This window comes from Priestia sp. 40, assembly GCF_049368575.1.
Taxonomy (GTDB): Bacteria; Bacillota; Bacilli; order Bacillales; family Bacillaceae_H; genus Priestia; species Priestia zanthoxyli.
Map to the genome: position 1 here is coordinate 462,843 of NZ_JBMPZA010000015.1, position 227,431 is coordinate 690,273.

The window sequence follows — 227,431 nt, forward strand, 5'->3', positions numbered from 1 at the left end:
AATTTTCATCACGTTCCCATTTAGCTTTCCTGTTTCACCGTTTCGATAACGAAACTCTGTGCCAAAGCTCCCCATACCATTTGACATTTGAAGGTTATTAATGCACCCGAAGCCGGAGTTATCAAACAGTAAAATGTTTATCTTTTTTCTTTCTTGAAGGCTTGTAATAAGCTCTGAATGAAGCATTTGATAGCTTCCATCTCCAACCATCGCATACACTTCTTTAGCTGGTTCTGCCAGCTTAACTCCAAGGGCGCCTGATACTTCATATCCCATACATGAATATCCATATTCCATATGGTAGGTATCAGGTTTATTAGACTTCCACATTCTCTGTAAGTCGCCTGGAAGACTTCCTGCTGCACCAACAATGACGGAGTTGTCATTAAGGAGCTTATTCACCTCTCCAATTACTTCTGTTTGCGTTAATTGAGTACCAAGTGATTCTACATATTCAGCCAAGCTTTCATCTAAATGACCTTGTATTTCTGGAACAAAATCTGCACCAGTAAAACGTATGCTATGTAGACGCTCTAATTCTGTATCCCATGCGTCTTTAGCACTTGTAATTTCTGTTGTATAAACAGACTGATAGCCAATTGATTTTAGCTCTTCCCTAAGAGCAAGCAACCCTTCTTTTGCATCAGCTACAAGTTTCACGGCATCAAGTTTATTTGCATGAAATTCAGACGTGTTAATGGTAAGAAATTGCACGTTGGGATGTTGAAAAAGCTGTTTAGATGCTGTTGTAAAATCAGTAAATCGAGTGCCTACTCCAATTACTAAATCTGCTTCTTTAGCGATTGTATTAGCAGCTGAGTTCCCTGTTACACCTATTCCGCCCAGATTATAGCGATAGTCACTTTCAACCGCACTTTTCCCTGCTTGAGTTTCTCCAAATGGAATATGGAACTCACTAGCAAATTGTTTTAACTCTTTTGCAGCTTCTGAATACCGAACGCCTCCTCCACAAATGATGATTGGCTTTTTCTTTGTTTTCATTAATTGAATTGCATCTGCTAGACTGTCCCTAGTCGGAAGGCGGCGCTCAATGCGGTGAACGCGCTTTTGGAAGAAATAAGCTGGAAAATCCCATGCTTCTCCCTGCACATCTTGAGGCAAACAAATAGTTACAGCTCCTGTATCTGCAGGATTCGTTAACACACGCATCGCATTAATCATAGCTGTCATCAATTGTTCAGGGCGGCTTACGCGATCCCAGTACTTACTCACTGGTCGAAAGGCATCATTTGTAGAAATAGATAAATCATATGACTGTTCAATTTGCTGCAAAACGGGATCCGGCTGTCTAGTTGCAAATACATCACCAGGAAGCAGCAAAACTGGAATATTATTAGCTGAAGCAGTGGCTGCCGTTGTAACCATATTTGCTGAACCTGGCCCCACTGAAGATGTGCAAGCCATAATCTGCTTCCGATGTTTTTGTTTCGCAAAAGCCATCGCTGCATTGGCCATTCCTTGTTCATTACGCCCTTGATATACATCTAGATTTCCTGGGTTTTCTTCCAAAGCTTGCCCAAGACCTACCACATTTCCGTGCCCGAAAATTGTAAAAATCCCTTTAATAAACTGATGCTGCTTTCCATCAAATTCAACATACTGCTGATTTAAAAACTTCACTAATGCTTGTGCCGTCGTCATCCTAACTGTTTCCATGCTTCTTTCTCCCTTCTAGTAGTAGATTGCGATTTAAAAAAAGGAAGCATAAGGAATATCTTTAATTCCTGATACTTCCTTTTAAAATGAGATGCGATTTTTAATGACTCACTTACCAGCGCGTTGTTACCATTTTCTTTCTTGTATAAAACTCCACGCCGTCCGTACCATTTGCATGAAGATCACCATAAAAAGAATCTTTCCAGCCAGAGAATGGGAAGAATGCCATAGGTGCCGGTACCCCTACATTTACTCCTAACATACCGGATTCAATATTTTCGCGGAATTCACGTACGCTTGCGCCGCTATCTGTATAAATGCAAGCACCGTTCGCAAATCGAGAGTTATTGGCTACTTCAATGGCTTCTCCTAATGTTTTCACGCGTATAATAGACAGCACAGGTGCAAAAATTTCATCTTGCCAAATTTTCATTTCTTGCGTCACACGATCAAAAATCGTTGGTCCGACAAAGTAGCCATTGCCATTTACTGCTGCATCTGTGCGACCGTCACGAATAAGCTCTGCTCCTTCTTGCACGCCTGATTCAATATAGCTGAGCGTACGCTCTTTATGATTTTCACGAATAACTGGTCCTAAAAAGACGTTTTCTTCTAAGCCGTCGCCAATTACAATATCATTTGCTTCCTCTACTAATCTTTCAATTAGCTGATCCGCAATTTCTTCCTGTACAGTCACAACAGATGCTGCCATACAACGTTCACCTGCTGAACCAAAAGCGGCTCCGATAATTTGTTTTGTTGCTACGTTTAAATCTGCATCATTTAATACAATTGAATGGTTTTTAGCACCGGCTAAAGCTTGAACACGCTTTAAGTTTTCCGTGCCTTTTTTGTACACATACTCAGCTACGGGCTGGGAACCTACAAACGAAATAGCTTTCACTAATTTATGTTCAAGAAGACCGTTGACCACATCATGCGCGCCGTTTACAATGTTTAATACGCCTTTTGGCAAACCAGCTTCTTCAAACAGTTCAGCTAACCTTGCAGCTAAAAGAGGTGTACGCTCAGACGGCTTTAACACAAATGTATTGCCGCAAGCAACCGCAAGCGGGAACATCCAGCAAGGAACCATCATTGGAAAATTGAACGGCGTAATTCCTCCAATTACACCAATTGGATAGCGATACATGCCAGATTCAATGTCTGTTGCGATGTCAGGAAGCTGTTTCCCCATCATTAACGTCGGAGCACCTGCCGCGAATTCTACACATTCAATTCCACGCTGCACTTCACCTCGCGCTTCGTTAAAGCTTTTTCCGTTTTCAACCGTCACTAACTTTGCTAATTCATCCCAGTTATCTACTAATAGCTGCTGATACTTGAACAAAATTCGTGCACGTTTAGGCACGGCTGTTTTTGCCCACCCTTTGAAAGCTTCATTTGCTGCTTGCACCGCTTGATCTACATCTTCTTTTGTAGAAAGAGGCACCTGTGCGATTAATTCACCTGTCGCTGGGTTATACACAGGTTCCGTTTTTGATGCAGCTGATTCAATCCATTGTCCACCAATATAGTTTTTTACTGTTTTTACTGCTGTTTGTGTCATACAATCTCTCTCCCTTTATCTGATTTTAATAAGCTTCTATTCCTTTAATCTCTCAAGATTTTCCCTTTGTTTATTAAGCTTCCTGCAAAACTTCCGTTGCTGTCTCTATAAAGTTGAAGAGCTCAACGCTTGTCGGCATAGCATCTGAACAGCTGTGTTTTGAAATTACAATCGAAGCTGAGGCACCCCCAAATCGCATTGCCTGTGGAATTTCCAGTCCTTGCATCAATCCATAAATAAAGGCTGAAGCATAGGAATCACCAGCACCAAACGTTTTCAGAACTTTTGTTTTAAATATTCCTCCGCGGTGAGACTCACCATCTCTTGTATAGGCAATAGACCCTTCTCCACCATGTTTAATCACGACGATTTGAGCATGGTGAGAAAACCAGCGCTCTGCTGTTACTTGGTCATTAGATTCTTTATAATTTAAAAGTTTTTCCATCATGTCAAACTCTTCTCGCGTACCGATGATCACATCTGATTTTTCAGCAGCTAAATTAAAATAGACAGCTGTTTCAGCTTCTGATTCCCATGTATATGGACGATAGTCAATATCAAAAAACACTACAACTTCATGCTTACGTGCATATTCTAATGCTAGAAACACAGCTTCACGGGAAGGACTTTTTGCAAGAGCGGTTCCAGATATTAAAAGAGCCTTTGACTTCTTAATATATTCTTCTGATACTTCTGTAGGATCTAGTTTTAAATCTGCTACGTTATCACGATACATTAAGATGCTGCAATCTGTAGGACTCTTGATTTCCGTAAAAGCAAGCCCCGTTACGGCTCCTGTTTTATCAACAACAATGCTTTCTGTGTTAATCTTATTTTTTTGCAGATAATCCGTAATGAAGCGGCCCATTTGATCATCAGATACTTTTCCGATAAAACCGGTTTTCAAGCCTAGCCTCGCTGCTCCAATCGCAATATTAGCTGGAGAGCCTCCTACATATTTAGTAAATGTTTTAGTCTCTTCCATTGGACGCTGTGTTTCATTTGCATTTAAGTCAATACATAAGCGGCCGATAGCGATAAAATCTAACTCACGATTTTCTTTAAAAACAAGCGGATTCATCTTTATTCCTCCTTAGTTAAGCGCTTTCCTAAAAGGGTAGAAAGATCAATTTCTTTCATCCCCACGTTTACCGTCATTAATTCACTGCGTATTTTTTATGTTCAATCTTCACTGGCTGCCCGGATAGTAAAGATTTTTTTGCTGCTTTAGCAATTCGTTCTGCCTGTAATCCATCGTTCCCTGTACAAATAACGCTTTGATTTTCCATAATTGCTCTTGCAAACTGTGTTACTTCATCTATGTACGCTTGTGTATAGCGTTCAAGGAAGAAATATAGCGGCTTCTCTTTCACTACACTTTCGCCTGTTGATATTTCTACTGTAGTTGGACGGCAATTATCAGCAGCAGCGGCACCTTTTTCACCAAATACTTCAAGGCGCTGGTCGTAACCGTAGACAGCTTGACGACTGTTATCAATTACACCTAAAGCTCCATTTGCAAATTTTAATGACACAATTGCCGTATCTATATCTCCCGCTTCTTCAATAGCAGGATTGATGAGCGTCGTGCCGTAAGCCGATACTTCTACTACTTCGCTGCCCATTACATAACGAGCCATATCAAAATCATGAATCATCATATCCATAAACAATCCTCCTGAAGCGCGAACATATTCGGGACTCGGAGGCTGAGGGTCTCTGGAAGTGATTTTTAAAATATGCGGCTGTCCTACCTCTCCCTGCTGTACAAGATCATGCACTTTTTTAAAGTTGGGATCAAAGCGTCGGTTAAAGCCAACTTGAAGCTGTACCCCGTGTTCTTTTACTACTTCTAACGCTTGGATTGTTTCTTCTACTGAAAAACTAACGGGCTTTTCACAGAAAATATGTTTTTTCGCTCGAGCGGCTTCTTCAATAATCGATGCGTGCGTATTCGTTGGCGAACAAATGAAAACGGCATCAATTTCTGGATCAGCTAATAAATCTTGATAATTTGTTGTTAACGTCGAAATTTCTTTACTTGCAGCCCATTCATGTAAATGGTCTATTACCACATCTGAAACCGCTTTAATTTTTATTTGCGGCATTAATTTTAAATTATCAACGTGTAATTTCCCTATGCGTCCAGCACCAATTATTCCAATTGTAAGAATTCCCATCTTATTTTCCCCTTTAATTAAAAGTTAAGAAAACATTCGCTCAAACCTCTATGTAGGTTAAGCGCTTTCCTGATTCCAATTATACATAACGTTTTCTGAAATGCAAACATTTTTTATAGATTATTTAGAATATTTTTTTTTTGAAAATCTAAACGTATATTACAAAAAATTTTTTTTATTTTTTTATCTATTTATCGATGAAACATAAAGAAATTCTCTATATTTGAGTATTTTTATCATGAATTCAGTGATTATTGCCTTACATACTAATATTTTTATGATTAAAATAATTTAATTGAAAATTATATATATTTAAAATTTTAATTGACGTTCAAAAAATGTAAGCGTATACTTTTTATCAAATAGATTAAGCGCTTAACCAAATTAGTTTGATGTTTTACACAAAATAATCGATCTGGTGGTGTGGAAAATGAATGAATTTATTTCCAGAAAAACGACTTTAGACAGGATTGGGATCCCTTCTCATTTAACGTGGGGATACATAGGTATTATTGTTTTTATGATTGGCGATGGTTTAGAACAAGGATGGTTATCTCCTTATCTCGTAGAACGAGGTTTAACCATTGAACATGCTGCTTTACTGTTTACTGTTTACGGCATTACGGTCTCTGTTTCTTCCTGGTTCTCGGGCGTACTGGTTCAGCTGTGGGGTCCTAGAAAAGCAATGGCATTCGGCTTGATATCCTTTATTATTGGTTCAATTGGATTTATAGGTTTAGGACTTCATATTATGAATTACACAATTATACTAATTTGTTATGCTCTTAGAGGATTTGGTTACCCTTTATTTGCTTACTCATTCTTGGTCTGGGTGTCTTATCGCACGCCCCAGGAAATGCTTTCAAAAGCAGTAGGCTGGTTTTGGTTTGTCTTCCAGCTTGGATTAAGCGTAATCGGAGCCTTTTACTCAAGTTATATGGTTCCGAAAATTGGCGAAATCGCTACCTTGTGGAGTGGTTTACTTTTTGTTTTGATCGGTGGAATCTTTTCGATTATTATGAATAAAGACAAGTTTACCGTCCAAAAAGTAAACGATAATAAAACAAAAGAATTAATGAAAGGGATTACAATTGCATTTGAGAACCCTAAAGTAGGGATCGGTGGCATCGTAAAGATTATTAACTCTGCTGCTCAATTTGGATTTGTTGTTTTCTTGCCAACATATATGATGAAACATGATTTTACGATGAGTGAATGGTTGCAAATCTGGGGTACATTGTTTTTTGTGAATATGGCTTTTAATATTATTTTTGGTATTGTTGGAGATAAGTTTGGCTGGGTAAATACAATCAAATGGTTTGGCGGGGTTGGATGCGGAATTGTAACCCTTGCTCTCTACTATGTACCGCAATTCGTCGGACATAATTATTGGGTGATGATGATTGTCGCATGCTGTTACGGTGCAACACTAGCGGGTTATGTCCCTCTTACAGCGTTAGTGCCTTCTTTAGCTCCAGAGAATAAAGGAGCTGCAATGTCTGTGTTGAACTTAGGATCTGGACTTTCTGCTTTTGTAGGTCCTTTAATCGTGACCGTTTTTATTGGTCTTTTGGGCACGGGCGGCGTAATTTGGATCTTTGCTTGCTTATACTTCTTTGGTGCTTTTCTAACTGGTTTCCTTACGATTCCAACAGAGACAACTATTAAAGGCGAAACAATAAACGAAGTCAAAAGTTCGGTCTCTCTATAAATATGCTTAAGCAGAAAAAGCTGCAGGTGCCTCAACACCTGCAGCTTTTTTACCTTCTCTATTTTATAGCTTTTTTACCGATGCACGTTCTACTAGTTCTGGAATAATTGTTATTCGCTGTTTCGCATGCTCTTCTTTTTTCATAGACTTTAACAGCTGTTCAAACGTACTAGTAGCCATCTGAGAAATGGGTTGTTCAATCGTTGTCAAACCCGGCTCAGCAATATCAGCATAAATCGTATTATCGAATCCAATTACCGACAGATCTCCCGGGATCGAAAGCCCCTGCTTCCTTGCCTCGTTTATGAGCGATACCCCAATTAGATCTGTACATGCAAAGACTGCTGTTGGCCTATTAGGCAAGGAAAGCAGCTGTTTACTTGCTCTCCTGCTATCTTCTACCGTTGAATAACAGCTGATAATGGACTGATTTTCTAGTGATAAATTTGCCTCTGTGAGCGCTTGTTTAAATCCCGCTAATCGCCCCTCACTGCTTTTTCTATCTTTTTCAGTGATAATCGTTACCGATTGATGACCTTTTTCTATTAAATACGTACCTGCGATATATCCTCCGCGAACGTTATCAATTGTCACTACATGAGTTGAGATAGAAGGATGATCAACTGAAAACAATACAAGCGGTACATCATGCTTCACAATTTTCTTTACGAGCTTCGTATCATTTAGTTCGGTTGCGATAATAATTCCATCTACTTGTTTTTTAAATAAAAGATCTATGTATTCATGCTCACGTTCTGTTTGATGATCTGTACTGCATAAAAAAAGCGTGTATCCCGCTGCTCTAGCACTATTCTCAAAAGCTCTTGCTACCTCTGCAAAAAAAGGATTCGAGATATCAGGAACTAGAACACCGATCGTGTACGTCTTTTTTCCTGTTAACGCCGCTGCAACACTGCTAGGCTGATAATCTAATTCCATCATTACTTCATTCACTTTTTTTATCGTTTTTTCACTAATACGGCCTGTTTGATTGATTACTTTGGATACAGTGGCTATCGATACCCCTGCTTTTTTCGCAACATCGTAAATGGTTGGTTTCACTTTCACTGTTCCTTTCTTCGTGATCTCTTTCCTTATTTTATCACGAAAGTATTCAATCGTTTATTTTAGATATATGCTTTAGCTTTAAAAGAGAAATAAAAAAAGCTGCTCTACTTGAAACAGCTTTTTTATAAATGATTAATTGTTGTTCAACGATTGTTTACTCATCCATTCCATTATACTTGTTGTAGCTCCATTTATTTTAGCGTTGGGTTCATTATTATACAGATATATCCAAGATGAATGTCCGTTATACTGATAGGGCGAACCATCATTATTTTTGTATAAACCCGTGGTGTCATGCACATCTTCAAATAGTGATAAATAAACATTATTTGCGTGGCTTTTCACCAAACGTTCATAAGTTGGAAGAGTGTTAATCGTTGGTGGAAGAACCGTATCATTTTTAGCGGCTACGAACCAAATAGGTGTTTCTTTCATCTTTTCAAGATCTTGCTCCGTAATTAATCTATCATTTAGTCCTTCACATACTGGAAATGCTGCTGCAAAGTATTTTGGATAATCACGAATCATAAGCATAGTCATATATCCGCCGTTAGATGCCCCTCCAATATAGATTCTATTAGGATCAATATCAGGGTTTTTAGAAACATATTCTTGAATTAATGCCATCAATGATTCTTTATAAATAGAAGTTCCATCCGCTTCACCGGTATAACCATCCATCCATTTTGTTGGTGCTTGCGGTACTAAAACGTAGGCGCCTTCAAAATAGGCCTGAGTTTCTTTTGTGACAAAGCTAACAGCTTTATTGGCAGATAAGGGAATTGTTGCATCTGTTCCTCCCTCTCCTCCACCATGTAGCCAAATGATTAATGGATTCTTTTTCTTATCTTTTGCCGGCGCATAACTTGCGTATGCTAATTCTATATTGTGATATATACCTTTTTTAATTGTAAAATCATCTACGAGTTCTCTTTTCTCTCCCGTAAACTGTTTCACTACAAGCCCTGACAACTTTCCTTTCTTTGTTATCATATCTTTTTGCTGAGTAATAGTGTATTGACTGTCTATCCATGCATTTAATCCTGTACCATATTCATCATAATTTAATGGCGCCCCTAATGAAACGGCCGGTCCAACTTCCATTTCTAAAACTGCATATTTTCCAGTATGTACGGCTGGTTGTCCATCTTTATCGGATACATATGCTTTTTTTACTGTACGATCTCCTTGTTCCAATAAAGACGGTTCTAATCGACTATCACTTCGAGCCACATGCACGTTAAACGTTTCTTTTGTAAGTGAATTGGTTGGAACAGGTTCACCTAAGTCAATAATAATTTTTGTGATAGCCGCTCCCCAGTCATGAATCTCTGTTACTGTACGATAAGATGTAGCTTTTTCGTGCGCCTGCTTCGCAAGCGCTGTTTTCTCATAAGAGAGTATAATGCCAATTGCTAGACTCCATGTAACAGCCAATAGTACATACTTTTTTAATCTTTGATACATGATGGACTCCTCCTTTTAAATTAGAATAGAATTATTACATTCTCATTCTATTCCGAATAATATGTAACCGCTTACTTACTTGTGTTCTATTTTACGTGACCTCTCTCTCTTTCTACACATAATTATTTTCCGTTGCCTAGCGGAAAATTTTGTAACTATATTCCAATAAGCATATTCTATAAATCCTTGAAAAAATTTTTTTATTTTATGTATAAAAACTATCTATTAATCAAATCATAATCTTAACCTTATAAAAGGAGTTGATTATGATGGCAAACAGCAGAAATAAGAGCAGCAACGAATTAGCAGTACACGGTGCTCAACAAGCAATCGATCAAATGAAGTATGAGATCGCTAGCGAATTTGGCGTAACTCTTGGTCCTGACACAACTGCACGCGCAAACGGCTCAGTAGGCGGCGAAATCACAAAACGCCTTGTGCAAATGGCTGAACAGCAACTTGGCGGCGGACGTTTCTAAATCACTATCATAAGCAATACGGCTGGAGGAAGAGCGAATGACCGTTCTTCCTTTTTCCAATTTTTATATAGTCTCTTATCGCGTTTCTTCTCCTCTATATGTATCTAAAACAAAATCACTATCCCCATAACGTTCACATCCCGTTGTATACGGTTCTCTTTCTCTCACAATAGATTGGATAAAACTTAAAAGAGATTGAGACATAACTAAATCAATCTAATCTAAAGACGAATAAATTGGATACATGAGCTAGTATAGGTCGCTTATGACAACGCTGTCGATTTCCGTGCAAGGCTTCGCTTTCCGCGGGCGGCCGCTGAGCCCGCAGGAGTCTTCGCCTTGCTCCCCAATCAACAGCTAGAAGCAACTAAACATATGAAACCTACGTTCACTATTACAAAAAAAACCGAACGATTAATCGTTCGGATCTTCCTTCAATTAAAATACTCTTGTTCTAGGCTCTTTTATCTTTCTTTATAAATGTGCAAGTTCTTTAGATATCTTTTCGGTCTTTGCTTTGAGCTGTTCTTGCTGACCTTCTAAGTCAGCGATTACAGCTAAAACTTCTGTATTGTTCGGTTCTTCTTCATACTGTTTTAACGTAGCGACAAGAGACTGTGATACTTTGATGAGCTCTTGATTAACTTCTTGCTGCTGTTTTAAATAGTCAAGTTCATACTCTGTTTTTTCCAGATTTCTCATCGGTCCCCTTCCTTTCGTTAACTAGCTTTTATTTAAGCACGCAGCCTTTTATTTTCTCAGTGAGCTACTTCGGCGTTACTTTACTTTATTTTCGTGATTGCCGTATAGCATTTTTTCATTCATTGGGTCAGCTGATTTTTCAGCGGGTGTCACTGTTTGTCCTAGAGCTGAATTGTGTTTATCATGCTCAACGGCGTCTACCATCAGCAAAACTTTTCCGTTTTTAAGATCAGATACATACGAGGAAGCTTCTGCAGCAGGTACACCATATTCGGTTAATTGATTTTCGATTCGATTAACATCTTGATCCATTTTTTCTTCAGACGGCGTAAAAGCATTTTTTATTTTGTCCATGAATGATTGATGGTGCTTTGAGTGTTGATCTGTATCAACTGTTTGCACATCAATTCCTGCAGAATGCTCAATCGCTTCTGTATTTTCATGATGGGGACCACTGTTTGTCAAAACAGAAAGTGCGCTGTCTGGATATCCCTGTCTTTTTAAATTTCGAATCGCTGTAATAACGGCCTCTTCTGTGTTATACGTACCTACTACATTTTTTGTCATTTTTTATTCCTCCTAGGTATTATCATTTTTTAGCTTATTATAGTATTAATACCCTTGGATTTTTTAGTAAAACTTTTTAACTTTATCTCTAGCTCTTCTTACAAGGAGAAACCCATAAAATAAAAGACTTGAATCTAACAATTCAAGTCTTTTTCATGATATCAATAGTTTTCGCTATAAAATGGGTGACAGCAAGCGAGATACTGCTTCTTTGAATTTTATAAACAGAGAGCGCTCCTTATATCGTTCAAGTGTTAACTTTGAACTAAACTGTACGTCTTCAAGAAACAGGTTCTGCAACTTTTCCGCAATAGGTTGATCATATACAACTGCATTCACTTCAAAATTAAGGCTGAAACTTCGCGGATCAATATTCGTCGTTCCTACAGAAGATACTTCATTATCTACTACAATTGTTTTAGCATGCAAAAAGCCTTTTTCGTAGAGATAAATATTTGCACCGTATGCCAGCAGTTCACCTACATGAGACCATGTCGCCCAATATACAAAAGGGTGATCGGGTTTGTTTGGAATCATAATATGAATCTGTACTCCAGATAATAGAGCAATTTTACAAGCATCCATAAAGCTTGCGTCAGGAATAAAGTAAGGCGTTTGAAGGTACACGCTTTCTTTGGCCGACATAATCAAGGAGATATACATGTTTTTCAGGTGCTGGGTAGTCGAGTTTGGCCCGCTTGCTACAATTTGTACAGGAACCGTTCCAGAATGAGTTTCTGTACGATGCAAAAATTGTTCCAGTTCAATTGGCTGCTTTGTTGCTTGATGCCAATCTAAAATGAATCTCCCTTGAATATCGTTCACTGACTCTCCTTTAATGCGAAAATGAGTGTCTCTCCAATAACCCATTTTTGGATCTAACCCTAAATATTCATCTCCTACGTTAAATCCTCCTATGTATGCTACTTCACCATCAATAATACAAAGCTTTCGATGATTTCGATTGTTAATTCGAAAATTAATTAAGCGAAGAATTGAAGGGAAAAATGCCTGTGCTTCGCCGCCATATGAAATAAGCTCCTTAAAAAATGATGGCGTCATTTTTCTAGATCCTACTTCATCATAAAGAACGCGAACCTTTATGCCTTCTTTTGCTTTTTTTGTTAGCTCATCTCTTAATTTCTTCCCAAGATTATCTCGTTGAATAATATAATATTGAATATTAATTTCTTTTTTAGCATTTCGAATGTCCTCAAACAATGCATCAAATTTCTGATTACCATCACTAAAGATATCAATTTCATTGTCGGTGCGCACAAGTGACTTAGAAGAATTTAAATTAGTGAACAGCAGTTTATTATGTTGAATCAATAAATCATTTCGATATTCATGGGTAGCTTTAAGTTCTTTCAATTGTTCATCTACTGAAGATCTTAAATATTCCCGCTCATCAGATGATAACTTATAAAAGTTCTTCTGTTTTAGCTGTCTTCCAAAGAATAGATATACAATAAAGCCGACAATCGGTATAAAAAATAAAATAAGAAGCCACGCCCATGTAGATCCTATATCTCTTCGTTCGATGAAAATAAGAATACCGGCTAATAAAATATTAATAGCTGTTACAACAGATACACTTAGTGTAAAGATATGGGCAAATTCCATCCTGTTACTCCTTTCTTTCTATTATATCGCTTTATTAACTCATTCCCTTTTTTAACGTTCTCATTCACTTTACTATACATAACACAGATGGCTTCCTTTTTCATCTTTAGAATCCAAACTTTATTGCTTTTTTATTTTTCGCTATACCAAAAATGTAAAATATTTCTTTTTATTGTGTATTAAAAACAAGGGGGGGAAATAATTTGTTTTTTTCGTTTATTTTTCTTAGCCTCATCAATGTATTTATCAGTATTAGCCTGGGGTATACGGCTTATCAATTATTTAGAAAAGCATTTATCGGGGGTATTCTTACATGTATTCTTGCTTGCAGCGCCCCTATTATATTTGTATGGCCTTCCCTGTTTTTATCAACGGGCATATCACTTTTTCTCTACTTTCTCATTATTCACTCAAAAAAGCACATATTATCTAATATGTAAATAAAAAACACGAAAATCTAAGATTTCCGTGTTTTTATCTACAAGCTGTATACGTAATAATCCTGCACGTGATATGAATTGAAACCGCATGTTTCGTAGAGTTGCAAAGCGCGTTTGTTTTTCGCTTCAACCTCAAGAAATATATCATATCCTAGCTGAAGCTGCTTTAAAACAACTTGTTTTAAAGCAGCTTTTCCTATTCCCAATTTTTGATAAGAAGGCAAAATACCAAATCCATAAATCCATGCTTCGCTTTTATCATAAGATACCCTTAACTTTCCAACCGCTTGACTATTGTACTCTACGATAAAATGATTTTGCTGTTCTTCCGTTTTCGTTTGTTCATAATAAGCAGCTGCTTCTGTTAAAGACATACCAAAGCATTCCACATCAACTTGCATTTCCATTTTCATATCGGTATCTGATTGGGAAGAGCGAAGCGTAACAAAGGGATTATCATCTTCCAATTCTCTCTCTGTCCACTTCATTTGATATTCTGAAAAAGTAAATGAACATGGAATTTTCTTTAAGAACTCCCTGCCTGAAACCGAATCGCCAGGAGCATTTAATAAAATCTCTGTATACCCTCGCTTCTTACATATATGTAAAGCTTGAGAAAACAGCTTTGAAAAAATCCTTTTTCGGCGATAGCTAGGAGCGACCATTCCGCATATTTCTACTGTATTCCCAAACCCATAAAGACCAATAAACCCAACAAGCTGATTATCTTCATAATGAAAAAAATCGTTAACTTCATTTTTTTTTCGACTTCGTAACATATCAAAATTCAGCTTCAGCTCTATGTGCTCTTCTTGTTCGCAAATAGACTGTAGCTTTTGTATATCTTCTAACACATGTTGTTCTAACATAAAACGCCTCCTGCATTCTTCTTTTTATTATAAGTTCGGCTTTATTTAACTTTTTCCTTTCATCTTTAGCGCAATAGTCGAATAATTATAGGGTAAAAGCAAGATCAAAAAGCATATAGAGTAATCAAACTAAATAGGCGGGGTGCTTATGAAAAAGACCATTTTAATAAGTTTTATTGCACTAGTTGCTTTAACGATTATTTATTGCCTGCAGAAAGAATTTATTTTTGCTTTAGCTTTGTGGAGCATTTATGGAACAGTATTATCTGTTTTTGTATATTTTTCTTTTTACAAATCAACGGAAAATCGCGAAGAATAGTAACGATAAAGCTATTAAAAGGTCTGTGAAATAAACCTTTTACAAACCTTTTATAAATTTACATCTGGGATATATGTTGGTAACAATTTAGAAACAAGTCATCCTTATTCTTAGTGTTATAGAAAAGTTATTACCTATTTCACTAAGGAGTTGGATATTTGTATGAAGACAATTACAAAATCTATGTCGGTTTTAGCATTAGCAGCGGGCTTTACTTTTTCATCTCTATCTGCAACACTGCCATTCACTCACGAGCAAACAGCAAGTGCAGCAGAAAAAATAAACGCACCGTTCAGCGTATATGAAGTGACCGCGAACGTACTCAATATACGTTCAAAACCTAGCACTCAGGGAAAGATTCTTGATACATTAAGAAAAAAAGATCAAATTGAAGTAGTCAAGTTTGTAAATGCAGACTGGGCTGCCATTAAAATAATTGGTGGCACTGGATATATCAGTACTTCCTATTTAATGAAAGTCCCTACTACTGTTCATACAGCTGCTAACCTTAATTTACGTACAGGGCCCAGCACAAGCAACAAAGTTGTCACAACTATTCCTAAAGGAAAAAGCGTCAGCTTCTTAGCTTGGGGCTACACAAAAGATAACAAGCTTTCATTTGATTGGGCTTTTGTAGAATACAATGGCTTCAAAGGATATGTGAGCACTTCGTACTTACAGCTACCTACTTATAGATAAAAACAGATAACTCCCCTGAATTAATTCAAGGGAGTTTGTTTATGGACACCTTATTAATAGTGGCCTGCCCATGAAGCACCGATGATAATTAGTAAAATAAATAGCACCACGATTAACGCAAAGTTATTTCCGTGTCCTGCTCCGTATCCGTACCCATAACCATAACCTCCGTAAAAACTCATTTTCTTTCACCTCCCTTTTTTGTAGAATATGTGAAGGGAAATGAAAACGAACATGAGTATTCTTTATCACAAAATTCATTATAATTTATAAGCGTTAACTCTTTTACTAGTAAGGCATAGGATATAGCATCCCGTGGTTCATCTCTACATCTTTCCCACTTTTAAAGTAAGGGTATATTCCAGCAATACAAAAAAAGAAGAGTTTATATAACTCTTCTTTTTTATTGAACTGGATTATCAACTTGCATGTAGTCATTATAATATTCTTCTAACGTAATTCCTTTCTTATACACCTTAGAGGCGAGTTCTTTTCCGACAAATCGTATATGCCACGGCTCATATTTATAACCTGTAATCTGCTGCTTTCCTTCCGGATAGCGAACAATGTATCCATATTTATATGAATTTTTTTCAATCCATTTGGCTTCAGGAGTATCTTTAAAACAATCTTGAGCCGCACACTTACCTGTGCTGCTTGATACATCTATACTTAGACCAGTCTGATGTTCACTGCTGCCTGGGTGAGCGCTGTAATGATTAGCTGCCGTTTCTCCATCTTGTTTTATATACGCTTGATAAAGAGATTCTTGACGGCTTTGAGAACGATAGGCAGAAACACCTGCTAGGTAAATTCCTTCTCGTTCAGCAGCTGAAAACATCCTTTCTAACGCTTTTGCTGGTTCTGCACGCATTTGGCGTTTTTCAATTTTTTCTTTAAATATAAACCGAACGTCTGGGTATACAAGGTCAGTGGGTTCATAGTGATCAGGAAGAAGATTTTGCTTGTTTACTAACACGGCAATGGATTCGGGGTTCCCAACAACTTCTATGCCATTTTGCTTCTGTTTGGAAGAAGATAAAGGATTATGTAAATCAGACGTATTTAAACGATCATCGTGCTGAAAGAATCCTTGATAGCCTAGATACGAGAATCCTGCGATAACACCCAGTACTATTAGTAACGCTATTTTTTTATAAAATTTCATATTTCTATACTCCTGACATAATTTAAGCTTTTTAAGACACTCAAACATTGTATATAAATTAAGAAATAATTACTAATATAACAAACTAATTCCTACTATAAATTTCAGTATGCCCCGACCTATTTTTTTCAAACGTTTATTTTAAGCATAAAAAAGAGATGTCTTCTAAAAGACATCTCTTTTTACTTCTATTATATAAGACTAGTATTAGTCGATAACTGTAATTTTAACTGATCTTCTGCCCCAGTCTTGTGCAGCACTATCTGAAGAAACGAATACATCAATTCGATTTCCTTTGATTGCGCCACCTGTATCTGCTGCTACAGCTTGACCGTAACCTTCAACGTATACTTTTGAACCTAATGGAATAACGCTAGGATCAACCGCAATTACTCGTTGATTTGGATTTGATTTTAAATTTACTCCAGTAGCTGTTGTACCACTGCATCCAGCACAGTTAGCTGTATAAGCTGTTGCTTCAACAGTCATAGACTTGCCGCTAGCTTGCTGTTGAGACTGCTGTTGTTGTTGCTGTTGTTGTTGCTGTTGTTGTTGCTGTTGTTGTTGTTGTTGTTGCTGCTGAGCTGCTTGTTCTTTTTGTGCCTGCTCTTGTGCTGCCTGTGCTTGTGCCGCTGCTTGAGCTTGCTCTTGTTCTTTTTGTGCTTGCTCTTGTGCTGCCTGTGCTTGTGCTGCTGCTTGAGCTTGCTCCTGTTCCTTTTGTGCTTGCTCTTGTGCTGCCTGTGCTTGTGCTGCTTGAGCTTGCTCTTGTTCCTTTTGTGCTTGCTCTTGTGCTGCTACTTGAGCTTGCTCTTGTTCTTTTTGTGCTTGTTCTTGTGCTGCTACTTGAGCTTGCTCTTGTTCTTTTTGTGCTTGTTCTTGTGCTGCTACTTGAGCTTGCTCTTGTTCTTTTTGTGCTTGTTCTTGTGCTGCTACTTGAGCTTGCTCTTGTTCTTTTTGTGCTTGTTCTTGTGCTGCTACTTGAGCTTGCTCTTGTTCTTTTTGTGCTTGTTCTTGTGCTGCTTGTTCTTGCTGAGCTTGTGCCGTTTGAGACTGCTGCGCTTGTGGAGCTGTCTTTGCTACTGGCGCACTAGCTGTTTGAGATTGAGCTGCTTTTGCCGTTTTAATTTTAAATTGTTCTCCAGGGAAAACTAAGTCTGATGTTAAGCCGTTCCATTCTTTAATTTCTTCTACTGTTACGCCATAATGTTGACCGATTGACCACAAAGTGTCACCACGTTTTACAGTATGTAAGATTTCTTTTATGCTAGATAAGTTTAGTGTCTGATTTGGATAAATTAGTGTTGATGTTAAGTTATTAGCATCTTTTAGCTCGTCTACGCTCACATTATGATTTTGAGCGATTTTCCATAAAGTGTCACCTTTTTGTACTTCATACGTTCCGCTTGTAGAGGCAGATGCCGCACCTACAAATCCTGCTGAAAGAATTGCCGTTGTCCCTAGAGTAAATACAAATTTCTTCATTTTCCGAATACCTCCTTATTTACTCAATGACTGAATGATACCACCTGTTCATTTCACTTCCATTACAGGAATATTTTACTTTTATTACGGATTTAATTAATTTTAAACATTTTCTTGTAATATTTCTGACAATTCATTTTTGAATAATGATTAAATTTCATCAAAATCATGTAAAAATTTGACGAAAAACCTATAAAAAGTTGGAGGTGTATTCGGTGATAAAAGTAACTTATAAGTAAAAAAAACCTTCTAAAAGCCATTGACTTTTAGAAGGTTTTTTTTACTTATATGAAACAGTTAAAGTTGGAGCATATGCAGAATGATCGCCCCCGTAAATTTCAACTACATCACTTAAAAAGTCAGCTGGACCTGAGTTTGACAAGCGAAACTGGGTCTTTCCAGTCTTATTTATATATCCCCAAAGTGAGGAAGGAAGTTGAGTAGTTGTATATCCATTATCGAGTGAAGGGACTGACATTTGGAATCCTCCTGAAATAGATGGAGAAGCCTGGTAATCTATTTGTTCTAAAGTACTGCTAGTTCCAAATACACCGCTTTTAATATCACTTTTTAAAAATGTAACATTGCCAGTTAAAGATTTACGATAAATTTTTAAAGATACGTCCGTAATAATTGCATCATCAGGTAAAGAACTTGTATCAAAAGATAAAATGGTTCGGTATGTGTCGATATTGTACATTCCTTTATCCCCAATTTTATGAATAGAACTACTCATACCGTCAGCTGATAAGTTTCCGATAAATCCATCTTCAGCAGCAAGCGAAGAAAATACTGAAGATTTCTCTGAAGTTCCAGAAATTTGATAAACTTCCGTCTTTACTTCCTCTTGGTTACCCGCTGCGTCTACACTAAAAAATTTTATTGTTCTGCTAGAGTTGATGGTAATAGGCTCAGAGTACTTTAGAGAATTAACAGTTGGTATGCTTCCATCTAATGTATAGTAAGTGGTGGCAGGTTCATTGGTTGATAATGTAACAGAAACAGAACTTCCATACGTTCCTCCCGCTGGTGAAGCAGCTGTAAAGGGTGGGGATATATCTTCCGGATCAGGAGCATCACCATTTTTCGGATGGCTTTTAAAAAAGTTCCAGCTTAATTTAGCTGCATTTGGTCCTTTAGGATCTGTATAAGAACCGGATGTACTTCCCCCTGACCAAGCATGTCCCATTCCTTCTATCATGTACTTTTCCATTACTGTTTTTCCAACTGTATCTTTGTAAATATATTGCGTATAGCTTCTTCCACCAGATACTGTACCAGTTACAGTTTGATCCGCCGTATCATCAATATTGTTATTATCCAGCCCATCAGACGCTCTATCATTTGTTTGAGCCCATTGCGATAATATTTGATGCGCATTTATAGGCGCAACAGTGTAGTCAGCTGTTCCATGAAACAAGATAACTGGAACCACTCGTTTATGCTCTCCCATGGCTAAATAGGCTAAATCCCCTTGTTGGATAGGATTAGGACCTCCACTGCTCATTGCTGTATAAGCACCTGTCACACTAGTCGCTGCTTTATATTCTAAGCCGGCCCCAACACTGATAGCCGCAAATATGTCTGGATAAGTAGCTCCCATAATAACACTCATAGCTGCACCAGCAGATAGCCCTCCAACAAAGACTTGGTCGGCATCTATTGAATAACTGCTTTTTATTTGATTGACCATTCCAACAATTAACGCTGGTTCACCGCTTCCCCTTGATTGATGAGCGGTATCAAACCAGTTCCAACACTTATTTGAATTAGCAGAAGAGGGTTGTTCTGGATAAAGAACAAGAAACTTCTCTGTCTCTGCTAGTGCATTCATTTGGGTTCCTGCTGCAAATTGATCAGGATCTTGAGTACAGCCATGTAACATAACTACTAGAGGTAAGGCACCACCTCCCTGATAACTGCTAGGTACGTACAGTTTGTATGTCCTTCCGTTATATGTTTTAGAAGTAAAACTTCCTGCAGCTGAAGAAGACACAGCACCTAAAGATAAAAAAAGCATAAAAATAATCCCTGCTACAAACAATCGTTTCATCTTCCTGGTTCCTCCTTATATCGATATGATTATACTTGGTAGCAAACGTACATATCGCGATAATATAGAAGTGAATAAGGGCCACTAGTAAGATGATAGCAAGGTTTTATGTAATAAAATTTATATTAACTGCACGATTTGCCTAGGGTTATGAGGACGAATAAAATTTTTCATCTTCTAAATTCAGAAAACGCTTACATAAAATTGTAAACGATTGTGCCGATAAATACTATAAAAAAGACATACCTTTTAAAAATAGGCCGGTATGTCTTCTATGGATTGCTTACTTAAGTATTCATATTGTGACTCGCTGCAATTTACCATAGCAATGGATTGAGGATAACGCTGTAAATGAGAAGGGAGCTCCTTAAACCCAAACTGATGATAATATTCAGGAAGAATATCGCTATAAAGCATAAAAATAGCGCTGCGCTTCTCTATCTTCATCTTTTCAAAAAAGTCTTCAAGCATATCGCGGCCATACCCCATTCGTTGATAAAGCTGGTGTACAACAACGGATCCAATACCATGCAAAGCAAACTTTAATCGAGGAGTTTGTAAAAGAAGCAAAATAAATGAACCAATAATTTGATTCTCTTCATTTACGTATACATACCGAATTCCATATGTTTCTTCTTTTTGATTATCTCTAACATACTCTTTGTACGTCCTGCCTTTAGGCCATGCGGCATATCCCATTTGATAGACTTCTGCCAATTCTTCAGACTTTATTTTTCTTAATAACATGAACATCCCCTCTTTATTTATAATCCCATACGTCAGCAGACATTTTTTATAAAGTTAAAAATAGTTCCTGTATGTATATATTATACTTCATCCTACGGAAGCTTTCTTGCTCTGAGTGCTATTAACAGCTAATATGTGAGCTGCTTTCTCAAAAAACTAGAAGAATTCCTGATAGTTGTTCTTCACCCATATCAGTCATATATGTAAAGATACTCTTTATCATTCCATAAAAACATAGAGATGTAAATGTATTTCCAGCTTCATTTAACATTCATTATGTATCACCTATCCAAAAAGAGATTGGGCCATAACGAAATGAATCCAATCTAAAGACGAACAACCTGGATAAATAACCTGGAATGCTTGTTCTACCGCTGTTGCTTTCTGTGCAAGGCTTCGCTTTCCTCGGACGGACGATGAGCCTCCTCGTCGCTTACGCTCCTGCGGGGTCTCATCTGTTCCGCTTTTCCCGCAGGAGTCTTCGCCTTGCTCTCCAATCAACAGCTAGAAGCACCTCCTACTGAAACCTACGTTCACCATGACCATTAAAAAACACGAACTATTCATCTATTTTTGATAGATAGTTCGTGTTCAACGTTAACTAAACTACTTTTGTCCCAGCCTCTTTATAGTAAAAGTAATCATCACTTCTTAAGCTTTTTCGTTCTCTATATACTCCACTAGATGAAAGAAAAAACGATATGTAAGAACAAGAGCTTCACCTATCGACATTTTTTCATCAAACTCTTTTATAGCATCTAACTCAATATTCACATCCCATAATCCATCTTTATCATTAAATAAAAGCTGAACACTTGTTGGGCTTTCGTTAAGTTCCTTAGCAAAAAATTGTTTTAGTAAAGATCCGAACTTTTTTTGCATATGTAACCCCGTTAATACTTTGTATGTGCCAAACACATCATCCACTTCAAAAGAACATCCATCAAGCTTAATAAATTCGAACCATTTTGATTCTACATATAGAAATTCACTTCTGTGTTCTTTCAAGTAAGAAAGAGGGGTATCTAAAAAAGAAAGAGGAGATTCTTCTGCGATCAGCTCGTCTGTTTCTTTATCTACTCTTTCGATATAAGAATCTTTAAAACGTGAAGATGCCTCTTTTTCTTCTATTGTCAGGTTTTGCGGTACCAACTCTTTTTGCAACGCATATTCCTTTTCTTCTTGGTATAGAGATAAAGATTGACCTTGAACGTTCATTTCTTTTTCAATATAAGTTTGAATATTACTTTGTAACATGAAAAAACCTCCTGATTAATCTGCATCACTATCTTATATCATAACCTAAACAAGTGTTTATAAATATAGCCAAACAAAAAATCCTTAGGCTATGCCTAAGGATAGTAATGATATATTCAAGTATGTATAAAAGATAATTTGGTTGCGGGGACAGGATTTGAACCTGCGACCTTCGGGTTATGAGCCCGACGAGCTACCGAACTGCTCCACCCCGCGATAATAAAAATGCCTGGCAACGTCCTACTCTCACAGGGACAAAGTCCCAACTACCATTGGCGCTAAAGAGCTTAACTTCCGTGTTCGGTATGGGAACGGGTGTGACCTCTTCGCTATCGCCACCAGACAAGAGATTGCTCTCTCAAAACTAGGTAACAGTTTGCTGAGTAAAGCTTACGCTTTTAAAGTTTGGTTAAGTCCTCGATTCGATTAGTATCAGTCAGCTACACATGTCGCCACGCTTCCACCTCTGACCTATCAACCTGATCATCTTTCAGGGATCTTACTAGCTTGCGCTATGGGAAATCTCATCTTGAGGGGGGCTTCATGCTTAGATGCTTTCAGCACTTATCCCGTCCACACATAGCTACCCAGCGATGCCTTTGGCAAGACAACTGGTACACCAGCGGTGTGTCCATCCCGGTCCTCTCGTACTAAGGACAGCTCCTCTCAAATTTCCTACGCCCACGACGGATAGGGACCGAACTGTCTCACGACGTTCTGAACCCAGCTCGCGTACCGCTTTAATGGGCGAACAGCCCAACCCTTGGGACCGACTACAGCCCCAGGATGCGATGAGCCGACATCGAGGTGCCAAACCTCCCCGTCGATGTGGACTCTTGGGGGAGATAAGCCTGTTATCCCCGGGGTAGCTTTTATCCGTTGAGCGATGGCCCTTCCATGCGGAACCACCGGATCACTAAGCCCGACTTTCGTCCCTGCTCGACTTGTAGGTCTCGCAGTCAAGCTCCCTTGTGCCTTTACACTCTACGAATGATTTCCAACCATTCTGAGGGAACCTTTGGGCGCCTCCGTTACATTTTAGGAGGCGACCGCCCCAGTCAAACTGCCCACCTGACACTGTCTCCCGGCCCGATCAGGGCCGCGGGTTAGAATTTCAATACAGCCAGGGTAGTATCCCACCGACGCCTCCACCGAAGCTAGCGCTCCGGTTTCTCAGGCTCCTACCTATCCTGTACAAGCTGTACCAAAATTCAATATCAGGCTACAGTAAAGCTCCACGGGGTCTTTCCGTCCTGTCGCGGGTAACCTGCATCTTCACAGGTACTATAATTTCACCGAGTCTCTCGTTGAGACAGTGCCCAGATCGTTACGCCTTTCGTGCGGGTCGGAACTTACCCGACAAGGAATTTCGCTACCTTAGGACCGTTATAGTTACGGCCGCCGTTTACTGGGGCTTCGATTCAGAGCTTCTCCCAAAGGATAACCCCTCCTCTTAACCTTCCAGCACCGGGCAGGCGTCAGCCCCTATACTTCGCCTTGCGGCTTCGCAGAGACCTGTGTTTTTGCTAAACAGTCGCCTGGGCCTATTCACTGCGGCTCTCTCGGGCTATACACCCTACCAGAGCACCCCTTCTCCCGAAGTTACGGGGTCATTTTGCCGAGTTCCTTAACGAGAGTTCTCTCGATCACCTTAGGATTCTCTCCTCGCCTACCTGTGTCGGTTTGCGGTACGGGCACCTCCCGCCTCGCTAGAGGCTTTTCTTGGCAGTGTGGAATCAGGAACTTCGGTACTATAATTCCCTCGTCATCACAGCTCAGCCTTTATGATGAGCGGATTTGCCTACTCATCAGCCTAACTGCTTGAACGCGCATATCCAGCAGCGCGCTTACCCTATCCTACTGCGTCCCCCCATTACTCAAACGGCGGGGAGGTGGTACAGGAATATCAACCTGTTGGCCATCGCCTACGCTTTTCAGCCTCGGCTTAGGTCCCGACTAACCCTGAGCGGACGAGCCTTCCTCAGGAAACCTTAGGCATTCGGTGGACAAGATTCTCACTTGTCTTTCGCTACTCATACCGGCATTCTCACTTCTAAGCGCTCCACCAGTCCTTACGGTCTGACTTCACTGCACTTAGAACGCTCTCCTACCACTGACATCAAAGATGTCAATCCACAGCTTCGGTGATACGTTTAGCCCCGGTACATTTTCGGCGCAGAGTCACTCGACCAGTGAGCTATTACGCACTCTTTAAATGGTGGCTGCTTCTAAGCCAACATCCTGGTTGTCTAAGCAACTCCACATCCTTTTCCACTTAACGTATACTTGGGGACCTTAGCTGGTGGTCTGGGCTGTTTCCCTTTTGACTACGGATCTTATCACTCGCAGTCTGACTCCCATGGATAAGTCTTTGGCATTCGGAGTTTGACTGAATTCGGTAACCCGTTGGGGGCCCCTAGTCCAATCAGTGCTCTACCTCCAAGACTCTCACAACATGAGGCTAGCCCTAAAGCTATTTCGGAGAGAACCAGCTATCTCCAGGTTCGATTGGAATTTCTCCGCTACCCACACCTCATCCCCGCACTTTTCAACGTGCGTGGGTTCGGGCCTCCATTCAGTGTTACCTGAACTTCACCCTGGACATGGGTAGATCACCTGGTTTCGGGTCTACAACCACATACTAAACGCCCTATTCAGACTCGCTTTCGCTACGGCTCCGCCTTATCAGCTTAACCTTGCATGGGATCGTAACTCGCCGGTTCATTCTACAAAAGGCACGCCATCACCCGTTAACGGGCTCTGACTACTTGTAGGCACACGGTTTCAGGATCTCTTTCACTCCCCTTCCGGGGTGCTTTTCACCTTTCCCTCACGGTACTGGTTCACTATCGGTCACTAGGTAGTATTTAGCCTTGGGAGATGGTCCTCCCAGCTTCCGACGGAATTTCACGTGTTCCGCCGTACTCAGGATACACTCAAGAGGGAACGAAGTTTCAACTACAGGGTTGTTACCTTCTTCGACGGACCTTTCCAGGTCGCTTCATTTACTTCGTTCCTTTGTAACTCCGTATAGAGTGTCCTACAACCCCAAGAGGCAAGCCTCTTGGTTTGGGCTAATTCCGTTTCGCTCGCCGCTACTCAGGAAATCGCATTTGCTTTCTCTTCCTCCGGGTACTTAGATGTTTCAGTTCCCCGGGTCTGCCTTCAATATCCTATGTATTCAGATAAAGATACTGTTCCATTACGAACAGTGGGTTTCCCCATTCGGAAATCTCCGGATCAAAGCTCACTTACAGCTCCCCGAAGCATATCGGTGTTAGTCCCGTCCTTCATCGGCTCCTAGTGCCAAGGCATTCACCGTGCGCCCTTTCTAACTTAACCATTAGCGAATAAATGGTACAACATACTGTTGTGTTATTTATTGGTTTGATTAAAGAAAAGTTTCACTTTTCCTCAGCAATTACTGTTATCTAGTTTTCAAAGAACAATCGCAACCAAAATTCTTCTTATCTAATAAGAAGAAAGTAGTATGCTTTCTATAATTGAGAGATTGAACTCTCAAAACTGAACAAAGTGTCAAAACGTACGTCATGTAAAAATCCTTAGAAAGGAGGTGATCCAGCCGCACCTTCCGATACGGCTACCTTGTTACGACTTCACCCCAATCATCTGTCCCACCTTAGGCGGCTAGCTCCTTACGGTTACTCCACCGACTTCGGGTGTTACAAACTCTCGTGGTGTGACGGGCGGTGTGTACAAGGCCCGGGAACGTATTCACCGCGGCATGCTGATCCGCGATTACTAGCGATTCCAGCTTCATGTAGGCGAGTTGCAGCCTACAATCCGAACTGAGAATGGTTTTATGGGATTGGCTTGACCTCGCGGTCTTGCAGCCCTTTGTACCATCCATTGTAGCACGTGTGTAGCCCAGGTCATAAGGGGCATGATGATTTGACGTCATCCCCACCTTCCTCCGGTTTGTCACCGGCAGTCACCTTAGAGTGCCCAACTAAATGCTGGCAACTAAGATCAAGGGTTGCGCTCGTTGCGGGACTTAACCCAACATCTCACGACACGAGCTGACGACAACCATGCACCACCTGTCACTCTGTCCCCCGAAGGGGAACGCTCTATCTCTAGAGTTGTCAGAGGATGTCAAGACCTGGTAAGGTTCTTCGCGTTGCTTCGAATTAAACCACATGCTCCACCGCTTGTGCGGGCCCCCGTCAATTCCTTTGAGTTTCAGTCTTGCGACCGTACTCCCCAGGCGGAGTGCTTAATGCGTTAGCTGCAGCACTAAAGGGCGGAAACCCTCTAACACTTAGCACTCATCGTTTACGGCGTGGACTACCAGGGTATCTAATCCTGTTTGCTCCCCACGCTTTCGCGCCTCAGCGTCAGTTACAGACCAAAAAGCCGCCTTCGCCACTGGTGTTCCTCCACATCTCTACGCATTTCACCGCTACACGTGGAATTCCGCTTTTCTCTTCTGCACTCAAGTTCCCCAGTTTCCAATGACCCTCCACGGTTGAGCCGTGGGCTTTCACATCAGACTTAAGAAACCGCCTGCGCGCGCTTTACGCCCAATAATTCCGGATAACGCTTGCCACCTACGTATTACCGCGGCTGCTGGCACGTAGTTAGCCGTGGCTTTCTGGTTAGGTACCGTCAAGGTACGAGCAGTTACTCTCGTACTTGTTCTTCCCTAACAACAGAGTTTTACGACCCGAAAGCCTTCATCACTCACGCGGCGTTGCTCCGTCAGACTTTCGTCCATTGCGGAAGATTCCCTACTGCTGCCTCCCGTAGGAGTCTGGGCCGTGTCTCAGTCCCAGTGTGGCCGATCACCCTCTCAGGTCGGCTATGCATCGTTGCCTTGGTGAGCCGTTACCTCACCAACTAGCTAATGCACCGCGGGCCCATCTGTAAGTGATAGCCGAAACCATCTTTCAATCATCTCCCATGAAGAAGAAGATCCTATCCGGTATTAGCTTCGGTTTCCCGAAGTTATCCCAGTCTTACAGGCAGGTTGCCCACGTGTTACTCACCCGTCCGCCGCTAACGTCATAGAAGCAAGCTTCTAATCAGTTCGCTCGACTTGCATGTATTAGGCACGCCGCCAGCGTTCATCCTGAGCCAGGATCAAACTCTCCGAAGAAATGTTTGACTTGCTCATTTAAAAAAATAAAAATTAACGTTGACGTTTGTCGCTTTGTTCAGTTTTCAAAGTTCAACCGCCGCTCTTAAGCGACTTTATTATCTTATCAAGTTATCAACGTAATGTCAACAACTTTTTAAAATTCTTTTTCCAGCTTCGTTGTTACTGTTATGTCTCAACGACGCTTTATAATAATATAATGCTCTGCACATAAAGTCAATATGTTTCGAGAAAAAAATGTTTTTTTCTCTTATTTGACTTCTTCCCTTACTGAGAAGTAGTTAAACTTAAATAAACTAAATTTTCTATCTTTTTCCCGAAAACCACTTATTATCTATATAAAAAAAGAAGCCCTTCACAAAAAGAGCTTCTTTCTCATCTCACTGATTAAGGTAAATAACGGCGTGCACCTGCATACTCTTCAATATATCCCTTCGTGTTTAAAGGAATAATCTCTACTGTCCGCTCGGAGTTCGGCGAATGAATCATCATGCCATCTCCCGCATACATTGCTACATGGTGGACGCTTCCTTTTCCTTGGTTATAAGCAAAGAACAATAAGTCTCCGGGTTGAAGGTTGTTCATATCTACTGGTTTCCCTGCTCGAGACTGTGGCCCTGAGTCACGTGGAATCGTAATACCATGGGATTGGTACATCGTAAACGTAAATCCAGAGCAGTCAAATCCAAAACCACTCATGCCAGCCCATAAATATGGAAGATTTAAAAATGCCTTTCCACTTTCAACAAGTTCCGTACCAGTTGGTACAGGAATATCTTTTTGAGACGTGTAGATTTTTCCTGCTTTTGTAGAAATCCATGCTGTCTTTCCATTTGGTTTTAATACTTTATATGCACTCTTTGATTTTACCAAAAGAGGTAAGCGCGTATTATAGCTAACTTCAATACCTTTCTTTTTCAAAGAAGGCGAATGATATAAATAAGTAGTCGGAGTCGTCACCATTACAAAAGGCTTCTTTGCATACTGTTCGTACCTTTTGCTATAGGTTAATTGTTTAGTAGGCATCCATCCGGGATATCCTAATTCATTTCGAGAAGTAGGCTGTGCGTCTACAGCTACTTTGACCCAGTCTCCTTGTTTGTCTAAAACCGTTACTTTGTTTCCATATAACGCTTGTGTCTCAAGCATCCCATCGCTAGATAACTGCTGCTTCTGTTTCAAATTCATCGATGTGGTCCACTTTTTCATATCTACAGGATTAGTGGCTGACGGAGCGTCCACTTCACGCAAGATGTTTGGTGCTGTCCACAGAGTAGCTGCTGCGACATCTATATAAGCAGTTTCTTTTTCTTCAGAAGCATGAACAGAAGGAGCTGCACTGACCCCAAATGTAGTTAAAATAACTGTTGTTACCGTCAAAAGCCAACCTTTTATATTCATCGTCTCTCTCCTTCTACTATATTACTATCCTTTTATTTTGAGATAGGAACGGTGATTTCTCCTATTCCAGGAAGATCTGATAAGAAAACCTCTTGACCGCTGTACTTTAACACATCTAGTTCAGTTGAAAGCCAAAGAGGAGCATCTAAGTCAAAATACGTGATATTCGGATGAGCAGCTGCCAGATGAGCAGCTGCTCCCACGGAAAGTGATGGTTCCATCATGCTTCCAATCATACATGCAACACCGTTCGCCTCAGCAATACTCGCGATTTTTCTTGCTTCATTAATTCCTCCGCACTTCATTAGCTTAATATTCAAAAGATCCACGTACCGACCGCTTACAAGCCTTAATGCATCTTTGGCAGAAAATAGACTCTCATCTGCCATAATGGGTACGTTTACTCGTTCAGTCACAAACTTTAATCCTTCCCAATCATGAGCAGGGACAGGTTGTTCTACCAATTCAATACCAAAGTTGAGAGTTTCCATTTCATTAATTAATTGCACTGCTTGTTTTGGAGACCACCCTTGATTTGCATCCAAACGAAGTTTTACATGAGCCGGAATGACAGATCGAATATGTTTAATGCGCTTAAGGTCTAGCTCAGGAATTGAACCTACCTTTACTTTTAAAATGTCAAATCCGTCCGCTGCACTTTTTTGTGCGTCCTCAGCCATTTTCTCAGGTGTATCAACACTTATCGTCATACAGGTAGAGATAGGCTGCTTATCACCCAAGAAAGCATATAAAGGAATGTTGAGAAACTTTGTATAAGCATCATGCAAAGCGATGTCAGCAGCCGCTTTGGCACTTGAATTGTGAATACAGCAGCTTTGAATTTTTTTTAAGAGTTTTTGAAACTGACGTATATCCTCTCCTATTAACGCTAGTTTAATAGGCCCTTGAAGTGCAGCTTGAATGCCTTCTAAAGAATCGCCTGTAATAACATATGTTGGCGAAGCAGCTCCTTTTCCTTTTATTCCGTTTTCTAACTGAATTTCTACACTTATGCTGTCTATCTCCGTTGCTGTTCGAAGCGCTGTTTTAAACGGAACGAGCAGTGGAACGGTTTGATGCTTTACAGTTATGTCTTTAATTATCATTTCAATCGCTTCCTTTCGGTTCAGCACAAATATTCTTTCATACGTATTTTTGGTTTATTCTTAGATCGCCCCTAAAATTTTGGCGATCATCATGCCAAAATAAGTACCTAAGAAGGAACCCATCAGAGCCATAATGACTCCTACCGGAATCAGTGCACGGTTATAAGCAGCTGCAAGCATTGGAGCAGACGCCATTCCACCAATATTAGCTAAACTTGCCACTCCGAGCGTAAATAAATCATATTTAAATAGTTTAGCTAGCAACAGCATAATCACTAAGTGCACAAACATAATGAGAAAACCAGATACTAAGTAAATAGGAGCCTGAGCTAAATTTGAAAAATCTGATTGAGAAGCAATTAGCGCTACAACGATGTATAACATAACATTGGATACATCGAGCGTACCTGGAATTTTTGCCGCTGGGGTTACAGCAAGCACTAGACCAACGATAGAAGCAATCATAATTGTCCAGCTCGTTGCATTGATAACCGCTCCCACTTCAGGCAAACGTCCTCCAATAAATGTAGAAAATGCCGAAACGAACAAACCTAGACCAAGTAAATAAAGAAGATGCTGAAACTGAGGGCCTTCTTTGTCGCTTTCAGAAGTTGCTGCGACTTCATCTATACTATTCTCAATAAAACTGACGTCTGCTTTTGTCCATTTATTAAATTTAGATGCAAATGGTACGAGCCAAAACATAAACATAACCCATACGGCATAGTTAATCGTATCCATCATGAGAGCGTAGCCAAATATATTTTCTGGAACATCCAAAATCCCTTGGAGAGCAACCATGTTAGCTGATCCTCCGGTCCAACTTCCTGATAAAGCACCAAAAGCTTTCCACGTATCCTCTACATAGAAATTCTTAAAAATGGCATAGACAAGGATAAAACCTACCATTATGCTAAAAACCGCAACGATGAATCCCCCCAGCATTCTTGGACCAAGTTTAATTACACTTCGAACATCACACTTTAACAGCATAAGCATCAGCATGGCTGGAAGCAGTGCATTTTTAACACCCGTATACATGGCGACATTTGACTCGCTATCCCCAAATAACCCTGCCGTTTGCATAAGAGCAGCTCCTATATAGATAAGCACAATACCCGGGATAAATTTAAAAAATCGATTGGCTTTAAATCTTTTTTCAATTCCTACCATGAGCGCAGCAAAGGCAGTTAACACACTCACATACATAAATCCATCTTGAATCATTTATTCTTCCCCCTTCATCTCCCCGAAAATGTTTTTATACAAAACAAAATCCAGCCCAACGTTTGAAAACGTCAGGCTGGATTTCGTCTAGGTCTATGTAGACAAAGCAGCTGTTATTTGCTGATATTTTTTCTGTGCATCATGAAACGCTACCACCAGCGCTTTTTGGGAAGACCCGAAGTAGCGGCTGTTAATTTCGTCTGTAAGGGTGGGATCACTTATGTGACGTCCAATAAAAATCGATTGAACAAATCGAACGGTCAACTCAATCGTCGCTGAGCATTCCACATCAATAATTTTCCCATTTGTTTTATCAACTACCAACCCTAAAAAATACTGATTGAACTTTTTAGTAATCGGATTGCTTTGAGGAGCTTTAGCATCTCCAATAATATAGATAGTATCTTGATCATACATGATTTTTTATTCCTCCTAAAAGAGATAACAGACGATGCTAGGGACCGGCAAATGAACGTTTGCGGAGCTACGCAACATGTATTCGCTTTCACAAGGAACATTATAATCTATTCTCAATATATCATCTATAAAACAATTTCACAATATAACTTTTATACTATTCAGAATAAAATAATATTTTTTGCAAAAAAAAAGTGATTGAGACATAACTGACTTAATCCAAACTAAAGACGAACAAATGGGATACATGAGCTGAATCGCTTGTGACACCGCAGTTGATTTCCATGTAAAACTTCACTTTCCGTAGGCGAGCGCTGAGCCTTCTCGTCGCTTTCGCTCCTGCAGTGCTTCACCATAACATAAAAACGAACCACTAATCAGACATTTTGATTAGTGGTTCGTTTTTTAATTCGGCTCAAATATTTTTGTCCCGGCTTCTTTCTACGTCATCCTTTGAATACCGTAGAGGAAAAACGATTAGGGTAATCTGTCATCACTACTTTTACTGAAGCCTGCTGGAGCTTCAAAAAATCATTCATTTCATTAATCGTATATACCCGCAAGTCTAATCCTTCTTGCTTTGCTTTTTTCCCGTACGAAGAAAGAGCAAAAGACATATCGCAGTGAAGATGCGCTCCTATCGATTTTGCTTTTCCAATCGCATCTTCGCTCACCCCTTCAAATAAAAAACCTGTTGGTATATACGAATGGAGAGATCTCACTTTAGCCAAGCTATCATAGTTAAAAGATGACAAAATAACTTGATCTTCTAAATCAAACTCATCGATTAGACGAAGAACTTTTTCCTCAAGTTTTGGATAGTAAATTTGGTCATTTTTTAATTCAATGTTCACGGTCATTTCTGTCTTTTTGTCCATCATCCACTCAAACACTTCTATTAATGTGGGAATTGATTGTTTAGAAAAACGAGAATCATACCAGCTTCCAGCATCGAATAATCGCAGCTGTTTATATGAAAAGTCTTGAACGTATCCCATTCCATTCGTCGTTCTGTCAATTCGTTCATCGTGAATAACTACTATTTCCCCGTCTTTTGTTAATTGTACATCCAATTCAATACCTGCAACCCGCATTTTTCTTGCTTCTTCAAATGCAATCATTGTATTTTCAGGATACCGTCCGCTAAAGCCGCGATGCGCATAAAGATCAATTGAAGTGTTCATTGTCTTCTATCTCCCCTAACTAGTTATTCACTAAATAAAAAGCTCGTCCTCAAAATAACTTGAAAGACGAGCTTCGTAATCATAGGTTATTTTTGATTCGCTACTTCTAATGCTCTATTTGTTTCTTTTGCAGCTTGATCAAGTGCTTCTTTCGGCTTTACTCCTTGATACAGACTTTCCATTCCTGTTACTACCTTTTGACGTGATTCAGGAAATACCGAAATCAAAGCGCCTTGTGTTGCCGGAGTTGATTTAGTTTTATGAAGCTGATCAACCGTCACTTTTAACTGCGGGTATTTTTCCCACTCTTTCTTTACAATGTCTTGGTCATATGCTTTAGGATTAACCGCAAAATAGCCGCTTTCTACGTGCCATTTTGCCTGAACTTCTGGTGTTGCTAAATATTTCATGAAGTCCCACGCCGCTTTTGATGTTTCATCACTAATTCCTTTAGACATCCATAAAGATGCTCCCCCGATAGCTACTCCTTGGCGATCCTCTTCTTTTGGAACAGGAAGATCTGATACGCCTACATCAAATGGCGCATTGTCTACTAGTGTTTTAATACCTGCTGATGAGTCTAGGAACATTGCAATTTTTTTAGATTGAAATGCTGCGCGCATATCGTCCCAGTTTTGTCCTACGTTGTAGAATGTACCTTCTTTGTACATATCATTGATTAAATTAAATGCGTTTTGTCCTTCTTTTCCATTAAATACTGCCTTCTCAGCATCACCTTTACGGCCGTTTTCGTGATCTACATACAAACCGCCTTGAGAAGCAACTAGCTCTTCAAAGAACCATCCGTAATTTAGAATTGAAAAGCCGTATTGTGATGTTTTATTTCCTTGTTTCTCTGTTAATTTTTTTGCAGCTGCCTTTAATTCATCATACGTTTTTGGAGGATTTTCAGGATCTAATCCTGCCTTTTTAAAGGCATCTTTGTTGTAAACTAACACAGGTGTTGAAGAGTTAAACGGCATTGAATATTGCTTTCCATCTACTTGGTAATAGCTTGAAATGTTTTTCTCCCACTGCGAAGTATCGTAGTGGTCTTCATCAATAAACTTTTGAACAGGCTGGATCTTACCACTGTCTATCATGAATTTCGTTCCTACTTCGAACGTCTGCATAATAGCCGGTGCATCCTTTGTTCCTGCTACTGTATTAAATTTTGTTTGTGCTTCCTCATACGTTCCTTGAAAAACAGGCTTTACTTCCACTTTGTCCTGAGATTTATTGTACTCATCGACAATTTTATTGAGTGATTTTTCAAGGTCACCGCTCATAGCGTGCCAAAAAACGACTTCTGTTTTACCTGATGCTGTTTTTTTAGTTTCTTGCGCTTCCGAAGAACCAGTTGAATTTGAGCAAGCACCTAGAACGACTAGCAAGCATGCCGTTACGATAGCCAATATCTTTTTCATCACATTCACTCTCCTATTTAATTGCACCTTGTGTTAATCCTTTTTGAAGACGTTTTTGACCTAGGAATAATAGTAATAATGTCGGTAAGATCACAACAACGACAGCGGCCATAACCACTCCCCAATCAGTTGAAATCTCTTGCGTTTGCATTTGCTTTAAACCAATCTGAACGGTACGAACATCCTCTGTATTTGTCACTAATAGTGGCCATAAATACATATTCCATGTTGTTAAAAAGCTATATACGCCAAGCGTAACTAAGCTTGTTTTAGACACAGGAAGCACCACGTTCCAAAAGAAACGAAAGCGGCTGATCCCTGCAACTTGAGAAGCTTCATATAACTCATTTGGAATGGTTTTAAACTGTTGACGCAATAAAAAGGTTCCAAATGCTAAAGCAAAAAAAGGAATCGTTAATCCTAAATAATTGTTAATCCATCCTAGCTTTTGTGCTGTTAAAAAGTTAGGAACCATCGTTGCTTCCCATGGAATCATCATCGTAGAAATAAAGAGAAAGAAAATAGTATCTCTTCCTTTAAATTTAATAAATACAAATGCAAAAGCGGCCAAACTTGAAACTAACAGCTGCCCAGCCATGACGAAGATAGATACGGCAAAACTGTTGATTAAATAATGAAGCAGCGGAACTTTTTCAAAAGCGTCCCGATAATTTTCAAATGAAAAAGATGACGGCCAAATCTTCCCTTCCAACACTTCCGCTCCACTCATAAAACTAATGGAAAAAGCGTATAGAATAGGAAACATCAATACTAACGTAGCTGCAATGAGTAACAAATAAGTTGTCCATTTTCTCGTGATGCTCATTGATAATGTACCTTCCTTTCTCCAAGTTTGAATTGAAGAGCGGTAACCAGTAGAATACAGAAAAATAAAATTGTAGCTTGAGCACTTGCAGAGCCAACATTATAGTTTACAAATGCATCTTTGTAGATTGAATAAACAATGACATTTGTGGAATCTGTAGGTCCGCCTTTTGTTAAAATGTCAATTTGTCCAAACGTTTGAAACGCGTTAATAAACGAAACGGTGATAATAAAAAACAGCGTTGGCGAAAGCATAGGAAGCGTAATTTTACGGAGCTGATACCAATAGCTAACTCCAGCAATACGCGCGTTTTCATACAGCTTTTCATCAATATTTTGTAACCCGCCAAGTAAAATTAAAAAGGTAAACCCAATGTTCATCCAAATCGTAGAGATGGACACAGCAATCAGCGCATACTTAGGATCTAATAACCACTGCACATCATGAATGCCTACAAGATTTAATACTTTATTAATAACACCGATTGTCGGGTTATACATAAACATCCAAATTACAGAAGAAGCCGCTACGCTCATTCCCATCGTAGATGAAAACATTGTTCTGAAAAAACCAATTCCTTTTAGCTTTTCATTTGCGATTAGCGCTAGGAATAATGCAATAATTAAGCCAATAGGCACCGTGTATAGTACAAATAAAAAAGTGGCTTTCATACTTTGCAAGAAGTTTGGATCTGTAAATAGATAAAAGAAATTTTGCAATCCTACAAATTTCAAGGGATTTCCCTGTGTGTCTGTAATAAAAAGACTTAAATATAAGGTCTTAATCATTGGGTAGAATAGAAATACCCCAAATAACAACAATGATGGAAGCAAGTAAGATAATCCTACCAATAGGTTAGGCATTGACTTCTTTTCTTTTGGATTTGATGAAACAGAAACAGGCGAGTTTGCTGTTTTGGTAACAGCACTCATACAAATGCCCCCTTTACAGTTAAATCTTCCGTTGATGGTTCATAGTGCAAGCATGAACCTGTACCACTATCAAATAAAAACAGATGTTTTGGATCGATAAAAATAGGGACGCGCTCTCCCACTTTTATATTCCATTGACCGTTCCACTTAGCCATCCACTGCTTGTCTCCCATTTGAAATGTAAGCAGTGTTTCCGTTCCTAGAATTTCGACATTATCTACCTCTACGATAAAGCTGGTGTTGTCGTTTGTCGCAAGCTGAACGTGCTCAGGTCTTACTCCAACCACAACTTCCTTTTTACCGCTAAGGTTGCTGTATGATGCACTCATAGAAATAGCTCTTCTATCTTCAAAAACGAGTAAGTTATTTTCTATAGAAACGTTTGATAAGTTCATAGGAGGAGAACCTATAAACGATGCTACAAACGTGTTTGCCGGTGCATTGTAAATATCAAGGGGACGCCCAACCTGCTGAATATTACCTCCATTTAAAATCATCATTCGATCCGCCATCGTCATCGCTTCCGTTTGATCATGCGTGACATAAATCATCGTAATACCTAACTTACGCTGAATCTGGCGAATTTCTGATCTCATCTTTGCTCGCAGCTTCGCATCCAAGTTTGATAACGGCTCATCCATCAGGCAAATAGGCGAATGAGTAACAATAGCACGTGCGAGTGCTACACGCTGACGCTGTCCTCCCGAAAGCTGTCTAGGCTTTCGCTTTAAATATTCACTTAAACCAAGCATTTCTGCTGCTTCCCTGCAGCGCTTATGCTGTTCTTGCTTTGAAATTTTCTTTGTATGCAGACCAAAAAGAATATTTTGTTCTACTGTCAAATGCGGATATAAAGCATAGTTTTGAAACACCATGGACAAATCGCGCTGACTTGGAAGCAGTTTATTTGCTTTTACATCTCCAATTAGCAACTCTCCCTGTGTGACTTCTTCTAATCCGGCAATCATTCTCAGCATTGTACTTTTCCCGCACCCTGAAGGACCTACTAATACGAAGAATTCTCCAGGTTCAATTGTGACGTTAATATCTTGAATAACATTTGTTTTTTGATCGTATGACTTTCCAACGTTAACTAGCTCTACTTTTTTCATTAAAAACGCTCCTTTCTCGCTCATTCATATTTTTTCCACAGCCATGATTTCCCTGTAGAAACTGCCGTAGCCCCTGCTTTTAAAGCAGCTTGGATATGGCTTTCATGTTGAATGAGTCCACCTGTAATAATAGGGATATTTGTTTTTTTAACGATTTTCTCTATCATCTCCGGAATCAACCCTGGCATTAGTTCTAATGCATCCGGTTTAATATCTTGAACGGTTTTTAACCCTTGTGCTACTGCGTCTGTATCCACTAAAAACAGCCGTTGAATAGCAACCAGCCCTTCCTGTTTTGCGTAATTAATGAGTGAACTTTTAGTGGTTACGATACCTGTGGGCTTTACAAACTTAGCGAGAAATTTCAGCCCTTCCCGGTCATAGCTAATTCCCGGAATTTTTTCAATGTGTAAGAAAACCATTCGATTATGCTGTTTGAGTAAATCTACATAGCGTTTAATTACACTAATGTTGCCAGTCAATAAAAAGGCGGCCTGGATCTCTGTTTCTAAAAATTGTTCTAAATTTTTCGGACTTTTAATGGATGCAATTAAACGATCTTGTCCAAGCTGTTGTAAGAAATCTGCTTCCTTATTCAAAACGATTCCTTCCTTTCATTTATAAAAAAACCACAAAAAACGCATAGGATGTTTATATAGACCTATTGTTTTTTGTGGTTTCTCAATTTCATAACCTTAGTAACTATTCACTTATCGTTCACATGTTTTATAATAATGGTTATTTGTGAAGGCAATATAAAGAAGCTGTTGAGTTTTGTAAAGTAAACGTATAGTTCCTGTAAATCGCCTAAAGATAAAAAAAAGCCGTTGATTTCTCAACGGCTTCACAGTGCACATTCTTCGATTTCAAATCCTAAATCTTCAATTAATCCCCAGTCAGCTGTAGGTTCTTGACCTTGAGTCGTTAAATAATCACCTACAAAAATTGAGTTTGCAGCAAACAGACCAAGCGGCTGAAGTGATCTGAGATTGACTTCTCTGCCTCCTGAAATCCGAATTTCTTTCGTTGGATTTACAAAACGCATCATCGCCAACAGCTTTAAGCATTGCATTGGCTTTAACGCCTTTTTGTCTTCTAGAGGCGTTCCTGGAACGGCAACAAGAAAGTTGCATGGAATAGAATCTGCATCTAACTTTTTAATTTGAAAAGCTAATTCAACGGCTTGCTCATTTGTCTCGCCCATTCCAAAAATCGCACCGGAACAAGGTGACAAACCTGCTTTTTTAGATGTAGTAACCGTATCGACTCGATCTTCATAGCCATGTGTAGAACAAATATTGTCGTAATTATCAGCGTGAGTATTTAAATTATGATTATAGCGATGAACACCCGCCTCGACTAGTTCGTGTGCTTGATCATCTGTTAAAAACCCTAGACAGGCACAGATTTTCAAGTCTGTCTTTTGACGAATTTCTTTTACCGCTCCCACTACGTGCGCTACTTCTTTATCAGTAGGGCGACGGCCTGACGCCACGATACAATATGTACCTGCTTTTCTTTTTTGAGCTTCAAAAGCACCTTCTACAATTTTCTCTTTTGTTAACCACGCATACTTATCAATCGGCGCTTCTGATACAATCGACTGCGAACAATATCCACAGTCTTCTGGGCATAAACCCGATTTAGTATTAATAATCATATTAAGCTTTACTTTTTTTCCATAATGATGATGACGAATTAAGTACGCGGCATTCATGACCTCTAACACTTCTTCATCCGGTACATGCAGAAGTTGAAGCGCTTCATTATATGTAATTTCTTTCCCTTGAATAATAGACTGAGCAAGTGCTTTCCAATCTCTTAAACTTGTGGTTTCCATCGATTCCCCTCCACTTTAGTAAACTAAAAAAATATAAAGTTAACAATTATAACTAAAAGTTACCATTACTTCTCCTTTTATGTCAACAATATATAATTAATAGTTAACTAAAAAAAGCCGCTTCTATGATATAGAAGTGGCTTTTTGCTTATTGCGCTTGCAGTGTGTAAATAACCGATACAAAGTCTCCAGATTTTTCATCATATGCTTCAACACCCGGATACTCATGAGTTAGAGCAATTCCTGCGTACATGAGCTCATCTCCATAAGCTGTTTGGTCTGTTTCCATCACTGTATATTCATAATTAGGATGAAGCCCTTTTAGCTCAATGCGTTCATAAGAAGGATTTGGTCTAGCTAACACTTGATAATAGCCGATGATTGCCTGTTTTTGATCGGATGAAACAACCATCCAGCTCGTCACATTTCCATCTTGTTCAAACGGACTTTTTAAGCGATAGAATGTGCCATTTTGAATAAGAGATCGGTGTTTTTTATAATACTGAATTTGTTTTTTTACCGTTTCTTTGTCATCTTCTGTCATCAGCGTAACATCTAACTCATAACCAAATGCGCCAAAATACGCAACGTCTCCTCTTGTTTCTAGACTTGTTACTCTGCGTACTTGATGATTTGGTACGGCTGATACGTGTGCTCCCATTGAACTGATTGGATAGGCAAAAGACGTGCCGTACTGAATTTTTAGACGTTCAATCGCGTCCGTGTTATCGCTCGTCCAAGCTTGAGGAGCATAATAAAGCATTCCCGGATCAAATCTAGCGCCCCCGCTTGCACATGATTCAAATAAAATATCCGGAAACTTCCTTGTTAGTCGCTCATACAAATCATACACACCTAAAATATAGCAATGTACTACTTCAAACTGACGGTTCGCGGGCAGCCCAACAGATCCAATCTCCGTTATATTTCGATTCATATCCCATTTTATATAAGAGATAGGTGCTTCACTTAAAATAGCTTCCATTCGTTCATAGATATAATTCACTACTTCTTCTCTGGAAAAATCAAGCACATATTGATTTCGTCCATGAGACTGATGACGATTTGGCACATGAATCAACCAATCTGGATGCTTTTCATACAAGTTGCTTTGCTTTGAAATCATTTCAGGTTCAAACCATAACCCAAAGTCCATACCTAAATCCGTTACTTTTTGAGCCAATGACTTCATACCGCCCGGAAGCTTATTTTCATCTACAAACCAATCTCCAAGAGAGGTTGTATCATCATTACGTTTACCGAACCAGCCGTCATCCAATACAAAAAGTTCAACGCCTAGCTTTTGCGCTTCTTTGGCAATATGTACAATTTTCTCTTCGTTAAAATCAAAATACGTCGCTTCCCAGTTATTAATTAAAACTGGTCGCTCCAAATCCCGCCATTTTCCTCTAGCCAGACGCTTGCGATATAGCTCATGATACTCTTGGCTAAGGCCGTTTAGCCCGCTATTTGAATAAGCCAGTACTAGTTCTGGTGATTGAAAAGTTTGTCCACTTTCTAGTCGCCACTGAAAATCAAAAGGATGAATGCCCATCGTTATTCTTGATACATTATAATGATCTACTTCCACTTGTCCAAGAAAGTTTCCGCTGTATACAAGACTAAAACCATATGCTTCTCCACTGTGTTCAGTTGCAGCTGGATTCTTTAAAATTAAAAACGGGTTTTGCTGACTGCTGCTTGTACCTCTCGCACTAGAAATACTTTGAATACCAGGCTGAAGCATTCGTGTTTTAACGTGTCTTTCTCGAATCCACGCACCGGAAAGCTGAACCATCTCATAATTTGATGTAGGCAAATCAATGCTGCCGCTCATGATACGCAAAATATCGACTGCTTCTTCTCCTCTATGCTCAAATCGTGCGTGACGCGTAATAATATTTCGGTCTTCGTAAACGGTATACGTTAAAATAAGTGATGCATTGAGCAATTTATCAATCAGTTCAACTTCTACAGTTGTGGCTTCACTTTCTTCTTCTACATATGTAGCAGGTAAGCCGTTTAATGGCTTCTTGCCTTTGTAAATTTTATGGTTATCGTATTCAAAATTCGTGATTCGGCTTCCGTTTTGCTGAAGAAGTTGATAGGCTGGCTCTCTGAAGTCTGTTGTTCCATAAGAAGGATACTCTTGTTTGATTGTTTCAAGAGAAAATGCTAGTTCTCCTTCATATACTGAAGCGCTAGCTCCTCTTGTTTCTACGCGTAAAAAATGCTGAAAAGATGAACGGTGCTTAAGCTTTTTTCCATAGTACAAGTGACCGAGCTGCCCGTTTCTCAACACTGAAAAGATATAACTTACATCGCGTCCCTGCAGATGAAACTCCTTTGTACGTTCATTAAATAAGATTCCCATTTTATCCCTCTCCTTACCATCAAATATCTAACGAGACATTTCCTTTTTCATCTATTGCCGTTGCATGCTCAAAAGCAGATGCTAGATTAATCTCTTTTCTCTCATACCATTTCGCTAAATCTTTGAATAACTCTTCTGTTTCAATCATTCTTGTGTCTACTCGCAGTTCAGTTTCATAGCTATGAAGAGACCAATTGCTTTCACTAAATAAGGTCATTTCTACATCTAGACACATGTCCTTCCAATTGGGAGCACACAGAATAGGATGACGTATGTCTGAACATGCAATGGTGTAGCGGTTAGAACCATTCTTATTCATAAAACAATGAACAAAAGAGGCATTCACATCGCCCTTACTAGTTTGCAAAGATTTATACAGTTGGATATCTAACAATGGAACGCTCCATTTTAATTTCATTTTTGGAAGAATTCTTTTTTTAACCGACTTGACCGTTAATTTAATAAAGTAAACACCATCTTTTTTTGTTTCATCCAATACGACATGCACACCTGGTTCCTTGTTGATCTCCAAGTTTATATAGGGTGTAGCAATCACTTCCTTCATCTCCTTCACCATCATTCTTAACTTTGTACACCAACAAAAATGTAACCGCATTCAAAAATTTGTTTTCGTATTTACAAGTAGACCACCCTAAACGAAGCTTTTTTACTTTCTTTCATTTTATGTAAAATACTTTCTAGACTCAATGGTAAAAATCAAAGTGAAAAAAAGCATTTTTTTGCTTTGTCTAGTAATTAACTAAATGCTCTTTATCTCTTAGCGCGCAATTTTCTCTTCTTTTTCAAAAAAAGATGACAAACCTAACAATATAGTATAATAATAAATAATGAAGAATGATTATACACAGAAAGGATGACAAATATGAATCATGAACCTTCTCTTCTTAAACAACTAAAATTATGGCATATCGTCGTGATAGGGTTAGGCTACATGGCACCTATGGCCGTTTTTGATACATTTGGCATTGTAACTGAATCAACAGATGGACATGTTTCAGGCGCTTATGCATTCACGTTGATTGCTATTTTATTCACAGCCATTAGTTATGGAAAAATGGTAAAAGCTTTTCCCGGAGCTGGTTCTTCTTATACATACGCACAGCAAGTAATGAATCCAAGCATTGGTTTTTTGGTAGGATGGACGGCTCTTCTTGATTATCTATTTCTACCGATGATTAATGCACTTTTGACAAATATTTACCTAAGCTCTCTGTTTCCAGGTGTTCCAAAAGCCGTATGGATTATCAGCTTTGTTGTCATCATGACCATAATGAATATTTTCAGCGTTCATTTAACCGTTTCTTTTGGTACGCTATTAGTTGCTTTTCAAATTTTAGTCGCTATTATCTTTATTATTTTAAGTGCTACAACTCAAGGCCAAGAGCTGTCATTTAAACCGTTTATAAGTGAATCGGCCTCTATATCTCTGTTATTAAACGGAGCAGCTATTTTATGCTTTTCTTTTTTAGGATTTGATGCTGTAACCACTATGGCCGAAGAAACACTTGAGCCTGAGAAAACCATTCCTAAAGGGATTCTTATTATTGCATGTACGGGAGGCGCCTTATTTATCACGGTTTCTTACTTTGCTCAGCTTCTTTTCCCTTCAGCCTCTTTGTTTCATGATTTAGAAGGTGCATCAGCGGAAATTGCTTATAAAATTGGCGGCCAGCTTTTTCAATCTATTTTTGTAGCAGCGGCCTTGACTTCAACTATTGCTTCTGGACTTGTCTCACATATGAGTGCATCAAGACTTCTCTATGCAATTGGGAAAGATGGTTATCTGCCTCGAGGAATTTTTGGCTATATTCACCCTAAAACAAAGACGCCTATTTGGAACGTGGTGATTATTGGTGGCCTCTCTTTAATTTCACTAGGTCTGTCTCTTGAAAAAGCTACCTCTTTAATTAATTTTGGTGCTTTAATTGCGTTCAGTTCAGTGAACATAGCGGTTTTTATCCATTATTTTATTCATCAAAACAAACGATCCTTCAGTGGGTATATTTCATATGTACTTATGCCTTTACTCGGCAGTTTATTTTTATTTTTTATGTGGCTTAACTTAGAAAAAACATCTTTATTTATCGGTATTGTATGGAGTATAATCGGAATTATTTATTTACTGATTGCTAGACGAAAAAATACTATTACCATTCCTACTTTTCATTTTGATTAAGGAAATAGACTTAACACATGAAAGCTGCATTTACTATACCAATGAAAAAATCCGAACGCATTCGATTCTTAATCAAGAATCAAACGCGTTCGGATTTTTCTTCAACTAAAATACTTTCGTACCAGCCTTTTTCTATTTTTTAGATTGTGAGACTTTTTCCAAAATACGCCTTTTACGGTAAAGCATCATTCCAACTTCTCCTATATCGCTAATCGCTTGTTTGTTAATATACGCCCCAAATACCATTCCTGCTATAGGAATCATTTGAAATAGCTTTTTCCATCCCAAGTTGTCTCTATAGGTTAGAAACACTTCTCTCCAACCTTGGAGCTGCTGCAAGCTCTGCGTTCGATTGCCGCTTGCTAATTCTTCTAAAATCGCACGCTTTCCTACAATATCAGAGGATGAAAACTGCATGCATTTGACCATAAAAATGCGTTCCTCTTGCTCAGTTGGATCGTAACCATAAGAAACAGCCACTTCTTGCAGTGTCTTAAGTGTAAGTCCCAATACAAAAGGAATATCAATCGCCAGTGTAAAAATTCCACCTACTCCGGTTGTAGCTCCTTGCAGCTGTGCATTCTTTTTTCGGACTTCAATAAAATACTCGGCCAATTCATCCATTTCCTGCAGAGATAAATGCTGAATATCCTCTATTGAAAGCTGCTTATTTTCTTGTAATTGGGCTGATGCTTTCTCTAGCGTTGCAGACGTATTAGCTAAATACTGGCCTCCATTATCAACATACTTAGCAATTTCATCTAATAATTTTTCTATTTTTTGATGAATGAACTTTGGCGTTACTTTATCTAAAGCTGAAAAAGGCAAGCGAGCCAGCCGCTCCCAGAAAAAAAGTCCTTTTTGGTCTTTCTCCCACTTTTCAATTTTTCGTAGTTCTATTCTCAACTGTTCATACTCTGACATATCCTCACTCTTTTCCTCGATTTATCAGCTCTGTCCTACTTGTTTATTCCGCACATACTTAATGATAAAAAACAACGCAATTAAAACAACAATTCCGATTCCAATCGGCTGCATATATTGAGACACAATCGGCCCCACCTCTTTCCACTTAGGTCCTAACTTATATCCTAAATATACGTAAATAGCCGTTACTGGAAGCATCGCAACAAATGTGTAAATAGAAAACAGCCATACATTCATTTTTGCCATCCCGCACGGAAAAGAGATAGCGGTGCGCACTCCTGGAATAAACCGTCCAAAAAAAGCGACCCCGCTGCCGTACTTATTAAAAAAGCGATCGGCAGCGTCGATTTCTTTTTCTTTCACCAAAAAGTATTTTCCATATTTTAAAACTAGCGGTCGTCCACCGTAACGTCCCAGTGCATAAAGAGTCAACGGTCCACAAACACCGCCTACTGTACCTGCAAGGATAGCCAGATACAAGTTCATATCACCTTGGTACACCCAATACCCTACTAAAGGTAAAACAAGCTCTGCCGGGACAAACTCAAACGTTAATGCTAAAATTACGCCAAAATAAGAAAGCTGTTTTAGCGCTTCAATTAAAGAAAGTAAAACCGACTCTAACAAAAATTCTCCTCCTCATGTTATTAAATCTAAGACCACAAAACTATAATTTAGCCGATTGATAGATAAAAACCAATGCGACATAGTTTTTTCCTTTCCCTCTTTACGTATGACGTACTACAAAAGTTTCAATAAAAAAAGCGCTAGTTTTATCCAGCGCTTTTATAGTTTAAAGTTAATTTGAATAATACCTACTTTACGAAGAGCATCGTATAAAATAACTAAAGCCGGTCCTAAAAATAACCCGACAAAACCTAAAAGTTTAAATCCAATGTACAAACTAACTAGTGCAGCCAAAGGTGAAATACCCATATTTGTAGAAAATACTTTTGGTTCTACTACACGTCTTACTACCGTAATGACTCCAAATAGAATAAATAAACCGATTGCTAATGAGTCATGCCCTTGAGTAAGAGCAAAAATCCCCCATGGAACGAGAACCGAGCCTGTCCCAAGGATTGGCAAGATATCGACAATTACAATTAATAAACTAAGAAGCGCGGTATACGGAACATCTAATAGCCAAAGCCCTATATAAGCCATTACAAACGTCATGACACTTAAGATAATTTGTGCCTTGATAAAACCAACCCCCGCTTGGATAAGCTGAGTGATGACAACTTGTAGCTTATATTTCGTTTCTTCTGTTAAAAATGACTTAATTTTATTTTTAATAGCAGGCAGCTCAAGGCTGATAAATACAAGCGCTACTAAATAAATAAGAAACTCTAATAGAAACCCAGGAACAGTAGCGGCAAAGCTGATGATAATTTCCACCGTACTTTTTAACAGAGAATCTAATGAATTTACGGTTTTTTCAAGCGTGCGCTCGATAGAAGAAATCACTTCTGTAGGAAGAGCGTTTGAATAGTACTTCCACTTAATAATGGTTGGGTAAATCGCGGTTTCATAGATTTCTTTTACAAATGAAGGCGCTATTTTTGAAAGAGCAACCACTTGCGTAACGATTGTCCGAACAATAAAAAATCCAATAAGTATCAGCGAAACAACATATAAAATGAAGGTGGTAAGCACTGCATAGACTCTCTTCATTTTAAAAGATTGATGCAATTTCTGAACAATACCCTCAAGTGCTAATGCTGTTAATAAAGCAAACACAATCGGTAAACTGTAAGGGATTAACAAACATACGATTACTATCGAGGCGATGACCCATATTCGCTTTTTCCACATACTCTACTATCCCCCTACTAGCTAAGCTATCTCTATATTTACTGATAAAGAAAGGAACCAGTGACTGCTTTATGTAAGAATAAAATTTGGATATTTTTATACCTGATGTTACATATTATAGGGTCAATTCCCATAATAATAAAGGAATTATTATGAAAAAAGCTACTTATTCTAATTTTTTGAATAGAATAAGTAGCTTTTTAATTTATAAATTAGCCGGCCCTCATGACCTCTGTACCTTTTTTAGGATCAAATTTGCCTTCGGATTTAGACATTACAATTGCTGCTAGTGTGTTTCCTACTAAGTTAACAACCGTACGTGCCATATCCATGATTCTGTCTACTCCAGCAATGAAGGCTAATCCTTCTGCGGGAACACCGATTGTTCCAAGAGTAGCCAGTAATACAACAAATGATGTTCCTGGCACTGCAGCCATTCCTTTCGATGTAACCATCAATACAAGAATGAGCGTCAGCTGTTGAACGATCGTTAAATCAATACCATACACCTGCGCTAAGAATAACGCTGCAATCGCTTGATAAAGAACGGAACCATCTAGGTTAAATGTATAACCAATTGGTACAACGAACGATACGATAGCTTTTGGACAGCCCATCTTTTCAAGTTTTTCCATGATACGCGGAAGAACTGTCTCAGAACTAGATGTACTGTATGCTAACAACAGTTCATCTTTCATATAGCGGAATAAGTGGAAGATGTTAATTCCTGCCCATTTCGCAATTCCTCCTAATACAACAAGTAGGAAGAAAATTAACGCTAAATAAACTAAGATAACAAGCTTTCCTAACGAAAGGAGTGAATCTAAGCCAAATTTTGAAACCGTTACACCAATTAAAGCAAATACACCAATTGGAGCCACTTTCATTACAAGGTTTACCACGTGAAACATTGCGTGAGAAACGCCGTCGAAGAATTGTACAACTGGCTTTCCTCTTTCCCCAATTGCTGCTACTCCAAGTGCAAACAACACTGTAAAGAAGATAATTGCTAGCATATCTCCTTCAACAATTGATTGGAAGAAGTTTGTCGGAACAATGTGCAAGAACGTTTCAGCCACTGACTTTCCTTCTTGCTGTTCGGATGTTTCAACGTATTGTGAAATATCACTCTTCTGTGCTGATTGAATGTCTACACCTTGCCCAGGATGAAAAATATTAGCAATCAATACACCGATTACAATTGCAAAAGTCGTAATAATTTCAAAATAGAGAATTGTTTTAACGCCGAGCTTCCCGACCTGTTTACCGCTACCTGCTCCTGCAACCCCAACGACTAAGCTTGAGATAACAATTGGAATAACAATCATCTTAATTAATCTTAAAAATAAGTCTCCTAGCGGCTGTAGGTATGTTACTACACGCGGATCGTTAAACCAAATTACCCCTACAAGAACACCGAGGATTAATCCGGTAAAAATCTGCGTAGCCAAACCAAAACGAATTTTTTTCATAGATGTACCTCCCCAAAGATGTATGACATTTGTATATACTTTTCTGAAAAAACAAAAAAAGACTATTCTTAAGAAAGAACAGCCTTTTACTTACGCTATTTTGGGCTCTTTCTCTCAATAAAGCAAACGGGGTTAACTGTCGGATTCGGAATTGAGAGTTTCCTACCTTTTGTAAGGATTCACCCCAAGGCAGCTTTACTGCCGATAATGATTCCCCCGCTCTATACGATTAAGCTTATTATTCAGTTTTTATAAAATTAAAACGATCTATACGTTGTCATACGTTTTTTACAGTCAATAAAACTAAACAGAAGTCTTACTTTTACTTAACTTTATACTGCACAAATATTAATTTACTATTTTTCGACACGTTTTGTCAATACCTATGTTTATAAAACGCTTTCAAAAGGCGATAATATATATTTATGCAAAAAAGCTATTGCAACATTGCAATAGCTTTTTCTTGCTCTTTGAGTCTCTATTAGAAGTTTAAGGGACTAAAGAACACGCGTATTTATTTTATAAAAATACAAAATATAGAATAGCTGCTAAAACAATTCGATAAATTGCAAATGGCACTAATTTGATGCGATTAATTAATTTTAGGAAAAAGCGAATGGATACCAGCGCAAAAATAAAGGCGCTGATAAAACCGGCAATAAAAAACGGTAGTGCATCTGATGTGAAGTACTGCCAGTTTTTAATCAATGAAAGTCCGCTTGCTCCTGCCATGATTGGCACTGCCATAATAAATGTAAAATCTGCGGCTGCCTTATGGCTCATTCCAAGAAGAACCCCTCCTGAAATCGTTGAGCCTGAACGAGAAAAACCTGGCCAAAGAGCAATACATTGAAACAGTCCTATACCTAGTGCTTGTCCATAAGACATTTGGTCCACCGTCTCTACACGCGGACGTTTAGGTCCAAACAAATCTGCTAGAATCATTAATACAGCTCCAACCACTAAGCCAATTAGCACCGTATTTAAAGAAAACAAATGTTCATCAATGTAATCATCAAACAAAAGTCCTAACACTCCTGCGGGTAACAGACCAACAATTACCTGCATTAAATTCAAGCGATTTGTCGGTCCAATTGGAGCAGCTGGTTTTTTTCCCAATCCTAATAAATTAATAAAACGATCTTTAAAAATAACAACTACTGCTAAGATCGACCCTAGCTGAATAACAATTTTAAATGTATTAGCTACTGGAGATGAAAATAATTCTTTTGAATTTAACCACAGGTCATCCACAATAATCATATGCCCAGTTGACGAAACAGGAGCAAACTCTGTTAAACCTTCTACAATCCCTAAAATGATTGCTACAATAATTTCCCACATAAAGCTATATACCTTGCCTTTCTTTCAAATTAATAAGCTTATCGCTTCGTTTTACATGCTCAACTATTTTCCTATTTTGACACTTGCTTTTTTATCATAATTGTTAAAACTATGAAATACAATGTGTATTTGCAAAAAGATAAGAATCTTTAATAATTTGTAATAAAAACCTTACATGCTAGAACCCAAAAACAAGATATCAGCTTTTATTTGTTTTAAAAAGCAGTCGCTGTGTTCGGTATACATTCCGGGCCCTTAGCTAAAAATGAATCATCTAGACTATTTTTCTTTGGTGTGAAAAAATGACTAAATCATTATGTTTTTTCCATACCCTTTACTGTCATCTATCATTTTAATCAACTAGTGCTTGCTTATACGACATATCCCCTAAGTAATTTGAAACTTTTTTCTCTCTTTTCTCGTATATAATAGTATCTTTTTTAGGAGGCTTTTTACTATGAATGGAAATGTACGTACAATGAAATGGGTTACTGCTGGGTATGAAGCGTTACTCGGAATTCCTTTAATTGGCGCTGGGATTGTTATGGGCTTTAGTTATACCCCTCTTTTTATTGGATTTATTCTTCATGCTATCACACTCATTTTAGCGAATAGACGCGGGTTATCTGCTTATGGAAACATACTAGGGCTTGTTACCTCACTGGTTGCTTGGATTCCATTTTTAGGATTTATCATGCATATTATTACAGCTATTGTAATTGCAATCGACGCTGCTAGACAACGCTAATTGTCTAGCTTTTTTATATTAAGGGTTGATTTTTTACCGAATGATGGTAAACTTAAGCCGTAAATTGAATAATTCGAATGTTATTTCTACTAGGGGTGTCTGATAGCTCAGACTGAGAGAAGAGTGCAATAAAACTCTTTAACCCTTTGAACCTGATTTGGGTTATACCAGCGGAGGGAAGTAGTCTTGAAAAGAATAGTATATGTTTATTCTTTTTTCGCCTATTCCATCGGGTTCTGTCTATCACAGAACCCGATTTTTTTATGGTTCGGTATAGCTACACTTTATGCGAAACCGGAGGAATATGTAATGTCAAAACAAAATGTATCAGTTTCTATGAAAAAGCCTTTTCCAAACAGTCACAAAGTATATGTCCAAGGATCCAGAGAAGACCTTAAAGTACCTATGCGTGAAATTCATCAGTCTCCTACTACAGGATCTTTTGGTGAAGAAGAAAATAGTCCCGTACGTGTATACGACACGAGCGGTGTTTATACAGATCCCCGTTATGAAATTAATTTACAAAAAGGATTACCGGCTCTGCGCGAAAAGTGGATTGCAGAACGAAACGATGTAGAAACATATCAAGGCCGTACTGTTCAGCCACAGGATAACGGTTATTATGATGGTGATCCAAGAGATCAGTACGAGCGCTTTAACACTAGTCGTTTACCGCTGCGCGCAAAAAAAAATCAAAATGTAACGCAAATGCACTATGCGAAAAAAGGAGTCATCACACCCGAAATGGAGTTTATCGCTATTCGTGAACAGATGGATCCTGAAGTTGTGCGTGAAGAAGTAGCAAGAGGACGTGCGATTATCCCTAATAATATCAATCACCCTGAGAGCGAACCGATGATTATCGGCCGCAAATTCCATGTAAAAATTAATGCTAATATCGGAAATTCAGCTATTCGTTCAGCTATTGAAGATGAAGTAGAAAAAATGACATGGGCAACGCGTTGGGGAGCCGATACAATTATGGATTTATCAACAGGAAAAGATATCCATACAACACGCGAATGGATTATCCGCAACTCGCCTGTTCCTGTAGGGACCGTTCCTATTTACCAAGCGCTTGAAAAAGTAAAAGGCGTAGCAGAAGATCTAACGTGGGAAGCATACCGCGATACATTAATTGAACAAGCAGAACAAGGTGTTGATTACTTTACTATTCACGCAGGTGTTCTTTTACGCTATATTCCTCTAACAGCGAAACGTACGACAGGTATTGTTTCACGCGGAGGATCCATCTTGGCGCAGTGGTGTTTAGCTCATCATGAAGAGAACTTTTTATATACTCGCTTTGAAGAAATCTGTGAAATCTGTAAAGCATACGATATTTCTATTTCCCTTGGCGATGGGCTACGTCCTGGTTCCATTGCAGATGCTAATGATGAGGCACAGTTCGGTGAATTAGAAACGCTTGGCGAACTAACTAAAATTGCTTGGAAACACGATGTACAAGTTATGATTGAAGGTCCTGGACACGTCCCTATGCACCTTATCAAAGAAAATGTAGATAAACAAATGGAAATATGCCAAGAAGCTCCCTTCTATACTCTTGGACCGCTTACAACCGACATCGCTCCAGGCTATGACCATATTACATCAGGTATTGGTGCTGCAATGATTGGATGGTTTGGGACAGCTATGCTTTGCTACGTAACGCCAAAAGAACACTTAGGTCTTCCAAATAAAGAAGACGTTCGAGAAGGGGTTATTACCTACAAAATTGCTGCTCATGCCGCTGACCTAGCAAAAGGCCATCCAGGAGCACAAAAACGCGATAACGCGCTGTCTAAAGCAAGATTTGAATTTAGATGGAATGATCAATTTAACCTGTCACTAGATCCAGAGCGCGCAAAAGAATATCACGATGAAACACTTCCCGCTGAAGGTGCTAAAACAGCCCATTTCTGTTCAATGTGTGGACCTAAATTCTGTTCAATGCGTATTTCCCAAGATATTCGTAACATGGCTCAAGAAAATGAAAAAGATGTAAACGAAGTAAGAGAAGAAGGAATGAAAGAAAAAGCTAAAGAGTTTGTTAACAGTGGTTCAAATATCTATCAATAATGAAGTAGAACAGCTTAAAGAACAAATTAAGCTGCTTGAAAGAAAGTTATTATTTGTTCAGCAAAATTGTCAGCACATTATCGTTGAATCCTCACATTCTTCCGTAAAGCGCTGCATTAAGTGTTTCTATCAACAAGATGCAAAAAGGACTTCGTAAAGAAGTCCTTTCATCTTTTTTTGAAACGTGCTTTCAGCATGTTCTTAACCCAATATAGTATTTTAATAATAACCCAGCCTATAAATGTACCTAGCGTGTTCAAAAAGATATCATCAATATCAAATACTCGTTCCGTTAGCTTGTACTGTAAAATTTCAATCAGAAAACTGATTAAGAAACCCGTCGTAAACACTTGAATAAAACCATCAAACCACTTCATAAACATAGGAATAAACATTCCAAGCGGCGCAAACATCACAATATTTCCCAGTATATTTGTCAGAGTGAGCATTATATTCCCACTGTCCCACATCAGACGGATCGTGCTAAATAAATCCAAGTTCATTGCTTTTCCGTAAACATGTTCGTTTTCCCTTATGAGAGTTGCATAAATGACCACTGCCGTATACGCAATAAACAGAGTGAACATGACTTTTTTAACGATTGATCTGATGCTTACCTTCACTTCAACATCACCTTCTTTGACTCCCAAAACCATTTATTATTATCTATATGTACCCGTCCATTGCTTTCATTCGTAGTGAATGCATGTACATGCTTTTTTATCCTATCACATCAATAAATAAATACAATTCCCTTTATACAATTTTATTAAACTTGATTCTTTATAAATAAAAATCCTCATCATTTTATTCTACTCATTTCATTAATTTCTACATCTATAAATAATAAGAAGCAGCGAGATAACACTTCGCTGCTTCTTATTTAATCTGGATAATAAGGATTCAAATGGATTAATACTTCCTGAATATTATCGTGCTTTTTCATAAGTGTTGCTTTGATTTCTCGTCCTAAATCATGACCTTCCTTAATTGTTTTAAAGTGGTCAATTGAAATACGTACATCCACTAATATGTAATGGCCATGTTCTCTTGCTCGAACGCGATCAATCCGCTTCACATCTTCAAATTCATAAATGCTTTCTTCAAGTTCTTTCAGTAGCTCTTCATCAATATTGCCTTCCATTAAGATTTGAAAAGACTCTCCCATCATTTGTCTGGCAATGTTAAAAATTAAATAAGCAACAAAGATACTTGCTATTTTGTCTCCATATAACAGCAGTTGAACGTCCATTTTATCACCAATAATGGATAATAAAACACCAATTGCCGCTGCAATAGAAGCAACAATATCTGCTTTATGATCGAATGCAATTGCCTCAATTGCCTTACTGTGGTGCTGCTTCGCTACGTTTAAAGAATAACGGTACAACAATACCTTTGCTATGTACGAGATAACAGCAATCCACATAGCTAAAATATTTGGAGATTCGACCGGATGGAATAAACCAACGACTCCTTCAAATACCACATAAAATGATACAAGCAATAAAATAATTCCTACGATTCCTGAGACAATTACTTCTGCTTTTCCATGCCCATATGGATGGTCATCATCTGCTGGCTTATTCGCTACTCTTATAACCAATAATACAATAATAGAGGCAAATACGTCCGCTGCAGAGTGAATACCATCAGCAAACACGGCATCACTATTTCCAATCCATCCTACTATTACTTTTCCTAGCGTAAGGGCAATATTGCTCCATACGCTAATCCACGCTACTTTTTTCGCAATGGACTCCCTTATACTATTGTTCATTTGCACACCTCGACTTACTTCTTGAAAAATCAGCTTTTTTATCTTATCACTGTTCCTTCAAGTGGGTCTAGAGCAACCTATTTTCGTTTAGCTATATATGTTTCAGCACCGCAAAATTACTGATAATCGACAACATATTCTTTTTTATTTCTCCGCCAACTTCTTACGATCAGTTGCCATTGGAGGTTCTTCCATCCAACCTTGCTCAATCATAATCCGAATTCCATCTTTTCCGTACTTTCCTATACGTCCAATTAGCTGAGAAAATTCTACTGCTACATCCGAACGGAACGACATAGACAAACCAGCACCACAGTTATCAATAGCGATCGTCACCGCTGTGGAAGTATGATACATCATCAGTTTATCTGAAAACGGTGAAATCGTTGAGTTGGTTACATATGCATCAAGCAGCCTCGGACTTGGTAAATCAGCTTCAGACAGTAACTCGGTGAAGTGCTTGATTTGCTTACTCGCAAGTTTGACTCCATCAAAAAAATAAGAGCGTAATTTTTGTGTGGTAGCTACTTGACTAAATGCCAGCATCAGCGTTTTACCTAATACATTTGTATTAACAATTTCTTGAATAGCCGTAACCTCCAAAGAAGTTAAAGGATGCATTTGAGAGAAAAGTGGTGATATAAACGTTTTCTGGTCCACAAAATTCACTTTTACAGGATAAGGAATAACCGGAGGTCTCATCAGCATGCTTTTGCTTAAAATAACGTGGTTAGAACTCTCTAAAAGACTGTCGCTTTCTTTTACACATCGGGATAGATGGTCATAAATATCTTGCCTTCTCACTGCGCTTAGCGCTCTGGCATATTTCTTCATACCTCCAATAGCCATTTCATTGACATAGATAGCCATAAAAATATCATCAAATAAAGCAGGAACTCCTTTGTTCACATCTTGTTCCCCAAAACCTACTGGGATTGGAATTTTTTCCGAACTGAATAGTTCCGTCAATTCGTCTACATGAGTTTGTGAAATATGATGTGCTTTTTTTAAGAGGTCCTTAATCTCGGGATCTTTTACAACAGATAGAAAATACCCAAGAACACATACATATAGCGTATCGCCTAAATATTGCGCCCATAAGTAACCTAACTCGGCTGCGTTCAACCGCTGATTTTGTTGATGTTTTTGCATTTCGCTCTTTATATTTTCGTTCATTCACTTATTCTCCTTTTGGATAAAGTCGTACTTTTACTATCTCCAAAGAAGCGTTGAATAAACCGCATAAAAAAGACCTAGATAATAAGTCTAGGCCTTTTAGGTTATGCATATTTCTGGTCTTCTGTCTCTTTTCTAAAAAGCTTTTCATCGCGTGAAAAACGTCTGATTTTTGTTTTAAAATAAAATGTCTAAAACTTTCGTCTTGAATGTTTTTGTACGCGGACATTAAAGTGGAATGTCGATTGTACTGATTTACTTCTCCATACCCAAACATATTTGACACTTTCATCAATTCATTTACTAACTTTACACACCTTGCGTTATCTGAAGTTAAGTTATCGCCATCTGAAAAATGAAACGGGTAAATATTATAGCGGCTCGGGTCATACTTTTGATTAATTAATTCAAGCGCTTTTCGGTAAGCAGATGAGCAAATGGTTCCTCCGCTTTCTCCTTTTGAGAAGAAGTCTTCTTCTGACACTACTTTTGCCTCTGTATGATGTGCAATAAATTCAATTTCTACTGTTTCATATTTCGTACGTAAAAAGCGTGTCATCCAAAAGAAAAAGCTACGTGCCATATACTTTTCCCATATGCCCATCGAACCGCTCGTATCCATCATAGCTAAGACGACCGCTTTCGATTCCGGCTTTATAACTTCATTCCACGTTTTGAATTTTAAATCCTCTGGATAAATAGGATGAAAAGCAGGCTTTCCTGTCATTGCATTTCGCTTATAAGCGCTCATCATCGTTCGTTTTTTATCAATATTCCCCATCAAACCTGTACGTCGTATATCATTAAATTCAATGTGTTCCACAACAATTTGATCAGATTCTTTTCGCTGAAGATTAGGCAATTCTAATTGAGCAAATAAAGCCTCTTGAAGCTCCATGAGGGACACTTCCGCTTCAAAGTAGTCTTCTCCAGCCTGGTCTCCTGCTCCTTGACCTTTTCCTGCTCCTTTTTGACCATCTCCTGCAGATCCGTCACGTGCTACTACATCCCCAACTTTACTGTCTCCATCACCTTGACCCACATGTTTGTTTTTATCATAATTGTACCGAATTCGATATTCATCCAATGATTTGATCGGAATTTTAACGACTTCTCTTCCATTGGACATCACGATATTTTCTTCTGTGATTAAATCCGGTAAATTATTTTTAATGGCTTCTTTAATTTTTTCTTGATGTCTTTTTTGATCATCGTGGCCTTTACGATGGAGGGACCAGTCTTCTTTTGAGACAGCAAAACTTTTATCTACTTCTTTTCCCACGCTATTCCCCTCCTTATTTAAAAAACACCTGCACGTTTTTACTTGGCATGCATAAGCTATACCGAAAGTTTCTGACAAATACCTTTAGTTCAAAGGTTGGTTACTCTTATCCTATGCGCAAGAATGCTATACTTGCTAACTAATTCTTTCACTATTAACTATTCATTTTATAGTGTCTAGTGTCATGTATATGTTTATGACTTATCATATGATGGTTAAGTACAATGCGTACTACACATTAGCCTAATTATGCAGAGTTTATTTGAAGAGATAAGAAAAACATGGCACAAATCGGAAGTGCCATGTTTTCTTGTTAGTACTGAGTTATCGATTTAACAAACTTCCTACATAGCGCAGCAATTCATTAGCAGATACTGAATTGTACCCATGTTCATCAATCAATCGAGCCACCACTTCATTCACTTTCTTCAACTGCTGCTCATCTGGTGTTTTAGTAGACGTTGTAATTTTCACTACGTCTTTTAAATCTGCAAACAATTTTTTCTGAATCGCTTCACGTAAGCGCTCATGCGAATTATAATCAAATCGTTTTCCTTTACGTGCATAAGCGGAAATACGAATTAAGATTTCTTCGCGGAATGCTTTTTTCGCGTTTTCTGAAATACCAATTTGTTCTTCAATTGAGCGCATTAATTTATCATCTGGATTTAACTCTTCTCCTGTTAGCGGATCGCGAAGCTTATTTTTATTGCAGTATGCTTCGACATTATCTAAATAATTATCCATTAATGTTTTAGCAGACTCTTCGTACGAATAAACGAACGCTTTTTGCACTTCTTTTTTAGCAATTTCATCATATTCCTTACGCGCCAGAGAAATATAATTCAGGTAACGCTCTCGGTCCTCAGCAGAAATAGACGCATGCTGTGCTAACCCTTCTTTCAATGAACGCAGTACATCTAATGCATTGATTGATTTAATATCTTTTCGAATGATGGTAGATGAAATGCGATTAATGACATAACGAGGATCAATACCGCTCATTCCTTCATCCGTATACTCTTTTTGTAACTCTTCTACGTCTGCATCGTTATAGCCTTCTACAGATTGACCGTCGTATAGACGCATTTTCTTTAATAAATCGATATCGCCTTTTTTAGGCTCTTTTAATCTTGTTAACGTAGTAAAGATAGATGCAATACGCAACGTATGAGGGGCAATATGAACATCTGATACGTCACTTTCACGAATCATTTTGTCATAAATTTTTTCCTCATCACTCACTTTCAAGTTATATGGAACAGGCATTACAATAATTCGTGAATGCAAAGCTTCATTTTTCTTATTGGAAATAAACGAGCGATACTCTGTTTCATTTGTATGCGCTACGATTAATTCATCTGCACTAATTAAAGCAAACCTTCCTGCTTTAAAGTTTCCTTCTTGGGTTAAAGAGAGCAAATGCCATAAAAATTTCTCATCACATTTTAACATCTCCTGGAACTCCATCATTCCCCGGTTTGCTTTATTAAGCTCTCCATCAAAGCGGTAAGCACGCGGATCTGACTCAGATCCATACTCTGCAATTGTTGAAAAGTCAATGCTTCCTGTTAGGTCGGCAATGTCTTGAGATTTCGGATCAGAAGGACTGAACGTTCCAATTCCAGTTCGTTTGTCCTCTGAGAAGAAAATGCGTTCGATAATGACGTCTTCAATTCTGCCGCCATACTCTTCCTCTAATCGCATTGTATTTAAAGGAGATAAGTTTCCTTCGATTCGGATACCATACTCTTCAAAGAAGTCTTTACGCAAATGATGTGGAATTAAATGCAGCGGATCTTCATGCATTGGGCATCCTTTAATAGCGTAAACAGCTCCTCGATCAGTAAGCGAATAAGCTTCAAGCCCTCTTTTTAACATGGTCACTAGCGTCGATTTACCACCACTTACTGGACCCATTAAAAGTAAAATACGTTTACGAACATCTAAACGCTTTGCAGCTGGATGAAAATATTCTTCCACCAAGCGTTCTAGCGAATCTTCAAGTCCAAACATTTGTCCACTGAAAAATTTATAATGTCTTTTACCATTTACCTCTTCAATTCCTGCATCCTTTATCATGTTGTATACTCTAGAGTGTGCAGGCTGAGCAATTAAAGGCTCATCTTTAATCAGCTTTAGGTACTCTTCAAATGTCCCTTCCCACTTAAGACGATTCTCTTCTTCGCGGTATCTTTCAACTTTCTTTAATATATCCATTAAAGGACCTCCCCTACTAGTTATGGTGCTAGTGAACAAGATTAATACAATCTATGCAGCAAAATGTTTGAACATGCTTTTTAAATTGTAAAATTCAGAAATTTGTCCTTGCTAGGCATTCACAGTGAAGTATTTATTAGCTATAATAAAAGAGTAAGAAGGAACGGTTAAACTTTATTAGAGAACTTACGTCTCTAGAAGAGTTATTTTGTCATTATTATCATCATGAGATATGGGAAGTCGGTTTTAACTGCAGTAGCTGTATAATCCTTTTAATTAGATTGAGGAGGAAAATCAATGCGCTTACTTTTAGTATTAGGAGTAACAATTGCTTTTTTAGCATCCATCTTCAGAGCGGGATACAATGATAAACCGGGCGTTAAAAAATAACCACTACATATCATCGTCGACATAAATAAAAAAGCGAGGTTCAATAAAATTTGAACCTCGCTTTTTATTTAAGATAAACCAGCGTAATTTTGTTGACGCAGCGCTTCATAGATTAAAATAGCTGCTGTATTAGATAAATTTAAAGAACGAACATTTTCTGTCATCGGTAAACGAAGACATCTTTCCATGTTCTCTTCAATAATGTGCTTTGGCAGACCCTTTGTTTCTCTTCCAAATACGAAGAAATGATCCTGCTCTAAGTCACTATAATCAAATGTTGTATGTGGCTGCTGACCAAATTTTGTGATGAAGTAAAAGCCTGCTTCAGGATACTTTTCGAATACTTCTTCTAATGAATCATGATACACCACATTTACAAATTCCCAGTAATCCAATCCAGCTCGCTTTAACATTTTATCATCTGTTGAAAAGCCTAACGGCCGAACTAAATGCAGCGTCGTATTTGTTGCTGCACATGTTCGCGCAATATTTCCTGTATTTGCTGGAATTTCTGGTTGAAATAACACTACGTGTACTCCCACAAATTTTCACCTCTGCTAACAAATCTATTCATCATTATACCACTAACTTGCTAAAACGAAAGACTTACCGGTCAACGATATGGAAAAAATCATACTTAATCTTTGGCGTGTAAGCCGTTGAATCTTCATAAGCCCAATATCTCATTCGACTATTATACGTGTTCGCATTCACAAGAGGCATACCATGACCGTCTTTTGCTACAACAATCGTCGTATGATTCCATCTTCCATCTCCTTCAAAATCGTAGCAGATAACGTCTCCGGGGACAAGTTCGCTTGCTGAAGATTTCCGCACGGCCCGAAGTCCTGACTTGGAGTTACTTAAATAGCTATGCATGGAATGAGCAACGGCCCAGCTATAGCTCCAGGCGTTCCCTCTCATCCACCATCCGTTTGCTTTTTTAGGATATCCCCGCATCGGCGCCTTTCCTGCATGCAAACACTGTGAGATATAGTTGGTGCAGTTTACCTCAAACTGCTTATAACTTTCATTAGGTTTATCCCAATGTTTTTCTGCATACTGAACAGCCGCAAGACGATCATAATAAGAGGCTCTTTCTTCGTCTTCCTCTACTTCTTCTACATCCATTTCAACCTCATCTTCAGAAAAATCCTTTACCAGCAGCTCATCTTGAATAAGTGTATCTTTATAAAAAAGCGCTAAACGATCTTCAATTTCTTCTTCTATATAGAAAAAATCGTTTTGTTTTAAAAATGCCTGAATGTGCACCTTATATAATACTCTTGTTTCTTCCTGATCCGTATGAGCAGATTGAATAGAACCTTTCATATTACATTTTAAAACATCAACTTCTCTTTTTTTTATAAGAGACCGCTTTAGCTCACACTGCTGTTCAATGAAAGGCTTAAAGTCTTCATGAAGCTCACCTTTTACGTAGCTGTCCGCACGCGCTTTAATTAAAGTATATAATACATTCCTTTTTGTTAGCATAATGTCACCACTTTTCTAAGCGTTTATTATACGCTATGACTCATTAGCTAACTTTATCAATAAAAATACGGTTTAGATCTCTTGAAGCATCTCTATACCTTTTGACATTTCTTCAATTACTTCTTGGTCCTTTTCTTCTTCTCTTAAGTTCATAAGTGTATCTAATGCTTCTTTATCACCAATTTTGCCTAACGCCCATGCCGCCGTTCCTCGAATAACAGGGCGAACGTCATTTTTAATTAACTCAATTAAATCTGGAACGGCGGTTTGATCTTTAAAATGGGCCAGTGCAATAATGGCATTACGCTGAATTGGCTTTTTCCCTCTCCAAGATCCTGAAACATGTCCAAATTTCTCTTTGAACTCACGATTACTCATCGTTAAAAGCGGTTTTAATTTAGGCTTCGCAAGTTCTGGGTCAGGCTCCATCTCAGGGTGAAAATGAAAGTCTTTTCCTTTATTTTCAGGACACACAGTTTGACATGTATCACAGCCATATAAACGATTGCCTAATTTACTTCGAAATTCTTCAGCTAAAAATCCTTTTGTTTGGGTTAAAAAGGCAATGCATCGCTGCGAATTCAGCTGACCGCCTGTTACAAGCGCGCCGGTAGGGCACACGTCCACACACTTATTACAAGTACCACAACCGTCCTCTATCGGTTTATCAGGAGGAAACGGGATATCTGTAATCATTTCTCCTAAATACACGTAGGAACCAAATTCAGGTGTAATAATGGCACAGTTCTTACCGCTCCAGCCAATACCAGCTCTTTCTGCTACAGCTCTGTCCGACAGCTCGCCTGTGTCTACCATCGATTGAAAGATAGCTGCAGGTACTTTTTCTTTTATGAAGGTTTCAAGCTTTTGAAGCCTATCACGTAGAACCGTATGATAATCTTGCCCCCAAGAAGCACGGCAAAAGATTCCTCGGCGATCTTCCTTTGTGCTCTTTGGTGCATCTTTTAATTTAGAAGGATACGCAAGTGCAATTGAAATAATAGATCTAGCTTTTGGAACAACTAACGTGGGATCTACTCTCTTTTCAATATCAGGTTCTTCAAAGCCCGAAGCATAACCTAACTCTTTCTGTGCTAACAATCGATTCTTTAACTCATCAAACATAGAAGCACTCGCAAATCCAATCTTATCGATTCCAATCTCTTTGCTGTATGAAATAATTTCTTCCTTTAACTGATACGCATTCATAGTGAGTAATGGCCTCCTTTCTAAGAAATTCTATATATTCATGCATTGAACTGTTTTCTCACTCAATGAAATGATAGGATGGTATCTATAAACGAACAAATACTAATTATAATAGAAAGGATCAAAAAAATGAACTTTACATTATCACCCGCTATTAAACAGCTTTGCCCTTCTTTCAAAATGGGAATCATTCAGTATAAAAATATTGAAGTTGGCGATTCTCCTCAAATGCTAAAAGGACGTCTGCGCCTCTTTCAAGAATCCATTTATTTCGACCTTGAGTCAAAAAAAGCAGCAGAATTTGAAGGTGTTAGCGAGTGGAGAAAGCTTTTCAAAACATTTGGAACTGATCCAAGTAAATACCGTCCTTCAATAGAGGCTTTAATTCGGCGAATAGGAAAACAAACGTATTTGCCTTCTATCAATTCCGCTGTGGACATTAATAACTTTTTTTCATTGCAATATGAAGTACCAATTGGAATTTATGATTCCTCTAATTTAGAGGGCCCCATCGAATTTACTATCGGTAAAAAAGAAGAGTCTTATGAAGCTCTAAATGAACGTAACATTTCTTTAGAAAATAAAATCATTTCAAAAGATGCCTTAGGAGCTTTCGGAAGCCCTTATGTCGATTCTAACCGAGCGTACGTAACTGAAAAGACAACACAAGCTGTACAGTTCATTTATTTAAAGCCTTCACTTTCAGAAGAACAGGCTTATAAACTAACTAAATCCCTAAGTGACATGTTCATTCAAATTCACGGCGGCGAAGCAACCTATCAAGTCATTAACTAATGTACGCAAATATAGCGTCTATCTTTTCAAGATAGACGCTATATTTGCGCTAAAAATAAAAAACGCAACATCTCAGCTTTGAAAGCGAGACACTGCGTTGTGATAACAATATGTATGGAGCGGGTGATGAGAATCGAACTCACGACATCAGCTTGGAAGGCTGAGGTTTTACCACTAAACTACACCCGCAAATATTATCAAAATTTGTCGACCGATAAGTAAAAATAAAAACAGGAATCATCCTGTCAAGTAAAGCTAAAGTACCGATGGTCGGGGTCGAACCGACACTCCCGAAGGAACACGATTTTGAGTCGTGCGCGTCTGCCAATTCCGCCACATCGGCAAAATAAAAAAGGCAAGTTAAAATAATAAATGGTGCCGAGGGCCGGACTTGAACCGGCACGGTAGTCACCTACCGCAGGATTTTAAGTCCTGTGTGTCTGCCAATTCCACCACCCCGGCAGCTTGTAAATAAATGGAGGCGGCAACCGGATTTGAACCGGTGATAAAGGTTTTGCAGACCTCTGCCTTACCACTTGGCTATGCCGCCATTTACTCAAGACTAAGTAACTTTATTAAAATTAAATTGGAGCGGAAGACGAGGTTCGAACTCGCGACCCCCACCTTGGCAAGGTGGTGTTCTACCACTGAACTACTTCCGCAAATATGGCTGGGCTAGCTGGATTCGAACCAACGCATGACGGAATCAAAATCCGTTGCCTTACCGCTTGGCGATAGCCCAATATTGGAATATGCATATCGTTTATAAATGGGGCGACTGATGGGAATCGAACCCACGAATGCCGGAACCACAATCCGGTGCGTTAACCACTTCGCCACAATCGCCACGTATATATGCAATGTTATTTTTATAATTGGCAGGGGCAGTAGGAATCGAACCCACACTGACGGTTTTGGAGACCGTAGTTCTACCTTTAAACTATGCCCCTGTAAATGGTGGAGGGGGGCAGATTCGAACTGCCGAACCCGAAGGAGCGGATTTACAGTCCGCCGCGTTTAGCCACTTCGCTACCCCTCCACAATAACTGTGGTGCCGGCAAGAGGACTTGAACCCCCAACCTACTGATTACAAGTCAGTTGCTCTACCAGTTGAGCTACACCGGCATTTTAAAAACAAATGTTTTTAAAATGGTGGCTCGGGACGGAATCGAACCGCCGACACAAGGATTTTCAGTCCTTTGCTCTACCAACTGAGCTACCGAGCCTTATTAAATTTAAAATGGCGGTCCCGACGGGAATCGAACCCGCGATCTCCTGCGTGACAGGCAGGCATGTTAACCGCTACACCACGGGACCACTTGGTTGCGGGGACAGGATTTGAACCTGCGACCTTCGGGTTATGAGCCCGACGAGCTACCGAACTGCTCCACCCCGCGATGATAATAGATAATATATGGTGGAGGATGACGGGATCGAACCGCCGACCCCCTGCTTGTAAGGCAGGTGCTCTCCCAGCTGAGCTAATCCTCCACTATTATGTAGATGAAAATAAATGGTGACCCGTACGGGATTCGAACCCGTGTTACCGCCGTGAAAGGGCGGTGTCTTAACCGCTTGACCAACGGGCCACTGTGCTAATTAAATGAAAATGGCGGAGAGCAAGGGATTTGAACCCTTGAGACAGCGTTAACCGCCTACACGATTTCCAATCGTGCTCCTTCGGCCACTCGGACAGCTCTCCAAATGGCTCCACAGGTAGGACTCGAACCTACGACCGATCGGTTAACAGCCGATAGCTCTACCACTGAGCTACTGTGGAATAATAACAGCCTGGCAACGTCCTACTCTCACAAGGACAAAGTCCCAACTACCATTGGCGCTAAAGAGCTTAACTTCCGTGTTCGGTATGGGAACGGGTGTGACCTCTTCGCTATCGCCACCAGACATATTATATTATACATGATTTAATAAAGAAAGCAAGACTTTTTTTGAAAAGTTTTGTTCTCTCAAAACTAGGTAACAGTTTGCTGAGTAAAGCTTACGCTTTTAAAAGTTTGGTTAAGTCCTCGATCGATTAGTATCAGTCAGCTACACATGTCGCCACGCTTCCACCTCTGACCTATCAACCTGATCATCTTTCAGGGATCTTACTAGCTTGCGCTATGGGAAATCTCATCTTGAGGGGGGCTTCATGCTTAGATGCTTTCAGCACTTATCCCGTCCACACATAGCTACCCAGCGATGCCTTTGGCAAGACAACTGGTACACCAGCGGTGTGTCCATCCCGGTCCTCTCGTACTAAGGACAGCTCCTCTCAAATTTCCTACGCCCACGACGGATAGGGACCGAACTGTCTCACGACGTTCTGAACCCAGCTCGCGTACCGCTTTAATGGGCGAACAGCCCAACCCTTGGGACCGACTACAGCCCCAGGATGCGATGAGCCGACATCGAGGTGCCAAACCTCCCCGTCGATGTGGACTCTTGGGGGAGATAAGCCTGTTATCCCCGGGGTAGCTTTTATCCGTTGAGCGATGGCCCTTCCATGCGGAACCACCGGATCACTAAGCCCGACTTTCGTCCCTGCTCGACTTGTAGGTCTCGCAGTCAAGCTCCCTTGTGCCTTTACACTCTACGAATGATTTCCAACCATTCTGAGGGAACCTTTGGGCGCCTCCGTTACATTTTAGGAGGCGACCGCCCCAGTCAAACTGCCCACCTGACACTGTCTCCCGGCCCGATCAGGGCCGCGGGTTAGAATTTCAATACAGCCAGGGTAGTATCCCACCGACGCCTCCACCGAAGCTAGCGCTCCGGTTTCTCAGGCTCCTACCTATCCTGTACAAGCTGTACCAAAATTCAATATCAGGCTACAGTAAAGCTCCACGGGGTCTTTCCGTCCTGTCGCGGGTAACCTGCATCTTCACAGGTACTATAATTTCACCGAGTCTCTCGTTGAGACAGTGCCCAGATCGTTACGCCTTTCGTGCGGGTCGGAACTTACCCGACAAGGAATTTCGCTACCTTAGGACCGTTATAGTTACGGCCGCCGTTTACTGGGGCTTCAATTCAGAGCTTCTCCCAAAGGATAACCCCTCCTCTTAACCTTCCAGCACCGGGCAGGCGTCAGCCCCTATACTTCGCCTTGCGGCTTCGCAGAGACCTGTGTTTTTGCTAAACAGTCGCCTGGGCCTATTCACTGCGGCTCTCTCGGGCTATAAACCCTACCAGAGCACCCCTTCTCCCGAAGTTACGGGGTCATTTTGCCGAGTTCCTTAACGAGAGTTCTCTCGATCACCTTAGGATTCTCTCCTCGCCTACCTGTGTCGGTTTGCGGTACGGGCACCTCCCGCCTCGCTAGAGGCTTTTCTTGGCAGTGTGGAATCAGGAACTTCGGTACTATAATTCCCTCGTCATCACAGCTCAGCCTTAATGATGAGCGGATTTGCCTACTCATCAGCCTAACTGCTTGAACGCGCATATCCAGCAGCGCGCTTACCCTATCCTACTGCGTCCCCCCATTACTCAAACGGCGGGGAGGTGGTACAGGAATATCAACCTGTTGGCCATCGCCTACGCTTTTCAGCCTCGGCTTAGGTCCCGACTAACCCTGAGCGGACGAGCCTTCCTCAGGAAACCTTAGGCATTCGGTGGACAAGATTCTCACTTGTCTTTCGCTACTCATACCGGCATTCTCACTTCTAAGCGCTCCACCAGTCCTTACGGTCTGACTTCGCTGCACTTAGAACGCTCTCCTACCACTGACATCAAAGATGTCAATCCACAGCTTCGGTGATACGTTTAGCCCCGGTACATTTTCGGCGCAGAGTCACTCGACCAGTGAGCTATTACGCACTCTTTAAATGGTGGCTGCTTCTAAGCCAACATCCTGGTTGTCTAAGCAACTCCACATCCTTTTCCACTTAACGTATACTTGGGGACCTTAGCTGGTGGTCTGGGCTGTTTCCCTTTTGACTACGGATCTTATCACTCGCAGTCTGACTCCCATGGATAAGTCTTTGGCATTCGGAGTTTGACTGAATTCGGTAACCCGTTGGGGGCCCCTAGTCCAATCAGTGCTCTACCTCCAAGACTCTCACAACATGAGGCTAGCCCTAAAGCTATTTCGGAGAGAACCAGCTATCTCCAGGTTCGATTGGAATTTCTCCGCTACCCACACCTCATCCCCGCACTTTTCAACGTGCGTGGGTTCGGGCCTCCATTCAGTGTTACCTGAACTTCACCCTGGACATGGGTAGATCACCTGGTTTCGGGTCTACAACCACATACTAAACGCCCTATTCAGACTCGCTTTCGCTACGGCTCCGCCTTATCAGCTTAACCTTGCATGGGATCGTAACTCGCCGGTTCATTCTACAAAAGGCACGCCATCACCCGTTAACGGGCTCTGACTACTTGTAGGCACACGGTTTCAGGATCTCTTTCACTCCCCTTCCGGGGTGCTTTTCACCTTTCCCTCACGGTACTGGTTCACTATCGGTCACTAGGTAGTATTTAGCCTTGGGAGATGGTCCTCCCAGCTTCCGACGGAATTTCACGTGTTCCGCCGTACTCAGGATCCACTCAAGAGGGAACGAAGTTTCAACTACAGGGTTGTTACCTTCTTCGACGGACCTTTCCAGGTCGCTTCATTTACTTCGTTCCTTTGTAACTCCGTATAGAGTGTCCTACAACCCCAAGAGGCAAGCCTCTTGGTTTGGGCTAATTCCGTTTCGCTCGCCGCTACTCAGGAAATCGCATTTGCTTTCTCTTCCTCCGGGTACTTAGATGTTTCAGTTCCCCGGGTCTGCCTTCAATATCCTATGTATTCAGATAAAGATACTGTTCCATTACGAACAGTGGGTTTCCCCATTCGGAAATCTCCGGATCAAAGCTCACTTACAGCTCCCCGAAGCATATCGGTGTTAGTCCCGTCCTTCATCGGCTCCTAGTGCCAAGGCATTCACCGTGCGCCCTTTCTAACTTAACCATTAGCGAATAAATGGTACAACATATTGTTGTGTTATTTATTGGTTTGATTAAAGAAAAGTTTCACTTTTCCTCAGCAATTACTGTTATCTAGTTTTCAAAGAACAATCGCAACCAAAATTCTTCTTATCTAAGTAAGAAGAAAGTAGTGTGCTTTCTATAATTGAGAGATTGAACTCTCAAAACTGAACAAAGTGTCAAAACGTACGTCATGTAAAAATCCTTAGAAAGGAGGTGATCCAGCCGCACCTTCCGATACGGCTACCTTGTTACGACTTCACCCCAATCATCTGTCCCACCTTAGGCGGCTAGCTCCTTACGGTTACTCCACCGACTTCGGGTGTTACAAACTCTCGTGGTGTGACGGGCGGTGTGTACAAGGCCCGGGAACGTATTCACCGCGGCATGCTGATCCGCGATTACTAGCGATTCCAGCTTCATGTAGGCGAGTTGCAGCCTACAATCCGAACTGAGAATGGTTTTATGGGATTGGCTTGACCTCGCGGTCTTGCAGCCCTTTGTACCATCCATTGTAGCACGTGTGTAGCCCAGGTCATAAGGGGCATGATGATTTGACGTCATCCCCACCTTCCTCCGGTTTGTCACCGGCAGTCACCTTAGAGTGCCCAACTAAATGCTGGCAACTAAGATCAAGGGTTGCGCTCGTTGCGGGACTTAACCCAACATCTCACGACACGAGCTGACGACAACCATGCACCACCTGTCACTCTGTCCCCCGAAGGGGAACGCTCTATCTCTAGAGTTGTCAGAGGATGTCAAGACCTGGTAAGGTTCTTCGCGTTGCTTCGAATTAAACCACATGCTCCACCGCTTGTGCGGGCCCCCGTCAATTCCTTTGAGTTTCAGTCTTGCGACCGTACTCCCCAGGCGGAGTGCTTAATGCGTTAGCTGCAGCACTAAAGGGCGGAAACCCTCTAACACTTAGCACTCATCGTTTACGGCGTGGACTACCAGGGTATCTAATCCTGTTTGCTCCCCACGCTTTCGCGCCTCAGCGTCAGTTACAGACCAAAAAGCCGCCTTCGCCACTGGTGTTCCTCCACATCTCTACGCATTTCACCGCTACACGTGGAATTCCGCTTTTCTCTTCTGCACTCAAGTTCCCCAGTTTCCAATGACCCTCCACGGTTGAGCCGTGGGCTTTCACATCAGACTTAAGAAACCGCCTGCGCGCGCTTTACGCCCAATAATTCCGGATAACGCTTGCCACCTACGTATTACCGCGGCTGCTGGCACGTAGTTAGCCGTGGCTTTCTGGTTAGGTACCGTCAAGGTACGAGCAGTTACTCTCGTACTTGTTCTTCCCTAACAACAGAGTTTTACGACCCGAAAGCCTTCATCACTCACGCGGCGTTGCTCCGTCAGACTTTCGTCCATTGCGGAAGATTCCCTACTGCTGCCTCCCGTAGGAGTCTGGGCCGTGTCTCAGTCCCAGTGTGGCCGATCACCCTCTCAGGTCGGCTATGCATCGTTGCCTTGGTGAGCCGTTACCTCACCAACTAGCTAATGCACCGCGGGCCCATCTGTAAGTGATAGCCGAAACCATCTTTCAATCATCTCCCATGAAGGAGAAGATCCTATCCGGTATTAGCTTCGGTTTCCCGAAGTTATCCCAGTCTTACAGGCAGGTTGCCCACGTGTTACTCACCCGTCCGCCGCTAACGTCATAGAAGCAAGCTTCTAATCAGTTCGCTCGACTTGCATGTATTAGGCACGCCGCCAGCGTTCATCCTGAGCCAGGATCAAACTCTCCGAAGAAATGTTTGACTTGCTCATTTAAAAAATAAAAATTAACGTTGACGTTTGTCGCTTTGTTCAGTTTTCAAAGTTCAACCGCCGCTCTTAAGCGACTTTTTAATCTTACCAGTTTATCTCTTTCTTGTCAACAACTTTTTCAAGAATTTTTTTCAAGTTTTTGATAAATTTAGTATCGCTCATCGGCGACGTATATAAATTTACCACGGATATTTTAAAGCGTCAATAGATTTTTTAAAATAAATGGTGTTTTTTTAGAAAAAGCTTTTATCAAGGATAAACCAATGCTGTCAATTTATACGTCGGGGTATCTATACATCATAGTCGAGCCGTATCAGATACCCCTTATCTCTCTATCATTTCGCCACATAGTGTCTATGGTACAAACTCTTTCCTTTGGTTTCTACTTTTTTCACCATAATGATGTCTTTTTCAATTAAAAACTCAAGCAGTATTCCTAAATCAATAGCATAAGGTCGTATTTCCGGATGATGAACAAGTTCATTAAACGTCCATTCCTGCTTTTCACTTTTCATAATATGAACAAGATGCTTCGCACCCAGTTCAGTTTTTTTATTTACTAGAAATTCACTCGCTAAGAAAAGCAGCTCTAAACGCTTACTAACCTCTTCTTGGCTAATAATTAACTCTTCGTAAAGACGATGGATTTCAGGTTCTATTTTTTTCACTTGGTTCCACACTGTCACTTCTGGGTGAAATCCATTTTCCAGTACAGACAGTCGTGCTAAATGATGAAGAGCATGAATCACATGATTGAATGCATCTAAATAATGATTAGACGTATAGAAGTCTTTTCCTTCTTTAAATCGACGAATCAGCTTAGCAAACTCGATCCCTATTCTCGTTGTCCGATCTTCTTTAGGGAAATCAATCAAGCGTTTCTTTAAGTTTTCCATATATTCATTTCGATCAAATAACACTTTACCATTTAAGATCCAATCAATAATACGGCGGTTCGTCCCATTCATAATCCATTCACTCATTTGCTGTTCAGAAGCCATATAAAGTGCTGCACGCTCATTTTCATATTCGTATTGTTTAATAAAAAGAGACGTTTCTGTCGTTTTGGTCACAATAAATAAGATAGCATCCAAATTATCCGTCACTGGAGATTCCGATTTCTTTTTTTCAATCAGCAGAATACCTAGTGTGTCTTTATTGCTGGCTCTTTCTTGGTATATTGGCCGTAAAACATCTTCCATTTTGAGCTCTCCTAACTGTAATAGACAAATATTTTTCGAAAAATTGAAGGGTATGGACTAAGATTTCTTTTTTTATTATATACGATGTATAACGGATATCCCACTCAGAATTATGGAAATCATTCAGAAAGCTCAAAAACCAACGATAATTTTCTGAAGATTCATTTTTTATTATCATTCACTGTCTCACTCTATGATATATTGGTAACAGGGGGGATACTGATGGGGATAAAGTATTCAAATAAAATTAACAAGATTCGCACGTTTGCACTCAGCCTGATCTTTGTTGGTTTCATTGTTATGTATGGGGGAATCTTCTTTCGGTCTTCAGTCTGGCTAATGACTATTTTTATGCTTCTGGGGCTGCTGTGCATCGTAGCTAGTACCGGCGTTTATTTCTGGATTGGCATGCTTTCTACAAAAGCGGTTCAAGTAACCTGCCCTACATGTCAAAAGCAAACCAAAATGCTAGGGCGCGTAGATATGTGCATGTATTGCAACGAGCCGCTTACGCTTGACCGGTCTCTTGAAGGAAAACAATTCGATGAAAAGTATAATAGAAAAAAACAAAAAGAAAGCTGATAGTATCACTACTATCAGCTTGTTAATGCGCTTTTTTAGCCGTACAATCAGGACACGTTCCGTAAATTTCCATTCGGTGGTGACTAATATCAAAGTCAGTAATATGAGCGGCCAGCTTTTCTACTTCGTCTAAACCAGGATAATGAAAATCCACAATTTTTCCGCAGCTTTCGCAAATCACATGGTAATGCTCTGTTGTAACATAATCAAACCTGCTTGATGCATCACCGTACGTTAGTTCCTTTACAATACCTACTTCGCGAAATACTCTTAAATTATTGTAAACGGTTGCTACACTCATATTTGGAAACTTACCTTCCAGCGCTTTATAAATATCATCTGCTGTTGGATGTGTCATGGAATTGATTAAATACTCTAAAATAGCATGACGTTGTGGTGTAATACGAACGCCAGTACCTTTTAACGTTTCAAGGGCTTCTTGTAAATGATTTGACACGTCATGCACCCCTCTTCTGTAAGTATTATTACTTTATAATTCTTATAATTAGTCTACATGTTTTACCCACGTTTTGTCAACTTGATGCCTATTCCTATTTTATGTAATAAGTAGAAATTATTCATATATTTTATGCAAAAAAAGAAGTGTGGAAGTCAATCCACACTTTTAAATATATTAACATCTGAGGAGGTATGCCCTACACTGATATTGTATGTTCAAAGACTAAAACTGCTCTAGTTATCTGCCTGTTTTTATGCCATTTTTTCTTTAATAAATGATAAAGCTTCTTCCACATGCCCTTTTACCCGAACCTTGCGATACTCTTTTACGAGCATTCCTTCTTTACTAATGATAAAAGTGGAGCGTTCAATGCCCATATATTCTTTTCCAAAGTTTTTTTTCAGCGTCCATACTCCATACTCTTCAGCTACGCTGTGATCTTCGTCAGCCAACAGTAAGAACGGCAGGCCGTGCTTATCAATAAACTTATGGTGTTTGTCGATTGGATCCGGGCTCACTCCTAGAATCACCGCATCTAGCTCTTCAAAATTTTCATGCTGATCTCTGAAATCACAGGCTTCTGTTGTACAGCCTGGCGTCATATCTTTCGGATAAAAATACAGCACGACGTTTTTCCCTTTCATCGAAGCGAGTGATACTTGCTCTCCATTTGTAGACATCAATACAAAATCAGGTGCTTTTTCTCCAACTACAGCTGTCATATTTATCTTCTCCTTTACGCTTTTCATTTTCTTTGAATAGCGTACCCAATATCGGATAAGATGACAAGTTTAAGTGCGGGTGACAGTTCGCATCACAAAGATTGCAGGCATAATATAGCCGATAAACGCTTCAAAAGTTGCAAACAATTTCCCAATTCCAACCGGATACATATCTCCATATCCTACTGAAAATAACGTCGCTGCGCTAAAATACATGCTGTTAAACAGCGTGTAAAAATAGTGACCTTCATGTTCAAATCCTCCGCTTAACACCGGAATACTTCCCATTTCACACACCGTATAAATAAGGCTAAATCCCAATAAAACTGTGATATATGAATAAAACAAGACAAAGAAATGACCAATTGAGAAAAAATGAAATTCTCCAAGTTCTTTTTCAAAGAGAAACTTCATACTACCAATTACAAAGACAATGATAACGAGGATTAGAAAAATTACCATCATTCTACTCCTTTAATTTATACTCTATTACCACTATACGCGCGTTCTTGTCCGTTCATTACTACTCTGAAGCCACGAAAAAGAGCAGGCATTTAATTGCCTGCTCCTCTGTATTTTTTGACACCTGTATTCCATAAGAAAATAGAGATTCCAAAAAAAACGATTCCCATCACTGGGGTTAAAAATGCATATCCGTACCATTCAGCCCTTCCTAAGAAATAAGCAGCTGGATATACGCCTACAAATGCAAAGGGAAGAATCCACGTTAAAACATATCGGATGACATTATTATAAATATCTACAGGATACCTTCCGTAGTTTCCAATATTATAAATAGTAGGCATAATAGAGGTTCTGGCATCCGACCAGAAGCCTATGCTTGCTAAGGCGATGAAAATTCCTGCGTAGACAAGCGCTCCTCCTAAAATAAATAATAGAAAAATAAAAACATCATACCACTGGAAATGAAGATGTAAAGAAGACGCAGCGTAAGCCATTACTGCAATCCCTGTGATACCACCAAACAATGATTCTAGTTCCATCCGCTCTAAAATAACTTGAAACAAACTGTGAATCGGCCGCGTTAAAATTCGGTCCATTTCGCCTTTAACAATGTAGCGCTCGTTGAAATCCCAAATGTTAAAGAAAGACGAAAAAATAGCAAAAGGGACCAAAAAGAAACCATAAATAAAGATAATTTCCTCTCGTGACCATCCGTGCAGCGACTGAGTATGTCCAAATACAACTAAAATAAAAATCAAATTAACTGTTTGAAACAATAAGTCTGAAATGATTTCAACTACCATGTCGGTGCGATACTGAAGCCGTGTTTTCATATATTGACTAATGTACTGAAAGAAAATCGAAAAATAAAACATTTTCATAGACTACCCTCCTTGAATAACCATTTTTTTCTTCGCTATGTTCCACAAACATGCAATAGGAATAAATAGAAGTCCTGACCAAACTGCTTGTGTGATAAGAGCATTTATTACTTCCTGCCCTTTAAATCCATTTGTGAAAATCATGCTAGGAATATAACTAATGGCCTGAAAAGGGAAATAGCTCATAATATGTTGCGCCCATAAAGGATAGAAACTGATGGGCAGAAGAAGTCCTGAAAACAAATCAATAACAACGCGCTTCGCTCGAATGAGTCCATCATTGTTAAAGAGAAAGAAAGTCGTGATACCCGTTAATAAATTAATTTGTGTATTAATAATGAAACTAAAAATCAAAGACAGTCCAAAATAAAGCCATGTTGCTGCATTTGCTGAGAACTGTACAGGAAATAAAAACGCGACAATAATCATACCGGGCACTGAGAAAAACAGCAGCCGAAAAATCCCTTCTCCCAGTCCTTGCATTGTTTTCATACCAAGGTAGCTATAAGGCTTAATTAACTCTACTGCCACTTTGCCATCTTTAATTTCCATTGCCATTTCACGGTCAATGTTATTAAAATAAAAGGCTCTTGCCATCCATGAAACGGCTACATACGTTGTCATTTGAATAATGGATAAGCCTTGAATATTCTCTTTTCCACCATAAATAGCGGACCATAAAAAGTAGTAAGCACCAATATTAATCGCATAAATCAATATTCCGCTGTAATAATTCGTCCGATACGCCAGCATCATTAAAAAGCGAATGCGTATCATCTCTATATATTTATCCATTCACAACACCTTCTTCATAAATGTTGCGGATGATTTCTTCCGTTGAAATTTCTTCAATGTTAATATCATTGATTTCATGCTTTGCCACCACTTTAGCAATCAGCTGTGACATTAAGTCCCCTTTATTTTGAAGCTGTGCTGTCCACAAATATTTTTGATCACCTTCAATCCAGTTAACAGGCATCCCTTGCGTCAATAGCTTCAACTGCTCTTTATTTGGCGCGGTTCCAAATTCAAACGTAACTTGTTTAAGGTCTCCCCAATTCGAACGCAGCTTTTGCAGCGAACCGTCATAAATAATACTGCCTTCATCCAGCATTACAACGCGTTCACATAAAGCTTCAATATCTGCTAAATCATGTGTCGTAAGCAAAATTGTCGTATTATATTTTTCATTAATTTCTTTTAAAAATTGGCGGATTTTTAATTTAACTAGTACATCTAAACCGATCGTCGGTTCATCTAGAAATAGAAGCGGCGGATTATGAATAAGAGCAGCAGCCAGCTCACAGCGCATTCTTTGACCTAGAGAAAGCTTTCGCACCGGCTTATCTAGTAGCGGTCCAATATCTAACGTTTGAATAACGTGCTCCATATGAGCGTTATAATCTTCATCTGATACTTTGTATACTTTTTTTAACAGGCGAAAAGATTCTTGTACAGCAATATCCCACCACAGCTGAGAGCGTTGACCAAAAACAACTCCAATCGTTTGGGCAAACTTTTCCCTTTCTTTATGAGGGTTCATGCCATTTACGGTAATGTCGCCTGAAGTAGGAGTTAAAATTCCTGTCAACATTTTGATTGTTGTCGATTTTCCCGCTCCGTTTTCTCCTATATACCCTACCATTTCCCCTTGTTTCACGGTAAACGAAATATCATTTACAGCTTTCATAACTCTATAATTTCGGGTAAATAAATCCCGGAATGCCCCTTTAAGGCCAGAGCGGCTAGAATAGGCTTTAAATTCTTTCCGAAGTTGATTCACCTCAATAGCATTTTTCATTGTATTCCCTCCGTTACGTCGACGTATTAGTGGTTTCTTTTATTGTTTCCGGCGCCCTTGCTAGCAACTCCTCCAAGAGACGAGGAACTATTTTCTAGCAGTTAGCTCACAAATTTCTATCATACACGTTCTCGAATGTTTTTCAAGAAACAAATAAGTTTGATAGAATAAAGAAGTTGAACTTTTCATTAGGAGGCATAACATGCAATTTACAAAATCAGAACAATTACACGCTGAAGCGCTCGAACATATTGTAGGCGGCGTTAACAGCCCTTCACGTTCATATAAAGCCGTAGGAGGCGGAGCACCTGTTGCAATGGAAAAGGCAAGCGGAGCTTATTTCTGGGACGTCGATGGAAATAAATATATTGACTATTTAGCAGCTTACGGTCCTATTATTACAGGACACGCTCATCCTCATATCACGAAAGCTATTACAAAAGCAGCTGAAACGGGTGTTCTTTACGGTACTCCAACTGCTCATGAAGTCACATTTGCTAAAATGCTCAAAGAAGCGATGCCCGCATTAGATAAAGTGCGCTTCGTCAACTCTGGAACAGAAGCAGTTATGACAACAATCCGTGTAGCACGAGCTTATACTGGACGCGATAAAATCATTAAATTTGCAGGTTGCTACCACGGCCATTCTGACCTTGTATTAGTAGCAGCTGGATCTGGTCCTTCTACACTCGGAACTCCTGACTCTGCTGGTGTACCAAAAAGTATCGCTAATGAAGTCATCACGGTTCCTTTTAACGATATCGAGCCTTACAAGGAAGCATTAGAAAAATGGGGCGATCAGATTGCGGCTGTTTTAGTAGAACCGATCGTTGGAAACTTCGGAATTGTTGAGCCCGAACCCGGCTTTTTAGAACAAGTAAATGAATTAACTCACGAAGCTGGAGCGCTTGTTATTTACGATGAAGTTATTACAGCGTTTCGCTTTATGTACGGTGGAGCTCAAGACTTGCTTGGTGTAAAACCTGACCTCACTGCATTTGGAAAAATCATCGGGGGCGGTCTTCCAATCGGAGCCTATGGCGGTAAGAAAGAAATCATGGAAAAAGTGGCACCACTCGGGCCCGCTTATCAAGCAGGTACAATGGCAGGAAACCCAGCTTCTATTCTTTCTGGGATTGCTTGCCTGGAAGTACTAAAGCAAGAAGGCGTTTATGAACAGCTGGATAAGCTAGGGGCGATGCTCGAAGAAGGTATTTTAAAACATGCTCGTACATATAACATGCCAATTACGATCAATCGATTAAAAGGCGCTCTTACTCTCTACTTTACAACAGAAACGGTTAAAAACTATGAACAAGCAGAAAATACAGACGGCGAGTTATTCGCACGCTTCTTTAAACTAATGCTCCACCAAGGTGTCAATTTAGCTCCTTCGAAATATGAAGCATGGTTCCTTACTACAGCTCATACAGAACAAGATATTACCGACACATTAGAAGCAGTGGAAAAAGCATTTAAACAGTTAAGTGAAGAACGCTAATTTTTACTCTAAAGCACTCGTTTGAAAATGAGTGCTTTTTTGTCTTATCTTTGGGTTTTCTTATAGAACATCCTCACCCTTCATAACCATTTCTTACACGTCATCTCCTTTTTGTCAGCCTGTCGAAAAATCCCGAGAAATACCCTTATTTTTCTGCTTGTTTTCTCTTGATATCCATTCTTAAACCTTGTATAGTATGTTATTGTTTATATTATTTCCAACAGGTTATGTAATAAAGAAGGATTGATTTTTGCAATTTATCATTTGTTTTGGGGAACATTCTTCATAACGAAAAAACTTTTTTACAGAAAGGAACTACGAACGCACATGAAACTTGGTGCCCGCATCTTAAAAACGGGAATTGCCATTACACTTTCATTGTTATTAGGTGAATTTCTAAGTTTACCATCTCCAATATTTGCGGCAATTGCGGCTGTTTTTGCAATTCAACCGTCTATTTACAGATCTTATTTAACGATATTGGAGCAAATACAGGCGAATGTGATTGGAGCTGCTTCTGCAGTTTGTTTTGGACTTATTTTTGGTACCCATCCCATCATTATTGGTTTTACCGCTGTTGTTGTCATCGCAGTCAACTTAAAATTACGTATTAATAATACAATTGGACTTGCGCTTGTGACAGTAATTGCAATCATGGAAAATCCAGGAGATAATTTCGTTGAATATGCGCTTATACGCTTTGGTACAGTGTTACTTGGTGTATTCTCAGCATTTATTGTCAATCTTATTTTTATTCCGCCAAAGTATGAAACAAAACTGTATTATAAAATTGTAAGCACAACGGAAGAAATTATTAAATGGATTCGCATGAATCTTTATCACGCATCTGAGCACACATTGTTAAAAGAAGACATTGAAAAAATGAAAGACAATATGGCGAAGATGAATCAACTTTTCGACTTTTATAAAGAAGAAAGAACTTATTCAAAGAAAAAACGTTTTGTTAAATCACGCAAGCTTGTTTTATTTCGTCAAATGATTACCGTAACAACACGGGCTCTTACAACTTTGAAACTACTTCACCGAGTAGAAAACGACCTTCAAGTCATGCCTCAGCAATTTCAAGATTTAATCAAATCTGAAGCTGAGTGTCTTCTAATGTACCATGAGCAAGTATTGTTAAAATTCATTGGGAAATTACGCGTACAGCCAACCACTACTGTACCAAACGAAGCCTGCGTTGGAAAACGAGCTTTAATCGATAAATTTATGCAGTACAAAATATACGATAATGATGAAGAGAATAAAGTTATTTATCATATATTTCCTTTAATTTCTGTTATCATTGAGTATAGTGAAGAGTTAGAACATCTTGATAAGCTGATTGATACGTTCCAAAACTATCACAAAGATGACAACTCTTTTGATATTAATCATCAGCGACAAGAGGATTAAAAAACACCCCCTATGGTGAACCATAGGGGGTGTTTTTTAAATGGTATCAAGCTGCTGAACGTTAAAGAGCTCATAGTAGTGACCTTTTTTCTTAATTAACTCTTCATGAGAACCTCGTTCGACTACTCTTCCATTTTCTAAAAGCACAATTTCATCAACATGAGTAATTGTAGATAAACGATGGGCTACAATAAAGGTGGTACGGTCTTTTGCCAGTTCAGCTAACGCTTCTTGAATATAGTGCTCGCTTTCCAAATCTAAAGCTGAAGTGGCTTCATCAAAAATAAGAATAGCCGGATTTTTTAAAAATACGCGCGAAATGGAAATACGCTGTTTTTGGCCTCCAGACAGCTTCATTCCTCGCTCTCCCACTTTTGTATCATATCCTTCGGGCAAGTTCATGATAAAATCGTGAGCATTTGCAGCTTTTGCCGCAGCGATGACTTCTTCATCTGTCGCCCCTGGCTTTCCAAGCAGTATGTTGTTTTTAACCGTGTCACTAAACAGCACCGTATCCTGCAGGACGATTCCAATCTTATCTCGCAGGCTGCGTACTTTATAAGTTTTGATATCGATGTCATCAATAAGGATTTTCCCTTCTGTCACATCGTAAAAGCGGGGAATTAAGCTGATAAGCGTGGATTTCCCTCCTCCGCTCATTCCAACAAACGCAACGGATTTTCCTTTTTCTACATCTAAATTAATATCATGAATAACAGGTTTTTCTTCTTTCTCATAAGCAAATGAAACATTCTCAAACTGAACCTTTCCATGAAGCTCAGCGCATTCTTTTGCATCTTCTTTATCCGTAATATCATATTCTTCATCAATGAACTCAAATACCCGATCCATAGATGCAACAGACTGTGTGAGGGTAGTAGATGAATTGACCAATCGACGAAGCGGATTATACAAGCGATCAATGTAGGCAACAAATGCTACCATCGTTCCTACGCTAAGACTTTCTGTGATGACTTGATATCCAGCAAATGTAATCACGATTAAAGGCGCCAAATCAGTAATGGTATTCACTACTGCAAATGTTTTTGCATTCCAATTCGTATGATTGATTGCTTTTTGTAGAAAATTTGAATTTTGCTTATCAAATTGTTTCTGCTCATGAGGCTCAATAGCAAAGCTGCGAATAACAGAGATTCCTTGAACTCTTTCATGTAAGTGACCCTGCACTTCCGCTAAGGCCTGCGAACGGACTCTGGTTAAATGGCGCAGACGACTGTAAAAATATTTTACAGAGAACGCATAAACCGGCAGCAAAATAATCGATACCAGTGTTAAAGGTACATTCATCGTAAACATAATCACAATGGCTATTACAATCGTCATCATATCAAGCCATACATTCATTAAGCCTGTGATAACAAAGTTTTTTGTTTGCTCTACATCATTGATGACTCGTGAAATCACTTCACCCGCTCGAGTATTTGCATAGTAACGTAAGCTAAGCTTTTGAATATGGCTAAACAGCTGATCTCGAATATCATATAATACTTTGCTCGATACCCACTGAGCATAATACTGCCTGTAATATTCAATGGGAGGTCTTAACACTAAAAATATAACAAACGAAATTCCCATAATCGTCACCATTTTATGAACTTTTTCAGAGGAAGACATGCCATGTCCATTTACGATATCGTCCAAAACATATTTCAAAAGCAGCGGAATTAATAAAGGAATAGCAAATTTAATAATACCAATTAATACAGTGCCGACAATTTGCCATTTGTATGGCTGTACAAACTTCATGTAGCGTCTTATACTTCCCATAAAATCTCCCCTTTCTATCTATGAGGGCAAGCTTTCTTAGTATATGTACACGCGTCGATTTTTTAGTGCTTTTATCTCTTCTAAAACATGGTGAGCATAACGCCAAAAAGAACATTATATCAAACAGTCAGCTTTAGACGGCCTAACATAATGTTCTCTAGATCATTCATCAAGAATGCCGATATGTTAAAAAACGCTCATACCAAATGTCAATGAAATCTGGAGCAAACGGGCCTTTTCGCTGTCGAATCCAACCTTTTAACTCCTCTACGTGATTATGTAAAATACGGTCAATCACTTCTGGATAATTCATTTCTTTTCGATGCTTCTCATATTCATCTTCATCAAGAAGGGTGTATGTCATATCTGGATAGACTTTGATATCTAAATCATAATCAATATATTTGAGCGCTTCATTGTCATCATAAATGAACGGCGAACTGATATTGCAGTAATAATAAATTCCATCTTCACGAATCATCCCAATGACGTTAAACCATTGCTGAGCATGAAAATAACAAATTGCAGGCTCTCTTGTGACCCATGTTCGTCCATCTGATTCTGTAACGACCGTACGATCATTTCCTCCAATCACTAAGTTATTGGTTGCTTTTAATACGGTTGTCCGATCCCACACGCGATGAATATGTCCATTATGCTTGTAGCTGTGTATTTGAATTGTTTCTCCTTCCACCGGAATTCCCATCTCCAATACCTACTTTCATTTTAGCACTTAAAAAAATTCATATAACGTCTCCATTTGTCTTATGTTTATTATAACGGTTTCTCTCTCATTTTAACACAAATGTGCTAACCTTCTTGAGTTCAAAAAAGTCACTTCCCCTACTTTTCCTTTGCTTGGCAGCCTTAAAAAAGAGAGGAAGTGACACATCAATGTTCATTAAGCAAGTGTAGAGCAAGCCCCTTCACTTTTATATGTACGAATAATGTCTTCGGTTTGTGCTTCAAACGTCAATTGAATCTCTTTTAATTTTAGCTTCATTTCACTAATTTCATCTTGCACAGAATGAAGTTTTGCTTCTTCATGAAGTTTTATTAGTTCACCTTCAATTTCCTGACAGCGCTCAATCTCAGACTGCAAAAACAGAAGTTGATCCATGGTCTCCAATTGTTGAGTCACTAGCTGATCAAATTTTTTCATACGATAGCTCCTCCCTATTTGCTTTAACCATACACGCGGCACTTCTGTTAACATTCTGTTTAGGTGAGACAGATTCCTTTGACGAGTTGTGTAAAGTTTCAAGAAGTTTTGTCATACTTTGTTGCTTTTTATATAAGAAAAAGCGAACTTAACATCGCCGTTTGAAAGACGTTAAGTTCGCTTTTGATATTAACCTTGGTATTTACCAGAGTTTTGGTTTTTCTTTGCTTCAGCTTGTGCGTTTTGTTGTCTCACTTCTTGAGCACTTGTTTCGCTACCAAATTCAGTACCGAAGTTGTTTTTAGATGCCTGAGCATTTTGGTTTTTCACGTGTTGTGTGCTTGTACCAGATGCTGTTTTGTTTGTTTGTTTTGCCATTGTAATCACCTCCACGAAAATTAATATGCCCGGGAGGTAAATAGGGTATGCAAACTTTTTTTCAGTATTTTAAGGCGCAAGCACAAAATACATTTACCTTACATTAAAAGTGAACGCCCTCCGTCAATAATAAGCGTTTGACCGCAAATCATATTTGCTTGATCGGAGACTAAGAACATCACTGCATCTACCATATCTTTTGGCTCCACCATACGACCAGCTGGAGTATGTTTGCGCGCATCATCTAACAGTTCATCACGATTTGGGAAGTGCTTTAATGCTTCTGTATCCACAGCACCTCCAGATACAGCATTTACCACAATATTCTTTGGAGCCAGCTCCACTGCTAAATAGCGGGTCAATGCTTCTACAGCAGCTTTTGACACACCTACTGTTGTATAATTTTCTAAATAGCGAATAGAACCAAGTGAACTGATGGTAACAATCTTTCCTCCGCCTACTTTTTCCATACGTTTAGCCGCTTCTTGTGCACAGAATAAATATCCTTTGCTATTGATGTCCATTGTCCAATTCCAGTGAGTTTCTTCTAATTCCATAATAGGACGTAAAACTCCTGAAGCCGCATTACTTACAAACACGTCTAAGCAACCGAATGCTTCATCAATTTGCTCAAACATTTCTTTAATTTTTTCTACTTTTCCTACGTTTGCTTTAACAACTAATGCTTCTCTGCCTAATGCTTTAATTTCTTCCGCTACTTCCTGCGCTGCACTTTTGCTTCGTGCATAGTTTAATACAATATCGTATCCTTCTTTAGCAAGACGTAAAGCAATCTCTTTACCAATACCTCTGCTGCTTCCCGTAACTAGTGCTACCTTTTGTGACATGATGTCATCTCCCTTATGTATCATATTATCTTTACATTGTACTGATTTTATCGCATAAGAAACAAGTAATATAGGGAAAATAGATAAAACTTGATGAAATGAACGAGGTGAATAGAATGTATGTAGGTCGAGACATGACGGCTCTTTCAATGATTTCTAAAAGCGAGTGGAAAGACAGCGAGCTTGCGTTTTTCCATCACTCTTTACAGCAAATGACGCCGTATTTAAATGCTGAAGGACAAAGTATTCATCAGCAAATTATTAAAGAAATTGAAGCACGCGGCGGGTTACAGCGCCACGAAGCAGATTATACACACGGCACGCACGTATCATATGATTAAATAAAAAGAAGCGCGGAGTTTATCCACGCTTCTTTTATTTAACAAGTAAATATTCTTTTAAGATTTTTTGATGGGAAACAGGAAATGCATATTGTTCTAAATCTTTTTCAGAAACCACTTTCAAATCTTTTAATGTACTGATATCACTTACAAGCTCTGCTTCATATACTGTGATGTTCCAGACGATATGAGAAAACACGTGCTGAATTGTGGTAAACGGCGCATTAATTTTAATATCAGCTCCGTACTCATTTTGAATAAATGCCTGAAGCTGCTGATGATCTGGCGCTATACTAAGATCTACTTCTATATTTGGAAATTCCCATAGGTTAGCTAAAAGTCCTTTGCTTGGACGCTTATGAATTAGATAATTTCCTTCACCGTCTTTAATCACCGCTGCAGCAAGCTGAAGAGCACGCGGCGCTTTTTTCTTTGATTTAACAGGAAGCTCATTCTGCACTCCTTCTTCAAAAGCGCGGCAGTGTTCGCGAACTGGACATAACAAACAGGAAGGAGAAGTTGGTGTACAGACAATGGCACCAAGTTCCATCATGCCTTGATTGAAATAGGAAGGATTATCTTTTGAAATAATTTCATGCACGATTTCTTCAAACAGCTTTCTTGTTTTCGGTTTTGCAATATCATCCCAAACGGATAAAATGCGCGATAGCACACGCATGACATTTCCATCTACAGCAGGCTGTGGCACTCCGTATGCAATACTTAAAATGGCCCCTGTTGTATAAGGACCCACTCCTTTTAGTTTGGAGATTTCTGCTGGCGTATTTGGAACTTTTCCCCCGTATTGTTCGTGGACTTCTCGAACAGCGGTTTGCAAATTACGGGCACGGGAATAATAGCCTAATCCTTCCCACGCTTTTAACACATCATCTTCATTCGCATAAGCTAAGTCTTTGATAGTGGGAAATTTGCTAATAAAATTATTAAAATAAGGAATGACCGTATCTACTCTCGTTTGTTGAAGCATAATTTCAGATACCCACACCTTATAAGGGTCCTGATCTTGACGCCAAGGTAAAATGCGCTGTTCCTGCTCAAACCAAGAGATTAAGTCATTTTGAAATGCTTGAATATCAAAATTTTGTACAATATCTTTACTTTGTTTCACGTCATAGCCTCCGAGGTATTAACTATACATATACAATGTGTTGCTTTTTGAATCTTAGTAACTTTATGATAACCTTATAACAACTACAAATATGAATAGTAAAATGAATTGTTCAAATAATGAATAAAAACAGCCGATTTGCTGCGTTAATAATAAAATGAGATTTTTTGCTTTAAATCAAGCTTTCATGCTGAATTAGAATAATCTAAGATCGTCATCTTACAAAGGAGGAGTTCGCTCTGGATACTGGTACACACATTGCAATGGGAATCGCTCTGGGCGGCCTTGCAACATTAGACCCCACTGTATCTGCGAATACAGCCACAATGGATGCTGTGATGATTGGCGTAATGGCCGGGTCATTAGCACCTGATTTAGACACTGTTTTAAAGCTGCGAAACAATGCACAGTATATCCGCAATCACCGTGGAATTACACATTCTATCCCGGCTGTTATTTTATGGCCTTTGCTTATCGTGCTCATTCTTTCGCTTCTGCTACCAGGAGCTAACTTGCTGCACCTATGGATGTGGACCTTTGCAGGCGTCATTATTCACGTTTTTGTTGATATCTTTAACGCTTATGGCACGCAGGCTTTACGGCCTTTCACAAATAAATGGATTGCGCTTGGCGTAATCAACACGTTTGATTACGTGATTTTCTCAGCTCACGTACTTGCGATTTTAATCTGGTTTATTGGAGCAGAGCCAGGACCAACATTCATTACGCTGTATGTGTTATTGGCGTTTTACTATGGACTGCGCTTTTATATGCGCCATCAAATCGCCAAGAAGCTTCGAAAACAGTTTCCTGATGTTATCAAGCTCAATATCTCTCCTACGCTGCGTTTCACTCACTGGCACTTAGCCGTGACGACCGAAAAGTACTTTCATGTAGGAAGAGCAATCGGAGAAGAAATTTTTATTTATGATACGTTTGATAAAGTTCCAATTCCTGAGTCGGCCGTAATTGAAGTAGCGAAAAAAGATGAAAATTTATCTGCTTTTCTTTCCTTTTCACCTATTTATAGATGGGAACTGGACGAATATAACGACCACATTGAAGTGCGCTTTATTGATTTGCGCTACCGCAGCAAAGACTACTATCCATTTGTAGCCGTAGTACAGCTTGATTACGACTTAAATATTATTTGTTCGTACACTGGTTGGATTTTCAGTGAGAAAAAATTGCGTAAAAAGCTTGATTACCTCCCGCACTAATCATAACAAGAACAAATATGAAACCCAAAAACGAACCGTCTTGAGAAAACGGTTCGTTTTTATTTAATGTTTTAAATAGTCATCGTTATTTAATAAATGCTGATATTTAGGGTTTTTAACCGCGATTTCATGAAGTTTGTCACCGTAGCTGTTGATATACATCGTAACAACCTTTTCCGTCGCTTCTTTCCCTTTATAATCATATCCGGCTTTTGCGTAAGATGACTCAAAATCTTCCCAGAAAAGTTCGACCCACGTACGGGCTTGAGCATATGAAAGCGAACTGTTTTTATTTAATAGCTGATTCGTTAATCTTTCGAATATATCGTTCATAAGAACACCTCGATTACCAAAATTCTTTATGAGTATGTTTGCACTTTTAACTTACACTATAAATGCGGAGTTATTCACTCCCTCATGTACTATATCATAACCGCAACGCTTTCTGTTGTAAAAGGAGAGGTATCGATGCGCAATAAAGCAAAAGATTTTACAAACCAACATCATACTAAGTTTGAAGGCGAGCCTCGAGCAAAAGCAGAATACGCATCAAAACGTGCAAATGGAACGATCAATACGCATCCGCAAGAACGTATGCATGCTTCTAATGAGCGCGAAGAATAACCGCTTGCTTTGCTTATTTGTTTAAAAGTAAAGCGAATATAGAAATCAAACAAGCAGCACACTTCGTGCTGCTTGTTCGTCCCTTTATTTTTTCAACATGGAAATAGGCAATGCCTCTTCATTTTGCGGTGAGCCAAGTCTAAACCCCCATGCAAAAACTCCGTTCATATAATCAATTTTAAAATATGAACCCGGATCTCCTTGAATTTCATATACTTCCCCTGCTTTAAACGTTTCAGGATCCAATAAATACGATCTAGCCATTGTTACTTTTCTTTCTAATACTGCATACTCGTTGACCATGCCAAGCTGTTCAGCTTTTCGTGCTTTTTCTTGAAGAGACCCAATTTCTTGTTGAAGTTCATACGTCGTCATATCACTATAACGTTTTTCAGACATGCTGTTTTCCCCCTTGTTTGCTTTCATTTTATTATAACAAAAGGTATAACTAAAGGGAGACTATGAAAAGGGAGTTTTGGGAATGAAAACAGTGCTAATCACAGGCGGTGCGACGGGTCTTGGAAAAGAACTCGCAAAACTTTACGCAAAAGACTACAACGTCATTCTAGCTGGACGCAATCAACAGAAATTAACTGAGGCTCAGCATGAGCTAGGAGACAACGTATATACGATGTCTGTAGATATTACACAGTATGAAGAAGTAGGAAAATCTGTAGAAAAACTGCTGATGCAGCATTCAGTAGATATCCTTATCAACAACGCAGGCATTGGACATTTTGGTCCTTTGACAGATTATACAAAACAAGCAATCGATGAAGTCATCGATACAAATGTAAAAGGAACTATTTTTTTAACGCAAGCGCTTATGCCTCATCTCTTGACGAGACCTGAACCTAAAGTTATGAATATCATTTCAACTGCAGGACTTCGAGGGAAAGCCAATGAAAGCGTCTATGTGGCAAGTAAATTTGGCGTAAGGGGATTTACAGAAAGTTTAAAAGTGGAGTACCAAGATACCAACCTTCATGTGATTGCAGCGTATATGGGAGGCATGAATACTCCTTTTTGGGATCACAACAACCATATTAAAGATAAAAGCCGCTTGCGCTCAGCTTCAGAAATCGCTGGGATTATTTATAAACAGCAGAATGACTCAGAAGATATTTTGTTTTAAAAAGATTGAAACATAACTACATCCATCTAAATACTTGAAGCTTATGTTAAACATCACAATAAAAAAATCCGAACGAGTTGGATTCTCTATCAAGAATCTCGATTCATCGTTCGGATCTTCCTTCAACTAACATACTTTTTTCCCCGCTCTATTCCTCTTCAATAGAATCTAGAAATGATTGAATTTGTTCAATGGAAAATCCTTTTCTATAAAGAGCCTGCTTCATTTTTTGCTGATATTCCCAGCCTTCATACTTTGAAAAACGACGATGAGCTTTCATTCCTTGATATTGCAGAGCTTCCCAAACCTCATCACTTTCTTTTTCTGTATCCGTTCGCTGAAATGCTTCTTGAATAACAGAAAACGAATAGCCCTTCACTGCCAATGCTTGTTCCATTTTTTGTTTCATCATCACTTGAGATAATTTCTTGTATTTCCCTTTTAACTTTTCAATTAATTTTACAGCAGTTTGAATTTGCTGTTCTTCAGGGTATTCACATAAACTAAGGGTAATAATGGAATCAGAAATCCCCTTTTCTTTTAATTCTCTTTGAATCACATTTGGTCCTTTTGATGTCGTGTTCATCTGAGTTAACACAAATGCTTTGGCAAACTCTTCATCATTTAAATAACGGTGGCTGACTAGTTTCTGAATAACTTGTTGAATAATAGTAGAGTTAATTTCTTTTTTCTTTAAATAATCATGTACCTCTTTTTCAGAGCGCATTCGATAAGATAAGTAAATGATCGCTAAATTATAAGCTTTTTTCTCATCATCTGCATACTGAATTTCCGTTAATTCAAATTCATCAAGCTCACGACCTTTTTTTAAGTCATATTTGATGAGGACATTTTCGTCAACACCAAAGCCAAACTCTTCACCTTTACCGTAATCTAAATACACATTATAACGTTCACCGCTATTCTTTTGCGTTGTGATCTTTGTGACAACAGGCATTAACCTTCACCTCATATTTCTTATTAAATTGATGGCTGAAGAACCGCCAAACGTATCATACACATTTTTATTTATCTCAATAAAGGAGGAAGTTCGTATGAAAATTGTTATTGCTGGAGGAACTGGATTCGTAGGTAAAGCTTTAACAAAACATTTTTTAACACAAAAACATTATGTATATATTTTAACACGCAATGCAGATAAAGCTGCAAGAGATCCGAAACTTAAATATGTAGAGTGGATGCAAGAAAACAGCCAACCTGAAGAGCATGTAGAAGGAGCAGACGTTTTTATCAATTTAGCTGGCGTTTCACTTAACAGCGGCCGCTGGACGGACGAGCGCAAAAAAGCCATCGTGGAAAGCCGCCTTTCTTCTACTCAAGAAATCCTTCGTATTATGGCTGCGTTGCCCGAAAAACCGTCACTTTACGTAAATGCAAGCGCCGTTGGTTATTACGGGACATCAACGAAAGAAACGTTCACAGAAGCTTCTCCATCCATCGGCACAGACTTTTTAGCTGAAACGGTAAAAAAGTGGGAAAATGAGGCCCTAAAAGCGATGGAACTCAATATTCGTACTGTCTTAACAAGATTCGGCGTTATATTAGGGAAAGGTGGCGGAGCACTTCCTTCTACGGCCCTTCCTTATAAATTATTTGCAGGAGGAACAGTCGGTTCCGGAGAACAGTGGATGTCTTGGGTACATCTTCAAGACGTCGTGAAGATCATCGATTATTGTATCCATACCCAACAAATAGAGGGACCTGTTAATGTAACTGCCCCAAATCCCGTTCAAATGAAAGAGTTTGGAAAGACGATTGGAAAAGTGTTGAATCGTCCTCATTGGATGCCCGTACCTAGCTTTGGCCTTCAGCTGCTGATGGGAGAAATGAGTATGATTATTTTAAAGGGACAGCGCGTTTTACCTGAAAAATTGATTCAACAGAATTACATTTTTACATATACTGTATTAGAAGATGCATTGCGAGATTTACTCTAGTTATTTTCTGTTATTTCCCTAAAACAGGTGACTAAGCTGCCGATAGATAGGAGTAACTTTATGAAAACCATTCTCTTGAAAAATGCAACGCTCTATCCTATTACGTCAAAACCTATTTATAATAGTGATGTGCTCATTCAAGATGGAAAAATTGTTTTAATTGGGCCAAACTTGCAGCCACCTCTTCGAGTAGAAGTCATTGACTGCAAACAGCGTTATTTATTCCCTGGATTTATTGATGTTCATACACATCTAGGATTATATGATGAAGGAACCGGCTGGGCCGGGAATGATGCTAACGAAACCATTGAACCTATGACTCCACATATCCGAGCTTTTGACAGTGTACATCCTTTAGATCCTGGGTTTAAAGATGCCATTGAAGCGGGTATTACGTCTGTACACATTATGCCAGGAAGTGCAAATGTGATTGGAGGCACAACTTCCGTTATTAAAACAGCTGGAACAAGCATTTCTCAAATGTTAATTCAAGAGACAGCTGGACTTAAGATTGCGCTAGGAGAAAATCCAAAACGAATTCACAGCCACGGCAATAAAGAATCGATTACGCGAATGGGCATTATGGGGATGCTACGAGAAGCCTTTTATCAAGCAAAAAGCAGTGACAACAAAGATGATTTGCGCATCAAACCTCTCACTCAAGCACTGAATAGAGAGATTCCAGTTCGAATTCATGCTCATAGGGCCGATGATATTCTATCAGCTCTTCGCTTAGCAGATGAATTTCATTTAGACGTTCGTATTGAACACTGTACAGAAGGCCATTTAATTGCCAAAGAGCTGGGTGGAAGAAATTTAAAAGTGAGCGTAGGTCCAACTTTAACACGCCGCTCAAAAGTTGAACTTAAGAATAAAACGTGGAAAACTTATCAAGCTCTTTGCAATGAAGGAGTAGAAGTTTCCATTACAACGGACCATCCTTATACGCCTATTCAGTATCTAAATATTTGCGCATCCATTGCCGTACGTGAAGGACTCGAAGAGCAAAAAGCATTAGAAGGCATCACGATTACTGCTGCTCGGAATCTCCGTATTGATCATCGAATCGGCAGTATCGAAGCAGGAAAAGACGCTGATTTAGTGCTATGGAGCCATCATCCCTTTCACTACCTAGCAAAGCCTATTTTCACCATGATAGATGGTAAAATATTATTTAAAAAAAATTAACATTTTACCTATTTTCTTTTTTTATTTTTTTTAGTATGATACGTTTAGAAGCATGTGAATTTCACAAAAGCATAAACATCACACGTTGACTTTTTATGTTTGTTGACTTGTAATGGGAAGGCAAATGGTGCGCCACCAGGTAACTGGTTCTAGTGGGTTCGATTCCCACCCCGAAATTTTTTTAATTATTAAAAAATTTCGAGGGTGGGGACTTGATTGGAGTCTGTATATACCCTCGATCAGGAGGGAAAAGTTATGTTAAAAAAACGTGACCTAAATGACTGTCAATCTCTATACGAACTCATGGTACATCCTGATGTCTTCCCTTTTGTTCGTCATAAAGCCCATTCCTATGAAGAATTTTTATTTGTGACTAAACAAACGATGGAAGCAGAAGATCATGGAGAGATTATTTCTCGCACGATTTTAGACGAATGGGGTAACCCTATCGGCACCATTAATTTATTTGATGTACAGGATCAAGCCGGTTTTTTAGGCACTTGGCTTGGCAAACCATTTCATGGAAAAGGATATAATCAAATTGCAAAAGAAGCGTTCTTTAATGAACTGTTCTTTGAGTTAAATATAGAGCGAATTTTTATGCGAATTCGTAAAATCAATATCAGGTCTATTAAGGCTGCCGAAAAACTGCCTTATGCAGTACTTGCGAATGAAACACACAAAGCTTTATACGATGAAATTAATCAACATGAAGACGTATATGATTTATACGAAATTCCAAAAGACTTGTATACATTATACTACCTGCGTCACGAACAAGACGTTCAAGAAGATCACCAGCTTAAAGAAGCGTAAGAGTCTCTCCGTTACACGGAGAGCTTTTTTATGATTAAAAACGAGAGATTCTGGAAAAAATAAGTAGTATGATCGAAAAACGTTAATTGGAGGTTTTTTTATGTCTGAAAAAAAACGAAAAGAAAACGCAAAAAATACGTTAAGTAGCGCTCAAGAAATCTATTACGGCCGCGAGTTTAAAAAAGCAGACCGTGCAGGCGGCTACACGAAAAAATAAGTGAGGCAAAACATCTCTATCCAACGCTTGATCATCCCAACGTCCTTTCTGTACACTGTGTATCGGAAGGACGTTTTATATTATGTAAAGATAATAACGCGAAGATTTTATGCGTATGATTTACGATTTTTTAATACTTTACTATATCCACAAAGTTTACCCACAATTATGTGGATAATGTGTATAACTTTATCAGATATGTATATTACCGCTTTCATAACTTGAAATGACAGTGGGTAATTTTTATGTAAATTTTCTGAAAAAATGTGAATAATGTGGATAAAGTTGTGAATATCCTATACAATTCAGCAGTTAACTTCTTGTTAACCTGTGGATATCTTCTTTAGCACTTTCGTTTGTTTTAGTAGCATGAAAGCTTTTGATGTATTATAAGTATAATAATAAAAAGTAGGGGAACTTCCCCTACTTTTTTATTATTGGAAACAATATATCCACACTTGTTCCTTGATTTAACTGACTAGAAAATGTCATCTTCGCATGGTGAGCTTTAATAATCCGATAGCTGACCATCAGCCCTAAACCTGTACCTTTTTCTTTTGTACTATAAAAAGGCTCGCCTATCTTCGCTAACCGTTCAGGAGGAATACCTTGCCCTTCATCAGCAAGCTGCAGCCAAAGGTGGTTTTCTTTTGCTTTAATAGTAATATGAATACTCCCTCCTTCAGGCATTGCTTCGATAGAGTTTTTAATAATATTAATAATTACTTGTTTTAACTGATTTTTATCTCCATATACCTGTGGTAACTGGTCGTCCCTTTCAAATATGAAAGCTACCTTTTTTTCTACTGCTTCAGGTTCAAGAAGCGAGCACACTTCTTGAACAAGCGCTTGCATATTCAAGGGTTCAACATTCATAACCTGAGGTTTTCCTAACATCAAAAATTCTTCTACGATTCCATTCATTCGTTCTAATTCAGTTTCCATAATATCTATATACAAAGCATCTTTGGGATTTTGTTCTTTTAATAAGTGAACAAAACCTTTTAAAGAAGTCAAAGGATTTTTGATCTCGTGGGCAATTCCAGCTGCAAGTTCTCCTACAACGGCCAGCTTCTCAGAAGTTCTAAGCTTCTCTTCTGCTTTTTTACGCTCCGTAATATCTGTCGATACGCACAGCATTTGAATTACTTCCTGTTTTTCATTCATAATAGGAAGTTTTGCTGTTTCGACCCAGCGCCTGTTTCCTTTTGAATCTTTAAACTGTTCTTCTAATACCATCCCTTTTTGGGTACAGTTTGAAAACGCCCCTTTATATAAAAGATCTGATTGAAGGTTGAACTGATATTTATCAATTGATTGTCCAATCAAGTCATCAGATTTTTCACCTAGCAGCATCGCAAAAGATTCATTAACAAGAATGAACTCCCTTTTTTGATTAATGGCATAAATATAGCTTGGATTAATATCAATGACTTGTCTTAAAAACGTTTTTTGTTCCTGCAACTGATTTTCTTTTTGCTGTAAATTTGCTTTAGAATGGCGTATATAGCTAATCATTTCATTAAACTGTTTAGATAAAGTACCGATTTCGCCACGGTCAATTTCTCGTTCCGGAATTTTTTGATTAAAATTCCCTCGCGCTACTTGTCCCGCCAATTCATATAGTTTACGAATAGGATTCACAATTTGCCTTGCATATAGCGCAGTAAAAAAAGAAAGCAGTAAAATCGTAATAGCTGAAACGGTCCAAAGCGTTTTTTCAAACGTTTCATAAGGCCTATAAATTTCTTCAACGGGTAATTCAGCGACAATTCCCCAATCCAAAACAGGAATATATTCAAATGACGCAAAAAAGTACTTACCTTCGGTGTTCACAACGCGCTGATATCCTGATTTATGATTCATCGTTTCCTGGACGATTTCATTTTTCCTGGCATTTTCACCGATTCTCTGTTTCTCCGGGTGTGAAATAATTCTACCATTGCGGTCTACAATAAATGTATAGCCGTTCTCTCCTATATCGAACGTTTGAAAAATGGATTGAAAGCTTTTATTTTCTTCAATGCGCAGCGCTAAATTTATAACTTTTTTTACATTTTGCTGCTCATCCAAAATAGGAATCGCCATCACCACAATGTAATGCTTTGTGTCTGCTGAAACGACATCGCTTAAATATATTTTTTTAGTTCGCAGTGCTTCTTGAAAATATTTTCTTTTACTTAAGTTCACGTGCTTCATACTCTTTAAATCATCTGGGTAATAATGCTCCACATACCCTTTTGTATTAAAAATGGTTCCGCTATCGATATACGGTGAAATATTAACTATTTTCTGCAGTTCTTTGTCTATCTCTTGTTCATCATCCGATAAAAAAATAGGATCTTGCTGTACCTCGTCTCCCAAGCTCCAAATATCTTTAATAACGACGTTGATTTGCTCTTTCATTCTCTTGACGGTTTTATCAGTTACCTGTCGATATTGATCTTGAGAAATATTAGGAAGCATCACTCTTGAAACTATAAACATTAGCGTCAGTACGGTACAAATAAGAAGCACATTAATCGTGAAGATTTTCCAAAACGTATGAGATTTAAACCATTTCATGTTTGTTCACCTTAATCTAATGAAGTCTACCTCCATTGTACTGCAAAATGAAAACTTTTCCATGTAAATGATAGAATTCCATCTTTAGACATAGAAGAAAAGCATTTGGTTCTACATTACTATCAGAAAACTATGAGCTTTTTCACTGTATTTTCTGTTAAAACTTTTTTTAGGGTTCTTATATAAACTTTGCTTCCTGCATTTTCTTCATGCAGTAGAAATCAATTATTTATCCTCCAATAAAAAGACCCCATCACGAAATGATGAGGTCACCAATTTACTATTTCTTTTTCCTTCCAGCCCCGTAAAAACCAAATAAGAGAATAAACCAAACGGGTGTCAACAATAAGGCTGGGCGCGTCGCATCAGAAAACAACATAATAATAAGAATCACTGCAAACAACGCTAGCACAACATAGTTTATAAATGGTGTTAACGGTGCTTTGAATGTTGATGCTGCATGCAGCTGCGGACGCGTTTTTTTATATCTTAGATGGCAAATCAAAATGATACTCCACACCCAAATAAAACAAATAGCGCTAATGGTTGTTACGATGCCAAAAGCTTGATCTGGTATCAGTTTGCTTAACAAAGCTCCCGCCGAGATAACCAGCGTAGATACAAACAATCCGTTGCTTGGTACGTGGTTTTTGTTCAGTTTTGCAAACGTAGATGGCCCTTGGTCATTTTTACTTAAATTATATAAGATACGGCTTGTTGAAAACATTCCGCTATTACAAGCAGAAGCGGCTGAAGTTAATACAACAAAATTAATAATTCCAGCAGCAAGCGGAATTCCGACTAAACTAAAGGTTTTAACAAATGGGCTTTCTGCTGCATTCAATTCCATCCACGGGTTAATAAATAAAAGGACGATAAGCGCTCCAACATAGAAAAATAAGATTCGCAGCGGAATTTTATTAATGGCCGATGGAATATTTTTTTTGGGATTTGATGTTTCCGCTGCCGATACCCCTACCAATTCAACCCCGACGTATGCGAAAATAACCATTTGGAATGAAAGTAAGAAACCGGAAACCCCGTTTGGAAACAGTCCTCCATGATTCCAAAGATTTTGAACCGTAACCGATCCTGCATCCGTTTTAAATCCCATTACCAGTAAAATAACGCCAATAATAATTAACGCAAGAATCGTAATAACCTTTATTAAAGCAAACCAAAACTCTAATTCTCCAAATAATTTTACGGTTAATAAGTTAAGCCCTAATAAAATAATCACACAAATAAGTGCAGGAACCCACTGAGGGATATCGAACCAATATTTCACATATACGCCAACGGCAATCACGTCAGCCATAGCTGTCATGATCCAGCAAAACCAGTACGTCCATCCCGTTACGAATGAAGCCCACGGTCCAAGATATTCCTCAGCAATGTCTGTTAACGATTGATAACCTGCCTTAGACAGCAGTAGTTCTCCTAGCGCTCTCATCACAAAGAAAAGCGCAATACCCACAATTAAATAAGCAAAGATGATAGAGGGACCTGCAAGCTGTATTGCTTTACCAGAACCTAAAAATAATCCCGTCCCAATGGTTCCTCCAATCGCGATTAGCTGAACATGACGATTGGATAAATCCCTCTTTAATTCTCGTTGTTCCAACTCTAATTCCTCCTAACAATAAAACCTTTGATGCAATCGTGCGGACTACAAATAAAGTCCAATAAAAAAAGAGATTGGATGCGCTCCAATCTCATGGTCATAAGAATAACAAATATTATGGTACATGCTACCAATTAGTAACATGCCAAATAAATATCCGGTACTCTTCTGTCCTTTTGCCTGAGATTGTGAACCCTTCGGCGTCGCGAAACTATCGCGATCTCTCCAGAAGCTGCTCCTGCTATAGTGTGATCCATAGCAATCATAGCTTTCTACGTATTAAATTTTTCAATCAATAGAATGACTGTCGAATAGTTGTTTATTCTAATACCAGTTGGATGCTTTGTCAATAGGAGAAATTAGTTTCATTTATTTTCCTTATTTGAAATATGATACTACATAAAAACCTTGTTCCTTTACTTGTGATAAAGACCTCCTTATTACAAAGAAAAAAGAGCAGAATCAAATCTGCTCTTTTACTCTTTTTCTATTCATTTCTTTAACGTCAAACTCACTACATTCTCCACATGCGCCGTATGAGGGAACATATCCACAGGCTGAATGTAATCCACATGATAAGCCTTCGACAGCTGCTGCACATCTTTCGCTAATGTGGATGGATTACAAGATACGTAAACCACTTTCTTTGGCTTTACTTGTAAAATCGTTTTTAGAAGCTTGTCATCACAGCCTGTTCGCGGCGGGTCAACGACGACTACGTCTGGCTTCCATCCTTCTTTCACCCACTGCGGCATCCACTTTTCAGCTGGACCCGTCACATACGTGGCATGTTCAAATCCATGATCTTTGGCATTTTTTCGCGCGTCTACAATGGATTCTTCAATCGTGTCCATTCCGCGAATTTCTTTGGCATCTTTAGCAAGCCATAAGCCAATTGTCCCTACTCCGCAGTAAGCATCTACGATTTTTTCACTGCCTGTTAGCGCAGCTGCTTTTTTTACTTCGTCGTATAGCTTCACCGTTTGGAGAGGATTCAGCTGGAAAAATGCACGCGCTGAAAGTTCGAATGAGATATCACCTAACGTTTCTTGAATCACCGACTTTCCAGCAAGTGTAAACGTTTCGTCTCCAAAAATAAGCGATGTTTTTTGACCGTTTACGTTTTGTACGAGTGATTTCACTTCCGGTAGGCGGCGCTGAATTTCTTTAATCAGCAGCTCTTTTTTCGGAATTTCTTTTTTAGCCGTAATCAAGACAATTTGAACTTCACCCGTTTCAAACCCTACTCGAGATACAATGGTACGCACAATTCCACGGCGTTTACGCTCATTGTAGATAGGAATTTGAAGGTCTTGTAAAATTCGTTTTATTTCTTTTGTCACGTGATTTGTAGCTTTATGCTGAATGGGACAGTTTTCAATATCAATCAAGCGGTGAGAATTCAGTCCATACAAACCAGCAATGACTTTTTGTTTGTCCACGCCGACTTGAAACTGAGATTTATTACGGTAGCGCCACGGATCTTCCATACCAATCGTTTGGCGAGTTTTTTCCTCTACTTTTTTTAATGAACTGTGACGTTCGAACGCTTGCAGAACAATATCCCGCTTGGATTCTAGCTGACCTTCATAAGATAAGTGCTGAAGCTGGCAGCCTCCGCACTGGTCGTAAATCGGACAGGGTGCTTCTACGCGATGAGGAGATTTTTTGCGAATTCGCTTGATTTTCCCTTCGGCAAACTTATGCTGAACATTTGTTGCTTCTACAACCACTTCTTCATTCGGTAATGCTCCCGACACAAAGACAACTTGGCGCTTAAAATAGCCTACGCCTTCTCCATTAATACCGAGTCTTTTTATCGTCAACGGAAACGTTTGTCCTTTTTGAACTTTCATTTCAGTTTTTGGTTTATTCATGAGACCAACTCCGATTAGTTTAAATTCTTTATATAGTTATTAACGGTCTTTAGCTGCTTAAAACCTATTGGACCGTATCGCTTTAAAAAAGACATCAACGCATATTATAACACTTCAACAGCAAAAAACCGACAGAAGAAATATTCCCGTCGGTTTTTATCTTTATTTCGTTTTAGAAGGACTTTTCTTCATTTGTTTGCGTTCGTTCATTAAATCATCAATGCTTTTAAACGTATAGCCCTGCTTTTTTAAATCCACAATCGCTTGATCTAACGCATCTGCGTTATCCTTTGAAACGGTATGCAGAAGCATGATCGCACCTGGATGTATTTGAGTCATCATATTGTCGTATGAGTAGCGCCAGCCTTTTTGTTCATTCACTTTCCAGTCAACGAATGCTAGTGACCAAAATACATTCGTATAGCCTTCTTGCTTTGAAAGAGCTAGCGTTCGTTCGCTAAATACACCTCTAGGTGAGCGAAGATACTTCATTTCATCACGACCGGTAATATTTTTGTATTCATCTTTTACTTTTTGCAGCTCTTCTTTAAAACGTGCATCATCCACTTGAGTTAAGTCAGGGTGATGCCATGAATGATTGCCGACAATATGCCCTTCTTTTACCATTCGCTTAATTAGCTTAGGCTCTTCTTTTAAATAGTGTCCTGTTACAAAAAACGTCGCAGGAACCTTTCTTTTTTTGAGCACGTCTAATACCTGCGGGGTATAACCATTTTCATAACCGTTATCAAACGTTAAATAAATATTTTTTTTAGTTGTATCGCCGAGGTAAAACGCATCATACTTAGCAAGAATGTGTTCATAAGCTGTACCTGCGGATGCGGGCTTGTGATTTTTACTTTTTTGAAATCCCCAGCTGATCGGAGTGTTTGGATACATTTGTGCTTCAACAGATGCTATGCCTGTTGACATCACGAATAAAAAAACGAGAAAAAAGGTGAACCGGCGCATAAGAAGCTCCTTTCGGAAGTCATTTTACGCTTAGTATCCACTCAATTTTCTCGTTCATGAACGTTACTTTTTACCATACGTTCCCGACGTATGTTTATTTAAATACCGGTTCTTTAAATTGCTCAAGCTTTTCAAATGAAGACTTGTCTACATCTGCATGCAAGCTGTTTCCGTGTGAATCCATCGTCACTACAGCTGTAAAACCTTCTACTTTTAAATGCCACATTGCTTCAGGAATACCGAACTGCATCAAATCAACGCCTTCTACGCTCTTGATACAATCAGCATAGTACTGCGCAGCTCCGCCGATAGCATTTAAGTATACGCCCCCGTGCTCTTGAAGAGCAGCAAGCGTTTTAGGACCCATACCGCCTTTACCGATAACCGCGCGGATACCAAATTTCTTCATAATATCTCCTTGGTAAGGTTCTTCACGGATACTTGTTGTTGGTCCTGCAGCGGTTACGTGCCATTTTCCATCTTCATCTTTTAACATAACCGGGCCACAGTGATAAATGATTTGTCCATTTAAATCAATTGGCGCATCGTGGTCTGTTAAATGTTTATGAATAGCGTCGCGTCCTGTGTAGATCATACCGTTGATGCGCACTACGTCACCAACTTTTAATTCACGAATTTGCTCTTCTGTAATAGGTGCTTGTAATACAACTTCTTTTGTTTCGTCTACATTTTGGTTCTCTTCTGCGCCTGCATTTTTATTAAAATCTACTTCTTCGCCTTCTTGATACAGCCACTCTTGAACGCTTCCTGTATCAGCGTTGATTTTAATACCTAAGCGACGGTAAGCCCAGCAGTTATACGCAACTGAAACATAGAAGCTAGCAGGAATACGATTGATTACGCCGACTTTACAGCCAAGTAATGTCGTTTCTCCGCCGAAGCCCATTGTACCGATTCCTAACTTATTGGCATTTTCCATTACATACTCTTCTAATTCTTTCAGCTGAGCATTTGGATTTTCGTCATCTAAGTTTCGGAACAGCTGCTCTTTTGCTAATTCATAGCCTGTTGTACGGTCGCCACCGATTCCAACACCAATGACGCCGGCGCTACAGCCTTGGCCTTGCGCTTGATATACAGAATGCATGACACATTTACGAATGCCGTCCAAATCACGACCAGCTCTGCCTAAACCTTCTACTTCACAAGGGAGGCTATACTGAATGTTTTTGTTTTCACAGCCGCCGCCTTTTAAAATAAGACGCGCATCAATATAGTCATTTTCCCACTGTTCAAACTTAATAACCGGCGTGCCGCCGCCTAAATTATTACCGCTGTTTTCTCCAGTTAACGAATCTACAGAGTTAGGGCGAAGCTTTCCGTGCTTTGTTGCTTCTTCAATTGCCCAATAAATTGCTTCTTTAATTTGAAGCTGATTCACTCCTACAGGGGTTTTAATTTTAAATGTCGGCATACCTGTATCTTGACAAATTGGCGATAAGTTATCGTCCGCCATCTTAATATTATTGGTAATGGTCGCTAAAGACATTGCTGCACGCGTTCCTGCATTTTCACGCGCTTTTGCCTTTGCGATAGCACGTCGAACGTCTTTTGGCAATTTTGTAGATGTTTCAACAATTAAATCGTACATGCTTTGTTTTAAAGCTTCAATCATCACTTAATTCCTCCCATATCCCGATAATGTATGTATTTATCTATCTGTCGTACAACTTTCAAAATTTATTATACTCCTTCAAAAATTGTTTCGAAAGACCTTTATAGGAGGATTTCCACTTCAAGCAAAAAAGCGCTAGTTTTTCTAGCGCTTTTTCTCTCGTTCTTTCTTTATTCTTTATCTTTTTTAAATTGCTCACATTTTGCTTCTAGGTCATCAATCATCGTAATTAAACGGTCAATGTCTTCTAGGTCTGTATTTTCAGGCTCCATGGAGTCTAATACGTGTACAAACATATTCAAACGATCTTTTAAATAACGTACTTGTGAATCTTTATCTCGAACGGCGTTTCCCATTTTAAACCCTCCTGATATAGCTTTTCATTCGTATTTCTTTATATCCTAACGAATACTTTCATATTTGACAACTAAAAGCAATAAAATCCATAATAGTCACTGGTGTCCGTTTTGAATGAGACGTATAATTTAGTCTAGCAGGATGGACGGTGAGATGCTTTCATAATCATTTCACTTTACGGAAAAATAAAAGGAGTTTTTTTTATGGCCACTTTACAACGAATTACCCCGGAGTTCGATCCGTGGGAAGCGTATTTAGATATGAAACAATACGGCAAACCGACGCTCACAAACGTTGAATTTACAACAACAACGCTTTGTAATATGCGATGTGAGCACTGCGCGGTTGGATATACACTGCAGCCAAAAGATCCAAACGCACTGCCGCTTGATTTAATTTTAAAACGTCTCGATGAAATTCCAACTCTTCGGGCGTTAAGCATTACGGGCGGAGAGCCTATGATGTCCCTATCTTCTGTGAAAAATTATGTGGTGCCTTTATTAAAGTATGCACATGAACGTGGTGTCCGTACACAGATTAATTCAAATTTAACATTAGATCTTGCTCGTTACGAACAAATCATTCCTTATTTAGATGTTTTACATATTTCTCACAACTGGGGAACGATGGACGATTTTGTGGAAGCTGGCTTTGCAATGATGGATCGAAAGCCTACTTATGAGCAGCGCGCCAAATATTTCGACCGAATGATTGAAAACAGCCGTGCGCTTGTAAAAGCTGGTGTAACGGTATCAGCTGAAACGATGTTAAATAAACGTACGCTTCCTCATATGGAAAAGATTCATCGTCAAATTGTGGATGAAATGCTTTGTCAGCGTCACGAAGTACACCCTATGTATCCAAGTGACTTTGCCAGCACATTAGAAACATTATCTCTTCCTGAAATGCGCCAAGCAATTCGTCACCTTCTTGATATTCGAGATGAAAATGTGTGGATGCTATTCGGCACGTTACCTTTTTATGCATGCAGTAATAATGAGGAAGACTTAGCGCTTTTACAACGCTTATATAGCAGTAAAAATGTAACTGTTCGAAACGATCCAGACGGGCGCTCTCGCCTAAATGTAAATATTTTTGACGGAGATATTATCGTAACGGATTTTGGTGATACGCCTCCTCTTGGCAACATTCAAGATACAAAGCTTACAGACGCTTTTGATACGTGGCAACAAAGTACGATTTCAAAAGAACTTAGCTGTCATTGTTCAGCAGTCTCTTGTTTGGGACCTAATATTTTGGTGAAAAACAGCTATTATCAAGATACTGATTTTAGCAAACTCCAAGCGAACATCACAAAATAACAAAAAAGAGATTCCAGCACTGGAATCTCTTTTTTGTTATCTCGGCTGATCGTAAGCCCCAAAGCTTAAGGAAACATAGTCTTGTACAGGAATCCATGCTCCAATTCCTTGAGACGTTACATTTCTCACCACAATTGAGCGCTTACTTCCTTTTACCGTTACATACACTTCTCCATACGTCACTTTTCCCTTTTCACTTACAGCAGGCGTGTACGCATAGAGATAACCTACTTTTTTAGGAGCTACGTTATAGACCTGGTCTTTTTTCGTTCCAGCACCTACAAACGTTTGAAAAGATAAAGCAAGCTTTGTTTTTTTAGCTGCTTCGATTAGCATCATTTGTTTAACATGATCAGGCTGAGGCACTTTTGCTGTTAATCCGCCTTTTACATGGCTTTGATTTTCCTGACTGTACATCATTTTATACTGAGTTTTTCCTGCTCTGTTATCATAATGATTCGTATTGATTCGCTGGTGCTGCCAGTTAACGTTTGTTTCTGCGGATTCATAATTTAACGGCCACTGTCCTAAAAAGATGGTTGCTCTAAAACCAATTGCCCATGGAGTTTTAGAAATGTTTGATTCATTTAATATACGAATTAAATCAGGGTTTTCAATTTTTACATTTGACGTTTCAATAAGCTCTTTTGTGAACTCACTCGGCTGCAAATATGGCGTGTCTTGACTAGCATTTGGATACGTATTTTCTTTTGAGATATTTAAAGCTGAAGAAGGCACGTTGATGGTAGGCTGAGCTGTTTTCGCAATGGCGATCTTCGTTGAACATGAAAATGAAATAATGATGGTAAACACAAATAAAAGCAATTTACGTAACATCTAGAAACTCCTTTCAACATCGTTAATGAATGCAACCATAGTTTTTTCAAACAACCCCTGTTTTATCCTGAATAACAAAAGGGAAATTCTTCTATTCAATTACACAAAAAGAAACGTTCACATAAAGTGAACGTTTCTTTTTTAAATAAGATAAAAACCAATTCCCATAATAATATAAGCACCTAAAAGAGTTGCACCTTCAAACCAGTTTGTATCTCCGTCATTAGAAATCGCAATGGTTAAAAATACAGCTGTTACCATCGCAATCAACTCAGGCCAAGTAAAAACTAGAGACATTTGGTTTTCGAACATTAGCGAAACAAGTACTAATATCGGTGCTACAAACATCGCTACTTGTAAAGTTGACCCAACAGCAATTTCAACAGCTACACCCATGCGATTTTTAACGGCCATAATAATAGCGGAAGCATGCTCTGCCGCGTTCCCAACAATCGCTACAATGATGACCCCGATGAACAGCTCACTCCAGCCAAAGCTTTCCGATACAATTTCGATTGTACTTACCAAGCTTTCGGATACGTAAGCTACAGCTAACGTAGACAAAAAGAGAACCGCAATCGCTTTCCACATTGACCACTCTGGCTCCTCATGTTCTTCCACTTCTTCACTTTTATGCTGATACACGCCTCGATGCGTGACCAGCTTAAAGAATAACGCCGCTAAGTATAAGATGATGAGAATAATGGAAATTCCGACACTTAGAGACATGGTCTTCGCTTCGTCCATTTCGCTAGCAAACACTTCAGGAATAACAAACGCAACGATAACAGCAAAGATCAATAATCCAGAATTATGTCTTGCATCATAGACATTAAATTCTTGACGCTTAAATTTAAGTCCCCCGATAAAGAATGAAAGACCGCCTACAAGAAGGAGATTTCCTAATACAGAACCGGTTAACGATGCAAGCACCACGGCTGTAAGGCCTTCTTTTAAAGCAAAAATCGAAATAATTAATTCTACAGCGTTACCAAAGGTAGCATTCAATAGACCGCCTATCCGAGGACCAGCTACAACAGCTAAGCTCTCTGTAGCTCTTCCCATAAAAGCTGCGAGGGCAATGATTGTTAAACAGTAAATAATAAACATAAGAACATCTGACCAGTGCATCATGTGCCCAATAACAGATAGCGGCACCCCAAGAATAACCGCTATCAGAAAAATCCGATTGATCATCGATATGTACACCTACCTTATTCATTTTTTGACAACAAAATCAATCATATCAAATTAATGGAATTTGTATAGACTCACCGTCAATGTTAGTATTTTTAACCTATTTTTATAAATGATAAACCTCTAATTGATTTTTGATTAAGATATTTAAAAATCAGCCAAACTACCAAGGATAATGAGATAGAATGAGGAGTGAAAAAATGAGTAATGATGTAAAAAATCAAATTTTATCGGTACTGGATGACTATACAATCGGAACGTTAGCTACGATTCAAGATGGAAAACCTTATTCACGCTTTATGATGTTTTTTCATGAAGATCTTGTGCTTTACACCGCCACCAATAAAGATACCCACAAAGTCGAAGAACTAGAAAAAAACCCTTACGTTCATATTTTGTTAGGCTATGATGGGCAAGGTTGGAGTGATCCGTATGTAGAGGTAGAAGCCAAAGTAAATGTAGAAACAAACGAAGAGTTAAAAAAGAAATTTTGGAATGAAAAGTTAAAAGAGTGGATTAAAAGTCCAGATGACCCAAATTTTTTGCTTCTTCAGCTGACTCCTGAACGCATGCGCTATTTTGATAAAGCCGGAAGCAAACCAAAAGAAATATAAAAGTGGACAATGTCCACTTTTATTTTATTTCGAAGGTTTCTGTCACTTCTATACTGTCAATAACCGACTGTAGCATTGAACAATTTTTTCGGGCTAGCTCAATCGATTTTTCAATTTTGTCTAATGGCAGGTCTTCTCCTGTGATGATATAGTGCAAATGAATTTTTTCGATTCGCCCCGCTTTTTCATCATTGCGCGTTACATCAGCTTGGATGCGTAAATCAGAAAAAGCGATTCTTTTTTTCTCTAGAATTTTTCTTAACACGCCTCCGCTGCAAACGGCAATGGACGATGTCATTAGCTGATAAGGACGAAAGCCATACTCTTCATCTCCTGCGATATGTAGCTCTCCATAAGGAAGATCTGTCGTAAATCCCGCTTCTTTTTTCATGTTAAATTCCATTTTCTTCACTCCTTTACTTCATTATAAACTCCTTTTTATATAACCACCTACTCTCAATATGGATCACTTGTTACACCGCGGTTTATTTCCGGGCACCATCACAATAAAAAAATCCGAACGAATTTGATTCTTGATCAAGAATCAAATTCGTTCGGATCTTCCTTCAACTAACATACTTTTGTACTAGCCTTTTTTATGACTCCGTATTAAACTAATTTTCCAGCGCGAATATCATCCGTCATTCCTTCGTAAGGCGCTTGAGCGATAACTTCCTCATTATCCACTCCGACATTTTTGATAAATGTAATGTCAGCAAATTCCGGAACCACGTATTTTGGATATGTCTCATATTTCTCACGAGACTCATGCATTAAATCGAGATGATCATTTTGATAGCATACTGTGATTTCAGGATGTTCATGTACCCATTTTGGGAAGAAGATAATGCCGTGCATGCGTTTTTCATCAGGCATAAAGTTCAAAGATACATCTGTTCCCGTTGGTTCAGTCCACGATACTTTATATACACCTTCTGTTAATTTCACAATATCTACTTTTTGGTCGCGAACCCATCTTCCTGCCACCATTCCGCTATGAATACGGTAATCAATTGTATTTTCGTTTTTAATATAAATTTCATATTCCCATCCGTTTTCGTATGTGTAAATCATATGATTTCCAATAAATTTTTCCATGTTTATACCTCTCCTTTGGTCTGGTTTATAAAACTTCGTATATATCTAGCACAACGCTGTCTGGCTTTCTTACAGCAGCGCCTATAAACATGCGGTTCTGTAACCACTTATACTTTGCACTTCCTGTTTCAAAGACAGGAATCGTACGGAAATATACATGCTCTGGAGGTACAATTTTACCTTCAGCAGCCTGGTCTCTAAATTCTTCGCTAACCTGACGAATTCCGTTGTTTTCAATATAGATAAGTTCATCATCTTCTGTTTGAATCACATAACGAGCAGATAAATCCACGCGTCCATCCCAACGAATAATTTGAGAATCTGCTCCGCTCGGAAGGATTAAGCCTTTTATCTTTCCATATGCAGTACCTGACTTAATGGGAATAAACTGTTTTTTCCCCAAGCCCGTATGACCAATAACAACAGGTGTACCAACATTAATTGTAAATGTCGCTATTTTTTTAAGCTCTGGTTCTATCATAGCAATCACCTCTTAATTGTAAACAAAAACATGTAACTATTTACATGTTTTATTCTACTCTCCTTACATAAAGATGTCAAATGGACAGCACAGCCTGTTTATATCCTTGTCAATAAAGCGTTTTCCTTGTACGATTAAACAGTTGGATTGACAAAATATAGATAAAAAGAGGTTGAATGCTATGAGTGCTACTCATCAACAACGTTTCTGGATTTTAGTTAGCCTTGTCGCCATTTCTGGATTCAGCCAAGGCATGCTGCTGCCTTTAATTGCTATTATTTTTGAGAAAGACGGCCTTTCCTCTACTATAAACGGATTAAACGCAACTGGATTGTACCTGGGCATCTTATTTATTTCTCCGTTCATGGAAGCGCCGCTTCGCAGATACGGATATAAACCAATTATCGCAGCAGGGGGACTTTTAGTTATTGTATCTTTAGCTTTGTTTCCCCTGTGGAAATCTGTTGTATTTTGGTTTGTGCTCCGTTTATTTATTGGAATAGGAGATCACGCGCTGCACTTTGGAACTCAAACTTGGATTACATCGTCTTCCCCTGCTGATAAACGAGGTCGAAATATTTCATTATACGGGCTTTTTTTCGGTATTGGTTTTGCTGTTGGACCTTTAATGACGCCGTTAATTGAAATTAATCAAGCGCTGCCTTTTATGATTTCATCCGCTCTATGTCTTCTAACGTGGGTCTTTTTATTTTTGATAAAAAATGAATTTCCCCTACAGGAAGTGGAGGTTAATTCATTAAAAGAAACGGCTAAACGATTTTCTAAAGCGGCGAAATATGCTTGGATTGCTTTTTTACCGCCTTTTGGATACGGTTTTTTAGAATCATCACTGAACGGAAGCTTTCCTGTATATGGTTTACGAATTGGTTTGCAAGTAGAGTTTATTTCACTTCTGCTGACTTCTTTTGCAGTTGGAGCTATTGTGTTTCAGCTTCCTCTTGGCATACTGAGCGATAAATTGGGACGGAAATTGGTATTAGGGTGGATTTTATCAATTGGAGCCATGACTTTTTTTACAGCAAGTCTCTTGGAAGACACCTCTATTCCATTAGTAGCTTGTTTATTTATAGCAGGCATGGTTGTAGGCTCTACGTTTAGTTTAGGAATCAGCTATATGACGGACTTGATTCCTACTCGTCTACTGCCTACAGGTAATTTGCTATGCGGCATTGCTTTTAGTATCGGAAGCCTTGCCGGCCCTTACATAGGCGGCACGTTTATTCAGTTCTTTCACCATATCAGCTTTTTTAATATTATCAGCGGGATGCTTTGCTGTATTTTTATCGTTCTTTTTGTATTCGGACAAAAAATGCCTATGCAACAAAAAACAAGCGAGAACATCTAAGTTCTCGCTTGTTTTTTAAACTTTTAGCGTTGTGTGCTGAAGAGCTGATTTTTCAATTTGAATCGTCGTATGCTCAATACCGCAGTGATCGTGTACTAAATCAATGGCTTTTTGCAAAATCTGCTGACAATCTTTTTCATCTTCTACGCGCATATGACAGCTCAATGAGTCCAGTCCTGAAGTAATCGTCCAAATGTGTAAATCATGCACATCTGTGACTCCTTCAATGTTTTCAAGAAGGTTTTTTATTTCACTGTGATCCACTCCTTCAGGAGAGCCTTCCATCAAAATATGAACACTATGAGCAAGCACGCCCCAAGCGCTTTTTAAAATTAATACAGACACAACTACAGAAATAATCGGATCAGCAATATACCATCCAAACAGCATCATAAGAAGCCCCGCTACAATAGCTCCAATAGATCCTAAAGCATCTCCCAATACGTGTAAGTAAGCGCTGCGTAAATTTACATTTCCTTTTACATCGCCTTGTCTCATAAGTGACCATGCGCTGATTAAATTAGCCAGTAAACCAACAGTAGCAATCAGCATCATGCTGCCGCTGGCAACAGACTGCGGCTCTAATACGCGCTGATAGGCTTCATATATGATAAATCCTGCTATTACAAACAGTGCCACTCCGTTAAAAAGAGCCGCTAATATTTCAAAACGATAATAACCGTACGTTTTTTTAGCCGATGCAGCTCGATTAGCAAACCATATCGCTACAAGGCTAAGAGCAAGTGAGCTTGTATCAGAAAGCATGTGTCCGCTATCGGATAATAACGCTAAACTATTTGTAAAAAGCCCTCCAACAAACTCAAGAACCATAATACCCGCTGTGATAATTAGTGCAATTAACAGACCTTTTTTGTTGCCTTCACGCTGTGTATCAAAATGGTGATGGTGACCATGATGATGGTGGTGATGATCATGACTCATGCAAAGCCCCTCCTTTTATTCGTTGTGTGCGCATTCTACGTGCTGAATTACTTGATGCAGTATTCCAACTACGTGTTCATCATCGTACGTATAGAAATACGTATTCCCTTCACGGCGATATTTTACTAAACGTAAATGACGCAAGTGAGTTAACTGATGTGAAATAGCTGATTGTGAAACACCAAGCACTTCAACCATATGACCCACTGAACACTCTTCTTGAAATAGCAAATAAAGAATTTTCATTCTCGTGGGATCTGAAATAGCTTTTAGTATTCTTGATGCTTCTTCTACTGTTTGAGGTGATAAAAACGAATGTTCATCTTTTTTCATAACATCTCTCCGTTCATTATATGCAAGTATATGAGCATATGTTCATATATAAATTATAAAACGCATTTTTCTATATAGTCAATTATTTACGTCTTTCAAAATTTTTTTGCCTATTTTAAAAAAAAATCCACACAAAATACTTTTTCTGTTATATAATACAATTAAATATAATAAACTGTATTAAAACAGATGGAGAGGAGAATAATAAATGAGCAGACAAGAACGTAAAAACATGATTACATTTATTGAAACAATGAAGGGGATTGACCGTGAAACCTTAATGTACATGACGGATGCCGATATCGAGCACATTTACACTTCCGCTTATAAATATTATGAAGAGCATTTAGATATGTAGTACGTTTTTTACAGAATGCAGACGTCCAGCTGCATTCTGTTTTTATTTTTTAAGCATTAGTTGTTACCTCCTTGCTTGTTCCGTGCTATACTATACTAAATATCCCAATTCAAAAGATAATAAATGGAAAAAGTGTGCTGCTATCGCTGAGATGGCAGCTTTCGTGCTTTTTTAGGGGTAATGATTGTGATTATTTTTCTCAATTATCGTTCAAGGAGGATTTGTATGGAAAATGCGTTACCTAAAAAACAAGAACAAACGCCGCAAACATCTTCTGCTGTCAACGTATTAAAAACACATGGTGAACTCATTGCTGCACTATTGAGCGGAGTGCTTATTTTAGCCGGCTGGCTGCTGTCAAAACAGCAGGATACAGCTGTATCTATCACGCTCTTTGTATTAGCTTATGTGATAGGTGGATTTGCTAAAGCAAAAGAAGGCATTGAAGAAACGATTGAAAATAAAGAATTAAACGTGGAAATGTTAATGATTATTGCCGCCATTGGAGCGGCTGTAATTGGCTACTGGACAGAAGGTGCTATGCTTATTTTCATTTTTGCATTAAGCGGTGCATTAGAAACGTACACCATGAATAAAAGCAACCGAGAAATTAGCGCCTTGATGAATTTGCAGCCGCAAGAAGCAACGCGTCTGATTGGAGACCAAGAAGAAATTGTCTCCATTTCGGATTTACAAATCGGTGACTTGCTGCTAGTTAAGCCGGGTGAACGAGTGCCATCCGATGGTATTGTTGTCTCAGGTCAAACAACGATTGATCAGGCTGCTATTACAGGGGAATCTGTTCCTGTACTAAAACAGCTCGATGATGAAGTATTCGCGGGCACGGTGAATGTGAAAGGCGCCATTACCATCAAAATGACAAAGCCAAGTGCTGAGACGCTGTTTCAAAAGATCATTCAACTTGTTCAAACAGCTCAAAGTGAAAAGTCGCCTTCTCAATTGTTTATTGAACGATTTGAAGGCACATACGTAAAAATTGTTCTATCGGTTGTAGCAGTTATGCTGTTTCTCCCACACTATGTGCTTGGATGGAGCTGGACCGAGACATTTTACCGTGCAATGATTCTCTTAGTTGTAGCGTCTCCTTGCGCTCTGGTTGCATCTATCACCCCTGCTTCGCTGTCTGCTATTTCAAACGGAGCAAAAAAAGGAATTTTGTTCAAAGGCGGCGTGCATTTGGAAAGATTAAGTCATTTAAGCGCAATTGCTTTTGATAAAACAGGAACGTTAACAAAAGGAAAGCCAGAGGTGACAAATGTCATTGTCCGTTCTGATATGAACGAACAGGAATTTCTTATTAAAATAGCATCAATTGAACGCCAGTCCAATCATCCGCTTGCTCAGTCCATTGTTGACTTTGTGAAAAATAAGCAGGAATTGACGCTCGTTCAGCCAGATTCGCTTGAAGACGTTCCCGGATACGGTGTCATTGGGTCTCTTCAAGGAGATACGTGGAAGATAGGAAAAGCAGATTTTGTAGGTAAAGAAGATGCAGCTGAATTTGAAAATGGGATTTCATCTACGCTTGCCAGTGAAGGAAAAACGATTGTGTACGCAAAAGACCAGCATGGTATTGTAGGATTGCTTGCCCTAAAAGACGTTGTACGAACAGAAGCTGTAGACGCTGTTAAATCTCTTAAAGAGCAGGGGATTCATACCGTCATGATTACAGGAGACAGCGAAAAAACAGCCGAAGCCATTTCAAAAGAATGTGCCGTCGATGAATACATTGCAGAATGTTTGCCTGAAGCGAAAGTAGATAAAATTAAAGCTTTAAAAGAAAAATTCCCTACCGTTTCAATGGTGGGAGATGGCATTAACGATGCACCTGCTCTGGCTACTGCTAACGTTGGAGTAGCCATGGGAGAAGGAACGGATGTCGCACTTGAAACAGCCGATATCGTTTTAATGAAAAATGATTTATCAAAAATTTCGGATGCAGTAGCTCTTTCCAGACGGATGAATTCAATTGTGAAACAAAACGTTATTTTTTCTATTGCCGTCATCTTTCTATTAATTTGTTCGAATTTTTTCCAAGTGCTTGATATGCCATTTGGTGTTATAGGTCACGAAGGCAGCACCATTTTAGTTATTTTAAACGGCCTTCGCTTGCTAAAATCTTAACTCAAAAAAGCCTAACGTATTTGTTAGGCTTTTTATTATGGAAATCAATTCCTTAATGGTAACCGTTTTGTCCATTTTGGCTGTTGCTTGTTTTATGCTTGGGCTGGCTCTTTTTATTTTGCTTTGTATTGCTTCCGTCTTTTTTCGTATGCTTTGTCATGATGTAAAACCTCCCTTTCACTTTGTTAGTATGCTCATATCTTGCGAATGATTTCATCCCAATTTGTGACTATGAAGATTTAACTCGACGGTCGTAGAAAATAGCGTTAATTTCTCCTCCAATAACGATAATCATACCTGATAGATACAGCCAAATAAGCAGGATAATAATTCCGCCCAAGCTTCCATATGTAGCTGTATAGTTATTGAAATGATTTACGTAATACGCAAACAGCATTGATACCACTGTCCATCCGACCGTAGCAAAAGCCGCTCCTTTTACAACATTTCGAATCAGCAGCTTTTTATTAGGAGCAAAGTAATATAACCCCGTAAAAACGGTAAACAAAATGAGACCGCTGATAATCCAGCGGGAAGCAGACCATAAAGCGAGAAAAGTTTCTGAAAACCCAAACGTAGACGATAAATAAAGACCAATCATATGACCGAAAACCGGAAGTAAAAGCGCTACAATAATAACAAATATCATCGCAAAAGTAAGGAGAACTGCCATACCTCTCGCCACTAAAAAAGGCCGATTTTCTTGTACGTGATACGCTCGGTTAAATGCTCTTACAATCGCATTAATTCCATTTGAAGCAGACCACATCGTCGCAATGATACCAAAGGACAATAGCTTTTCATTATGAGAACCAATGATATGGGAAACGTTGCTTTCAATCATGTGCAGCGTTTGCTGTGGCGCTACATTTTCGACCAAGTCAAGCAGGTCTGTTGATTCCAATGGCAAAAATCCAATCAGCGTAATTAAGAAAATTAAAAAAGGAAATAGCGAGAGCAGCAAATAATAAGCCAATTCAGCTGATAAACTGGGCAGCTCATCTCGATGAATGCGGCCCATCAGTTCTTTGCCAAACCTTACGATGTTATTTATGTACATTCCAGCCATATGTGCCTCCTTATTTATTTCTGTTCATCACCATACTTCTCCGCAAATGCTTCTTTTGTATCGTTTACAATTTCCATCACCTGAGGCGTTGTTTCTTTTAACTTTTCTACTTTTCCTGCTACAAATGATACATCTTCAGAAACTTGCTCGATGGTCGTGCGAATGGTTTCATATTTCTCTTTGACAGTATGCGTTACAAGTTCAGGGTGCTGAATAAGAGTTGTTGTTTTGTCTTTCAGTTTTTTGCTTCCTTGAATGACGGCGCTTCTTGTTTCTTTATCAAATAAAGAAACAGCTCCTCCTATAATTGCTCCAATGACAATACCTTCTACTAGCTTATTTCGTTTACCCATTTGTCGTTTCTCCTCCGTTTTTTATTTTTTAAGTATCTCTTATTCCGAGAAATGCTTCTCTATAATTTCGTCTAACAGAGCCTTGCATCCTTCTTGAACTAAGTCATATACTTCGTCAAAATTCCCCGTGAAATAAGGGTCAGGCACATCTTCAATATGTAAATCGGGCACAAAATCCAAAAGCCTTGCAATATAACCTGTTTTAGTATGTCCAGCCATCCTTCTCAGATTTCCTACATTTTCGACATCCATTCCAATAATATAATGGAATTTAGCTACATCCTCTTGAATCACTTGTCTTGCTGTTTGCCCTTTAAAATCAATGTTGTTTTTCGTTAAAATAGACTGCGTCCCTTCATGAGGAGGATTGCCTTTGTGCCAGCCTCCTGTGCCTGCAGAATCTACGTGAATTTGTCCTTCTAGCCCTTTTTTCTTCACCATATCTTTAAAAACCGCTTCTGCCATCGGTGAACGACAAATATTTCCCAAACAAACGAATAATACGTTAATCATAGTCTCGACTCCTTTCCCTTATTACAAACATTATATACAATCATTTTTAAACTAAAAAATAGTTTTCTTTTATTTATATCGTTTCCACTCTTCTGTGGATAAGAACCTGACATAAAAGTGTTCACACGATAAAAACATGTTACAATAAAAAAAACGCAACTGGAAGGATGAACAAAGTGGATTTATCAGTAAAATCTCCAGAGAATATTAAACATATGGTCGATAGCATTAGTGAAAAATTGCGCATGCTAAATATCGGAGCAATTAAAGCTGAAGCTTTTGACGAAGAAATGTATGAAGACTTAAAGTACTTATACGATATGGTAATGAGAAAAGATTCTTTTAGCCCAAGTGAAATGCAAGCGATCGCGGAAGAATTAGGTACACTGCGTAAACAAGCTTAATGACAACTCCGTCAATGACTAATAGCCATTGACGGTTTTTTCTACATTTTTTTCTATACATGAATGCTGCACCTTTTAGCGAGCAAATAAGAGTTAAATCGTTTACATACACATAGATGAAATATTCCCAAAAATCTTTCTTTTTTATTAGGAATTGACGTTTTTATTATTTGTCTATAGAATGTATCGAAATACCTAAAGCTCGTATAGTCTTGGAAATAGGGTCCAAGAGTTTCTACCGAACTACCGTAAATAGTTGGACTACGAGGGTTGAACATCATTCATACTGCATTTTTATTCTTCTTTATGTTCTCCCTTACATAGTCCTTCATTGTTATTCAGTTATACAATGAGAGGAGTCACATTCATGTCAAATACAAAAACAACCTTAAAAAAACAGCTTGCTGTTGCCAATAAAAAAATACCTGCAGATCTTGTAGTGAAAAACGGGAAAATTATCGATGTCTTTACGCTTTCCATCATCGAAGCCGATATTGCGATTGCAAATGGAGTGATTGTTGGAATAGGTCAATACGATGGGAATAACGTCGTGGATGCAAAAGGAAAATACATTTCTCCTACATTCATTGATGGACACGTTCACATTGAATCATCAATGGTTACACCTAAAGAGTTCTCAAAACTTCTTGTACCTAGAGGCGTCACAACTGTCGTAACGGACCCTCATGAAATTGCGAATGTTTCAGGGAAATCTGGCATTGAATTTATGCTTCAAAACTCGGATTCCATTCCCTTAGACGTATTTGTGAACTTACCTTCAAGCGTTCCAGCAACTCCTTTTGAAAGCTCTGGAGCCGTCTTAAAAGCAGCTGACTTAGCGCCATTTTTCTCTCACCCTCGCGTGCTTGGATTAGCAGAAGTGATGGATTTCCCTGCTGTGCGAGATGGAGATAACGATATGCTCGATAAATTACAAGCAGCTAACGATGCAAATGGCGTAATTGATGGGCACGGCTCAGGGTTAGATGCTACGGGCGTTAATATTTATCGTACCGCTAACATTTCAACAGATCATGAATGCGTAACAGCAGAAGAAGCAATTGAACGTATTCAGCGCGGGATGTATGTTCTGATCCGCCAAGGTTCTGTCGCTAAAGATTTGAAGCAATTATTACCCGCTGTAAATGAACGCAACGCACGCAGATTTTTATTCTGTACAGATGACAAACACCTAGATGATTTATTAACGGAAGGTTCTATTGATTATAATGTTCGTTTTGCTATTGAACTCGGGCTGGATCCATTAATTGCTATTCAAATGGCTTCATTAAATGCCGCCGAATGCTACGGGTTAAAAGATAGAGGTGCCGTTGCTCCTGGTTACAAAGCTGATTTTATTCTATTCGACGACTTAACCGATATATCTGCAGGACACGTCTATCAAAACGGAGAGCTCATTGCTGAAAATGGAGAGATGCTTTCTGTTCATGAAGAACAAATTGATCTTCCAACAGAACTAATGAATTCTGTTCATTTGAAAGAGTTTTCTATCAACAAACTTACGATACCACTTCAGCACAATCGCGCTAATATTATTGAAATTAATACAAACAGCTTGCTTACAAATCATATTGTAGAAGAAGTTCAGGTGAAACAAAATGAATTTCAGCCTTCTATAGAAAACGATCAGCTGAAAATGGCGGTTGTTGAGCGTCATCATCTGACAGGAAATATTGGTCTTGGAATTGTAAAAGGATTTCAGTTAAAGGACGGAGCGATTGCTACTACGATTGCTCACGATTCACATAACATCGTAGCGGTAGGAACAAATGACGAGGATTTAGCAAAAGCAATTGCGGCAATTGAAGAAATCGGCGGAGGTATTGTTATTGTAAAAGGCAATGAAGTGATTGGCTCCCTCCCTCTTTCCATCGGAGGATTAATGTCACCTCATCCTTACAATGAAGTGAACAGCTTACTTGAGCAGCTTCACGGAGCTCTTCATGATCTCGATATCTCACAGAAATTCAATCCGTTGCTGACTTTATCTTTCTTGAGCTTACCTGTTATTCCATGTCTAAAATTAACCGACAAAGGATTATTTAACGTAAAAGAATTTAAGCATATCCCTGTTCAAGCATAAAATAAAAAGGACTCTTTCGAGTCCTTTTTATTTATACCCTTTAGAGGGGGTAGTTCGAGTTTTACGATTTTTATAATGACGATATCCTTCTTTTAACAGGATAGGAAAAACAGCGACTAGAATTTTTTTTACTATACGTCCCAATTTAAGGCACTCCTTTACGTGTTCTTACTTTACTATACCCAAATTGGACAGCTAAAAACGCAAAAAAGAGCAGGTATATCCTGCTCTTTTTGTATTACTTACCGATAAATTGTTGAGTCCAGTACGTAGTATCACCTTTGACGTATCCAACACCAATTTCAGTGAAATCAGGGTTTAGAATGTTTTTGCGGTGACCGTCACTATTCATCCAAGCATTCATTACATCCTCAGGAGATTGCTGACCTTTTGCAATATTTTCACCTGCAGTTGTATATTCAATGCCAAATTGTTTCATCATATCAAATGGTGAACCATACGTTGGTGAATTGTGGTCAAAGTAGCCTTTATCCATCATATCTTTTGATTTAGTGCGTGCAACGTCACTTAATTCTTTGTTAAGTGTTAGAGGTTTCAGACCTTGTTTTTCACGCTCTTGGTTCACTAAATCTACTACCTTTTGTTCAAATTGACTAGCATCTTTTGTTTGTTCTGCTTTATCAGTATTTTCTGATTGTTGAGCTTTTGTATTTTGCTGTGTTTGCTCAGGAGCTTTTGCCTCTTCACTTTGCTCTGGTGCTTTTGCTTGTTCCTGTGGAGCTGCTTCAGCTTGCTCTGGTGTTTGTGTTTCTTGTTGTGGAGCTTCTGCTTGAGCAGATTGTCCTTGAGCGTTAAATTTCTTTAATAGCTCATCTACATTTATATTTTGTGCTGCTTGAGCATCTTTAATGTTAATTTGTTTTGGAGTGTTGCAATCAGGAGCTGCTGCATTTGCTTGTCCTGCTGTTAGTAATCCTAATGATACGGCACCTGCGACAGTGGCAATACGAAACCTTTTCTTCATGTTTGAAATCCTCCTATGTGATAATAAAGTTTTTTGTAAAACCGCAACGCATCTAAGCTTGTAGCAAGCCAATCTCGTGATGCACCCTCATTGTTGCATGAAAACTATGAAACTCGCAACGCCTTTTAAGCTACCAAAATTATACTCACACTTATGTAAAAAATATTTCGATTATATTACGCGGCTTCCATCTATTGATAGTAAAAGGTTTTCATATACTTTGAGAAACAGCTCCATCCAATGCGGTAATATAACTGTAAATTCCTCGTCAAAAACGTTACATACAAAAAAGGCGACAGCAGAGTGGTAAATCACCCTGTTATCGCCTTTTACAGAAAGTTTTACTAATATTATTTGCTTATTTTAAGACATTTACTGATTCACGTACGAATGCTTCCATATCGTCTGGTGTACGGCTTGTAACTAGTTGATTACCGCATACCACCACTTCTTTGTCATGGAAGTTTGCACCTGCATTTTTCAAATCAATAGCAATTGATTTGAAACCAGTTACGTCACGTCCTTTTAATGTTTCAGCATTGATTAGCAGCTGTGGTCCGTGACAAATAGCCATAACAGGTTTGCCTTCATCCATAAATGATTTTGTGAAAGCTACGACTTGATCGTCCGCACGCAAGATATCTGGTGAGAAACCTCCCGGTAAAAACAATGCGTCAAAATCTTCTGGTTTTACATCCCCAATTGCTTTATCAATTGTTAATGTTGTTTCGCCTTGTTTACCTGTTACTTCACCTGTTTTAACGTCGATTTTTGTTAGCGTATGGCCTTCTTCTTCAAAGGCTTTGGCTGGATCTGTATATTCCACATCTTCAAATAAATCTGTTACTAATACTGCAATTTTCTTACTCATTCTAAGCAACTCCTTAATTGATTTGTGTACTAATGTTCTATAAATAAAATACCCGTACACTATTCTTTTAAACATAGTTTATGAGTAAAAAACTTTTCTACAATAATCAAAAACCATATTGAAGATTTTTATAAAGCAGAAATTCAAAACAAATTAAATGTCTGGAACGTCATCTCTTCTGGAACTGGGTACACATCTCTCCCTGCAATCACGTTCAGAATACGCTGATTGCGCTGAACGGATAAACCAAGATTTGTTGCGCCAGATCCATGTGAATGTTCGATATTAGTTAACGTAAAAAAGTGGTGGTTACGGGGGTGTTTAAAGACAAGCCGGTAATCTTTTGTGACTTTGAAACGCTTGTCATCTTCCCATTCGATATCATCTTTTATTCGTTCGATGAACGGCGAAATCTTTGGCTTATAGCCCGTGGACAATATCAAACGATCTGCTTCGTATTGAAAAGAGCGTTCAGCCTTTAATTGTTTGCACTCCAGCTCATATGCATTTCCTTTTTTATGAATATCACTTACTTCAGTCGAAGCTTGAATCGTAACGGGTACTTTCCCTTTAAGGGAACGATGATAAAGTAAATCATATATTTTCGTTAAGGTAGAAGATTCAATTCCGTGACGTAAAGGATTTAAATCTTCTACCGTACTTGTACGTTCCTCAAAAGGCAGCGAATGAAAGTAATCTACATAATCTGGCGAAAATAACTCTTGAGCAAGCTTGGATTGATCAAGCTGAAAAAAATTCGAGGATCTTGTAAACCATGTAAGGTGGTAATGATGTTCAGTCTGTTCTTCTAGTAAATCAAGAAAAATCTCTGCAGCACTTTGCCCTGAACCAACAATCGTTACATGCTTTCCTTTTTGAATCTCTTCTTTTTTATGTAAATAGCCGCTGCTGTGTAAAATATGCTCACTCAGCTTTTTGTCAAAAGCCGGAGGCACAAGTGGAATGCTTCCTGTTCCCATTACAACGTGTTTAGCATTTACTGTTTGAATTCCCTCAGGTGTTTCTACCTTTACTTCATAATACTCTTCTTCATTTTTCGGTATCACGTCCACAACTTTTGAAGAAAAGTGGCAGGAAGATAGCTGCTCCGCTACCCATTTTGCGTACTCGTTGTATTCTTGACGCGGAATGTCAAAACGATTAAAGAAAAAGAACGGATACAAGCGTTTTTGCTTGTGAATATAATTTAGAAAAGAATAGGGGCTTGTTGGATCCGCAAAGGTAACTAAGTCTGCTAGAAATGGAATCTGCAAGTCCGTGCCGTCAATTAACATGCCCGGATGCCATTCAAATTTCTCTTCTTTATCAAAGAAGACGGCATCAATTTCATCAAGAGGCTCAGCAAGGGCCGCTAAGCCTAAGTTAAAAGGTCCTATTCCTATTCCCACCATGTCATACTGCTTATTTGTCATCTTTAAACTCCCTTTCATAAAAAAAGCTAACAGTATTGTCTACTGTTAGCTTTTTACCCTTTTTCCATACATTTATGCGGAAGGAGTCATACTCATTTTCGGACCAAACGATTCATACATGATATTTTCTTGGGAAATACCCATTTCAGCTAGGCCTTCTAACGCCATTTGCGTAAATGAAGAAGATCCACAAACATAATAATATGCATGTTTATCGCCGGCATATTTAGCTAGCTCTTTTTTAGTTAAGCGACCGTACGTTATATGTTCATCCTGCTGAGCTGTTTGCGCTTTACTATAGAAAACATGTTGTTCAAACGTATATCTCTCTGACAACGATTGAAGCTCTCGTTTCATTGCATGAAACTGCTCATTTTTAGCACTGTGAATAAATGTTACTTCTTGATTGTTTTCCAGAGCTTGATGAAGCATTGACATCATTGGAGTAATTCCTACACCTCCACTAATAAACACTGATTTATTATTTTCTTTTAAGACAAAGTCTCCTGCTGGAACGCTGACTTCAAGCAAGTCTCCTTCTTTCAATTGATCATGTAAATAAGTTGACACGACCCCGTCTTCCATTTGCTTTTCTTTTTTTACCGTAATTTTATAGTATGGTTGGTTTGGATAGCCAGATAAGCTGTATTGGCGAATGGATAAATATTCTTGACCAGGAATTCGTACACTCACATATTGACCTGGCAGAAAAGCAGGCAATGCTTTTTGATCAGGTGATACTAAATAAAACGAGTACACGTCTTCTGCTTCTTTTACTTTTTTATGAACCATTAATTTTTTATAATCTTTCCATCCTTTTTCTTCGGCTTCTTCATATAACTCTTGCTCCACACTTATGAATACGTCTGCAATGGCACCGTAAGCTTCTTTCCAAGCTTCCATAATCTCATCGGTAGCAGCTTCTTTTAAAACATCTTTAATTGCCTTTAGTAAGAACTCGCCGACAATTGGATAGTGCTCTGCTTTCACGCCGATACTGCGATGTTTATGGGCGATTTGCTTCACAACTGGAAGCAGCGTTTCAAGCCGATCGATATACTGTGCAGCGGCATAAACTGTATTAGCTAACGCCATTTGCTGACGTCCTGTTTTTTGATTTGTTTGGTTGAATACATTTTTTAAAGAAGGATACTGTTCAAAAAGCATTTCATAAAAACGAGTTGTGATTGCTTGACCATGCTTTTCTAAAACAGGAACTGTACTTTTTACAATAGAAATAGTTGTTTGTTTCATAACTTTCGCCTCCGAAAGATTCATTTTAAAAGATATATTTTTAATACACCTTTATAATACTCATATCCTACTTAAAAAGATATATTTTATATACATTTTTAAAGGAATGTTCACAAATTCACCCTGTCAAAAATGTGAGCATTCTTTCTGTATTTCTTAGATATAGACATGCTATTATAGATATATCAGCTGCTGATAAGAGAAGAGGTAAAAAGATGAGGCTCACACAATATACAGATTACTCACTGCGAGTTTTATTATATTTAGGCGTTCGCGATAATAATAAACTAAGCAATATAAAAGAAATTGCTGAAGCGTATAATATTTCAAAAAACCATCTTATGAAAATCATTCACGAGCTTGGAAAACTTGGCTTAATTGAAACAATCCGAGGACGAAACGGCGGTATTCGTTTAGCTCAGCTTCCAAAAGACATTAATATTGGAAAAGTGGTACGTCAAACAGAAGAAGATTTTCATATCGTTGAATGTTTTGACTGTGAAGGAAATTTCTGCATTATTAGCCCCGTCTGTAAGTTAAAAAGTGTCTTACATGAAGCCATGCAAGCCTTCATTAAGGTTTTAGATCAGTATACATTAGAAGATCTAATCCAAAACAAAGACGAATTAAACCTCCTCCTTCTATCCCAAAAAAACGAGGAATGAGTAAACTAAAATTCACCTGAAATCATTCTCGTTTTTTTAACCTTTTCCCTTTCATCATAAAATAAAAGATGTTACAATGAGGCACGTATTGGAAAGACAAGATGTCTCCATTCGAGCAGACAATGAACCTCATTCTGTTCATCCTAAAAAAATGACGAAAGGGTGTTTGAGTATGCACGTAGGAAGCAAAGGTTGGTATGTTGAGGAACTTAAGAAACGAGGAGTTCGCAACCATGAAGGCCGCAAAGTGGAAAAGTACAAAACATATGTACTTGCTAACTTGCTTGATAAACACAAAAATTAATTAACGTGTAATAAGAGAGTACACATGTGTACTCTCTTTTTTGTTCATTTAATAAGCAGCTTCTTGATAAAAATAGTTTGGTGATAATACTTTATTTTTATAAGGCTTATGAAAAATATGTGTAGTAGCTGGCGAAACCGGTGGAATTAACCACGTCCAGTTCCCAGTCACTTCGCGGCCATTTTTTTGCTCTCGTTCTTCAAACAAGTGAAATTGCTGAGCAGCCGTGTGATGGTCTACAATGCTAACGCCTTCTCGTTTAAAAGAAGAAAGCACTGCAACGTTTAATTCCACAAGAGCTTTGTCCTTCCAAAGCGTAGCATTATAATTCATGTTCAATCCCATTATAGAAGCTACTTTTGGAAGTTGATTATAGCGATGCGTGTCCGCTAAATTTCGGGCACCAATTTCAGTCCCCATGTACCATCCATTAAACGGTGCTGCGACGTACTCAATCCCTCCAATTTCTAGCTTCATATCTGAAATCATTGGGACAGCGTACCATTTTAACTGTAAGTCTTCAAATTCAGGAAGTTCTGGATGCGTAATAGCTACTTCCTTCACTAAATGTTTTGGAATCTCAAAATATCGAGGCGACTCTTCATTCACTTGCAGGACAAGAGGAAGAACATCAAAGTGAGTTCTCTCACCTTCCCATCCTAATTTTTGACAAACTTCCGTGAACGCAACAGAATCAGGGTCTCCTATCATACCATATTCCGTCTCGTACCCAGCATAGCGGATTAGCTGATGATTCCATATCCTGACCGGTTCTTTTGCCTTCATTTTTGGTTTAAACACCGTAATAGTAGGACGGATTTTCCCGTCATTTGTTGCATATTCAATATGATGAAAAAGGGCGTCTCTTACCTCTTCAACTGTGCTCGCCTCTCGCTTATCAAATACATTAAGCGATTGCCAAAATAGTCGTCCGATACATTTATTGCTGTTTCTCCAAGCCATACGAGCTCCGTGCTCTAGCTCTTCAAATGTATGATCATAATGTCCGAGTGACATAATTTGCTGATGAATTTCTTTTAATCGCTTGTTTTTATCCGCTTCGCTTTTTTCAAGCTCAGCGTAACACGTCTCTATAAATACACGTGCTTGTTCAAATAATTCTTCTTGCTTCAACGTTTGTTCCCCCCTAGAAGAACAGATTTCATTCTTTTCGTTCAAGAAAAGCAAGTTTCAGTATACCATTCTCATAGCGGAAACGCGCATCATAATGCTTTAATAACCTCTTTCAATATTAACCAAGTTAGAAGGCAATTCACCTTGCTCAACTTTTTGCAGCGTTTCAACAAAACACTCGACGGCTTCTTCAGGCGTAGTGACCGCTGAAATATGAGGTGTTATGATGATATGTGAATGATGCCACCAAGAAGATTCTTTTGTTAACGGCTCACGTTCAAACACATCTATGTATGCTTTTCGAATACGCTTTTGTTCAATAGCTCCTACTAACGCATTTTCATCTACAGTTGCACCTCGTCCAACGTTTATAAAGTATGCATTTTTAACTAAATTCATCCATTTTTGATCAAAGTAGCTTTTTGTTTCACTCGTTAGTGGCATGGTGCTAATAATCCAATCCGCTTCTTTTAACAATTCTTTTTCTTTTGAAATGGAGAAGACTTGATCAAATGAGGGCTTTTCATTTCCATTTTTAGATACGCCTATCACTCGTACACCAAAAGATTTTAAAACAGCGGCAAGACGTCCGCCGATTTCACCTGTTCCATAAATTATGACCGTTTGAGTAGAAAGCTGCTGAGGCTCTACCACTTTCCACTGCTTTTGTTTTTGCTGATGCTGAAACTGTGTGTGGTGCTGAAGTTCAGCTAGCATATAGCTAAGGCAATATTCACTGATTCGCTGACCGAATGAACAAACCGTACGTGTTAACATCACGCTCTTTTTCCAATTCCCACTTTCTAAGAACCGATCGACTCCTGCGCCGAGAGAATGAATCCATTTAAAGCTATGATCTTCAAAGCAATTCGTTGGACCGAAGGATAAAAGCGCATCAGCCCAGTTTAAATCTTCGATTGTAACGTCTTGCTCTTCCATAAACCGAAACGTCTGTGTGAGCTTCTTTTGATTGATTATCTCCTGCAGCTCTTTATACATTCTTCCTGCCACTAGTATCGTATGAATCTTCATTTCTTGTTCCCCTGCCTTTTTATTCTTCTTTTGCATACTCTATTTAAGTACTTCGGTATAACCGTTCCTTCATCATGACGGATTTTCTACATTGATATATATAGTATGAATGAAGTGAAAGGAAGACGCGAGTGAATTTTATATGACTTTCAGGCCTAGAAAACTCATATGGATTTATGTATATAAGTTCGCTATAATCGTTATGAATCAATTTGTTTATAACGAAACGTACGATAGATATTTTAAAAGAAAAGGTGTGTCAGCATGAGTGTATTAAACGTAAAAAATCTAAGCCACGGTTTTGGTGACCGTGCGATTTTTAACGATGTATCATTTCGATTGTTAAAAGGTGAACACGTCGGCTTAATTGGAGCAAACGGCGAAGGTAAATCAACATTTATGAACATCATTACAGGCAAACTAGAACCGGATGCGGGAAAAGTAGAATGGTCTAAAAAAGTGCGCGTCGGCTATTTAGATCAGCACACAGCATTAGAGCGCGGTCTTTCTATTCGTGATGTACTAAAAAGTGCTTTTCAATACCTATTTGATTTAGAAGCTCAAATGAATGGACTCTATGAGAAAATGGCCGATGTATCACCAGAAGAACTTGAAAAACTTTTAGAAGAAGTCGGTACACTTCAAGACCTCTTAACAAACAATGACTTTTATGTCATCGATGCAAAAGTTGAAGAAATTGCACGCGGATTAGGATTGGAAGATATCGGCTTAGATCGCGATGTACAGGATTTAAGCGGTGGACAGCGTACAAAAGTATTATTAGCCAAACTGTTGCTTGAAAAGCCAGAAATCCTATTACTTGATGAGCCTACAAACTACTTGGATGAACAGCATATTGAGTGGCTGCGACGCTACTTGCAAGAATATGAAAATGCCTTTATTTTAATTTCTCATGACCTTCCGTTTTTAAACAGCGTCATCAATTTGATTTATCATATGGAAAACCAAGAGTTAAATCGCTATGTAGGTGACTACGACGATTTTATGAAAGTATATGAGATGAAAAAACAGCAGCTTGAAGCAGCTTATAAAAAGCAACAGCAAGAAATGGCAGATTTAAAAGATTTCGTAGCGAGAAACAAAGCCCGTGTTTCGACACGAAATATGGCCATGTCCCGTCAAAAAAAGCTCGATAAAATGGAAGTAATTGAACTAGCTCAAGAGCGTCCAAAACCAGAGTTTAACTTTAAGAGTGCTCGTACTTCAAGCAAATTAATTTTTGAAACATCTGATTTAGTCATTGGATACGAAGAGCCGCTTTCTAAGCCATTAAATTTAAAAATGGAGCGAGGTCAAAAGATTGCCCTTGTAGGAGCAAATGGAATTGGGAAAACAACTCTTTTAAAAAGTATTTTAGGAGAAATCAAACCGATTTCAGGCTCTGTAGAAAAAGGAGATTATCAGCATATTGGCTATTTTGAACAAGAAATCAAAACGGCTAATTACAATACGTGTATTGAAGAAGTATGGAATGAGTTTCCTCACTTCACCCAATATGAGATTCGTGCAGCTCTAGCTAAATGCGGATTAACAACAAAACATATTGAAAGTAAAGTAGAAGTTTTAAGCGGTGGAGAAAAAGCAAAAGTTCGCCTATGTAAGCTGATTAACAATGAAACCAACATCCTTGTACTTGATGAGCCTACAAACCACTTGGATGTAGATGCGAAAGATGAATTGAAACGAGCTTTAAAAGAATATAAAGGAAGTATCTTAATTATTTGTCACGAACCTGAATTTTATCAAGACGTTGTCACAGACGTGTGGAACTGCGAATCTTGGACGACTAAATTATTTTAAAAAAACGGGTTAAAAGAGGCATATCTTTTAGAAAAAGTGGGAATGATAAGATTAAGTTCCCCCCCTTTGTGTGAGTAGCCATTTTTTAAATGGTTACTTTTTTTATGTATAGTCCTTTAATAAAATGGCTATATTGTATCTATACTCCCTAAACCCAAAAAGACCGCTGCAGCGATGCAGCGGTCTTTTCGTTGTCATGGCTTCATCTGTAGCCAGCTATCAAAATGATGAATAGCTATACTGCTTAGAGGATTTTCAGCTTGACACTCCGTCAGCAAAATATCCAGCTCTTGCACCATCTTTTCTTCTCCTTTAGCAGAAAAAGAAATGTATTCTCCTTCATCTGAAGCCATCGTTTCTACCCCTATTTCAATCGGAGTGGATAGTACACGTCCCCACTTGCGTTCATTTTCTGTTATTTCAGCAATACCGTTTTCTTTACCTGCGTGATTTCGGTACGCCATGATTGTGACTTCATCAGCGTACTGAATAACCCAATGCCCCAATGAACCAGAACCGCTGCTATTTTTGAATGGAACTTCGTCAAACCAAAACGGTATATCTACAGCAAGCGGCAAGTGTAACTCATGAGACTGTACAGCGGCTTGAGAAATAACATATTGATACTGCAGAATACTTTTCGCTCGATTATCTTCCCAACTTTTATACAAATAAGGCTCTACATCCAAATGAATCCCTGAAAATTGCTGTTGCTCGTCTGCTGCTGCTTGGTAAGCTGTTATCCAATTAAAAAATGCTTCCTGCTCTTCTATACCAGAAGGTCCTATCCAATAAGGAGAGCCGTCAAGTGCGTAAACACTTATGCCCTTGGCTTGTGCTTGTTGGATAAAATGCCTATATACGGAAGGTGAAAGATGAGTATCAATTTGTAAATAAACGTTTGTCACTTTTTTTTCTTGAAGCTTTTCGAGGATAGCTTCTTGGTTTAGCATCCATTTCTTTGTATCCCACACCCACGTCGACAGCGGTATATTCATCTCTGCATTCACCTTTGATCCACATCCTATTCCTTTCCCCATATTAAACAGCCATACAACCACCAGAAAAATAAGAACGCACTTGCTTTTCAAACTCTTTTTCCTCCTTTATACGAGCCAGAACTCATATAAAGAGAGTCTGACAGCTTGGCACAACTTTATGGTGAATTTCCCCCTTAAATCTGTAGCTTTTAGCAAACTCCTACTTATCAATTTTTTGCAGCTTAATCTCTATATGTTCTATCGGTTGCTTGATTTATTTCTCTATATCTTTCTTATTAAATAAATATGCCTGTTTTGGATGGTTTGGCTGATTTGGATATTTCAACTGTAATTGTCCTTTTCGTAATAGCTTTGTTAAATAATTATTACGTACTCCATCCGGCGTTCTTTCTAGTAAATAAGCAAACTCTTTAAGCATGAGCGGTTTTTCTTTACATAACTCAAGAATAATATGTTCCATCTGATTCGGCGAAAGCCGTTTTTTTTCACGAGCCAGCGCTGCAATATCCCATAGTTTCGTATCAATATTCTCCACATTCACCGAATCGGAAGAATCCTCTTCTCGCTCCTTATTATAGGAGTTACAACTATTATTAGAGGAGTTTATGTCGTTATTGTATAAGTTTATTTCATTATTATAGTAGTTATCCTCTTTATTATAGGAGTTTATGTCGTTATTATATGACCTAAACTCCTCTATTAAATTTTTATTATAGGAGTCACTGTTTTTATTATAGGAGTCACTTTCGACATCGTTTTCAGGTTTATTTTGATATTTTTCGACACCTTTAAAATTATTTCCCGAATCGGTTATGGACGTATTGTAAGTGTCTTTTTCAGAAGAACTTACCTGTCTTTCTTGAGTGGACAGAGATAACATGACCACTGTACGATGCATAGAAACATCTTGATCAATAGCCGGCGTTTTATAATGATGCAAGCTCCAATTTTGCTTTACTTTTTTCAAACCAGAGCCCGAACGTTCACATAATCCTAGTAAACTGAATAGCTTAACGATATTTGGGTTTCGAAGCTGACTAACGGTATTGCTAAAAACTGAATCTGTAGGTACTAATAAAAGACCTGGGTTAGAAAAGACGTAATGAGAAGGTTGCTTTTCTAAAATAACGCCGCCCTCGCCATTATAATCTGCATGAATAAGCATATTAATCAAAACTTCTGTTAAAGAGGAAGCGATTGACGACTGCGGTTCGCTATTGCGAACAATTTCATGAATATGAAAATAAAAATCAAAAATATTTCCTGACCACGTCCCGTCTTGAGAGGTAAAGCGCTCTGTCCATTCTTCGTTTCCTTTACTTTCCCGGTATTCTAAAAAGTATTGTGGTAAAACTTCTGTGATAATCCGTTCTTCACTGAATAAAAGCAGGCCTGCGAGTGTGACTCCTTCTTTATGGGTATCTCTCACCTTTCCCCAAGCTCCTACTTTGTATAAAAACTCCTTTGTTTCAAGCGCATTCCAAGGATGAGCTGGTTTTACTTCAGCAAACCGGTCTCGGTAGCTTTTGATCGTATCAAAATTTAATTCATTTAATCCATAGTGCTCTAGGATGAGATTATCTTGTAACATATTCAACTCTCCTATTATCTTTGTATATTTATTTAACAGCGCGAATATGCTGTTTCTTACCCCTTATTAATAACATACTAATTTTATTTATCTAGATATCGCATAGATCCTGCTTCTGTCGCCCAATCTTTTCTACATCTATATATACACCTCATCTATTCTATCATTTTTTCTTTCTTCTCTCCTTCATTTTTCAATCTCCAACACAGTCGAGTTTATTGTGTAAAAGCTGTGGATATTTACCTTTATCCACAGCTTTTACACAGACTACAAACCCTTTTCTAGCTGTTTCAATATAAATTTGTTATAATACCCTTCATAACAACGGATTAAGTGAGGGATTACGTATGGAAAAAGCTACATTTGCAGGTGGATGTTTCTGGTGCATGGTTACACCTTTTGAAGAGCTAGAAGGTATTCACGGCATTGTATCAGGATATATGGGGGGAACTGTGGATAACCCTACTTATGAGCAAGTAAAATCTGGAACAAGCGGTTACTACGAAGTGGTTCAAATTACATTTGATCCTGAAGTGTTTCCGTATAAACGTTTATTAGATCTTTATTGGCCACAAATTGATCCAACAGATGACGGAGGTCAATTCCAAGATCGCGGCTCGCAGTATCGAACAGCAATTTTTTACCATAACGATAGCCAAAAGCAGGAAGCTGAAGAGACAAAGCTAGAGGTCGCAAAAAGCGGACGTTTTAAAAAACCAATCGTGACAAGCATCCTTCCTGCCTCTGCGTTTTATGAAGCCGAGGAATATCATCAAGATTTTCATAAGAAAAATCCAGATCACTATAAAGAAGACCGCGCTAAGTCCGGTCGGGATGAATTTATTCAAGCGAATTGGAAATAATTCTTGTGTTCAAAACAAAGCCGCATAGCGTTTGCTATGCGGCTTTGTTTTACCAATTATCTGTATAAGTCGTTGTTGTTGACGGCACGCTCCAATATTGCTGCGAAGGCTGCCATGCTTTTAAAGATCCATCAGCTTTCTTCACAATTGCTTTAAATTGAACACTTTGACTGGCAGGAAAATAAACGGTTCCTCTCCAATCAGCTGTAGATGCGTTATAGGTTAATTTAATTGGATATATAGACGTATCCCACTGACCTAGCTCAGCTCTGTCTCCAACAATATAAACCGTTTCTCCAACCGTAGTTGGCGCATTTTTTACTACAACCGTTTGCGCAACTGGTGTAACGCCCAACGTATTTTTAAATTGCCCCATAAGCGTATCATTATTAATTACATCGTAGAAACGAAGCAAAGTAAATCCTGCAAAATTATAATTAAATGCCATTTCAGCTGCTTTTTTATATTGATCTTCACTGCCTATGGTTAAAGCATTTTCCCCGTTTAAAACAATTCCTTTTGCATTCGCAATACCTGCTACTTGGCGTACAAGCGTCTTTGGCATAGAATATTCCGGATAATTCCCGCTGTCCGTCATTTCTAAGCATGTAAAGGTGATATCTAATTTAGCCGTTTTAAACGCGTCCAAAAGCCCGTTATAATCATTGTATCCAGCTGGCTTTTCTGCAGCATGAGGGATCGTCGGATTATTGTACTGCCAATGGATTCCTGCCACTTTTGCACCAATTGGTACGTTAAAAGTGGCATCAAAAGCCTGATGAGCTAATTGTCCAATACGTTTTGTGTGGTCCTCCAAAGCTACTTGGTACCATGATAAGAAATCTTTTCCATAAGCCGTTGAATAACCATCTTTTAAGAACTGATAGCCATCTGATGGCGGTAAAATTTGCGATGTAGATGTTAAATTGGTTCCCCATGCCTGATTAACGCCGGCGAGTGAGCCGTATTTAGTCAAAGCATATGATTGAAACTTGCTTTTAGCAAAGTTCGTATACACCTGAAATTTCCCTCTAGAGGGATACCCTGTGCCGTCTGCTGCTGTATAAGACGGATAACGAATTTCACCTGCAGGGCCTCCTGATAAATAGATTTTAGCAATCACGTCTTTATAAGGTGCTAACGCTTGCGCAAATGCCGTGTAGAGCTCACCATATTGCTTAGAAATAACATCTGTTGCAAGCGGGCTTAGCGTTTCTTTATTTATCGTGCCCGTTTCAGATTTAAAGTACAGGCTGTCATCACTTTTTAAATTCCATACCCACGATGGAAGCGGAACGTTACAATCATCTCCTACATTACCGCCGCACTGATGAGTAGAAATGATTGGAACAATCTTTATACCTGCATTACGAGCAGCTTGAGCAAAGCGCTGCGCATAGGAAAAATCGAACTGCTGATCGCCGTTTTTCTCCATGTCTCCCCACCAGAAGTCTACTGTCACTGCATAAAATCCATTTTGTTTCGCTTTGCGTAAATCGTTCTCAAAAGCTTCCCATGTTGTATAGTCTGTTACCTTTTTTAAAGGCGCCATTAAATAGGTTTTGTAACCTGGATTCATTGATTTTCCATCTACGGCAGCCGCTCCGTTAAGTGGATTCAAAATGAAAGCGTTAACAAAAATGAACATCAAAACGAAAGCCAATCCTTTTTTACATAGCTGTTTCATATCTTCCCTCCATTTTTTCAAAATCACCTATAGGTATTCGGCAGATTTTGATTTTTTCCTTTTTCTTTTATAAAAAAAGACGCCCGGCCAGGACGCCTCCTTCATTAGTTCCAAATCTCATTCACCCATTCAGGATGGTCAATAAACGGATTGCGATTATGCTGATAATCTGAATAAATAATGTCATTTCTGCGTCGTTCTCGATCATCTACTGGATCTTGGGCGTTCCATTGAAGAAGCACAGATAATTTCCCGTGATAAGGAGCAGTGCCATTATTCACTGTGTTATTAAGTTCTAAGTCAGGCTCATCACTTACATCGCCTTCATAGCGAACGGCCATATAAAACAACATACGAGCCACGTCGCCTTTTACTTCATCTCGAGGTTCCCACGAATCACTGTCAAAATAATTTCCGAGTGCTTCGCTATGTTCCGTCCCTCCGTTATCAAAATCTAAGTTTCCTCTCGTACTGTTTACAGACACATCGGTTGGACGTAAATGATGAAGATCTGTTCCAGGTCCCATGGCTGTTCCAAAATCCCCGTGAGACTTTGCCCAGACGTGCTCACGATTCCAATCGTCCACTCCGCCTCCATTTGTACTCTTAGCCTGTGAACGCCCCGTGTAGAGCAAAATAACGTTATTTGCGTTAGCTGGATCTTCATCCGTTTTCTTTAAAGCTTCCCATACCGCTGAATACGACAGTTCTGTATGATGGTCAATAATGTTATGAAGCTCTGTCTTTAAGGTATTTCCTGTTTTTCCAGCTGCAGTACGATAATAGTCTTCTACTGGAACGGTTGGCTCTGTGGGATCTGGAGTCGGATCAGTTCCTCCTGTTTCTGTACTGATAGAAGTAACTGATTTTATTCCTGGGTGTGAAAAATAAGGAGTAAGTGTGCCCGTAACAGTAAGACTTTTCCCTTTTAACTCCGAGTGACTTTGAAGTCCAAATGTACTTCGCAAATTTGAAGGAATTTGAACGTACACCATCTTGTCTGTATTGGTTTCATTTGCACTGTCAGCAAGAGCAAGTGCATAATCGTTTGGGTAATTGCTCGTAATAACTGTAGATGTGCCTGTAGGCTGACCTACTACATATCCTTTAACCGTTTGTACACTGTTGTTTTGATTCTCAAGAGCTTGTGCAACAGATAAAAACGCGGCTGCTTGACTAACAGGAGTTAAGCTCACTAAAAGAACAAAAATAAGCAGAGACATTGCCCATGTTTTTTTACACAGAGCGTATAATTTCACTTTTTTATTCCTCCTTATGATAGGTTTGAAAACTAGTTTTCTTCCACCTCTTTATATTATTTTTTCACTGTGAATTCCCTGCCTATTTTTTGTTAAGTTTTATAGTGAAAAAGATGTATTCTTCTTTACAGTGACAGCCACTTTATGCGAAGGGTTATATTTTCAAAAGTCCACATTGGAAAAAGCATTATGTGTCTTTCTTTATATATGGTATAATCAACCGAATCGTAAAAGAGCTTATACCATTTCAGAAAATGAAATGATTTAAATAGAAATGAGGATTGTCTATGCTTAGTTTTGCCGAAAAATTAGCTATTATTTCATCGTTTCCAGAGCTGCATCGAAAAGATGTATCTTTAGGACGCGTGAATTTTCATTATGAAGAGAGCGTGTACGATAAAACGGTTGTTGTGCATCATCTGCACCCTAACGGAAATGGATTTGTATATGCAGGGTTTTTAAAAGGATATGAAACAAATGACAAAGGTCTTGTAAATATCCGTGATTATACAGCAGAAGAGCTTCGCTCAATTATTGAGGCTTCTATTGAATCTTTGTCTACCCTTCCTGATACAGCTAGAGAAGAAGCTATTGTAGGGAATGGAAATGAACAGCGCTGGAACGGCCCAGACAATGCAACGCTTTTACTTGTTCATGAAGATGACCTGTGGAATGTTTATTCTGGCTTGAATTTAGAGGCAGCATTTCTATCTTACGAAGAAGCAGAAGATTATTTGTTTGAAGAAGGCTTCCGCCGCCTGTAAATTTACGTCTATACGAAAAAACCTCGCTGTTGATTAACAGCGAGGTTTTTTCATTTTTTTACAGAAGGCTGAGGGCTAATGCGCGGTATTAAAACCGCAAATAATACAACAACCCCCACACCAATCAATAATAAATAAAACCATTGTAGGTCTGATGACTTTTCAGAAGCCGTTTGTTCTGTTCGATCTTTCTTGTAGGAAGTGTTTTTAGAAGAAAACAAGTTATATTCTTTTGCTTTCGCAGAAATCGTATTATCTTCAGCTGATGCGTTCGCGAAAAGATTTTCTTTTAAACTCTCTTTCTCTACATCCTCCTCTTTTTCAAATGTAAGATCCTTTATTTCCTCCGGAATATTTCCTACTTCCTTTTTATCTTCTAGCAAAGATTCGGGGTCTAAGTTAATGGGATCATCTTTATATACATTTGGTTTAATCTCTTCAACGTTTCCGTCATCAGCTTCAGCCGCTGCTGCTACAGGGAAACAAAGAAGTGAAAAAATAAGAACAATACTTCCAATCTTCTTATTAAGCACTATAGGTTTCATCATTTTCAACCTCTTTAGTCGTCTTTAACGCACGAATAATAGATGGCAGAACACTTAAAACGGCAGTCATCCCCAGTAATACAATAAGCGCCTGTCCAAATAGAGACTGCGTATCATATTGAATTGACATATATACTTTAGATACTGGATCTTTGTAATTAAAGTTTGGCATAGATAAGTTAAGAAGCGGGGTAATATAAAATAAAATCAACCCTACTGTCGTCACCCATCCAGCGAAGCTTCCTAATAAGAAAGCAACACGTACGAGTGTAGATGAAGCAAGCAATAAGACGATCGTAAAGATTGACCATTCCATTGCCCGGTCTCCCGATAACGAATAAATATTAAGGCTAAAGATACTTACCATTAACCCTACAATCAAATTCAATAACCCAAACAGCGTACCTTTTACAAGCATAGGTGCATGTCGGTAGTATTGACTGAAGTAGCCAATTAGTAAGCTGCTGATTAAGATAATAACCAAAATGACAACCGGGGGAACCTCTTTTACTTTTTCAGCCGGCACTTCACCGCTTACTTGAAGAGGATTTGCTAAATAATGATAAACGTAATCATTATTCTGTCCATCTACTAATGTATTATTTAACAAGCGGTATACCTGGCCTCGTACCAACTTCGTTGAATCCACGTTTTGGGCCCACTTGCTGTTAAGCGTGTCAGCCTTATCCTGAACTTCATTTACACGCTTCTGCAATTCATCTGTGTACGTGACAACATTAGCTTGTCTTTCACCTAAAGATGAAATGAGTTCGTTCATTCCCTTTAACTCTTGACCCATGCTTTGCTGCAGCGTCATTAAACCTGTTACGTCCGGAGCTTCTTTCTTTTCTAATGCTTGATCTTCACCTGCGCTAGATTGAAGCTCTTGATTCATTGCATTTGCTTTTTCTTGAATAGCTGATAGCTCTTCCATAATCGATGCTTGTTCAGCATCAACTGTTTGTCCATATTGATCAGCAAAATCTTGCACTGAACTTTGGAACTGTGCTAACTCTTCTTTTGTTAGTGACAGGTTTTGTTGGATTTGCTTACGCGCGTCTTGAGAAGAAACGGTTCCAGCTAACGCCTGCTGCAAACTTCCTTTAATAGAGTCGTTGTTAAGGACGCTGTTCTGTATGTCCGTATTTCCTACTTGAGCTAAAGTCAAATCATACTGCGATAAATCACCGTAGTACTTTAGCAGATCCTCTGCACTGCTGCTTTTAATCTTACCTGAGAATGTATTGCTCAGCTTTTCCTTGCGAGAAGCTGAAAGGTTTGGAGAAGATAAAATTTTATCTTCTTTGTTTTTAATCATCGTAATGAGACCATCAACATCCGCACTGCCTTTAGAAGGCTTTTTGCCGTCTTCTTTCAACTTTTCATTCTCTTTTTTTAATCGTTCATTTTCTTCTTGAAGCTTAGCAATTTGACTGCTCGACGACTTGGTTGCTTCTTCTAAGTCTTTCTCTGCTTTGTTTTTCTGTGCTGTCAAAGACTCAACTTCTGCTTCCAAGCTTGCAATTTTCTGCTTCAGTGCATCCGTATTTTCTCCTGAAGTTTCAGGCTGAACAGTTACATTTTGCAGCTCATCTTTGACTGCCTGTACCTGTGTTTTCAGATTAGCCACTTTTTCAAGCGCACTTTTCACAGCATTGGATGTGCCTGATGTATCAGGTGTATCCGGTGTTTCAGGCGTTTCCGTGCCCTCAGGTGTCTCAGGTGCTTCAGGCGCTTGGGGTGTTTCACTCGTCATGCCTTGAAGCTGCTTTTCTAAATCATCAAGCCCTTTTGATATATCATCAAGCTTTGCTGTTTGCTGAGATAAATCCACTTGAATTGGTTCTGACGTTCCTCCGCCCTGATTAGAATCTGGCTGAGTTCCATCATCTTCTCCAGGATCCGTCGGCGTCTCTCCACCTTGATTAGGATCTGGCTGAGTTCCGTCACCTTCTCCAGGGTCCGTTGGCGTCTCTCCGTCTTGATTAGGATCTGGCTGAGTTCCATCACTTTCCCCTGGATCCGTTGAGCCCCCGCCGCCATCATTTGATGAAGCTGTCTCTAGCTGCGCACGAAGCGGCTTTAACTTACTTTCAATTTGGTTTAGGGTTGTTTGCTCAGACTGCTGTTTGTATGAACTGATGATTTGGCCGTTCAAATCTTGCAGAGCTTTTTCTTGTTCACTGACGTTATCTGCTTGTTGATCTCCAAGTTCTCCAACGGCTTTTTGATTTTCATCCAGCTGCTGTTGAATGGAAGACAAACCACTAAATACTTGATTGGCCTGCTCATTAAAATTTTGCTTAGAGCTTGGCTGATTAGATTCAAGGGAAGACAACCCTTGTTGAATCGCAGCGACGCTTTGAGCCTGCGTTTTTTCAAGCATTTGTTTCTGTGTTTCTTGATATGTTTGATATTGATTTACATATTCAATAAAGTTATTTAAATTCTTTTCAACCTGTTCTACGTCGCCTTGTCTGTCGCTAGAACCTTTTTCTGCTTTATTTACATTATCTTGGATTTGCTGAAGAATTTTCTTTTGATCATTTAATTCACCTGCTAAATCTTTTGAATTCGGTTTATAAAAAGCGACCATTGTTTTTTGAAAGGCGATTTCTTTATTTAGAATTTTATCGAACTGTCCGCGTACCTTATCCACTTCCTGTGATACATAACTCCAGTACAAAGAGGACATTTCATTATTAACCTTTGTAGTAGCATCTTCTAATTCCCCTACTACTTTTTCCTTATTAACTGCGTTAAGCTGGCTTTGAACTTTGTATTCCAAAGTAGCTTTTTCTGGCTTTTTTTCCTGATACGATAAAATATTTTGTGAGAAAGTCGAGGGAATATAGATAACCGCATCATATTTCCCATTCTGTAAACCGCTTGTAGCCGCGCTTCGTCCAAGCACGGTCCATTGATAATCCGACCCCTCCTGTAAAAGAGGAGTCACTTTTTCTCCAAATTCTATCGCTTTTTCACTGTTTTCTTTTACTCCATTATCTTCGTTAACAACCGCAATCGTTCTTGTTGAGTTTTCTGTGACTTGCAGCGGGTTGTCTCCAATATACTGAAAAAAGAAAGAAGGAAGAGCCAAGATTAAAACAACAGCTAATATGACTTTAAGTGTATACTTACGCTGTTCGGTCATGTTAAGATCTTCCTTTCACTTACACATAGCGGGATTTGAATTCTTGTTTCTTTTCCACTTTTAATATAATAACCGAAGCCAGGGTTAACGTCGGCTTCTTTTCGGTCATAAGGAAGTGTAAATAAGCTTTGCTCTGTTTTCTTCATCAACAACACAGCTTGGCCAATTTGCTTCACTTCTGTTGTTAACGCGTCAAATCCTTTTGAAAACTCATTGTTGTTCCCTGCAACAATCAAGTTAAAGCCGAGGTGGCTATAATTTTTCATCAATTTTGTAATGCGATCCTGCAAGACACTGTCTAAGTTTTGCTGGAATCGTACAAATCCGTCTACTACAAGCATGATCGGGGCGAATGAAAGGCCGTGTACGGTTCCTTCCTGCACTGCTTCCAAATACTTATTTTCACGTCGCTGCAATCGTTCTTCGGTTAGGTCAAGCCAGTCGACGATCTGTTCTTTTGTTTCCATGTAAACAACTTGCTCTTCAGCTGCATAGCTTGATAAACCACGGTCAACCGAATCAAATAATCCGATTTGCTTCACGCCTTGTTCAAGCGCTGTTTGCAGTATGACTTTCACTACATTTGTCTTTCCTTTTTGCGTCTGCCCCATGACGATACAATGCTTATTTTTCATAAAGTTCATATGCACCGGTCGAACAAACTCTTCATCTAATCCAAGAGGAATAACTCCTTTTTCGCGAATAACTCTTCTGTCTGTCATAAACTCAGCAAGTACAAGTTTCGATGACAGCATTGGCACCGGCTCCGGAAGAATAGCACCAGCATATTGATTCTTTAATCGTTGAATGTGCAGCTTAACTGCATCAAAAATTTCAAAATCATCTTTTCCTTCCGCAGGTAAAAACAGCTGTACAAAATAAGGTTGATCCGTTTTGATAATAGCCCGGCCTGGAATAGACTCTAGCGCATACGGCGTACGTCCTAAAATAGAATACGCTTCTGAATGATCCATTAAGTAATGAACCACCTTCGTTTTCAAGTTATTCATAAGTGACTGACGAATAGAATTCACGCGCGTCGCGGTAAAGATCATATAAATTCCTAAAGACTGGCCGTCACGCACAAGCTGTGTGAACTGCATTTCTAGATCTTGCATTTCTTCTTTGACAAGATCAAAATTATCAATCGTGATAAAAATTAGAGGAAGCTCTTCTGAACTTAGAGCATTATACATTTTAATATTGCTAACTTCATGCTGTTGAAATAACTGCTTTCGCCTTGCGATTTCTTGTTTGATAATGGTCATGAATTTTTCAATTTTACGCATTTGATCCATTAAGAAATAATCCGCCGTATGAGGCAGCTGACGAAGCGGCAGCAGCGTACCGTTCCCAAAGTCAAAAATGTAATAATGAAGCTGCTCTGGGCTCTGTCTTTCAGCTAGACTAAGAAGCAACATCATGACTGTAAACGATTTACCGTATCCTGACGAACCAAATATACCAATGTTTCCATCGTCCATCAGCTGATAGTTATATACCGTTTGACTTTGCTTTTCAGGTTCATCAATTAAGCCAATTGGGAATACGCCGTCTCGCTTCTCTTTGTACTCACTGCGAAGCAATCTCTCTTTAAGAGGCGGCAGCCATGGACTATTTAATTTTTTGATACCTAATTCCTGCTGCGTTTGTTCGATTTTTTGCACCACAACATCAATTTCTGCTTCCGCTTGTTTGGATGACGTCTGCTGAGTAGATACATCAGATAAAGGAATCAACCCGAGATCTGTTACAATGGCTACTTCATCTTCAGCCCCATACGTATCTTCCATGTACGGCGCGCCGCTCCAAGCTGACTGAAACAGTTCATACACTTCATTATTTCCAACCTGCAGATAGCCTCGACCCGTCACCGTAATAGAAGCAGCATCCGCATTTTTTAAGATTTCTTTACTATCAGCGGCATCTTGGACTTTTAACGCTACTTTAAAGCGGGCATTACTCCAAATTTGATCGTCAATAACACCGCCTGGCTTTTGTGTTGCTAAAATTAAATGAACGCCTAGACTACGTCCAATTCGCGCCGCGCTGACTAATTCGCGAATGAACTCTGGTTCTTCACTTTTTAACTCAGCAAATTCATCCGAGATTAAGAATAAGTGAGGCAGAGGTTCTTCTGCCATACCTTGCTTATATAAATCTGTATAATCATTAATATGATTGACTTCATATCTATCAAACAAGCGTTGGCGTCGCTTTAATTCACTTTTAATAGAAGCTAAGGCTCTTGTACTAAAATTCTTACTTCCTTCAATATTTGTAATGGTTCCAAGCAGGTGAGGCATGTTCTTAAACGGCTGAGCCATTCCTCCGCCCTTATAGTCAATCAATAAAAATGCGACTTCATGGGGGTGGAAATTCACCGCTAGAGAAAGAATGTACGTTTGTAAAAATTCACTTTTCCCTGACCCCGTCGTACCTGCAAGCAATCCATGAGGGCCGTGAGCTTTTTCGTGAAGATTTAGTTCAACAATATCTTCTTTTCCTTTTAAACCAATGGGAACTGCTAGCGACTTAGCTGATTCATTGCTCTGCCACCTTTGTACGATATCCAATTCACCAATTTCTCTTGCTTTAAATAATTCTAAGAATGAAACGCTATTTGGAATTGAGTTGGTCATACCAACTTGGTGATCCAATGTCCGCAGCATCCTTGCAAATCTTTCATTATAATCAAGCGTGTGTTTATCAAGCTGAAATGGAATATTCACAGCTTTTTGCTTTTGAATTAATATATCCCCTTCGGATTCGTTAATATAACGAACGAGTGTGTGAACATGCTCCGTTAAGCTTTCCTTTGTCTCTGCCGCAAATATTGCAGAGAACCCAAGGTGAGGGTGATATCCTTCTAAATACTCTAAGATAACATGATCTGCAATTAACTGCTGATTCGTAATAATAAAAACAAAGTGAGGCAGGAAAACCCCTTCTCCTTTTGCTTCATCTAAATCGCGTTCTCTCAGCATTTCATAAATAGAAGATAGAAGCTGATCTCTCGTTTTTTCATTATAGATGAAACCTTTCGCAAAAGAATGCGGAAGCTGAAAATGAGGAAGCCATTTCATCCATTCCCACTCTTTATATTCTTCTTCATCAAAAATGAATACGAACCTTACGTCATGATAACTGTGGGAAAATGCCAGCTGCCCTACAAGCTGATGCAGTTCATTCTTCACCGTTTTCATCTTTCCTACCAGACCGATAGAGCCTAAACCTAAATGAGCGGTAACAGGGGCATTTTTGACTTCTCGATAGACCTTCTCCATGTGCTGAGACTGCTCAAGCAAATCATCAATTTCTCGATTAGCCATATCTCCGCTATTTAGCGAAATTTGGTAGCTTCCAGGAACTGTTCCTGTCCCAAGACGCACCTGTAAGAAATCACTGCTTTCTACAGTTCGTTCCCAAATTCGATCAGAAATCTGTTCTGTTAAATATTTCATTCGTTCAAACGTCGGAAAATGATAAGATAATACATCTCGTTGAACTGATACTAGTTCTTGTAATTCCTCGCGCTTGTTTTCTAGATACTTTGTATAGATTCGACGACGACGCTCCTGCCGCTTCTTGCGCTGTTTTTTATCTTTGAAATATTGAACAGTAGATACAATCAGCGTGGTCGTAAACATCATGACAGATATAATAATAAAAATTCCCCTGGGCTGAATAATCGATACCGTACCCATGACTAAAAGCATGACTAATGGGGGTAAAATGGTAAGCCATAAGCTTCGGTTATTTTCATCATTATCTTGAGACGGAAAGGACAAGCTCACCTTATCATTAGGCAAATCATAGATCATGCGCGGTGTCCGTCTATAAACCGGGTACTTCTTTTTCATTTCAGAAATAGGTTGCGCCGTAGCCGGAAGCTTAGATGCATAATCATAGTAGCTTTGAATCTTCAGCAAATCTTTTTCGATCAATTGAATCGTCATAGAAGACCATAAAATAAGATCTCCGGGCTGAAGGTTCTTATTCTCTTCTATTCGGTGTCCATTAAGATAAAGCGGTTCTTGGTTATAAAAGACCTTCCACTTCCCGTTTATCTTTGATAAGTAAAATCCTTTTTTTGGCTCTACTACACACTTTTCTTTCTGCTGATACACATCAGCTGCTTCATCACTTGTGGAAAACGAGACTTCTGATCCGTAATCAATATAATAGACAGCTTCTTTAACAGCCGTCTCTGTAAGGGCAAAGGTTAAAGCCTGTCCTTGTTCTCGCCATACAAACGACTCAGAAACAGATAGCTCTGCTATCCTTTCTTCTCCGTAGGAAATCAAGAGCCGGCCGTTCTTTTCAGATGACAGCGTCATTTGCCCTTTCTCGAACGGATAGGAAAAAGTAAACGTTTGATGCTGAGTGTTTCCAACCGTTGCTTGGCGAAAGGTTTTAAAATCTATAGGCAGCTGCTGATACGTTTGCCCACTAACTATCCAAAGCATATTCATACAACTACCTCCCTACTTCGATTGATCTTCCTGCTGTTTTTTCTGCTCTTCTTGTTTCTTTTTCTCAGCTTCTGCAGCTTTCTGTTCTTCTTCCTGCTGCTTGGCCGCCTGTTCTTCCTCAGCCTGTTTCTCTTCTTGCTGCTTGGCTGCTTCCGCTTCTTGCTGGTCATTTTCTTTCTTGAATTCTTCAAGTTCGTTTGCTACTTTATCAAGCTCTTCTTGCTTTTTATCAGCCGCTAAATCGTTGTCTGTCTTTAGCTGACCTTCGTATTTCATTAATGCATAGATAATTAACGAACGTTCTTCTAACAACCTGCTCACTTCTAAAGCTTTTTTGTTGTCTCCTCGGCCAATGTAAAACCAATAGGCAAAGTACTGAGGATCTGACTGAAGCGTAATAGCCTTTAAAGCATTTGCCTTTTGCTCCTCTCCTAACTTTTCATTAACAAGATAGGAGGTTGCTATTTCGTATTGCACAATTTTAGGCATGCTTTCAATGTCATAATCTTCAAGTTTGTCGACCACTTTGCTGTAGTTTTTTTCAAGAAAGTATTCGTTACTTTCTACAAATGCTTCTTGTTTCGGCTGCGCAAAAAAGTAAGAGTAAAACGTATAAATAAGAGCTGGAATTAATAAAACAAGTATACCCACAGATGAAAACTTAAAAATGGTCCAGCGTTTTTGAGGAAGTTGAACGAGTGTCTTTTGATGCTTTTCAATTTGGGTTAGCTTATGCTGAACAAATTGACTCAACTCTTCCTCATTGCTGATATGCATTATTTTTTTAGCGTCTTCTTTTAATTGCAAGGTCTCATACAACTTAAAATATTGTTCAAATGTATGCGATGAGTCAACGGCCGCTGCTATCGTAGCTTTTAACTCTTGAAAGCTTTGTTCCTCGTTAGGCTCATAAGGAGGTAAACTTTCTTTCACTCCATAATGTAAAAAAGCAGGACTTAAACTTTTATCAAAAATGATATTTTCTGGACAAATCAACAAATGCAGTCTTGAAAAAGAATGCTGCTTTACCTGTTTGATAAGCTGATCTGCAAACAGCCACTTTTGCTGTTCTTCTTTTCCTCTTAATGCTGTAAAAGGTTGAAATTCAGAGGTAGGCTTAATTGCTATTTTAAGTTCATCATCGCTCATCATGATTTCTTTTTGAAAAGTCGTGTTTACATCCTTTAACATTTCAATTTCAACAGAACGATTAAGTCGAATTTTTTCTTTTTGAAAAACAAATGTATATTCATTATTATGACGTGTCATTACAGCTTCGAGCTGTTCTTCTAAGTAAGTCGGTTTCTTCTCTGACATTCTAATAGACTCCTTTAGAGAATTTCGATACAATCACCTGTGGTAATTCCGCAGTTAATCATCGTCTCATTTCCCGAGAAAATAAGATTTTTATTTGAAACACGTATCCACGCACCGTCCTTTGGTGATTGAGTAATCTTTTTAGCTTGCCAAACGATCTCGACTACTTTTTTGAGTGAATGATAGTTTGAAAGTCGCAAATCGAACCGATCACCTGTATAGTGCTTTAAGTCTACTGTTACTTCTATATACATAGGGTTTCATCACCTCAAAACATAGAAAAAGCGCCTTCATCTTTTGAGAATAGGGCGCTCCTTTTATTACTTCACTTAGATTATTAGATGAAGTTAACCGCGGATTTGGCTAGCGATTTGGTTATCTGTATCTTCAAGAACATTTGCAGAGTCATCTAATTGCTTAGCAATCTTTGTAAGTAGGTTAGACATTTCAACGAAAGAAGGCTTTAATTCTTCGTATTGAGCAGCAAACGCTTCGCTCGAAGCACCTTCCCACATGTCTTGAAGTTGATTTTTCATTGTATCAAGACGGCTTACTAATTCTTGAACTTGACCGCTTTCATTAGTATATCGACCTGCCATGTCGCGAAGCTCTGCTGGTGTTACGCGAATAATTCCTGACATACATATCTCTCCTTCGGTTTATATATTTACTATTATTGTAAGAAACTCTAGTGATAAGGTCAAAGGTTACTTGCAAAAGCCTCCAAAAATGAGAATATGTATCTACAAATACCCCTAAAAAATGCAAATAAAACCTGCATAACCAAGATTTTGTTCTCATCCAAACCTTTTACATCTGATCTATAGGTACCTATTTAAAGGAAAATAAAAACTATAAGACTATTAAATTACATTTTTATTCATTATCTATAGAACTATTTACTAGTAATAAAAAAGCAGCAGCCTATTTAAGACCCCTGCCTCTTTACATACATCTTCTATTTATTTAAGATTCAGACATGCTTGGAAAAAGCACATGCGCTTGTTAGTGCTTTGGCTACTGCTTAAAATAATTTTGATCTTCTTTTAACATCCTTATTTCTTCGGGGATGAATAATTTTGAGAGAGGCGTGTCAGGATTAAGTAATATCGCTATTTCTTCATTTAATACAGGCAGCATGTCCTTAAATGATACGCATACGGTCTTTTCATCTTTTAGCATCTGTTCGATAGGATATTTTGACGAAAACACAGGTAAATATCGGTACGCTGCGCTGTTCATCGTCTGGACGTAGTGCTCTGCAATTAATATATCTGATGCTCCATGCTCTGAACTAACAACTAGCCATAAATTGCTATTCATTAAAGTTTTATAAAATTGAGCAATTTTCTTATTATCTTTCATTGCTTCAATTAACGATTTTTCTAATAAGTTAAATGTATATTTCATCGCCGAGACAACCCTGTAAGGAACTGTACCATTTCACTTCCAGCGCCATCATATACTTCATTCATTCTCTCTTCACTTCCTCTGTGCTGTCACTAAACATAATGTTTGAAGGATTCATTTCCTGACTTAAAATGCCCAACCCCATTTGAATAACGCCATAAGTAAAAAATTCCGTTCGACTGCATGTAGAACCATTCACTACTTTTTCTTCCCAAGACATAGAAAGCGAATTCCACATAACATTAAGAGTACCTAAAGGTTTTTCAATCGTTCTATGCATATTGTCATACGTATTCCATTCTTTTAAGTTCTTTATGTTATTCCACGTATCTTGTGAATGGGTGCTCCCATCGCTCCATACGCTCGACCAAAACTCCGTCCAGCCTGAAGAGCCTTCTAGCTCTCCATCTGCTTTTCTCATTTGTTCTGCAGTGTCTCTTACTAATAAATGTGCGTTTTCCGTTAGCGAATCAAGTTTGCGAATCATATGCTGTAACTCTTCCTGTAAGTCCAGCACTTTATCAATATCTGCAACAGACAAGAAATGTAGATTTGTAGCTTCCCAGCTTAGTTTTTGAAGTGCATCAGCCGTCTGTGAATGAGACTGCTGAATTCGCTCTGCAAATGCCTGCAGCACCTCTGGATTTACTTTTATCTCCATGTATGTCCGTCCCCCTATCTCTTGTAAGCCTTCAGTCATCATCCAAACATTTTTTAAGCCTATACGGAAAGACTCACTTTCTAAAGGAGTGAGTCGATAATGTTATTTATTACGCCGATGCTAACTCTCTTAATCGTGAAATTTCTAAGCGTAAAGTTTGAAACAATTCATCCCTTACGTCGTACAGATGAAAAGTAGATTGCGTAATATCATTATAAATATCCTCATATGAGCTCTTAGAACGCCCTGACCAATCTGACGCATATTGTTGGTGCGAATTTTGAAACAGATAGATACCCTCTTCAAGAAATTCCATGATACGTTGAACTTCATGTAAATATGATTCTAATTGATCTGCATCTCGACTATATTCTTTACTTTTTCTTCTTCGCTCTATGTCGTCAAAGAGATCATCAATTGCATCCATAAAATGTCCCCACGTCCTTCTTCCTCTTTTATTAGAAGTCTCTTAAAGTAATGTTAAAATAAGGTTACAAAAAACAAAATCCATCATTCAAACTATTTTCATACCTAGGAAAAAATATCTACATTTCTCTTTTTTTACTTATTTATACAGGGAAAATAGAGAAAATAAACAACGCCAGGCTGCTGTAATAAAGCAGTAGACGTTGCTTTTTAGGTTGTGACACTGCTGTTATAAAAAGGCAGAATACCTAGTTTACATTCGACCTTTTTGTTTCTTTTTCTTGTTAAATGGCTTTTTTGAAGGTTTTTTAGCTGTACGAGACTGCTCTTTTGTTCCTTCATCCACGATTTCACCCATATAAAGTTCTTTTTTCGCTAATGAAAGTTGAAGTTCACGTGCGATTTGTTTTAAATTTCGTTCTTCTCGTTCAGTCACAAGAGAAATAACTGTACCTTCTGCTCCCGATCTGCCTGTTCTACCTGAGCGATGTACATATTGATCCGCATCTTGAGGAACATCGATGTGAATCACATGCGTCAGTCCCTTGATGTCTAATCCTCTAGCTGCGACATCCGTTGCTAATAAGATAGGGAAATCTCCTTTTCGAAACCCTTTAATCGTCGTAGCACGATCTTCTTTTTTCGTTTCACTGTGTAAAGAGCCGGCTTCTACACGCTTAAATGTTAATTTTTCTTCAAACTCGATGAGAGTATCAATCCCTTTAAAAAAGGCTAAAGCTTTCATTTGTTCTTGGCGAACTAGTTTTCTAAGCACGTCCACTTTATCTCTGGCTTCACTTTTAATGTATACATGCTCTACCTTAGAAGCTGGGAGTTCATCTCTTCCTACTTCTATTTCAAGAGGATGGTTCATCATGTCTTTTGCTAACGATTTGGTACGTTCTGATACGGTAGCTGAGAAGACTAGAATTTGACGATCACTTAACGCCATTTTCACAATCTGTTGAACCGTTTGAACATGTTCAGGCACAAATAATTGATCCGCTTCATCAATCACAATTGTTTTGACTTCGTGCATTTTTAATTTCTTCATTTTAATTAATTCGTTCAAGCGTCCTGGAGTACCAACAATGATATTAGGACGTTTTTTTAGTTTTTCCAATTGACGTTTCATATTCGCTCCGCCGATAAACGCTGCGCTTGAAATGCCGCTTCCCTGTGACCAAGTTTGAATTTCACCATGAATTTGCATAACCAATTCATGGGAAGATGCTAAGATAACCGCTTGAATATGAGATGGCCCCGGCTGAATACGGTGTAAGACAGGCAACAAATATGCCAGCGTCTTTCCTGTTCCCGTTGGGGATTCTCCTATTACATCTTTATTAGCTAAAATCTCTGAAATAGCTTTCGTTTGAATGGCAGTAGGCTCATTGAACCCTGCTTTTTTCCACGCCTCTTGTAAAAAAGGCTGTAAAGTCTCTATAAACTGACTCATATCTATCTCCTTTTCCATGCTTTTCTCGATATTATAAACGATTTTTTCATTTCAATTAAACGAATGTACCAGTGGCCATGTGCGTTAATACTGACCTTAATTTCTATTTATAAATAAACCTTTCTTATCCCAAGGGACCCTGTCAATCCGTCAGTAGAAAAATCGGTTGTTTCCTTAACTTTCCTACATCAATATACATAGCTTCAACTATGATACACTATTGCTTCTATAGAAAACAATATGATCCTCTTTATTATGGACGAAAACTTGTATAAGAAGGAGTTTTTATGTCCTATATGGATCCAGACGCAAAGGGCTCAGCTGCTTACTTCCTCTTTTTCAAGAAAACAGCCGCCTCTCTGAACTACGAGAGGCGGCTGTTTCGTTCTATAATTGGCATATCAATAGTAACCGTTGTCCCTTTTCCTTTACCGCTTTTAAAATGCATGGTACCTTGATGACGCTCCATGATTTTGTAACACACGGCCAGCCCTAAGCCAGTGCCAGCTTCTTTTGTAGAATAAAACGGCGTTCCTACTTGTTCAATCCTCTCTTGACTCATTCCGATTCCATTGTCTTCAAAGTGAATCAATGCTCGCGTATCTTTTTCTTCAACTGTTATTGTAATATGACCTTTCTCCATAATAGCTTCTACACCATTTTTGATCACATTGATGAATACTTGTTTCAACTGATTTGCATCAGCCGAAACATAAATAGGCCTTTTTGCTGTTTCTTTCAATAAAATAGAAACATTATTTAAATTGGCCTGCGCTTCCATTAGCGTAATAACTTGTTTTAAAATCTCACATAAATTGGTCTTTTCAAAAGATACATGCTGCTTTTTTCCAAGAATGAGCATTTCACTGGAGATTAAGTTGATGCGGTCGATTTCAGACATCATAATGTCTAAATAAGTGTCATTTGTTTCCTTAGAGGCTTGCATAACTTGTACAAAGCCTTTTAAAGAAGTAAGCGGGTTCCTAATTTCATGTGCGACGGCACCTGCCATTTGTCCAATAACCGACATTTTTTCCGAGGTTATCATGAGCTCTTCATCTTGGCGGTATGTAGTGATATCACGTGCAATCATAAATACGCCTACCACCTGCTTATGAACGACGATGGGAAGCAAAGAACACCTAAGCAACCGCCTTTCTTGTTTTTTATTGATGACATTCATTTCGAACTTAGCACCTTTTCCATTCAGTACTTCTTTAAAATACTCTTTACACATATCAAATTCTTCAGCTGCAATAAGAGCTGAAGGTTTCATCTTTTGCAATTCTTCACTGGAGTATCCAACGATTGCTTCACCTTCCGGGTTAGCAAGAAGAACTTCCCCTGTTTTGCTTATTTCAAAAACGCCATCGGGGTTATGTTTAAATAAAGACTGATAGTGCTGATTGCTCGTTTGAAGTTCGTGTTCTTTCGCTATGAGCTCCTGCTGGGACTTCACTAGTTTATAAGCTCTCCTATATACCAACCCATACAAAATAATCCCCGTAGCTAAAATAAAAAACCAACCTTTGTACTGTTGAAAAAAAATATATACTTCAAAACAACCTTGCGCTAATGTTCTAGATATATTGTCAGATATCAAGATCCATACAGCGCCAATAATGATATATACAATCGAAATTCTTAAAGCTACTTTACGCGCGTGTTTCACCAAATTTTAATCACCTGTTTATCAGTATTGATTCCCTGTCTTATTGCCTTTATATGAATTGTTGACTTTTCGTAGCTATTTCATGCCGTTGTAAAAAATTGATGAATGGCCTGACCTAAGTTACTAATAGATTTTACATTTGCTTGAAAATGATACTGGTGAAGCCATTGGCTATGATCGGGTGTCACACCTGTTAGATAAATCTGTACGCCCATTAGCTGAAATTCCCATATTAAATGTTCTAGCGCGGCAACACCTCGTTCATCAATTTGACCGATTCCATTAAAGTCAATAATAACTCGATCAACGGTTTCTTCATCTATCTGTTTGAGCAACCGATGTTCATTTTTCATGATGACTTCTTCAAATAAATCTCCAAACAGAGGGATAAGTACCATGTTATTTGATAAATGAATAAACGGTCCTGAAAGTTCTATAACTCGGTTCATGGCCTTTTCTAATCGTTCTTTTTGCAGCAGGAGTTCTAAGTCCGTTTCAGATAAACGCGCTGTGTGTTGTTCGATTTTTTCTGAAAGAATTTTAATTTGGGAATCTTCCTCTACACATATTACATGCGCCTTATCTTGCTCCCATTTGCAATTCACAGTATAAAGAGACATCTTAGCTTTGCGCGAATGCATGACTAATTCTGTTTTTATTTTTTTCTTCTGCCCTAATCGTTTTCTAGCTTTGTTCTGACTATCTTCGTCAACAATTTCTAAAAAATGTTGAACTTCTCCGAATAAAGCGGCTGCTTCATCAGATTGCGCTAGAATATTCATTTCCTCATCCATAATAAAAACAGGAAGCGGAGCATATTTAATAGTCGACAACCTTAATCCCCCTAATTGATTGATAATGAAAAAACTCTTTCAACTCCTCTAACTGTGCAATAAATCGAACTTGATTCGTTTGAACAAGAGGAAACTTATAGTTTGAAACTACTCGGCCTCCAACTAAAATAAGCGGCTGATGTTTTGTCTTTTGTAATCCTTCTATATATTCGTTTGCTTTTTCTATATGATGAGTTAAACTGAACGAGATTCCTACTAAATCAGGTTTCCATTGTTCAACAGCGTGCGTCGCATGTAAAAGCGGAGAATCTGCTCCTAAAAGTTTCGTCTGCCAGCCGTGCTCTTCAAAGAGAATGGAAATCATTTTTAAACCTAAAAAATGCTGTTCATTTTCTATACACAAAAACAGACCTTTTTTTTCATGTTTAATAACTTCTTGTCTTATACACAATTGATAGCGTGACAAAACATAGTCACAGGTAGTAGTAGCTAAATGTTCATCAGCCACTGAAATTTCATCTTCTTCCCACATCATACCGATTTGAGCCATTGACACTGAAATGAATTGCTGAAAAATATAAAATGTATCGAAACCCTGCTGTCTTTTTTTCCAAACAATATTCCAAGCTTCATCTTGATTCCCTGATAACAGTAATTCAGTCAAGCGTTCTATGCTTCCAATCAAGAAACCACCTCTTTTTCAGTCAAACGACTTGTTTTTTTTCTTTGTTATTATCAACCATACCACTTAACTCACCGGCACTCTACAGTAAAATATTCTCACACCAACAAAATAACACCGGACGTCTCTGACAGGTCAATCTCTTTATTTTTCAAAATCAACGAGGTAGTGATGCAGCAAGTGACGGTTTTGTTCATTGTATAAGTACGCATACACAGGACGTCCTATTGTGCCGTAAGTCATTCTTTCTCCAAGAAGACCTATATCTGTTAGAAATTTTAAATATTTCCGAATAGACACTCTTGAAATCCCCGTTTTTTCAGCTACATCATCGGTCGAAAAAGGGTGATCTTTAAGATGCTCAATGGCTTCTATGATAACTTCTAATGTTCCTGTCGTTAAACCCTTAGGCAACGGCTCTACCGGAGCTTCTTTTATTTTTTTATTAGACAGCAGCCCGTCTAATTCCTGTTGATTAAGCTGAGGTTGCTGTTTTAACGTACGAAATGTTTGTTTGTAAGCCGAAAGTGCTTGATAAAAGCGTTCAAATGTAAAAGGCTTAATCAAATAATCAATCGCTCCGTAGCGTAAAGCTTGTTGAATCGTTTGGGCATCCGAAGCAGCGGTGATAAAAATGACATCTATTTCCTCTTGTTTTGTTCGAATCTCTTGTAAAACTCTCAAACCATTTTGCCCAGGCATAAAGATATCAAGCAGCACTAAATCAACTTGATGTTCATTTATCTTCACCAAGGCTTCATGACCCGAATGAGCAACAGCGACCACTGTAAACCCCTCTATCTCTTCAATGTACTTTTGATTAAACTGAGCAACCATGGGGTCATCTTCAACAATTAATACTTTAATCAACTTGATCTCTCCTTGTTTCGTACGGAATATCAATATAGAATGTGGTACCGCTATTTATAAATGAGTCAATGACGATTTGGCCACCTAGTTCATCAATCGTTTGCTTCACTAAATGCAGCCCAAACCCTCTGCTCGTTCCTTTTGTAGAAAAGCCTTTCTTGAAAATCTGATTCATTGTATCGGAAGGAATGCCGCAGCCTGTATCCGTGACTTGAATTGTAAGTTTATTGTTTTTATACACAAGCATAACAGACACTTTTTTAGAGGCTTGATGACAAACTGAATCAATTGCATTATCAATTAAATTTCCAATAATGGTAATGAGATGATGAGTAACATGTGGATCTGAAGGTTCTGGAATAACTTCATCAGCGGAAAAAGTCAATTCTACGCTTTCTTCTCTAGCATAACTCATTTTGCCCATCAGAAAACCTGCCAACGCATGATCTTTAATAGATTTAGTCACTGAACTAGATTCATCGACACGGTGATTAACAAGCTGATGAATATACGTTTTTAGCTCATCATAATAATTCATCTGCACCATTCCTAAAATCACATGAAGTTTATTCATAAATTCATGCGATTGTGCTCGAAGCGCTTCCACATACATTTTAACACCTGTTAGCTGTTCTGCTAAGATATTAACTTCTGTTTTATCCCGAAACGTAGAAAGTGCCCCTACAATCTCTTCGTTTACCACTAGCGGTACCCTATTAACCACAATGGCTACTCCATTTATGACTTGCTCTTCATCGTAATGAGATTCCCCCGTAGACAAAACGTCGTCCAACCTGGAGGTGGGCATATATTCTCGAATAGACAAACCGATTGGCTCTGATGCTAATCCCGCTTTAACAAATAAGCGGCGTGCAGAACGATTAGCAAGTGTAATATTACCTTCTTTATCAACAGCTATCACTCCTTCACGAACCGACTGCAGCATGGTGCTTCTCTCTTCTAGAATTTTAGCAATTTCAGAAGGTTCCAAGCCAAATAAAATTTTCTTTATGTAATTCGCTAATAAAATAGCACCAAGAACGCCTACAAGTAAACCAATTAATGAACCTAAAACAATTCGACGATGCCCATCTCTAATTGCTTCATTTACATTATTTAAAGAAATCCCCACAGCTACTGCACCAATTTGTTGATTTTTTTCATTATAAATAGGTGCAAAAGCGCGCAGAGATTTATCAAGCGTTCCTTTTGATACAGATACATAAGATTTCCCGTGCAATGATTTTTGCTCATCGCCTCCGGCAAACCTCTTTCCTATCTTTTTAGGATCTGGGTGAGATTGGCGAATTCCATTCATATCCATAACAACGATAAACAAGACGCTTGATTTTTCACGAATTCGTTTAGTAAATTCTTGAATTGACTGAGGTGTTTTTGTCTCTAGTCCTTCTTTCACGTTCGTTGATTCTGAAATAATCGTAGCAATAGTCCGAGCTTTTTCAGCCTGTTGATCTCGAATATTTTTTCCAATTGAACTGCTAACTAATAAATCCGTTAACAATAGCGATAGAATCACCACCATGCATACAAGCAGCACCGTGATGCTTCGCAGCCCCATTCTTCCGTGTTTCACATTCTTCCCTCGCTTCCCTGCTTTTCTTGTTTATAGCACAAGAAAAAGATCTTATCTAGAGTCAGATAAGATCTTCGCTTATTTAATTTCATTTTTACTGAGTTGATTAACATTTATACAGGAAGGTTAACAATCTACTTTATAGTTTAGGTCCTTTTCGATATTTGAACCATCCCATTTTATAAAAGGCAAAGACCATTACGCCTACAAGCCCAATCATAATGCCAAGTACAATAAAATAATTATATTTCCCCGTCAGTTCCGGCATATATGAAAAGTTCATGCCATAGAGACCAGCAATAAACGTCAACGGTAAGAAAATAGCTGACATAAGCGTTAGCGTAAACATGATTGAATTCATACGATCCGAGTTAATGGACATAAAGCTTTCTCGAATATCATTTGACAAATCCCTGCTTGCTTGCATAATTTCAATCATATTTAATAGGTGGTCATAAATATCATTAAAATAGCGAACCTGCTCTTTTGCTTTTAACGCATTCGTTGACATAATACGATACATTAAATCTCTCATGGGGTTTAAAATGCGGCGCATTCGTGACAAATCACTTCGGATGTCATAAAGCTGCCTCATTAATTCATCCATAGGTTCGTCTTTTGCATTGTCTTCAATGTCGTCTATGTGATCTTCAAATTTATAAAGCACAGGGAAGTATTCGTCAACGGTATGATCTAAGAGTTCATACATGATATCCCATGTTCCATCTTCGGTAGCCTCAGGATCTTTTTTGATAAGCTCCCACACCCTAGCCACGCTCGTTAGCTTATCCATATGATAAGTGACTAAAAAGTTATCTCCTACAAACGCAGATACTTCTAAGTGCTCAAGCTCTTCTTTATGAAGTGCATAATAGACTAAAAAATAATGCTCATCATACAACTCAAATTTAGCCCGCTGACCTTGATTCAAACAGTCCTCAACTGCTAAAGGATGAAAATTAAATTGTTCAAGCTGCTTTTTTTCTTCCTCGGTGGGATTGTAAAAATCAACCCAATACCATTGAAAGTCATGGCTTGAACGAATCTCATTCATTTCTATTTCTTTAATAGCTCCTTCTTTGGTTTTAGCTACAATTTTAATCATAAGATAACCTCTGTCTTTTTTGATACTATTCTCTGCACATACCCTTTTTACCATTTTGTTAAACTTTTTTCTTTTAATGTACGCCTTTTCTTGTCTATACATACGATGATGGTGACAACAAGAGAACAAAACGGTGAGGAGGTATATCCATATGCATGAATTTTACTCCCGGCATGAAGAATATTGGGAAGATGATACAAGACTAGACCAACAGCTTTTAAGAGATATAAACAAAGCTGTAAACGATGAGTTTTCCGCTATTCACTACTATACACGCTTAGCAGAGCTGGCTCCTAATAATCAGTTTCAACAAGCTATATTAGGTATTCGGCAGGATGAAATTAAACACTTTGACTGGTTTTCTAAAGCCTATTATGATTTATCAGGCAGCTACCCACAGATTTCATTAAACATAAAATTGCCAAATACTTTTCAAGAAGGGGTCTCTGAATCCATTAAAGATGAAGTAGAAACCGTTCCATTTTATCAATCAATCGCTAGAAAAATCACAAATGCTCGAATTCAAAGCCGCATTGTTCGAGCTGCGAACGATGAACAGCGCCACGGTCAAATTTTTCGAACCATTCAGTCCCACTTCTCATACTAAATAATACGCTTGCAGTCGCAAGCGTATTATTTAGTATGGTTTTATTATTATCTCTTACTTTGTAGCATTAAATTCTTCTTTGATTTTTTGGAGCAACGTTTGATTTGTTAATACGTCATACCCTGTTAATGCCATTGTTTGTGCCCCGAGTATCATTGCTTCTCTTCCTTGCTCACTTAAAGCTGCTTCTCTAAATTCGTGCGTATGACAAACAAAATAATCATCACAAATTTGAATATACGGATGAATAGCCGGAACAACCTGACTTACATTCCCCATATCTAAAGATCCATGATCGCCTTGGTCTTCTGTAATGCTTTGTTCGCTCACGCCTAATGAGATGAGATTATTTGTATAGACATCGGATAATGTTTGATTCGTTCGCATATCATCATAAGAAAACTCATAGTTTGAGATTTTTAATTTTGTTCCCGTAGCTAAAGCAGCACCATGTGCACATGCCTTCACCTTATCTGTTACTTCATCTACATATGCACGAGTTGAAGCCCGGACATAAAATTGTGCTACTGCATAATCCGGTACAACGTTGGCAGCCTTGCCACCCTCTGTAATGACTCCATGAATACGGACATCCGGCTTCACATGCTGGCGAAGCGCATTAATGCTGTTGAACGTTTGTAATACGCCGTCTAACGCGTTGATTCCTTCATGAGGAGCAGCAGCTGCGTGCGCGGATTTTCCGAAGAACTCAAACTGAATGGCATCCATCGCAAGAGAACGCCCACTTTTTTGGTGGCAGTAATAAGGATGTACCATCATAGCTACGTCTAAATGATTAAAAATGCCTTGCTCGGCCATCGTTACTTTACCGCCTCGTGTTTCCTCTGCAGGCGTTCCGTATACGTATACTTTACCGCCTGTTTCTGCAACTGCTTTACTAAGACCAATACCAGCTGCAATGGACATAGTTCCGATTAAGTTATGTCCGCATGCATGTCCAAGATCCGGCAAAGCATCGTACTCAGCCATAAACCCAATCGATGGACCTGGCTTTTGACTGTCATAAACAGCAGTAAAAGCAGTTGGCAAGTCACATGTACCAATTTCAACTGTGAACCCTTGTTCTTTTAAAATATCCGTTAATGCTTTACACGCTTTGAATTCTTCGTGACCAAGCTCAGGGTTTTGCCCAATATATTTGCTTACATCGTAAAATGTATCCTGTAATTTATTAATTGTTTCATTTATCAATTGTTTCATTAGTTGTACTCCTCTTTTAAATATTTAAACAAATTATAGTATATTTATTCGTTTTTTAAAAGCTAGTTTTTAAGACGTGTTTTCCTATCACCTTAATATGCCTTATAATTAAACTACTAACTGTTTTAAAGAAGGTATGCATAATGATTAACGTAAAAAAATTTAATTTTTTAGGCGGTCGTATTATTAAAACAGGCATTGCCGTTTTTTTAACTGCGCTCATTTGTCAGTCGATTGGCTGGCCTTATATGCTGGCTGTTATTACAGCTATTGTTACGATTGAACCAACCGCTGCCGATTCTATTAAAAAAGCGTTTATACGCTTTCCTGCTTCAGCAATCGGAGCTGCTTTTGCCATGCTTTATACATTTCTTCTCGGCGTGACGCCGCTTACCTACATGCTTGTTGCCGTTTCTACTATTATATCCTGTTCTAAATTGCGTTTGCATGCAGGAACACTCGTTGCCACGCTAACAGGAGTGGCTATGCTGACGATTGTGCACGACCATTACTTTATATCGCTTTTAATTCGCCTAGCGACCACCAGTATTGGACTGCTTATTTCTTCACTTGTAAATATCATCGTTCTTCCTCCTAATTATACACCGATTATTACGAGGAAAATTCAAAATCTCTCAAAACAAATGAGCAGCGTCCTACAGCAAAGAGGAGTTGAACTTTCTCAAGTACACGCTTGTCATAAACAAACAAAACTTCAATTCCAACTGCTTTCTGCTGAAATTGAAAAAATTGAGACACTTTGTGAGTATCAGCGAAAAGAATGGAAGTTTCATCATTTCACTCGTACAGCTATGAGAAAGTTCCACTATGAATATAAGAAACTTTCTCTTATGAGGCAGCTTGTCTATCATATTGGTAATTTAATTTATTTGCCTGCTCATCAGCTGCAAAGTGCAGAACATCAAGTGATATGGGATACTTTCACTTCCTTTCATAACGTCTTACAAAATGAACAATATAAAAGCTCTTTTCAGCATCAAACGCTTATTTTAACTTTAAAACAAAGGTTTTGGGCACATAAACACGAAGAAAATACAGTAGATCAGCCTTTTTCAACAGAAACAACAATGCTGTACGAACTGCTTGCCATTCATCACCTGCTTGAAGAACTACACCGTATTCATTGTTTGAAGGATCGATATAACTTAAATAACTCATCTGTCTCACTTTCTTCATAAAAAAATCCTCACATACGTGAGGATTTTTTTGTTTACGAAACTTGTGACTCATCTTTCTTATATTCTTTCTCCCAATAGTCTGCATTTTTAATTCCTAGCTTAACAGGATCAAAAACAGGGTCTAGCCCCTGTTTTTTCTGAGTTTCATAGTCTTTTAATGCAACTAACGCAGGCTTAGCTAAAATTAAGATAGCAATTAAATTTAGCCATACCATGATACCAAGCCCCACATCACCTAGCGCCCAAGCTAGTGATGCTTGTTTAACTGACCCGTAGAACGTAGCTCCTAGAAGGACAAGCTTTAATGCAAACATAGCCCACTTTCCGTTCTTTCCGCGAGTTAGATAAGCAATATTTGTTTCGGCGATGTAATAATAAGCCATAATCGTTGTAAATGCGAAGAAAAATAGAGCAACTGCCACGAAACCAGCCCCAAATCCAGGTAACACTGTTTCAATAGCAGCTTGTGTAAATCCAGGTCCTGCTTCTACACCCGGTAAATTCGAAATAATAAATGAACCGCCTGGTCCTTCCGTATTGTACATGCCTGTGAATAAAATCATAAAAGCCGTTGCTGAACAAACGAACAGGGTGTCAATATAAACCGAAAAAGCTTGTACAAGTCCTTGTTTCGCCGGATGCGAAACTTCTGCTGCAGCTGCTGCGTGCGCCCCTGTTCCTTGTCCTGCTTCATTTGAATAAATGCCCCGCTTCACTCCCCAAGAAACAGCTAAACCAACAATTCCTCCAAAAGCAGAATCTAATGCAAAAGCACTTTTAAAAATAAGAGCGATAACTCCCGGCAACTCGGAAATGTTCATGGCAATAATGATAAGAGCTAAAATAATATACCCAAGTGCCATAAAAGGTACAACGAATTGTGCCACCCCTGCAATACGCTTAACGCCTCCAAAGATAATAAAAGCAAGAATAATAACTAATCCTACTGCTGTAACCGTTGGACTAACGCCAAATGCGTTGTCGATGCCAAGCGCGATGGAGTTAGACTGAACGCCCGGCATTAGGATACTCATCGCAACAAGTGCTGCAATAGCAAATAAAATGCCATACCATTTCATACCTGTTCCTTTTTCAATATAGTACGCTGGACCACCTCGATATTGGCCATCTTGTTTAACTTTATAAATTTGAGCAAGTGTTGATTCGATGAATGCACTAGAAGCACCAATAAAAGCAACTGCCCACATCCAAAATACAGCTCCTGGACCTCCAAAAGCGATAGCTGTTGCCACTCCAGCAATGTTTCCTGTTCCGACTCGTCCCGACAGCGCTAAAGACAGGGCTTGGAAGGAAGAAACTCCTGCTTCTGAGCTTTTACCCTGAAACATAAGCATAACCATGTCTTTTAAGTGTCTTACCTGCAAAAACCTCGTTAAAATTGAGAAAAACAGGCCGATCGCAAGACACCCATAAATAACAGGTGTGCTCCATAGCACATTATTCAAACTCGTTACAAATTGCTCCAAACGATAACCCCCTTATTTTTTTAATTCAGACTATTTTAAATTATAAGTTAAATTATAAATTTTAACAATAAAACTCTAAATTAAAACTTTTTTTTAGTTAAAATACACAAAAAAACTTATAAAATCCTCAAAAACATCCAACAATGAACCGTTTACATTCCTTAATTCTCGCTTTCAAAAGAGAGATATCTGCACCTTTCTTATCAGGAACACATAGGCTATAGGAGTTATTTTCTATTAGAAGGTGTGAAAAACAATGATGAGAATAGAGCCTTTATTTTATCGTCCTTTAGCTCTAGACCTTCTTTATGCGTGCGTCTTAGCTTATAAGCAATACGCACAGGGAGGCACATTTGATGTACCTGAAGGCTACCGGCTTATTAAATCGTTTAAAGCTTCTGCCGTAGGGGTTCAAGAATGGTTTGGTTTTATTTTAGAATCTGATGACTCTATCGTAATTGCCTTTCGAGGAACTCAATCTGAGGCAGATTGGATTGCTGATGCTCGCATTAAGCAGCGCCCTTATCCATACAATCAACAAGCCGGTCTCGTCCACGAAGGTTTTTTAGCCGTTTACGAATCATGCCGTGATGAAATTTTTGAAACGTATCAGTCCCTTACCCCAAAGCCACTTTATATAACGGGGCATAGCCTAGGTGGTGCACTCGCTGCTCTTCATGCCTTAGATGTCGCCACAAACGCATCTTTTCCAGAGGTTACAATGTACAACTACGGAGCTCCTCGAGTAGGTGATCCTCAATTCGTTCAAACATACACAAATCTTGTTTCAAATAGCCGCTGCTTTGTTAACACGACGGATACGGTTCCTAAAATCCCTCCGAAGCGACTCTATTCCCCTTCCACCAAGCAAACAATTTATTACGATCAAGACCCTCTTCAACTCTCATTTACCATTCAAACAGGTTCTACCGTAGGGAACCATAATCCCCAAACGTACAGTGTTGGCATTTGGATGATGTCGGATTATCCTATTTTGGTCCAAAAATAAAAAACAGGCGGAATGCCTGTTTTTTTATGCACCGATTGCTGCTTTGATTTCTTCTATTTGTTCTTGATGACGCTTTTCGTGATAACCAATAAAGTCAATCCATTGCTTTAAATCCATTAACCCAAATACAGGGTGTGGAAATGATTTTTGCTTTAGCTTATCTTCACTTGCTGTTTCTTCTAACTCTGCTAAAGCCTCTCTTGATTCTGCCAGCTTACTCTTCATTTCTTCTAATGTCTGCTTTTCATTAGAAGGCGTAACTTGAGCCGGTGCATCTACTTTTCGCGAACGGTCTACCGCTAAATGAAACGGCTTATCTTCAGTGGGCTGATCTACACCGTTTTCTAACTGATCCTTTACACGTGAAACAATCATGCGCTCCATCAAATATAAATGTTCTAATACTTGCATAACGCTCCATGTATTAGATGCTGCCTGCTGATTTAATTGTTCGTATGTTAATGATTCTACACTGTTCAATACATCATTTCGAAACTGTTCATTTTTGTTCATTTTTCATCCTCCTCCAGGATTCCTCTAACTTATCCTACCAAAAAACTCTTCCATATAAAAAAGATATCCCTTTACTTAACCTTGTTTTAACTGAAATTGTTTCACGTGAAAAAATCATATTTTCTATTTGACATTGGTTAACCAGGGTGTTATATTTAGATTTCTGGCTTTTCTTTAAGAGCTAGACATAGTGAAAGTAACTTGAGAGGATGTATCGTACAATGCAAGGTAAAAATACTGGCATTCGACACATGTCTTTGAACAAAACTTATTCACACTGGATCGGCTTCGGAGCCGTAAGGATGCAAGAGAGGTAGGGCTTGCGTCGTTTAGGTTAATCGATCATGTGGAAAAACAAACCGCGGCAATGGATGAAATCCATGCAAGCACAATCAATGCTAATTGTGCCCTAACAACAACGAAACATACAAAAACCGTAATCATGGATTTTATAAAGAAAGTAATCATTTTGTTTTTACACTTGCAAAAAGCAAGTTACTGATAAGAAACACGAACAAAAGCGAGCAGATGCATCTGCTCGCTTTTTTAATGATTATTTTTTATTTACTTTATCATTTCTTTTTTAGCGGATCTTACAAAAAAAGCCGAAACCACACTGGTTTCGGCTTTTTCTTATTGCTCTGCTAGTACATCAGCAAATGCTTTTGCATAAGGAGGAAGGTCTGGCGGACGGCGGCTTGAAATGATGTGGCCGTCGATTACGACTGCTTCATCATGCCAAATAGCTCCCGCATTTTCCATATCATCTTTGATTCCTGGCGTACTTGTTACGTTTCGGCCATCTAAGATTTTTGCAGAGATTAATACCCATCCTGCATGGCAGATTTGACCGATTGGCTTTTGCTGTTCATCCATATGACGAACCATTTCAATTACTTCAGGGTAGCGGCGCAGTTTATCCGGCGCCCAGCCTCCAGGTACTAAAATAGCGTCATATTCAGCTGGATCAACATCTTTAAAAGCATAGTCTGATACGGCTGGAACACCGTATTTCCCCACGTACGTTTCGTTTGCTTTTTCTCCAACTAAATGTACTTCTGCTCCTTCTTCTCGAAGACGCATCACTGGATACCATAGTTCTAGATCTTCAAAGTCTGCACTAACAAGCGCAATAACTCTTTTATTTTCTAAACGCATCGTAACACCTCCGCCATCAGTATAGCATGTTGGAGAATAAGATTGAAAATAAGGGACTAACTTGTACATAATTAAAGGATTTTTCAAGTGCTCTTCCGAAAACTTTTGTATGCCAAATGGTCTAATTTTATATTTTCACTTGACTGGGGACAAACATCACACTACAATGTGTAGTGTGATGTTCATAATGTTGTAAAATTATCCAAATAAGAAAGACTTTCTGATTTAATTACTACATTTCTTTTTTCGGGCTTTCACACTACATAATGTAGTGTTTTTCAAATACACTTAAAGGAGGAAGTAAAGTGAATAAAAACGTCGAAATTGGTTCACTTATTATTCGTTTAGTATTAGGTTTTACATTTTTAGTACACGGCTTTCAAAAATGGCAAGGCGGGATTGAAAATACAGTAGGGTTCTTCGATAGCTTAGGAATCCCTGGTTTCATGGCATATATTGTTGCAACAATTGAACTTGTAGGTGGTATTCTTATTATCCTTGGTTTAGCAACAAGAGTCATAGGTGCTTTATTTATAGCAGTAATGCTCGGCGCTATTTTCACAGCCAAGCTTAAAAGCGGATTTGTTGGCGGATTTGAGTTTGATATCGCTTTAATTGCAATGTCTGCTCACCTATTTCTTGCAGGAAGCCAGTTCCTTGCTCTTGATAAAGTGGTATTTAAAAAGAAGAAACTGCTTTTTCTCTTCAAGAAGAAAGCAGTAAATAAAAAAGAAAGCTTATACTCTCCCAATATAAGCTTTCAGGTTAGTCCCGCCGTTTGAGGCGGGCTTTTTTTATATTTGAAGCAGTAAATTCGCAAATAAAGAAGAGCGCTCGGACAACGTATCAATTTGAATATGTTCATATTCCGCATGTATTCCTTTTCCGCATGCTCCTAATCCATCCAACGTGGGAACACCAATGGCCGCTGTAAAATTGCCATCACTTCCGCCGCCAACAGCCGCTTCTTCTAATTTCATACCCAGTTTGGCCGCAATTGACTGAGCGCATTCAAATAACTCTTCCGTTTGTTTAGACTTCACCATCGGAGGACGGTTCATGCCTCCCGTTACTTCGAGCTTTATCCCTTTTAAGATGGGTGTTAAGTTCAAAATAATATCCGTCATACGTTTCGCTTCTTCTTCTGTAGAAACACGTAAATCTACGTGTGCTTCTGCATATTCCGGCACTACATTTGTACCGCTGCCTCCTGTAAATGTTCCAACGTTCACCGTTGTACCTTTTTCATAATCTGTTAAGCCCTGCAAGAAAATCACTTGGCGCGCAAGCTCTTCAATCGCATTGATTCCTTCTTTGTGGTGATTACCCGCGTGTGCTGCTCGTCCCCATACTTTTACGGTGAAAATTCCCGCTCCTTTGCGCGACGTTTTTAACGCACCTGAACCCGCCACAGCCGGTTCCGCTACTAGCACTGCTTCACTTCTTTGTGCTTCTTCTTCAATGTATTTTTTAGAAGAAATTGACCCAATCTCTTCATCCGAATTGCAGAAAAACACAATTTTTTTATCGAGCGATAAGCCAAGCTCTTGAATCGCTTTAATCGCCCATATAGATTGCACAATGCCGCCTTTCATGTCTAAAATTCCCGGACCGTACAGCTTGTTTCCCTCTGTTCTTAGACTCAGCCTTCCCTTTTCCCATACCGTGTCAAAGTGACCGATAATTAAAAGCTGCTTTTCTCCTTCTCCAATCGTAAATTTCAAATGGTTTCCTACTTCTTTTTCTTCTATAATTTCGTACCCTACCCCTAAACGCTTTTGAAACAGCTCCGTTAAATACATTCCACACTGATCTACTAACTCTTTACTGTAGGACGGTGATTCTTTTTTCACAAATCCAACTAAATCTTCAAGCATCTCTTGTTCGTGTTCTTTTAAATAACTAAATACACTTTGTTCTACCATTACCTGACTCAAATCAATTCCTCCTCCAAACAACCCCTGCTGCTTGCATTAAATGCTTTTATTTATCGTACGTATAACTATGTTCTACGTTTCACATAACGACCTTAAATTATCCTTAATTATAATGGTTTTCAGACAATTTTCCATCATTTAAATACAGATAATACTTTAACTTATTCATAACAGACCGAAAATAGCCATAAACTTCAACAAATTCATACAAAAAAGCTTCAATCTTCAACAGATTAAAGCTTTCGTTTGACTAATTGACATTTATTTTAATATTTTTCCCTTTTGACTTCACACTCACAAAAACAAACATAGACACTAAAAAAATAAACAGAATAACGCCAACCATTTCAAAGTTTACTTCGGCCCATGGGTTAAAGAAAGTGAATGCTAAATAGAGTGACACACCATACGCGAGGACAACAATAACCCAGCCCATCAAGCGGGAAGCAGATCGCCCAAACTTACTCGATTCATTCACCATTTTATGTACAATCAGTGAATCGATTGTATCTGTCAGCATCATACCAAACATAAATACTAGTCCTAATAAAAGCGGCGTATACTTGCCTGCGTTCCCTACAGCTAGAGACCACACGGCCGTTTGACTGACCGTTTCGGCTGCTAAAGCGAACAACGCTCCTACAAGAATAATTAAAAAAGGATTCGTTGTTCCTTTTGCGATTTTCGGAATAAACTTCCCTTTTAACCCGCTCAGCTCAAACTCTTCCTCTTTATTTTTGGTTCGAAGCAAATGATATGTGTTTAATGTCCCGATTAGAAAGAGGGAGATAATGGATACCCAGGATGCAAAATGATCGAAATACGATGGAAACGTAAAATTCTTCATCACCACGCCAAGCACCCCGGCCGTGACGGCCACCATTCCTCCGTGACCTAGTGAAAACAGCGTGCCGACCCACGGGGCAAAACGGCTCCCCATTCGCCAATTATATCGGGTCTGGCCATCAATAAAAGCTAAGTGATCTGCATCCAATCCGTGCCTGATTCCTAATAAAAAGACAAGTAAAAAAACTGATAAACCTTCCATTTCCTACACTCCTTTTTTTAAAATAAAACATAAAAAAGCCTCAATTCTATAGAAATTGAGGATGTGTCGGCATATGAAAATAAACAGCAATTGCTCACTGCGTACCTTGATACACCGCCTCTTTCCTAGAAGAGTCAAGTGTACAGAATAGGTAGGTCTCCTGGCTTGAGATCATCATTTTCTACCGCCTTCCCCGTTTTGAGTGACGATAAGATAGAAAACTCCCTGCTTACAGTGGCTGGACCGCTCGAGATTTGCACTCGATTCCCTGTTACCTCTTACGCTATGTAAGAGCACCTAAACTGTGCGAATGATTCATTTTCTTCCTCATTATACTAGTACCGCTTACAAATGAATAGAGAAAATTCAAATAAAAAAGCCCTGCTAAGCTTTACATGCTTAGCAGGGCTTTTTAAAGCAATTAAATTACTTCTACCGTTACGTCTACGTTACCGCTGATTGCTTTTGAATACGGGCAGTATGAGTGAGCTAGGTCTACATATTTTTTCGCTGTTTCTAAATCTAAGCCTTCGATATGAGCTTCAAGCGCTACAGCAATTTTTACTCCTTGATCAGCTTTATCTGGAAGCAGCTGAACAGTAGCTTTTACTTCACTGCTTTTGATTTCTACGTTATGTTTTTTCAACATAAATTCTAACGCACTGTTGAAACAAGCACTGTATCCAGCTGCAAATAGCTGCTCTGGGTTTGTTGCTGTTGTTGCTTCTCCACCAAGTGCTGGAGGTGTTGCAACATCTAAATTAAAGATATTATCTAAAGAATGAACTTCTCCTGTTCTTCCACCTGTGTTAACGACTGTTGTTTCATATAAAGCTTTCATGTATAAATCTCTCCTCTTTTTTAGTAATTTTATTAAAAGTTTTTTATTTATCGTTTCTGTAATTTAATTGTACAAAATTTAATTTTAAAAAACAAGTATTAAATGCATTAAAAATTTCCCAATAAAAAAAGCCGCGTATTTGCGGCTTTTTCTTAATAATATTGAGACTGCCCGTCATAAGCTGATTTTCGAAAAATAGACAGATTGGTAATAGCTCTCATAATTTTGGTATTAAAAATAACATAATGAATAAACAACGCGAGCACGCAGCCTAGAATAGCTCCTGTTAACACATCGAATGGATAGTGAACGCCAACCCATACGCGTGAAAATGCAATGAGTGCACCCATTACAACCCACATGCGCCCTGAACGTTTGAAATGTAGCCAAATGGTAAAAGTGATAACTAATGCAGACGTAGCATGATCGCTTGGAAATGAAGAATTCGCGGCGTGATCAATAAGCTGATTCACGTGGTGAGAGATAAATGGACGATCTCGATAAGCAAATAAACTAATCACTTTATTGATAATGACTCCTGTGGCACAAGCACATAAAGCTTGGAATGCTACAACACGGCTGCCGTTTTTATTAATAAGTAAAAACAAGCCGAGTAAAACAATAAGTACATACTGGGCATAATCTGCAAAGAATACCATCAGCGAATCTACAAACTTCACATGCGAGGCGTACTGATTCACCGCATGGAAAATGGTATAGTCTACTGAATTAATAGCTGATAACATAATCGAAATCCTTTCTTATTTTTAAATGTCATTAGCTATCTTATCAGTTTCTGAAGAAAATGAACATGTTTTTGTCAGAAGCTTCCTAACTGGTATTTATAAATAACGTAGTCAGGCTGAGTGGTAAGCCAACAGATTTTTGCCCATTAACTTACCTGCGAATGATCCACGATGTTTTTTTGCAAAAAGATTTCTTCTAAAGAAGGCTCTTCTACGTGAATTTGATAAATATCGATGCCGCATTGAATCAATTCGCGAATAATCAGAGGGATATTTCTCTCTTTTTGAAGCATCACTTTTGTGTACGTGTGATGGTATTCCACGTCCGGACTCACCGTACGGAAAAACTGTTGAATATATTCTTTATGACTGCTTGGGTAAGGATCATGTTTAATCATCACCGTTTTTTTCGCTTGGTATTGAAAACGCAGTTCTTCCATTGTCCCTTCTACTAAAATAACACCATTTTTCATAATCGCTACACGTGTACAAATCTTCTCAACTTCATTTAAATTATGAGACGTCATAAAAATTGTCTTGCCCTGATTTTGAAGTTCTCTTATTAATTCATGAATGTGGAGAGCAGATTCAATATCTACTCCAGAAGTTGGTTCATCTAAAAAGATAAGATCTGGGTCTGTTACAATCGCTTGAGCAATTCCTAACTTCTTTTTCATTCCAAATGAAAACTTTCCAACTTTCTGATGGTCATGTCCTTCTAATCCTACTTTCTTCAGTACATTACTACAGTGTTCTTTAGAAAAACGATGTCCGTTTATCTTTAAAAAATAGCGCAAATGATTGAGTGCCGTCATCTCATCATAAAAGGTAGCATAGTCAGGAAGCACACCTATTTTCTTCTGAAGCTCTAAATCAATATCACTCTGTCCCAGCAGCGTAAATTCTCCTGCTGAAGGGAATGAAACGCCGGTAAGCATATTAATAAATGTAGACTTCCCTGCTCCGTTCCTCCCTAAAAATCCGTAAATTTCTCCTTGTGGGACTTGCAAATTAATACTATTAACAATTGTTTTAGATCCACACTTTTTAGTTAATTTACTTGTTTCAATAGCATACATATTATACTTCTCTCCTTTTAAAACTCCAAAGTGCCGTACATAAACAGAGTGCTGCAAAAATAAGAAGAACCGTTAAATACCCTTTCTCCAACTTTAAATAGTAGTAGGGTGTCACATACTTAAACCATGCAATGTACGCTTTTGATGAAAATATGCTCCATCCACTCAGTACCGGTAGAACAAACGATAAAATAATTGATAAAAACATAGTATGAGTTGGACTTGGTATTAAAGCTGAAAGCATTAAAACAAATGAAATGATACAAACGGTGAATAGCAGGCACTCTAAAAATATATAAAAAGAAAAATGATGCGAAATAAACCCAATCAGTAGAAAAGAAATAGAGATACAAACAAGCCAGAAACAACAAATTCCTAAGAATTTCCCTAGTACAATACGCTCTCTTGATGTTTTGGTAACTAAAAACCTGGCTGTTCTTGTTTTAATTTCTTGATTAATAACATTATGAGAAAGACTTGAAATAAACAAAGGTCCGAACCCGAGAAGCATCACCAAAATCCCCCCGTTGGCTCCATCTCGAATCTGTGCGCTCGTCAGTTGACCTCCAAGTTGACTAACTAGATGGGCTATTCCATAGGAAGCACCGCATACGATTAAAATAACGATAATTGATTTAACACTTTTAAATAAGCTTTGAAACTCTTTCACACTAATGGCCCACATTTCGAAAATCTCCTCGTAAATAAGTTTGACTGCTATCATCCAACAAAAGGATGATTTATTTCCTCCGGTAAAGCTTTTTTCTCTTTGGGCTTTCCGTTCCAAGAAAAATTTGTCCATATGCGCAGCAGCTTTTCCACCGGTCCAGTTTGGAATTTTTGCACGTACATATAACTGCCGATCAGCTGAATTCCGTATATACCGATGCAGACAAAAATCCCTGCTATCATGCCGAGCTTTCCGAAATAACCTAATCCATAACCGTAAAAAATCGTCGTGCATATAACCGTTTGCATTAAATAATTACTAAGCGATATCCTGCCTACGCTTTCAAAAGTCTTCATCAAAAATGACCTCTCGCATTTCGCATATACCCAAGCAAATCCTGCAATATAACCAAGAGATAAGAGACTCCCACCTAACATATGTGTAGAACCAGCCCAATTAGCATCTGGCCATACGTACATAGTTCCTTTTAACAATAAGCTAAGCGGAATCAACACGGCCGCCCAACGGCCATACTGTTTTTGATTAGCTGAAACGTCGTAAAACCACTTTTTCTTCCCTGCGTACATGCCAAACAAAAATAAAGCACCCATTATAAATGGTGTAAACAAGAAGGCAAAAGCAAATTTATATCCTGCTATATTCATCGGATCAACGTTGTTGCGGTGGTCTTTAATTTGTTCATAAGTTCCACTTCCATAAACATGAATCGTATCTTTTACGTATGTGGTAAGCGTTTGTTTATCACTAAGAAGATACATATTATCGTTTAATGAACCGTAACCAGCTGCTCCCGTAAGAACTAGTAAAATCGATGCCCATACCAACAGCGTTTTAGCTTTACGGTTTAAAAAGAAAACTAATAAAAATATCCCCATCATTCCGTAAAACGTAAGAATATCTCCTTCCCATAAAAGTACTCCATGCAGTAGGCCAAACCCTAGAAGCAGAAAAAAGCGGCGAAAGAAATGCCTTTTTACTCCTAACTGCCTTCTTTCTAAGCTTTCTTTCATCTTCACCATTGAATAACCGAATAAAAAAGTAAAGATTGGCATAAAACTTTCTTCTACCGCGACTTTTAAAAAGATATAGGCTGCTGAATCACTTGGTGATAGCGAGAAGAGATGAATCATATCCTTTCCGTAAATACCATATTGAAAAATCAGCATATTCGCTAGTAAAATACCAAACAAGCTGAATCCTCTCATACTATCAATTACTTTAACCCGCCTAACATCATTACTCATCCTTTTAACTCCTTTACTATGTGTCTGTATATTTAGTATATGAAATGAAGGTTTCAAGAAAATAAACGGGAGATTATCTTTTCTTTAACATTTTCCAATTTTGTTAATCTTTTCGTAATGTTCTTATGCTAAAATCGAATACGTATGAAATGAAACAGAGGTGATTTATATTGGAAGATGCATCTATATTGCTAGTTGATGATGAAATTGCTATTGTCAAAATGCTGGAGACAGTATTAAAAAAAGAAGGCTTCAACCAAATCTATAAAGCTCACACCGCTCAAGAAGCGCTAGATGTTTTACATAATAAAACGATTGATATTATTTTGTTGGACGTCATGCTTCCCGATAAAAGCGGATTTGATATTTGTCCTAAAATTCGTGAGCTCTCAAACGCATATATCCTGTTCATAACAGCCAAAGTATCTGACTTGGATGTGTTAACGGGTTTCGCCATGGGCGGAGACGACTACGTAACCAAGCCATTTAATCCTTTAGAGGTTGCGGCACGAATTAAAGCACGACTGCGCAGAAAACAAGCGCTGACGGAAAGAAGTCCTGTAAAAATGGAATCACAGCCTTCAAATCGCTATGAGTTTGATCGTTTTATCGTAGATGAATCCGCTGGAGAGCTCATTGTAGATGGTCAAACGCTTGCTTGCCCCGCACAAGTATTTTTGCTGCTACTTCATTTTTGTAAAAACATGAACGTGGTTCTTTCTAAATCACAGCTGCTTGAAGCCGTTTGGGGATATAACCAGTTCGTAGACGACAATACGGTAACCGTTCATATTCGAAGAATTAGAGAAAGAATCGAAGATAACCCTAGCAGTCCACAACACTTAGTTACGGTACGAGGGCTTGGATATAAATTAGTGAATGGAAAAGCACTATGAAATCAATTAAAAGAAGGTTGACCTTTCATTTTTCGTTTCAGTTTATTGCGATTATTGCATGTGTTTGCTGCGTTCTTTTTTGCGCTTTAATGTTTCTAGCTTATTACCTTTCAAAGCAAGATATCAAAAGAGACTTACCCTCTGGATCACTTAGCGTATTAACCGGGGATACAACAGTTGAAGGTGGAAAAGCAACCGTTTCAGATGATTTAGCAAAACAACTTAAACAAGAAGGACTATGGTACCAAGTACTGAACAAACAAGGAAAAGTAATTGGAGAAGTTAACTCCCCAAAAGACTTACCTAAGCACTACGGTCTTTCAGAGTTATTAGAAATGGATAAAACCAAAAAATTTAAAGGCTATAATGTCGTAACAGAACTTGATACCTTTTTGACTACACCCACTTATTATATTTTGGGCTATAAAAGTGATTTAAAAGAACAGCTATATGCTTTGTATGCTAAATATAATAAACAAAGTGTGCCTCCCAAAAGCGATATCCCTCTTATCAAAAAGGCGTTAAAAGAAAAAGATGCTTCGCTTCAAATTTTAAATGAGAAAGGTGATATCTTAGCTTCAATTAGAATGCCTAAAGAAAAAACACGTTACGATCCTTTAGAAATTATTTCCCGAAAAATTGAACAAGATAAATATGATTCAACAGTTACTGTATTCCATGATCCAAAGAAGAAAATTTCATGGGTTTTTTATACCCCTAATAATTACCAAAGTATAACCGATGAATCTATTATCCGAAAAGCTTGGATGATCTCCATCATCGTGGCGGTTTCTGTTCTTATAGCCACTATCACTTTCTCCATCTGGAACGCTTTTCGCTACGGTGGGCCCTTACTTCTCTTCACCAGCTGGCTCGGACGTATGGGAAGCGGAAACTATTCAGAAGTGCTAACAGAAAAAGAGCGGAAGCGCGTCTTTCGGAAAAATGGAAAAGTACGTTTTCAATATCGCCTCTATTCAGAAGTAATTACAGCCTTTTATGAGATGGCAGAGCAGCTTAGCTTAGCTGAAAAAGAACGAAAGCAGCTAGAGACTACTCGCGAAGAATGGATGACGGGAATATCACATGATTTGCGGACACCTCTTTCAACAATTCAAGGATATGGCCATATGCTTGAAAGCGGCTATTACAATTGGAACGAAGAAGAGCTAAAAGAAATTGGCCAAACGCTGCGTGACAAAAGTGAATATATGGTGGGGCTTGTAGAAGATTTTTCACTGGCCTTTAAGCTTAAAAATAATGTGGTTGCCTTAGAAACGAAAAAAGTGGACGTTCATCAATTGCTTCAGCATATTGTTTTAAAATTCGTTAACGATCGAACCATTAAAAATGTGCAATTCTCTTATGTACCCGTTCACCTTCAACCTTTTATTCAAGCTGATGCACGGTGGTTTGAACGAATGGTTGATAACCTAATTTTTAATGCTATTAAACATAATCCGGAGAACACCACTATTACAATTTTGACCGTTCTAAAAAGTGACCACGTCTTGATTACAATTCAAGATGATGGAATTGGAATGGATGAAGAAACGCAGAAAAATTTATTTGACCGCTATTACCGCGGCACAAATACAACCGAAAAAACAGAAGGTGCTGGACTTGGCATGAGTATCGCAAAGGCGATTTGCGAACTTCATAAAGGGCATATTGAAGTGAAATCCACTCCTAACCAAGGCACTGCCATTACCTTGCATATTCCTCTTTCAACCAATCAGCAGCCGGGCTAACCTCCAGCTGCTTTTATACACCTCAATCCTCTCCATGCTATAATGTACGCAACTATACATAGACACAAGGGGGAATTTTTTTGAGTAAAGGCAGAATTTTAATTGTAGAAGATGAGCGCAAAATTGCTCGTTTAATTCAGCTCGAGCTTGAACATGAAGGCTATGAAACCGGCATGGCTTATACGGGCACAGAAGGATTGGCAGAGTTTCAAGAACACGATTGGGATTTGCTGCTTTTAGATGTGATGCTTCCTGAACTGAGCGGACTCGAAGTACTTCGTCGCATTCGAGCAAACGATGATCAGACGCCCGTTATCTTATTAACCGCTCGAGACGCCCTTCCTGATAAGGTAAGCGGACTAGATTTAGGAGCGAACGATTACATTACAAAGCCCTTTCAAATTGAGGAGCTTTTTGCACGTATCCGCGTATGGCTTCGCCATCCTGCATCAGCATCTCCTGCTGAAAAAGAAGCAGATACTCTGCAGCTAGGAACTTTAGTTGTTAATGAAAAAACGCGAGAAGTCACGCGTGAAAATGAAGCTATTGAGCTGACTCCTAAAGAATATGATTTACTTGTCTATATGCTTCAAAACAACAATCAAGTGCTAAGCTTTGAACAGCTTCTTACAAACGTATGGGGATTCGATTACTACGGAGACACGAATATTGTATACGTATACATTCGTTATTTGCGCAAAAAAATTGATGCTCCATTTTCAACACCCTACATTCAAACAGTGCGCGGCGTTGGCTATATGCTTAAGGAGTAGCTTATGAAACTGCAAACAAAGATTATCCTTACATCAACTGCCCTGCTTTTTATTCTCTTAGTAATTGCAAACAGTTCGATTTACTTCATTTTCAAGAAAACCATGGAAGACAACGCAATTGAACGTTTGCAAGCAGAAACAAGCAACGTAACAAATGGGCTGAAACAAACGAGTGCGACGGTTAAACAAGCCAATTTGCTTCGTGCCTATTTGCCTCCTAACGGGATGATTCGCATTTTGCCTAAATCAGGGAGTCCTTTAGTTGTATCGGTTACTGATCAAACCAAAGAGCTTCAGGACTTACCTTATTCTTATTATTCAAATGAACAAACAACCATCAAAGAAGACGACGGCCACCTATACGCAATTTCGCATACTCCCGTCATTTGGACGGACGGCGAAGTTGTTTCTTTGGAAGTCACAGAACAGCTGGCAGATGTGGAACAATCTCTGCAGACATTAAAATTTATCTTGCTCATTGCCTCTCTTGTTATATTAATTCCGACCATATTTGCCGGACGGCTTTTAAGTAAAATTATTTTGCGGCCTATCAAATCTCTTATTCATACTATGGAAGAAATTCAAGTGTCTCGCACATTTAAAAAAATTGACCTCTCTTCTTCTTCTAAAGATGAGTTAGATCAAATGGCCAATACCTTCAATAATATGATGGATTTATTAGAGGAAAACTATAAAAAGCAAGAGCAGTTCGTATCCGATGCTTCTCATGAATTAAAAACACCGCTGACCGTTGTAGAAAGCTATGCCAATATGCTAAAACGATGGGGAATGAAGCGTCCAGATATTTTAGAAGAAGCCATCGAAGCCATTCACTCTGAGTCTTTGCGCATGAAACAGCTTACGTCTCAAATGCTGGTGCTTGCGAAAGATGAGTCGCAGTGGAAGCTTCACATGGAACACGTAGATGCGGCGGCCGTCTGCAGACAAACAATCAAACATCTAGAACAAGCCTTTGAACGAACCATTTATTTAAACGTAAAAACCGATCAGCCCGTCGTAACAGCCGATGAAAAACGCTTAAAGCAGCTGCTGTACATCCTCTTAGATAATGCCATTAAATATAGTGAAAAAGCAGTGGAAGTAACTATAACAAGAAGTGAAAGCTTTATGATTACGGTCACAGATCAAGGAATTGGTATTCCAAAAGAAGACTTATCAAACGTGTATGAACGCTTTTTTCGCGTAGATAAAGCAAGAAATCGAGAAACCGGTGGTTCAGGGCTTGGATTATCCATTGCTCGAAAGATTGTAGAAACTCATAGCGGACGTATTGAGATTAGCAGCGATGAAGGAAAAGGGACATCCGTAACGGTTTGCTTTCCTCTTTAATTTCTCACCGTTTCTTAGAGATTTTTAAGAATTGCCTGCTATACTACTTTTTAAGATACTGGAGGTGAATGTATGAAGAAAACGGTGCTTTTTATACTTATTTTTCTTGCCGTTGGTTCAGCTTGCTTTTACGGAATAGCAAAAGCAGTGAATCGGCCTGATACACTTTTATCCGAATCGGACGTCAGCAGTATCATCCAGCAAAAATATGGCGGCACTATTGAAAATGCAAGCTTTTCTCAAAAAGATGATGAACCGATTTATCAAATAACTTTGCTTAAAGATGATATTCCATACCACATCACAGTAAATGGAAAAAATGGAGAAGTCCAGTCATTAATCAAACAAAAAGTAGAGAAACAAACGTCTACTCAAACTAAAAATGATACAGAAGAAGAACAAAAAAAGAGCGAGCAGCCACCAGTTTCTCCTACATCCGACGAGCCTCTCATTTCAATGGAACAAGCAAGAGATATTGCTTTACAAAAAGTAAAAGGAACGTTTTCCTCAGTTGAAATAGAAGAGGAAGAAGGCCAAACCTTCTACGAAGTCGAAATTGATCAGTCTAAAACAAGAGAAGCTAAAGTAATGATAAATGCTTACTCTGGACATGTAGATTCCATCACCTATGAAAATGATGATTAAAAGGTACAGCCGAAAGCTGTGCTTTTTCTTATCCATTTTTATTTATTTCTAAGAAAATTTTAAACTTCTTCTTCTTTTCCTTTAAAGTTCATTGGCTAAGATAGTCTTAACAACAAATCAAGGAGGCCGTAACATATGAAAGTTATTACAACCGTTTTAGCCAGTGCAGTATTAGTCGGTGGATTAGGTGCAAGTGCATATGCCATGACAGATCAGTCCAAAAGCAATGACAAGAAGCAAACCACAACGATTGAAGAAGCAAAGGCAAAAGACATTGCTCTTCAAAAAACAGACGGCGGTGACATTACAAATATCCAATTAGCCGTAGATGACGGCGTTAAACAATATGAAGTAGACATCACAAAAGGTAATAAAGAATACGATGTAGATATTGACAGCAGCAGCGGTAAAATCATTGAATTTGATGAAGACCCAAAAGATGATGATGAGAAAGAAGAGAATCTCCAAAATGCTTCCCCTGCCATTTCATTAGATCAAGCGATAAAAACAGCTTTAAAAAGTGCTAAAGGAACCGTTAACGAAACGGATTTAGACCAAGAAAACAACCGTTTAGTATATGAAATTGAAATTGACACTGCTGATCAACGTGAAGCAACTGTTTCAGTAGATGCGAAAAACGGTGACGTAATCAGTGTAGAAATAGATGATTAATAGAAAAAGCACGCTCCAAAAGGAGCGTGCTTCTTTTTTATACCGCTAATTTAATAACCGTTAATACAATACCAATCAAGAATCCACATAGAGCGCCGTTCACTCGAATCCACTGCAAATCTTTTCCGACATTGTTTTCCATCATATCCACAAGTGTTTCATCATCTAATTTATCTAAGTTTTCTTGAACAAGCTGTCCAATTTTCGAATGATTCTCGTCTACAAAGCTCATGATTTGCTTTTGAATAGCCGTATCAATTGCTTCTTGACGCTCTGCATCCGCTTCAAGAGCATTCAGCCAGCTCTCTACGTAAGGAACGGCGTAACTTTTCATAAATTCAGGGCTTTCAATGAATGCTGTCACTTTCGTTTTCATTTTATCAACGATTTCTGTTAATTGATTCGTTACATTTAACTCATTAATCGATTTTTGTTTCCATACTTCTAATTTTCCAAGAAGTTCTTCATTGTGTTCCAAGCCTTGCAGCTCTTTTCTAATTCCATTTACCAAAGCAAGGCGGTATTCATCATCTTCATTACGAAGACGACCTGTAATAGAGAGCAGTAGATTTTGCAAAATAGACCCTAGCTTCTCTTCGTTAATCATGCTTTGAAATGATTTGAGAGCAAATTGTAAAATACCGTCAAGCTCAATATTATCCAGCGCATTTTTAGCAATACTTCCGAGCTGATACTGCGTTTCTTCTTTTTTAATCCAGCTCTCTCCTTTATTTAAAAGAACATCGAGCGCTTTTTCATCATACTGATTTTTCACCACTTCTCCGACAATCGAATGCACGATAGGTTTTAACTCTATTGCTGAAAGCGATGATTTGAGCTCTTTTTCAATAATAGGAACTACTTTATCTGTATCCACACGATTAATCGCATCAACAAGCAGTGCTGTTCCTTTTTGTTGAATCGTTTCCGAATGAACACCTTTTCGAACAATCGGAAGCAAACGTTTTGTAAACGCAATTCTTTTTACTTTTTCTTGAATACTTTCTTTTGACAGCCAGTCGTTTTCAAGCGTTGAGACTAACCCTTTTGTAATACGCTGTCTGTTTTTAGGAAGCAGCGCAGTGTGTGGAATAGGAATGCCTAAAGGGTGACGAAAAAGCGCCGTAACGGCAAACCAATCCGCTAAGCCGCCGACTAATCCAGCTTCGAATCCACCTTGAAGCAACCGACCCCAAATTGAATCACCAAAAGGCATTGTCGCAACGAAGCCCACTCCCATAATCGCCAAAGAAATCGTGGCTAAGTGCTTTGATTTCTTCTTTGGGTTTGTTTTTAATACATTATTTGATTCCATTGTAGTCCTCATCCTTTATTTATTTAACTAAACATTTCATCTAGAAATATGTTACGTGATGCAGAAATTTCCGCAAAAAAAGAAAGACAAGCTTTTACCCTCGTCTTTCTAGTATATTGCCTTTTTGCTATACTTCAAACTTTTTTTCTTTTCGACTTTTGTTAATAAATGAAAAAATAAGGAGTACGACCAGGATAACCGCACATACGCTTGATCCAATCACATTGTTTTTGTTAAACATAAACGATACAAAAATAACAAGCAGTGCTGCTGTTGCAAAAAGCGTTGTATAAGGAAACCACTTTAATGCGAAAAACGGCTTTTCTTTATATCCTTTACGCAGCTTTAATTGAGCTAAACAAATACTCACCCAAATAAGAATGATTGTGAAACCAGGAATGGTCATTAAATAACTAATTACATTATCCGGCGTTTTATAGGCTAAAAACACACCTATTAAAATACAAGCAGCCGTAATCATCAAACCGTTAATCGGAATACCGTTTTTTGAAACTTTCAAGAAGCGCTTGGATGCTTCTCCGCTTTGAGCCATAGCATAAAGCGTACGCGACGTTGCATACATCCCTGAATTGGCTGCTGATAAAACGGCCGTCAATAAAACAAAGTTCATAATATGAGCCGCACCCGGAAGTCCAGTGATACTAAACACTTGCACAAACGGACTCTCTTGCCCTGATACAGAATTCCAAGGCATAAGGCCGCAAATAATTAAAATAGGCAAAATATAAAATCCAATCACTCGCCATACTGTGCCTTTGATTACTTTCGGTAACACATTTTTTACATCTTTTGTTTCCGTTACGGCCACACCAATTAGTTCAGCTCCGCCGTAAGAGAACATTACAATTAAAAAGGCACTAAGCACACCGCTCATGCCGTGAGGGAAAAAGCCTCCATGAGCCGTATAATTTGCCCAAGGATTTTGCACATCGCTTGGAATCACACCGAATAAAATAAAAGCTCCCAAGATGATAAAAGCGGTAAGAGCAATTACTTTAATACCGGCAAACCAAAACTCAATTTCTCCGTAATACTTCACTTGAAATAAATTCATCCCTACAATCAGCACTGCACAAAGAAAGCTTAAGAGCCAAAGAGGTACAGAAGGGAACCAAAACTTCAAAAAGCTTCCTCCCGCAAGCAGTTCAACAACCGTCACGACAATCCAGTTTACCCAGTACAGCCACCCTACAATAAAAGAGGTTTGCGTACCGAATGCCTTATGCACTAAATTTTGTACGTTCATATTCGGATAGACAATTGCCATCTCCGCTAGTGCTGTCATTACAATAAATAAGATAAGACCGCCAAATAAATACGCCAGTACAACACTTGGTCCTGCAATACCTAGCGTATCAGCACTGCCTTTAAAAATGCCTGTCCCAATCATACCGGCAAGCGCAATGAGCTGCACATGACGAGGCAACAGACCTTTTTTTAAATTTTGATCTTGTTTTTCCATGATGCCCGTCCCTTCTGTTCATTTTACGTGTTAGTTTAACCAAATCACTTCTTGCGCAAAAACCCCTACCGGATATTCAGTAGGGGGTGAACCAACACTGTTTTTCTTCTCTATGATGAATGAAAATGATCTGATTTAACCACTGTTACTTTAGTCATTTTATGCGTTGAATTAATACATTGTCAATGTTATTTATTTTCCAAAAATAAAGTCAAAAGAGCCTCTATACTCTTTTGACTTCTAGTTTCCGTGCAATGATTGATAAAGCATAATTCACAATAAAATACATCATCGCGATAATCAAAAACATCGGCACCACATAACTTTGTTTCTGACCGTAAATAATTTGAGCATTATGCAGCAAATCAGGAAGTGCGATCACTACTGCAAGCGACGTATCTTTTAATAAGGAAATAAACTGACTAACTAAAGGAGGTACCATTCGCCGCAAAGCTTGGGGCAGCACAACGAAACGAAGCGTTTGATAATAGTTTAAACCTGATGAACGCGCCGCTTCGATTTGTCCTTTTTCAATTGATTTCAATCCGCTTCGGATAATTTCTGAAATCATAGCAGATTCAAATACAGTGAGGGCCACAATCGCTGCTGACGTAATTTCCATATCAATTCCGATTTCAGGTAAAGCAAAGTATGTAAAAAAGATGATTAAAAGCAGCGGCAAATTCCGGATAATTTCTACGACAAAAGCGAGTACATGAGACAGAACTGGAATGCGGGCATACCTTAAAATACCTACTATACTTCCAATAAGAAAACTTAACACAATCGAAATGAATGCCACTTTTAAAGTGACCCAAAATCCTTCCATTAAGAAGGAAAGGTGATCAGGAGAATAAGCACCCACAAAATCCATCACTTTCACTCCTTTCAGCTTGTTTTACCAAGACGTTTCTCAAGATAACCAACTCCTAAGCTCAACGGAATGGTTAGAACTAAATAGAACAGAGCCACAAAAATATACACATCAAACACTACGTAAGTTTGAGAGGAAACAAGATCCGCCTGATACATTAAATCAAAACCAGCAACAATCCCTAACACGGATGAGTTTTTTACTAAATTAATAAATTGATTCCCTAGAGGAGGAATGACGATTTTAATCGCTTGAGGCAATATAATGAATCTCATCGCCTGACCGTACGTAAGGCCAGATGAACGCGCCGCTTCAAGCTGCCCTTTTGGAACAGCCATAATTCCTGCTCGTATAGCTTCGGCGATAAAAGCTGCCGTATAAATAGTGAGTCCCAGCACTCCGGCTGCTGTACCACTGATTCCCGCCACAATAAAAATAAAAAAGACGATAACCACAAGGGGAATATTCCGAATGAACTCTACGTAGACCGTACCAATTACATTTACTATTTTGAGAGGGGCTATTCGCATTACCGCAATGATCGTACCAAGTACAAAACTGGCCACTAAAGCGATCAGACTGGCGATAATGGTGTACTTAAAACCTTCTAAATAAAGATCCATATTGTTCGTCAGAATTGAAAAATCCAACAATTTTCTTCCTCCTTTCAACTAAACAAGCAGGATGAGCATAATGCTGCTCATCCTGAGAAAAGAAAACTGTACGCTTATTGTTTGATCCACTTGTCGTGAATTTCATCATATTTTCCAGAGTCTTTTATCTTTTTAAGCGCGTCGTTTAATGCATCTACAAGCTCTTTGTTTCCTTTTTTCACAGCAATGCCATAAGGCTCTTCTGTGAACGGCTTTCCTACTAATTCATAAGAAGAATCTTCATCAGCCATTCCATAAAGAATAGCATCGTCAGTTGTTAAAGCATCTCCTTGCTTAGATTTTAAAGCTGTAAATGCTTCTGCATAGTTTTCAAACTCTAATACCGTTGTCTCTGGTGCTTTTTCTCGAATATTAATAGCTGAAGTTGATCCTTTAACAGCCAACACTTTAGTACCTTTCTTCAAATCATCAACGCTTTTAATTTTACTGCCTTTTTTCACAAGAAGAGACTGGCCAGCTTGGAAATATACATCCGTAAAATCCACTTCTTTTTTACGCTCATCTGTAATGGTCATTGTTGCAACAACAGCGTCAATATCTCCTTTTTGAAGAAGAGGAACCCTTGTTTTGGACGTAACTTCTTTAAATTCTACCTTATTTTCATCTCCTAAAATCTCTTTAGCCAGCTGCTTAGAGATATCAACATCAAAACCTTCCACTTCACCCGTCTTCGGATTTTTTAATCCAAACAAACGCGTATCATTTTTAACTCCAATGACGATTTTCCCTCGGTCTTTGATTTCAGTGAGCGCATCTTTTTTAGCTGAGGATCCACTCGTTTCTTCACTTTTCCCTCCGCAAGCTGCTAACATCATAGCCGCTGCTAATGAAAGCACAGCTGCCTTTAAAAACGTTTTTGATTTCTTCATGTTACTCCCCCTATTAAACAATTAATGATTTAAAATACGGCTAAGAAATAAACGTGCCCTTTCTTCTTGCGGGTTTTCGTAAAACTCAGCCGGAGTTGCCTCTTCTAAGATTTTTCCATGATCCATAAATACAATGCGGTCCGCTACTTCTTTTGCAAACCCCATTTCATGAGTTACAACTACCATGGTCATTCCTTCTTTAGCCAATGTTTTCATGACATCTAGCACTTCTCCGATCATTTCTGGATCAAGAGCAGAGGTAGGCTCATCGAAAAGCATAATCTCTGGTTTCATCGCAAGTCCCCTCGCAATGGCTACACGCTGCTGCTGGCCGCCTGAAAGCTGGGATGGATAGGCGTTAGCCTTTTCACCGATTCCTACTTTATCTAAATAGTATAGAGCTGTTTTCTTAGCTTCTTCTGACGACTGTCCCAGTATTTTCATAGGCGCTAAGGTGATATTTTCTAAAACCGTTTTGTGCGGATATAAATAAAAATGCTGAAACACCATACCTATATTGCGGCGCAGTTTATTAATATTTGTTTTTTTATCTGCAACCAATATATTATTTACTGTTAACTGCCCATTAGATATTGTTTCTAAATAATTTATGCAGCGCAGCATCGTACTTTTACCAGAACCCGAAGGGCCAATTACAACGACCACTTCACCTTTTTTAATTGTTAAATTGATATCTTTTAATACGTGAAAATCACCGTAATATTTATTCACTCCCTCAAAAACAATCATTTTCTCCCTCCTAATCTGTAAAAAATCAAAAAATGTTTAAATTTTTAAAATTTTTAAAATATGTTAAAAATTATATTCTTACCCTTAAAATAAAGTCAACAGTTGACAAATTATCTCTTTTTTGTAATCAAAATGAACTATCTTCAAATAAAATATGCTAGAAAAATAAAAGGTTTTGTCGGCAGCTGCCGATATGTAAGTATACATTCGCTAGGCTGAAGGTACTTGTATAAGCTTAATCAATAGATTATATTAGTTAACGCATATCTTTATACGAATTGTCTTTCGTTTTTATGAAGCAGTTCTCTACAATCCTACCTCTTACTAACTTCCTGTCCGCATTTTTGTTATATCAATATATAAAAATCCAATATCTATAAATTAATAAAAAAAGAAATTACAAGTCTCAAGTCGTGTTAGAGGTTCTGACATAAATATAGTGAAATTATATTACTCCTCAAAAAACACACGCTTTGTTAGCGTGTGCGGTTTGTTATATTTTCCGGACTCATTTGAAAATGCGGATAGTCTTTAAAACCTTGCCAGTCTCCTCCCCATTCGAACCCTAAATTTTTTGCGATGTCTACAACTTCCATCCAATCAGATTGATTATTGTTATTACCGTCATATTCCATATCCCAAATAACTCGTCCATCTTTTAACTGAATAGCAAAATCAATAGCTAATCCATAGTTATGATAAGACTGGCCGCCCTTTGAGTAGGTAACAATGTTACCTTCTTCCGTTCTGCCTTTTGCATACAGCCTATCTTGTTCTTCTTTTGAACGGAAACCTTCCGTAATTACAATCGAGATTCCTTGGTCACTTGCTTGTTGCACAAGTTTATTTTTCTTTTCTTCTACGACAGGATGCAACTCAGTTGCTCCTGAAAAATCTTCTAGCGTTGGACCTGGCTTTAACTCATCGCGAAACAAAAATACCAGGCTTACCGCTATCACAACTATCAAAGCTATTGCCAATTTTTTAAGAACGTTCATCTATATAAAATCTCCATTCTTTTATGCTATTACTTAGATAAAATCATATCGAATTTCATTTTGTTATCCAATAAAAGAGCTGTAGTGTTCAACAAACGTCTATATTTTTTCGTTTTTTATCTATTTTCACCATTTTTTCACTATTGGTGGTTACATTAACAATTGTGGACAGCTCTGTACCACACCCCTATAACTTTTAAGGAGTGACAACAGCATGAAAAAGAAACTATTCGGTTATATCATGGCAAGCGGTTTAACACTAGGAGTTATGGCCGCTGCAAACTCCACAGCATTTGCAGCAAGCAAAGATGAAACAAGCTCTTCAACAGTTGTAGAGCGAACAAATGGCAGTACAACAAATACGAATGATGCAACACAACAAAAAGTTGATGATATTATGAAAAAAGCACAGGAACAATTACAGAAACTCGGCGTAAGCTTACCTCAGCACAAAGAAGGCCCCTTCAGCAATCTAGATGCTGCTACGAAGAAAAAAGCCAAAGCTATTATGGACCAACTTCGCGACGGCACGCTAACTAAGGAACAAGCTGAAGCCAAATTAAAAGAACTCGGCGTAGACTTTCCTGAACATAAAGGCGGCCCTTTTAGCAATCTAGATGCTGCCACTAAGAAAAAAGCCAAAGCTATTATGGATCAGCTTCGCAACGGCACGCTGACTAAGGAACAAGCTGAAGCCAAATTAAAAGAACTTGGAGTTCAACTTCCTGCTAAAAAGAAAGATTTTCTAAGCGGGTTAGATGCTGAAACAAAAGCTAAAGCCGAAAGCATTTTAGAAAATGCAAAAAAAGAAATTCAAAAACTTGGCGTTACAATGCCTTTTGAAAAGCACGAGCACAAAGCTCAATAACTAAAAAAGCTACTTGGCTGTTGAAAGCCAAGTAGCTTTTTTATGATGCAGTTTTCCTTCTCACTAACGTCATGTACACACCTAATGCTAATAAATCACAAACCATAATCACAATGCCCATCGGCAGAGCATTTTGCCCTCCTCCAAGTCCAACAAGAGGAGCTACGGCTGCTCCGAGCAAGAACGGAAGCAATCCTAGAAGCGCTGAAGCACTTCCCGCGTTCGAAGCTTGATTTTGCATAGCAAGTGAAAAAACGGTTGTGTTCACAATTCCTACGCTTGATACCACAAAGAAAAGCAAGATGCAGACTAAAATAACGGACATGTGAGTAGCAATCACCGCTACTAAAAGTACGCTTCCAACGGCTGCTTGAAGCAATCCATATATAAGAAGAGTAGCTTCTTTTACTTTCCCAGCTAAACGTCCTGTCACTTGAGTAGCTATAATGAGACCAAAACCGTTAATAGCAAAAACAAAGCTGAACATCTGCGGAGACAGCCCGTAAATGTCTTGAAGAACAAAAGTCGAACCTGAAATATAAGCAAACATAGCACTCATAATAAAACCTTGCGCCAGTGCATATCCCACGAAGACACCGTCTTTTAGCAATACGCCAAATGTACGCAGTACTTCGGTTAATCCGCCTTCTTTACGGCGTTCGACCGGCAGCGTTTCTTTTAAGCCAAATAAAACAGCAAAAAACATTAGTGCACCAATTACAGCTAACACACCAAACACTCCGCGCCACGACATAACCGTCAGCAGCTGTCCACCGGCAACCGGAGCTAAAATAGGAGCTAAACCATTTACGAGCATAAGCATGGAGAAAAACTTTGTTAAATCCGAACCCGAAAACAAGTCTCGTACGCTCGCTCTTGAAATAACCATTCCTGCTGCTCCTGCCATTCCTTGAATAAATCGCAAAACGATAAAAATCCAAATAGAAGGCGCAAACACGCATAAAATAGATGCAACCGCATAGGTGATTAATGCTGCTACAAGCGGCTTTTTCCTTCCGCGAATATCACTGAATGGCCCCATAACCACTTGCCCAAATGCTAAGCCCAATAAGCAAGCTGTCAGACTGACCTGGGCTAAAGAAGCTGAAGTATGCAGTTCTTTCGCAAGCGTCGGCAGCGCTGGCAAATACATATCGATTGATAACGGTCCAAATGCGCTTAGTGAACCCAAAATTAAAATAAATAAAATGCGATTTCCTCGGCTTAAAGACATTCCTTGGGAAATACTTTGCTGATTCATCTATTGTTGTCTCTCCCTTCAGCAGTTTTACAATAGTCTCATCTTAAACCCTCCAGCTACTGGATAGTCAAGACGTAATTCGAATTTGAATTTCAGTCAGCCGCTCTTCTTCATGATGTGAAATAAATGAATCTACAATCCGCCGAATTAAGAAAGGACCTTCTGCTTTGTATCCTTCCGCTTTAATAAAGTTCAGTAATGCATCGTAATAGACTCCTGTGGTATCTCTTTTTTCTCTCATATAAATAGATGCGTAATCGCCTTCAGGTATTAACGTAACGAGTTCATGCTTAAAAGAAACATCGCTTTCGACTAATAAAAAAATGCCATCGTAATCTGTAAATTGTTGTTTTTTCGTGTTTTCTACCGATAGCATAAACCCTACTTTCCCAATCATAATCGGGGTAATATGGCTGATTTTCTTTTTTAAATCACGCAGAACACTTTCAGTCCCGTCTAACGTACCTACCTCTGCTTTTACTTGAACAACTTCACGAGAAGGAAGGTATTTGATAAATGGGGCTCCTATTTGGTTAATATGTCTCGTCTGTTCTAATTCCTTCATTCGAGTTGTTAACTGCACATTCACTCTTTGAAGGTGACGAATTTTTTCTTTTGTTACCTGCTGATATTCCGCTAAGGTTTCAATAAATTCATCCAAGCTGCTATGCTCCATCTTCCTTTTAATTTCTTTTAAGGGAACTCCCATCAGCTTTAGATAGACAATGATATCTAATTTCTTAAATTGCTCTAACGTATAGTAACGATATCCGGTTTGCTGATCAACTTCGTAAGGCTCAAATAGACCAATTTCATCATAATAACGGAGTGTTTTAATCGGAATATCGTGCAGCCTGGCCATTTGTCCAATTGTAAATTTGTTTTGCACTATAAATTCACCTTCTTTATGTAAAGCTGCTCGCACTCACAGCAAGCAACACCATCATTCTCATCATTTATTTAGTTCTTGTATAAGCTCTTCCACAATAAGATGCGCAGGCAGTTTTTTTGCCATCGCAAACCCGGTTCCTGCCCACAAAGAAGTGTACTCTGGATTATTCATTTGTGTAGCTTTTGTTCGAATAGGCTTTGTCATATAATGAATATGAGGGTAAGCGGATAGTGCCAATTTATCATAGGAAGTAAAAAAAGAATTCACAAATCCTCTAGCACGTTTTCCTGTAAAAGCTCGTGTGACACCTGTTTCATTAAAACGCTTTTGAAGAATGCTTTCTTTATGAAGAGCACTCGCTCCGCTTTCTGGACAACAAATAAAAGCTGTACCTAACTGTGCAGCAGAAGCTCCTTCTTGTAACACGTGTTTAATGTCAGACCCCCTCATCAACCCTCCCGCAGCAATCAACGGCCTTTTAGTGATTAGACGAACTTCTTTTAGCAAATGCATAAGCTGATAGTCCACCGAACCCTCTAAAAAAGTAGACCGGTGGCCGCCGGCTTCAATTCCTTGCAAACATAGCGCATCCGCTCCTGCTCTCAAAGCCACTTCGGCTTCTTGAGGTGTTGTAATCGTAACGAAAACACGGCTTCCAATTCCTTTTAAACTTGCTACAATCTCTCGATCCGGGCACCCAAACGTAAAGCTCACAGCAGGTACTCGATGTTTTTGAATGATGTCCAGCTTGGCACTCCATTCATCATCATCATTCTTTGGTATACCAACTTCACACTCCAAATATTCAGCTGCTTTTAACAGTTCTTTTTGATAACAATCAAGCGCTTCAACTGCTACTTTTTCATTTGTGGGAACAAACAGATTCACTCCAAAAGGTTTTTTCGTAAGTGAGTGCATCTCTATAATTTCCTGCTCCAATTCACGCGCACTTTTATATCCCGCAGCTAAAAAACCTAGCCCTCCGCTATTAGATACAGCGGCAGCTAATTTAGGCGTCGAAACTCCTCCTGCCATGGGAGCTTGTACAATTGGATATGTACATATACCTTCCACACTTCTCACCTCGCCCTTTCATGCGTTCTCTCTTCATTCTACTACAACCCCAGAAAAAAAAAGCCCTCCAAAAGGGCTTTTCTTCCATATATAGATAGGTTATAAATAATGCTAAGGAACGCCCACTACCTGACTATTACCTCAAAGGTTCACCTATGCGGATGGCACTAACCCTGCAAGGGGAGTGACAGCCGCTTAGGTTTGAAAGCGAGACCTGATTGTTCTTTGATCAGGTCTTGCTTTCTACATCGTTTACTTATAGTGGAGGAACTTTACGCACACAGCTTCTGGAACCGTAACGTTAGATTGAAGAAGCGTTAGCTTTCCACTTTCTTGGTCTCTTTCAAACAGTACCAAGTTTCCTGTTTCTTGATTAGACGCTACAATAAATTGTTCCGTTGGATCCAAAACAAAATCGCGCGGCCAATCGCCTTCAGTGCCTGTCCATTCTACGAACGTTAACTGTCCAGAATCCTGATCTACTTTGAATGTTGCAATCGAGTTATGTCCGCGGTTTCCTGCATAGACAAAGCGACCATCTGAAGAAATGTGGATCGCACTCCCTTGATTATTTTCTGTAAAATCAGCCGGGATCGCTAAAGTAGCTTGTTGTTGAGTAAAGCTTCCTTTGCCTTCGTCATAAGTTAAAAATAAAACTTCAGAGCTGAATTCTGTCATTGCATACGCATAGCGGCCATTTGGATGGAACGTTAAATGTCTAGGGCCAGAACCAACAGATGTAGAAAGGCTGTTGACTTCCTTCAATTTATTCTCTTCCACTTCATATGTCACGATTTCATCAATACCTAAGTCCACAACGGCCACGTGCTTTTCTCCAGGAGTAAAATCGGCATAGTGTACGTGTGGTTTTCCTTTTTGTCCTTTTTTGAGATCTGAATGAGGATGTTCCACTACGGATGCTACATATTCAATTTCCCCTGTTTCTTCATTAACAGAATACGTCTCAACGCTCCCTTTATGAAAGTTAGCAGATAAAACAAGCGTATTATCTTCATTCACTGAAACATAGCAAGGAGGCGCGCCGTCTAGCAGCTGTTTGTTTACAAACTTTAGTTGACCCGTGTTTGGATCAACCTTAAAAGCAGCTACTCCGCCTTTTTCTCCTTCTTTAATAACTGTATAAAGATGTTCGTTGTCTTTGCTTGCATTTAAGTATGTAGGGTTTTCAATTTTAGCCACGGCTTTTACTTCTACAATCTTTTTAGCCTTCGTATCTAACGTAAATGTATAGACACCTTCACTGCCTGCTTTTGTATATGTACCTGCAAATCCAATAAATTTTCCATGTTCACTCATTTTCCTATACCCCTCCTAAAGAATTGTTTCGTTTCATTTATTTTACTATATCATACCGCATTTGTTATAGAGAATGCTCCAATTCAACGTTCATTTATCAGTTTTCCCTACATGCCTATCGTCAAACCCTTCCTTTTTAAGCCTGCATCTTGCATTTTCCTACCATTGGGCGTTATGATTAAGGATGATTTTATATCGCCCCATAGCAGACGGCTTCTGTATTTCTTGGATTTTCAAATAAAGAAGAATCGACTGATGAATAGTCGACTTTTATCGCTATAACCGCTGCTCAACTTTTTTCGTAAAGTTACATCAAAAAAGGAGTGAACAACAATGATCACATTAAAAAGTGAACGCGAAATTAATTTAATGCACGAAGCAGGTAAATTATTAGCTTCTTGTCATAAAGAAATCGCTAAAATGATCAAACCAGGCATAACAACAATGCAAATTGATAAATTTGTTGAAGAGTACTTAGCACAGCACGGAGCAACGCCGGAACAAAAAGGATACAAAGGATATCAATATGCAACGTGCGCTTCTTTAAATGATGAAATTTGCCATGGTTTTCCAACAACTAAACCGTTAAAAGACGGTGATATTGTAACCATTGATATGGTTGTAAATTTAAACGGAGGCTTAGCGGATTCCGCATGGACTCACACCGTTGGAGACATTTCAGACGAAGCACAGCGTCTAGTAGATGTTACATACGAAGCGCTTTTAAAAGGAATCGAGCAAGCACAGCCAGGAAATCGCACAGGTGACATTGGCCACGCTATTCAAAGCTATGTAGAAGGCGAAAAGTTCTCTGTAGTACGCGACTTTACAGGGCACGGAATTGGAAATACGATGCACGAAGCGCCTACCATTCTTCACTATGGAAAAGCTGGCAAAGGTACACGTTTAAAAGAAGGAATGGTTATTACAATTGAGCCAATGGTAAACGCTGGTACATGGCACTCTAAAATGGACAAAAACGGCTGGACTGCTCGTACAACAGACGGTAAGTTATCTGCGCAATTTGAACATACACTTGCGATTACGAAAAACGGTCCTCTTATTTTAACAGCACATTAAAAAAACAGCCCTTTTGAGGCTGTTTTCTTAATGTAGAGGAAATTTAATAACAAAAACTGTGCCGCGGGAAGAAGTAGATAATAACTTGATTTGTCCTCCGTGACTTTCTAGAATACGCTGAGCAATTGGCAGACCAAGACCTGTTCCACTATCTTTTGAAGTGGAAAACGGCTGGTATAGCGACTGCCGCATATGTACAGGGATTCCCTTTCCTGTATCCTCAATATATAGACAATACCTATCTTCATGGATCTGCGAGTAGATTGTAATCACTCCTTCTCCATCCATGGCTTCCATACTGTTTCGAATTAAATTATGAAGAACTTGTTTGATTTGTTTTTCATCTACCTTTAATATATACGGCTGCAGTTTCACATCAAAGATAAGCTTATCTTTTTCTGTGAATTTGCTTGAGCGAGTAATCAAAGGCAATAGCTCATCAATAATATCCTGCATGCTGACTTTTCTCATCACTGGAGTTCCTGGTTTTGATAACAACAGCATTTCTTCAATGATGTAATTAATCCTCTCTAGCTCTTTCATAAGCAGCGGCAGATAAAAACGCTCTTTCTCTTCATCGGAAAGAGACTGATTCATCAGAGATATAAACCCGTGAATTACGGCAAGCGGATTACGAATCTCATGAGCGGCTCCAGCTGCAACTTCTCCAACAATGGCAAGCTTCTCAGACTGATGCATTCGCTTTTCTAATTCCTCCGTATCTGATATATCAATGAAATAAAAAATTCTTCCGATGCTTTCGTTCTGTTCATTAAACAGCTGCGTTTGAGAAACTAAGAAGCAATAGCAAGCCTCTTTCGTTCCAAATAACACTTTTTTATTTTCATGAATTTCTCCCGAATTCAACATGCTCCAAAATTCAGTATTATATTCAGGACATTCCTCCATATACTCGCAAATATCCTTTTCATCGAGATCTAAAAACTGCTTTGCTGAGGTATTGGCAAATATACTATTTGTCTCATCTTCCATTGTAATAATTCCAACAGGCAGTGAATTTAAGATCTGCTGACGATACGCTTTATCTTTAATGATTTTCCAAAATGAATCTTCTAAACTAACCGACATTTGATTAATAGAAGCCGAAAGCTGCTTCAGCTCAATTTGCTTTGTGTCTTGAAGAACAAGACCGTATTCTCCGTCTGCAATGTCATTCACCTTTTCAATCATTTGTTCAATTGGTTTCGTAAGGCTCGCACTCATGCGATAAGAGACATAAAGAGAAGCCACAATAGCACTTACTGTTAAAATTAATAGTAAAATTAATGAATCTTTAATAATGACAGACAGTGTATCTGATAGTATATCAAGTGAATCAACCGTCTCTTCTTTTGAACTATTAATATCTTTTTTTATCTGATGCAAATCCGGCAAATAATTTTCCTTAAGATACTCTTTTGCTCCCTCTATATCTCCATACTTCAGCAGTCCTTGTACGTTATTAGAAATCTTAAAATCCAGCAGCTCAATTTTTTCCTTCAGTGGAATCAACGATTTTGGCACAGGCTGCTTATATCTTTCATTATTTTCGATAACTCGTGTATCATATGATTGATATTCTTCTATCAAAGAGACAGTGGGGTTCTTTAGATTATTTTTCACAATGTATTCTTTTATGTTCAGCTGCTCTTCCCAATAAGAAAGCCACACCATTTGAGGAACATCTTCATCTTTAATTTCGTTGCTTACATGATTCATTTTATCAACGGCATGAACTAAAACTAAAGAGAACCCGCTTAACATGAATGTAATCAAAAGAAGAATCGTTAATATTTGGCTACGGAACGACATGTTGCGAAATAATTGATTCATAATCATCTCTTTCTTTTTCATAGTTACTTCGGCTGAGTAGACATTCTAACTTTCGAATATAAAATTTGTTTTTCCCCTTTACTGTACATCGGTCCAAAAGGCGCTAGTTTATAAACACCGTCCCTGGCGTCAAGTTTAACTTCTCCAGTTGGAAGACCTGTTTTACTAAAATAGTCTTTCATAATCACGTTGTAAGCTTGAGGAACATCATTGATCACACTGGTTAAAATAACAGACCTACCCATGTACGCCTGATCATCTAAATATCCTATTACGTACATTCCTTGTACTTTCGCTTCTTGAATAACTTCTTGATTATATGAATTTCCTTTAGCATAGACGATATCGACGCCTTCATCTTTTAACTCACGGAGCAGCTTTACTGCTTTTACTCCATCGTCTCGGCTGTTTGCAACTCGATAATAAAAAGCAATTGAGGAATCAGACGCTTTTATGCCTTTTTCAAACCCTGGATTTTTTTCGCGCGCTTCAAATGCATCAATTAATCCAATTTTTTTCGTTTTTGTCTTCATGGCAGCTGCCGTACCTGCCAGATACTCTATTTTTGTTTGATCAAATGTATATACCGTTTGGTTTTTATAAGTTGAAGTACCGTGAATGGTGACGAAATGAACATGAGGATACTTAGGAGCAAGTTCTGTAAAAACGGTAGAAAATTCTCTTCCATGTCCAATTACGACTTTTGTTCCATTTTTAATAACTTTTTCAGCTGCTTCCTTCATTTTTTGGTTCGTATTTACTTCGCTAATAACTTGAGCTGAAACAGGATACTGCTGCTCGATGTTGATTTTTCCTTTATAAGCTAGACTGCCCCAGCTTTGATCCGTCAGTACATCAGAGGTGAGAATTGCAACGCTTGTGTTTTCTACTTTTTTTGTCGTTTGCTGACTTATAATCCCTTGTGTTTTCGAAATAATAATAATTAAAAACGAAGCGATAACAATCAGGGCAAGCAATAAAATCAGCCTTAACTGTCTTGATCGTTGCATAGACCTTCTCCTTTTTGTTTAGCATACTTTCATTATATAAAAAAAGCATCTAAAAAGACTACATCTTTAAAGAAATTCCAACTTTTTTCGACATTTCTTTCATATCTTACCTTTTTTAACACTTTCACACCAAAAGAAAAAGCAGAAAACATTTGTTTTCTGCTTCTGCCTTCAATCTTCATCTTTTACGTCCATATCTTCAGGGATTGGCTCATTTAGGTATTCTTCAATTTGTTTTTTGTACTTTTCCATTTGCTCTAAATGGGTGTTAAACTGCTCTTTATTTAATAAGTAGTTTTCACCATCAAATATAGCCCGTACTTTTCCTTCTTGAATCAATTTCTGTACATATTCTTCAGGAAAAGATAGATACTCTGCTGCTTCTTTTATCGTTAAATACATCCTGCTCCACCTTTTAGACGTTATAGTGTACTTCTTCTGTAGCTTTAACCATTAACTCATACTGACGCAAGCGAAGCTGGAATAATGTTAACGGATCATAGTAAGCTTCAGGATTGGCTTTCATATGACTTAACACGTCTTGATTTTCATTAATATGCGCCTGTGTTTCTTCAATCGTTTCTTTTAAAACCTCTTTTGGCTTTTCAAAGAATAGTTCAATATCAACTTCTAAATTTTTCTCAAATAAATTAAACTGCATAAAAAACTTTGCCAGCATAGATTCTGTGATATCTTGATAGTCTTGACTTTCAATGTACTTTTTATATTGATTATAAAGCAGCGTTTGGTTTTGAAGAATGGAAGAAAACAGCTTTCCTGCTCCTTTTAACAAGAGCTGCGTTGGATTAACGCGAAGTAAAATATTTTCTTCATCCAGCTGAACCCGATTAGCCATACGATTAACGTCGCGGCGCCAGTCGTCCAGCACTTTAAAATCGCAGGCTAACGTTAATTTTTGCTCATTGTACATCTTATTTAATGACTCTGCTACTTCTTCAATATCTACTTGACTCGCAATCAGCTCTTCATTTGATGTAGCAATCCAGTCCTTTAAAGAAATGCGGAACTTAGGTAGGACATCTTGCTGCAAGTGCTCTTCCACGCGCATATTCATTTGTTTATTCAGCTCAATATGAACCGTACTAAAATCACTGTCTTCCTTCACTAATTCTGAAGACTTTTTGAGTAAACGAGGAATTTTATTTTTTAACTTTTTGCTAATATCCTCTTTGATGCCGTGATAAGCTGAAACAATACTACTCGCTTTTTCTTGTTCTAAGTCATCCACTCGATGCAAGAAGCCATTTAATCGCACAAGCATATCTTCGTTCCATTTAATGCTTTCAATCAAATGATTTTCTGTTTGATTTCTCTTCTCCACTAAGCTCTTTAGCATGCTTTGAATGAAGAACAGCAGTCTGCGCGCACGCTCTTCTACTCCAACGTCGTTTGGATCGTAATAGAAATTAGCTTTAATAAACTGAGCCAAGTCTCCGTGATGCTGACTCGATACGTAGTGAGGCGTATAGGCTAATACATGCGCCTGAGGGAAATCAGCTCCAATGCTTGCCTCAAATTCTTTTGTAATTCGCTCAATCGTTGCTTGATTATAAAGACTGTCCATATTGTTGATGACAAAATGAACTGGCGTATTTGGCGCATGCTCTTTAATCTCCAGCAATAATTCTCTTTCTTCATCAAGCAGCGATTCTTTTGCATCAAGCACAAACAGTAAACCATCTGCTAAAGGAGCATATTTAAATGCATCCTGCTCACGCGCCTCTTGTTCTGTAAAACTTGGCGTAACAATGCATGAACAATTATGCTTATCAAGGAATGCAAAAGGTTTTTTCACTTCTACAAGCGCCTGATGAGGAGATTGCTCCGCTCCGTCAATCGTTTCCATCGGAATGATTTCTTGATCAGCGATTTGCTGGATGGATTCTTCCTCATCATGAATGAACACAAAGGTTGTTTCGTGATTTTGCGGTACCTTTTCTTCTGTAATCGATCCCACAAATGAAGACGTTGCAGCATTTGTTCCTGTAATTAATAAGTGTGTCGTATGAGCATCTAATAAAAAATCTACCCACCATTTAAAGGTGTGCCCCACTTCTAAACCATTTTCATTAGCCCATTTAATAATGCCATGGCAAAGCTTGTAGTGATATTCAAGACCATCAATGTCGTTACGCGCCTCAAAAATTAATCTGCCCGCATTTTCGATTGTAATGGTATCAATAGTTGACGGAAACTTTTCATTCCATGAAAGTACGGCCGCAGACGGAAATAACGCACGTGACTTATTGGTAATTTTAAGCCAGTTTGTTAATACGTTCGGAATGACTTCATGCAATTCCTTTACAGAATGATCACTTTCCATTAAGTCGGTATACGTCTCTTGATAAAGAGTTGAAATCTCTTGCCAATAATCATAGAGGCCCACTTCAATATTTAAGAAAATATCATTGATAGTTTTAATCCAAGCAAGATAAGGAGGCTGACTCTTATATTGTTTCCATAAAGCTGAAACAAGCTGTTTGAAATATACTTGGTCTACTTTATAAAATGAAATCATTACTTGATAAAAATAGTTAGGGATAAAGTTTGCTGTATATCCTTTATCTACGTAAGTCTTTAATACCGCAAACCAATTTAACGATTCCGTTCGAATACACTCATCTACCGCAAGCTCCACTGCGCTGTTAAAGTCTTCTTGCTCTTCATAAAATCTGCGTGCAATCGCCGTGACGTTTGGATAATCCGGCTGAGAAGCAACCAGCTCGTTAATGACTTCATAAGCTCGTTCAATATTGTTATGGTCCGTATAAAGCGAAAACAGCTTTAGCGCTATTTCAGCTTTTAATACTTTTGAATCCGTTTCGATGGATAAGTAAAGCTCTTCAGCGAGCGTAGACAACCCCAATTCATAATGCGCGTCGGCTGTATTTTTCTTCGCCCACAGCTTAAACTCGCCATTTACATTCTCCCACTTAAAAATCGCAGATTCAAAATCTTGGTTGTGGAAGTACACTTCTCCCTGAGCTAAGCGAATGAGCGATAAGTCGTACCACTCTTTTTGCTGCTCTTCGTAATAAGCTTGTCCAAGGACTTTTACAGGCGGCTGATTTTCATTTTCTTGCATAAACGTTTCGTAATATTTCTTTTTCGTTAACTGATATTCTACCGTCATATAGTCTCTCCTTTTTGATGTCAATATTTTATGTACTCTATCAAATTCCCTTTTTTATACTTTTCATACACGATATTTTCTTACTCATATTTTACGCAAAAAAAGCCTCAAGAACTACTCTTAAGGCTTTTTTTATAACTTTTATACTATAAAAATGGCTATTTATCATAAATCGGTGCTGAAATAACAAATAGATTAATAGGCATCCCGTCGAAACAGCCCCATTACTTCTACCGTTTCCGTAATATTTACGAAAGCTTCAGGATCAACCGATTGAATTAACTGCTTGAGGTTTGCAAGCTCATAGCGTGAAATCACCGTCATTAATATTTTACGGTCTTCTCTTGAATAAGCTCCTTCACCGTTCATTAACGTCACGCCGCGCACCAAATTCGTAAGAAGCTGCTGCTTCATTTCTTCGCCTTTTCTCGTAATAATGGTTAACGTGAGCTTAATGTGGCGAGTATGAATCGCATCCACTACTTTTCCTGTGACGAAAATCGAAAGCATCGTATATAAAGCCGCGTCCCAGTTCACAAAAAAACCTGAAACAAATACGACCACGGCATTCATCGCTGATAATATAGCGCCAAGCGGAAATTCTTTTTTATGCGTAAGAAGCATCGCAATGATATCAAACCCACCTGTCGAAGCCGACTGACGAAAAACAAATCCTACGCCAATTCCAGTTAAAACTCCTCCAAAAACAGCTGACAGAATAGGATCTGTACTAACAGCTCTCAAGGGAATCACGTATAAAGCAATTGATAAAGCCACAACGGACAGCAGGGTATGTAAAACAAACCGCTTTCCTAACTTCATAAAACCAATAATTAAAAGGGGTAAATTTAACAAAAAATTCATTGTTCCCGTGCTTGCAGGCGTTAAAATTCCTATAATCATAGCAATACCGCTAATGCCGCTGCTTAGCACTTTATGGGGGATTAAAAACCAATTGTATGCAAATCCAATTAACACAGAACCTGCTATAATAGCAATTGCTCTATACATGATGTCCCTTCACCTCTTACCACAAATATAATGTTTTCATTTATTGCTTCTTCATTATAATTCCTAAAATATTGAAAACCTTAAAAAAAGTATATTCAGAAATTTGCTGTGTTGGTGGGGTGGACAAATGGCAAAATAAAACGGACATAACGGCAATTAGTGCTTTTATATTGAGCTTTATCTGCTTTTTTGTATGAGCCACTCTAACTTTGTCTTTTTCTTGCTTATTCAAAATAAAAAGCTGCTTTCTTTACTAAGATAGCAGCTTTGATGAAGAGTTATTTTAATTTTAATACCGCTACATTCTCCACATGCGTTGTATGCGGAAACATATCAACAGGCTGAACTTCAACCGTCTCATATCCGCCTTTTTCTAAAATAGCTAGGTCACGCGCCAGAGTTGCTGGTCCGCATGAAACATAGACTACTTTTTTCGGTTTCATGTCAATGATGGTATTCAAAAGAGCTTCGTCGCATCCTTTTCGCGGTGGATCTACGACGATGACGTCTGCTTTGATGCCTTGTTTGTACCAGTTTGGAATGACGACTTCTGCTTCGCCTACTGCAAATTCAGCGTTGTGAATACCGTTTAGCTCAGCGTTGCGCTTTGCATCTTCAATCGCTTCAGGGACGATTTCAACGCCATATACTTTTTTCGCTTTTTGAGCGAGAAATAACGAGATTGTTCCGATTCCACAGTAGGCGTCAATGACCGTTTCTTCTCCTGTTAAATCTGCATACTCAAGCGCTTTGTCATACAGCACTTTCGTTTGCTCAGGGTTTACTTGGTAGAATGATTTTGCTGAAATGGCAAATTTAACATCGCCGATATAGTCGTAAATATATTCTTCTCCCCAAAGTACGCTCGTTTGGTTCCCTAAAATGACGTTAGTACGCTTGCTGTTTACGTTTTGAACAATTGATTTCACGTTCGGCACGGCTTCGATAATGTCTTCTATAATACGCTTTTTGTTTGGCAACTCAGCTGTACGAGTAACAATTACAACCATAATTTCACCCGTTACAAGTCCGTAGCGCGCCATGATATGACGAAGCGAGCCTTTATGCTTTTGTTCCTGGTAAGCAGAAACCCCATGCTTTTCACAGATTGATTTGACAGCTTGAACAACATCATCATTTGCCTGCTGCTGAATCAAACAGGCATCCATGTTAATGATGTCGTGGCTTCGCTGCTGGTAAAACCCAGCGACCAAACCGCCTTCTCGCTCTGCTACGGGAACTTGAGCTTTGTTTCGATAGCGCCAAGGATCGTTCATTCCTAGCGTCGAATGTACCGGAACGTCAGGTAAATGGCCAATTCGCGCCATGACGTCTTTTACTTGCTTTTGTTTAAATTGCAGCTGTCCTTCATAGCTTACATGCTGCAGCTGACAGCCTCCGCACTGCTTGTATACCGGACAGGGTGCTTCAACACGCTGCTCACTAATTGTATGGTGCTTGATAAGCTTGCCAAACGCATAGCCTTTTTTTACTTTAATGACTTTTACTTGGCCGCTTTCGCCGGGCAGCGCATTTTGAACGAAAATAGGAAATCCGTTCACTTTCGCTACACCCGCTCCGTCATGCGTTAAATCTTCAAACGCAACATCTATATATTCATTTTTTTCTACAGGTGGTTTTAATTTTTCCATTTATCGTTACATCCTTTTAGTCATTTGAAAATGCTGAACTGATTGTACCATAAGAGCCAAAGCCAAACAAAGAAAAGCATGAAAAAAGATCGCAATTAGGCGATCTCATTTTTTTCCATCAATTCAGCTGTTGCTTTTGGAACAAAGATTTCTACATGGCGATATAAGTTTACAAATTCCCCAGGCAATAATCCGCCGTACTCGCCATCTAGATTTAACTGCATTTTATCATTTGTATGAATTTTAACACGGTTCGCTTTTGTATAAATAATATGAGGATCATTGATGTGTTCCCCTCGCAGCGCAAGTGTCGCAATTCGAATAAATTCAGCTAAATTTGCTTTCTTTAAAATAATTAAATCAAACATGCCGTCATCTAAAGAGGAATCTGGTGCCAGCTTTTCAAAACCGCCGACTGAGTTCGTTAAGGAAACAAGGAAGAACATAATCTCGCCGCCAAAGAATTTTCCGTCATACTCAATTTCAACAGATGTTGGTTTAATAGAAGGAAGCATTTCCATGCCTTTTAAATAGTAAGCTAGCTGTCCAAGCATTGTTTTTAACTTGCTTGGCACTTCATATGTTAATTCAGTTAAACGGCCGCCTCCGGCGATATTTACAAAGTAATGCGTTTCTCCATCGTTTGTTACACAGCCCAAGTCAATTGGCTTTGTTACGCCTTCTACAATGACATCAATAGCGCCTTCAATCGTACGCGGCACATTAATGGCACGAGCAAAGTCATTGGTTGTTCCAACAGGAATAATACCTAGCTGCGGACGATAGTCTTGTCCAGCGATACCGTTTACGACTTCATTGATGGTACCGTCTCCACCAGCTGCGATTACAACGTCAAAGCGACGTTCTACTGCTACTTTAGCAGCTTCTGTTGCATCACCAGCACAAGTTGTAGCATGACAAGATGTTTCGTAGCCTGCTTGCTCTAGCTTTTGCAAAACTTCCGGTAAGTTTTTCTTAAAAATTTCACGGCCCGATGTCGGGTTATAAATAATTCTCGCTCTTTTCATATTCATCATCCTAATAATGATAATTTGTCACAAATCTTTGCCTACTTTTATCAGTGAAAGAATGCCCCCTCACATTACATCATCAACAAGAGGGGGCATGAACAAACATATTATAAAGAAATTAACCTTGATATACAATATTCACGTTTCGGTTTTTATTCATACCTTCAGCGCGATCGCCCTTACTCATAATAAATGTGAGATGGATCCCCACCTCACATTTAGTTATCAAATTTAGCGTTTATTAATTTCTTCTAAAAGAATTTTATTAACCATCGGTGGGTTCGCTTGGCCTTTTGAAGCTTTCATAATTTGACCAACTAAGAAGCCAATTGCACGATCCTTACCGTTTTTGAAATCTTCAATAGATTGAGGGTTTGCATCTAATGCATCTGTTACGAATTTGCGTAAAGTTGCATCATCAGAAATTTGTACAAGACCTTTTTCTTTTACAATTTTCTTTGCATCTCCGCCATTTTCAATTAATTCTTTGAATACTTTTTTCGCAATTTTAGACGAAATTGTACCTTCTTGAATTAATTGAATCATACCAGCTAGGCCTTCAGGTGTTAAGGCTACATCTGAAAGTTCTTTTTGGTTTGAGTTTAAGTAAGCAGAAACCTCACCCATTAACCAGTTAGAAGATAGCTTCGCATCTCCGCCCGCAGCAAGTGTTGCTTCAAAGAAATCAGACATTTCTTTTGTTAGCGTCAATACCATAGCATCATAAGCAGGTAAGCCAAGCTCTTCTACATAGCGCTTTTTACGAGCATCTGGAAGTTCAGGAATCGAAGCACGAACGCGTTCTTTCCACTCTTCGTCGATGTGTAATTCTAATAAGTCAGGCTCTGGGAAGTAGCGATAATCGTCAGATCCTTCTTTTACACGCATTAGAATTGTTTCGCCAGTAGACTCATCAAAACGGCGTGTTTCCTGCTCGATTAGGCCACCAGACAATAACACTTTTTCTTGACGAATTTCTTCGTGTTCAAGACCGCGGCGCACATAGTTAAATGAGTTTAAGTTCTTTAATTCAGCTTTTGTACCGAACTCTTCTTGTCCAACTGGACGTAAAGAAATATTGGCATCACAGCGAAGTGAACCTTCTTCCATTTTACAGTCAGATACGCCTGTATATTGAATAATTGATTTTAATTTTTCTAAATAAGCATATGCTTCTTCAGGAGAACGCATATCTGCTTCTGATACAATCTCAATTAGAGGTGTACCTTGGCGGTTGAAGTCTACTAGTGAATAACCATCGCCTGTATGCGTTAACTTACCAGCATCTTCTTCTAAATGAAGTCGGTTGATACGAATACGCTTCGTTTCACCTTTCACTTCTACTTCAATCCAACCGTTCTCGCCAATTGGTTTATCAAATTGAGAGATTTGATAAGCTTTTGGGTTATCCGGATAGAAATAGTTTTTGCGGTCAAACTTTGTATCTGTTGCGATTTCACAGTTTAGCGCAAGCGCTGCTTTCATTGCAAAATCAACTGCTTCTTTGTTTAACACAGGTAATACGCCAGGATAACCTAAGTCAATTACACTTGTGTTAGCATTTGGAGCCGCACCAAATGCGTTTGGACTTGCTGAGAAAATTTTAGATTTTGTCTTAAGCTCAACGTGTACTTCAAGACCAATAATCGTTTCAAAGTTCATCTTTATCTCACCCCTTACAGTGCTGGTTTCGCTTTATGATGCTCAGTTGCTTGTTCGAATGCATGAGCAACACGATAGATTGTGCTTTCGTCGAAATGCTTACCGATAATTTGTAACCCTAATGGCAATCCATTTGATAAGCCGCAAGGCACAGAAATACCAGGTACTCCAGCAAGGTTTACTGGGATTGTTAAAATATCGTTTGCATACATTGTTAATGGATCATCTGTTTTCTCACCAATTTTGAATGATGGAGTTGGTGTAGTTGGTCCAATGATAACGTCATAGTTTTCAAATACAGACTCAAAGTCTTGCTTAATTAACGTACGTACTTGCTGTGCTTTTTTGTAGTAAGCATCATAATAACCAGAGCTTAACGCAAATGTTCCAAGCATGATACGGCGTTTTACTTCGTTTCCAAAGCCTTCGCTTCGGGACTGCTTGTACATTTCGATTAAGTTCTCAGCATTATCTGTACGGTATCCGTAGCGAACTCCGTCAAAACGAGATAAGTTAGCAGACGCTTCAGAAGAAGATAATAGATAATACGTAGCTAATGCGTATTTAGAGTGTGGAAGCGATACTTCTTCCCAAGTTGCGCCTAGTCCTTCTAACACTTTTAGCGCATCTAAAACAGACTGGCGAGCTTCTTCGCCCACACCTTCGCCTAAGTATTCTTTTGGAACAGCAATTTTAAGGCCTTTTACGTCACCTGTTAAAGCAGATACATAGTCCGGTACATCAACATTAGCAGAAGTAGAATCCATTGGGTCTACGCCTGAAATTGCTTGAAGTAAGTATGCATTATCTTCAACAGAATTTGTGATTGGTCCGATTTGATCTAAAGAAGATGCAAATGCCACTAATCCGTAACGAGATACGCGACCATACGTTGGTTTTAATCCGACAACACCGCAGTAAGCAGCTGGCTGACGAATTGAACCACCTGTATCAGAACCTAAAGAGAACGGAACTTCGCCTGCTGCTACAGCTGCAGCTGAACCACCGCTAGATCCACCCGGTACGTAATCTAAATTCCATGGGTTGCGCGTTAACTGAAGACCTGAGTTTTCAGTTGAAGAACCCATTGCGAATTCATCCATATTTAATTTACCGATTGTTACCGCTTCAGCTGCCTGCAATTTTTGAACAACTGTTGCATCATAAATCGGATCAAAGTTTGCTAGAATTTTACTAGAGCAAGTTGTACGTAAATCTTTTGTGACAATATTATCTTTTACACCGATCGGCATACCAAATAATAGGCCAAATTCATCTTTTGTTTGTAATGCTTCATCTAGCTCTTTTGCATAAGCACGAGCATTGTCTTCATTAAGCGCTAAGAACGCACCTACTTTATCATCTACTTCATTAATACGTTTGTATGATTCGTCTACTAAATCTTGTACACGTACTTCTTTCTTGTGTAAAAGGCTATGTAGTTCTGAAAGTTTACGATCGAATAAAGACATCGTAAAGCCTCCTTCCTTATTCTAAAATAGTTGGTACTCGAATGTAGCCATCCTTGTGGTCTGGCGCGTTTTTTACTACGTCTTCAATTGGTAAGCCTTTAGCTGGCTTATCTTCACGCATCACGTTTTTCATATCCAATACGTGAGAAGTTGGTTTTACATTTGTAGTATCTAACTCATCTAATTGTTCTGCATATGTAATAATAGCATCTAATTGTTTTGTAAATAGTTCTGCTTCGTCATCCGTCACCGCAAGTCTCGCTAAGTTTGCAACGTGTTTTACTTGATCAACAGAAATTCTTGACATGTTCCTTCACCTCCGAATATTCGTCCCACTACAATATACTGATAATACCAAACTTCACTAGCAACAGGCAACATTTCTGAGACTAGTTCCTAAAATATTAAAAACCCCGCCAGACAAGACAGGGCTTACATTTATCACTTCTATTTTATACCAAATCTATTTCATTCAAACAACATTCCATACTTTTCCTTCGTCATAAAATATTTCTCTCTTGCATAGGTATAAAATAACCTTCTTTTTAGAAAAGATAGATAGAAAAAGAAACATGCTTTAGAAGAACACACCACCATGTTTTAATTTCACTAGTCTTTGGGAAAGTAAAGAAAACGAATAACTACTTTACCGTAAAAGAGGTGCTATAAAAATTGAATAAAATACTTATACAGTCAGTCATCCACCAGCGCCCTGTGTATCAGCAAAGCGGAAGATGGTTTGTATTAGATGAAGAATTCAAGTGGGATTTGTCCACCTTGCAAAAAGATGTTTTTGCTTGTTTAAATAAAGCCTTTCATATTCCTATCATTTTTTGTGATTCATGTGAAGCCAATAAAATTGTCTCCGCTCTTGGAGAAGAAGAAGCAGAATACCTGCAGTTTGCCTCAGGTGTTTACTGGCGAGAAGTCGGCATTATATTTATTTTTAAATTTGATGACTACCTTCCGCTTGTTGAAACCATCTTTCACGAGCTGCGTCACTATATTCAAGATCACATCCCTTATTATCAGAAAGAATTTGAGCTGGATAAAAAACGCCCGTATGAAGAGCGGACAACCGAACAAGATGCGTTTGCATTTGCTGCTTATTATCTTGCTAAGTTTACAAGACAAAATTCTCACGCCATTCCTTCATAAAAGGCAATTTCATAGAATTAGAAAAAGACACTGCTTTCGCAGTGTCTTTTTTGCTTACTCTTCGTAAATATGAACGAACGGCTTGTCTTCATCTGCTTTTCTAACAATGAGAGCTTCCGGTCCGCTTACTGAGTTAATAGAGATACTCGTTTCCATATATGAAGGGAAATGATCAAGCATTAAACCAGCAACGTACTGAGTAAATCCTACAATTTCACCTTTTCCATAAAATTGTACGGGAATATCAATCGTCATTTTTTGAAGCTGCCCATCTTTGTAATACCCTTTCCCTACTACGCTTGTAAAGTTTGGGAAATAGTCTTCGATTTGCGCTTTAAACTCATCAAATTTCATCGCATCATCTCGGTGATCTTTTGTTGCATCTGATGATGGGAATAAATAATATTGCTCGTCTAAATTATCCCAGCTGCCAACGGCCGTATCATTTGAACCTGCATTTCCGACAGCTATAAAGTTACCCGGTGTTAAAGAGGACTTAGCACTTTGTTTGAATAATGCTACTCGAACTGGCACATTTTCTAAGCCTTTGATGTTGCGCATACGCTTAACAATTTCATCTGCCATTTGCTTTCCTTGCGCTTCAATCTCTTTATTTGTAAGCTTCACTTCACGTGCATAACCATTTTCTTCTGTATAATAATGAACAGAATTCATCGCTAAGCCAATTGTGACGCCTCCAAGTTTTACCTTGTCGTCTCCGTCTTGGATAAGGTAATCTTGCTCAGTAATGTTCGCTAAGTACATTGGACTTGTTTCGTTGCGCGTTTTCAAATCGCCTTTTTCTGTATCAATTGGGTTTAACCCATTGTTTTTAAGCTTCTTTTTCGCCGTATCATCTTTTGTTTTGCTTTGAAGATCTTTAAACTGTTTATCACTCAGCTTACGGCTTAACCATGAGCGAATAGTATCTTTATCAAGGTACTGGCCTTCTTGATACACATATTTTTTCGGAGAATAGCTATCTGTTGATAAGCGCATTAAGCCTGTTTCAAATTCTTGCGCATCCAAGCGGTTATTTAAGTTTGCTGCTACTAAGCCTCTTGCCACTCCCGCTTTAAATGGAAGAATTGTTCGGTAATAATCATCTGAAATACTATACTTCGGAATAACTGCTTTTTCTTTCTTGTTGTTGGTTTGTTGAACAGTCTCTTTATCGTCCGAAAGGTTCGGTGCACACGCTGAAGTTACAAGCATGACCGCAAGAGAAAGTAACAATATCTTTTTCAACTACACACACCTCTTATTTATTTAATTCCGTAAGTAGCCTTGCCTCATCCCATACTTCAATTTCAAGCTCGTTAGCTTTTGTCAGTTTGGAACCAGCCTCTTCCCCTGCCACAACAAGGTCTGTCTTTTTACTTACGCTTCCTGTGACTTTACCGCCAAGTGCTTCAATTTGTGCTTTTGCCTCATTGCGAGATAGCTGTTCAAGCTTACCTGTTAATACAACGGTTTTACCAGCAAAAACAGAATCTACATTTTCTACACTTACAAGCTTGGGTCCTTTGTATGTAAGGTTTACTCCATACTCTTTTAATTCATGTATAAGTTCTTGAACCTCTTCTTGTGTAAAGTAAGCGACAATAGCATCAGCCATTTTGGCACCAATTTCATTAATTGCCACTAATTCATCATACGTTGCTTTTGTTAACTTGTCTATGGTTTCAAAGTGCTGAGCTAACGTCTTTGCAGCTTTTGCTCCGACATGGCGAATGCCCAAACCAAAAAGCAAACGCTCAAGCGAATTTTCTTTAGAGGCTTCGATGGCCGAAATCAAATTATCAGCAGATTTCTCACCCATGCGCTCAAGCTCGATTAACTGCTGTTTTGTCAGCGTATAAATATCCGCTACATCTTTAATTAACTGTTCGCGAAATAATTGTGATATAACTTTTTCACCAAGTCCATCAATGTTCATCGCATTGCGGGACACGAAATGAATAAGTCCTTCACGAATTTGAGCAGGACAGCTTGGGTTAATGCAGCGAAGCGCCACTTCTCCTTCTAAACGCACCAGTTCACTTTCACATTCCGGGCAGTGAGTAGGCATCGTAAACTCTTGCTCTTCTCCCGTTCGCTTCTCCTCAATTACATTCACTACCTCAGGAATAATATCTCCTGCTTTTTTCACCACGACATAATCTCCGATACGAATGTCTTTTTCACGAATTAAATCTTCATTGTGAAGAGACGCACGCTGTACCGTCGTACCTGCTACTTGAACCGGCTCCAAAATAGCTGTTGGCGTAATAACACCTGTCCGGCCTACCGTCAGCTCAATATTTACAAGCTTGGTTACAACTTCTTCAGCAGGAAACTTATAAGCAATAGCCCAGCGTGGACTTTTGGCCGTTGTTCCAAGCTCAGCCTGCTGATCAAATGAATCTACTTTTACAACAATGCCATCAATATCATAAGATAGTTCTGGACGTTGCGTTTGCCAGCTTTCGATGTAAGCAATCACATCATCAATGGTTTCACACGTCTGTCTTTCCTTATTTGTTTTAAAGCCAAGCTCATCGAGTAAATTCAAACTTTCGCTGTGAGAGTCGATTTCTAATTCTCCTGTATCAGTCATGGCATAGACAAAGATATCTAAATTACGTTTTGCCGCAATTTTAGGATCTAGCTGACGCAGTGAGCCTGCAGCTGCGTTACGCGGGTTAGCAAACGGAACTTCATCTCTTTCCATTTTTGCTTCATTAAGTGCTTCGAATGATTTTCTCGGCATAAATGCTTCTCCGCGAACTTCCATTGATAACGGTTCTTTAATTCGCAGTGGAATAGAGCGGATTGTTTTTAAGTTTTCAGTAATATTTTCACCAGTCGTACCGTCTCCGCGCGTAGCCCCCAGCACTAAGTATCCATCTTCATAGCGAAGAGATACAGCAAGCCCGTCAATTTTAAGTTCGCATACATAAGAAAACTCATCTCCGACAGTTTGGCGCACTCGGCGGTCAAAATCCCGAAGGTCTTCTTCATTAAATGCATTTCCTAAACTCAGCATAGACGTTTGATGCTGAACCTTCTCAAACGCATCGAGCACTTGGCCGCCGATGCGCTGAGTAGGTGAGTCAGCTGTTTTTAATTCTGGAAATGATTCTTCTATCTCAATTAACTCATTCATTAATTTATCGTATTCTGCATCTGGAACAGATGGCTGATCTAACACATAATATTCATATCCATATTGATTTAATAAGTCGCGTAATTCTTGAACGCGTGATTTTGCTGTCTCAAACTCCATATTCTAGCTCCTTTTCACGATTACACTTTCGTAACCGGGGCAAATTTAGCAAGCAGTCTTTTTACACCTGTAGGACTAGGAAAAGCAATGTCTAATTCTTTTGAGTCTCCTTCTCCTTTTACACTTACAACTGTACCAATTCCCCATTTTTTGTGTTCGGCCTTATCTCCAACGCTCCATCCAATTGACTCACTGCCCGTTGATACAAGCTTCGTTTTTGCCACGGCCGCTTGTCGGCGTGCTGCAAACGGCGAAGCTGAAGACCCTGAACGACCAGCAGCAGGCTTGCGCATCGTTTCATTTAAAGATTCCACAAGCTCGCTTGGGATTTCTCCAATGAAGCGCGATTTTGGATTGACGTTTGTTTTACCAAATAGTGTACGCATTTGAGCATTTAATAAATACAATTCTTGTTCAGCACGTGTAATCCCTACGTAGGCTAAGCGTCGTTCTTCTTCCATTTCATTATCTTCGAATAATGATCGGCTATGAGGGAATACGCCTTCTTCCATACCCATTAGGAAAACAACCGGGAACTCTAGACCTTTTGCTGAGTGAAGCGTCATCAGAATCACTTGTTCGTTCTCTTCTTCTTCCTCATCATCAAGCTTATCGATATCAGCAACAAGTGCTAAATCGGTTAAAAATGCTACTAAGCTTTTATCTTCGCTTGCTTCTTCAAACGTTTTTGTAACAGATAAAAACTCATCAATATTCTCTAAGCGACTTTGTGCTTCAATTGTTTTTTCTACTTTAAGCGCTTCACGGTATCCTGTTCTTTCTAATACTTGTTCCACAAGCTCTGTTACAGACATATAGTCTTGCATTTGAGCTAAGTTTGAAATCATTGATTGGAAATCACGCAGTGCCTTTGTTGCTTTGCCCGTTAACCCCATCAATTCTACTTCATCAAGCGCTTTGAAAATAGAAATGTCATGAACGTTTCCGTAATTGGCTACTTTATCGACTGAAGTAGCTCCAACTCCGCGCTTTGGAACGTTCACAATACGAGCTAAGCTAATGTCATCATCTTGGTTGGCAATTAAGCGCAAGTACGCAAGCAAATCTTTAATCTCTTTGCGGTCGTAGAACTTAATGCCGCCGACAATTGTATAATTAATATTGGATTTTAGCAGTACTTCCTCCATTACACGGGACTGTGCATTTGTACGATACAAAATGGCAAAATCGCTATATTTACGTTTGCCGCTGTCTACTGCTTCTTTAATTTTACGTGCTACAAACTGTGCCTCATCGTGCTCACTCATTGCTTGATAATGATAAATCTTCTGGCCTTCATCGTTTTCCGTCCATAAGTTTTTCACTTTACGGTTCATGTTATTTGCGATGACGCCGTTTGCCGCAGCTAAAATCGTTTTTGTTGAACGATAATTTTGTTCAAGCAAAATGGTTTTAGCTTTTGGGTAATCTTTTTCAAATGACAAGATATTTGTAATATCAGCCCCGCGCCAGCGGTAAATAGACTGATCTGAATCCCCTACTACGCATACATTTTCAAATCGTGCAGCTAGCAAGCGAACCAGCATATATTGTGCATGGTTTGTATCTTGATACTCGTCCACATGAATATATTGAAACTTGCGCTGATAGTACGTTAACACTTCAGGAACTCGTTTAAATAACTGAATCGTTGTCATAATCAAATCATCAAAATCGAGCGCTTGGTTTTTCTTTAAACGCTTTTCATACTCTTTGTAGACTTTACTTACAACTTCTTCATATGGTCCCGCTGCTGTTTTATCAAATTCTTCCGCTACTTTCAGCTCATTTTTAGCTGAACTAATGCTTCCTAATAGCGAGCGCGGATCGAATTTTTTTGGGTCGATGTTTTGATCTTTTAAAATGTTTTTAATAACGGACAGCTGATCCGTTGAATCTAAAATTGTAAAGTTACGATTAAAGCCAATACGATCAATATCTCTTCGTAAAATACGCACGCACATCGAGTGGAACGTTGAAATCCAGATATCTTCTGCCACTCCGCCAACGATACTTGCCACACGCTCTCTCATTTCACGAGCTGCTTTGTTTGTGAAGGTAATAGCTAAAATATTCCAAGGTGCAACTTCTTTTTCTGCCATTAAAAACGCAATTCGGTGCGTTAATACACGTGTTTTTCCACTTCCTGCACCGGCCATAAGTAATAACGGTCCGTCTGTTGTTTTAACTGCCTCTTGCTGCTGAGGGTTTAATCCTGTTAATAATTTTTCACTTAAAAAATTCACGTTTTCACCGCCTATATCGAACATATATTCTCTATTCTACTTTATTTATTTTTCACTGTGCAATATTCTTTTTTACCGCTTTTACAGTTTTTAACGCTTCAGATAAATCCGTATAGATAACATTTCCTACAATAACCGTGTCCGCTAGCTCTCCCATCTCGCTCGCTTGCTCTTTTGTTACAATACCCCCGCCGTAAAACAACTTCGTCTCATTTAGAGAATTTTTCACTTCTGCCACTAATGCAGGGTCTCCATATGTTCCGCTGTATTCTAGATAGAAAACGGGCAAATGAAACATGCGTTCAGCCATGCGAGCATACGCTACAACGTCTTCTGCATCCAAATCAGTTTTCGCTTCCGTTAGGCCAGCCACTTTTGCTTCGGGGTTAAGAACGCAGTATCCTTCTACAAAAATTTCATCCCAGTCCATAATCTCTCCGTATTCCTTCATCGCCGCATGATGTAAGTCAACAATCCACTTTGGATCCTTGCTGTTTAAAACGGTCGGAATGAAATAAGAATCAAACCCAGGCGTTACAGAGTCAATGGTTGATACTTCTAGCGCACACGGCACCGTGTAGCGGCGAATACGCATTAACAACTGCAGTACATTGTCTAGAGTCACTCCGTCAGATCCTCCAACAAGAACCGCATCCGTGCCGGATTCGCAAATTTTCTCTAAATCTGCATCTGAAATCTCTTTATTAGGATCTAATTTAAAGACATGTCTCCACTCTTTAATATCATACATATAGGTTCCTCCATTTCTTTACACTTAAAAGTTCGCGCTCGTCCATTTGTTCATTATAACAAAACTAGGAGGGTGAAATGAAAGGAAAACCGAACTTTTCATCACGTTTTTTGTTTTCAAAAAATATGGATAAAAGATACGGTTTTATCCTCAAATTCCGAAAGAAAACATCACAAAAAAAGCCCATTTTGCACAAGGTTATTGTTTCTCTGCATAGGATATGCTAATATATAGCTACTAAAATTCATATGATATACGCTGAAGGATCAATAGTACTTAAATCCTCTTCACAAAGCGAACTAGGGACGGTGAGAGCCTAGAGAATGGTTTAAGGAAAAGGCAGTCTGGAGTATATACAGACGAAGGTGGATACATTTTGTATCAACCAGGGTGGAACCGCGGGAAAAACTCTCGTCCCTGGGCATATTGTTGATATGCCCAGGGACGAGAGTTTTTTTGTACCCGCTCTTTTTGTTTCGCTTGAATTACTACCATTTACAGGAGGAATTAGAATGTCAAAAACAATGGATCAAATCGTATCTCACGCCAAACACCGCGGCTTTGTATTTCAAGGTTCTGAAATTTACGGCGGTCTTGCAAATACATGGGATTACGGCCCGCTTGGCGTAGAATTAAAGAACAATATTAAAAAAGCATGGTGGAAAAAATTCATTCAAGAATCTCCATACAACGTTGGTTTAGACGCTGCGATTTTAATGAATCCAAAAACATGGGAAGCTTCTGGTCACTTAGGAAACTTTAATGACCCAATGATCGACTGTAAGGATTGTAAAGCTCGTCACCGTGCCGATAAATTAATTGAAGAAAAGCTTCAAGAAAAAGGCATTGAAATGATCGTAGACGGCCTTTCATTTGATGCAATGGCTGACTTAATTAAAGAACACGAGATTACATGTCCTGAGTGTGGTTCAGCTAACTTCACTGAAATTCGCCAATTTAACTTAATGTTCAAAACGCACCAAGGTGTAACTGAAACATCAACAAATGAAATTTATCTTCGTCCTGAAACGGCTCAAGGTATTTTCGTAAACTTTAAAAACGTTCAGCGCTCAATGCGTAAAAAGCTTCCATTCGGTATCGGCCAAGTGGGTAAAAGCTTCCGTAACGAGATTACACCTGGTAACTTCACATTCCGTACGCGTGAATTTGAACAAATGGAACTTGAATTCTTCTGTAAACCAGGCACTGAATTAGAGTGGTTTAACTACTGGAAAGAAACATGTAACAAATGGCTTCTTTCTCTTGGTATGAAAGAAGAAAATGTTCGTCTTCGCGACCATGATGATGATGAACTTTCTCACTACAGTAATGCAACAACAGACTTTGAATACAAATTCCCATTCGGCTGGGGCGAACTATGGGGCGTAGCTTCTCGTACTGACTACGACTTAAAACAGCACATGGAACACTCTGGAGAAGACTTCCAATATGTTGATCAAGAAACAAACGAACGCTATGTACCTTACTGCATCGAGCCTTCTTTAGGGGCTGACCGTGTAACACTAGCTTATATGATTGATGCATATGAAGAAGAAACGTTAGAAGATGGCTCTTCTCGTACAGTTATGCAGCTTCACCCTGCTTTAGCACCATTTAAAGCTGCTGTATTACCACTTTCTAAAAAGCTTTCCAACGAAGCTCGCGCTGTTTTTGAAGATTTAGCAAAATACTTTATGATTGACTATGATGATGCTGGTTCAATCGGTAAACGTTACCGTCGCCATGATGAAATCGGTACGCCGTTCTGTATTACATTCGACTTCGATTCATTAGAAGACAATCAAGTAACAATCCGTAACCGCGACACAATGGAACAAAAACGTGTAGCAATTAGCGACCTTAAAAATATCATTGAAGAAGCAACTCAATTTTAATTAAAAAAATAAGCGTATGGCTGCTTCAGCCATACGCTTTACTTTTGATTTGAATCTTCTTGAAGGCGTTCTAACACCATTTGATACGCATCGCTTCCATAATTCAAGCAGCGTTTAACACGGGAAATAGTCGCTGTGCTTGCTCCAGTTTCCGTCTCAATTTTATGGTACGTGTTGCCTTCTCTTAGCATTCTTGCTACTTCTAAGCGCTGTGCTAATGATTGAATTTCATTAACTGTACATAGGTCATCAAAAAATTGATAGCATTCTTCAATGTTTTCTAATGATAAAATCGCTTGAAATAGCTGATCTAATTCTTTTCCTCGTAGTTTGTTGATTTGCATCGTATCGAACTCCTTTATCATTGGCTTTCTTTACTGGTTGTTTCTATCTATAAAATACAGTTTCTATATTTATTTGCACATACATTCATTCTGTATGAAGACAGCCAATTTCATACAAATTTCAAATTCCTTTGATACTTTTATATTTTAACGCATTATAGACGGAAAAAGTACTTTTTTATTCATAACGTCATAAATTCCTACTGGCGTGATACGAATATAAGGCAAATGTGTAGATGAAAAGAACAGCAGTGAATAGACAGGATCATCGTGTTTGTATCCTCGGTCACCCAGCACTTTCTTGAGTTCCACCTCTCGTTTACTTAACTCTTCCATCGGCAGATTCGACATGACTCCTTTTAACGGAAGATCCAATTCATATACTACCTTCTCTCCTTCTGTAATGACAATACCGCCGCCAATTTCTTTCATACGTTTAAATGCACACATCATATCTTTTTTGGATTTTCCAATTAAAATAAAATCACCTGTATTTGAAAATGAACTCGCCAATCCAGATACATTTGTCGCAAATCCTTTTAACAGCGTATTGATGCGCCACTTGCCTTCTCGGTCCACCAGCACTAAAAAGCTTTCATCATGATCAGAGGCTAATACATCTCCGCTCACATTTAAGTGAATGGAATACGGCTCCATAATAACAGCATTTTTCATTTTTACGCCTACTGGCATTGAAAATTGAAAATCGTCCATCGTTAAATCAAAGTCTAACTTTAACGGTGAAAAACCAAACTTTTCCCAAGGAAATTCTACCGAGGCTAATGCTTGCTCTTTGCCTTCTTTTTTCATCCACTTTCCTTTTGCTAGCACAGATACCGGAGTAGGCCGCATAGGATCTTCTAAAATATTAATATTAGCCACACAGCCTGTTGCTACATGGCCATGCAAATGTTCCATGTTATAATAGCGAGCAATATTTACAGACACCATATTATAAGCATCTAACACGGGAACTCCTTCTGAAATAGCTAATGTAATTAACATATCTGACACGCCGTTTTGGTAAAAAGAAGGCGGAGAGCCGTCTGTATTCATCGTAATGTGGTCAAAATAATCTACTCTCAGCTCTTTTAACTCCTGCAACAACTTTGGTAAATCCGGACGAATCGAGGAGTGGCGCAAAGCGACGTCATAGCCTTGCGTTAACCGAGCAACAACATCTTCCCCTGTCATAGACTCATGATCGCTGTCTGCCCCGAGCAATTTCATTTTTGCCAAGGTAAATGCTGATGCCCCCGGGAAATGTCCTTCAATGTGCTTCCTCATTCGTTTTGTCTCTTGAACCCAGTGAAGCATTAAATCATCTCCGTCTAAAAGCTTCGGCCAACTTGTCAGTTCGCCTCCTTGTAAGACAGCTTCATTTTGTAGCCAAGAAGTAATGTTCGTATGTGAGAAGATGTCAGCCTCTTCATCAATTTCCGTCTGCGAATCAAACCTGCACCACCAATACAGCGATTGTGGTAACGTTTTCATTTCTTCGATCAATGAAAATGCCGTTTTTTGTTCAAGCTGTAAAGCGAGAATTAAATTATCATTAAATAAAGTCGTTGTTCCGTGCTTGGCTGCATATTGGGAAAAAGTCTGGGGATTATATAACTGAAACGGGTGAACATGCGGCTCAATATACCCAGGAACCACATATTTCTCACTGCAGTCTATAATCTCTGTAGAAGCGTCTGTGTGCTTAGGCATCTCTGAGCCAACGTATACAATACGATCTTGGTAAACCCAAATATGTGCTTTTTTCCACTGCTTCATTCGAGCGTTCAAATATGTTGCATCTTTTAAGACAACAGTTGGTGCTTTTTGACCGTTTAATACTAAAAGCTGCTGTCTAATATGTTTGCTTTTCCAGCGGTATCTTTGTTCCGGCATGCTAAATTCCCCCTAATTTACTATGTATTTTTATCGTAACATATCCGTGATGTAAACGCATTCAGAAACTGTTATTAATTTTATGAATAAAGGTGATAAAACATGAAACCAAATATCGGCATTGTTAACGCATTAATTCGACTTACATTGGGCTTTACCCTTCTTTCTTGGACAACATCTCGTTTATCTCGCAGACCGTACAAAGATTCATACATCTTCTTAGGGTTAATGGGAGCTTTAAAAGTTGCAGAAGGCATCACGCGTTTTTGCCCCCTTACGTACGCATATGATTCATGTCAAAAACATGATGAGCATGAACACCATCCAAACGGAAACGAAGAAACGTATAATCCTTCATAAGGTAAAAAGGAGAGCCGGAGCTCTCCTTTTTTATTTTAAAGCTGCTTTTGTTAATGCACGATGGCCGATGTCTTTGCGATAGAAAAAGCCTTTTTCTACATCGATATGAGCCATTTGTTTGTATACTTCTTGCTGCGCTTCTTGAAGGGTTGCTCCTTTGGCACCTACTAATAGAACACGGCCGCCGTTTGAAACGTATGTGTCGTTTTCTAAAGCTGTACCAGCGTGGAAAACAAGCGCGTCTTCACTAATCGCATCCAACCCGTTAATTGGCGCACCCTTTTGATAAGCTTCTGGGTAGCCTGCTGCTGCTAATACAATTCCAATAACTGCTTCGTTATCCCATTCAATTTCTACTTTTTCTTCTTTCAAAATGCGAAGAAGCACATCGACTAAATCGCTTTTCATACGCGGCAGTACAACCTGTGTTTCAGGATCTCCAAAACGCGCATTAAATTCAATAACTTTTGGTCCTTTTTGTGTTTGAATCAGACCAGCATATAGAATTCCTGTATACTCACAGCCTTCTTCAGCTAATCCTTTAGCCATTGGAAGTAAGATGTTTTCTACAGCCTCTTGTACTTCTGCATCACTGATTTGCGGAACAGGAGAGTAAGCTCCCATGCCTCCTGTGTTCGGACCTTGATCGCCGTCAAAAGCACGCTTATGATCTTGTGCAATTACCATTGGATATACATTTGTACCGCGTACAAATGCCATTAATGAAAATTCTTCACCATCCAAAAATTCTTCTACAACTACTTTTGCACTTGCTTCTTTAAATTTTTGGTCAACTAGAAAATCACGTAATGTATCTACAGCTTCTTCCACTGTTAAAGCAACAGTTACACCTTTTCCAGCTGCTAAGCCGTCTGCTTTGATAACAATTGGAGCGCCTTGCTTTTCCACATATGCTTTTGCTTCCTCGTAAGACGTAAATGTTTCATACGCTGCGGTTGGAATATCATACTTTTTCATGAGCTCTTTTGCAAAGCTTTTGCTTCCTTCAATCATCGCTGCTTGTTTGCGCGGCCCAAAGACCGGAAGACCTTCTTGTTCAAATCGATCAACAATGCCTTCAATTAGCGGATTTTCTGGTCCAACAATTGTTAACCCAATCTTGTTTTCTTTTGCAAACTGCACAAGCTCTTCTTGGCTGCTTTCATCGATTGGTACAATCGTTGCCACGTCTCTCATACCTGGATTCCCTGGTGCTACAAACACTTCGTTAACAAGTGGACTTTTTGAAGCTTTCCATGCAATTGTATGCTCTCTTCCGCCTTTTCCAATAACTAAAACATTCACGTTCTTCACCTCATTAATGTTTAAAATGTCTTACGCCTGTAAATACCATTGCAATGCCGTATTCATCTGCTTTTGCAATTGACTCTTCATCACGAATTGATCCGCCTGGCTGAATAATAGCTGTGATTCCTGCTTTAGCTGCTGCTTCTACTGTATCGCCCATTGGGAAGAACGCATCTGAACCTAAAGCTGAACCTTGTGCTTTTTCACCAGCTTGTTCAATCGCAATTTTTGCAGCGCCTACGCGATTCATTTGACCAGCCCCTACGCCAATTGTCATGTCATCTTTTGCAAGTACAATAGCATTAGACTTAACATTTTTAACAACTTTCCATGCTAATTTTAAATCTGCCCACTCTTTTTCTGTTGGCTCACGTTTCGTTGGAACAGTAATCGTTGCATCATCAAATCCGAATACGTCTTCATCCTGAACAAGCACGCCGCCTTTTACAGATGTTAAGAAAGCTTCTTTTTCTGCTTTTTCATCAAGCTCTATCGTTAGTAAACGAAGGTTTTTCTTAGCTGTTAATACATCTAATGCTTCTTGATCGAACGCAGGAGCAATGATGATTTCTAAGAAAATTTCTTTTAACTGAATAGCCGTTTCACGGTCGATAGGACGGTTAGCTGCTACGATGCCGCCAAAGATAGATGTAGGATCCGCTTCGTATGCTTTTTGATAAGCTTGAGCAATTGTTTCACCCACACCTACACCGCAAGGATTCATATGTTTGATTGCTACGATAGCCGGCTCTTTGAATTCTTTTACGATTTGAAGAGCTGCATTTGCATCGTTGATATTATTGTATGATAACTCTTTTCCATGCAGCTGCGTAGCTGTTGCAATAGAACCTTTTTGTGTTAACGGCTTTTTATAGAAAGAAGCTTGTTGGTGAGGATTTTCTCCGTATCGTAAGCCTTGAACACGCTCATACGTTACTGTTAATTTCTCAGGAGTTGTTTCACCTGTAATGTTTGTTAAGTATTCAGCGATTAATGCATCATAAGCTGCCGTATGACGGAATACTTTTGCTGCTAATCGTTGATTAGTTTCAAATGAAACATTGCCATCAGCTTTTAACTCTTCTACTACGGTTGCGTAATCGCTTGGATCTACTACAACTGAGACAGAACGATAGTTTTTCGCAGCTGAACGAAGCATTGTAGGTCCACCGATGTCAATATTCTCAATCGCTTCAGCAAGCGTTACATCCTCTTTTTCAATTGTCTTTTTAAATGGATATAAGTTTACAACTACAAAGTCGATTGGCGAGATATTATGCTCTTTCATTTGTGCTTGATGCTCTTCATTATCGCGTAACGCTAATAAAGCACCGTGAACGTTAGGATGCAATGTTTTTAAACGGCCGTCTAAAATTTCTGGGAAACCAGTTACTTCAGAAATTCCGATAACGTCAATGCCGTTTTCTTCTAGGGTACGCTTTGTACCGCCAGTTGAAATAATTTCTACTCCTAAGTCCTTTAATTCTTGTGCAAATGAAACAATACCTTCTTTATCAGATACGCTAATAAGCGCGCGTTTTGCTGTCATTTTGTAAACTCCTCCTGATCCGATCTCTCATTTAAAATCTTTCTTTCACTACTACTCTACCATAGTAAAGGATTAAAACTTTTTTGACAAGGTTACATCCTATTTATTTAACTGCGGCTTGTTCAAATAATTCATTCAGTACCGCGGGATAAAATTGATGTTCAATTTCATGAATACGGGCCTCAACTGTTTCTCTTGTATCGCCTTTTTCAATGCGAATAGCCTGCTGGTCAATAATTGGTCCTGTATCCATGCCTTCATCTACAAAATGCACGGTAATTCCAATCACTTTTACTCCTGCATCAAAAGCTTGACCAATAGCATCAATCCCAGGAAATGCAGGTAAAAGCGAAGGGTGAATATTAACAATACGATTTTTGTATGGCTTAAGCAACGTCGAACCAACTAATCGCATATATCCTGCTAAAACAAGAAATTCTACTTTAGCTGATGTAAGCTCTGCAAGAATTGCTGCTTCATACGCTTCTTTATTTTCATAGTTTTTAGGCGAACAAACAAAGCATGGTATTCCACATGCTTTTGCTCGTTCAATTACGTATGCATCCGGTTTATTACAAACAACAAGCGCAATATTTGCTTTTAATCGACCTGACTGAGTTGCTTCGTAGATGGATTGAAAGTTACTGCCGTTTCCAGAAGCAAACACTGCAATATTTATCATGCAAACGTCCCTCCAGCAAATTCAACACCTGTTCCTTCTTTTACACGTCCGATAACAAATGCTTTTTCGCCTTCGTTTTCAATTGCTTCAATGACTTTATTCATATCTTCAGGTTCAACAGCTAAAACAAATCCGATTCCCATGTTGAATACTTCAAACATTTCTTTACGGTCTAGCTTGCCTTGCTCTTCAAGGAAATCAAACACGTATGGAATTGGCCAAGAACCGTAATCGATTTCGACACCTAAACCTTCAGGAAGCATACGAGGGATATTTTCAACAAATCCGCCTCCAGTAATATGAGCCATACCTGCCACCTTAGCTGCATGTAATGCTTTTAGGACTGGCTTCACGTATATTTTTGTTGGCGTTAATAACTCAACTCCGAGCTTTTCATTAAAACCAGCGTAAGTTTCGTGAAGATTTAATCCTTGATCATCAACAATTTTACGTACAAGAGAGTAGCCATTGCTGTGAATACCGCTAGATGAGATACCGATCAACAGCTGTCCAGCTTTAATCTCATCTCCAGTGATAATTTCTGACTTTTCTACTGCTCCTACTGTAAACCCTGCAAGATCATATTCATCTTCTTCGTATAAACCTGGCATTTCAGCTGTTTCTCCGCCAATTAACGCACAGTTGGATTGTTCACAGCCGTCTGCAATTCCTTTTACAATCGATTCAATTTTTTCAGGAACTGCTTTCCCGCAAGCAATATAATCTAAGAAGTAAAGAGGCTCTGCTCCTTGTGCTAAAACGTCGTTTACACACATGGCCACTGCATCCACACCGATTGTGTCATGCTTATCCATTTGAAAAGCAAGTTTCAATTTTGTTCCTACTCCATCTGTACCAGAAACAAGAACAGGCTCTTTTAAATTCAATGTAGATAAATCAAACATTCCGCCAAAGCCGCCGACTGTTCCCATAATACCTGCACGAGCAGTGCGTTCTACGTGCTTTTTAATACGTGAAACAGCTTCATATCCTGCTTCTAAGTCAACTCCAGCTTGTTTATATGAATATGACATGTTGTCACTCCTTTTTTACGTTAAAACTAACAAGTTACCTTTTCATGAGGGTGTACAGTATCTGGATAAATTTCAGTTGGATACTTTCCAGTGAAACATGCCATACACTGTCCGCCATTGCCTTCATACTGTCTGCCGATTGCATCTACTAACCCTTCGTTGCTTAAGAAAACAAGTGAATCTGCTTCAATTAATTCACGAATTTCTTCAACAGAACGCGTAGCAGCAATTAGCTCAGAGGATGACGACGTGTCAATTCCATAGAAACATGGATTTTTGATAGGTGGTGAACTGATGCGTACATGTACTTCAGTTGCTCCTGCTTCTCGAAGCATACGAACAATGCGACGGCTTGTTGTGCCGCGAACGATAGAATCATCTACCATAACAACACGCTTACCCTCTACAATTTTACGTACGGGAGACAACTTCATTTTTACACCTTGTTCACGCAGTTCTTGTGAAGGCTGAATGAATGTACGGCCTACGTATCGATTCTTAATTAAACCTAATTCGTATGGAATCCCGGACTGTTCTGCAAAGCCGATTGCTGCTGAAATACTTGAATCCGGAACGCCTGTTACAACGTCTGCTTCAATTGGTGACTCAACTGCAAGTTGTTTCCCAAGGTTTTTACGAGCAGAGTGAACATTGATTCCATCAATATTGCTATCTGGTCTTGAAAAATAAATATATTCCATACTGCAAATAGCACGGTTTACGTTTAGTGTGAATCGCTCTGATTGAATACCTTCATCATTAATAATAAGTAATTCACCAGGCTCTACATCACGCTCATGAACCGCTCCAACAATATCAAACGCACACGTTTCAGAAGCTACTACATAGGCATCACCTAATCGTCCAATCGATAATGGACGCAGTCCGTGAGGATCAAGTGCAACCATCATTGTATCTTCTGTTAAAATAACGAATGCGTATGCGCCTTTAACCATTGATAAAGCATTTTTCACTTTATCTTTCATATCTTCATAGCCGCTTCGTTTAATTAAATGAGCCAGTACTTCTGTATCAGATGTTGATTGAAAAATACTCCCTTGGTTTTCCAGCTGATGCTTTAATGCATTTGCATTAACCAAGTTTCCATTATGAGCTAACGCAATGCTTCCGCTATGAGAGCGGAAGTGAAGGGGTTGAACATTTTCAAACCCTCCGCCTCCAGCTGTTGCATAACGAACGTGTCCAATTGCTGCTTTACCGTTTAGTTGCTCTAACTCTCCGTGGCCAAATACTTCGTTAACAAGGCCGACGCCTTTCATCACTGTTACTTTTTCACCGTCTGTTACAGCAATACCAGCGCCTTCTTGTCCGCGGTGTTGCAAGCTATGCAAACCGTAATAAGCAATCTGGCTTGCGTTTTCATGTCCCCATACACCGAATACGCCACATTCTTCGTTTAAGCCTTTGATTTCAGCAAGCATGGAAGCGCTCCTTTCCAAGCAGTAGTTAATTCTTCAACTGATAACTGAACAAGAACACTTTCTTGATGTTTAACAGTTAATGTTGCATCTTCTGTTACGCGACCTACTAATGCTGCATCTTGTACAAGCATTTCGAATTTTTCTTTATTCTCTGGTGAAACCGTTACGATAAAGCGTGATTGTGTTTCACTGAATAGCTCTGCTGTTGCTTCACCGTTTACCGTTACGTTTACACCTAATCCGCTGCCGTTCATCACTTTTTCAGCTAGAGCTACCGCGAATCCTCCTTCTGCAATATCGTGAGCAGACTGAACTGCACCTTCACGAATTGCTTGAAGAAGCTGATCTTGACGTGTTTTTTCAATTGCTAAATCTAATTTAGGTGAATGGCCGAATACCGTACCGTTTTCTAGTACTTTTTGAAGCTCAGTACCTGCGAATTCTGCTTCAGCTTTACCAATAACATAGATTAAGTCATCTTTTTTCTTCGCATATTGAGTTGTAATATGGTTGATATCCTCGATCAAACCAACCATTCCAATAACAGGAGTTGGGTAAATTGCTTCACCTTTTGTTTCATTGTAAAGAGATACGTTACCACCGATAACCGGAGTCGATAGCTCACGGCAAGCGTCGCTCATACCGTCTGTTGCTTTTTCAATTTGCCAGAAGATTTCTGGTTTTTCAGGGTTACCGAAGTTTAAGCAGTCTGTAATCGCAAGAGGCTGTGCACCAGAACATACAAGGTTACGAGCAGCTTCTGCCACTGCGATACGGCCGCCTACTTCCGGGTCTAGGTATAAATAGCGAGAGTTACAGTCTGTTGTCATCGCTAATGCTTTATTTGTATCACGTACACGAACAACCGCCGCGTCAGATCCAGGAGATACAACTGTGTTTGTACGTACTTGGTAGTCATATTGGTTGTAAACCCACTCTTTGTTTGCAATCGTAGGCTGTTTTAAAAGCGTTACTAACATATCACTGTGATTTTCAACAGTAGGAGCATATGCTGACTGCTCTTGGAACTCACGATAGTATGCTGGTTCTTGAGATGGTTTGTGGTATACCGGTGCATCTTCTGCTAATGCATCTACAGGAACATCTGCTACTACTTCTCCGTTGTGAGTTAAACGAAGGCGCTTATCGTCGGTTACGTGACCAACTGAAACAGCTTCTAATCCGTATTTTTCAACGATTTCTACGATTTCATTTTCACGGCCTTTTTCAACAACGATGAGCATGCGCTCTTGAGATTCTGAAAGCATCATTTCATATGGTGTCATGCCCGTTTCACGCTGAGGTACAAGATTAAGGTTCATTTCAATACCAGAACCTGCTTTACTTGCCATCTCTGCTGAAGAACTTGTTAAGCCCGCGGCACCCATATCTTGAATGCCGACTAAAGCGTCACACTTGATAAGCTCTAAGCAAGCTTCAAGAAGAAGTTTTTCCATAAATGGATCTCCTACTTGTACAGCAGGACGTTTTTCATCTGACTGATCAGATAGCTCTTCAGAAGCAAATGTAGCGCCGTGGATACCGTCGCGTCCCGTTTTTGCTCCTACGTACATAACCGTGTTGCCAACGCCTTTAGCTTGACCTTTTTGAATGTCTTCGTGGTTAATTAAACCAACACACATAGCGTTAACAAGCGGATTTCCTTCATATGAAGCTTCAAACTGAATTTCTCCGCCTACTGTTGGGATTCCTACACAGTTACCGTAACCTGCGATTCCCGCTACTACTTCCTCAAACAAATGACGAACCTTTGGAGATGTTAATTCACCAAAACGTAAAGAGTTTAAAAGTGCAATCGGTCTTGCTCCCATTGAAAAGACGTCACGAATGATACCACCTACACCAGTTGCTGCTCCTTGATAAGGCTCAATCGCTGATGGATGGTTATGACTTTCGATTTTAAATACAACGGCTTGGTTGTCACCGATATCGACGATACCAGCTCCTTCACCAGGACCTTGTAATACTTTTTCACCCGTGATAGGGAATTTTTTCAGTACAGGCTTAGAGTTTTTATAACTGCAGTGCTCTGACCACATAACAGAGAATAAACCTGTTTCTGTATAGTTAGGAGTACGACCAAGCAGTTTCTCTACATTTGCAAACTCTTCGTCTGTTAATCCCATGTCTCGATATAACTTTTGTTCTTTAATTTGCTCTACATTTGGTTCAAGAAGTAACGACATTTTGTTCCCTCCACTGCTTTACGATTGATTGAAATAATTTAAGTCCGTCCGCGCTTCCTAAAAGATCGCTTACCGCTCTTTCTGGGTGAGGCATCATTCCTAATACGTTGCCTGTTTCGTTCGTAATCCCTGCAATATCTTGAAGACTTCCGTTTGGATTATCACCTGCGTATTGGAAAAGAATCTGGTTGTTTTCAATCAATTTTTGTAACGTGTGTTCATCACAATAGTAGTTGCCTTCACCGTGTGCCACTGGAATAGCAATTACTTCATCTTTGCCATAAGCATTTGTAAACATTGTTTCGTTATTAGCTACTTTTAAATTCACTGTTTTACAGATAAATTTTAAGTTTTCATTACGGCGCATAGCACCTGGTAGTAATCCTGCTTCTAATAAAATTTGGAATCCATTACATACGCCTAGTACTGGCTTTCCTTGGCTTGCTGCTTTTTTTACAGCGTCCATTACATTTGAGAAGCGAGCGATAGCACCTGAACGAAGGTAATCTCCATATGAGAAACCGCCTGGAAGCAAGATACCATCATATTGATCTAATGATTCTGTATCGTGCCAAACGTAATCTACTTCTTCACCAAGCTCATCTTTGATAGCATGATACATATCTACGTCACAGTTTGATCCTGGAAAAACAATTACAGCAAATTTCACTGTACGACAACCTCCTCAACCTCGTAACGGTAATCTTCAATTACTGTATTAACTAAAAGCTTTTCACACATTTCTTTTACGCGTTCATCTAATGAATCTGTGCTGTCGATTGTTAGCTTCTAAAAATTTACCGATGCGTACTTCTTGAACTTCTTCATAAGACATACGGTGCAATGAATTTTTAACGGCTACTCCTTGAGGGTCTAATACACTTTCTCTTAATGTGACAAATACTTTTACTTTATACATGGTTGGGTTATCCTCCGATTCGCTGTAAGATTTTTTCGTATGCTTCTGTTAAACCGCCTAAGTCTCTGCGGAATACATCTTTATCTAATTTTTCGTTCGTATGAACATCCCAGAAGCGGCAAGTGTCAGGTGAAATTTCATCCGCTAAAATAATGTCGCCTTGAGAAGTACGGCCGAATTCTAATTTAAAATCTACCAAGAAAATGTCTTTATCTTTGAAAAATTCCGATAATACTTCGTTGATTTGAAGTGCTTGTGCCTTTAAACTATCAATCTCTTCTTGAGTTGCAGCCTTAAGGAAAATTGCATGTTCTGCAAGAATTAACGGATCACCAAGCGCGTCATCTTTATAGTAAAGTTCAACGATTGGCTGTTCAAAGCGAATACCTTCTTCTACGCCAATTCGCTTCGCAAGGCTTCCTGCTGTAGCATTTCGTACAACAACTTCAAGCGGAACAATCTCTACTTTCTTAACCGCTTGTTCATGATCTGAAAGCTGCTTCACAAAGTGAGTTGTAATCCCTTGCTCATGTAACATTGAAAATAGTAAACTACTAATTTGGTTGTTCAGCTGTGCTTTCCCGCTAATCTCTGCCTTTTTCTGACCGTTGAATGCTGTAGCTTCGTTTTTATAAGCAACCCACAATACATCTTGCTCATCAGTAGCGTAAATTTTTTTCGCTTTTCCTTCATAAAGTAACTCTTGCTTTTCCATGCTGTCACCTCTACATACAGAATATTCAGATACACTTTTTTAGATAAAGGCAAGGACGTGCCTTGCCTTTTTTATTAAAGACCTAAACGTTCAAAAATCATATCTACATTTTTTAAATGGTGCTTATGATCGAAGCAATCTTCAATCTCTTCTGGTGATAAGTGGCGAGTAATACGCTCTTCGCCTTCAATTAAAGAACGGAAAGGAACTTGAGTTTCCCATGCTTCCATTGCTTTTGGCTGTACTAAGTCGTATGCTTCTTCACGTACCATACCTTTATTAATTAATGTTAACAGTACACGCTGTGAGTAAATTAACCCTAGTGTACGATCCATGTTGCGCTTCATGTTGTCAGGGAATACTGTTAAGTTTTTAACAATATTTGCAAAACGATTTAACATGTAATTTAAAGCAATCGTTGCATCAGGTAAGATGACACGCTCTGCCGATGAATGAGAGATGTCACGCTCATGCCAAAGCGGTACATTATCATAAGCTGTAACCATATAGCCGCGAATTAAGCGAGCAAGTCCCGTTACGTTCTCAGAACCGATTGGATTACGTTTATGAGGCATTGCAGATGATCCTTTTTGACCTTTTGCAAAGTACTCTTCAACCTCACGTGTTTCACTCTTTTGAAGACCGCGAACTTCTACTGCAAATTTCTCAATAGATGTCGCAATTAACGCTAGGACTGACATATAGTGTGCATGACGGTCACGCTGTAATGTTTGCGTAGAGATTGGTGCTGGTGAAATCCCTAGCTTCTCACATACGTATTTTTCAACGAAAGGATCGATGTTAGCAAACGTTCCAACTGCTCCTGACATTTTACCGAATTCCACTTCAGCTGCAGCACGTTTTAAACGCTCTAGGTTACGCTTCATTTCTTCGTACCATAACCCCATTTTCAAACCAAAAGTCGTTGGCTCAGCGTGTACACCGTGCGTACGTCCCATCATAACCGTATACTTATGTTCTTGAGCTTTTTCCTTTAGTACTTCTACAAAGCGCTCTACGTCACTTAGCAAGATTTCATTAGCTTGCTTTAATAAATAAGATAGTGCTGTATCAACTACGTCAGTTGAAGTCAAACCGTAGTGTACCCACTTGCGCTCTTCACCAAGCGTTTCAGATACTGCACGAGTGAAAGCTACTACGTCATGACGTGTTTCTAGTTCAATTTCATTGATGCGGTTAATATCAAAAGATGCATTTTGACGAATTAACTTCACATCTTCTTTCGGAATGTGTCCTAATTCTGACCATGCTTCGCAAGCTAGAATTTCAACTTCTAACCAAGCTTTAAATTTATTTTCTTCTGTCCAAATAGCTGCCATTTCTGGTCTTGTATAACGTTCAATCATGTTGTTACTTCCTCCGTTCTTTCCCAAATTCCTAGAGATTCGGCTTTTTCTATCGCCTCATCTATCTTATCAGCTAATACCGTGATATGTCCCATTTTTCTCTTCTCTTTTGCAACTTTTTTTCCGTACAAATGCAAGTGCATATCATCTAAACATTCGATTTTTGCCATTGTGTTCTCAATATGTTCCCCTAATAGGTTAACCATAACAGCAGGTTTTAATAAAGTCGGCTGTGCTAGGGTCCAGTTACAAATGGCTCTTACGTGCTGTTGAAATTGAGAAAGATCACAAGCATTGATTGAATAATGACCTGAATTATGAGGTCTAGGCGCCATTTCATTTATATAAATCTGACCTTCTTTAGTTAGAAACATCTCAACTGCTAACGTACCAACTAAATCTAATCCTTTTGCTATTTCCTGCGCATATTGAAGAGCTTTCGCTTCTTGATCTGCTGTAATACGTGCTGGAACAATTGTTTGGTGTAAAATATGATGCTTATGAATGTTCTCAGCTACTGGTAAACATACCGTTTCGCCTTTTGCATTGCGGTGCACAATAACTGATACTTCTTTATCTAAATTCATCCACTGTTCTACAATACATTCTGATTGCGCTAATAGCTCAGCTGCTTCACGAATATTATTTTCATTTTTCACTAGAACTTGCCCTTTACCGTCATATCCGCCTCGGCAAGTTTTTACAACACAAGGATAACCAATTGTTTCGACAGCTTTTAAAAGTTCTTCTTCAGTCGTAACGATTGCATAGTCAGGAACGTCTAGATTAAGCTTTGTAATCATTTCTTTTTCTAAACGGCGATTTTGTGTAACGGCTAGTAAATGACTGCCCTGTGGCACGTAGCATTTTGTTTCTAGCCATTTCATCATCTCAACATCAACGTTTTCAAATTCATAGGTGATGACATCTGACACTTCAGCAAGCTTTTCAACCGCTTTTCTATCATCATAGTTGCCAATGACTTTAATATCTGCTACTTGACCGCAAGGAGAATCTTCTGTTGGTTCAAGCACTGCAATGTAATAACCCATTTCTTTAGCAGATAGTGCAATCATTCTCCCAAGCTGTCCACCGCCTACGATTCCAATTGTTTTACCAGGAGGTATAAGTAAATTAGACAAGTTGATCACTACTTTCTAACACAGATGATTTAATAGACTCTCTACGATTTTCAAGTTGATCACTTAACGTTGGATCCTGTGTTGCTAAGATTTGTGCTGCTAGCAACCCAGCGTTCGTAGAACCAGCTTTTCCAATAGCTACTGTAGCTACCGGTACGCCGCCTGGCATTTGAACAATCGATAAAAGTGAATCTAAACCGTTTAAGTTACTTGATTTAACTGGTACACCTATTACAGGTAAAATTGTTTTTGCAGCAATCATACCAGGTAAGTGAGCAGCGCCACCAGCGCCAGCAATAATAACTTTAATCCCTCGTTCTTTAGCAGTTTCAGCATACTCAAACATATAATCCGGCGTTCGATGTGCTGATACAACTTTCTTTTCATATTCAATATTTAATTCATCTAAAATGTCACACGCATATTTCATAGTGCTCCAGTCTGACTGACTGCCCATTACAACAGCAACTTTTACATTCATGAATAAAAGCTCCTTTTTCACGTTATAAAAAAACCTAGGGTATGTTATGGCTCACTAAAGGAAAGCCACAACTACCCTAGGTTTCATGTATCAATATTCCTTTTGAAAAGGAATCATGTTTACCTATTTAGTAATTGTACTCTCCTCATAGTCCAATGATTTACGGTCATCGGGTAGAAACTCGTGGGCCATATTCCCACTATTATATGAGGTTTCGGATATCTCAATTGACAACTTAATAATAACAGCGAAACCAGAAAAAAGTCAACCCAAAAATCGAATGTTTACTATTTTTATCATTAAAATGTTCGTATTTAGAGACTTTTCCCTTCGAAAACAATCTGTTGCTTTACCGGAACATACTCTTTTTTACCATTTATTTCTTTTTCTTCAAAGATAGGCTTTTCCATTCGTCGAACGGGCATATACCCATCTTTTTTCATCCGATCTAAACAACTTGCGATTGTTTCATTTTCCTGTAATTCGTATAGTACTTTTTTTGATTTCTTACCCAAAATGCAGCCTCCAGTTTGAAAGAAGTTTCTTACAACGTCAAAAAGAACTTTTATAATAAAAAATTAAATGAATCCACTATAGTGTAACATAATTTAAAAGTTAAATTCACGCTGTAATTTTTAGAAACAAAAAAGACTAGTCATTGAATGACTAGTCTTTTTATTGGCCTGGCAACGTCCTACTCTCACAGGGACAAAGTCCCAACTACCATTGGCGCTAAAGAGCTTAACTTCCGTGTTCGGTATGGGAACGGGTGTGACCTCTTCGCTATCGCCACCAGACAAGAGATTGCTCTCTCAAAACTAGATAACAGTTTGCTGAGTAAAGCTTACGCTTTTAAAGTTTGGTTAAGTCCTCGATCGATTAGTATCAGTCAGCTACACATGTCGCCACGCTTCCACCTCTGACCTATCAACCTGATCATCTTTCAGGGATCTTACTAGCTTACGCTATGGGAAATCTCATCTTGAGGGGGGCTTCATGCTTAGATGCTTTCAGCACTTATCCCGTCCACACATAGCTACCCAGCGATGCCTTTGGCAAGACAACTGGTACACCAGCGGTGTGTCCATCCCGGTCCTCTCGTACTAAGGACAGCTCCTCTCAAATTTCCTACGCCCACGACGGATAGGGACCGAACTGTCTCACGACGTTCTGAACCCAGCTCGCGTACCGCTTTAATGGGCGAACAGCCCAACCCTTGGGACCGACTACAGCCCCAGGATGCGATGAGCCGACATCGAGGTGCCAAACCTCCCCGTCGATGTGGACTCTTGGGGGAGATAAGCCTGTTATCCCCGGGGTAGCTTTTATCCGTTGAGCGATGGCCCTTCCATGCGGAACCACCGGATCACTAAGCCCGACTTTCGTCCCTGCTCGACTTGTAGGTCTCGCAGTCAAGCTCCCTTGTGCCTTTACACTCTACGAATGATTTCCAACCATTCTGAGGGAACCTTTGGGCGCCTCCGTTACATTTTAGGAGGCGACCGCCCCAGTCAAACTGCCCACCTGACACTGTCTCCCGGCCCGATCAGGGCCGCGGGTTAGAATTTCAATACAGCCAGGGTAGTATCCCACCGACGCCTCCACCGAAGCTAGCGCTCCGGCTTCTCAGGCTCCTACCTATCCTGTACAAGCTGTACCAAAATTCAATATCAGGCTACAGTAAAGCTCCACGGGGTCTTTCCGTCCTGTCGCGGGTAACCTGCATCTTCACAGGTACTATAATTTCACCGAGTCTCTCGTTGAGACAGTGCCCAGATCGTTACGCCTTTCGTGCGGGTCGGAACTTACCCGACAAGGAATTTCGCTACCTTAGGACCGTTATAGTTACGGCCGCCGTTTACTGGGGCTTCGATTCAGAGCTTCTCCCAAAGGATAACCCCTCCTCTTAACCTTCCAGCACCGGGCAGGCGTCAGCCCCTATACTTCGCCTTGCGGCTTCGCAGAGACCTGTGTTTTTGCTAAACAGTCGCCTGGGCCTATTCACTGCGGCTCTCTCGGGCTATACACCCTACCAGAGCACCCCTTCTCCCGAAGTTACGGGGTCATTTTGCCGAGTTCCTTAACGAGAGTTCTCTCGATCACCTTAGGATTCTCTCCTCGCCTACCTGTGTCGGTTTGCGGTACGGGCACCTCCCGCCTCGCTAGAGGCTTTTCTTGGCAGTGTGGAATCAGGAACTTCGGTACTATAATTCCCTCGTCATCACAGCTCAGCCTTTATGATGAGCGGATTTGCCTACTCATCAGCCTAACTGCTTGAACGCGCATATCCAGCAGCGCGCTTACCCTATCCTACTGCGTCCCCCCATTACTCAAACGGCGGGGAGGTGGTACAGGAATATCAACCTGTTGGCCATCGCCTACGCTTTTCAGCCTCGGCTTAGGTCCCGACTAACCCTGAGCGGACGAGCCTTCCTCAGGAAACCTTAGGCATTCGGTGGACAAGATTCTCACTTGTCTTTCGCTACTCATACCGGCATTCTCACTTCTAAGCGCTCCACCAGTCCTTACGGTCTGACTTCACAGCACTTAGAACGCTCTCCTACCACTGACATCAAAGATGTCAATCCACAGCTTCGGTGATACGTTTAGCCCCGGTACATTTTCGGCGCAGAGTCACTCGACCAGTGAGCTATTACGCACTCTTTAAATGGTGGCTGCTTCTAAGCCAACATCCTGGTTGTCTAAGCAACTCCACATCCTTTTCCACTTAACGTATACTTGGGGACCTTAGCTGGTGGTCTGGGCTGTTTCCCTTTTGACTACGGATCTTATCACTCGCAGTCTGACTCCCATGGATAAGTCTTTGGCATTCGGAGTTTGACTGAATTCGGTAACCCGTTGGGGGCCCCTAGTCCAATCAGTGCTCTACCTCCAAGACTCTCACAACATGAGGCTAGCCCTAAAGCTATTTCGGAGAGAACCAGCTATCTCCAGGTTCGATTGGAATTTCTCCGCTACCCACACCTCATCCCCGCACTTTTCAACGTGCGTGGGTTCGGGCCTCCATTCAGTGTTACCTGAACTTCACCCTGGACATGGGTAGATCACCTGGTTTCGGGTCTACAACCACATACTAAACGCCCTATTCAGACTCGCTTTCGCTACGGCTCCGCCTTATCAGCTTAACCTTGCATGGGATCGTAACTCGCCGGTTCATTCTACAAAAGGCACGCCATCACCCGTTAACGGGCTCTGACTACTTGTAGGCACACGGTTTCAGGATCTCTTTCACTCCCCTTCCGGGGTGCTTTTCACCTTTCCCTCACGGTACTGGTTCACTATCGGTCACTAGGTAGTATTTAGCCTTGGGAGATGGTCCTCCCAGCTTCCGACGGAATTTCACGTGTTCCGCCGTACTCAGGATCCACTCAAGAGGGAACGAAGTTTCAACTACAGGGTTGTTACCTTCTTTGACGGACCTTTCCAGGTCGCTTCATTTACTTCGTTCCTTTGTAACTCCGTATAGAGTGTCCTACAACCCCAAGAGGCAAGCCTCTTGGTTTGGGCTAATTCCGTTTCGCTCGCCGCTACTCAGGAAATCGCATTTGCTTTCTCTTCCTCCGGGTACTTAGATGTTTCAGTTCCCCGGGTCTGCCTTCAATATCCTATGTATTCAGATAAAGATACTGTTCCATTACGAACAGTGGGTTTCCCCATTCGGAAATCTCCGGATCAAAGCTCACTTACAGCTCCCCGAAGCATATCGGTGTTAGTCCCGTCCTTCATCGGCTCCTAGTGCCAAGGCATTCACCGTGCGCCCTTTCTAACTTAACCATTAGCGAATAAATGGTACAACATATTGTTGTGTTATTTATTGGTTTGATTAAAGAAAAGTTTCACTTTTCCTCAGCAATTACTGTTATCTAGTTTTCAAAGAACAATCGCAACCAAAATCCTTCTTATCTAATAAGAAGAAAGTAGTATGCTTTCTATAATTGAGAGATTG

Annotated in this window: 199 protein-coding genes, 18 tRNA genes, 8 rRNA genes, 1 pseudogene and 6 riboswitches (1 of these 232 running past the window's edge); of the genes and pseudogenes, 46 read left to right on the forward strand and 180 right to left on the reverse strand. The window is 39.0% G+C overall.

Annotated features, from left to right (window positions below):
• The 4 genes from iolD to iolG form a co-directional block, all read right to left on the reverse strand.
• On the reverse strand, positions 1 to 1,677 hold the 5' portion of the coding sequence (iolD, locus tag ACO1DI_RS17250; protein WP_423145493.1) for a 3D-(3,5/4)-trihydroxycyclohexane-1,2-dione acylhydrolase (decyclizing). 258 nt of this gene lie to the left of the window's left edge; the window shows 1,677 of its 1,935 coding nt (coding positions 1–1,677); the start codon lies at positions 1,675 to 1,677; its stop codon lies beyond the left edge, outside the window.
• A 112-nt stretch (positions 1,678 to 1,789) separates the two neighbouring features.
• Complete coding sequence (locus ACO1DI_RS17255; RefSeq protein WP_423145494.1) at positions 1,790 to 3,247, reverse strand: CoA-acylating methylmalonate-semialdehyde dehydrogenase; 1,458 nt, start codon at positions 3,245 to 3,247, stop codon at positions 1,790 to 1,792.
• A gap of 73 nt (positions 3,248 to 3,320) precedes the next feature.
• The gene (gene iolC / locus ACO1DI_RS17260) at positions 3,321 to 4,328 is read right to left on the reverse strand and encodes a 5-dehydro-2-deoxygluconokinase (RefSeq protein WP_115652997.1); all 1,008 of its coding nucleotides are present in this window, start codon (positions 4,326 to 4,328) and stop codon (positions 3,321 to 3,323) included.
• Positions 4,329 to 4,404: 76 nt separating this feature from the next.
• The gene (gene iolG, locus ACO1DI_RS17265; RefSeq protein WP_115652996.1) at positions 4,405 to 5,427 is read right to left on the reverse strand and encodes an inositol 2-dehydrogenase; all 1,023 of its coding nucleotides are present in this window, start codon (positions 5,425 to 5,427) and stop codon (positions 4,405 to 4,407) included.
• Positions 5,428 to 5,857: 430 nt separating this feature from the next.
• Here iolG and ACO1DI_RS17270 point away from each other — a divergent pair, with 430 nt between their 5' ends.
• Positions 5,858 to 7,138: an MFS transporter gene (locus ACO1DI_RS17270; protein WP_014461764.1), complete on the forward strand. Its 1,281-nt coding sequence runs from the start codon at positions 5,858 to 5,860 to the stop codon at positions 7,136 to 7,138.
• A gap of 63 nt (positions 7,139 to 7,201) precedes the next feature.
• Here the strand turns inward: ACO1DI_RS17270 and ACO1DI_RS17275 are convergent, their stop codons facing one another.
• Together ACO1DI_RS17275 and ACO1DI_RS17280 are read right to left on the reverse strand one after the other, a co-directional pair.
• Positions 7,202 to 8,200, reverse strand: a complete 999-nt coding sequence (locus ACO1DI_RS17275; protein ID WP_014461765.1) for a LacI family DNA-binding transcriptional regulator — start codon at positions 8,198 to 8,200, stop codon at positions 7,202 to 7,204.
• A 138-nt stretch (positions 8,201 to 8,338) separates the two neighbouring features.
• Complete coding sequence (locus tag ACO1DI_RS17280; protein WP_014461766.1) at positions 8,339 to 9,673, reverse strand: prolyl oligopeptidase family serine peptidase; 1,335 nt, start codon at positions 9,671 to 9,673, stop codon at positions 8,339 to 8,341.
• 269 nt (positions 9,674 to 9,942) lie between these two features.
• Between ACO1DI_RS17280 and ACO1DI_RS17285 the strand changes: the two genes are divergently transcribed.
• Positions 9,943 to 10,152, forward strand: a complete 210-nt coding sequence (locus ACO1DI_RS17285) for an alpha/beta-type small acid-soluble spore protein (RefSeq protein WP_016762907.1) — start codon at positions 9,943 to 9,945, stop codon at positions 10,150 to 10,152.
• 474 nt (positions 10,153 to 10,626) lie between these two features.
• Here the strand turns inward: ACO1DI_RS17285 and ACO1DI_RS17290 are convergent, their stop codons facing one another.
• From ACO1DI_RS17290 to ACO1DI_RS17305, 4 genes are all read right to left on the reverse strand, one after another.
• Entirely contained in the window at positions 10,627 to 10,854 is a 228-nt protein-coding gene (locus tag ACO1DI_RS17290; RefSeq protein ID WP_014461768.1) for a hypothetical protein, read from the reverse strand.
• A 75-nt stretch (positions 10,855 to 10,929) separates the two neighbouring features.
• On the reverse strand, positions 10,930 to 11,421 hold the full coding sequence (locus ACO1DI_RS17295; protein WP_423145495.1) for a general stress protein: 492 nt from the start codon (positions 11,419 to 11,421) through the stop codon (positions 10,930 to 10,932).
• A 174-nt stretch (positions 11,422 to 11,595) separates the two neighbouring features.
• A complete protein-coding gene (cls, locus tag ACO1DI_RS17300; RefSeq protein ID WP_115652993.1) occupies positions 11,596 to 13,047 on the reverse strand; it encodes a cardiolipin synthase in 1,452 nt (483 codons plus the stop codon).
• A gap of 478 nt (positions 13,048 to 13,525) precedes the next feature.
• On the reverse strand, positions 13,526 to 14,356 hold the full coding sequence (locus ACO1DI_RS17305; RefSeq protein WP_014461771.1) for a GNAT family N-acetyltransferase: 831 nt from the start codon (positions 14,354 to 14,356) through the stop codon (positions 13,526 to 13,528).
• A gap of 148 nt (positions 14,357 to 14,504) precedes the next feature.
• Here ACO1DI_RS17305 and ACO1DI_RS17310 point away from each other — a divergent pair, with 148 nt between their 5' ends.
• Both ACO1DI_RS17310 and ACO1DI_RS17315 read left to right on the forward strand, forming a co-directional pair.
• On the forward strand, positions 14,505 to 14,675 hold the full coding sequence (locus tag ACO1DI_RS17310; RefSeq protein ID WP_014461772.1) for a hypothetical protein: 171 nt from the start codon (positions 14,505 to 14,507) through the stop codon (positions 14,673 to 14,675).
• Between the two features lie 162 nt (positions 14,676 to 14,837).
• Positions 14,838 to 15,374: an SH3 domain-containing protein gene (locus tag ACO1DI_RS17315; RefSeq protein WP_014461773.1), complete on the forward strand. Its 537-nt coding sequence runs from the start codon at positions 14,838 to 14,840 to the stop codon at positions 15,372 to 15,374.
• A 53-nt stretch (positions 15,375 to 15,427) separates the two neighbouring features.
• On the opposite strand, the gene ACO1DI_RS17320 is transcribed toward ACO1DI_RS17315, so the two are convergent.
• The 24 genes from ACO1DI_RS17320 to ACO1DI_RS17435 all read right to left on the reverse strand — a co-directional run bounded on the left by ACO1DI_RS17320 (position 15,428) and on the right by ACO1DI_RS17435 (position 41,611).
• The gene (locus ACO1DI_RS17320) at positions 15,428 to 15,556 is read right to left on the reverse strand and encodes a YjcZ family sporulation protein (protein ID WP_014461774.1); all 129 of its coding nucleotides are present in this window, start codon (positions 15,554 to 15,556) and stop codon (positions 15,428 to 15,430) included.
• A 221-nt stretch (positions 15,557 to 15,777) separates the two neighbouring features.
• Positions 15,778 to 16,542, reverse strand: a complete 765-nt coding sequence (locus tag ACO1DI_RS17325) for a M15 family metallopeptidase (protein WP_014461775.1) — start codon at positions 16,540 to 16,542, stop codon at positions 15,778 to 15,780.
• A 207-nt stretch (positions 16,543 to 16,749) separates the two neighbouring features.
• A complete protein-coding gene (locus ACO1DI_RS17330) occupies positions 16,750 to 18,024 on the reverse strand; it encodes a LysM peptidoglycan-binding domain-containing protein (protein ID WP_423145496.1) in 1,275 nt (424 codons plus the stop codon).
• 280 nt (positions 18,025 to 18,304) lie between these two features.
• Positions 18,305 to 20,077 carry a PHB depolymerase family esterase gene (locus tag ACO1DI_RS17335; protein WP_423145497.1) on the reverse strand — a complete coding sequence of 591 codons (1,773 nt, stop codon included), beginning with the start codon at positions 20,075 to 20,077 and terminating at the stop codon, positions 18,305 to 18,307.
• Positions 20,078 to 20,326: 249 nt separating this feature from the next.
• Complete coding sequence (locus ACO1DI_RS17340) at positions 20,327 to 20,824, reverse strand: GNAT family N-acetyltransferase (protein WP_014461779.1); 498 nt, start codon at positions 20,822 to 20,824, stop codon at positions 20,327 to 20,329.
• Between the two features lie 285 nt (positions 20,825 to 21,109).
• Complete coding sequence (locus ACO1DI_RS17345; protein WP_140452021.1) at positions 21,110 to 21,325, reverse strand: hypothetical protein; 216 nt, start codon at positions 21,323 to 21,325, stop codon at positions 21,110 to 21,112.
• 150 nt (positions 21,326 to 21,475) lie between these two features.
• Entirely contained in the window at positions 21,476 to 22,081 is a 606-nt protein-coding gene (locus ACO1DI_RS17350; RefSeq protein ID WP_115652989.1) for a hypothetical protein, read from the reverse strand.
• A gap of 139 nt (positions 22,082 to 22,220) precedes the next feature.
• Positions 22,221 to 22,297: transfer RNA gene (locus tag ACO1DI_RS17355), tRNA-Met, on the reverse strand.
• Positions 22,298 to 22,308: 11 nt separating this feature from the next.
• Positions 22,309 to 22,424: ribosomal RNA gene (gene rrf / locus ACO1DI_RS17360) — 5S ribosomal RNA — on the reverse strand.
• Positions 22,425 to 22,486: 62 nt separating this feature from the next.
• Positions 22,487 to 25,423, reverse strand: a 23S ribosomal RNA gene (locus ACO1DI_RS17365).
• 225 nt (positions 25,424 to 25,648) lie between these two features.
• Positions 25,649 to 27,200 (reverse strand): 16S ribosomal RNA (locus tag ACO1DI_RS17370).
• Together the 16S, 23S and 5S rRNA genes with 1 tRNA gene alongside form the textbook arrangement of a ribosomal RNA operon.
• Before the next feature lie 387 nt (positions 27,201 to 27,587).
• Positions 27,588 to 28,601 carry an NlpC/P60 family protein gene (locus ACO1DI_RS17375; protein WP_423145498.1) on the reverse strand — a complete coding sequence of 338 codons (1,014 nt, stop codon included), beginning with the start codon at positions 28,599 to 28,601 and terminating at the stop codon, positions 27,588 to 27,590.
• 32 nt (positions 28,602 to 28,633) lie between these two features.
• Positions 28,634 to 29,707 (reverse strand): dipeptide epimerase, encoded by a 1,074-nt coding sequence (locus ACO1DI_RS17380; protein WP_014461785.1) that lies wholly within the window; start codon positions 29,705 to 29,707, stop codon positions 28,634 to 28,636.
• Positions 29,708 to 29,767: 60 nt separating this feature from the next.
• Positions 29,768 to 30,934 carry a DUF819 domain-containing protein gene (locus tag ACO1DI_RS17385; RefSeq protein ID WP_115652987.1) on the reverse strand — a complete coding sequence of 389 codons (1,167 nt, stop codon included), beginning with the start codon at positions 30,932 to 30,934 and terminating at the stop codon, positions 29,768 to 29,770.
• Between the two features lie 93 nt (positions 30,935 to 31,027).
• The gene (locus ACO1DI_RS17390; RefSeq protein WP_014461787.1) at positions 31,028 to 31,351 is read right to left on the reverse strand and encodes a DUF3870 domain-containing protein; all 324 of its coding nucleotides are present in this window, start codon (positions 31,349 to 31,351) and stop codon (positions 31,028 to 31,030) included.
• 446 nt (positions 31,352 to 31,797) lie between these two features.
• On the reverse strand, positions 31,798 to 32,535 hold the full coding sequence (locus ACO1DI_RS17395) for a glycerophosphodiester phosphodiesterase (RefSeq protein WP_014461788.1): 738 nt from the start codon (positions 32,533 to 32,535) through the stop codon (positions 31,798 to 31,800).
• 86 nt (positions 32,536 to 32,621) lie between these two features.
• Positions 32,622 to 33,962 (reverse strand): ABC transporter substrate-binding protein, encoded by a 1,341-nt coding sequence (locus ACO1DI_RS17400; RefSeq protein ID WP_042992356.1) that lies wholly within the window; start codon positions 33,960 to 33,962, stop codon positions 32,622 to 32,624.
• Between the two features lie 13 nt (positions 33,963 to 33,975).
• Positions 33,976 to 34,788: a carbohydrate ABC transporter permease gene (locus ACO1DI_RS17405; RefSeq protein WP_115652986.1), complete on the reverse strand. Its 813-nt coding sequence runs from the start codon at positions 34,786 to 34,788 to the stop codon at positions 33,976 to 33,978.
• Complete coding sequence (locus ACO1DI_RS17410) at positions 34,785 to 35,720, reverse strand: carbohydrate ABC transporter permease (protein ID WP_014461791.1); 936 nt, start codon at positions 35,718 to 35,720, stop codon at positions 34,785 to 34,787. The genes ACO1DI_RS17405 and ACO1DI_RS17410 overlap by 4 nt, the downstream gene beginning before the upstream one ends.
• A complete protein-coding gene (locus tag ACO1DI_RS17415) occupies positions 35,717 to 36,832 on the reverse strand; it encodes an ABC transporter ATP-binding protein (RefSeq protein WP_014461792.1) in 1,116 nt (371 codons plus the stop codon). The genes ACO1DI_RS17410 and ACO1DI_RS17415 overlap by 4 nt, the downstream gene beginning before the upstream one ends.
• A gap of 20 nt (positions 36,833 to 36,852) precedes the next feature.
• The gene (locus ACO1DI_RS17420) at positions 36,853 to 37,431 is read right to left on the reverse strand and encodes a glycerol-3-phosphate responsive antiterminator (protein ID WP_014461793.1); all 579 of its coding nucleotides are present in this window, start codon (positions 37,429 to 37,431) and stop codon (positions 36,853 to 36,855) included.
• Between the two features lie 245 nt (positions 37,432 to 37,676).
• A complete protein-coding gene (gene bioB, locus ACO1DI_RS17425) occupies positions 37,677 to 38,672 on the reverse strand; it encodes a biotin synthase BioB (RefSeq protein WP_182421807.1) in 996 nt (331 codons plus the stop codon).
• 148 nt (positions 38,673 to 38,820) lie between these two features.
• Positions 38,821 to 41,046 carry an alpha-galactosidase gene (locus tag ACO1DI_RS17430; protein WP_423145499.1) on the reverse strand — a complete coding sequence of 742 codons (2,226 nt, stop codon included), beginning with the start codon at positions 41,044 to 41,046 and terminating at the stop codon, positions 38,821 to 38,823.
• A 19-nt stretch (positions 41,047 to 41,065) separates the two neighbouring features.
• A complete protein-coding gene (locus tag ACO1DI_RS17435; protein WP_226556570.1) occupies positions 41,066 to 41,611 on the reverse strand; it encodes a hypothetical protein in 546 nt (181 codons plus the stop codon).
• Between the two features lie 318 nt (positions 41,612 to 41,929).
• Here ACO1DI_RS17435 and ACO1DI_RS17440 point away from each other — a divergent pair, with 318 nt between their 5' ends.
• Positions 41,930 to 43,243 carry an APC family permease gene (locus tag ACO1DI_RS17440; protein WP_140451980.1) on the forward strand — a complete coding sequence of 438 codons (1,314 nt, stop codon included), beginning with the start codon at positions 41,930 to 41,932 and terminating at the stop codon, positions 43,241 to 43,243.
• 132 nt (positions 43,244 to 43,375) lie between these two features.
• On the opposite strand, the gene ACO1DI_RS17445 is transcribed toward ACO1DI_RS17440, so the two are convergent.
• The 5 genes from ACO1DI_RS17445 to ACO1DI_RS17465 form a co-directional block, all read right to left on the reverse strand.
• Positions 43,376 to 44,167, reverse strand: coding sequence for an EcsC family protein (locus ACO1DI_RS17445; protein ID WP_140451981.1), 792 nt, complete (start codon positions 44,165 to 44,167; stop codon positions 43,376 to 43,378).
• 24 nt (positions 44,168 to 44,191) lie between these two features.
• The gene (locus tag ACO1DI_RS17450) at positions 44,192 to 44,797 is read right to left on the reverse strand and encodes a DedA family protein (RefSeq protein ID WP_013055189.1); all 606 of its coding nucleotides are present in this window, start codon (positions 44,795 to 44,797) and stop codon (positions 44,192 to 44,194) included.
• 159 nt (positions 44,798 to 44,956) lie between these two features.
• Entirely contained in the window at positions 44,957 to 45,988 is a 1,032-nt protein-coding gene (gene ytvI, locus ACO1DI_RS17455; protein WP_014461801.1) for a sporulation integral membrane protein YtvI, read from the reverse strand.
• A 212-nt stretch (positions 45,989 to 46,200) separates the two neighbouring features.
• On the reverse strand, positions 46,201 to 47,460 hold the full coding sequence (locus ACO1DI_RS17460; RefSeq protein WP_014461802.1) for a cation:dicarboxylate symporter family transporter: 1,260 nt from the start codon (positions 47,458 to 47,460) through the stop codon (positions 46,201 to 46,203).
• 106 nt (positions 47,461 to 47,566) lie between these two features.
• Positions 47,567 to 47,706: riboswitch (cyclic di-AMP (ydaO/yuaA leader) on the reverse strand.
• Between the two features lie 273 nt (positions 47,707 to 47,979).
• Entirely contained in the window at positions 47,980 to 48,804 is an 825-nt protein-coding gene (locus ACO1DI_RS17465) for an undecaprenyl-diphosphate phosphatase (RefSeq protein ID WP_014461803.1), read from the reverse strand.
• 457 nt (positions 48,805 to 49,261) lie between these two features.
• On the opposite strand from ACO1DI_RS17465, the gene ACO1DI_RS17470 reads away from it, so the two are divergent.
• Together ACO1DI_RS17470 and thiC are read left to right on the forward strand one after the other, a co-directional pair.
• Positions 49,262 to 49,552, forward strand: a complete 291-nt coding sequence (locus ACO1DI_RS17470; RefSeq protein ID WP_014461804.1) for a hypothetical protein — start codon at positions 49,262 to 49,264, stop codon at positions 49,550 to 49,552.
• Positions 49,553 to 49,633: 81 nt separating this feature from the next.
• Positions 49,634 to 49,748, forward strand: a riboswitch (TPP riboswitch).
• Positions 49,749 to 49,861: 113 nt separating this feature from the next.
• Positions 49,862 to 51,631, forward strand: a complete 1,770-nt coding sequence (thiC, locus tag ACO1DI_RS17475) for a phosphomethylpyrimidine synthase ThiC (RefSeq protein ID WP_014461805.1) — start codon at positions 49,862 to 49,864, stop codon at positions 51,629 to 51,631.
• A gap of 167 nt (positions 51,632 to 51,798) precedes the next feature.
• Here thiC and ACO1DI_RS17480 read toward each other — a convergent pair whose 3' ends face one another.
• The 8 genes from ACO1DI_RS17480 to queG all read right to left on the reverse strand — a co-directional run bounded on the left by ACO1DI_RS17480 (position 51,799) and on the right by queG (position 61,182).
• On the reverse strand, positions 51,799 to 52,254 hold the full coding sequence (locus ACO1DI_RS17480) for a VanZ family protein (RefSeq protein WP_258232185.1): 456 nt from the start codon (positions 52,252 to 52,254) through the stop codon (positions 51,799 to 51,801).
• Positions 52,255 to 52,514: 260 nt separating this feature from the next.
• Positions 52,515 to 53,411, reverse strand: a complete 897-nt coding sequence (locus ACO1DI_RS17485; protein WP_014461808.1) for a cation diffusion facilitator family transporter — start codon at positions 53,409 to 53,411, stop codon at positions 52,515 to 52,517.
• Positions 53,412 to 53,555: 144 nt separating this feature from the next.
• Positions 53,556 to 54,587, reverse strand: a complete 1,032-nt coding sequence (locus ACO1DI_RS17490) for a DUF3231 family protein (RefSeq protein ID WP_014461809.1) — start codon at positions 54,585 to 54,587, stop codon at positions 53,556 to 53,558.
• 4 nt (positions 54,588 to 54,591) lie between these two features.
• Positions 54,592 to 55,869, reverse strand: a complete 1,278-nt coding sequence (yhbH, locus tag ACO1DI_RS17495; RefSeq protein ID WP_423145500.1) for a sporulation protein YhbH — start codon at positions 55,867 to 55,869, stop codon at positions 54,592 to 54,594.
• 324 nt (positions 55,870 to 56,193) lie between these two features.
• Positions 56,194 to 58,089: a PrkA family serine protein kinase gene (locus ACO1DI_RS17500; protein WP_013055179.1), complete on the reverse strand. Its 1,896-nt coding sequence runs from the start codon at positions 58,087 to 58,089 to the stop codon at positions 56,194 to 56,196.
• 458 nt (positions 58,090 to 58,547) lie between these two features.
• Complete coding sequence (trmL, locus tag ACO1DI_RS17505; RefSeq protein ID WP_016762878.1) at positions 58,548 to 59,021, reverse strand: tRNA (uridine(34)/cytosine(34)/5-carboxymethylaminomethyluridine(34)-2'-O)-methyltransferase TrmL; 474 nt, start codon at positions 59,019 to 59,021, stop codon at positions 58,548 to 58,550.
• A 64-nt stretch (positions 59,022 to 59,085) separates the two neighbouring features.
• Positions 59,086 to 59,973, reverse strand: a complete 888-nt coding sequence (locus ACO1DI_RS17510; RefSeq protein ID WP_014461813.1) for an amidase domain-containing protein — start codon at positions 59,971 to 59,973, stop codon at positions 59,086 to 59,088.
• 72 nt (positions 59,974 to 60,045) lie between these two features.
• Positions 60,046 to 61,182 (reverse strand): tRNA epoxyqueuosine(34) reductase QueG, encoded by a 1,137-nt coding sequence (queG, locus tag ACO1DI_RS17515; protein WP_423145501.1) that lies wholly within the window; start codon positions 61,180 to 61,182, stop codon positions 60,046 to 60,048.
• Between the two features lie 129 nt (positions 61,183 to 61,311).
• On the opposite strand from queG, the gene ACO1DI_RS17520 reads away from it, so the two are divergent.
• Positions 61,312 to 61,977 (forward strand): B3/B4 domain-containing protein, encoded by a 666-nt coding sequence (locus ACO1DI_RS17520; RefSeq protein ID WP_014461815.1) that lies wholly within the window; start codon positions 61,312 to 61,314, stop codon positions 61,975 to 61,977.
• Between the two features lie 115 nt (positions 61,978 to 62,092).
• Here the strand turns inward: ACO1DI_RS17520 and ACO1DI_RS17525 are convergent.
• From ACO1DI_RS17525 to ACO1DI_RS17625, 21 genes are all read right to left on the reverse strand, one after another.
• Positions 62,093 to 62,166 (reverse strand) — tRNA-Gly (locus ACO1DI_RS17525).
• Positions 62,167 to 62,238: 72 nt separating this feature from the next.
• Positions 62,239 to 62,320 (reverse strand) — tRNA-Leu (locus ACO1DI_RS17530).
• Positions 62,321 to 62,350: 30 nt separating this feature from the next.
• A tRNA-Leu gene (locus tag ACO1DI_RS17535) sits at positions 62,351 to 62,439 on the reverse strand.
• Positions 62,440 to 62,453: 14 nt separating this feature from the next.
• Positions 62,454 to 62,527: transfer RNA gene (locus ACO1DI_RS17540), tRNA-Cys, on the reverse strand.
• Between the two features lie 37 nt (positions 62,528 to 62,564).
• Positions 62,565 to 62,639, reverse strand: a tRNA-Gly gene (locus tag ACO1DI_RS17545).
• Positions 62,640 to 62,644: 5 nt separating this feature from the next.
• A tRNA-Gln gene (locus ACO1DI_RS17550) sits at positions 62,645 to 62,719 on the reverse strand.
• Positions 62,720 to 62,747: 28 nt separating this feature from the next.
• Positions 62,748 to 62,823: transfer RNA gene (locus ACO1DI_RS17555), tRNA-His, on the reverse strand.
• Positions 62,824 to 62,853: 30 nt separating this feature from the next.
• Positions 62,854 to 62,927, reverse strand: a tRNA-Trp gene (locus ACO1DI_RS17560).
• 5 nt (positions 62,928 to 62,932) lie between these two features.
• Positions 62,933 to 63,016, reverse strand: a tRNA-Tyr gene (locus tag ACO1DI_RS17565).
• Between the two features lie 10 nt (positions 63,017 to 63,026).
• Positions 63,027 to 63,102: transfer RNA gene (locus ACO1DI_RS17570), tRNA-Thr, on the reverse strand.
• A 25-nt stretch (positions 63,103 to 63,127) separates the two neighbouring features.
• A tRNA-Phe gene (locus tag ACO1DI_RS17575) sits at positions 63,128 to 63,203 on the reverse strand.
• Positions 63,204 to 63,218: 15 nt separating this feature from the next.
• A tRNA-Asp gene (locus ACO1DI_RS17580) sits at positions 63,219 to 63,294 on the reverse strand.
• A gap of 3 nt (positions 63,295 to 63,297) precedes the next feature.
• Positions 63,298 to 63,374, reverse strand: a tRNA-Met gene (locus ACO1DI_RS17585).
• Between the two features lie 18 nt (positions 63,375 to 63,392).
• Positions 63,393 to 63,468, reverse strand: a tRNA-Val gene (locus ACO1DI_RS17590).
• A 23-nt stretch (positions 63,469 to 63,491) separates the two neighbouring features.
• Positions 63,492 to 63,566 (reverse strand) — tRNA-Glu (locus tag ACO1DI_RS17595).
• A 21-nt stretch (positions 63,567 to 63,587) separates the two neighbouring features.
• A tRNA-Ser gene (locus ACO1DI_RS17600) sits at positions 63,588 to 63,679 on the reverse strand.
• Positions 63,680 to 63,682: 3 nt separating this feature from the next.
• Positions 63,683 to 63,757: transfer RNA gene (locus ACO1DI_RS17605), tRNA-Asn, on the reverse strand.
• A 9-nt stretch (positions 63,758 to 63,766) separates the two neighbouring features.
• Positions 63,767 to 63,882, reverse strand: a 5S ribosomal RNA gene (rrf, locus tag ACO1DI_RS17610).
• Positions 63,883 to 63,992: 110 nt separating this feature from the next.
• A 23S ribosomal RNA gene (locus tag ACO1DI_RS17615) occupies positions 63,993 to 66,928 on the reverse strand.
• A gap of 226 nt (positions 66,929 to 67,154) precedes the next feature.
• Positions 67,155 to 68,706, reverse strand: a 16S ribosomal RNA gene (locus ACO1DI_RS17620).
• Positions 68,707 to 69,059: 353 nt separating this feature from the next.
• A complete protein-coding gene (locus ACO1DI_RS17625; RefSeq protein ID WP_014461816.1) occupies positions 69,060 to 69,926 on the reverse strand; it encodes a nucleotidyltransferase-like protein in 867 nt (288 codons plus the stop codon).
• 222 nt (positions 69,927 to 70,148) lie between these two features.
• On the opposite strand from ACO1DI_RS17625, the gene ACO1DI_RS17630 reads away from it, so the two are divergent.
• Positions 70,149 to 70,508: a YgzB family protein gene (locus tag ACO1DI_RS17630; protein WP_014461817.1), complete on the forward strand. Its 360-nt coding sequence runs from the start codon at positions 70,149 to 70,151 to the stop codon at positions 70,506 to 70,508.
• 22 nt (positions 70,509 to 70,530) lie between these two features.
• Here ACO1DI_RS17630 and perR read toward each other — a convergent pair whose 3' ends face one another.
• The 6 genes from perR to ACO1DI_RS17660 form a co-directional block, all read right to left on the reverse strand.
• Positions 70,531 to 70,965, reverse strand: a complete 435-nt coding sequence (perR, locus tag ACO1DI_RS17635) for a peroxide-responsive transcriptional repressor PerR (RefSeq protein WP_013055172.1) — start codon at positions 70,963 to 70,965, stop codon at positions 70,531 to 70,533.
• Between the two features lie 254 nt (positions 70,966 to 71,219).
• Positions 71,220 to 71,690 carry a thioredoxin-dependent thiol peroxidase gene (bcp, locus tag ACO1DI_RS17640; RefSeq protein ID WP_423145502.1) on the reverse strand — a complete coding sequence of 157 codons (471 nt, stop codon included), beginning with the start codon at positions 71,688 to 71,690 and terminating at the stop codon, positions 71,220 to 71,222.
• Positions 71,691 to 71,759: 69 nt separating this feature from the next.
• Complete coding sequence (locus ACO1DI_RS17645; RefSeq protein WP_013081554.1) at positions 71,760 to 72,152, reverse strand: ion channel; 393 nt, start codon at positions 72,150 to 72,152, stop codon at positions 71,760 to 71,762.
• A 92-nt stretch (positions 72,153 to 72,244) separates the two neighbouring features.
• Complete coding sequence (locus tag ACO1DI_RS17650) at positions 72,245 to 73,030, reverse strand: ABC transporter permease (RefSeq protein WP_042992595.1); 786 nt, start codon at positions 73,028 to 73,030, stop codon at positions 72,245 to 72,247.
• A 9-nt stretch (positions 73,031 to 73,039) separates the two neighbouring features.
• A complete protein-coding gene (locus ACO1DI_RS17655) occupies positions 73,040 to 73,831 on the reverse strand; it encodes an ABC transporter permease (RefSeq protein WP_014461819.1) in 792 nt (263 codons plus the stop codon).
• On the reverse strand, positions 73,824 to 74,837 hold the full coding sequence (locus tag ACO1DI_RS17660; protein WP_014461820.1) for an ABC transporter ATP-binding protein: 1,014 nt from the start codon (positions 74,835 to 74,837) through the stop codon (positions 73,824 to 73,826). The genes ACO1DI_RS17655 and ACO1DI_RS17660 overlap by 8 nt, the downstream gene beginning before the upstream one ends.
• A 202-nt stretch (positions 74,838 to 75,039) precedes the next feature.
• On the opposite strand from ACO1DI_RS17660, the gene ACO1DI_RS17665 reads away from it, so the two are divergent.
• Both ACO1DI_RS17665 and ACO1DI_RS17670 read left to right on the forward strand, forming a co-directional pair.
• Entirely contained in the window at positions 75,040 to 76,338 is a 1,299-nt protein-coding gene (locus tag ACO1DI_RS17665) for a glutamate-1-semialdehyde 2,1-aminomutase (protein ID WP_014461821.1), read from the forward strand.
• A gap of 327 nt (positions 76,339 to 76,665) precedes the next feature.
• Positions 76,666 to 77,754, forward strand: a complete 1,089-nt coding sequence (locus tag ACO1DI_RS17670) for an FUSC family protein (protein ID WP_014461822.1) — start codon at positions 76,666 to 76,668, stop codon at positions 77,752 to 77,754.
• A gap of 36 nt (positions 77,755 to 77,790) precedes the next feature.
• Here the strand turns inward: ACO1DI_RS17670 and ACO1DI_RS17675 are convergent, their stop codons facing one another.
• The 5 genes from ACO1DI_RS17675 to fabL form a co-directional block, all read right to left on the reverse strand.
• Positions 77,791 to 79,542, reverse strand: a complete 1,752-nt coding sequence (locus tag ACO1DI_RS17675) for an ABC transporter ATP-binding protein (RefSeq protein WP_014461823.1) — start codon at positions 79,540 to 79,542, stop codon at positions 77,791 to 77,793.
• 169 nt (positions 79,543 to 79,711) lie between these two features.
• The gene (ntdP, locus tag ACO1DI_RS17680; RefSeq protein ID WP_013055163.1) at positions 79,712 to 80,248 is read right to left on the reverse strand and encodes a nucleoside tri-diphosphate phosphatase; all 537 of its coding nucleotides are present in this window, start codon (positions 80,246 to 80,248) and stop codon (positions 79,712 to 79,714) included.
• 195 nt (positions 80,249 to 80,443) lie between these two features.
• Complete coding sequence (locus ACO1DI_RS17685) at positions 80,444 to 80,704, reverse strand: YgaB family protein (protein ID WP_013081548.1); 261 nt, start codon at positions 80,702 to 80,704, stop codon at positions 80,444 to 80,446.
• A 189-nt stretch (positions 80,705 to 80,893) separates the two neighbouring features.
• Complete coding sequence (locus tag ACO1DI_RS17690) at positions 80,894 to 81,082, reverse strand: gamma-type small acid-soluble spore protein (RefSeq protein ID WP_339998318.1); 189 nt, start codon at positions 81,080 to 81,082, stop codon at positions 80,894 to 80,896.
• Between the two features lie 98 nt (positions 81,083 to 81,180).
• Positions 81,181 to 81,930 (reverse strand): enoyl-[acyl-carrier-protein] reductase FabL, encoded by a 750-nt coding sequence (gene fabL / locus ACO1DI_RS17695; protein ID WP_423145503.1) that lies wholly within the window; start codon positions 81,928 to 81,930, stop codon positions 81,181 to 81,183.
• Between the two features lie 116 nt (positions 81,931 to 82,046).
• Here fabL and ACO1DI_RS17700 point away from each other — a divergent pair, with 116 nt between their 5' ends.
• A complete protein-coding gene (locus ACO1DI_RS17700) occupies positions 82,047 to 82,271 on the forward strand; it encodes a hypothetical protein (protein WP_014461827.1) in 225 nt (74 codons plus the stop codon).
• A 34-nt stretch (positions 82,272 to 82,305) separates the two neighbouring features.
• Here the strand turns inward: ACO1DI_RS17700 and mutY are convergent, their stop codons facing one another.
• Complete coding sequence (mutY, locus tag ACO1DI_RS17705; protein ID WP_115652974.1) at positions 82,306 to 83,400, reverse strand: A/G-specific adenine glycosylase; 1,095 nt, start codon at positions 83,398 to 83,400, stop codon at positions 82,306 to 82,308.
• 239 nt (positions 83,401 to 83,639) lie between these two features.
• Here mutY and ACO1DI_RS17710 point away from each other — a divergent pair, with 239 nt between their 5' ends.
• A complete protein-coding gene (locus ACO1DI_RS17710) occupies positions 83,640 to 84,620 on the forward strand; it encodes a metal-dependent hydrolase (RefSeq protein WP_074682687.1) in 981 nt (326 codons plus the stop codon).
• A 63-nt stretch (positions 84,621 to 84,683) separates the two neighbouring features.
• Here ACO1DI_RS17710 and ACO1DI_RS17715 read toward each other — a convergent pair whose 3' ends face one another.
• Complete coding sequence (locus tag ACO1DI_RS17715; RefSeq protein WP_013055156.1) at positions 84,684 to 84,953, reverse strand: YfhJ family protein; 270 nt, start codon at positions 84,951 to 84,953, stop codon at positions 84,684 to 84,686.
• A 135-nt stretch (positions 84,954 to 85,088) separates the two neighbouring features.
• Here ACO1DI_RS17715 and ACO1DI_RS17720 point away from each other — a divergent pair, with 135 nt between their 5' ends.
• The gene (locus ACO1DI_RS17720) at positions 85,089 to 85,244 is read left to right on the forward strand and encodes a small, acid-soluble spore protein K (RefSeq protein WP_028412433.1); all 156 of its coding nucleotides are present in this window, start codon (positions 85,089 to 85,091) and stop codon (positions 85,242 to 85,244) included.
• An 84-nt stretch (positions 85,245 to 85,328) separates the two neighbouring features.
• On the opposite strand, the gene ACO1DI_RS17725 is transcribed toward ACO1DI_RS17720, so the two are convergent.
• Positions 85,329 to 85,643 carry a YfhH family protein gene (locus ACO1DI_RS17725; RefSeq protein WP_013055154.1) on the reverse strand — a complete coding sequence of 105 codons (315 nt, stop codon included), beginning with the start codon at positions 85,641 to 85,643 and terminating at the stop codon, positions 85,329 to 85,331.
• Between the two features lie 82 nt (positions 85,644 to 85,725).
• Here ACO1DI_RS17725 and ACO1DI_RS17730 point away from each other — a divergent pair, with 82 nt between their 5' ends.
• Positions 85,726 to 86,379, forward strand: a complete 654-nt coding sequence (locus ACO1DI_RS17730) for an SDR family NAD(P)-dependent oxidoreductase (RefSeq protein WP_423145504.1) — start codon at positions 85,726 to 85,728, stop codon at positions 86,377 to 86,379.
• A gap of 148 nt (positions 86,380 to 86,527) precedes the next feature.
• On the opposite strand, the gene recX is transcribed toward ACO1DI_RS17730, so the two are convergent.
• Positions 86,528 to 87,337, reverse strand: coding sequence for a recombination regulator RecX (gene recX / locus ACO1DI_RS17735; RefSeq protein ID WP_048021552.1), 810 nt, complete (start codon positions 87,335 to 87,337; stop codon positions 86,528 to 86,530).
• Between the two features lie 97 nt (positions 87,338 to 87,434).
• Between recX and ACO1DI_RS17740 the strand changes: the two genes are divergently transcribed.
• From ACO1DI_RS17740 to ACO1DI_RS17755, 4 genes are all read left to right on the forward strand, one after another.
• The gene (locus ACO1DI_RS17740; protein WP_182421548.1) at positions 87,435 to 88,337 is read left to right on the forward strand and encodes a TIGR01777 family oxidoreductase; all 903 of its coding nucleotides are present in this window, start codon (positions 87,435 to 87,437) and stop codon (positions 88,335 to 88,337) included.
• Between the two features lie 60 nt (positions 88,338 to 88,397).
• On the forward strand, positions 88,398 to 89,525 hold the full coding sequence (locus ACO1DI_RS17745) for an amidohydrolase (protein WP_014461835.1): 1,128 nt from the start codon (positions 88,398 to 88,400) through the stop codon (positions 89,523 to 89,525).
• A 255-nt stretch (positions 89,526 to 89,780) separates the two neighbouring features.
• A complete protein-coding gene (locus tag ACO1DI_RS17750; RefSeq protein ID WP_013055149.1) occupies positions 89,781 to 90,341 on the forward strand; it encodes a GNAT family N-acetyltransferase in 561 nt (186 codons plus the stop codon).
• 100 nt (positions 90,342 to 90,441) lie between these two features.
• The gene (locus ACO1DI_RS17755; RefSeq protein ID WP_013055148.1) at positions 90,442 to 90,558 is read left to right on the forward strand and encodes a YfhE family protein; all 117 of its coding nucleotides are present in this window, start codon (positions 90,442 to 90,444) and stop codon (positions 90,556 to 90,558) included.
• 423 nt (positions 90,559 to 90,981) lie between these two features.
• On the opposite strand, the gene ACO1DI_RS17760 is transcribed toward ACO1DI_RS17755, so the two are convergent.
• From ACO1DI_RS17760 to ACO1DI_RS17785, 6 genes are all read right to left on the reverse strand, one after another.
• The gene (locus ACO1DI_RS17760) at positions 90,982 to 93,123 is read right to left on the reverse strand and encodes a PAS domain-containing sensor histidine kinase (RefSeq protein WP_033580771.1); all 2,142 of its coding nucleotides are present in this window, start codon (positions 93,121 to 93,123) and stop codon (positions 90,982 to 90,984) included.
• A 280-nt stretch (positions 93,124 to 93,403) separates the two neighbouring features.
• Positions 93,404 to 94,747, reverse strand: coding sequence for an amino acid permease (locus ACO1DI_RS17765; protein WP_423145505.1), 1,344 nt, complete (start codon positions 94,745 to 94,747; stop codon positions 93,404 to 93,406).
• A 158-nt stretch (positions 94,748 to 94,905) separates the two neighbouring features.
• Positions 94,906 to 94,986: riboswitch (glycine riboswitch) on the reverse strand.
• 252 nt (positions 94,987 to 95,238) lie between these two features.
• Positions 95,239 to 96,624 (reverse strand): 23S rRNA (uracil(1939)-C(5))-methyltransferase RlmD, encoded by a 1,386-nt coding sequence (gene rlmD, locus ACO1DI_RS17770; protein WP_423145506.1) that lies wholly within the window; start codon positions 96,622 to 96,624, stop codon positions 95,239 to 95,241.
• 162 nt (positions 96,625 to 96,786) lie between these two features.
• Entirely contained in the window at positions 96,787 to 97,596 is an 810-nt protein-coding gene (gene pdaA / locus ACO1DI_RS17775; RefSeq protein ID WP_182029404.1) for a delta-lactam-biosynthetic de-N-acetylase, read from the reverse strand.
• Between the two features lie 94 nt (positions 97,597 to 97,690).
• Positions 97,691 to 99,232, reverse strand: coding sequence for a fumarate hydratase (locus tag ACO1DI_RS17780; protein ID WP_080564784.1), 1,542 nt, complete (start codon positions 99,230 to 99,232; stop codon positions 97,691 to 97,693).
• A gap of 170 nt (positions 99,233 to 99,402) precedes the next feature.
• Positions 99,403 to 99,588, reverse strand: coding sequence for an SE1561 family protein (locus ACO1DI_RS17785; RefSeq protein ID WP_013081532.1), 186 nt, complete (start codon positions 99,586 to 99,588; stop codon positions 99,403 to 99,405).
• A 204-nt stretch (positions 99,589 to 99,792) separates the two neighbouring features.
• On the opposite strand from ACO1DI_RS17785, the gene yfkAB reads away from it, so the two are divergent.
• Positions 99,793 to 100,911: a radical SAM/CxCxxxxC motif protein YfkAB gene (gene yfkAB / locus ACO1DI_RS17790; RefSeq protein WP_014461843.1), complete on the forward strand. Its 1,119-nt coding sequence runs from the start codon at positions 99,793 to 99,795 to the stop codon at positions 100,909 to 100,911.
• A gap of 36 nt (positions 100,912 to 100,947) precedes the next feature.
• Here the strand turns inward: yfkAB and ACO1DI_RS17795 are convergent, their stop codons facing one another.
• Both ACO1DI_RS17795 and cax read right to left on the reverse strand, forming a co-directional pair.
• On the reverse strand, positions 100,948 to 101,748 hold the full coding sequence (locus ACO1DI_RS17795) for a YfkD famly protein (RefSeq protein ID WP_014461844.1): 801 nt from the start codon (positions 101,746 to 101,748) through the stop codon (positions 100,948 to 100,950).
• Positions 101,749 to 101,889: 141 nt separating this feature from the next.
• On the reverse strand, positions 101,890 to 102,945 hold the full coding sequence (gene cax / locus ACO1DI_RS17800; RefSeq protein ID WP_045291973.1) for a calcium/proton exchanger: 1,056 nt from the start codon (positions 102,943 to 102,945) through the stop codon (positions 101,890 to 101,892).
• 200 nt (positions 102,946 to 103,145) lie between these two features.
• Here cax and ACO1DI_RS17805 point away from each other — a divergent pair, with 200 nt between their 5' ends.
• On the forward strand, positions 103,146 to 103,559 hold the full coding sequence (locus tag ACO1DI_RS17805; protein ID WP_034263743.1) for a pyridoxamine 5'-phosphate oxidase family protein: 414 nt from the start codon (positions 103,146 to 103,148) through the stop codon (positions 103,557 to 103,559).
• A 19-nt stretch (positions 103,560 to 103,578) separates the two neighbouring features.
• Here the strand turns inward: ACO1DI_RS17805 and ACO1DI_RS17810 are convergent, their stop codons facing one another.
• The 3 genes from ACO1DI_RS17810 to ACO1DI_RS17820 form a co-directional block, all read right to left on the reverse strand.
• Complete coding sequence (locus ACO1DI_RS17810; RefSeq protein WP_028412448.1) at positions 103,579 to 103,962, reverse strand: OsmC family protein; 384 nt, start codon at positions 103,960 to 103,962, stop codon at positions 103,579 to 103,581.
• 206 nt (positions 103,963 to 104,168) lie between these two features.
• Positions 104,169 to 104,657: a phenolic acid decarboxylase gene (locus ACO1DI_RS17815; protein WP_423145507.1), complete on the reverse strand. Its 489-nt coding sequence runs from the start codon at positions 104,655 to 104,657 to the stop codon at positions 104,169 to 104,171.
• Positions 104,658 to 104,682: 25 nt separating this feature from the next.
• Positions 104,683 to 105,138 carry a DUF3237 domain-containing protein gene (locus tag ACO1DI_RS17820; RefSeq protein WP_014461849.1) on the reverse strand — a complete coding sequence of 152 codons (456 nt, stop codon included), beginning with the start codon at positions 105,136 to 105,138 and terminating at the stop codon, positions 104,683 to 104,685.
• Positions 105,139 to 105,319: 181 nt separating this feature from the next.
• Between ACO1DI_RS17820 and ACO1DI_RS17825 the strand changes: the two genes are divergently transcribed.
• Positions 105,320 to 106,504 carry an MFS transporter gene (locus ACO1DI_RS17825; protein WP_042992359.1) on the forward strand — a complete coding sequence of 395 codons (1,185 nt, stop codon included), beginning with the start codon at positions 105,320 to 105,322 and terminating at the stop codon, positions 106,502 to 106,504.
• A 15-nt stretch (positions 106,505 to 106,519) separates the two neighbouring features.
• Here the strand turns inward: ACO1DI_RS17825 and ACO1DI_RS17830 are convergent, their stop codons facing one another.
• Both ACO1DI_RS17830 and ACO1DI_RS17835 read right to left on the reverse strand, forming a co-directional pair.
• A complete protein-coding gene (locus ACO1DI_RS17830; protein ID WP_116741731.1) occupies positions 106,520 to 107,446 on the reverse strand; it encodes a cation diffusion facilitator family transporter in 927 nt (308 codons plus the stop codon).
• A gap of 15 nt (positions 107,447 to 107,461) precedes the next feature.
• Positions 107,462 to 107,779, reverse strand: a complete 318-nt coding sequence (locus ACO1DI_RS17835) for an ArsR/SmtB family transcription factor (RefSeq protein WP_013081523.1) — start codon at positions 107,777 to 107,779, stop codon at positions 107,462 to 107,464.
• Between the two features lie 208 nt (positions 107,780 to 107,987).
• On the opposite strand from ACO1DI_RS17835, the gene ACO1DI_RS17840 reads away from it, so the two are divergent.
• The gene (locus tag ACO1DI_RS17840) at positions 107,988 to 108,137 is read left to right on the forward strand and encodes a BH0509 family protein (protein WP_013055132.1); all 150 of its coding nucleotides are present in this window, start codon (positions 107,988 to 107,990) and stop codon (positions 108,135 to 108,137) included.
• 225 nt (positions 108,138 to 108,362) lie between these two features.
• Entirely contained in the window at positions 108,363 to 110,282 is a 1,920-nt protein-coding gene (locus ACO1DI_RS17845; RefSeq protein WP_033580743.1) for a heavy metal translocating P-type ATPase, read from the forward strand.
• 229 nt (positions 110,283 to 110,511) lie between these two features.
• On the opposite strand, the gene ACO1DI_RS17850 is transcribed toward ACO1DI_RS17845, so the two are convergent.
• The 3 genes from ACO1DI_RS17850 to ACO1DI_RS17860 are packed head-to-tail and all read right to left on the reverse strand — an operon-like array spanning position 110,512 to position 112,217.
• The gene (locus tag ACO1DI_RS17850) at positions 110,512 to 111,351 is read right to left on the reverse strand and encodes a YihY/virulence factor BrkB family protein (protein WP_013081521.1); all 840 of its coding nucleotides are present in this window, start codon (positions 111,349 to 111,351) and stop codon (positions 110,512 to 110,514) included.
• Positions 111,352 to 111,365: 14 nt separating this feature from the next.
• Positions 111,366 to 111,704: a hypothetical protein gene (locus ACO1DI_RS17855; protein ID WP_014461854.1), complete on the reverse strand. Its 339-nt coding sequence runs from the start codon at positions 111,702 to 111,704 to the stop codon at positions 111,366 to 111,368.
• 39 nt (positions 111,705 to 111,743) lie between these two features.
• Positions 111,744 to 112,217 (reverse strand): low molecular weight protein-tyrosine-phosphatase, encoded by a 474-nt coding sequence (locus tag ACO1DI_RS17860; RefSeq protein ID WP_013055128.1) that lies wholly within the window; start codon positions 112,215 to 112,217, stop codon positions 111,744 to 111,746.
• A gap of 176 nt (positions 112,218 to 112,393) precedes the next feature.
• Here ACO1DI_RS17860 and ACO1DI_RS17865 point away from each other — a divergent pair, with 176 nt between their 5' ends.
• Positions 112,394 to 112,621 carry a DUF1128 domain-containing protein gene (locus tag ACO1DI_RS17865; protein ID WP_013055127.1) on the forward strand — a complete coding sequence of 76 codons (228 nt, stop codon included), beginning with the start codon at positions 112,394 to 112,396 and terminating at the stop codon, positions 112,619 to 112,621.
• A 182-nt stretch (positions 112,622 to 112,803) separates the two neighbouring features.
• Positions 112,804 to 112,905, forward strand: a riboswitch (purine riboswitch).
• Positions 112,906 to 112,988: 83 nt separating this feature from the next.
• Positions 112,989 to 114,725: an adenine deaminase gene (gene ade / locus ACO1DI_RS17870; RefSeq protein ID WP_423145508.1), complete on the forward strand. Its 1,737-nt coding sequence runs from the start codon at positions 112,989 to 112,991 to the stop codon at positions 114,723 to 114,725.
• 238 nt (positions 114,726 to 114,963) lie between these two features.
• Here ade and ACO1DI_RS17875 read toward each other — a convergent pair whose 3' ends face one another.
• From ACO1DI_RS17875 to hmpA, 4 genes are all read right to left on the reverse strand, one after another.
• Positions 114,964 to 115,710, reverse strand: coding sequence for a CAP domain-containing protein (locus tag ACO1DI_RS17875; protein WP_014461857.1), 747 nt, complete (start codon positions 115,708 to 115,710; stop codon positions 114,964 to 114,966).
• Positions 115,711 to 116,068: 358 nt separating this feature from the next.
• On the reverse strand, positions 116,069 to 116,581 hold the full coding sequence (locus tag ACO1DI_RS17880) for a type 1 glutamine amidotransferase domain-containing protein (protein WP_014461858.1): 513 nt from the start codon (positions 116,579 to 116,581) through the stop codon (positions 116,069 to 116,071).
• Between the two features lie 143 nt (positions 116,582 to 116,724).
• Positions 116,725 to 118,014 (reverse strand): lysine N(6)-hydroxylase/L-ornithine N(5)-oxygenase family protein, encoded by a 1,290-nt coding sequence (locus ACO1DI_RS17885; protein WP_014461859.1) that lies wholly within the window; start codon positions 118,012 to 118,014, stop codon positions 116,725 to 116,727.
• 72 nt (positions 118,015 to 118,086) lie between these two features.
• On the reverse strand, positions 118,087 to 119,268 hold the full coding sequence (gene hmpA / locus ACO1DI_RS17890) for an NO-inducible flavohemoprotein (RefSeq protein WP_243555733.1): 1,182 nt from the start codon (positions 119,266 to 119,268) through the stop codon (positions 118,087 to 118,089).
• A 215-nt stretch (positions 119,269 to 119,483) separates the two neighbouring features.
• Between hmpA and ACO1DI_RS17895 the strand changes: the two genes are divergently transcribed.
• Complete coding sequence (locus ACO1DI_RS17895) at positions 119,484 to 119,933, forward strand: Rrf2 family transcriptional regulator (RefSeq protein ID WP_013055121.1); 450 nt, start codon at positions 119,484 to 119,486, stop codon at positions 119,931 to 119,933.
• Between the two features lie 172 nt (positions 119,934 to 120,105).
• Positions 120,106 to 120,237, forward strand: a complete 132-nt coding sequence (locus tag ACO1DI_RS17900) for a YflJ family protein (RefSeq protein ID WP_016762840.1) — start codon at positions 120,106 to 120,108, stop codon at positions 120,235 to 120,237.
• Positions 120,238 to 120,285: 48 nt separating this feature from the next.
• On the opposite strand, the gene ACO1DI_RS17905 is transcribed toward ACO1DI_RS17900, so the two are convergent.
• Positions 120,286 to 121,371 (reverse strand): nitric oxide synthase oxygenase, encoded by a 1,086-nt coding sequence (locus ACO1DI_RS17905; RefSeq protein WP_014461861.1) that lies wholly within the window; start codon positions 121,369 to 121,371, stop codon positions 120,286 to 120,288.
• Between the two features lie 99 nt (positions 121,372 to 121,470).
• Complete coding sequence (locus ACO1DI_RS17910) at positions 121,471 to 122,403, reverse strand: D-2-hydroxyacid dehydrogenase (RefSeq protein ID WP_042992360.1); 933 nt, start codon at positions 122,401 to 122,403, stop codon at positions 121,471 to 121,473.
• A gap of 264 nt (positions 122,404 to 122,667) precedes the next feature.
• Here ACO1DI_RS17910 and ACO1DI_RS17915 point away from each other — a divergent pair, with 264 nt between their 5' ends.
• Entirely contained in the window at positions 122,668 to 124,224 is a 1,557-nt protein-coding gene (locus tag ACO1DI_RS17915; protein WP_014461863.1) for an ABC-F family ATP-binding cassette domain-containing protein, read from the forward strand.
• A 194-nt stretch (positions 124,225 to 124,418) separates the two neighbouring features.
• On the opposite strand, the gene ACO1DI_RS17920 is transcribed toward ACO1DI_RS17915, so the two are convergent.
• Positions 124,419 to 125,315 carry an amidase gene (locus ACO1DI_RS17920; RefSeq protein ID WP_423145509.1) on the reverse strand — a complete coding sequence of 299 codons (897 nt, stop codon included), beginning with the start codon at positions 125,313 to 125,315 and terminating at the stop codon, positions 124,419 to 124,421.
• Positions 125,316 to 125,478: 163 nt separating this feature from the next.
• Positions 125,479 to 126,816, reverse strand: a complete 1,338-nt coding sequence (locus ACO1DI_RS17925; RefSeq protein WP_423145510.1) for an ATP-binding protein — start codon at positions 126,814 to 126,816, stop codon at positions 125,479 to 125,481.
• A 347-nt stretch (positions 126,817 to 127,163) separates the two neighbouring features.
• Between ACO1DI_RS17925 and msrA the strand changes: the two genes are divergently transcribed.
• Complete coding sequence (gene msrA, locus ACO1DI_RS17930) at positions 127,164 to 127,679, forward strand: peptide-methionine (S)-S-oxide reductase MsrA (protein WP_115652957.1); 516 nt, start codon at positions 127,164 to 127,166, stop codon at positions 127,677 to 127,679.
• A 49-nt stretch (positions 127,680 to 127,728) separates the two neighbouring features.
• Here the strand turns inward: msrA and ACO1DI_RS17935 are convergent, their stop codons facing one another.
• On the reverse strand, positions 127,729 to 129,366 hold the full coding sequence (locus ACO1DI_RS17935; RefSeq protein WP_116741704.1) for a family 14 glycosylhydrolase: 1,638 nt from the start codon (positions 129,364 to 129,366) through the stop codon (positions 127,729 to 127,731).
• A gap of 104 nt (positions 129,367 to 129,470) precedes the next feature.
• Positions 129,471 to 130,625 carry an endonuclease gene (locus ACO1DI_RS17940; RefSeq protein WP_140451856.1) on the reverse strand — a complete coding sequence of 385 codons (1,155 nt, stop codon included), beginning with the start codon at positions 130,623 to 130,625 and terminating at the stop codon, positions 129,471 to 129,473.
• Between the two features lie 287 nt (positions 130,626 to 130,912).
• Here ACO1DI_RS17940 and ACO1DI_RS17945 point away from each other — a divergent pair, with 287 nt between their 5' ends.
• Positions 130,913 to 131,389 (forward strand): hypothetical protein, encoded by a 477-nt coding sequence (locus ACO1DI_RS17945; protein WP_423145511.1) that lies wholly within the window; start codon positions 130,913 to 130,915, stop codon positions 131,387 to 131,389.
• A 50-nt stretch (positions 131,390 to 131,439) separates the two neighbouring features.
• Here ACO1DI_RS17945 and essA read toward each other — a convergent pair whose 3' ends face one another.
• The 16 genes from essA to corA form a co-directional block, all read right to left on the reverse strand.
• On the reverse strand, positions 131,440 to 131,937 hold the full coding sequence (gene essA, locus ACO1DI_RS17950; protein WP_014461870.1) for a type VII secretion protein EssA: 498 nt from the start codon (positions 131,935 to 131,937) through the stop codon (positions 131,440 to 131,442).
• A complete protein-coding gene (esaA, locus tag ACO1DI_RS17955) occupies positions 131,915 to 135,088 on the reverse strand; it encodes a type VII secretion protein EsaA (protein WP_423145512.1) in 3,174 nt (1,057 codons plus the stop codon). The genes essA and esaA overlap by 23 nt, the downstream gene beginning before the upstream one ends.
• Entirely contained in the window at positions 135,085 to 139,563 is a 4,479-nt protein-coding gene (essC, locus tag ACO1DI_RS17960) for a type VII secretion protein EssC (RefSeq protein WP_423145513.1), read from the reverse strand. The genes esaA and essC overlap by 4 nt, the downstream gene beginning before the upstream one ends.
• A gap of 12 nt (positions 139,564 to 139,575) precedes the next feature.
• Complete coding sequence (gene essB, locus ACO1DI_RS17965; RefSeq protein ID WP_182421561.1) at positions 139,576 to 140,880, reverse strand: type VII secretion protein EssB; 1,305 nt, start codon at positions 140,878 to 140,880, stop codon at positions 139,576 to 139,578.
• 14 nt (positions 140,881 to 140,894) lie between these two features.
• The gene (locus tag ACO1DI_RS17970; protein ID WP_013055106.1) at positions 140,895 to 141,134 is read right to left on the reverse strand and encodes an EsaB/YukD family protein; all 240 of its coding nucleotides are present in this window, start codon (positions 141,132 to 141,134) and stop codon (positions 140,895 to 140,897) included.
• A gap of 93 nt (positions 141,135 to 141,227) precedes the next feature.
• On the reverse strand, positions 141,228 to 141,521 hold the full coding sequence (locus ACO1DI_RS17975; RefSeq protein ID WP_013055105.1) for a WXG100 family type VII secretion target: 294 nt from the start codon (positions 141,519 to 141,521) through the stop codon (positions 141,228 to 141,230).
• A gap of 376 nt (positions 141,522 to 141,897) precedes the next feature.
• Positions 141,898 to 142,290: an SseB family protein gene (locus ACO1DI_RS17980; protein ID WP_014461874.1), complete on the reverse strand. Its 393-nt coding sequence runs from the start codon at positions 142,288 to 142,290 to the stop codon at positions 141,898 to 141,900.
• A 61-nt stretch (positions 142,291 to 142,351) separates the two neighbouring features.
• Complete coding sequence (locus ACO1DI_RS17985) at positions 142,352 to 142,951, reverse strand: WXG100 family type VII secretion target (protein ID WP_182421562.1); 600 nt, start codon at positions 142,949 to 142,951, stop codon at positions 142,352 to 142,354.
• Between the two features lie 109 nt (positions 142,952 to 143,060).
• Positions 143,061 to 143,378, reverse strand: coding sequence for a hypothetical protein (locus tag ACO1DI_RS17990; RefSeq protein ID WP_013055102.1), 318 nt, complete (start codon positions 143,376 to 143,378; stop codon positions 143,061 to 143,063).
• Between the two features lie 252 nt (positions 143,379 to 143,630).
• A complete protein-coding gene (locus ACO1DI_RS17995; RefSeq protein WP_182421563.1) occupies positions 143,631 to 144,836 on the reverse strand; it encodes a DEAD/DEAH box helicase in 1,206 nt (401 codons plus the stop codon).
• A gap of 364 nt (positions 144,837 to 145,200) precedes the next feature.
• Entirely contained in the window at positions 145,201 to 146,295 is a 1,095-nt protein-coding gene (locus ACO1DI_RS18000) for an ATP-binding protein (protein WP_423145514.1), read from the reverse strand.
• Positions 146,296 to 146,588: 293 nt separating this feature from the next.
• On the reverse strand, positions 146,589 to 147,341 hold the full coding sequence (locus tag ACO1DI_RS18005) for an STAS domain-containing protein (protein ID WP_014461878.1): 753 nt from the start codon (positions 147,339 to 147,341) through the stop codon (positions 146,589 to 146,591).
• The gene (locus ACO1DI_RS18010; RefSeq protein ID WP_014461879.1) at positions 147,328 to 147,987 is read right to left on the reverse strand and encodes a cobalamin B12-binding domain-containing protein; all 660 of its coding nucleotides are present in this window, start codon (positions 147,985 to 147,987) and stop codon (positions 147,328 to 147,330) included. The genes ACO1DI_RS18005 and ACO1DI_RS18010 overlap by 14 nt, the downstream gene beginning before the upstream one ends.
• 141 nt (positions 147,988 to 148,128) lie before the next feature.
• On the reverse strand, positions 148,129 to 148,854 hold the full coding sequence (locus ACO1DI_RS18015; RefSeq protein ID WP_014461880.1) for a response regulator: 726 nt from the start codon (positions 148,852 to 148,854) through the stop codon (positions 148,129 to 148,131).
• Positions 148,847 to 150,433, reverse strand: a complete 1,587-nt coding sequence (gene dcuS / locus ACO1DI_RS18020) for a DcuS/MalK family sensor histidine kinase (RefSeq protein WP_140451872.1) — start codon at positions 150,431 to 150,433, stop codon at positions 148,847 to 148,849. The genes ACO1DI_RS18015 and dcuS overlap by 8 nt, the downstream gene beginning before the upstream one ends.
• A gap of 154 nt (positions 150,434 to 150,587) precedes the next feature.
• On the reverse strand, positions 150,588 to 151,553 hold the full coding sequence (corA, locus tag ACO1DI_RS18025) for a magnesium/cobalt transporter CorA (protein WP_013055095.1): 966 nt from the start codon (positions 151,551 to 151,553) through the stop codon (positions 150,588 to 150,590).
• A 151-nt stretch (positions 151,554 to 151,704) separates the two neighbouring features.
• Between corA and ACO1DI_RS18030 the strand changes: the two genes are divergently transcribed.
• The gene (locus ACO1DI_RS18030; RefSeq protein WP_423145515.1) at positions 151,705 to 152,160 is read left to right on the forward strand and encodes a ferritin-like domain-containing protein; all 456 of its coding nucleotides are present in this window, start codon (positions 151,705 to 151,707) and stop codon (positions 152,158 to 152,160) included.
• A 54-nt stretch (positions 152,161 to 152,214) separates the two neighbouring features.
• Here the strand turns inward: ACO1DI_RS18030 and ACO1DI_RS18035 are convergent, their stop codons facing one another.
• Positions 152,215 to 153,381, reverse strand: coding sequence for a M20 family metallopeptidase (locus tag ACO1DI_RS18035; RefSeq protein WP_116741686.1), 1,167 nt, complete (start codon positions 153,379 to 153,381; stop codon positions 152,215 to 152,217).
• Between the two features lie 143 nt (positions 153,382 to 153,524).
• Here ACO1DI_RS18035 and ACO1DI_RS18040 point away from each other — a divergent pair, with 143 nt between their 5' ends.
• On the forward strand, positions 153,525 to 154,580 hold the full coding sequence (locus ACO1DI_RS18040) for an aromatic acid exporter family protein (protein WP_140452035.1): 1,056 nt from the start codon (positions 153,525 to 153,527) through the stop codon (positions 154,578 to 154,580).
• Between the two features lie 32 nt (positions 154,581 to 154,612).
• Here the strand turns inward: ACO1DI_RS18040 and ACO1DI_RS18045 are convergent, their stop codons facing one another.
• Entirely contained in the window at positions 154,613 to 156,067 is a 1,455-nt protein-coding gene (locus ACO1DI_RS18045; protein WP_042992364.1) for an alanine/glycine:cation symporter family protein, read from the reverse strand.
• 256 nt (positions 156,068 to 156,323) lie between these two features.
• Here ACO1DI_RS18045 and ACO1DI_RS18050 point away from each other — a divergent pair, with 256 nt between their 5' ends.
• Complete coding sequence (locus tag ACO1DI_RS18050) at positions 156,324 to 157,076, forward strand: lipase family protein (RefSeq protein ID WP_115652948.1); 753 nt, start codon at positions 156,324 to 156,326, stop codon at positions 157,074 to 157,076.
• 24 nt (positions 157,077 to 157,100) lie between these two features.
• On the opposite strand, the gene ACO1DI_RS18055 is transcribed toward ACO1DI_RS18050, so the two are convergent.
• Both ACO1DI_RS18055 and ACO1DI_RS18060 read right to left on the reverse strand, forming a co-directional pair.
• Positions 157,101 to 157,589, reverse strand: coding sequence for a DinB family protein (locus tag ACO1DI_RS18055; protein WP_423145516.1), 489 nt, complete (start codon positions 157,587 to 157,589; stop codon positions 157,101 to 157,103).
• A 633-nt stretch (positions 157,590 to 158,222) separates the two neighbouring features.
• Entirely contained in the window at positions 158,223 to 158,747 is a 525-nt protein-coding gene (locus ACO1DI_RS18060; protein ID WP_014461890.1) for a type 1 glutamine amidotransferase domain-containing protein, read from the reverse strand.
• Positions 158,748 to 159,052: 305 nt separating this feature from the next.
• Between ACO1DI_RS18060 and ACO1DI_RS18065 the strand changes: the two genes are divergently transcribed.
• A complete protein-coding gene (locus ACO1DI_RS18065; protein WP_423145517.1) occupies positions 159,053 to 159,529 on the forward strand; it encodes a DoxX family protein in 477 nt (158 codons plus the stop codon).
• Between the two features lie 12 nt (positions 159,530 to 159,541).
• Here the strand turns inward: ACO1DI_RS18065 and ACO1DI_RS18070 are convergent, their stop codons facing one another.
• The 7 genes from ACO1DI_RS18070 to ACO1DI_RS18100 all read right to left on the reverse strand — a co-directional run bounded on the left by ACO1DI_RS18070 (position 159,542) and on the right by ACO1DI_RS18100 (position 166,333).
• Positions 159,542 to 160,705, reverse strand: a complete 1,164-nt coding sequence (locus ACO1DI_RS18070) for a M20 family metallopeptidase (RefSeq protein ID WP_063248475.1) — start codon at positions 160,703 to 160,705, stop codon at positions 159,542 to 159,544.
• 229 nt (positions 160,706 to 160,934) lie between these two features.
• Positions 160,935 to 161,732: a sodium:proton antiporter gene (locus ACO1DI_RS18075; protein ID WP_014461893.1), complete on the reverse strand. Its 798-nt coding sequence runs from the start codon at positions 161,730 to 161,732 to the stop codon at positions 160,935 to 160,937.
• Positions 161,733 to 161,865: 133 nt separating this feature from the next.
• Positions 161,866 to 162,048, reverse strand: a riboswitch (cobalamin riboswitch).
• A 105-nt stretch (positions 162,049 to 162,153) separates the two neighbouring features.
• On the reverse strand, positions 162,154 to 162,573 hold the full coding sequence (locus tag ACO1DI_RS18080; protein WP_014461895.1) for an organic hydroperoxide resistance protein: 420 nt from the start codon (positions 162,571 to 162,573) through the stop codon (positions 162,154 to 162,156).
• 152 nt (positions 162,574 to 162,725) lie between these two features.
• The gene (locus tag ACO1DI_RS18085; RefSeq protein WP_014461896.1) at positions 162,726 to 163,319 is read right to left on the reverse strand and encodes an undecaprenyl-diphosphatase; all 594 of its coding nucleotides are present in this window, start codon (positions 163,317 to 163,319) and stop codon (positions 162,726 to 162,728) included.
• Positions 163,320 to 163,465: 146 nt separating this feature from the next.
• Entirely contained in the window at positions 163,466 to 164,398 is a 933-nt protein-coding gene (locus ACO1DI_RS18090) for an ABC transporter ATP-binding protein (RefSeq protein ID WP_014461897.1), read from the reverse strand.
• Position 164,399: 1 nt separating this feature from the next.
• Complete coding sequence (locus ACO1DI_RS18095; protein ID WP_014461898.1) at positions 164,400 to 165,083, reverse strand: ABC transporter permease; 684 nt, start codon at positions 165,081 to 165,083, stop codon at positions 164,400 to 164,402.
• 35 nt (positions 165,084 to 165,118) lie between these two features.
• A complete protein-coding gene (locus tag ACO1DI_RS18100; RefSeq protein ID WP_014461899.1) occupies positions 165,119 to 166,333 on the reverse strand; it encodes a DUF418 domain-containing protein in 1,215 nt (404 codons plus the stop codon).
• Positions 166,334 to 166,503: 170 nt separating this feature from the next.
• Between ACO1DI_RS18100 and ACO1DI_RS18105 the strand changes: the two genes are divergently transcribed.
• From ACO1DI_RS18105 to ACO1DI_RS18130, 6 genes are all read left to right on the forward strand, one after another.
• Complete coding sequence (locus ACO1DI_RS18105) at positions 166,504 to 167,229, forward strand: response regulator transcription factor (protein ID WP_014461900.1); 726 nt, start codon at positions 166,504 to 166,506, stop codon at positions 167,227 to 167,229.
• Between the two features lie 89 nt (positions 167,230 to 167,318).
• Positions 167,319 to 168,980 carry a sensor histidine kinase gene (locus ACO1DI_RS18110; RefSeq protein WP_423145518.1) on the forward strand — a complete coding sequence of 554 codons (1,662 nt, stop codon included), beginning with the start codon at positions 167,319 to 167,321 and terminating at the stop codon, positions 168,978 to 168,980.
• Positions 168,981 to 169,060: 80 nt separating this feature from the next.
• The gene (locus ACO1DI_RS18115; protein ID WP_028412498.1) at positions 169,061 to 169,753 is read left to right on the forward strand and encodes a response regulator transcription factor; all 693 of its coding nucleotides are present in this window, start codon (positions 169,061 to 169,063) and stop codon (positions 169,751 to 169,753) included.
• A 3-nt stretch (positions 169,754 to 169,756) separates the two neighbouring features.
• A complete protein-coding gene (locus tag ACO1DI_RS18120) occupies positions 169,757 to 171,103 on the forward strand; it encodes a HAMP domain-containing sensor histidine kinase (RefSeq protein WP_226556390.1) in 1,347 nt (448 codons plus the stop codon).
• Positions 171,104 to 171,175: 72 nt separating this feature from the next.
• Positions 171,176 to 171,748, forward strand: coding sequence for a PepSY domain-containing protein (locus tag ACO1DI_RS18125; protein ID WP_014461904.1), 573 nt, complete (start codon positions 171,176 to 171,178; stop codon positions 171,746 to 171,748).
• A gap of 135 nt (positions 171,749 to 171,883) precedes the next feature.
• Complete coding sequence (locus tag ACO1DI_RS18130) at positions 171,884 to 172,420, forward strand: PepSY domain-containing protein (protein WP_014461905.1); 537 nt, start codon at positions 171,884 to 171,886, stop codon at positions 172,418 to 172,420.
• A 37-nt stretch (positions 172,421 to 172,457) separates the two neighbouring features.
• On the opposite strand, the gene ACO1DI_RS18135 is transcribed toward ACO1DI_RS18130, so the two are convergent.
• The 7 genes from ACO1DI_RS18135 to ACO1DI_RS18165 form a co-directional block, all read right to left on the reverse strand.
• A complete protein-coding gene (locus ACO1DI_RS18135) occupies positions 172,458 to 173,735 on the reverse strand; it encodes a DUF445 domain-containing protein (RefSeq protein WP_116739649.1) in 1,278 nt (425 codons plus the stop codon).
• A 127-nt stretch (positions 173,736 to 173,862) separates the two neighbouring features.
• The gene (locus ACO1DI_RS18140) at positions 173,863 to 175,218 is read right to left on the reverse strand and encodes an amino acid permease (RefSeq protein WP_221781179.1); all 1,356 of its coding nucleotides are present in this window, start codon (positions 175,216 to 175,218) and stop codon (positions 173,863 to 173,865) included.
• Between the two features lie 223 nt (positions 175,219 to 175,441).
• Positions 175,442 to 176,092 carry an amino acid ABC transporter permease gene (locus ACO1DI_RS18145; RefSeq protein ID WP_014461908.1) on the reverse strand — a complete coding sequence of 217 codons (651 nt, stop codon included), beginning with the start codon at positions 176,090 to 176,092 and terminating at the stop codon, positions 175,442 to 175,444.
• A gap of 14 nt (positions 176,093 to 176,106) precedes the next feature.
• On the reverse strand, positions 176,107 to 176,745 hold the full coding sequence (locus tag ACO1DI_RS18150) for an amino acid ABC transporter permease (RefSeq protein WP_013055074.1): 639 nt from the start codon (positions 176,743 to 176,745) through the stop codon (positions 176,107 to 176,109).
• Positions 176,746 to 176,819: 74 nt separating this feature from the next.
• The gene (locus ACO1DI_RS18155) at positions 176,820 to 177,635 is read right to left on the reverse strand and encodes a transporter substrate-binding domain-containing protein (RefSeq protein ID WP_042992369.1); all 816 of its coding nucleotides are present in this window, start codon (positions 177,633 to 177,635) and stop codon (positions 176,820 to 176,822) included.
• A gap of 21 nt (positions 177,636 to 177,656) precedes the next feature.
• Positions 177,657 to 178,385, reverse strand: a complete 729-nt coding sequence (locus ACO1DI_RS18160) for an amino acid ABC transporter ATP-binding protein (protein WP_423145519.1) — start codon at positions 178,383 to 178,385, stop codon at positions 177,657 to 177,659.
• Between the two features lie 476 nt (positions 178,386 to 178,861).
• Positions 178,862 to 179,383 (reverse strand): M15 family metallopeptidase, encoded by a 522-nt coding sequence (locus ACO1DI_RS18165; RefSeq protein ID WP_014461911.1) that lies wholly within the window; start codon positions 179,381 to 179,383, stop codon positions 178,862 to 178,864.
• Positions 179,384 to 179,597: 214 nt separating this feature from the next.
• On the opposite strand from ACO1DI_RS18165, the gene ACO1DI_RS18170 reads away from it, so the two are divergent.
• Positions 179,598 to 180,251 (forward strand): hypothetical protein, encoded by a 654-nt coding sequence (locus ACO1DI_RS18170; RefSeq protein WP_115652937.1) that lies wholly within the window; start codon positions 179,598 to 179,600, stop codon positions 180,249 to 180,251.
• Positions 180,252 to 180,291: 40 nt separating this feature from the next.
• On the opposite strand, the gene ACO1DI_RS18175 is transcribed toward ACO1DI_RS18170, so the two are convergent.
• The 4 genes from ACO1DI_RS18175 to ACO1DI_RS18190 all read right to left on the reverse strand — a co-directional run bounded on the left by ACO1DI_RS18175 (position 180,292) and on the right by ACO1DI_RS18190 (position 184,795).
• Positions 180,292 to 181,512, reverse strand: coding sequence for a multidrug effflux MFS transporter (locus ACO1DI_RS18175; protein ID WP_014461913.1), 1,221 nt, complete (start codon positions 181,510 to 181,512; stop codon positions 180,292 to 180,294).
• Between the two features lie 67 nt (positions 181,513 to 181,579).
• On the reverse strand, positions 181,580 to 182,401 hold the full coding sequence (locus ACO1DI_RS18180; RefSeq protein WP_014461914.1) for a MerR family transcriptional regulator: 822 nt from the start codon (positions 182,399 to 182,401) through the stop codon (positions 181,580 to 181,582).
• Between the two features lie 63 nt (positions 182,402 to 182,464).
• Entirely contained in the window at positions 182,465 to 183,478 is a 1,014-nt protein-coding gene (locus ACO1DI_RS18185) for a nitronate monooxygenase (protein WP_423145520.1), read from the reverse strand.
• 252 nt (positions 183,479 to 183,730) lie between these two features.
• Complete coding sequence (locus tag ACO1DI_RS18190) at positions 183,731 to 184,795, reverse strand: lactonase family protein (RefSeq protein WP_140451836.1); 1,065 nt, start codon at positions 184,793 to 184,795, stop codon at positions 183,731 to 183,733.
• A 333-nt stretch (positions 184,796 to 185,128) separates the two neighbouring features.
• Here ACO1DI_RS18190 and map point away from each other — a divergent pair, with 333 nt between their 5' ends.
• Positions 185,129 to 185,875, forward strand: a complete 747-nt coding sequence (map, locus tag ACO1DI_RS18195) for a type I methionyl aminopeptidase (protein WP_014461917.1) — start codon at positions 185,129 to 185,131, stop codon at positions 185,873 to 185,875.
• A gap of 27 nt (positions 185,876 to 185,902) precedes the next feature.
• Here map and ACO1DI_RS18200 read toward each other — a convergent pair whose 3' ends face one another.
• The 12 genes from ACO1DI_RS18200 to gatC all read right to left on the reverse strand — a co-directional run bounded on the left by ACO1DI_RS18200 (position 185,903) and on the right by gatC (position 199,007).
• Positions 185,903 to 187,708 (reverse strand): sensor histidine kinase, encoded by a 1,806-nt coding sequence (locus tag ACO1DI_RS18200; protein WP_042992372.1) that lies wholly within the window; start codon positions 187,706 to 187,708, stop codon positions 185,903 to 185,905.
• A 23-nt stretch (positions 187,709 to 187,731) separates the two neighbouring features.
• Positions 187,732 to 188,718 (reverse strand): BMP family ABC transporter substrate-binding protein, encoded by a 987-nt coding sequence (locus tag ACO1DI_RS18205; protein ID WP_014461919.1) that lies wholly within the window; start codon positions 188,716 to 188,718, stop codon positions 187,732 to 187,734.
• Positions 188,719 to 188,750: 32 nt separating this feature from the next.
• Complete coding sequence (locus ACO1DI_RS18210; protein ID WP_158307789.1) at positions 188,751 to 188,900, reverse strand: hypothetical protein; 150 nt, start codon at positions 188,898 to 188,900, stop codon at positions 188,751 to 188,753.
• The gene (locus ACO1DI_RS18215; protein ID WP_013055062.1) at positions 188,890 to 189,120 is read right to left on the reverse strand and encodes a helix-turn-helix domain-containing protein; all 231 of its coding nucleotides are present in this window, start codon (positions 189,118 to 189,120) and stop codon (positions 188,890 to 188,892) included. Before ACO1DI_RS18215 ends, ACO1DI_RS18210 begins: the two co-directional genes overlap by 11 nt.
• Before the next feature lie 13 nt (positions 189,121 to 189,133).
• A complete protein-coding gene (locus tag ACO1DI_RS18220) occupies positions 189,134 to 191,872 on the reverse strand; it encodes a GTPase domain-containing protein (protein WP_014461921.1) in 2,739 nt (912 codons plus the stop codon).
• A gap of 195 nt (positions 191,873 to 192,067) precedes the next feature.
• Entirely contained in the window at positions 192,068 to 192,883 is an 816-nt protein-coding gene (locus ACO1DI_RS18225) for a YitT family protein (protein ID WP_013055060.1), read from the reverse strand.
• A 40-nt stretch (positions 192,884 to 192,923) separates the two neighbouring features.
• Complete coding sequence (locus ACO1DI_RS18230; protein ID WP_014461922.1) at positions 192,924 to 193,115, reverse strand: hypothetical protein; 192 nt, start codon at positions 193,113 to 193,115, stop codon at positions 192,924 to 192,926.
• A 46-nt stretch (positions 193,116 to 193,161) separates the two neighbouring features.
• Positions 193,162 to 194,535: a 23S rRNA (uracil(1939)-C(5))-methyltransferase RlmD gene (rlmD, locus tag ACO1DI_RS18235; RefSeq protein WP_014461923.1), complete on the reverse strand. Its 1,374-nt coding sequence runs from the start codon at positions 194,533 to 194,535 to the stop codon at positions 193,162 to 193,164.
• 95 nt (positions 194,536 to 194,630) lie between these two features.
• Positions 194,631 to 195,563: a diacylglycerol kinase gene (locus ACO1DI_RS18240; protein ID WP_016762783.1), complete on the reverse strand. Its 933-nt coding sequence runs from the start codon at positions 195,561 to 195,563 to the stop codon at positions 194,631 to 194,633.
• Between the two features lie 234 nt (positions 195,564 to 195,797).
• Positions 195,798 to 197,228 carry an Asp-tRNA(Asn)/Glu-tRNA(Gln) amidotransferase subunit GatB gene (gene gatB, locus ACO1DI_RS18245; RefSeq protein WP_013055057.1) on the reverse strand — a complete coding sequence of 477 codons (1,431 nt, stop codon included), beginning with the start codon at positions 197,226 to 197,228 and terminating at the stop codon, positions 195,798 to 195,800.
• Between the two features lie 14 nt (positions 197,229 to 197,242).
• Positions 197,243 to 198,700 carry an Asp-tRNA(Asn)/Glu-tRNA(Gln) amidotransferase subunit GatA gene (gatA, locus tag ACO1DI_RS18250; RefSeq protein ID WP_013055056.1) on the reverse strand — a complete coding sequence of 486 codons (1,458 nt, stop codon included), beginning with the start codon at positions 198,698 to 198,700 and terminating at the stop codon, positions 197,243 to 197,245.
• A 16-nt stretch (positions 198,701 to 198,716) separates the two neighbouring features.
• Positions 198,717 to 199,007, reverse strand: coding sequence for an Asp-tRNA(Asn)/Glu-tRNA(Gln) amidotransferase subunit GatC (gene gatC / locus ACO1DI_RS18255; RefSeq protein WP_013055055.1), 291 nt, complete (start codon positions 199,005 to 199,007; stop codon positions 198,717 to 198,719).
• 365 nt (positions 199,008 to 199,372) lie between these two features.
• Between gatC and ACO1DI_RS18260 the strand changes: the two genes are divergently transcribed.
• A complete protein-coding gene (locus ACO1DI_RS18260; RefSeq protein ID WP_014461928.1) occupies positions 199,373 to 199,858 on the forward strand; it encodes a DUF3920 family protein in 486 nt (161 codons plus the stop codon).
• A gap of 54 nt (positions 199,859 to 199,912) precedes the next feature.
• On the opposite strand, the gene ACO1DI_RS18265 is transcribed toward ACO1DI_RS18260, so the two are convergent.
• Genes ACO1DI_RS18265 through ACO1DI_RS18280 form a run of 4 tightly spaced genes read right to left on the reverse strand, consistent with a single transcriptional unit; the run spans position 199,913 to position 206,123 of the window.
• On the reverse strand, positions 199,913 to 201,106 hold the full coding sequence (locus tag ACO1DI_RS18265; protein ID WP_014461929.1) for a CamS family sex pheromone protein: 1,194 nt from the start codon (positions 201,104 to 201,106) through the stop codon (positions 199,913 to 199,915).
• Positions 201,107 to 201,119: 13 nt separating this feature from the next.
• Positions 201,120 to 203,126 (reverse strand): NAD-dependent DNA ligase LigA, encoded by a 2,007-nt coding sequence (gene ligA, locus ACO1DI_RS18270; RefSeq protein WP_014461930.1) that lies wholly within the window; start codon positions 203,124 to 203,126, stop codon positions 201,120 to 201,122.
• Between the two features lie 20 nt (positions 203,127 to 203,146).
• Positions 203,147 to 205,372: a DNA helicase PcrA gene (gene pcrA, locus ACO1DI_RS18275; RefSeq protein ID WP_042992602.1), complete on the reverse strand. Its 2,226-nt coding sequence runs from the start codon at positions 205,370 to 205,372 to the stop codon at positions 203,147 to 203,149.
• 52 nt (positions 205,373 to 205,424) lie between these two features.
• The gene (locus tag ACO1DI_RS18280) at positions 205,425 to 206,123 is read right to left on the reverse strand and encodes a heptaprenylglyceryl phosphate synthase (RefSeq protein ID WP_014461932.1); all 699 of its coding nucleotides are present in this window, start codon (positions 206,121 to 206,123) and stop codon (positions 205,425 to 205,427) included.
• Positions 206,124 to 206,635: 512 nt separating this feature from the next.
• Here ACO1DI_RS18280 and ACO1DI_RS18285 point away from each other — a divergent pair.
• Positions 206,636 to 208,018, forward strand: coding sequence for a glycine--tRNA ligase (locus ACO1DI_RS18285; RefSeq protein ID WP_013055049.1), 1,383 nt, complete (start codon positions 206,636 to 206,638; stop codon positions 208,016 to 208,018).
• Positions 208,019 to 208,056: 38 nt separating this feature from the next.
• Here the strand turns inward: ACO1DI_RS18285 and ACO1DI_RS18290 are convergent, their stop codons facing one another.
• Positions 208,057 to 208,362 carry a YerC/YecD family TrpR-related protein gene (locus tag ACO1DI_RS18290; RefSeq protein WP_013055048.1) on the reverse strand — a complete coding sequence of 102 codons (306 nt, stop codon included), beginning with the start codon at positions 208,360 to 208,362 and terminating at the stop codon, positions 208,057 to 208,059.
• Positions 208,363 to 208,509: 147 nt separating this feature from the next.
• Positions 208,510 to 210,258: an adenine deaminase C-terminal domain-containing protein gene (locus ACO1DI_RS18295; RefSeq protein WP_014461933.1), complete on the reverse strand. Its 1,749-nt coding sequence runs from the start codon at positions 210,256 to 210,258 to the stop codon at positions 208,510 to 208,512.
• A gap of 102 nt (positions 210,259 to 210,360) precedes the next feature.
• Between ACO1DI_RS18295 and ACO1DI_RS18300 the strand changes: the two genes are divergently transcribed.
• Entirely contained in the window at positions 210,361 to 210,618 is a 258-nt protein-coding gene (locus tag ACO1DI_RS18300; protein WP_016762773.1) for a YgaP family membrane protein, read from the forward strand.
• Between the two features lie 30 nt (positions 210,619 to 210,648).
• On the opposite strand, the gene purD is transcribed toward ACO1DI_RS18300, so the two are convergent.
• From purD to ACO1DI_RS18375, 15 genes and pseudogenes are all read right to left on the reverse strand, one after another.
• Complete coding sequence (gene purD / locus ACO1DI_RS18305) at positions 210,649 to 211,923, reverse strand: phosphoribosylamine--glycine ligase (RefSeq protein WP_423145521.1); 1,275 nt, start codon at positions 211,921 to 211,923, stop codon at positions 210,649 to 210,651.
• Between the two features lie 13 nt (positions 211,924 to 211,936).
• A complete protein-coding gene (gene purH, locus ACO1DI_RS18310; protein WP_025752921.1) occupies positions 211,937 to 213,475 on the reverse strand; it encodes a bifunctional phosphoribosylaminoimidazolecarboxamide formyltransferase/IMP cyclohydrolase in 1,539 nt (512 codons plus the stop codon).
• Positions 213,476 to 213,578: 103 nt separating this feature from the next.
• Positions 213,579 to 214,157, reverse strand: coding sequence for a phosphoribosylglycinamide formyltransferase (purN, locus tag ACO1DI_RS18315; RefSeq protein ID WP_014461934.1), 579 nt, complete (start codon positions 214,155 to 214,157; stop codon positions 213,579 to 213,581).
• Complete coding sequence (gene purM / locus ACO1DI_RS18320; protein WP_014461935.1) at positions 214,154 to 215,191, reverse strand: phosphoribosylformylglycinamidine cyclo-ligase; 1,038 nt, start codon at positions 215,189 to 215,191, stop codon at positions 214,154 to 214,156. The genes purN and purM overlap by 4 nt, the downstream gene beginning before the upstream one ends.
• Positions 215,192 to 215,217: 26 nt before the next feature.
• Positions 215,218 to 216,633: an amidophosphoribosyltransferase gene (gene purF / locus ACO1DI_RS18325; protein ID WP_042992377.1), complete on the reverse strand. Its 1,416-nt coding sequence runs from the start codon at positions 216,631 to 216,633 to the stop codon at positions 215,218 to 215,220.
• A complete protein-coding gene (gene purL / locus ACO1DI_RS18330; RefSeq protein ID WP_423145522.1) occupies positions 216,609 to 218,840 on the reverse strand; it encodes a phosphoribosylformylglycinamidine synthase subunit PurL in 2,232 nt (743 codons plus the stop codon). The genes purF and purL overlap by 25 nt, the downstream gene beginning before the upstream one ends.
• The gene (gene purQ, locus ACO1DI_RS18335) at positions 218,824 to 219,510 is read right to left on the reverse strand and encodes a phosphoribosylformylglycinamidine synthase subunit PurQ (protein ID WP_013055039.1); all 687 of its coding nucleotides are present in this window, start codon (positions 219,508 to 219,510) and stop codon (positions 218,824 to 218,826) included. Before purQ ends, purL begins: the two co-directional genes overlap by 17 nt.
• Positions 219,507 to 219,759 (reverse strand): annotated as a pseudogene (gene purS / locus ACO1DI_RS18340) (phosphoribosylformylglycinamidine synthase subunit PurS). The gene purQ and the pseudogene purS overlap by 4 nt, the downstream one beginning before the upstream one ends.
• A gap of 7 nt (positions 219,760 to 219,766) precedes the next feature.
• The gene (gene purC / locus ACO1DI_RS18345; protein WP_115652926.1) at positions 219,767 to 220,474 is read right to left on the reverse strand and encodes a phosphoribosylaminoimidazolesuccinocarboxamide synthase; all 708 of its coding nucleotides are present in this window, start codon (positions 220,472 to 220,474) and stop codon (positions 219,767 to 219,769) included.
• 74 nt (positions 220,475 to 220,548) lie between these two features.
• Positions 220,549 to 221,841 (reverse strand): adenylosuccinate lyase, encoded by a 1,293-nt coding sequence (purB, locus tag ACO1DI_RS18350; RefSeq protein ID WP_013055036.1) that lies wholly within the window; start codon positions 221,839 to 221,841, stop codon positions 220,549 to 220,551.
• Positions 221,838 to 222,983, reverse strand: coding sequence for a 5-(carboxyamino)imidazole ribonucleotide synthase (purK, locus tag ACO1DI_RS18355; RefSeq protein WP_115652924.1), 1,146 nt, complete (start codon positions 222,981 to 222,983; stop codon positions 221,838 to 221,840). The genes purB and purK overlap by 4 nt, the downstream gene beginning before the upstream one ends.
• Positions 222,976 to 223,464 (reverse strand): 5-(carboxyamino)imidazole ribonucleotide mutase, encoded by a 489-nt coding sequence (gene purE, locus ACO1DI_RS18360; protein ID WP_013055034.1) that lies wholly within the window; start codon positions 223,462 to 223,464, stop codon positions 222,976 to 222,978. Before purE ends, purK begins: the two co-directional genes overlap by 8 nt.
• A gap of 128 nt (positions 223,465 to 223,592) precedes the next feature.
• A riboswitch (purine riboswitch) is annotated at positions 223,593 to 223,694 on the reverse strand.
• Between the two features lie 84 nt (positions 223,695 to 223,778).
• Positions 223,779 to 223,979, reverse strand: coding sequence for an NETI motif-containing protein (locus tag ACO1DI_RS18365; RefSeq protein WP_014461942.1), 201 nt, complete (start codon positions 223,977 to 223,979; stop codon positions 223,779 to 223,781).
• A gap of 166 nt (positions 223,980 to 224,145) precedes the next feature.
• Positions 224,146 to 224,261 (reverse strand): 5S ribosomal RNA (gene rrf, locus ACO1DI_RS18370).
• A 62-nt stretch (positions 224,262 to 224,323) separates the two neighbouring features.
• Positions 224,324 to 227,259 (reverse strand): 23S ribosomal RNA (locus ACO1DI_RS18375).
• Positions 227,260 to 227,431: the final 172 nt, after the last annotated feature.

Excerpts from the sequence above, each read along its gene's own strand:
- ACO1DI_RS17255 (WP_423145494.1), bottom strand. The coding sequence starts at position 3,247 with ATGACACAAACAGCAGTAAAAACAGTAAAAAACTATATTGGTGGACAA.
- iolC (WP_115652997.1), bottom strand. The coding sequence starts at position 4,328 with ATGAATCCGCTTGTTTTTAAAGAAAATCGTGAGTTAGATTTTATCGCT.
- iolG (WP_115652996.1), bottom strand. The coding sequence starts at position 5,427 with ATGGGAATTCTTACAATTGGAATAATTGGTGCTGGACGCATAGGGAAA.
- ACO1DI_RS17270 (WP_014461764.1), top strand. The coding sequence starts at position 5,858 with ATGAATGAATTTATTTCCAGAAAAACGACTTTAGACAGGATTGGGATC.
- ACO1DI_RS17280 (WP_014461766.1), bottom strand. The coding sequence starts at position 9,673 with ATGTATCAAAGATTAAAAAAGTATGTACTATTGGCTGTTACATGGAGT.
- ACO1DI_RS17285 (WP_016762907.1), top strand. The coding sequence starts at position 9,943 with ATGGCAAACAGCAGAAATAAGAGCAGCAACGAATTAGCAGTACACGGT.
- ACO1DI_RS17290 (WP_014461768.1), bottom strand. The coding sequence starts at position 10,854 with ATGAGAAATCTGGAAAAAACAGAGTATGAACTTGACTATTTAAAACAG.
- ACO1DI_RS17295 (WP_423145495.1), bottom strand. The coding sequence starts at position 11,421 with ATGACAAAAAATGTAGTAGGTACGTATAACACAGAAGAGGCCGTTATT.
- cls (WP_115652993.1), bottom strand. The coding sequence starts at position 13,047 with ATGGAATTTGCCCATATCTTTACACTAAGTGTATCTGTTGTAACAGCT.
- ACO1DI_RS17305 (WP_014461771.1), bottom strand. The coding sequence starts at position 14,356 with ATGTTAGAACAACATGTGTTAGAAGATATACAAAAGCTACAGTCTATT.
- ACO1DI_RS17310 (WP_014461772.1), top strand. The coding sequence starts at position 14,505 with ATGAAAAAGACCATTTTAATAAGTTTTATTGCACTAGTTGCTTTAACG.
- ACO1DI_RS17315 (WP_014461773.1), top strand. The coding sequence starts at position 14,838 with ATGAAGACAATTACAAAATCTATGTCGGTTTTAGCATTAGCAGCGGGC.
- ACO1DI_RS17320 (WP_014461774.1), bottom strand. The coding sequence starts at position 15,556 with ATGAGTTTTTACGGAGGTTATGGTTATGGGTACGGATACGGAGCAGGA.
- ACO1DI_RS17325 (WP_014461775.1), bottom strand. The coding sequence starts at position 16,542 with ATGAAATTTTATAAAAAAATAGCGTTACTAATAGTACTGGGTGTTATC.
- ACO1DI_RS17330 (WP_423145496.1), bottom strand. The coding sequence starts at position 18,024 with ATGAAGAAATTTGTATTTACTCTAGGGACAACGGCAATTCTTTCAGCA.
- ACO1DI_RS17335 (WP_423145497.1), bottom strand. The coding sequence starts at position 20,077 with ATGAAACGATTGTTTGTAGCAGGGATTATTTTTATGCTTTTTTTATCT.
- ACO1DI_RS17340 (WP_014461779.1), bottom strand. The coding sequence starts at position 20,824 with ATGTTATTAAGAAAAATAAAGTCTGAAGAATTGGCAGAAGTCTATCAA.
- ACO1DI_RS17350 (WP_115652989.1), bottom strand. The coding sequence starts at position 22,081 with ATGTTACAAAGTAATATTCAAACTTATATTGAAAAAGAAATGAACGTT.
- ACO1DI_RS17375 (WP_423145498.1), bottom strand. The coding sequence starts at position 28,601 with ATGAATATAAAAGGTTGGCTTTTGACGGTAACAACAGTTATTTTAACT.
- ACO1DI_RS17380 (WP_014461785.1), bottom strand. The coding sequence starts at position 29,707 with ATGATAATTAAAGACATAACTGTAAAGCATCAAACCGTTCCACTGCTC.
- ACO1DI_RS17385 (WP_115652987.1), bottom strand. The coding sequence starts at position 30,934 with ATGATTCAAGATGGATTTATGTATGTGAGTGTGTTAACTGCCTTTGCT.
- ACO1DI_RS17390 (WP_014461787.1), bottom strand. The coding sequence starts at position 31,351 with ATGTATGATCAAGATACTATCTATATTATTGGAGATGCTAAAGCTCCT.
- ACO1DI_RS17395 (WP_014461788.1), bottom strand. The coding sequence starts at position 32,535 with ATGAACACTTCAATTGATCTTTATGCGCATCGCGGCTTTAGCGGACGG.
- ACO1DI_RS17400 (WP_042992356.1), bottom strand. The coding sequence starts at position 33,962 with ATGAAAAAGATATTGGCTATCGTAACGGCATGCTTGCTAGTCGTTCTA.
- ACO1DI_RS17405 (WP_115652986.1), bottom strand. The coding sequence starts at position 34,788 with ATGAGCATCACGAGAAAATGGACAACTTATTTGTTACTCATTGCAGCT.
- ACO1DI_RS17410 (WP_014461791.1), bottom strand. The coding sequence starts at position 35,720 with ATGAGTGCTGTTACCAAAACAGCAAACTCGCCTGTTTCTGTTTCATCA.
- ACO1DI_RS17415 (WP_014461792.1), bottom strand. The coding sequence starts at position 36,832 with ATGAAAAAAGTAGAGCTAGTTAACGTTGGAAAGTCATACGATCAAAAA.
- bioB (WP_182421807.1), bottom strand. The coding sequence starts at position 38,672 with ATGGAAACCACAAGTTTAAGAGATTGGAAAGCACTTGCTCAGTCTATT.
- ACO1DI_RS17430 (WP_423145499.1), bottom strand. The coding sequence starts at position 41,046 with ATGGGAATCTTATTTAATGAACGTACAAAGGAGTTTCATCTGCAGGGA.
- ACO1DI_RS17435 (WP_226556570.1), bottom strand. The coding sequence starts at position 41,611 with ATGAAGGAAGTGATTGCTACACCCTATATAAACTTGGAGATCAACAAG.
- ACO1DI_RS17440 (WP_140451980.1), top strand. The coding sequence starts at position 41,930 with ATGAATCATGAACCTTCTCTTCTTAAACAACTAAAATTATGGCATATC.
- ACO1DI_RS17445 (WP_140451981.1), bottom strand. The coding sequence starts at position 44,167 with ATGTCAGAGTATGAACAGTTGAGAATAGAACTACGAAAAATTGAAAAG.
- ytvI (WP_014461801.1), bottom strand. The coding sequence starts at position 45,988 with ATGTGGAAAAAGCGAATATGGGTCATCGCCTCGATAGTAATCGTATGT.
- ACO1DI_RS17460 (WP_014461802.1), bottom strand. The coding sequence starts at position 47,460 with ATGAAAAAAATTCGTTTTGGTTTGGCTACGCAGATTTTTACCGGATTA.
- ACO1DI_RS17465 (WP_014461803.1), bottom strand. The coding sequence starts at position 48,804 with ATGTGGGAAATTATTGTAGCAATCATTTTAGGGATTGTAGAAGGTTTA.
- ACO1DI_RS17470 (WP_014461804.1), top strand. The coding sequence starts at position 49,262 with ATGAATGGAAATGTACGTACAATGAAATGGGTTACTGCTGGGTATGAA.
- thiC (WP_014461805.1), top strand. The coding sequence starts at position 49,862 with ATGTCAAAACAAAATGTATCAGTTTCTATGAAAAAGCCTTTTCCAAAC.
- ACO1DI_RS17485 (WP_014461808.1), bottom strand. The coding sequence starts at position 53,411 with ATGAACAATAGTATAAGGGAGTCCATTGCGAAAAAAGTAGCGTGGATT.
- ACO1DI_RS17490 (WP_014461809.1), bottom strand. The coding sequence starts at position 54,587 with ATGAACGAAAATATAAAGAGCGAAATGCAAAAACATCAACAAAATCAG.
- ACO1DI_RS17500 (WP_013055179.1), bottom strand. The coding sequence starts at position 58,089 with ATGGATATATTAAAGAAAGTTGAAAGATACCGCGAAGAAGAGAATCGT.
- ACO1DI_RS17510 (WP_014461813.1), bottom strand. The coding sequence starts at position 59,973 with ATGCTAACAAAAAGGAATGTATTATATACTTTAATTAAAGCGCGTGCG.
- queG (WP_423145501.1), bottom strand. The coding sequence starts at position 61,182 with ATGAATGCGTATCAGTTAAAGGAAGAAATTATTTCATACAGCAAAGAG.
- ACO1DI_RS17520 (WP_014461815.1), top strand. The coding sequence starts at position 61,312 with ATGAACTTTACATTATCACCCGCTATTAAACAGCTTTGCCCTTCTTTC.
- ACO1DI_RS17625 (WP_014461816.1), bottom strand. The coding sequence starts at position 69,926 with ATGGAAGATGTTTTACGGCCAATATACCAAGAAAGAGCCAGCAATAAA.
- ACO1DI_RS17630 (WP_014461817.1), top strand. The coding sequence starts at position 70,149 with ATGGGGATAAAGTATTCAAATAAAATTAACAAGATTCGCACGTTTGCA.
- bcp (WP_423145502.1), bottom strand. The coding sequence starts at position 71,690 with ATGACAGCTGTAGTTGGAGAAAAAGCACCTGATTTTGTATTGATGTCT.
- ACO1DI_RS17645 (WP_013081554.1), bottom strand. The coding sequence starts at position 72,152 with ATGGTAATTTTTCTAATCCTCGTTATCATTGTCTTTGTAATTGGTAGT.
- ACO1DI_RS17650 (WP_042992595.1), bottom strand. The coding sequence starts at position 73,030 with ATGTTTTATTTTTCGATTTTCTTTCAGTACATTAGTCAATATATGAAA.
- ACO1DI_RS17655 (WP_014461819.1), bottom strand. The coding sequence starts at position 73,831 with ATGGATAAATATATAGAGATGATACGCATTCGCTTTTTAATGATGCTG.
- ACO1DI_RS17660 (WP_014461820.1), bottom strand. The coding sequence starts at position 74,837 with ATGAAAAATGCTATTGAGGTGAATCAACTTCGGAAAGAATTTAAAGCC.
- ACO1DI_RS17665 (WP_014461821.1), top strand. The coding sequence starts at position 75,040 with ATGCAATTTACAAAATCAGAACAATTACACGCTGAAGCGCTCGAACAT.
- ACO1DI_RS17670 (WP_014461822.1), top strand. The coding sequence starts at position 76,666 with ATGAAACTTGGTGCCCGCATCTTAAAAACGGGAATTGCCATTACACTT.
- ACO1DI_RS17675 (WP_014461823.1), bottom strand. The coding sequence starts at position 79,542 with ATGGGAAGTATAAGACGCTACATGAAGTTTGTACAGCCATACAAATGG.
- ntdP (WP_013055163.1), bottom strand. The coding sequence starts at position 80,248 with ATGGGAATTCCGGTGGAAGGAGAAACAATTCAAATACACAGCTACAAG.
- ACO1DI_RS17685 (WP_013081548.1), bottom strand. The coding sequence starts at position 80,704 with ATGAAAAAATTTGATCAGCTAGTGACTCAACAATTGGAGACCATGGAT.
- ACO1DI_RS17690 (WP_339998318.1), bottom strand. The coding sequence starts at position 81,082 with ATGGCAAAACAAACAAACAAAACAGCATCTGGTACAAGCACACAACAC.
- fabL (WP_423145503.1), bottom strand. The coding sequence starts at position 81,930 with ATGTCACAAAAGGTAGCACTAGTTACGGGAAGCAGCAGAGGTATTGGT.
- ACO1DI_RS17700 (WP_014461827.1), top strand. The coding sequence starts at position 82,047 with ATGTATGTAGGTCGAGACATGACGGCTCTTTCAATGATTTCTAAAAGC.
- ACO1DI_RS17715 (WP_013055156.1), bottom strand. The coding sequence starts at position 84,953 with ATGAACGATATATTCGAAAGATTAACGAATCAGCTATTAAATAAAAAC.
- ACO1DI_RS17720 (WP_028412433.1), top strand. The coding sequence starts at position 85,089 with ATGCGCAATAAAGCAAAAGATTTTACAAACCAACATCATACTAAGTTT.
- ACO1DI_RS17725 (WP_013055154.1), bottom strand. The coding sequence starts at position 85,643 with ATGTCTGAAAAACGTTATAGTGATATGACGACGTATGAACTTCAACAA.
- ACO1DI_RS17730 (WP_423145504.1), top strand. The coding sequence starts at position 85,726 with ATGAAAACAGTGCTAATCACAGGCGGTGCGACGGGTCTTGGAAAAGAA.
- recX (WP_048021552.1), bottom strand. The coding sequence starts at position 87,337 with ATGCCTGTTGTCACAAAGATCACAACGCAAAAGAATAGCGGTGAACGT.
- ACO1DI_RS17740 (WP_182421548.1), top strand. The coding sequence starts at position 87,435 with ATGAAAATTGTTATTGCTGGAGGAACTGGATTCGTAGGTAAAGCTTTA.
- ACO1DI_RS17745 (WP_014461835.1), top strand. The coding sequence starts at position 88,398 with ATGAAAACCATTCTCTTGAAAAATGCAACGCTCTATCCTATTACGTCA.
- ACO1DI_RS17750 (WP_013055149.1), top strand. The coding sequence starts at position 89,781 with ATGTTAAAAAAACGTGACCTAAATGACTGTCAATCTCTATACGAACTC.
- ACO1DI_RS17755 (WP_013055148.1), top strand. The coding sequence starts at position 90,442 with ATGTCTGAAAAAAAACGAAAAGAAAACGCAAAAAATACGTTAAGTAGC.
- ACO1DI_RS17760 (WP_033580771.1), bottom strand. The coding sequence starts at position 93,123 with ATGAAATGGTTTAAATCTCATACGTTTTGGAAAATCTTCACGATTAAT.
- rlmD (WP_423145506.1), bottom strand. The coding sequence starts at position 96,624 with ATGAATAAACCAAAAACTGAAATGAAAGTTCAAAAAGGACAAACGTTT.
- pdaA (WP_182029404.1), bottom strand. The coding sequence starts at position 97,596 with ATGCGCCGGTTCACCTTTTTTCTCGTTTTTTTATTCGTGATGTCAACA.
- ACO1DI_RS17780 (WP_080564784.1), bottom strand. The coding sequence starts at position 99,232 with ATGATTGAAGCTTTAAAACAAAGCATGTACGATTTAATTGTTGAAACA.
- ACO1DI_RS17785 (WP_013081532.1), bottom strand. The coding sequence starts at position 99,588 with ATGGGAAACGCCGTTCGAGATAAAGATTCACAAGTACGTTATTTAAAA.
- yfkAB (WP_014461843.1), top strand. The coding sequence starts at position 99,793 with ATGGCCACTTTACAACGAATTACCCCGGAGTTCGATCCGTGGGAAGCG.
- ACO1DI_RS17795 (WP_014461844.1), bottom strand. The coding sequence starts at position 101,748 with ATGTTACGTAAATTGCTTTTATTTGTGTTTACCATCATTATTTCATTT.
- cax (WP_045291973.1), bottom strand. The coding sequence starts at position 102,945 with ATGATCAATCGGATTTTTCTGATAGCGGTTATTCTTGGGGTGCCGCTA.
- ACO1DI_RS17805 (WP_034263743.1), top strand. The coding sequence starts at position 103,146 with ATGAGTAATGATGTAAAAAATCAAATTTTATCGGTACTGGATGACTAT.
- ACO1DI_RS17810 (WP_028412448.1), bottom strand. The coding sequence starts at position 103,962 with ATGGAATTTAACATGAAAAAAGAAGCGGGATTTACGACAGATCTTCCT.
- ACO1DI_RS17815 (WP_423145507.1), bottom strand. The coding sequence starts at position 104,657 with ATGGAAAAATTTATTGGAAATCATATGATTTACACATACGAAAACGGA.
- ACO1DI_RS17820 (WP_014461849.1), bottom strand. The coding sequence starts at position 105,138 with ATGATAGAACCAGAGCTTAAAAAAATAGCGACATTTACAATTAATGTT.
- ACO1DI_RS17825 (WP_042992359.1), top strand. The coding sequence starts at position 105,320 with ATGAGTGCTACTCATCAACAACGTTTCTGGATTTTAGTTAGCCTTGTC.
- ACO1DI_RS17830 (WP_116741731.1), bottom strand. The coding sequence starts at position 107,446 with ATGAGTCATGATCATCACCACCATCATCATGGTCACCATCACCATTTT.
- ACO1DI_RS17835 (WP_013081523.1), bottom strand. The coding sequence starts at position 107,779 with ATGAAAAAAGATGAACATTCGTTTTTATCACCTCAAACAGTAGAAGAA.
- ACO1DI_RS17840 (WP_013055132.1), top strand. The coding sequence starts at position 107,988 with ATGAGCAGACAAGAACGTAAAAACATGATTACATTTATTGAAACAATG.
- ACO1DI_RS17845 (WP_033580743.1), top strand. The coding sequence starts at position 108,363 with ATGGAAAATGCGTTACCTAAAAAACAAGAACAAACGCCGCAAACATCT.
- ACO1DI_RS17850 (WP_013081521.1), bottom strand. The coding sequence starts at position 111,351 with ATGGCTGGAATGTACATAAATAACATCGTAAGGTTTGGCAAAGAACTG.
- ACO1DI_RS17855 (WP_014461854.1), bottom strand. The coding sequence starts at position 111,704 with ATGGGTAAACGAAATAAGCTAGTAGAAGGTATTGTCATTGGAGCAATT.
- ACO1DI_RS17860 (WP_013055128.1), bottom strand. The coding sequence starts at position 112,217 with ATGATTAACGTATTATTCGTTTGTTTGGGAAATATTTGTCGTTCACCG.
- ade (WP_423145508.1), top strand. The coding sequence starts at position 112,989 with ATGTCAAATACAAAAACAACCTTAAAAAAACAGCTTGCTGTTGCCAAT.
- ACO1DI_RS17875 (WP_014461857.1), bottom strand. The coding sequence starts at position 115,710 with ATGAAGAAAAGGTTTCGTATTGCCACTGTCGCAGGTGCCGTATCATTA.
- ACO1DI_RS17880 (WP_014461858.1), bottom strand. The coding sequence starts at position 116,581 with ATGAGTAAGAAAATTGCAGTATTAGTAACAGATTTATTTGAAGATGTG.
- ACO1DI_RS17885 (WP_014461859.1), bottom strand. The coding sequence starts at position 118,014 with ATGACAAATAAGCAGTATGACATGGTGGGAATAGGAATAGGACCTTTT.
- hmpA (WP_243555733.1), bottom strand. The coding sequence starts at position 119,268 with ATGAAACAAACAACTATTTCTATTGTAAAAAGTACAGTTCCTGTTTTA.
- ACO1DI_RS17895 (WP_013055121.1), top strand. The coding sequence starts at position 119,484 with ATGAGGCTCACACAATATACAGATTACTCACTGCGAGTTTTATTATAT.
- ACO1DI_RS17900 (WP_016762840.1), top strand. The coding sequence starts at position 120,106 with ATGCACGTAGGAAGCAAAGGTTGGTATGTTGAGGAACTTAAGAAACGA.
- ACO1DI_RS17910 (WP_042992360.1), bottom strand. The coding sequence starts at position 122,403 with ATGAAGATTCATACGATACTAGTGGCAGGAAGAATGTATAAAGAGCTG.
- ACO1DI_RS17915 (WP_014461863.1), top strand. The coding sequence starts at position 122,668 with ATGAGTGTATTAAACGTAAAAAATCTAAGCCACGGTTTTGGTGACCGT.
- ACO1DI_RS17925 (WP_423145510.1), bottom strand. The coding sequence starts at position 126,816 with ATGTTACAAGATAATCTCATCCTAGAGCACTATGGATTAAATGAATTA.
- msrA (WP_115652957.1), top strand. The coding sequence starts at position 127,164 with ATGGAAAAAGCTACATTTGCAGGTGGATGTTTCTGGTGCATGGTTACA.
- ACO1DI_RS17935 (WP_116741704.1), bottom strand. The coding sequence starts at position 129,366 with ATGAAACAGCTATGTAAAAAAGGATTGGCTTTCGTTTTGATGTTCATT.
- ACO1DI_RS17945 (WP_423145511.1), top strand. The coding sequence starts at position 130,913 with ATGCTTAGTTTTGCCGAAAAATTAGCTATTATTTCATCGTTTCCAGAG.
- essA (WP_014461870.1), bottom strand. The coding sequence starts at position 131,937 with ATGATGAAACCTATAGTGCTTAATAAGAAGATTGGAAGTATTGTTCTT.
- esaA (WP_423145512.1), bottom strand. The coding sequence starts at position 135,088 with ATGACCGAACAGCGTAAGTATACACTTAAAGTCATATTAGCTGTTGTT.
- essC (WP_423145513.1), bottom strand. The coding sequence starts at position 139,563 with ATGAATATGCTTTGGATAGTTAGTGGGCAAACGTATCAGCAGCTGCCT.
- essB (WP_182421561.1), bottom strand. The coding sequence starts at position 140,880 with ATGTCAGAGAAGAAACCGACTTACTTAGAAGAACAGCTCGAAGCTGTA.
- ACO1DI_RS17970 (WP_013055106.1), bottom strand. The coding sequence starts at position 141,134 with ATGTATATAGAAGTAACAGTAGACTTAAAGCACTATACAGGTGATCGG.
- ACO1DI_RS17975 (WP_013055105.1), bottom strand. The coding sequence starts at position 141,521 with ATGTCAGGAATTATTCGCGTAACACCAGCAGAGCTTCGCGACATGGCA.
- ACO1DI_RS17980 (WP_014461874.1), bottom strand. The coding sequence starts at position 142,290 with ATGAAATATACATTTAACTTATTAGAAAAATCGTTAATTGAAGCAATG.
- ACO1DI_RS17985 (WP_182421562.1), bottom strand. The coding sequence starts at position 142,951 with ATGGAGATAAAAGTAAATCCAGAGGTGCTGCAGGCATTTGCAGAGCGA.
- ACO1DI_RS17990 (WP_013055102.1), bottom strand. The coding sequence starts at position 143,378 with ATGGATGCAATTGATGATCTCTTTGACGACATAGAGCGAAGAAGAAAA.
- ACO1DI_RS17995 (WP_182421563.1), bottom strand. The coding sequence starts at position 144,836 with ATGAGTCAGTTTATAGAGACTTTACAGCCTTTTTTACAAGAGGCGTGG.
- dcuS (WP_140451872.1), bottom strand. The coding sequence starts at position 150,433 with ATGGGGCTGCGAAGCATCACGGTGCTGCTTGTATGCATGGTGGTGATT.
- corA (WP_013055095.1), bottom strand. The coding sequence starts at position 151,553 with ATGATTAAAATTGTAGCTAAAACCAAAGAAGGAGCTATTAAAGAAATA.
- ACO1DI_RS18030 (WP_423145515.1), top strand. The coding sequence starts at position 151,705 with ATGCATGAATTTTACTCCCGGCATGAAGAATATTGGGAAGATGATACA.
- ACO1DI_RS18035 (WP_116741686.1), bottom strand. The coding sequence starts at position 153,381 with ATGAAACAATTGATAAATGAAACAATTAATAAATTACAGGATACATTT.
- ACO1DI_RS18040 (WP_140452035.1), top strand. The coding sequence starts at position 153,525 with ATGATTAACGTAAAAAAATTTAATTTTTTAGGCGGTCGTATTATTAAA.
- ACO1DI_RS18050 (WP_115652948.1), top strand. The coding sequence starts at position 156,324 with ATGATGAGAATAGAGCCTTTATTTTATCGTCCTTTAGCTCTAGACCTT.
- ACO1DI_RS18055 (WP_423145516.1), bottom strand. The coding sequence starts at position 157,589 with ATGAACAAAAATGAACAGTTTCGAAATGATGTATTGAACAGTGTAGAA.
- ACO1DI_RS18060 (WP_014461890.1), bottom strand. The coding sequence starts at position 158,747 with ATGCGTTTAGAAAATAAAAGAGTTATTGCGCTTGTTAGTGCAGACTTT.
- ACO1DI_RS18075 (WP_014461893.1), bottom strand. The coding sequence starts at position 161,732 with ATGGAAGGTTTATCAGTTTTTTTACTTGTCTTTTTATTAGGAATCAGG.
- ACO1DI_RS18080 (WP_014461895.1), bottom strand. The coding sequence starts at position 162,573 with ATGAAAGCTTTATATGAAACAACAGTCGTTAACACAGGTGGAAGAACA.
- ACO1DI_RS18085 (WP_014461896.1), bottom strand. The coding sequence starts at position 163,319 with ATGTTATCAGCTATTAATTCAGTAGACTATACCATTTTCCATGCGGTG.
- ACO1DI_RS18090 (WP_014461897.1), bottom strand. The coding sequence starts at position 164,398 with ATGTATGCTATTGAAACAAGTAAATTAACTAAAAAGTGTGGATCTAAA.
- ACO1DI_RS18095 (WP_014461898.1), bottom strand. The coding sequence starts at position 165,083 with ATGTGGGCCATTAGTGTGAAAGAGTTTCAAAGCTTATTTAAAAGTGTT.
- ACO1DI_RS18100 (WP_014461899.1), bottom strand. The coding sequence starts at position 166,333 with ATGAGTAATGATGTTAGGCGGGTTAAAGTAATTGATAGTATGAGAGGA.
- ACO1DI_RS18110 (WP_423145518.1), top strand. The coding sequence starts at position 167,319 with ATGTTTCTAGCTTATTACCTTTCAAAGCAAGATATCAAAAGAGACTTA.
- ACO1DI_RS18120 (WP_226556390.1), top strand. The coding sequence starts at position 169,757 with ATGAAACTGCAAACAAAGATTATCCTTACATCAACTGCCCTGCTTTTT.
- ACO1DI_RS18125 (WP_014461904.1), top strand. The coding sequence starts at position 171,176 with ATGAAGAAAACGGTGCTTTTTATACTTATTTTTCTTGCCGTTGGTTCA.
- ACO1DI_RS18130 (WP_014461905.1), top strand. The coding sequence starts at position 171,884 with ATGAAAGTTATTACAACCGTTTTAGCCAGTGCAGTATTAGTCGGTGGA.
- ACO1DI_RS18135 (WP_116739649.1), bottom strand. The coding sequence starts at position 173,735 with ATGGAATCAAATAATGTATTAAAAACAAACCCAAAGAAGAAATCAAAG.
- ACO1DI_RS18140 (WP_221781179.1), bottom strand. The coding sequence starts at position 175,218 with ATGGAAAAACAAGATCAAAATTTAAAAAAAGGTCTGTTGCCTCGTCAT.
- ACO1DI_RS18145 (WP_014461908.1), bottom strand. The coding sequence starts at position 176,092 with ATGGATTTTGTGGGTGCTTATTCTCCTGATCACCTTTCCTTCTTAATG.
- ACO1DI_RS18155 (WP_042992369.1), bottom strand. The coding sequence starts at position 177,635 with ATGAAGAAATCAAAAACGTTTTTAAAGGCAGCTGTGCTTTCATTAGCA.
- ACO1DI_RS18160 (WP_423145519.1), bottom strand. The coding sequence starts at position 178,385 with ATGATTGTTTTTGAGGGAGTGAATAAATATTACGGTGATTTTCACGTA.
- ACO1DI_RS18165 (WP_014461911.1), bottom strand. The coding sequence starts at position 179,383 with ATGAACGTTCTTAAAAAATTGGCAATAGCTTTGATAGTTGTGATAGCG.
- ACO1DI_RS18170 (WP_115652937.1), top strand. The coding sequence starts at position 179,598 with ATGAAAAAGAAACTATTCGGTTATATCATGGCAAGCGGTTTAACACTA.
- ACO1DI_RS18175 (WP_014461913.1), bottom strand. The coding sequence starts at position 181,512 with ATGAATCAGCAAAGTATTTCCCAAGGAATGTCTTTAAGCCGAGGAAAT.
- ACO1DI_RS18190 (WP_140451836.1), bottom strand. The coding sequence starts at position 184,795 with ATGAGTGAACATGGAAAATTTATTGGATTTGCAGGTACATATACAAAA.
- map (WP_014461917.1), top strand. The coding sequence starts at position 185,129 with ATGATCACATTAAAAAGTGAACGCGAAATTAATTTAATGCACGAAGCA.
- ACO1DI_RS18200 (WP_042992372.1), bottom strand. The coding sequence starts at position 187,708 with ATGAATCAATTATTTCGCAACATGTCGTTCCGTAGCCAAATATTAACG.
- ACO1DI_RS18205 (WP_014461919.1), bottom strand. The coding sequence starts at position 188,718 with ATGCAACGATCAAGACAGTTAAGGCTGATTTTATTGCTTGCCCTGATT.
- ACO1DI_RS18210 (WP_158307789.1), bottom strand. The coding sequence starts at position 188,900 with ATGAAGATTGAAGGCAGAAGCAGAAAACAAATGTTTTCTGCTTTTTCT.
- ACO1DI_RS18215 (WP_013055062.1), bottom strand. The coding sequence starts at position 189,120 with ATGTATTTAACGATAAAAGAAGCAGCAGAGTATCTATCTTTTCCTGAA.
- ACO1DI_RS18220 (WP_014461921.1), bottom strand. The coding sequence starts at position 191,872 with ATGACGGTAGAATATCAGTTAACGAAAAAGAAATATTACGAAACGTTT.
- ACO1DI_RS18225 (WP_013055060.1), bottom strand. The coding sequence starts at position 192,883 with ATGTATAGAGCAATTGCTATTATAGCAGGTTCTGTGTTAATTGGATTT.
- rlmD (WP_014461923.1), bottom strand. The coding sequence starts at position 194,535 with ATGGAAAAATTAAAACCACCTGTAGAAAAAAATGAATATATAGATGTT.
- ACO1DI_RS18240 (WP_016762783.1), bottom strand. The coding sequence starts at position 195,563 with ATGAAAAGAGCGAGAATTATTTATAACCCGACATCGGGCCGTGAAATT.
- gatB (WP_013055057.1), bottom strand. The coding sequence starts at position 197,228 with ATGAACTTTGAAACGATTATTGGTCTTGAAGTACACGTTGAGCTTAAG.
- gatA (WP_013055056.1), bottom strand. The coding sequence starts at position 198,700 with ATGTCTTTATTCGATCGTAAACTTTCAGAACTACATAGCCTTTTACAC.
- gatC (WP_013055055.1), bottom strand. The coding sequence starts at position 199,007 with ATGTCAAGAATTTCTGTTGATCAAGTAAAACACGTTGCAAACTTAGCG.
- ligA (WP_014461930.1), bottom strand. The coding sequence starts at position 203,126 with ATGGAGTTTGAGACAGCAAAATCACGCGTTCAAGAATTACGCGACTTA.
- ACO1DI_RS18280 (WP_014461932.1), bottom strand. The coding sequence starts at position 206,123 with ATGTATGATATTAAAGAGTGGAGACATGTCTTTAAATTAGATCCTAAT.
- ACO1DI_RS18285 (WP_013055049.1), top strand. The coding sequence starts at position 206,636 with ATGTCAAAAACAATGGATCAAATCGTATCTCACGCCAAACACCGCGGC.
- ACO1DI_RS18290 (WP_013055048.1), bottom strand. The coding sequence starts at position 208,362 with ATGCAAATCAACAAACTACGAGGAAAAGAATTAGATCAGCTATTTCAA.
- ACO1DI_RS18295 (WP_014461933.1), bottom strand. The coding sequence starts at position 210,258 with ATGCCGGAACAAAGATACCGCTGGAAAAGCAAACATATTAGACAGCAG.
- ACO1DI_RS18300 (WP_016762773.1), top strand. The coding sequence starts at position 210,361 with ATGAAACCAAATATCGGCATTGTTAACGCATTAATTCGACTTACATTG.
- purH (WP_025752921.1), bottom strand. The coding sequence starts at position 213,475 with ATGACAGCAAAACGCGCGCTTATTAGCGTATCTGATAAAGAAGGTATT.
- purN (WP_014461934.1), bottom strand. The coding sequence starts at position 214,157 with ATGATAAATATTGCAGTGTTTGCTTCTGGAAACGGCAGTAACTTTCAA.
- purM (WP_014461935.1), bottom strand. The coding sequence starts at position 215,191 with ATGTCATATTCATATAAACAAGCTGGAGTTGACTTAGAAGCAGGATAT.
- purF (WP_042992377.1), bottom strand. The coding sequence starts at position 216,633 with ATGCTTGCTGAAATCAAAGGCTTAAACGAAGAATGTGGCGTATTCGGT.
- purL (WP_423145522.1), bottom strand. The coding sequence starts at position 218,840 with ATGTCGTTACTTCTTGAACCAAATGTAGAGCAAATTAAAGAACAAAAG.
- purC (WP_115652926.1), bottom strand. The coding sequence starts at position 220,474 with ATGGAAAAGCAAGAGTTACTTTATGAAGGAAAAGCGAAAAAAATTTAC.
- purB (WP_013055036.1), bottom strand. The coding sequence starts at position 221,841 with ATGATTGAACGTTATACAAGACCAGAAATGGCAGCTATTTGGACAGAA.
- purE (WP_013055034.1), bottom strand. The coding sequence starts at position 223,464 with ATGAATGTAAAAGTTGCTGTTGTAATGGGCAGTCAGTCAGACTGGAGC.